Annotated in this window: 215 protein-coding genes, 3 tRNA genes and 1 riboswitch (2 of these 219 cut by a window edge); of the genes, 83 read left to right on the forward strand and 135 right to left on the reverse strand. The window is 53.0% G+C overall.

What is annotated here, in order from left to right; translation table 11 throughout:
- The 5 genes in view from ABIC79_RS18295 to cysG are tightly spaced (at most 59 nt apart) and all read right to left on the reverse strand, a layout consistent with a single transcriptional unit that may run on beyond the window.
- Window positions 1–182 carry the 5' end (the start) of a DUF3561 family protein gene (locus ABIC79_RS18295; RefSeq protein ID WP_013574011.1) on the reverse strand. Its footprint begins 199 nt before the window's first position, so only the first 182 of its 381 coding nucleotides appear in the window; its start codon is at window positions 180–182; its stop codon lies off the left edge, out of view.
- Window positions 183–241: 59 nt separating this feature from the next.
- Window positions 242–865, reverse strand: coding sequence for an adenylyl-sulfate kinase (cysC, locus tag ABIC79_RS18300; RefSeq protein WP_013574010.1), 624 nt, complete (start codon window positions 863–865; stop codon window positions 242–244).
- Between the two features lies 1 nt (window position 866).
- On the reverse strand, window positions 867–2,294 hold the full coding sequence (gene cysN, locus ABIC79_RS18305) for a sulfate adenylyltransferase subunit CysN (RefSeq protein ID WP_112152124.1): 1,428 nt from the start codon (window positions 2,292–2,294) through the stop codon (window positions 867–869).
- A gap of 13 nt (window positions 2,295–2,307) precedes the next feature.
- Window positions 2,308–3,216: a sulfate adenylyltransferase subunit CysD gene (gene cysD, locus ABIC79_RS18310; protein WP_013574008.1), complete on the reverse strand. Its 909-nt coding sequence runs from the start codon at window positions 3,214–3,216 to the stop codon at window positions 2,308–2,310.
- A 10-nt stretch (window positions 3,217–3,226) separates the two neighbouring features.
- Window positions 3,227–4,651 carry a siroheme synthase CysG gene (cysG, locus tag ABIC79_RS18315; protein WP_354568045.1) on the reverse strand — a complete coding sequence of 475 codons (1,425 nt, stop codon included), beginning with the start codon at window positions 4,649–4,651 and terminating at the stop codon, window positions 3,227–3,229.
- A 251-nt stretch (window positions 4,652–4,902) separates the two neighbouring features.
- On the opposite strand from cysG, the gene ABIC79_RS18320 reads away from it, so the two are divergent.
- Entirely contained in the window at window positions 4,903–5,940 is a 1,038-nt protein-coding gene (locus tag ABIC79_RS18320; protein WP_354568047.1) for an aminopeptidase, read from the forward strand.
- A gap of 159 nt (window positions 5,941–6,099) precedes the next feature.
- On the opposite strand, the gene ABIC79_RS18325 is transcribed toward ABIC79_RS18320, so the two are convergent.
- The 4 genes from ABIC79_RS18325 to ABIC79_RS18340 all read right to left on the reverse strand — a co-directional run bounded on the left by ABIC79_RS18325 (window position 6,100) and on the right by ABIC79_RS18340 (window position 11,778).
- Entirely contained in the window at window positions 6,100–6,837 is a 738-nt protein-coding gene (locus ABIC79_RS18325) for a phosphoadenylyl-sulfate reductase (protein ID WP_013574005.1), read from the reverse strand.
- 24 nt (window positions 6,838–6,861) lie between these two features.
- The gene (cysI, locus tag ABIC79_RS18330) at window positions 6,862–8,598 is read right to left on the reverse strand and encodes an assimilatory sulfite reductase (NADPH) hemoprotein subunit (protein WP_354568234.1); all 1,737 of its coding nucleotides are present in this window, start codon (window positions 8,596–8,598) and stop codon (window positions 6,862–6,864) included.
- Window positions 8,599–8,625: 27 nt separating this feature from the next.
- The gene (gene cysJ, locus ABIC79_RS18335; protein WP_119261245.1) at window positions 8,626–10,428 is read right to left on the reverse strand and encodes an NADPH-dependent assimilatory sulfite reductase flavoprotein subunit; all 1,803 of its coding nucleotides are present in this window, start codon (window positions 10,426–10,428) and stop codon (window positions 8,626–8,628) included.
- Between the two features lie 345 nt (window positions 10,429–10,773).
- The gene (locus ABIC79_RS18340) at window positions 10,774–11,778 is read right to left on the reverse strand and encodes an alpha/beta hydrolase-fold protein (protein ID WP_119261244.1); all 1,005 of its coding nucleotides are present in this window, start codon (window positions 11,776–11,778) and stop codon (window positions 10,774–10,776) included.
- A gap of 169 nt (window positions 11,779–11,947) precedes the next feature.
- Between ABIC79_RS18340 and queD the strand changes: the two genes are divergently transcribed.
- On the forward strand, window positions 11,948–12,307 hold the full coding sequence (gene queD / locus ABIC79_RS18345) for a 6-carboxytetrahydropterin synthase QueD (protein WP_013574001.1): 360 nt from the start codon (window positions 11,948–11,950) through the stop codon (window positions 12,305–12,307).
- 13 nt (window positions 12,308–12,320) lie between these two features.
- Here the strand turns inward: queD and queE are convergent, their stop codons facing one another.
- From queE to ABIC79_RS18360, 3 genes are all read right to left on the reverse strand, one after another.
- Complete coding sequence (gene queE, locus ABIC79_RS18350; protein WP_013574000.1) at window positions 12,321–12,992, reverse strand: 7-carboxy-7-deazaguanine synthase QueE; 672 nt, start codon at window positions 12,990–12,992, stop codon at window positions 12,321–12,323.
- 101 nt (window positions 12,993–13,093) lie between these two features.
- The gene (locus tag ABIC79_RS18355) at window positions 13,094–13,780 is read right to left on the reverse strand and encodes an N-acetylmannosamine-6-phosphate 2-epimerase (protein ID WP_173362081.1); all 687 of its coding nucleotides are present in this window, start codon (window positions 13,778–13,780) and stop codon (window positions 13,094–13,096) included.
- Between the two features lie 8 nt (window positions 13,781–13,788).
- The gene (locus ABIC79_RS18360) at window positions 13,789–15,342 is read right to left on the reverse strand and encodes a PTS transporter subunit EIIC (protein WP_112152119.1); all 1,554 of its coding nucleotides are present in this window, start codon (window positions 15,340–15,342) and stop codon (window positions 13,789–13,791) included.
- A gap of 204 nt (window positions 15,343–15,546) precedes the next feature.
- Between ABIC79_RS18360 and ABIC79_RS18365 the strand changes: the two genes are divergently transcribed.
- Window positions 15,547–16,347 (forward strand): MurR/RpiR family transcriptional regulator, encoded by an 801-nt coding sequence (locus ABIC79_RS18365; RefSeq protein WP_183065404.1) that lies wholly within the window; start codon window positions 15,547–15,549, stop codon window positions 16,345–16,347.
- Window positions 16,348–16,433: 86 nt separating this feature from the next.
- On the opposite strand, the gene eno is transcribed toward ABIC79_RS18365, so the two are convergent.
- The 5 genes from eno to rlmD all read right to left on the reverse strand — a co-directional run bounded on the left by eno (window position 16,434) and on the right by rlmD (window position 24,299).
- On the reverse strand, window positions 16,434–17,738 hold the full coding sequence (eno, locus tag ABIC79_RS18370; RefSeq protein WP_013573995.1) for a phosphopyruvate hydratase: 1,305 nt from the start codon (window positions 17,736–17,738) through the stop codon (window positions 16,434–16,436).
- A gap of 75 nt (window positions 17,739–17,813) precedes the next feature.
- Window positions 17,814–19,451 (reverse strand): glutamine hydrolyzing CTP synthase, encoded by a 1,638-nt coding sequence (gene pyrG / locus ABIC79_RS18375; protein WP_013573994.1) that lies wholly within the window; start codon window positions 19,449–19,451, stop codon window positions 17,814–17,816.
- 348 nt (window positions 19,452–19,799) lie between these two features.
- Window positions 19,800–20,603 (reverse strand): nucleoside triphosphate pyrophosphohydrolase, encoded by an 804-nt coding sequence (mazG, locus tag ABIC79_RS18380; protein ID WP_013573993.1) that lies wholly within the window; start codon window positions 20,601–20,603, stop codon window positions 19,800–19,802.
- 78 nt (window positions 20,604–20,681) lie between these two features.
- Entirely contained in the window at window positions 20,682–22,919 is a 2,238-nt protein-coding gene (relA, locus tag ABIC79_RS18385; protein WP_013573992.1) for a GTP diphosphokinase, read from the reverse strand.
- A gap of 9 nt (window positions 22,920–22,928) precedes the next feature.
- Entirely contained in the window at window positions 22,929–24,299 is a 1,371-nt protein-coding gene (gene rlmD / locus ABIC79_RS18390) for a 23S rRNA (uracil(1939)-C(5))-methyltransferase RlmD (protein ID WP_354568052.1), read from the reverse strand.
- Between the two features lie 63 nt (window positions 24,300–24,362).
- Here rlmD and barA point away from each other — a divergent pair, with 63 nt between their 5' ends.
- Complete coding sequence (gene barA, locus ABIC79_RS18395) at window positions 24,363–27,113, forward strand: two-component sensor histidine kinase BarA (RefSeq protein WP_013573990.1); 2,751 nt, start codon at window positions 24,363–24,365, stop codon at window positions 27,111–27,113.
- Window positions 27,114–27,160: 47 nt separating this feature from the next.
- Here the strand turns inward: barA and ABIC79_RS18400 are convergent, their stop codons facing one another.
- From ABIC79_RS18400 to ABIC79_RS18420, 5 genes are all read right to left on the reverse strand, one after another.
- A complete protein-coding gene (locus tag ABIC79_RS18400) occupies window positions 27,161–28,468 on the reverse strand; it encodes an amino acid deaminase (RefSeq protein ID WP_354568054.1) in 1,308 nt (435 codons plus the stop codon).
- A 117-nt stretch (window positions 28,469–28,585) separates the two neighbouring features.
- Window positions 28,586–29,725, reverse strand: coding sequence for a glycerate kinase (locus tag ABIC79_RS18405; RefSeq protein ID WP_013573988.1), 1,140 nt, complete (start codon window positions 29,723–29,725; stop codon window positions 28,586–28,588).
- 120 nt (window positions 29,726–29,845) lie between these two features.
- Entirely contained in the window at window positions 29,846–30,784 is a 939-nt protein-coding gene (gene garR / locus ABIC79_RS18410; protein ID WP_269147805.1) for a 2-hydroxy-3-oxopropionate reductase, read from the reverse strand.
- Window positions 30,768–31,538: a 2-dehydro-3-deoxyglucarate aldolase gene (gene garL, locus ABIC79_RS18415; RefSeq protein WP_013573986.1), complete on the reverse strand. Its 771-nt coding sequence runs from the start codon at window positions 31,536–31,538 to the stop codon at window positions 30,768–30,770. The genes garR and garL overlap by 17 nt, the downstream gene beginning before the upstream one ends.
- A 60-nt stretch (window positions 31,539–31,598) precedes the next feature.
- A complete protein-coding gene (locus ABIC79_RS18420) occupies window positions 31,599–32,942 on the reverse strand; it encodes an MFS transporter (protein ID WP_013573985.1) in 1,344 nt (447 codons plus the stop codon).
- A 551-nt stretch (window positions 32,943–33,493) separates the two neighbouring features.
- Between ABIC79_RS18420 and garD the strand changes: the two genes are divergently transcribed.
- On the forward strand, window positions 33,494–35,065 hold the full coding sequence (garD, locus tag ABIC79_RS18425) for a galactarate dehydratase (RefSeq protein ID WP_013573984.1): 1,572 nt from the start codon (window positions 33,494–33,496) through the stop codon (window positions 35,063–35,065).
- A gap of 71 nt (window positions 35,066–35,136) precedes the next feature.
- Here garD and exbD read toward each other — a convergent pair whose 3' ends face one another.
- Entirely contained in the window at window positions 35,137–35,571 is a 435-nt protein-coding gene (gene exbD, locus ABIC79_RS18430) for a TonB system transport protein ExbD (protein WP_013573983.1), read from the reverse strand.
- A gap of 9 nt (window positions 35,572–35,580) precedes the next feature.
- Window positions 35,581–36,501 (reverse strand): tol-pal system-associated acyl-CoA thioesterase, encoded by a 921-nt coding sequence (exbB, locus tag ABIC79_RS18435; RefSeq protein ID WP_191996295.1) that lies wholly within the window; start codon window positions 36,499–36,501, stop codon window positions 35,581–35,583.
- Window positions 36,502–37,023: 522 nt separating this feature from the next.
- Between exbB and ABIC79_RS18440 the strand changes: the two genes are divergently transcribed.
- The 5 genes from ABIC79_RS18440 (at window position 37,024) to ABIC79_RS18460 (ending at window position 42,124) form a co-directional block, all read left to right on the forward strand.
- Entirely contained in the window at window positions 37,024–38,001 is a 978-nt protein-coding gene (locus tag ABIC79_RS18440) for a TRAP transporter substrate-binding protein (RefSeq protein WP_013573981.1), read from the forward strand.
- 56 nt (window positions 38,002–38,057) lie between these two features.
- The gene (locus tag ABIC79_RS18445) at window positions 38,058–38,570 is read left to right on the forward strand and encodes a TRAP transporter small permease (protein ID WP_013573980.1); all 513 of its coding nucleotides are present in this window, start codon (window positions 38,058–38,060) and stop codon (window positions 38,568–38,570) included.
- A 12-nt stretch (window positions 38,571–38,582) separates the two neighbouring features.
- Entirely contained in the window at window positions 38,583–39,875 is a 1,293-nt protein-coding gene (locus tag ABIC79_RS18450; RefSeq protein WP_013573979.1) for a TRAP transporter large permease, read from the forward strand.
- A 179-nt stretch (window positions 39,876–40,054) separates the two neighbouring features.
- Window positions 40,055–41,248, forward strand: coding sequence for a cystathionine beta-lyase (gene metC / locus ABIC79_RS18455; RefSeq protein ID WP_119261241.1), 1,194 nt, complete (start codon window positions 40,055–40,057; stop codon window positions 41,246–41,248).
- 216 nt (window positions 41,249–41,464) lie between these two features.
- On the forward strand, window positions 41,465–42,124 hold the full coding sequence (locus tag ABIC79_RS18460) for a DedA family protein (protein ID WP_013573977.1): 660 nt from the start codon (window positions 41,465–41,467) through the stop codon (window positions 42,122–42,124).
- 9 nt (window positions 42,125–42,133) lie between these two features.
- On the opposite strand, the gene ABIC79_RS18465 is transcribed toward ABIC79_RS18460, so the two are convergent.
- Window positions 42,134–43,069: an AraC family transcriptional regulator gene (locus tag ABIC79_RS18465; protein WP_013573976.1), complete on the reverse strand. Its 936-nt coding sequence runs from the start codon at window positions 43,067–43,069 to the stop codon at window positions 42,134–42,136.
- Window positions 43,070–43,374: 305 nt separating this feature from the next.
- On the opposite strand from ABIC79_RS18465, the gene ahr reads away from it, so the two are divergent.
- Together ahr and dkgA are read left to right on the forward strand one after the other, a co-directional pair.
- On the forward strand, window positions 43,375–44,415 hold the full coding sequence (gene ahr / locus ABIC79_RS18470; RefSeq protein WP_013573975.1) for an NADPH-dependent aldehyde reductase Ahr: 1,041 nt from the start codon (window positions 43,375–43,377) through the stop codon (window positions 44,413–44,415).
- A gap of 126 nt (window positions 44,416–44,541) precedes the next feature.
- On the forward strand, window positions 44,542–45,366 hold the full coding sequence (gene dkgA, locus ABIC79_RS18475; protein ID WP_013573974.1) for a 2,5-didehydrogluconate reductase DkgA: 825 nt from the start codon (window positions 44,542–44,544) through the stop codon (window positions 45,364–45,366).
- Window positions 45,367–45,432: 66 nt separating this feature from the next.
- On the opposite strand, the gene ftsP is transcribed toward dkgA, so the two are convergent.
- From ftsP to parC, 3 genes are all read right to left on the reverse strand, one after another.
- Complete coding sequence (gene ftsP / locus ABIC79_RS18480) at window positions 45,433–46,848, reverse strand: cell division protein FtsP (protein WP_354568060.1); 1,416 nt, start codon at window positions 46,846–46,848, stop codon at window positions 45,433–45,435.
- Window positions 46,849–46,982: 134 nt separating this feature from the next.
- Window positions 46,983–47,720, reverse strand: coding sequence for a 1-acylglycerol-3-phosphate O-acyltransferase (locus ABIC79_RS18485; RefSeq protein WP_013573972.1), 738 nt, complete (start codon window positions 47,718–47,720; stop codon window positions 46,983–46,985).
- Between the two features lie 217 nt (window positions 47,721–47,937).
- Entirely contained in the window at window positions 47,938–50,211 is a 2,274-nt protein-coding gene (gene parC / locus ABIC79_RS18490) for a DNA topoisomerase IV subunit A (protein ID WP_037034166.1), read from the reverse strand.
- A gap of 332 nt (window positions 50,212–50,543) precedes the next feature.
- On the opposite strand from parC, the gene ABIC79_RS18495 reads away from it, so the two are divergent.
- Entirely contained in the window at window positions 50,544–51,131 is a 588-nt protein-coding gene (locus ABIC79_RS18495; protein ID WP_013573970.1) for an NAD(P)H-dependent oxidoreductase, read from the forward strand.
- Between the two features lie 30 nt (window positions 51,132–51,161).
- The gene (locus ABIC79_RS18500) at window positions 51,162–51,467 is read left to right on the forward strand and encodes a putative quinol monooxygenase (protein ID WP_013573969.1); all 306 of its coding nucleotides are present in this window, start codon (window positions 51,162–51,164) and stop codon (window positions 51,465–51,467) included.
- A gap of 83 nt (window positions 51,468–51,550) precedes the next feature.
- Here the strand turns inward: ABIC79_RS18500 and parE are convergent, their stop codons facing one another.
- The 5 genes from parE to nudF all read right to left on the reverse strand — a co-directional run bounded on the left by parE (window position 51,551) and on the right by nudF (window position 56,056).
- Window positions 51,551–53,446, reverse strand: coding sequence for a DNA topoisomerase IV subunit B (gene parE / locus ABIC79_RS18505; RefSeq protein WP_013573968.1), 1,896 nt, complete (start codon window positions 53,444–53,446; stop codon window positions 51,551–51,553).
- Between the two features lie 116 nt (window positions 53,447–53,562).
- Window positions 53,563–54,144 (reverse strand): esterase YqiA, encoded by a 582-nt coding sequence (gene yqiA, locus ABIC79_RS18510; protein WP_013573967.1) that lies wholly within the window; start codon window positions 54,142–54,144, stop codon window positions 53,563–53,565.
- Entirely contained in the window at window positions 54,141–54,971 is an 831-nt protein-coding gene (cpdA, locus tag ABIC79_RS18515) for a 3',5'-cyclic-AMP phosphodiesterase (RefSeq protein ID WP_013573966.1), read from the reverse strand. The genes yqiA and cpdA overlap by 4 nt, the downstream gene beginning before the upstream one ends.
- A gap of 27 nt (window positions 54,972–54,998) precedes the next feature.
- Complete coding sequence (locus ABIC79_RS18520; RefSeq protein WP_013573965.1) at window positions 54,999–55,424, reverse strand: DUF1249 family protein; 426 nt, start codon at window positions 55,422–55,424, stop codon at window positions 54,999–55,001.
- Entirely contained in the window at window positions 55,424–56,056 is a 633-nt protein-coding gene (gene nudF, locus ABIC79_RS18525; RefSeq protein ID WP_013573964.1) for an ADP-ribose diphosphatase, read from the reverse strand. Before nudF ends, ABIC79_RS18520 begins: the two co-directional genes overlap by 1 nt.
- Window positions 56,057–56,280: 224 nt before the next feature.
- On the opposite strand from nudF, the gene tolC reads away from it, so the two are divergent.
- From tolC to ABIC79_RS18540, 3 genes are all read left to right on the forward strand, one after another.
- Window positions 56,281–57,780, forward strand: coding sequence for an outer membrane channel protein TolC (gene tolC, locus ABIC79_RS18530; RefSeq protein ID WP_269147796.1), 1,500 nt, complete (start codon window positions 56,281–56,283; stop codon window positions 57,778–57,780).
- A gap of 186 nt (window positions 57,781–57,966) precedes the next feature.
- Window positions 57,967–58,638 carry a DUF1190 family protein gene (locus ABIC79_RS18535; protein WP_013573962.1) on the forward strand — a complete coding sequence of 224 codons (672 nt, stop codon included), beginning with the start codon at window positions 57,967–57,969 and terminating at the stop codon, window positions 58,636–58,638.
- A 9-nt stretch (window positions 58,639–58,647) separates the two neighbouring features.
- Window positions 58,648–59,808 carry a glutathionylspermidine synthase family protein gene (locus ABIC79_RS18540; RefSeq protein WP_013573961.1) on the forward strand — a complete coding sequence of 387 codons (1,161 nt, stop codon included), beginning with the start codon at window positions 58,648–58,650 and terminating at the stop codon, window positions 59,806–59,808.
- A 52-nt stretch (window positions 59,809–59,860) separates the two neighbouring features.
- Here the strand turns inward: ABIC79_RS18540 and ygiD are convergent, their stop codons facing one another.
- Window positions 59,861–60,649, reverse strand: coding sequence for a 4,5-DOPA-extradiol-dioxygenase (gene ygiD / locus ABIC79_RS18545; protein WP_121020137.1), 789 nt, complete (start codon window positions 60,647–60,649; stop codon window positions 59,861–59,863).
- Between the two features lies 1 nt (window position 60,650).
- On the opposite strand from ygiD, the gene ABIC79_RS18550 reads away from it, so the two are divergent.
- A complete protein-coding gene (locus ABIC79_RS18550; protein WP_354568065.1) occupies window positions 60,651–60,857 on the forward strand; it encodes an ABC transporter ATP-binding protein in 207 nt (68 codons plus the stop codon).
- A 31-nt stretch (window positions 60,858–60,888) separates the two neighbouring features.
- Here the strand turns inward: ABIC79_RS18550 and ribB are convergent, their stop codons facing one another.
- The gene (gene ribB / locus ABIC79_RS18555; RefSeq protein ID WP_112152109.1) at window positions 60,889–61,542 is read right to left on the reverse strand and encodes a 3,4-dihydroxy-2-butanone-4-phosphate synthase; all 654 of its coding nucleotides are present in this window, start codon (window positions 61,540–61,542) and stop codon (window positions 60,889–60,891) included.
- A 133-nt stretch (window positions 61,543–61,675) separates the two neighbouring features.
- Window positions 61,676–61,851: riboswitch (FMN riboswitch) on the reverse strand.
- Window positions 61,852–61,983: 132 nt separating this feature from the next.
- On the opposite strand from ribB, the gene ubiK reads away from it, so the two are divergent.
- Window positions 61,984–62,256, forward strand: coding sequence for a ubiquinone biosynthesis accessory factor UbiK (gene ubiK, locus ABIC79_RS18560; protein ID WP_013573957.1), 273 nt, complete (start codon window positions 61,984–61,986; stop codon window positions 62,254–62,256).
- Window positions 62,257–62,321: 65 nt separating this feature from the next.
- Here the strand turns inward: ubiK and yjeH are convergent, their stop codons facing one another.
- From yjeH to ABIC79_RS18580, 4 genes are all read right to left on the reverse strand, one after another.
- On the reverse strand, window positions 62,322–63,572 hold the full coding sequence (yjeH, locus tag ABIC79_RS18565) for an L-methionine/branched-chain amino acid transporter (RefSeq protein WP_121020138.1): 1,251 nt from the start codon (window positions 63,570–63,572) through the stop codon (window positions 62,322–62,324).
- A 103-nt stretch (window positions 63,573–63,675) separates the two neighbouring features.
- A complete protein-coding gene (hldE, locus tag ABIC79_RS18570) occupies window positions 63,676–65,103 on the reverse strand; it encodes a bifunctional D-glycero-beta-D-manno-heptose-7-phosphate kinase/D-glycero-beta-D-manno-heptose 1-phosphate adenylyltransferase HldE (protein ID WP_013573955.1) in 1,428 nt (475 codons plus the stop codon).
- 87 nt (window positions 65,104–65,190) lie between these two features.
- The gene (gene glnE, locus ABIC79_RS18575) at window positions 65,191–68,028 is read right to left on the reverse strand and encodes a bifunctional [glutamate--ammonia ligase]-adenylyl-L-tyrosine phosphorylase/[glutamate--ammonia-ligase] adenylyltransferase (RefSeq protein ID WP_112152107.1); all 2,838 of its coding nucleotides are present in this window, start codon (window positions 68,026–68,028) and stop codon (window positions 65,191–65,193) included.
- Between the two features lie 57 nt (window positions 68,029–68,085).
- Window positions 68,086–69,393, reverse strand: coding sequence for a CYTH domain-containing protein (locus ABIC79_RS18580; protein WP_217244141.1), 1,308 nt, complete (start codon window positions 69,391–69,393; stop codon window positions 68,086–68,088).
- 280 nt (window positions 69,394–69,673) lie between these two features.
- Here ABIC79_RS18580 and ABIC79_RS18585 point away from each other — a divergent pair, with 280 nt between their 5' ends.
- Complete coding sequence (locus ABIC79_RS18585; protein ID WP_013573952.1) at window positions 69,674–70,294, forward strand: TIGR04211 family SH3 domain-containing protein; 621 nt, start codon at window positions 69,674–69,676, stop codon at window positions 70,292–70,294.
- Between the two features lie 130 nt (window positions 70,295–70,424).
- A complete protein-coding gene (locus ABIC79_RS18590) occupies window positions 70,425–71,660 on the forward strand; it encodes a multifunctional CCA addition/repair protein (protein ID WP_131638624.1) in 1,236 nt (411 codons plus the stop codon).
- A 78-nt stretch (window positions 71,661–71,738) separates the two neighbouring features.
- Here the strand turns inward: ABIC79_RS18590 and bacA are convergent, their stop codons facing one another.
- A complete protein-coding gene (bacA, locus tag ABIC79_RS18595) occupies window positions 71,739–72,563 on the reverse strand; it encodes an undecaprenyl-diphosphate phosphatase (protein ID WP_037034331.1) in 825 nt (274 codons plus the stop codon).
- Window positions 72,564–72,749: 186 nt separating this feature from the next.
- A complete protein-coding gene (gene folB / locus ABIC79_RS18600) occupies window positions 72,750–73,106 on the reverse strand; it encodes a bifunctional dihydroneopterin aldolase/7,8-dihydroneopterin epimerase (RefSeq protein ID WP_013573949.1) in 357 nt (118 codons plus the stop codon).
- Between the two features lie 107 nt (window positions 73,107–73,213).
- On the opposite strand from folB, the gene plsY reads away from it, so the two are divergent.
- A complete protein-coding gene (gene plsY / locus ABIC79_RS18605; RefSeq protein ID WP_112152105.1) occupies window positions 73,214–73,843 on the forward strand; it encodes a glycerol-3-phosphate 1-O-acyltransferase PlsY in 630 nt (209 codons plus the stop codon).
- Between the two features lie 184 nt (window positions 73,844–74,027).
- Here the strand turns inward: plsY and tsaD are convergent, their stop codons facing one another.
- Window positions 74,028–75,041 (reverse strand): tRNA (adenosine(37)-N6)-threonylcarbamoyltransferase complex transferase subunit TsaD, encoded by a 1,014-nt coding sequence (gene tsaD, locus ABIC79_RS18610; RefSeq protein ID WP_013573947.1) that lies wholly within the window; start codon window positions 75,039–75,041, stop codon window positions 74,028–74,030.
- A 315-nt stretch (window positions 75,042–75,356) separates the two neighbouring features.
- Between tsaD and rpsU the strand changes: the two genes are divergently transcribed.
- The 3 genes from rpsU to rpoD all read left to right on the forward strand — a co-directional run bounded on the left by rpsU (window position 75,357) and on the right by rpoD (window position 79,497).
- Window positions 75,357–75,572, forward strand: a complete 216-nt coding sequence (gene rpsU / locus ABIC79_RS18615) for a 30S ribosomal protein S21 (RefSeq protein WP_001144069.1) — start codon at window positions 75,357–75,359, stop codon at window positions 75,570–75,572.
- Window positions 75,573–75,707: 135 nt separating this feature from the next.
- Window positions 75,708–77,456: a DNA primase gene (gene dnaG / locus ABIC79_RS18620; RefSeq protein WP_013573946.1), complete on the forward strand. Its 1,749-nt coding sequence runs from the start codon at window positions 75,708–75,710 to the stop codon at window positions 77,454–77,456.
- A 202-nt stretch (window positions 77,457–77,658) separates the two neighbouring features.
- Window positions 77,659–79,497, forward strand: coding sequence for an RNA polymerase sigma factor RpoD (gene rpoD, locus ABIC79_RS18625; RefSeq protein WP_013573945.1), 1,839 nt, complete (start codon window positions 77,659–77,661; stop codon window positions 79,495–79,497).
- Between the two features lie 60 nt (window positions 79,498–79,557).
- Here the strand turns inward: rpoD and ABIC79_RS18630 are convergent, their stop codons facing one another.
- From ABIC79_RS18630 to mug, 4 genes are all read right to left on the reverse strand, one after another.
- Window positions 79,558–80,025: a hypothetical protein gene (locus ABIC79_RS18630; protein ID WP_013573944.1), complete on the reverse strand. Its 468-nt coding sequence runs from the start codon at window positions 80,023–80,025 to the stop codon at window positions 79,558–79,560.
- 33 nt (window positions 80,026–80,058) lie between these two features.
- Complete coding sequence (locus ABIC79_RS18635; RefSeq protein ID WP_013573943.1) at window positions 80,059–80,661, reverse strand: RhiA family protein; 603 nt, start codon at window positions 80,659–80,661, stop codon at window positions 80,059–80,061.
- Window positions 80,662–80,741: 80 nt separating this feature from the next.
- Window positions 80,742–81,233, reverse strand: coding sequence for a hypothetical protein (locus tag ABIC79_RS18640; RefSeq protein ID WP_041672991.1), 492 nt, complete (start codon window positions 81,231–81,233; stop codon window positions 80,742–80,744).
- Between the two features lie 278 nt (window positions 81,234–81,511).
- On the reverse strand, window positions 81,512–82,015 hold the full coding sequence (gene mug / locus ABIC79_RS18645) for a G/U mismatch-specific DNA glycosylase (protein WP_013573940.1): 504 nt from the start codon (window positions 82,013–82,015) through the stop codon (window positions 81,512–81,514).
- A 141-nt stretch (window positions 82,016–82,156) separates the two neighbouring features.
- Between mug and ABIC79_RS18650 the strand changes: the two genes are divergently transcribed.
- Window positions 82,157–82,233, forward strand: a tRNA-Ile gene (locus ABIC79_RS18650).
- A 187-nt stretch (window positions 82,234–82,420) separates the two neighbouring features.
- Here the strand turns inward: ABIC79_RS18650 and ABIC79_RS18655 are convergent.
- From ABIC79_RS18655 to ABIC79_RS18720, 14 genes are all read right to left on the reverse strand, one after another.
- Window positions 82,421–82,642: a DNA-binding transcriptional regulator gene (locus ABIC79_RS18655; RefSeq protein WP_354568239.1), complete on the reverse strand. Its 222-nt coding sequence runs from the start codon at window positions 82,640–82,642 to the stop codon at window positions 82,421–82,423.
- A 95-nt stretch (window positions 82,643–82,737) separates the two neighbouring features.
- Window positions 82,738–83,901, reverse strand: a complete 1,164-nt coding sequence (locus tag ABIC79_RS18660; RefSeq protein WP_354568086.1) for a phage late control D family protein — start codon at window positions 83,899–83,901, stop codon at window positions 82,738–82,740.
- A complete protein-coding gene (locus tag ABIC79_RS18665; RefSeq protein ID WP_354568088.1) occupies window positions 83,898–84,368 on the reverse strand; it encodes a phage tail protein in 471 nt (156 codons plus the stop codon). The genes ABIC79_RS18660 and ABIC79_RS18665 overlap by 4 nt, the downstream gene beginning before the upstream one ends.
- A 12-nt stretch (window positions 84,369–84,380) precedes the next feature.
- Window positions 84,381–86,873 carry a phage tail tape measure protein gene (locus tag ABIC79_RS18670; RefSeq protein ID WP_354568090.1) on the reverse strand — a complete coding sequence of 831 codons (2,493 nt, stop codon included), beginning with the start codon at window positions 86,871–86,873 and terminating at the stop codon, window positions 84,381–84,383.
- Window positions 86,866–86,985 (reverse strand): GpE family phage tail protein, encoded by a 120-nt coding sequence (locus ABIC79_RS18675; RefSeq protein WP_354568092.1) that lies wholly within the window; start codon window positions 86,983–86,985, stop codon window positions 86,866–86,868. The genes ABIC79_RS18670 and ABIC79_RS18675 overlap by 8 nt, the downstream gene beginning before the upstream one ends.
- A 32-nt stretch (window positions 86,986–87,017) precedes the next feature.
- Window positions 87,018–87,299: a phage tail assembly protein gene (locus ABIC79_RS18680; RefSeq protein ID WP_354568094.1), complete on the reverse strand. Its 282-nt coding sequence runs from the start codon at window positions 87,297–87,299 to the stop codon at window positions 87,018–87,020.
- 58 nt (window positions 87,300–87,357) lie between these two features.
- Window positions 87,358–87,867 carry a phage major tail tube protein gene (locus tag ABIC79_RS18685; protein ID WP_217192229.1) on the reverse strand — a complete coding sequence of 170 codons (510 nt, stop codon included), beginning with the start codon at window positions 87,865–87,867 and terminating at the stop codon, window positions 87,358–87,360.
- Window positions 87,868–87,880: 13 nt separating this feature from the next.
- The gene (locus ABIC79_RS18690) at window positions 87,881–89,050 is read right to left on the reverse strand and encodes a phage tail sheath protein (RefSeq protein ID WP_354568097.1); all 1,170 of its coding nucleotides are present in this window, start codon (window positions 89,048–89,050) and stop codon (window positions 87,881–87,883) included.
- A gap of 162 nt (window positions 89,051–89,212) precedes the next feature.
- On the reverse strand, window positions 89,213–89,668 hold the full coding sequence (locus tag ABIC79_RS18695; protein ID WP_354568099.1) for a tail fiber assembly protein: 456 nt from the start codon (window positions 89,666–89,668) through the stop codon (window positions 89,213–89,215).
- Between the two features lie 9 nt (window positions 89,669–89,677).
- A complete protein-coding gene (locus tag ABIC79_RS18700) occupies window positions 89,678–92,173 on the reverse strand; it encodes a phage tail-collar fiber domain-containing protein (protein WP_354568101.1) in 2,496 nt (831 codons plus the stop codon).
- Between the two features lie 9 nt (window positions 92,174–92,182).
- Complete coding sequence (locus tag ABIC79_RS18705; protein WP_217156722.1) at window positions 92,183–92,710, reverse strand: phage tail protein I; 528 nt, start codon at window positions 92,708–92,710, stop codon at window positions 92,183–92,185.
- Window positions 92,703–93,611, reverse strand: a complete 909-nt coding sequence (locus tag ABIC79_RS18710; RefSeq protein WP_354568103.1) for a baseplate assembly protein — start codon at window positions 93,609–93,611, stop codon at window positions 92,703–92,705. The genes ABIC79_RS18705 and ABIC79_RS18710 overlap by 8 nt, the downstream gene beginning before the upstream one ends.
- Window positions 93,612–93,618: 7 nt before the next feature.
- Window positions 93,619–93,969: a GPW/gp25 family protein gene (locus ABIC79_RS18715; RefSeq protein WP_354568105.1), complete on the reverse strand. Its 351-nt coding sequence runs from the start codon at window positions 93,967–93,969 to the stop codon at window positions 93,619–93,621.
- A complete protein-coding gene (locus ABIC79_RS18720) occupies window positions 93,966–94,607 on the reverse strand; it encodes a phage baseplate assembly protein V (RefSeq protein WP_354568107.1) in 642 nt (213 codons plus the stop codon). The genes ABIC79_RS18715 and ABIC79_RS18720 overlap by 4 nt, the downstream gene beginning before the upstream one ends.
- Before the next feature lie 706 nt (window positions 94,608–95,313).
- On the opposite strand from ABIC79_RS18720, the gene ABIC79_RS18725 reads away from it, so the two are divergent.
- Window positions 95,314–96,009: a metallophosphoesterase gene (locus ABIC79_RS18725; RefSeq protein WP_354568109.1), complete on the forward strand. Its 696-nt coding sequence runs from the start codon at window positions 95,314–95,316 to the stop codon at window positions 96,007–96,009.
- A 141-nt stretch (window positions 96,010–96,150) separates the two neighbouring features.
- On the opposite strand, the gene ABIC79_RS18730 is transcribed toward ABIC79_RS18725, so the two are convergent.
- From ABIC79_RS18730 to ABIC79_RS18780, 11 genes are all read right to left on the reverse strand, one after another.
- Window positions 96,151–96,609 (reverse strand): phage virion morphogenesis protein, encoded by a 459-nt coding sequence (locus ABIC79_RS18730; protein WP_354568111.1) that lies wholly within the window; start codon window positions 96,607–96,609, stop codon window positions 96,151–96,153.
- A complete protein-coding gene (locus tag ABIC79_RS18735; RefSeq protein ID WP_354568113.1) occupies window positions 96,602–97,069 on the reverse strand; it encodes a phage tail protein in 468 nt (155 codons plus the stop codon). Before ABIC79_RS18735 ends, ABIC79_RS18730 begins: the two co-directional genes overlap by 8 nt.
- Window positions 97,032–97,271, reverse strand: a complete 240-nt coding sequence (gene lysC / locus ABIC79_RS18740; RefSeq protein WP_354568115.1) for an Rz1-like lysis system protein LysC — start codon at window positions 97,269–97,271, stop codon at window positions 97,032–97,034. Before lysC ends, ABIC79_RS18735 begins: the two co-directional genes overlap by 38 nt.
- Window positions 97,165–97,590, reverse strand: a complete 426-nt coding sequence (gene lysB, locus ABIC79_RS18745; RefSeq protein WP_354568117.1) for an Rz-like lysis system protein LysB — start codon at window positions 97,588–97,590, stop codon at window positions 97,165–97,167. The genes lysC and lysB overlap by 107 nt, the downstream gene beginning before the upstream one ends.
- A complete protein-coding gene (locus tag ABIC79_RS18750) occupies window positions 97,590–98,099 on the reverse strand; it encodes a lysozyme (protein WP_354568119.1) in 510 nt (169 codons plus the stop codon). Before ABIC79_RS18750 ends, lysB begins: the two co-directional genes overlap by 1 nt.
- On the reverse strand, window positions 98,080–98,289 hold the full coding sequence (locus ABIC79_RS18755; protein ID WP_112151097.1) for a phage holin: 210 nt from the start codon (window positions 98,287–98,289) through the stop codon (window positions 98,080–98,082). Before ABIC79_RS18755 ends, ABIC79_RS18750 begins: the two co-directional genes overlap by 20 nt.
- 6 nt (window positions 98,290–98,295) lie before the next feature.
- Window positions 98,296–98,499 carry a tail protein X gene (locus ABIC79_RS18760; protein ID WP_354568121.1) on the reverse strand — a complete coding sequence of 68 codons (204 nt, stop codon included), beginning with the start codon at window positions 98,497–98,499 and terminating at the stop codon, window positions 98,296–98,298.
- Window positions 98,499–98,969 carry a head completion/stabilization protein gene (locus ABIC79_RS18765; protein ID WP_354568123.1) on the reverse strand — a complete coding sequence of 157 codons (471 nt, stop codon included), beginning with the start codon at window positions 98,967–98,969 and terminating at the stop codon, window positions 98,499–98,501. The genes ABIC79_RS18760 and ABIC79_RS18765 overlap by 1 nt, the downstream gene beginning before the upstream one ends.
- Before the next feature lie 95 nt (window positions 98,970–99,064).
- Window positions 99,065–99,721 (reverse strand): phage terminase small subunit, encoded by a 657-nt coding sequence (gene gpM, locus ABIC79_RS18770; RefSeq protein ID WP_354568125.1) that lies wholly within the window; start codon window positions 99,719–99,721, stop codon window positions 99,065–99,067.
- Window positions 99,722–99,733: 12 nt separating this feature from the next.
- Window positions 99,734–100,798, reverse strand: a complete 1,065-nt coding sequence (locus ABIC79_RS18775; protein WP_354568127.1) for a phage major capsid protein, P2 family — start codon at window positions 100,796–100,798, stop codon at window positions 99,734–99,736.
- 46 nt (window positions 100,799–100,844) lie between these two features.
- Entirely contained in the window at window positions 100,845–101,696 is an 852-nt protein-coding gene (locus tag ABIC79_RS18780) for a GPO family capsid scaffolding protein (protein ID WP_354568241.1), read from the reverse strand.
- 149 nt (window positions 101,697–101,845) lie between these two features.
- On the opposite strand from ABIC79_RS18780, the gene ABIC79_RS18785 reads away from it, so the two are divergent.
- The 3 genes from ABIC79_RS18785 (at window position 101,846) to ABIC79_RS18795 (ending at window position 105,406) form a co-directional block, all read left to right on the forward strand.
- A complete protein-coding gene (locus ABIC79_RS18785) occupies window positions 101,846–103,612 on the forward strand; it encodes a terminase ATPase subunit family protein (RefSeq protein ID WP_354568129.1) in 1,767 nt (588 codons plus the stop codon).
- A gap of 2 nt (window positions 103,613–103,614) precedes the next feature.
- A complete protein-coding gene (locus ABIC79_RS18790) occupies window positions 103,615–104,646 on the forward strand; it encodes a phage portal protein (RefSeq protein WP_354568131.1) in 1,032 nt (343 codons plus the stop codon).
- A gap of 181 nt (window positions 104,647–104,827) precedes the next feature.
- Complete coding sequence (locus tag ABIC79_RS18795; RefSeq protein WP_354568133.1) at window positions 104,828–105,406, forward strand: hypothetical protein; 579 nt, start codon at window positions 104,828–104,830, stop codon at window positions 105,404–105,406.
- A gap of 234 nt (window positions 105,407–105,640) precedes the next feature.
- Here ABIC79_RS18795 and ABIC79_RS18800 read toward each other — a convergent pair whose 3' ends face one another.
- From ABIC79_RS18800 to ABIC79_RS18850, 11 genes are all read right to left on the reverse strand, one after another.
- Entirely contained in the window at window positions 105,641–105,829 is a 189-nt protein-coding gene (locus ABIC79_RS18800; protein ID WP_354568135.1) for a hypothetical protein, read from the reverse strand.
- Window positions 105,830–105,908: 79 nt separating this feature from the next.
- Window positions 105,909–108,140: a replication endonuclease gene (locus ABIC79_RS18805; RefSeq protein ID WP_354568137.1), complete on the reverse strand. Its 2,232-nt coding sequence runs from the start codon at window positions 108,138–108,140 to the stop codon at window positions 105,909–105,911.
- Complete coding sequence (locus tag ABIC79_RS18810) at window positions 108,131–108,331, reverse strand: hypothetical protein (protein WP_354568139.1); 201 nt, start codon at window positions 108,329–108,331, stop codon at window positions 108,131–108,133. The genes ABIC79_RS18805 and ABIC79_RS18810 overlap by 10 nt, the downstream gene beginning before the upstream one ends.
- The gene (locus ABIC79_RS18815) at window positions 108,331–109,197 is read right to left on the reverse strand and encodes a Dam family site-specific DNA-(adenine-N6)-methyltransferase (RefSeq protein WP_354568141.1); all 867 of its coding nucleotides are present in this window, start codon (window positions 109,195–109,197) and stop codon (window positions 108,331–108,333) included. The genes ABIC79_RS18810 and ABIC79_RS18815 overlap by 1 nt, the downstream gene beginning before the upstream one ends.
- A 79-nt stretch (window positions 109,198–109,276) precedes the next feature.
- Window positions 109,277–109,501, reverse strand: a complete 225-nt coding sequence (locus ABIC79_RS18820) for a TraR/DksA family transcriptional regulator (RefSeq protein WP_354568143.1) — start codon at window positions 109,499–109,501, stop codon at window positions 109,277–109,279.
- A complete protein-coding gene (locus ABIC79_RS18825) occupies window positions 109,494–109,835 on the reverse strand; it encodes a DUF5405 family protein (protein WP_336369399.1) in 342 nt (113 codons plus the stop codon). Before ABIC79_RS18825 ends, ABIC79_RS18820 begins: the two co-directional genes overlap by 8 nt.
- Entirely contained in the window at window positions 109,835–110,113 is a 279-nt protein-coding gene (locus ABIC79_RS18830) for a DUF2732 family protein (RefSeq protein WP_489389136.1), read from the reverse strand. Before ABIC79_RS18830 ends, ABIC79_RS18825 begins: the two co-directional genes overlap by 1 nt.
- 67 nt (window positions 110,114–110,180) lie before the next feature.
- Entirely contained in the window at window positions 110,181–110,483 is a 303-nt protein-coding gene (repB, locus tag ABIC79_RS18835; protein ID WP_354568145.1) for a phage replication protein B, read from the reverse strand.
- Between the two features lie 7 nt (window positions 110,484–110,490).
- Window positions 110,491–110,661 (reverse strand): phage filamentation protein Fil family protein, encoded by a 171-nt coding sequence (locus tag ABIC79_RS18840; protein ID WP_354568245.1) that lies wholly within the window; start codon window positions 110,659–110,661, stop codon window positions 110,491–110,493.
- Window positions 110,662–110,663: 2 nt separating this feature from the next.
- Complete coding sequence (locus ABIC79_RS18845) at window positions 110,664–111,170, reverse strand: phage regulatory CII family protein (protein ID WP_354568147.1); 507 nt, start codon at window positions 111,168–111,170, stop codon at window positions 110,664–110,666.
- Between the two features lie 30 nt (window positions 111,171–111,200).
- The gene (locus ABIC79_RS18850; protein ID WP_489389365.1) at window positions 111,201–111,461 is read right to left on the reverse strand and encodes a hypothetical protein; all 261 of its coding nucleotides are present in this window, start codon (window positions 111,459–111,461) and stop codon (window positions 111,201–111,203) included.
- A gap of 131 nt (window positions 111,462–111,592) precedes the next feature.
- Here ABIC79_RS18850 and ABIC79_RS18855 point away from each other — a divergent pair, with 131 nt between their 5' ends.
- The 8 genes from ABIC79_RS18855 (at window position 111,593) to ABIC79_RS18890 (ending at window position 119,738) form a co-directional block, all read left to right on the forward strand.
- Entirely contained in the window at window positions 111,593–112,183 is a 591-nt protein-coding gene (locus ABIC79_RS18855; RefSeq protein ID WP_354568151.1) for a phage repressor protein CI, read from the forward strand.
- Window positions 112,183–113,181, forward strand: a complete 999-nt coding sequence (locus ABIC79_RS18860; RefSeq protein WP_354568153.1) for a phage integrase — start codon at window positions 112,183–112,185, stop codon at window positions 113,179–113,181. The genes ABIC79_RS18855 and ABIC79_RS18860 overlap by 1 nt, the downstream gene beginning before the upstream one ends.
- A 198-nt stretch (window positions 113,182–113,379) precedes the next feature.
- Window positions 113,380–114,522 carry a hypothetical protein gene (locus tag ABIC79_RS18865; protein WP_354568155.1) on the forward strand — a complete coding sequence of 381 codons (1,143 nt, stop codon included), beginning with the start codon at window positions 113,380–113,382 and terminating at the stop codon, window positions 114,520–114,522.
- Between the two features lie 56 nt (window positions 114,523–114,578).
- A complete protein-coding gene (locus ABIC79_RS18870) occupies window positions 114,579–115,553 on the forward strand; it encodes a hypothetical protein (protein ID WP_354568157.1) in 975 nt (324 codons plus the stop codon).
- 390 nt (window positions 115,554–115,943) lie between these two features.
- Window positions 115,944–116,912 (forward strand): Fe2+-enterobactin ABC transporter substrate-binding protein, encoded by a 969-nt coding sequence (gene fepB, locus ABIC79_RS18875; RefSeq protein ID WP_013573887.1) that lies wholly within the window; start codon window positions 115,944–115,946, stop codon window positions 116,910–116,912.
- Window positions 116,912–117,913 carry a Fe(3+)-siderophore ABC transporter permease gene (gene fepD / locus ABIC79_RS18880; RefSeq protein WP_013573886.1) on the forward strand — a complete coding sequence of 334 codons (1,002 nt, stop codon included), beginning with the start codon at window positions 116,912–116,914 and terminating at the stop codon, window positions 117,911–117,913. The genes fepB and fepD overlap by 1 nt, the downstream gene beginning before the upstream one ends.
- A gap of 2 nt (window positions 117,914–117,915) precedes the next feature.
- Entirely contained in the window at window positions 117,916–118,944 is a 1,029-nt protein-coding gene (gene fepG, locus ABIC79_RS18885) for an iron-enterobactin ABC transporter permease (protein WP_013573885.1), read from the forward strand.
- A complete protein-coding gene (locus tag ABIC79_RS18890) occupies window positions 118,941–119,738 on the forward strand; it encodes an ATP-binding cassette domain-containing protein (RefSeq protein WP_354568160.1) in 798 nt (265 codons plus the stop codon). The genes fepG and ABIC79_RS18890 overlap by 4 nt, the downstream gene beginning before the upstream one ends.
- Here ABIC79_RS18890 and fes read toward each other — a convergent pair.
- Complete coding sequence (gene fes / locus ABIC79_RS18895; protein ID WP_013573883.1) at window positions 119,712–121,055, reverse strand: enterochelin esterase; 1,344 nt, start codon at window positions 121,053–121,055, stop codon at window positions 119,712–119,714. The genes ABIC79_RS18890 and fes overlap by 27 nt on opposite strands.
- 225 nt (window positions 121,056–121,280) lie before the next feature.
- Here fes and ABIC79_RS18900 point away from each other — a divergent pair, with 225 nt between their 5' ends.
- Window positions 121,281–123,551, forward strand: coding sequence for a TonB-dependent siderophore receptor (locus ABIC79_RS18900; RefSeq protein ID WP_014411583.1), 2,271 nt, complete (start codon window positions 121,281–121,283; stop codon window positions 123,549–123,551).
- A 69-nt stretch (window positions 123,552–123,620) separates the two neighbouring features.
- Here the strand turns inward: ABIC79_RS18900 and gdhA are convergent, their stop codons facing one another.
- The 8 genes from gdhA to malK all read right to left on the reverse strand — a co-directional run bounded on the left by gdhA (window position 123,621) and on the right by malK (window position 131,436).
- Window positions 123,621–124,964, reverse strand: a complete 1,344-nt coding sequence (gene gdhA, locus ABIC79_RS18905; RefSeq protein WP_013573881.1) for an NADP-specific glutamate dehydrogenase — start codon at window positions 124,962–124,964, stop codon at window positions 123,621–123,623.
- Between the two features lie 112 nt (window positions 124,965–125,076).
- Complete coding sequence (locus ABIC79_RS18910) at window positions 125,077–125,562, reverse strand: methylated-DNA--[protein]-cysteine S-methyltransferase (RefSeq protein WP_013573880.1); 486 nt, start codon at window positions 125,560–125,562, stop codon at window positions 125,077–125,079.
- A 63-nt stretch (window positions 125,563–125,625) separates the two neighbouring features.
- The gene (locus tag ABIC79_RS18915; protein ID WP_013573879.1) at window positions 125,626–126,324 is read right to left on the reverse strand and encodes an acid phosphatase; all 699 of its coding nucleotides are present in this window, start codon (window positions 126,322–126,324) and stop codon (window positions 125,626–125,628) included.
- 70 nt (window positions 126,325–126,394) lie between these two features.
- Entirely contained in the window at window positions 126,395–126,832 is a 438-nt protein-coding gene (locus tag ABIC79_RS18920) for a DUF2000 domain-containing protein (RefSeq protein WP_112152062.1), read from the reverse strand.
- A 51-nt stretch (window positions 126,833–126,883) separates the two neighbouring features.
- A complete protein-coding gene (locus tag ABIC79_RS18925; RefSeq protein WP_112152061.1) occupies window positions 126,884–127,723 on the reverse strand; it encodes an AraC family transcriptional regulator in 840 nt (279 codons plus the stop codon).
- A 151-nt stretch (window positions 127,724–127,874) separates the two neighbouring features.
- Complete coding sequence (gene malM, locus ABIC79_RS18930; protein WP_095923603.1) at window positions 127,875–128,771, reverse strand: maltose operon protein MalM; 897 nt, start codon at window positions 128,769–128,771, stop codon at window positions 127,875–127,877.
- A gap of 230 nt (window positions 128,772–129,001) precedes the next feature.
- A complete protein-coding gene (locus ABIC79_RS18935) occupies window positions 129,002–130,300 on the reverse strand; it encodes a maltoporin (protein WP_014411581.1) in 1,299 nt (432 codons plus the stop codon).
- Window positions 130,301–130,326: 26 nt separating this feature from the next.
- Window positions 130,327–131,436, reverse strand: coding sequence for a maltose/maltodextrin ABC transporter ATP-binding protein MalK (malK, locus tag ABIC79_RS18940; protein WP_013573874.1), 1,110 nt, complete (start codon window positions 131,434–131,436; stop codon window positions 130,327–130,329).
- Window positions 131,437–131,802: 366 nt separating this feature from the next.
- On the opposite strand from malK, the gene malE reads away from it, so the two are divergent.
- The 3 genes from malE to malG all read left to right on the forward strand — a co-directional run bounded on the left by malE (window position 131,803) and on the right by malG (window position 135,522).
- Window positions 131,803–133,002: a maltose/maltodextrin ABC transporter substrate-binding protein MalE gene (gene malE, locus ABIC79_RS18945; protein ID WP_013573873.1), complete on the forward strand. Its 1,200-nt coding sequence runs from the start codon at window positions 131,803–131,805 to the stop codon at window positions 133,000–133,002.
- Between the two features lie 71 nt (window positions 133,003–133,073).
- Window positions 133,074–134,618 carry a maltose ABC transporter permease MalF gene (gene malF / locus ABIC79_RS18950; RefSeq protein WP_013573872.1) on the forward strand — a complete coding sequence of 515 codons (1,545 nt, stop codon included), beginning with the start codon at window positions 133,074–133,076 and terminating at the stop codon, window positions 134,616–134,618.
- A 13-nt stretch (window positions 134,619–134,631) separates the two neighbouring features.
- Window positions 134,632–135,522 carry a maltose ABC transporter permease MalG gene (malG, locus tag ABIC79_RS18955; protein ID WP_013573871.1) on the forward strand — a complete coding sequence of 297 codons (891 nt, stop codon included), beginning with the start codon at window positions 134,632–134,634 and terminating at the stop codon, window positions 135,520–135,522.
- A gap of 268 nt (window positions 135,523–135,790) precedes the next feature.
- On the opposite strand, the gene malQ is transcribed toward malG, so the two are convergent.
- Window positions 135,791–137,881, reverse strand: coding sequence for a 4-alpha-glucanotransferase (malQ, locus tag ABIC79_RS18960; protein WP_013573869.1), 2,091 nt, complete (start codon window positions 137,879–137,881; stop codon window positions 135,791–135,793).
- Between the two features lie 9 nt (window positions 137,882–137,890).
- Window positions 137,891–140,293 carry a maltodextrin phosphorylase gene (malP, locus tag ABIC79_RS18965; RefSeq protein WP_121020142.1) on the reverse strand — a complete coding sequence of 801 codons (2,403 nt, stop codon included), beginning with the start codon at window positions 140,291–140,293 and terminating at the stop codon, window positions 137,891–137,893.
- 322 nt (window positions 140,294–140,615) lie between these two features.
- Here malP and malT point away from each other — a divergent pair, with 322 nt between their 5' ends.
- The 4 genes from malT to pdeR all read left to right on the forward strand — a co-directional run bounded on the left by malT (window position 140,616) and on the right by pdeR (window position 148,858).
- Window positions 140,616–143,342 (forward strand): HTH-type transcriptional regulator MalT, encoded by a 2,727-nt coding sequence (malT, locus tag ABIC79_RS18970; protein ID WP_121020143.1) that lies wholly within the window; start codon window positions 140,616–140,618, stop codon window positions 143,340–143,342.
- A 252-nt stretch (window positions 143,343–143,594) separates the two neighbouring features.
- Complete coding sequence (locus ABIC79_RS18975) at window positions 143,595–143,879, forward strand: YjcB family protein (RefSeq protein ID WP_013573866.1); 285 nt, start codon at window positions 143,595–143,597, stop codon at window positions 143,877–143,879.
- Between the two features lie 380 nt (window positions 143,880–144,259).
- Window positions 144,260–146,557 carry a beta-glucosidase BglX gene (bglX, locus tag ABIC79_RS18980; protein WP_121020144.1) on the forward strand — a complete coding sequence of 766 codons (2,298 nt, stop codon included), beginning with the start codon at window positions 144,260–144,262 and terminating at the stop codon, window positions 146,555–146,557.
- Between the two features lie 282 nt (window positions 146,558–146,839).
- Window positions 146,840–148,858, forward strand: coding sequence for a cyclic di-GMP phosphodiesterase (gene pdeR / locus ABIC79_RS18985; protein ID WP_119261176.1), 2,019 nt, complete (start codon window positions 146,840–146,842; stop codon window positions 148,856–148,858).
- A gap of 29 nt (window positions 148,859–148,887) precedes the next feature.
- Here the strand turns inward: pdeR and ABIC79_RS18990 are convergent, their stop codons facing one another.
- Window positions 148,888–149,754, reverse strand: a complete 867-nt coding sequence (locus ABIC79_RS18990; RefSeq protein ID WP_013573863.1) for a crotonase/enoyl-CoA hydratase family protein — start codon at window positions 149,752–149,754, stop codon at window positions 148,888–148,890.
- A gap of 396 nt (window positions 149,755–150,150) precedes the next feature.
- Between ABIC79_RS18990 and ABIC79_RS18995 the strand changes: the two genes are divergently transcribed.
- The gene (locus ABIC79_RS18995) at window positions 150,151–152,187 is read left to right on the forward strand and encodes an oxidoreductase (protein ID WP_314523232.1); all 2,037 of its coding nucleotides are present in this window, start codon (window positions 150,151–150,153) and stop codon (window positions 152,185–152,187) included.
- 83 nt (window positions 152,188–152,270) lie between these two features.
- Here ABIC79_RS18995 and rlmG read toward each other — a convergent pair whose 3' ends face one another.
- On the reverse strand, window positions 152,271–153,422 hold the full coding sequence (gene rlmG, locus ABIC79_RS19000) for a 23S rRNA (guanine(1835)-N(2))-methyltransferase RlmG (protein ID WP_013573861.1): 1,152 nt from the start codon (window positions 153,420–153,422) through the stop codon (window positions 152,271–152,273).
- A gap of 170 nt (window positions 153,423–153,592) precedes the next feature.
- Between rlmG and ABIC79_RS19005 the strand changes: the two genes are divergently transcribed.
- The 4 genes from ABIC79_RS19005 to ABIC79_RS19020 all read left to right on the forward strand — a co-directional run bounded on the left by ABIC79_RS19005 (window position 153,593) and on the right by ABIC79_RS19020 (window position 157,154).
- Entirely contained in the window at window positions 153,593–154,099 is a 507-nt protein-coding gene (locus tag ABIC79_RS19005) for a M48 metallopeptidase family protein (protein ID WP_013573860.1), read from the forward strand.
- A gap of 22 nt (window positions 154,100–154,121) precedes the next feature.
- Window positions 154,122–155,108 (forward strand): Gfo/Idh/MocA family protein, encoded by a 987-nt coding sequence (locus ABIC79_RS19010; protein ID WP_013573859.1) that lies wholly within the window; start codon window positions 154,122–154,124, stop codon window positions 155,106–155,108.
- A 26-nt stretch (window positions 155,109–155,134) separates the two neighbouring features.
- Window positions 155,135–155,881 (forward strand): glutamine amidotransferase, encoded by a 747-nt coding sequence (locus ABIC79_RS19015; RefSeq protein WP_354568171.1) that lies wholly within the window; start codon window positions 155,135–155,137, stop codon window positions 155,879–155,881.
- Window positions 155,882–156,182: 301 nt separating this feature from the next.
- The gene (locus ABIC79_RS19020) at window positions 156,183–157,154 is read left to right on the forward strand and encodes a TerC family protein (RefSeq protein ID WP_037034335.1); all 972 of its coding nucleotides are present in this window, start codon (window positions 156,183–156,185) and stop codon (window positions 157,152–157,154) included.
- Between the two features lie 77 nt (window positions 157,155–157,231).
- On the opposite strand, the gene mgtA is transcribed toward ABIC79_RS19020, so the two are convergent.
- Window positions 157,232–159,934 carry a magnesium-translocating P-type ATPase gene (gene mgtA / locus ABIC79_RS19025; RefSeq protein ID WP_241916750.1) on the reverse strand — a complete coding sequence of 901 codons (2,703 nt, stop codon included), beginning with the start codon at window positions 159,932–159,934 and terminating at the stop codon, window positions 157,232–157,234.
- 344 nt (window positions 159,935–160,278) lie between these two features.
- Between mgtA and treR the strand changes: the two genes are divergently transcribed.
- From treR to nrdG, 5 genes are all read left to right on the forward strand, one after another.
- The gene (treR, locus tag ABIC79_RS19030) at window positions 160,279–161,235 is read left to right on the forward strand and encodes a trehalose operon repressor TreR (RefSeq protein ID WP_013573855.1); all 957 of its coding nucleotides are present in this window, start codon (window positions 160,279–160,281) and stop codon (window positions 161,233–161,235) included.
- 152 nt (window positions 161,236–161,387) lie between these two features.
- A complete protein-coding gene (treB, locus tag ABIC79_RS19035) occupies window positions 161,388–162,806 on the forward strand; it encodes a PTS trehalose transporter subunit IIBC (RefSeq protein ID WP_013573854.1) in 1,419 nt (472 codons plus the stop codon).
- Between the two features lie 22 nt (window positions 162,807–162,828).
- Window positions 162,829–164,472, forward strand: a complete 1,644-nt coding sequence (gene treC / locus ABIC79_RS19040; RefSeq protein WP_119261173.1) for an alpha,alpha-phosphotrehalase — start codon at window positions 162,829–162,831, stop codon at window positions 164,470–164,472.
- Between the two features lie 343 nt (window positions 164,473–164,815).
- On the forward strand, window positions 164,816–166,954 hold the full coding sequence (gene nrdD / locus ABIC79_RS19045; RefSeq protein WP_354568248.1) for an anaerobic ribonucleoside-triphosphate reductase: 2,139 nt from the start codon (window positions 164,816–164,818) through the stop codon (window positions 166,952–166,954).
- A 4-nt stretch (window positions 166,955–166,958) separates the two neighbouring features.
- Entirely contained in the window at window positions 166,959–167,423 is a 465-nt protein-coding gene (gene nrdG / locus ABIC79_RS19050; RefSeq protein WP_013573851.1) for an anaerobic ribonucleoside-triphosphate reductase-activating protein, read from the forward strand.
- A gap of 34 nt (window positions 167,424–167,457) precedes the next feature.
- On the opposite strand, the gene ABIC79_RS19055 is transcribed toward nrdG, so the two are convergent.
- The 3 genes from ABIC79_RS19055 to ABIC79_RS19065 form a co-directional block, all read right to left on the reverse strand.
- On the reverse strand, window positions 167,458–167,619 hold the full coding sequence (locus ABIC79_RS19055; RefSeq protein ID WP_112152055.1) for a type II toxin-antitoxin system CcdA family antitoxin: 162 nt from the start codon (window positions 167,617–167,619) through the stop codon (window positions 167,458–167,460).
- Between the two features lie 120 nt (window positions 167,620–167,739).
- Entirely contained in the window at window positions 167,740–168,027 is a 288-nt protein-coding gene (locus ABIC79_RS19060; RefSeq protein WP_013573849.1) for a helix-turn-helix domain-containing protein, read from the reverse strand.
- Window positions 168,011–168,355 (reverse strand): type II toxin-antitoxin system RelE/ParE family toxin, encoded by a 345-nt coding sequence (locus ABIC79_RS19065; protein ID WP_354568176.1) that lies wholly within the window; start codon window positions 168,353–168,355, stop codon window positions 168,011–168,013. Before ABIC79_RS19065 ends, ABIC79_RS19060 begins: the two co-directional genes overlap by 17 nt.
- A 304-nt stretch (window positions 168,356–168,659) precedes the next feature.
- On the opposite strand from ABIC79_RS19065, the gene phnF reads away from it, so the two are divergent.
- The 10 genes from phnF to ABIC79_RS19115 all read left to right on the forward strand — a co-directional run bounded on the left by phnF (window position 168,660) and on the right by ABIC79_RS19115 (window position 176,319).
- The gene (gene phnF / locus ABIC79_RS19070) at window positions 168,660–169,385 is read left to right on the forward strand and encodes a phosphonate metabolism transcriptional regulator PhnF (RefSeq protein ID WP_013573847.1); all 726 of its coding nucleotides are present in this window, start codon (window positions 168,660–168,662) and stop codon (window positions 169,383–169,385) included.
- Window positions 169,386–169,829 carry a phosphonate C-P lyase system protein PhnG gene (phnG, locus tag ABIC79_RS19075; protein ID WP_013573846.1) on the forward strand — a complete coding sequence of 148 codons (444 nt, stop codon included), beginning with the start codon at window positions 169,386–169,388 and terminating at the stop codon, window positions 169,827–169,829.
- Between the two features lie 3 nt (window positions 169,830–169,832).
- Window positions 169,833–170,414: a phosphonate C-P lyase system protein PhnH gene (phnH, locus tag ABIC79_RS19080; RefSeq protein WP_037034216.1), complete on the forward strand. Its 582-nt coding sequence runs from the start codon at window positions 169,833–169,835 to the stop codon at window positions 170,412–170,414.
- On the forward strand, window positions 170,414–171,496 hold the full coding sequence (locus ABIC79_RS19085; protein WP_013573844.1) for a carbon-phosphorus lyase complex subunit: 1,083 nt from the start codon (window positions 170,414–170,416) through the stop codon (window positions 171,494–171,496). Before phnH ends, ABIC79_RS19085 begins: the two co-directional genes overlap by 1 nt.
- Window positions 171,486–172,361, forward strand: coding sequence for an alpha-D-ribose 1-methylphosphonate 5-phosphate C-P-lyase PhnJ (locus ABIC79_RS19090; RefSeq protein ID WP_013573843.1), 876 nt, complete (start codon window positions 171,486–171,488; stop codon window positions 172,359–172,361). The genes ABIC79_RS19085 and ABIC79_RS19090 overlap by 11 nt, the downstream gene beginning before the upstream one ends.
- A complete protein-coding gene (phnK, locus tag ABIC79_RS19095; protein ID WP_112152052.1) occupies window positions 172,361–173,152 on the forward strand; it encodes a phosphonate C-P lyase system protein PhnK in 792 nt (263 codons plus the stop codon). The genes ABIC79_RS19090 and phnK overlap by 1 nt, the downstream gene beginning before the upstream one ends.
- Before the next feature lie 28 nt (window positions 173,153–173,180).
- On the forward strand, window positions 173,181–173,888 hold the full coding sequence (gene phnL / locus ABIC79_RS19100) for a phosphonate C-P lyase system protein PhnL (protein WP_014411575.1): 708 nt from the start codon (window positions 173,181–173,183) through the stop codon (window positions 173,886–173,888).
- Window positions 173,885–175,021, forward strand: coding sequence for an alpha-D-ribose 1-methylphosphonate 5-triphosphate diphosphatase (gene phnM / locus ABIC79_RS19105; RefSeq protein WP_013573840.1), 1,137 nt, complete (start codon window positions 173,885–173,887; stop codon window positions 175,019–175,021). The genes phnL and phnM overlap by 4 nt, the downstream gene beginning before the upstream one ends.
- Before the next feature lie 75 nt (window positions 175,022–175,096).
- Window positions 175,097–175,672 carry a ribose 1,5-bisphosphokinase gene (gene phnN / locus ABIC79_RS19110; protein ID WP_013573839.1) on the forward strand — a complete coding sequence of 192 codons (576 nt, stop codon included), beginning with the start codon at window positions 175,097–175,099 and terminating at the stop codon, window positions 175,670–175,672.
- A gap of 8 nt (window positions 175,673–175,680) precedes the next feature.
- The gene (locus ABIC79_RS19115; RefSeq protein ID WP_354568181.1) at window positions 175,681–176,319 is read left to right on the forward strand and encodes an LbetaH domain-containing protein; all 639 of its coding nucleotides are present in this window, start codon (window positions 175,681–175,683) and stop codon (window positions 176,317–176,319) included.
- 98 nt (window positions 176,320–176,417) lie between these two features.
- Here ABIC79_RS19115 and ABIC79_RS19120 read toward each other — a convergent pair whose 3' ends face one another.
- On the reverse strand, window positions 176,418–177,059 hold the full coding sequence (locus tag ABIC79_RS19120) for a Rossmann-fold NAD(P)-binding domain-containing protein (protein WP_013573837.1): 642 nt from the start codon (window positions 177,057–177,059) through the stop codon (window positions 176,418–176,420).
- 105 nt (window positions 177,060–177,164) lie between these two features.
- Window positions 177,165–177,599 carry a YhbP family protein gene (locus ABIC79_RS19125; protein ID WP_013573836.1) on the reverse strand — a complete coding sequence of 145 codons (435 nt, stop codon included), beginning with the start codon at window positions 177,597–177,599 and terminating at the stop codon, window positions 177,165–177,167.
- Window positions 177,600–177,714: 115 nt separating this feature from the next.
- Between ABIC79_RS19125 and ABIC79_RS19130 the strand changes: the two genes are divergently transcribed.
- Window positions 177,715–178,017, forward strand: coding sequence for a GIY-YIG nuclease family protein (locus ABIC79_RS19130; RefSeq protein WP_013573835.1), 303 nt, complete (start codon window positions 177,715–177,717; stop codon window positions 178,015–178,017).
- 40 nt (window positions 178,018–178,057) lie between these two features.
- On the opposite strand, the gene ABIC79_RS19135 is transcribed toward ABIC79_RS19130, so the two are convergent.
- The gene (locus ABIC79_RS19135; RefSeq protein WP_013573834.1) at window positions 178,058–178,561 is read right to left on the reverse strand and encodes a GNAT family N-acetyltransferase; all 504 of its coding nucleotides are present in this window, start codon (window positions 178,559–178,561) and stop codon (window positions 178,058–178,060) included.
- The gene (ubiT, locus tag ABIC79_RS19140; protein WP_013573833.1) at window positions 178,555–179,076 is read right to left on the reverse strand and encodes a ubiquinone anaerobic biosynthesis accessory factor UbiT; all 522 of its coding nucleotides are present in this window, start codon (window positions 179,074–179,076) and stop codon (window positions 178,555–178,557) included. Before ubiT ends, ABIC79_RS19135 begins: the two co-directional genes overlap by 7 nt.
- Before the next feature lie 315 nt (window positions 179,077–179,391).
- On the opposite strand from ubiT, the gene ubiU reads away from it, so the two are divergent.
- Window positions 179,392–180,387: a ubiquinone anaerobic biosynthesis protein UbiU gene (gene ubiU / locus ABIC79_RS19145; protein ID WP_013573832.1), complete on the forward strand. Its 996-nt coding sequence runs from the start codon at window positions 179,392–179,394 to the stop codon at window positions 180,385–180,387.
- 14 nt (window positions 180,388–180,401) lie between these two features.
- On the forward strand, window positions 180,402–181,280 hold the full coding sequence (locus ABIC79_RS19150) for a U32 family peptidase (protein ID WP_354568250.1): 879 nt from the start codon (window positions 180,402–180,404) through the stop codon (window positions 181,278–181,280).
- 54 nt (window positions 181,281–181,334) lie between these two features.
- On the opposite strand, the gene ABIC79_RS19155 is transcribed toward ABIC79_RS19150, so the two are convergent.
- Genes ABIC79_RS19155 through ABIC79_RS19165 form a run of 3 tightly spaced genes read right to left on the reverse strand, consistent with a single transcriptional unit; the run spans window position 181,335 to window position 184,638 of the window.
- Complete coding sequence (locus tag ABIC79_RS19155) at window positions 181,335–182,498, reverse strand: ABC transporter permease (protein WP_013573830.1); 1,164 nt, start codon at window positions 182,496–182,498, stop codon at window positions 181,335–181,337.
- Window positions 182,495–183,667, reverse strand: coding sequence for an ABC transporter permease (locus tag ABIC79_RS19160; RefSeq protein ID WP_013573829.1), 1,173 nt, complete (start codon window positions 183,665–183,667; stop codon window positions 182,495–182,497). Before ABIC79_RS19160 ends, ABIC79_RS19155 begins: the two co-directional genes overlap by 4 nt.
- Window positions 183,664–184,638 (reverse strand): HlyD family secretion protein, encoded by a 975-nt coding sequence (locus ABIC79_RS19165; protein WP_013573828.1) that lies wholly within the window; start codon window positions 184,636–184,638, stop codon window positions 183,664–183,666. The genes ABIC79_RS19160 and ABIC79_RS19165 overlap by 4 nt, the downstream gene beginning before the upstream one ends.
- A gap of 217 nt (window positions 184,639–184,855) precedes the next feature.
- On the opposite strand from ABIC79_RS19165, the gene ABIC79_RS19170 reads away from it, so the two are divergent.
- Window positions 184,856–185,881 (forward strand): luciferase-like monooxygenase, encoded by a 1,026-nt coding sequence (locus ABIC79_RS19170; RefSeq protein WP_013573827.1) that lies wholly within the window; start codon window positions 184,856–184,858, stop codon window positions 185,879–185,881.
- 86 nt (window positions 185,882–185,967) lie between these two features.
- Here the strand turns inward: ABIC79_RS19170 and ABIC79_RS19175 are convergent, their stop codons facing one another.
- The 17 genes from ABIC79_RS19175 to rlmE form a co-directional block, all read right to left on the reverse strand.
- On the reverse strand, window positions 185,968–187,890 hold the full coding sequence (locus ABIC79_RS19175; protein ID WP_013573826.1) for a DEAD/DEAH family ATP-dependent RNA helicase: 1,923 nt from the start codon (window positions 187,888–187,890) through the stop codon (window positions 185,968–185,970).
- Complete coding sequence (yrbN, locus tag ABIC79_RS19180) at window positions 187,880–187,960, reverse strand: protein YrbN (protein ID WP_096335046.1); 81 nt, start codon at window positions 187,958–187,960, stop codon at window positions 187,880–187,882. The genes ABIC79_RS19175 and yrbN overlap by 11 nt, the downstream gene beginning before the upstream one ends.
- A 114-nt stretch (window positions 187,961–188,074) precedes the next feature.
- The gene (gene nlpI / locus ABIC79_RS19185; protein WP_014333708.1) at window positions 188,075–188,959 is read right to left on the reverse strand and encodes a lipoprotein NlpI; all 885 of its coding nucleotides are present in this window, start codon (window positions 188,957–188,959) and stop codon (window positions 188,075–188,077) included.
- Between the two features lie 129 nt (window positions 188,960–189,088).
- Window positions 189,089–191,212 carry a polyribonucleotide nucleotidyltransferase gene (gene pnp / locus ABIC79_RS19190; RefSeq protein ID WP_013573824.1) on the reverse strand — a complete coding sequence of 708 codons (2,124 nt, stop codon included), beginning with the start codon at window positions 191,210–191,212 and terminating at the stop codon, window positions 189,089–189,091.
- A 273-nt stretch (window positions 191,213–191,485) separates the two neighbouring features.
- Window positions 191,486–191,755, reverse strand: coding sequence for a 30S ribosomal protein S15 (gene rpsO / locus ABIC79_RS19195; RefSeq protein ID WP_013573823.1), 270 nt, complete (start codon window positions 191,753–191,755; stop codon window positions 191,486–191,488).
- 122 nt (window positions 191,756–191,877) lie between these two features.
- Window positions 191,878–192,822, reverse strand: coding sequence for a tRNA pseudouridine(55) synthase TruB (gene truB, locus ABIC79_RS19200; RefSeq protein WP_013573822.1), 945 nt, complete (start codon window positions 192,820–192,822; stop codon window positions 191,878–191,880).
- Window positions 192,822–193,235, reverse strand: coding sequence for a 30S ribosome-binding factor RbfA (gene rbfA / locus ABIC79_RS19205; RefSeq protein ID WP_014333704.1), 414 nt, complete (start codon window positions 193,233–193,235; stop codon window positions 192,822–192,824). The genes truB and rbfA overlap by 1 nt, the downstream gene beginning before the upstream one ends.
- 79 nt (window positions 193,236–193,314) lie before the next feature.
- Window positions 193,315–196,008 carry a translation initiation factor IF-2 gene (gene infB / locus ABIC79_RS19210; RefSeq protein ID WP_013573820.1) on the reverse strand — a complete coding sequence of 898 codons (2,694 nt, stop codon included), beginning with the start codon at window positions 196,006–196,008 and terminating at the stop codon, window positions 193,315–193,317.
- A 24-nt stretch (window positions 196,009–196,032) separates the two neighbouring features.
- Window positions 196,033–197,541, reverse strand: coding sequence for a transcription termination factor NusA (gene nusA, locus ABIC79_RS19215; RefSeq protein ID WP_013573819.1), 1,509 nt, complete (start codon window positions 197,539–197,541; stop codon window positions 196,033–196,035).
- Window positions 197,542–197,564: 23 nt separating this feature from the next.
- Window positions 197,565–198,017: a ribosome maturation factor RimP gene (gene rimP / locus ABIC79_RS19220; protein ID WP_014411570.1), complete on the reverse strand. Its 453-nt coding sequence runs from the start codon at window positions 198,015–198,017 to the stop codon at window positions 197,565–197,567.
- Between the two features lie 216 nt (window positions 198,018–198,233).
- Window positions 198,234–198,310 (reverse strand) — tRNA-Met (locus ABIC79_RS19225).
- A gap of 59 nt (window positions 198,311–198,369) precedes the next feature.
- A tRNA-Leu gene (locus ABIC79_RS19230) sits at window positions 198,370–198,456 on the reverse strand.
- Between the two features lie 84 nt (window positions 198,457–198,540).
- Window positions 198,541–198,876 (reverse strand): preprotein translocase subunit SecG, encoded by a 336-nt coding sequence (gene secG / locus ABIC79_RS19235; protein ID WP_013573818.1) that lies wholly within the window; start codon window positions 198,874–198,876, stop codon window positions 198,541–198,543.
- Window positions 198,877–199,111: 235 nt separating this feature from the next.
- Window positions 199,112–200,452: a phosphoglucosamine mutase gene (glmM, locus tag ABIC79_RS19240; protein ID WP_037034237.1), complete on the reverse strand. Its 1,341-nt coding sequence runs from the start codon at window positions 200,450–200,452 to the stop codon at window positions 199,112–199,114.
- 2 nt (window positions 200,453–200,454) lie between these two features.
- Window positions 200,455–201,294, reverse strand: coding sequence for a dihydropteroate synthase (folP, locus tag ABIC79_RS19245; protein ID WP_119261166.1), 840 nt, complete (start codon window positions 201,292–201,294; stop codon window positions 200,455–200,457).
- Between the two features lie 124 nt (window positions 201,295–201,418).
- On the reverse strand, window positions 201,419–203,362 hold the full coding sequence (gene ftsH, locus ABIC79_RS19250) for an ATP-dependent zinc metalloprotease FtsH (RefSeq protein WP_037034239.1): 1,944 nt from the start codon (window positions 203,360–203,362) through the stop codon (window positions 201,419–201,421).
- A gap of 56 nt (window positions 203,363–203,418) precedes the next feature.
- Window positions 203,419–204,048 (reverse strand): 23S rRNA (uridine(2552)-2'-O)-methyltransferase RlmE, encoded by a 630-nt coding sequence (gene rlmE, locus ABIC79_RS19255; RefSeq protein WP_013573814.1) that lies wholly within the window; start codon window positions 204,046–204,048, stop codon window positions 203,419–203,421.
- Window positions 204,049–204,230: 182 nt separating this feature from the next.
- On the opposite strand from rlmE, the gene yhbY reads away from it, so the two are divergent.
- Entirely contained in the window at window positions 204,231–204,527 is a 297-nt protein-coding gene (gene yhbY, locus ABIC79_RS19260; protein ID WP_013573813.1) for a ribosome assembly RNA-binding protein YhbY, read from the forward strand.
- Between the two features lie 180 nt (window positions 204,528–204,707).
- On the opposite strand, the gene greA is transcribed toward yhbY, so the two are convergent.
- Window positions 204,708–205,184 (reverse strand): transcription elongation factor GreA, encoded by a 477-nt coding sequence (gene greA, locus ABIC79_RS19265; RefSeq protein WP_013573812.1) that lies wholly within the window; start codon window positions 205,182–205,184, stop codon window positions 204,708–204,710.
- Between the two features lie 281 nt (window positions 205,185–205,465).
- Here greA and dacB point away from each other — a divergent pair, with 281 nt between their 5' ends.
- From dacB to pmrB, 3 genes are read left to right on the forward strand one after another with little or no spacing between them, the layout of a single operon-like run.
- Window positions 205,466–206,899 carry a serine-type D-Ala-D-Ala carboxypeptidase gene (dacB, locus tag ABIC79_RS19270; protein WP_013573811.1) on the forward strand — a complete coding sequence of 478 codons (1,434 nt, stop codon included), beginning with the start codon at window positions 205,466–205,468 and terminating at the stop codon, window positions 206,897–206,899.
- Window positions 206,900–206,919: 20 nt separating this feature from the next.
- Window positions 206,920–207,582, forward strand: coding sequence for a two-component system response regulator PmrA (gene pmrA, locus ABIC79_RS19275; RefSeq protein ID WP_013573810.1), 663 nt, complete (start codon window positions 206,920–206,922; stop codon window positions 207,580–207,582).
- Window positions 207,579–208,670: a two-component system sensor histidine kinase PmrB gene (pmrB, locus tag ABIC79_RS19280; protein ID WP_112197543.1), complete on the forward strand. Its 1,092-nt coding sequence runs from the start codon at window positions 207,579–207,581 to the stop codon at window positions 208,668–208,670. Before pmrA ends, pmrB begins: the two co-directional genes overlap by 4 nt.
- A gap of 86 nt (window positions 208,671–208,756) precedes the next feature.
- Here pmrB and cgtA read toward each other — a convergent pair whose 3' ends face one another.
- The 4 genes from cgtA to rplU form a co-directional block, all read right to left on the reverse strand.
- Complete coding sequence (gene cgtA, locus ABIC79_RS19285; RefSeq protein ID WP_119261165.1) at window positions 208,757–209,929, reverse strand: Obg family GTPase CgtA; 1,173 nt, start codon at window positions 209,927–209,929, stop codon at window positions 208,757–208,759.
- 33 nt (window positions 209,930–209,962) lie between these two features.
- A complete protein-coding gene (locus ABIC79_RS19290) occupies window positions 209,963–210,919 on the reverse strand; it encodes a DMT family transporter (RefSeq protein WP_112152042.1) in 957 nt (318 codons plus the stop codon).
- An 85-nt stretch (window positions 210,920–211,004) separates the two neighbouring features.
- Window positions 211,005–211,262, reverse strand: a complete 258-nt coding sequence (gene rpmA / locus ABIC79_RS19295; RefSeq protein WP_013573805.1) for a 50S ribosomal protein L27 — start codon at window positions 211,260–211,262, stop codon at window positions 211,005–211,007.
- Window positions 211,263–211,280: 18 nt separating this feature from the next.
- The gene (gene rplU / locus ABIC79_RS19300; RefSeq protein ID WP_013573804.1) at window positions 211,281–211,592 is read right to left on the reverse strand and encodes a 50S ribosomal protein L21; all 312 of its coding nucleotides are present in this window, start codon (window positions 211,590–211,592) and stop codon (window positions 211,281–211,283) included.
- 259 nt (window positions 211,593–211,851) lie between these two features.
- On the opposite strand from rplU, the gene ispB reads away from it, so the two are divergent.
- Complete coding sequence (gene ispB / locus ABIC79_RS19305; RefSeq protein WP_119261164.1) at window positions 211,852–212,823, forward strand: octaprenyl diphosphate synthase; 972 nt, start codon at window positions 211,852–211,854, stop codon at window positions 212,821–212,823.
- Window positions 212,824–212,876: 53 nt separating this feature from the next.
- On the opposite strand, the gene ABIC79_RS19310 is transcribed toward ispB, so the two are convergent.
- The gene (locus tag ABIC79_RS19310; protein ID WP_013573802.1) at window positions 212,877–213,236 is read right to left on the reverse strand and encodes a DNA-binding protein; all 360 of its coding nucleotides are present in this window, start codon (window positions 213,234–213,236) and stop codon (window positions 212,877–212,879) included.
- A 659-nt stretch (window positions 213,237–213,895) separates the two neighbouring features.
- On the opposite strand from ABIC79_RS19310, the gene ABIC79_RS19315 reads away from it, so the two are divergent.
- Window positions 213,896–214,168 (forward strand): helix-turn-helix domain-containing protein, encoded by a 273-nt coding sequence (locus ABIC79_RS19315; protein ID WP_013573801.1) that lies wholly within the window; start codon window positions 213,896–213,898, stop codon window positions 214,166–214,168.
- 43 nt (window positions 214,169–214,211) lie between these two features.
- Here the strand turns inward: ABIC79_RS19315 and mdh are convergent, their stop codons facing one another.
- Window positions 214,212–215,150, reverse strand: coding sequence for a malate dehydrogenase (gene mdh / locus ABIC79_RS19320; protein ID WP_037034246.1), 939 nt, complete (start codon window positions 215,148–215,150; stop codon window positions 214,212–214,214).
- A 464-nt stretch (window positions 215,151–215,614) separates the two neighbouring features.
- Between mdh and argR the strand changes: the two genes are divergently transcribed.
- From argR to yhcN (ABIC79_RS19335), 3 genes are all read left to right on the forward strand, one after another.
- Window positions 215,615–216,085: a transcriptional regulator ArgR gene (argR, locus tag ABIC79_RS19325; RefSeq protein WP_013573799.1), complete on the forward strand. Its 471-nt coding sequence runs from the start codon at window positions 215,615–215,617 to the stop codon at window positions 216,083–216,085.
- Window positions 216,086–216,535: 450 nt separating this feature from the next.
- Window positions 216,536–216,799 carry a peroxide/acid stress response protein YhcN gene (gene yhcN / locus ABIC79_RS19330; RefSeq protein WP_013573798.1) on the forward strand — a complete coding sequence of 88 codons (264 nt, stop codon included), beginning with the start codon at window positions 216,536–216,538 and terminating at the stop codon, window positions 216,797–216,799.
- Between the two features lie 201 nt (window positions 216,800–217,000).
- On the forward strand, window positions 217,001–217,264 hold the full coding sequence (gene yhcN / locus ABIC79_RS19335; protein WP_014411566.1) for a peroxide/acid stress response protein YhcN: 264 nt from the start codon (window positions 217,001–217,003) through the stop codon (window positions 217,262–217,264).
- A gap of 298 nt (window positions 217,265–217,562) precedes the next feature.
- Here the strand turns inward: yhcN (ABIC79_RS19335) and mpl are convergent, their stop codons facing one another.
- Complete coding sequence (gene mpl, locus ABIC79_RS19340) at window positions 217,563–218,948, reverse strand: UDP-N-acetylmuramate:L-alanyl-gamma-D-glutamyl-meso-diaminopimelate ligase (RefSeq protein ID WP_112152041.1); 1,386 nt, start codon at window positions 218,946–218,948, stop codon at window positions 217,563–217,565.
- Between the two features lie 167 nt (window positions 218,949–219,115).
- Between mpl and fbp the strand changes: the two genes are divergently transcribed.
- Window positions 219,116–220,120 carry a class 1 fructose-bisphosphatase gene (fbp, locus tag ABIC79_RS19345; protein ID WP_013573794.1) on the forward strand — a complete coding sequence of 335 codons (1,005 nt, stop codon included), beginning with the start codon at window positions 219,116–219,118 and terminating at the stop codon, window positions 220,118–220,120.
- Between the two features lie 123 nt (window positions 220,121–220,243).
- On the opposite strand, the gene ABIC79_RS19350 is transcribed toward fbp, so the two are convergent.
- Window positions 220,244–221,815: a methyl-accepting chemotaxis protein gene (locus ABIC79_RS19350; protein ID WP_013573793.1), complete on the reverse strand. Its 1,572-nt coding sequence runs from the start codon at window positions 221,813–221,815 to the stop codon at window positions 220,244–220,246.
- Window positions 221,816–222,131: 316 nt separating this feature from the next.
- Here ABIC79_RS19350 and ppa point away from each other — a divergent pair, with 316 nt between their 5' ends.
- The gene (gene ppa / locus ABIC79_RS19355) at window positions 222,132–222,662 is read left to right on the forward strand and encodes an inorganic diphosphatase (RefSeq protein WP_013573791.1); all 531 of its coding nucleotides are present in this window, start codon (window positions 222,132–222,134) and stop codon (window positions 222,660–222,662) included.
- 101 nt (window positions 222,663–222,763) lie between these two features.
- Here the strand turns inward: ppa and ABIC79_RS19360 are convergent, their stop codons facing one another.
- Genes ABIC79_RS19360 through tamA form a run of 3 tightly spaced genes read right to left on the reverse strand, consistent with a single transcriptional unit; the run spans window position 222,764 to window position 228,640 of the window.
- Window positions 222,764–223,117: a gamma-glutamylcyclotransferase family protein gene (locus tag ABIC79_RS19360; protein WP_013573790.1), complete on the reverse strand. Its 354-nt coding sequence runs from the start codon at window positions 223,115–223,117 to the stop codon at window positions 222,764–222,766.
- A 31-nt stretch (window positions 223,118–223,148) separates the two neighbouring features.
- Window positions 223,149–226,964 carry an autotransporter assembly complex protein TamB gene (gene tamB, locus ABIC79_RS19365; RefSeq protein WP_314523215.1) on the reverse strand — a complete coding sequence of 1,272 codons (3,816 nt, stop codon included), beginning with the start codon at window positions 226,962–226,964 and terminating at the stop codon, window positions 223,149–223,151.
- Window positions 226,961–228,640 (reverse strand): autotransporter assembly complex protein TamA, encoded by a 1,680-nt coding sequence (gene tamA / locus ABIC79_RS19370; protein WP_222940672.1) that lies wholly within the window; start codon window positions 228,638–228,640, stop codon window positions 226,961–226,963. The genes tamB and tamA overlap by 4 nt, the downstream gene beginning before the upstream one ends.
- Before the next feature lie 329 nt (window positions 228,641–228,969).
- On the opposite strand from tamA, the gene msrA reads away from it, so the two are divergent.
- Window positions 228,970–229,605 (forward strand): peptide-methionine (S)-S-oxide reductase MsrA, encoded by a 636-nt coding sequence (gene msrA, locus ABIC79_RS19375; protein ID WP_014411565.1) that lies wholly within the window; start codon window positions 228,970–228,972, stop codon window positions 229,603–229,605.
- Between the two features lie 228 nt (window positions 229,606–229,833).
- Window positions 229,834–230,686, forward strand: the 5' portion of a protein-coding gene (paeA, locus tag ABIC79_RS19380; RefSeq protein WP_013573786.1) for a polyamine export protein PaeA. Its footprint extends 497 nt past the window's final position; only the first 853 of its 1,350 coding nucleotides appear in the window; it begins with the start codon at window positions 229,834–229,836; its stop codon lies beyond the right edge, outside the window.

The following is a 230,686-nucleotide window of genomic DNA, read 5'->3' on the forward strand; positions in this document are numbered from 1 at the left end:
AAAGGGATCGCGAACGCCAGCCAGTAGAAGACAAACCCGATGAATCCGCCCTGCATGGAGTAGGAAGGATCTTCGGTGTCTGCACTGTCGGTTTCCGGTATCGGCACGCGTGTCCGGGGGGTAATTTCCCCGGTGCGATCCACGCGGTTCCGACTGACAAGTCTGCTAAATAACGCCTGCATAGATGATCCCTGTATTTCAGTGTAAACCGGCACGCTCTGTGACGTTTGGCCGGCAACATTCAGGGATTGATAATAGCGCGCTGGCGCATCACTTCTAATAATTGAGGCACCAATTGTGTTACCAATTGTTCACCATCAAGATGCACATCCGGGGTTTCCGGTGGCTGATATTCTGAGTCAATACCGGTGAAGTTTTTCAGTTCACCCGCACGGGCTTTTTTATACAAACCTTTCGGATCACGAGCCTCACAGATAGCCAGCGGCGTATCCACAAACACTTCAATAAACTGACCGTCTTCCAGCAAATCACGCACCATTTCACGCTCGGCGCGGTGAGGTGAAATGAACGCCGTCAGCACGACCTGCCCTGCATCCACCATCAGTTTCGCCACTTCACCTACGCGACGGATGTTTTCACGCCGGTCGTCGTCGGTGAAGCCCAGATCACGGCACAGTCCGTGACGGACATTATCGCCATCGAGCAGATAAGTGCTGACGCCCTGCGCATACAGCGCCTGTTCAAGCGCACCGGCCACTGTGGATTTCCCCGAGCCAGAAAGCCCGGTGAACCACAGCACCGCACCACGATGGCCATGTTGCTTTTCGCGATCCGCACGAGTCACCGTGTGCGGATGCCAGACAACATTCTCATCTTTTAAAAAAGTGCTGTCTTGTGACGCCATCTTATTTGCCACCCAGCAGGTCACGCGCACCCCAATGCGGGAAGTGACGTCGAACCAGGCTGTTCAGTTCCAGCTCAAATGCGCTGTATTTATCCGATTCCTGATATACCTGTTCAATGGCTTCACGTACCAGACCAGCACCCACGGTAACGTTGGTCAGCCGATCGATAAAGATCATGCCGCCGGTCACCGCGTTGCTCTGATAGTTATCCAGCACCAGTGGTTCGTCGAAGGCCAGTTCCACCAGTCCGATACCATTCAGTGGCAGGTTTTCTACCACACGCTGCGTCAGCGAGTTAATTTCCACCTGATATTCGATATTTTCCACACGCGCACGGGCTTTCTTGCCGCCGACTTTGATGTCGTAACTCTGCCCGACGCTCAGTGGCTGTTCCGCCATCCACACCACGTCGACTTTGGCATTTTGTACCGGTTTAACCGTTTCTTCAGCATCGACCAGCGTGTCGCCACGGCTGATATCACGCTCATCGGCCAGCACCAGCGTAATCGCGTCGCCCGCCCAGGCTTCCTGCAAATCACCGTCAAAGGTCACAATGCGTGCCACGGTAGATTCCACACCGGATGGCAATACTTTCACCTTCTGACCGACACGGACAGAACCGGATGCCAGCGTTCCCGCATAGCCACGGAAATCAAGATTCGGGCGGTTAACGTACTGCACCGGGAAGCGCATCGGTTGCTGTTCACGAATGTTAATAATGTTTACCGTTTCCAGCACGTCGAGCAACGTCGGGCCGGTGTACCAGTTCATTTTATCGCTTGATGTGGCAACGTTGTCGCCTTCCAGCGCGGAAAGCGGCACAAATTTGATGTCCAGATCGGTCGGCAGTTGCTGCGCGAAATCCAGATAATCCTGTTTAAACTGCTCGAATACCGCTTCGCTGTAATCCACCAGATCCATTTTGTTGACGGCCACCACCAGATGACGGATCCCGAGCAAGGTCGCAATAAAGCTGTGGCGACGGGTTTGATCCAGCACACCTTTACGGGCGTCGATCAACAGAATCGCCAGATCACAGGTCGATGCACCGGTCGCCATATTGCGGGTGTACTGTTCGTGCCCCGGCGTGTCCGCAATGATGAACTTACGTTTCTCGGTAGAGAAATAACGGTAAGCCACATCGATAGTAATGCCCTGTTCGCGTTCGGCCTGTAAGCCATCCACCAGCAGTGCCAGATCCAGTTTCTCGCCCTGGGTGCCGTGACGTTTACTGTCGTTATGCAGAGAAGACAGCTGATCTTCGTAGATCTGACGGGTGTCATGCAGCAGGCGCCCGATCAGGGTGCTTTTGCCGTCATCGACGCTGCCGCAGGTCAGAAAGCGCAGCAGGCTTTTGTGTTGCTGAGCGTGCAGGTAAGCTTCAACGCCACCCTGCTCCGCGATTTGTTGTGCAATTGCGTTATTCATTAGCTGCGGCTCCTCAGAAGTATCCTTGACGCTTTTTCAGTTCCATCGAACCGGCCTGATCACGGTCGATCGCGCGTCCCTGACGTTCACTGGTGGTCGATACCAGCATCTCTTCGATGATCTCCGGCAACGTTTGTGCCTCAGATTCAACAGCACCGGTCAACGGCCAGCAGCCTAATGTGCGGAAACGCACCATTTTCTTCTCGATCACTTCGCCCGGTTGCAGATCAATACGATCATCATCAACCATCAGCAGCATACCGTCGCGCTCCAGCACCGGACGCGGTGCGGCCAGATACAACGGAACGATTTCGATATTTTCCAGATAGATGTACTGCCAGATATCCAGCTCAGTCCAGTTAGACAGCGGGAACACGCGGATGCTTTCGCCTTTGTTAATCTGGCCGTTGTAATTGTGCCACAGTTCAGGACGCTGGTTTTTTGGATCCCAGCGGTGGAAGCGGTCACGGAACGAATAGATACGCTCTTTGGCACGGGATTTTTCTTCGTCACGGCGTGCACCGCCGAAAGCGGCATCAAAGCCATATTTATTCAGCGCCTGCTTCAGACCTTCAGTTTTCATGATGTCAGTATGTTTGGCACTGCCGTGCACAAACGGGTTGATGCCCATTGCCACGCCTTCCGGGTTTTTATGCACCAGCAGCTCAAAACCGTAATTCTTCGCCGTGCGGTCACGGAAGTCGTACATTTCGCGGAATTTCCAGCCGGTATCCACATGCAGCAGCGGGAACGGCAAGGTGCCCGGGAAGAAAGCTTTGCGCGCCAGATGCAACATCACCGAGGAATCTTTCCCGATGGAGTACATCATCACCGGGTTGGCGAATTCAGCAGCCACTTCACGGATGATATGGATACTCTCCGCCTCCAGTTGCCGCAAATGAGTCAGTCGTTTTTCGTCCATAACAGATCCTTTAAGCCAAATTCACAACCGACGGGCGTTGGGTGCCGTCAGTCTCAGGATGATGCCCAAACCAGGCCAGTTGCTGATGAAGAGATACCACTTCACCAATCACCAGTAACGCCGGCGCCGGCGCCTGCTGAGCCAGATGTTCAAGATTATCGAGTGTTCCGGTCAGCACCTGCTGATCAGAACGCGTTCCCCGTCCGATGACCGCAACGGGCGTATGCGCTGCGCGACCATGAGCGATCAGTTGCTGGCTGATTTCGGCAGCTTTAAGCGTGCCCATATAAATCGCCAATGTCTGCTGGCCTTTCGCGAGGGTCTCCCACTGCACGCCGTTGTTTTCCGGACGGCAATGCCCGGTCACGAATATCACACTCTGCGCGTAATCGCGGTGCGTCAGCGGAATACCTGCATAGGCTGTCGCACCGGCAGCCGCGGTAACACCCGGCACCACCTGGAAAGGAATGCCTGCCGCCTGCACCGCCTGTAATTCTTCGCCGCCGCGTCCGAAAATAAACGGATCACCGCCTTTGAGGCGCACGACTTTTTTCCCCTGCTGCGCCAGTTCGACCAGCAGACGGTTAGTGTCTTCCTGCGCGACAGAATGGCTGCCCGCACGTTTACCCACACAAATTTTGTCCGCATCGCGGCGCACTAAATCCAGCACGTCTTCGCTGACCAGATAGTCGTAAAGCACGACATCGGCCTGCTGCATCACCTGCAGCCCGCGAAGGGTGAGCAATCCTGCATCACCCGGCCCGGCACCGACCAGCGTGACATTCCCGCTATGCGAGATGTCTTCCGCGTTTTCTAACTGCTGTTGCAGCGCCTGTTCTGCTTCTGCGAGCTTTCCCGCAGAAGCGAGGCTGGCAAAGCGTCCGGCAAACAGTTGTTCCCAGAAACGGCGACGCGCACGCATTGAACTGAACTGTGCTTTCACATTGTCGCGCCAGCGTCCGGCGATATCGGCCATTTGCCCCAGGCTGCCCGGCAGTAGAGTTTCCAGCTTCTCGCGCAACATTCTGGCGAGTACCGGCGCTTTACCGCTGGAAGAAATCGCGACCACAATCGGCGAACGGTCGACAATCGAAGGGAAAATGAACGAGCACTTCGGCTGATCGTCAACCACGTTAGCCAGAACATGACGGCGGTTGGCCTGTTCAAAAACCTCAGCATTTAGCGCAGCGTCGTCGGTGGCGGCAATCACCAGAAACACGTCATCGAGCTGTTCCGGCAGAAATGCCTTTGCCGACCAGCTAACTTCTGCGGCCTGTCTGCGTTGTTCCAGCTCGGGAGAAAGTGCCTGTGCGACTATCCGTACTTGCGCACCTGCCCGCAGGAGGAGATCAATTTTGCGAGCAGCGACTTCGCCACCTCCCACGACCAGCACAGGGCGTTGTTTGAGGTCGGCAAATATTGGTAGATAGTCCACAAAAGCCTTTAATGATTGTCAGAGTTAATAAACAAACTATACGTGCAGGCAATAATTGATCTGAAATGACGAAAAGGAATGATTAGTTACTAAATGGAATATAGCCCGGCAAAAAGAGCGGTTTGGGATAACGGGAAATTGTCTAATCGCACAGACAATCGCATACTGTACGCCCCAGAAAGACCGCCACACGCGGCCTGTTGTTTGATTGCCTTCCGGTCATATTGACCAGCAAATAAGGATTTTTGGCTATGTTTTCTTTTTTACGCATGAAGCGGACGCTGCTGGCGCTGAGCCTGAGCTGTGTCTGTATGGGTCATGCGATGGCGGCGTCCGCCTCGCTTCCGCCAGTGGGGATGATCGCCAGTCAGCAAATTCGCCATATCGCCACCTATTTTCCCGGACGCATGGCCGGCAGCCCGGCAGAACTGATCGCCGCGGATTATCTGAATCAGCAGTTCAATAAATTAGGATATACGAGCGATTTACGTGGCTTCGATACCCGCTATCTTTACACCAGCAATGCGGGCAAAAAGAACTGGCAAAATATTCACGCCACGTCGGTGATTGCCGCACGTGCAGGAGAAGTGCCGCAGCAAATCATCGTGATGGCGCATTTCGATACCTATGTGCCGCAAAGTGACAGTGATACCAACCATAATCTCGGCGGCCTGACGCTGCAGGGGGTCGATGACAACGCTTCCGGCGTCGGTGTGATGCTTGAGCTGGCCGAACGCATGCAGGCCATCCCGACGCACTACAGCTTGCGTTTCGTGGCGCTGAGCGCGGAAGAAACCGGTGCTAAAGGCGCTGAAGACTTTGTGAACCGCATGAGTGCTGAAGAGAAGAAAAATACGCTGCTGGTAATCAACCTGAATTCGCTGATCACCGGTGACCGGTTGTATTTCAACAGCGGCGCGAATACTTCCGTGGCCGTGGCGAAACTCACCCGCGTACGGGCGCTGAATATTGCGCACAGTCTGGGTATTCCGGCAGAAAGCCACGAAGGCGTACATTGCTGCGATGGCATAAAAGCGCTGGATGACGCACGGCTGCCGCTGCTGAACGTGACGGCGACTAACTATGCGCTGGGTAAGAAAGACGGCCTCCAGCAACGCGCGATCACCAGCCACTTCCCGCTGGGTACCACGCGTTATCAGAGCCAGTTCGATAATCTGCAGTATCTGGATAAAGCGCTGCCGGGACGCATTGAAAAACGCTCACGGGATACGGTGAAAGTGTTATTCCCGCTGCTGAAGGATCTGGCGAAACCGGCGAAACACGCCTGATTAAATATGGGGAGTTGAGACGTTAATTACAGGAATCCCCTAAATAATTCGGATTGCAGGAAGGCGGCAAGTGAACGCATCCCCGGGAGCATAGATTACTATGTGACCGGGGTAAGAGCGCGCAGCCAACGCATCTGCAACCCGAAGTATGACGGGGATTTATTCATGGAGGCCGCATTCGCGTTTCAGTCCAAAAAATCGCGTGTCTTCTTCCTTCATCCCTTCTTCCCATTTTTTCGTGGTGTGTGTGTCACCGACGGAAAGATAGCCCTGATCCCACAGCGGGTGATAGCTCAGGCCGTTGTCTTGCAGATAACGGAAGATCTGACGGTTATCCCAGTCGATAATCGGCAGGATTTTAAACACACCACGTTGCACCGCCAGCACCGGCAGATGCGCACGGCTGCCGGATTGCTCACGACGCAGACCGGCAAACCAGGTCTGCACGCCGAGCGTCTGAATCGCCCGATTCATCGGCTCGACTTTATTGATGTGATTATATTTCTCGATGCCCTCGACGCCCTGCTCCCACAGTTTGCCGTAACGCGCTTCCTGCCAGGCTGCCGAATGTTCAGCACGGAATACCTGTAAATTCAGGTTCAGCTGTTCGGTTAACGTATCGATGAACTGATAGGTTTCCGGGAACAGATAGCCGGTATCGGTCAGGATCACCGGAATGTCCGGTTTCTGCTGTGTGACTAAGTGCAGACAGACCGCCGCCTGAATGCCGAAGCTGGAAGACAGCGCGAATTCACCAGGCATATTTTCCAGCGCCCATTGCACACGCTCCTGCGCGGACAATTTTTCGAGGCTGACGTTAATTTCCGCCAGCGCCATGGATTGTCCGGACTTCGGCAGTTCATTCAGTTCAGCCAGAGTAAGGTTCAGCAAACTCATATCGCCTCCTGTCGGTTATCGCTCTTAATCATAAAAGTCACGTGCCGGATCCAGCACGGGCTTAATGATCCCTGCGCGGATCACAAAGTCGCCAAAGCCTTCACCGGTTTCGCGCTCTTTCGACCAGCGTCCGACCAGTTCGTCAATGATACTCAGGATCTCAGCATCAGAAATGTTTTCACGGTACATGCGCGGAATACGTGTTCCGGCGCGGTTACCGCCAAGGTGCAGGTTGTAGCGGTTCATCGCTTTCCCCACCAGACCAATTTCGGCCAGCAGCGCACGACCGCAGCCGTTCGGACAACCGGTCACACGCAGCACGATGTGTTCATCGCCTACGCCGTGGCCGTGCATGATGCCTTCTACTTTGGTCACAAACTCAGGCAGGAAACGTTCCGCTTCCGCCATCGCCAGCGGGCAGGTCGGATACGACACGCAGGCCATCGAGTTTTTACGTTGCTCGGTGACGCCGTCGTCAATCAGGCCATGATTACGCGCCAGGGTTTCGATCGCGTCTTTGTCTTTTTCCGCGACACCGGCCACGATCAGGTTCTGGTTAGCAGTAAGCCTGAAATCACCTTTATGGATCTTAGCAATTTCTGCCAGTCCGGTTTTCAGCGGTTTGCCCGGATAATCAAGAATACGGCCATTTTCGATAAACAGTGTCAGATGCCATTGTTTGTCGATGCCCTTTACCCAGCCGATGCGATCGCCGCGACCGGTGAATTCGTAAGGACGAATATCACCAAACTGAATGCCTGCACGTTTTTCAACTTCGGCTTTGAATACCGGCACGCCGACGCGTTCCAGCGTGTATTTGGTTTTGGCGTTTTTACGGTTGGTACGGTTACCCCAGTCGCGCTGCGTAGTCACCACGGCTTCGGCGACGGCCAGCGTGTTCTCCAGCGGAATAAAGCCCAGCTCGCTGGCAGTTCGTGCGAAAGTGGCTTTATCACCGTGGGCGATAGAAAGCCCGCCGCCGACCAGCACGTTGAAGCCGACCAGTTTGCCGTTATCGGCAATCGCCACAAAGTTCAGGTCGTTGGCGTGAAGATCCACGTCATTTTGCGGTGGGATCACCACGGTGGTTTTGAACTTACGTGGCAGATAGGTCGCCCCCAGAATCGGCTCTTCATCGGTGGTTTCGACTTTTTCCTGATCCAGCCACACTTCGGCGTAAGCGCGGGTGCGCGGCAGCAGGTGCTCGGAGATTTTCTTCGCCCACTGATACGCTTCCTGATGCAGTTCAGATTCCACCGGATTCGAGGTACACAACACGTTACGGTTAACGTCGTTGGCGGTCGCCAGTGCATCCAGACCAAGTTTGTTCAGCAACTGATGCACCGGTTTGACGTTCGGTTTCAGGATGCCGTGGAACTGGAAGGTCTGACGGTTGGTAATACGGATGCTGCCATACAGCGTGCTGTCTTCAGCAAATTTGTCGATGCCCAGCCACTGGGCAGGGGTCATCACCCCGCCCGGCAAGCGGCAACGCAACATCATGGCGTGACGCGGCTCCAGCTTTTGTTCCGCACGTTCAGCACGGATATCACGGTCGTCCTGCTGATACATGCCGTGGAAGCGGATCAACAGGAAGTTGTCACCGTTGAAGCCGCCGGTCAGGCCGTCTTTTAAATCTTCTGTGATGGTGCCGCGCAGGAAATTGCTTTCCTTCTTCAGGCGTTCGGCGTCAGCCAGCGGGGCATCGACGATCAGCGGGCCCGGACCGGGATTGAGTTCACTCCACAACTTATTGCTCATAAGGTTTTCGCTCATTGCTCTGATTCGTTAGTAGACGTCGCGCTGATAACGGCGATCAAGGCGTAATTCACTGAGATATTCGTCGGCAGTTTCCAGATCCATCACGCCGTATTCGGCGATGATTTCCAGTAACGCCTGTTCTACATCTTTCGCCATACGGTTAGCATCGCCGCAGACATACACGTGTGCGCCTTCCTGCAACCATTGCCAGACTTCAGCGCCCTGCTCGCGCAGTTTGTCCTGTACATACACTTTTTCAGCCTGATCCCGTGACCATGCCAGAGAGATATTGGTCAGCAAGCCGTCTTTCACGTAACGCTGCCACTCGACCTGATACAGGAAATCATCGGTAAAGTGCGGGTTGCCGAAGAACAGCCAGTTTTTGCCGGTGGCGCCGTCGTTATCACGCTGCTGAATGAAGGCGCGGAATGGCGCAATGCCGGTACCGGGCCCTATCATAATGACCGGCGTCTCCGGATTCGCTGGCAGACGGAAGTTGTCGTTATGCTCGATGAAGACTTTCACTTCACCGTCTTCTTCCAGACGATCGGCCAGGAAGCCGGACGCGCCACCAGAGCGCGGACGACCATCGATGTCATAACGCACCACGCCAACAGTAATATGGACTTCTGTTTCAGTTTCAGCCTGCGAGGAGGCAATCGAATACAGGCGCGGCGTCAGCGGACGCAGTAAATCCACCAGTTGCTGGGCATCCAGCTCAGTCGGTGCGCGGCGTACCATGTCAGCAAACGGCACGGTCTGGGCGTATTGCTGCAGCGCAGGCTTGTCAGCCAGCAGACCGGTCAGGTGTTCATCGCGGCACAGCGCGGCATATTTTTCGATAATCGGCGTGGTGTTTTGGGTCAGTTCGATGTGATGTTGCAGCGCTTCTGAAAGCGACAGTTTTTTGTCGTTCACCTCGACAATTTCATCGCCTTTCAGCCACAGCAGTTCAACGATTTCCTGCACCAGTTGCGGATCGTTTTCAAACCAGATCCCCAGCGCATCGCCCGGCTGGTAACGCAGGCCGGAATCACCGAGTTCGATTTCCAGATGACGCACGTCTTTATCAGAATCGCGGCCGGTAATTTTCTGGTTAACGGAAAGTGTCGCGGTCAGCGGCGCTTCTTTGGTGTAAGGGCTGCTGTCGACCTGATTCACACTGCCTGCCAGCGTCGGAGCCGCCTGCGCCCCGGTGTCAGCCGGTACGCGCTGTTTCAGCACATCGACAATACGCTTACGCCAGTTTTCGGCGGCTTCTTTATATTCCACATCAGCATCAACGCGGTCTAACAGGCGTTCTGCCCCCAGCTCGCCCAGACGGGTATCGAAATCTTTACCTGCCTGACAGAAGAATTCGTAAGAGGTATCACCCAGCGCAAACACCGCAAAAGCCGTGTCTTTCATTTGCGGGGCTTTTTTGGATTGCAGGAATTTGTGCAACGCGACGGCTTCTTCAGCCTGTTCGCCTTCGCCTTGCGTGGAGGCCACGATCAGCAACAGCTTTTCCTGACCAATTTGTTTGAATTTATAGTCACCGGCATTCACCAGATTGACGTTAATTTTCGCGGCGATCAGGTCATCACGCAGTTGCTCGGCAACACGGCGGGCGTTACCCGTTTGCGAGGCGGAAATCAGAGTGACTGACGCGGCATTCTGTACCGGAGCAGAAGCTGCCACCGCACCCGGTTGCTGATTAACCATGCCCCAGAAATACCCTGACAGCCAGGCCATCTGAGTCGGTGAGTAATCACCAATCGCCGATTGAAGGCGGGCCATTTGCTCGGGGGTCAGCGGGAGCAGTGAAGTTGGAGGAGCCTGAGTCGTCATCGCGGTACGAATTCCCTTATGCAAAAGCAAGTCATCAATCCGGCCTCCGGCGCTTTTTACAGTATATGTTCGCGCGGGAAAAACCTTTCAGAGGATGTAGGTTAACGAGCAGGATAATAACAATTAAAGAAGTGATGGAAATAATAAATAACCAAAATGACTAAGAGGATTTAGAGGTAAGGTCTATCTGAAAAAGTGGTAAGGCATGATTTTTATCCTACTGAAATCGCTAAAAAATTTACCTCACTGCGAGCAGGCTCTTTGCAAAGTGCCGGATACATAAAGAAAAACCCCGCCGGAGCGGGGTGATGAATATTTTTCAGTACTCAGCTAAGCGTGACGATTTTAAAGATGAAAAGCGTTGTGCTGTTCAAACCAGGCGAACTGTCCGGCGGCAAATACTGACATTTTACTGCCACTGTGGCCGACATCTGACAGGTCCATAAAGTGCCAGTTAAACGGTGTGTTGTTCTGTTCAGCGCGTTGCTGGGAGGTGGTGAAATAACTCTCGGCGCGCTCCAGACGGTTTGTCCCCTGCGCCATCGCCTGCTTGGATTTGCGCAGCAGGCGGTTTTCCGGATCGTCGTCTTCAGCCCCCACGGCAATCAGCACCGGTTTGGCAAAGTAATCATTCAGTTGCTGCTGGCTGACCGCCACCGGCGCTTCGCGTAAACCGTAAGGCCAGCGCTGATCGGTATCCGGTAATGTCCACCAGCCTGCCGCCGCACAGACCGCGGCTTTCACATTCGGCTCAGGCAACAGCGTCAGCATGCGGTGTACAAACTGGCAACCCGCGCTGTTTCCAAATAAATAGTATTGTTTCTGGCTGGTGACGCCCTGCTTTTGCAGCGTCGTAAACAAGTTATCGACCATGCTGAACGCCCACTGCGATTTCGGCAAACGGTGATGGGTTTTGCTGTCGGTCAGATTACCGAGGTTATAGCCAGCGGCGCCGGGGAAATCCTGCTCACTGAAATGCGGCACGACCACGCGCAGATGATACTGATCAGCAACGGTCATCCAGTCATTGCGGTAAGTCGCGGCGTTACGGTCCACGCCGGTCATCACCATAACCACCGGCGTAGTCTCATCTGCACCGGCCGGTTGGTAGGTGAAAACTTCCAGCGGCTTTTTACCCGGTGCCAGTGCAATATGCATCACACCGGATCCCGGTGGGAAAACCAGAGGTGCTTTACTGACCGGAGTTTTGGCAACCGGAGAGGCTTTAACCGCGGGTTGAACCGGTTTAGCCGCAGCGGGGACGGACTGCTGAGGGGTGGCAGTGGTCTCTGCCTGAACACCAGCCGAGAACAACAACGCCAGAACAGCGCAACGAAGCACAGTAATCATTCACTATCTCAACAAGTTAGTTTCTACCGGCTCACTGTATGCCAGCAATGCGGGCGGAGTAAAGAGAGTAAAAGTCAGGATTTGGTGAAGAAAAGCGCAGTTAAGTCATGGCACGTAAGCCGGTATTCCGGTACTATGCCGCGTTTTTTCGAGCAACGAGACATGCCTCATGACCACCACATTATTTAAAGATTTTCAGTTTGAAGCCGCCCACCATTTACCGCATGTGCCCGCAGGGCATAAGTGCGGACGGTTGCACGGCCACTCTTTCACCGTCCGTTTAGAAATCACCGGTGAAGTGGATCCGCATACCGGCTGGGTGATGGATTTCGCCGAACTGAAAGCTGCGTTTAATCCGACTCTGGATCGTCTCGATCACTATAATCTGAACGACATTCCGGGCTTAGAAAACCCGACCAGCGAAGTGCTGGCCGCGTGGATCTGGAACGAGATGAAACCTAAGCTGCCACTGCTCAGCGCCGTGCGCGTGAAAGAAACCTGCACCGCAGGTTGCGTATATAAAGGTTAACTCAGCATATCTCTTATGCAATGTTGAGATACTTATGTGTCTGCATTGAAAGCCGCCAGTTTCTTGCAATGCAGGTCGCAATGCACAGTCTGGTGGCTTCTTCTTTTTGACTGATTGGCTGCAGGGCAATAATCCGCGCTTTGCTGTCAGTCAGGGTTTCCAGCAGGGCATCCAGAGCGTCGATATCACGCTGACGCGCCACCGGATGTTTCACTTCATCGGCCCGTTTCAGTGCCTGCGGCAGAATGTCGTAACCGCCACGCATATTCACTTTCGGGGAAACCGTCACCCAGGTATTCACCGAGCAACGGACTTCGTGCGTGCCGCTGGTTTCAATCTGGCAACTGAAGCCGCTCTTTTCCAGCAATGACGTCAGTTCAGTCAGATCGTAAATGCATGGCTCGCCGCCGGTGATCACCACGTGACGCGCGGTGTAACCTTGCTGCGCGATAACCTCGAGCAGTTGTTCTGAGGTGGCGTTACCCCAGGCATCACTCTCTTCAGTTTTGACCAGAATGCGCTGCATATCGACTTCCCGATCGGCAATTTTATCCCAGGTGTGTTTGGTATCGCACCAGCTGCAACCCACAGGACAGCCTTGCAGGCGAACGAAAATCGCCGGCACGCCGGTAAAATAGCCTTCCCCTTGCAGGGTTTCGAACATCTCATTAATCGGGTACTGCATCGGTTTCTCAGTCATCTCTAAAAAAATCAGCGCGCATTATCGCAGATCGCAGGCGCTGCGCCAAATACAGGGCGCAGCAGGAGTGTGTGCAAAAATGTTTATCAGCGCAAAGAGCGGATGGCGTCAGTAAAGCGTTGCGTGATCTGCTGCGGTCGGGTAATTGCACCACCGACCACAACGGAATGCGCCCCCAGCGCTAAACATCGCGCCGCCATTTCTGGGGTATCCACGTTTCCCTCGGCAATGACCGGCGTCGTGCACTGCGCCAGCACCTGACGCAGGAAAGCGAAGTCGTCATGCCAGAGTTTGCTGCCCTGCGTCTCCTGAGTATAGCCGTGCAATGTTGTCCCGATACAATCAAAACCTAAAGCCTGCGCGTTTTGCGCTTCTTCTAAGGTCGCGATATCCGCCATCAGCAACAGGGACGGAAACTCTTTACGAATGTGTTGCACCAGCGCCGCAAGTTGCAGTTCACCCGGACGCTGATGGAACGTGGCATCCATCGCGATCATGTCCGGCGCAACGGTCATCAGCTCACGGACTTCTTTCAGGGTTGCCGTAATATAGACATCGCTTGCGGGGTAATCACGTTTGATGATGCCGATAACCGGCAGCGGCACGGTAGCGCGAATGGCTTTCACATCTGCGACGCTGTTGGCGCGGATCCCCGCGGCACCGCCCTGCATAGCGGCCAGTGCCATACGGCTCATAATAAAATCGCTGTGCAGCGGTTCGTCATCCAGCGCCTGACAGGACACGATCAACTGTCCCCTGACGGTCGTTAACATTGACTGATTCATACTCCCAACATCTCCTCAATTTCATTTTTAATAATCGTGACATGCGGTCCGTAGATCACCTGAATACCGTTTCCGCGGATCAGCACGGCGCGTGCCCCGCTCGACTTCAGCTTGTTTTCATCCACTTCGCTAGCCTGATGAACGCTGATGCGCAAACGCGTTGCGCAGCAATCCAGCTCGGCGATATTGGCCGCGCCGCCCAGTGCTTCGATAATCAGTCCGGCGCGATCGGTCACGACGTTATCCTGCTGAATTTCAGCCTCATCACGCCCCGGCGTTTTCAGGTTGAAGCGCCTGATCAGGTAGCGGAAAGAGAAGTAATAAAGGGCAAACCACGGCACGCCGACCAGCGGGACGTACATCCAGTGCGTTTTGCTTTCGCCCTGTAAAACCCCGAACAGAATGAAATCGATAAAACCGCCGGAGAAAGTCTGTCCGATGGTGATCTGCAAAATGTGGGCAATCATAAACGCCAGACCGTCGAATACCGCATGCAGGACATACAGCATCGGCGCGACAAACAGGAACGAGAACTCAATAGGTTCGGTGATCCCGGTCAGGAAGGAGGTCAGTGCCGCCGAAAGCAGCAACCCGGCGACGCGTTTTTTATTCTCAGGCCGCGCCGTGTGGTACATCGCCAGACACGCACCCACCAGACCAAACATCATGGTAATGAAGCGCCCGGACATAAACCGTGAAGTGCCGATATAAAACTGCTGCGTATTGGGGTCTGCCAGCTGGGCGAAGAAGATCCGCTGCGTGCCTTCCACCAGATGCCCGTTAATTACTTCGCTGCCGCCGAGTGCGGTGGTCCAGAAAGGCAGATAGAAAATATGATGCAGACCGAACGGGCCGAGCATGCGCAGCACAAAACCGTAAATGAAGGTGCCAAGGTATCCCGTCGCATCCACCAGCCCGCCCATGCCAAAAATCACTTTCTGGAAATGTGGCCAGATGAAGAACATCAACGCCCCGACCACGATGGCCGCAACGGAGGAGATGATCGGCACAAAGCGGGAACCGCCAAAAAACCCGAGAAACTGCGGTAATTCGATTTTGTTGTAGCGCTGATGGAGCCACCACGTCACAAGACCGATCACCACGCCGCCAAACACGCCGGTTTCCAGCGTCTGAATGCCGAGCGCCATTCCCTGCCCGGCGGCACTGAGATTGGTGGTCACCAGTTGCCCTTTGAGGATCAGGATGGCGTTGATGGTGGCGTTCATCACCAGGTATCCGAGCAGCGCGGACAAACCTGCGGTTCCTTTATCACTGCGTGCCAGCCCGACGGCGACCCCGACGGCAAACAACACCGCCAGATTGGCAAAGACGATCGATCCGGCACTGGCCATGACGGTGAAAATCGCCTGCAAGGCCGGAATATTCAGAAACGGATATGCCGCTAAGGTATTGGGATTGGAAAGCGCCCCGCCAATACCCAGCAGCAATCCGGCTGCGGGCAAAATAGCGATAGGCAACATGAAAGACTTGCCAAACTTTTGGGCTCTTTCGAACCACGCCCCGCCCCCTGAACCATTGAATATTGACATGAGATAACTCCGCGTTGTGTTGTTGTGATAATTATTTTCACCACACTATATAATTAAAATAATAATTACCATCAAATGTGCAACGTTATCCATATGGAATTCTTCTGGCGTTAACTGCGTCACATCAGCCAAACTAGTCAGGTCAATTATTCTGAGGAGAGCCGAGTGAGTCAGACCAAGGAAACAGGCACGCTGTTACTGCGAATGCGTCAGGGACTGGAGAATTACAGTCCGACGCTGCACAAGCTGGGCAGTTTTGTGCTGGAACAACCGCAGCGCGTGCTTTACCTGACCATCACTGAACTGGCGCGTGAGAGTGATACCAGTGAAGCCAGCGTCACGCGGCTTTGCCGCCAGCTCGGTTGCAAAGGGTTTACCGAATTTAAGATGGGTCTCGCGCTTGAGACGCGACAAAATCCGACATTGCCGTCCGCTGAAGGGAATGACGACGTTCAGACGCTGATCGAAGACAGCATCACTGCCCTGCGTGATACCGGAAAACTGCTCGATCGGCAGGTGCTGGCGGACGCCGCGTTTCGCATTCATAACGCGCGTTCCGTTCAGGTGTATGGTGTTGCAGCCAGCGCTATCGTGGCGGATTATCTGGGTTACAAGCTGCTGCGTCTGGGCAAAGCGTCGCAATGTTTCGCTGATATGCACCGCGCGGCGATGAATGCCGTGAGCCTGGATAGTCAGGATATTGTGGTCGTGATTTCCAGCTCAGGTTCCACTAAAGATGTGTTGCACGCCGCCGCGCTGGCGAAGCGTCAGGGCACCACAGTCATCGGTATCAGCAATACGTTGCGCAGCCCGCTTTCCTCACTGGCCGATATTTTACTGGTGGCCGCCAAACCCGAAGGTCCGCTGACGGCGGGTTTACTGACGTCCAAAGTCGGCGGGATGCTGCTGGTGGAATTACTGATCAATCAGCTGTTAACGCACTCTCCGGATTATCTGCAAGCCAGCGAACACAGCGCGAGTGCCACGCTTTCTTTATTGCTGTAAGACGGAGATCTTAACGATCTCCCTGAATTGCAGACATAAAAAAACCCGCCGGAGCGGGTTTTTATGAAAGCGTTACGGGGCAGTAATTACTGACCTTTAACTTCTTTCAGACCGTTGAACGGAGCAGGAGTACCCGCAGCCGCCAGCGCTTCTTCGATACGGATCAGCTGGTTGTATTTAGCAACACGGTCAGAACGGCTCATAGAACCGGTTTTGATCTGGCCAGCAGCGGTACCCACAGCCAGGTCAGCGATGGTCGCATCTTCAGTTTCGCCTGAACGGTGAGAGATAACGGCAGTATAGCCAGCGTCTTTCGCCATTTTGATCGCAGCCAGAGTTTCGGTCAGAGAACCGATCTGGTTGAATTTGATCAGGATGGAGTTAACGATGCCTTTGTCGATACCTTCTTTCAGGATCTTGGTGTTGGTGACGAACAGATCGTCACCGACCAGCTGGATTTTGTCGCCCAGAACTTTAGTCTGGTAAGCAAAGCCAGTCCAGTCAGACTCGTCCAGACCGTCTTCGATAGAAACGATTGGGTACTGTTTAGTCAGGTCTTCCAGGAAGTGAGTGAACTCTTCAGAAGTGAACGCTTTGTTGCCTTCGCCAGCCAGAACGTATTTGCCATCTTTGTAGAACTCAGATGCCGCACAGTCCATCGCCAGAGTGATGTCTTTACCCAGTTCGTAGCCTGCTGCTTTAACCGCTTCAGCGATGACAGCCAGCGCTTCTGCGTTAGAACCCAGGTTTGGCGCGTAGCCACCTTCGTCACCAACAGCAGTACCCATGCCTTTAGATTTCAGCACTTTAGCCAGAGTGTGGAACACTTCTGAACCCATACGGATAGCTTCTTTCAGCGTTTTAGCGCCAACAGGCTGGATCATGAACTCTTGAATATCAACGTTGTTATCAGCGTGTTCGCCGCCGTTGATGATGTTCATCATAGGCAGTGGCATAGAGTATTTGCCTGGGGTGCCGTTCAGTTCTGCGATGTGTGCGTACAGTGGCAGACCTTTAGAAGCCGCAGCCGCTTTAGCAGCAGCCAGGGAAACAGCCAGAATCGCGTTAGCACCGAACTTAGATTTGTTCTCAGTACCGTCCAGATCGATCATGATCTTGTCGATGTTAGCCTGATCTTTCGCGTCTTTACCGGTTACAGCCTGAGCGATAGGACCGTTAACCGCAGCAACGGCTTTCAGTACGCCTTTGCCCAGGAAACGGGATTTGTCACCGTCACGCAGTTCCAGCGCTTCGCGGGAACCGGTAGAAGCACCTGATGGCGCAGCAGCCAGACCAACAAAACCACCTTCCAGATGAACTTCAGCTTCTACGGTCGGGTTACCACGGGAGTCGATGATTTCACGGCCGATAACTTTAACGATTTTAGACATTAAGATTTCCTCAGTACAAGTTAACTAAAGCTTCAGACAAGAGATGCGCCAATGGCGCATCTCTTCCCCGGTATTTTATTTTACCTGACGCTTCTGATACTCACCGGCAGCCTTCACGAAGCCTGCAAACAACGGATGACCATCACGCGGCGTTGACGTAAATTCTGGATGGAACTGACAAGCGACAAACCACGGATGGTTAGGCAGCTCGATGATTTCCACCAGTTGCTTATCGCCAGAGCGACCGGCTACGCGTAAACCTGCGGCTTCGATTTGTTTGAGCAGCATATTGTTCACTTCGTAACGGTGACGATGGCGTTCAACTATTGTCGGCTCGCCGTACATCTCACGAACCAGGCTACCGTCGTTCAGGTGACATTGCTGTCCGCCCACACGCATGGTGCCGCCTAAATCACTGTCTTCGGAACGTACTTCGACGTTACCTTCTTCATCGCGCCATTCGGTGATGAGTGCAACCACCGGGAACTTACAGTCTGGCACAAATTCGGTGGAGTTGGCGTTCTCCATACCCGCAACGTTACGGGCGAACTCAATCAGCGCAACCTGCATACCCAGACAAATGCCCAGATAAGGAATGTTATTTTCACGTGCATAACGCGCCGTTGCCACTTTCCCTTCCACACCACGGTAGCCGAAGCCACCCGGGATAAGGATCGCGTCCAGGCCTTTCAGCACCTCGACACCACGGGTTTCGACATCCTGAGAATCGATAAGTTTAATGTTCACGGTCAGACGATTTTTCAGGCCGCCGTGTTTGAGCGCTTCAATCACAGATTTATAAGCATCTGGCAGCTCAATGTACTTACCGACCATGCCGATAGTCACTTCACCGCCCGGATTGGCTTCTTCGTAAACAACCTGTTCCCATTCGGACAAGTTGGCTTCCGGTGCGTTGATGCTGAAACGTTTACAAATATAGTCGTCCAGACCCTGAGATTTCAATAGGGCCGGGATTTTATAAATAGAATCAACGTCTTTAAGGGAGATAACCGCTTTTTCCGGCACGTTACAGAACAACGCAATTTTCGCGCGTTCGTTGGCAGGCACTGCGCGGTCAGAACGGCAAATCAGCACGTCCGGCTGGATACCGATAGACAGCAGTTCTTTTACAGAGTGCTGGGTCGGTTTGGTTTTCACTTCACCGGCTGCCGCCATGTAAGGCACCAGTGTCAGGTGCATATACAGCGTGTGCTCACGGCCCACTTCAACCGCCATCTGACGAATCGCTTCCAGGAACGGCAGGGATTCGATATCACCGACAGTACCGCCAATTTCAACCAGCACGACATCGTGGCCTTCGCCGCCTTCAATGATGCGTTCTTTGATGTTGTTGGTGATGTGCGGGATAACCTGGATGGTTGCGCCGAGATAGTCGCCACGGCGCTCTTTGCGCAGCACGTCGGAATAAATACGGCCCGTGGTGAAGTTGTTGCGACGAGTCATCTTGGTGCGGATGAAGCGCTCGTAGTGACCCAGATCGAGATCGGTTTCAGCGCCATCTTCGGTAACGAAGACTTCGCCATGTTGAGTTGGGCTCATCGTACCCGGATCCACGTTGATATACGGGTCCAGTTTCATGATGGTCACGTTGAGGCCACGGGCTTCGAGAATAGCCGCCAGAGAGGCTGCGGCAATGCCTTTACCCAGAGAGGATACGACCCCGCCGGTCACAAAAATATAATTAGTTGTCATGCTGAACCTGAGAGGTTAGGTTTAAAGATGATGGAGTAACCAAGACGGGAAAACAGTATACCGGAACCTTGTGTGCGCCACAAATAAACGTTTTGCTGTCCATCATCGTTTTCCTTACCGTCAGTTCAGAAGGGTTAACCCTGCCAGCGCTGTTCTTTCATTCGTTCAAAAACAAACAGTTAGCTTGTAAAAAGTGCTGTGCTGTTCGCATGACCCACTAAAACATCTTAGATTTCAATTTGTTGGACTTTACTGCTCTCAGATCAGCCGGTTAAGCACTGAATGACATTGAGCTTAACCGTTTCAGCAGATTCAGATCTTGTTTCCGATCAAAGTCGGAGAGCTAACTCAGCCTTCCTGCTTTTTCACCTGCTGCCAGGCGTCTTCCATCTGCTCAAGTGTAGCATCTTCCATGTTTAAGCCTTTTCCACGGATAATTTCCTCGACCTGCCTGAAACGGCGCTCAAACTTGCGGTTGGCCGCCTGCAACGCATCTTCCGCTTTGTGGCCTAAATGGCGGGAAAGATTCACCGTCGCGAACAGCAGGTCGCCGATTTCCTCGCCGAGCTTTTCTTCATCGATCACTGCCTGACGCGCTTCAAACATCACTTCGTCGATCTCTTCGTAAACTTTGTCGAGCACCGGCCCGAGTGTGGTCCAGTCGAACCCGACATTCGAACAACGTTTCTGAATTTTGTGTGCTTTCATCAGCGCAGGCAACGCGGAAGGAATGTCATCGAGTGCCGAATGCAGGGATTTCTCCGCCCGCTCTTGTGCCTTACGCGCTTCCCATTTGACCAGCACATCCTGACTGCTGGCGTCTTTCGACCAGGCCGCTTCCTGCCCAAAGATTTGCGGATGGCGGCGCTCTAATTTGTCCGAAATAGCATTGCAGATATCGTCAAACTCAAACAGCCCTTGTTCGCTGCCCATCTGCGCGTAAAACACCACCTGAAACAGCAGATCACCCAGTTCGTCGCGCACATCGTCGTAATCTTTGCGGGCGATGGCATCCAGCACTTCGTAGGTTTCTTCCAGCGTGTACGGGGCAATCGTCTCGAAAGTTTGCTCTTTATCCCACGGGCAGCCCGCTTCTGGGTCGCGCAGGGTTTTCATAATGGTGAGCAGGCGTTGTAAAGAAGAGTCGGTCATAGGATCTGTCCGTTTTAAAAGAGATGAGTCAAAAACATAAAAGAAAAGGCCCGACTGGCGGGCCTTATAAGCGTTTGATCAGCTGCCGTGAAGCCGCTTGGCTTCAATTACATCCGGCAACTGGTTCAGTTTGGCAATCACACGTCCCAGCACCTGCGGGTTGTAGATTTCGATATCCATGTCGATGGTAGCCAGTTGCTGACGTGTATCGCTGCGGCTGGCAACACCGAGTACGTTCACTTTTTCATTGGCAAGAATCGTGGTGATATCACGCAGCAGGCCGCTGCGGTCGTTAGCCACCACACGTACCACCAGTGAATACCCGCTGGAGTAACTTTCGCCCCATACGGCATCGACCACACGTTCCGGCGCATTCGAACGTAAATCTTCCAGTTGATCACAGTCGGCACGGTGGATGGAAATCCCGCGGCCCTGAGTGATGTAACCGACGATTTCGTCGCCCGGGATCGGCTGACAACAGCGCGCAATGTGGTGCATCAGATTACCGACACCTTCAACCACCACGCGGCCATTGTCTTTGGTACGGGTCGGTGGCGGTGTGGTTTTCTGCGTCAGCTGGCGCAAAGCTTCTTTATCCAGCTCTTCCGCACTCGGCTTTTTCAGCTGCGATTGCAGGAAGTTCACCATCTGATTCAGACGGATATCGCCGTTACCGATTGCGGCCAGCACTTCATCCAGCGAGTTGACGTTGTAGCGCGGCAGCAGCAGTTTCTCGGCATCTTTGATGCTGATATCCAGTCTGTCCAGCTCGTCATCGAGGATTTGTTTACCGGCAATAATGTTCTTATCGCGATCCTGTTTACGGAACCAGTTTTGAATTTTCGAGCGCCCGCGGCTGGTCGTGACGTAACCCAGACTTGGGTTCAGCCAGTCGCGGCTTGGGTTCGCATGCTTCTGGGTGATGATTTCAATCTGATCGCCCATATGCAGCTGATAGGTGAACGGCACGATGCGGCCGCCAATTTTCGCCCCGATACACCGGTGCCCCACATCACTGTGGATGTGATACGCAAAGTCGAGCGGCGTGGAGCCCATCGGCAGGTCGATCACGTCGCCTTTTGGCGTAAACACGTAGACGCGATCGTCGAACACCTGGCTGCGCACTTCGTCGAGCATTTCGCCCGAATCGGCCATTTCTTCCTGCCACGCGATAAGTTTCCGCAGCCAGGCAATACGACCTTCGTAGCCCCCGCTGCGGCCACCGACCACAGCGGTGCCTTCTTTGTATTTCCAGTGCGCCGCGACGCCCAGCTCAGCATCTTCATGCATCTGACGCGTGCGGATCTGCACTTCCAGCGTTTTCCCACGCGGCCCCAGCACCACGGTGTGAATCGACTGATAACCGTTCGGTTTCGGGTTGGCGACATAATCGTCGAACTCATCCGGCAGATGGCGGAAATGAGTGTGCACAATCCCTAATGCGGCGTAACAATCCTGTAAACGCTCCACCACAATACGCACGGCACGCACGTCGAAGAGTTCGTCGAAGGACAGGGATTTCTTCTGCATCTTGCGCCAGATGCTGTAGATATGCTTGGGACGGCCGTAAACATCAACTTTGATGCCCTCTTCGGCCATCGCATTTTTAACGGTCGAGACAAAATCGTCGATGTACTGCTCACGGTCGATACGGCGTTCATGCAACAGTTTGGCAATGCGTTTGTATTCGTCAGGATGCAGATAACGGAAGCAAAAATCTTCCAGCTCCCATTTCAACTGGCCGATACCCAGACGGTTAGCCAGCGGCGCATAAATATTGGTACATTCTTTGGCCGCCAGTACGCGCTCTTCTTCCGGCGCATCTTTCACTTCGCGCAGATGAGCGATACGTTCAGCCAGTTTCAGCACCACGCAGCGGAAATCTTCCACCATCGCCAGCAGCATGCGGCGGACGTTGTCCACCTGCTCGGAAGCCATGGAATCGTTTTGCGTGGCTTTCAGCTGGCGGATGGCATCCATATCACGCACGCCATGTACCAGATCAGTAATGGCTTTACCGAACTGTTGGGTCAGGGTGTCTTCATCAATGATGCCGTCATCAACCAGCGGGAACAGCAGCGCCGCGCGCATACTGTCGTTATCCATGCTGAGGGTCGAGAGGATTTCAACCATCTCCAGACCGCGCCATAGCAGCAGCGAGGCGTCAGGATGGCCCTGCGTTTGTTGCTCGCAGTAGCGCCAGGTTTCGGCTAAACGCTCACATGATTGCTGGCTGGACAGTCCTAAACTATTGATCCAGTCGTCGAGCGCGAACTCGCCAGCCGTGTTCAGATGTGCACTTCTTACCGCAACCATACCCTCTCCCTACGTTTCTGACACAACACCTGTGTCAGACGGGTTGATAAACAGAGCCATCGATTCAAGGTGACCGGTGTGCGGGAACATATCCAGCATACGCACCCCGGCCAAACGATAACCCGCCTCCAACAAAATTTTACTGTCCCGCGCCAATGTTGTGGGGTTGCATGACACATACACCACACGCGCCGGGGCAAGCTTAACAATATGCGTCATCACGCCAGCAGCGCCACCCCGGGCCGGGTCCAGCAAGATTTTATTGAAACCTTGTGCCGCCCAGGGTTGTTTACTGACATCATCTTCCAGATTCTCATGGAAGAAGGACACATTCTCTAATCCATTATTCCGGGCATTATCTTGCCCATTCGCCACCAGTGTAGCAACACCTTCGACGCCGACAACCTGGTTAGCTCTTTTTGCCAGCGGAAGGGTGAAATTCCCCATCCCGCAGAACAAATCCAGCACGCGATCTTCCGGCGTCAGTTCCAGCCACTCCAGGGCCTGCGCCACCATTTGCTGGTTAACGGCATCATTCACCTGAATAAAATCGCGCGGGCCAAATTTCAGATTCAAACCATCAATCTGATAATAAGGGGGTTCGCCGCACAAAGGCTCCAGAGTCTCGCTGTCAGGCGCCAGAAAAATCGTTAACTGATGTTGCGCCGCAAACGCCGTCAGGCGCGCACGATCGGCTTCACTGAGCGGATCAAGATGACGCAGCACCAACAGCGGGCCGTTATCCGCCAGCACCATTTCCAGATGCCCGAGGCGTTTCGCCGCCGATAATGACGACAAACATTCCTGCACCGGCACCAGCAGTTGCTCCAGCTCAGGCCGCAGCACCGGACAATGGGTAATCGCCACCAGATCGTTGGAGCCTTCCTGACGGAACCCCATCACCAGCGGGCCGCTGACGGCACCGGATTTACGCCCCGGTTTAACGCCCGCAATTTGCAATCCCAGACGCGCACGACGGCGGTAACCGTATTGCGGACCGGCAATCACTGGCAGCGGATCCGCCTGAATACCGGTTTCGCGGGAAATCAGGCGTAATAACGCCGCTGATTTACTGCGCTGTTGCAATGCCTCGCTGGCGTGCTGCTGTTGACACCCGCCGCAAGTGGAATAGTGCGGACACAGCGGTTTTACCCGATCGTCGCTGGTGGTCAGCAAACGCTTCAGCTTACCTTTGGCGTACTTGCTTTTATCTTCTGTTAAAGTGACTTCTGCCTGTTCGCCGGGCAGTAAACCACTGACAAATACGGCTTTGCCATTGTGGCGTGCCACACCTTGCCCGAAAGTATCAAGGTCGGTGGCGGTCACAGTTATCGTTTGCCGGGTCGTCACGCGACGGTTCGGAGAGTAGAATTGAGCCATTATTGTCGATTACACGCTGGTTTATTAAGCTTACTTTAGCTAATTCTCCCACATTGGAACCTCATGACCAAATATAGCCTTCGCGCACGGATGATGATCCTGATCCTGGCACCGACATTAATGATCGGTTTGCTGCTCAGCACCTTCTTTGTGGTGCACCGCTACAACGAGTTGCAGAACCAGCTGACAGAAGCCGGAGCCAGTATTATCGAGCCTCTGGCAGTCGCAAGCGAATATGGCATGACGTTCCGGGAACGCGAACCGGTGAAACGGCTGATCAGCCGTCTGCACCGTAATCACTCTGATATTGTACGCAGCATCAGTGTGTTTGATGGCGAGAACAAACTGTTTGCCAGTTCGACCAGCCAGCATGATGACAGTCCGTTGCAGGTAAAACGCATCGAAGACATTCCGCGCGAGCTGACGAAAACCCGTTCCGGCGATGTGCTGATCCTGCGCACGCCCATTCAGGCTGAAAACCATACGGAAGCGGATGACGAAACCTTCAGTGCCTCGCCGGACAACCGGCTGGGTTATATCGCCATTGAACTGGATTTACGTTCGGTAAAACTGGCGCAATATCAGGAAGCGTTCGTATCCACCATGCTGTTATTGCTGTGTCTGGGTATCGCCACGCTGTTCGCTTACCGCCTGATGCGCGACGTGACAGGACCGATCCGTAATATGGTGAATACCGTTGACCGCATCCGCCGCGGGCAGCTCGACAGCCGCGTGGAAGGCAACATGCCGGGCGAACTGAGCATGCTAAAAAACGGCATTAACTCGATGGCGATGTCGCTGACGGCCTACCACGAAGAAGTGCAGCAGAATATCGATCAGGCAACGTCAGACCTGCGCGAAACGCTGGAGCAGATGGAAATCCAAAACGTCGAGCTGGATCTGGCGAAGAAACGTGCCCAGGAAGCGGCGCGTATCAAATCTGAATTCCTGGCCAATATGTCTCACGAGCTGCGTACCCCGCTCAACGGTGTGATCGGCTTTACCCGCCAGACACTGAAAACGCCGCTTTCGCCAACGCAGGCGGACTATCTGCAAACCATTGAGCGCTCCGCGAATCACCTGTTAACCATCATTAATGACGTGCTGGATTTCTCCAAGCTGGAAGCTGGCAAACTGGTGCTCGAGCATATTCCGTTCTCGCTGCGTGAAATGCTCGATGAAGTGGTTATTTTGCTGGCGCACACCGCGCATGATAAAGGTCTGGAACTGACGCTGAACGTCCACAACAACGTGCCGGAAAACGTGCTGGGCGATCCGATGCGCATGCAGCAAGTGGTGACTAACTTGCTGGGAAATGCGATTAAATTTACTGAAACCGGCAACATCGATATCAATGTCGAGCTGCGTTCGCAGAACAATTTGCAGGTGGAACTGGAAGTGCAGATCCACGATACCGGCATCGGGATTTCCGAACGTCAGCAGTCGCAATTGTTCCAGGCTTTCCGTCAGGCTGATGCCAGCATTTCGCGCCGACATGGCGGCACCGGATTAGGGCTGGTGATCACCCAGCGTCTGGTGAAAGAAATGGGCGGAGACATCAGTTTCTACAGCCAGCTGAACCGCGGTTCGACCTTCTGGTTCCACGTCACGCTCGAGCTGAATGAAAACCGTCATATTACGCCGGTTTCCATGAATCATCTTGAAGGCAAACGTCTGGCCTATGTTGAAGCCAATCCGGCGGCGGCGAAAGCCACGATGGAAATCCTGCAGGCCACACCGCTGGATATCACACATCGCACCACGCTGGCTGCGCTTCCTGAGCCATGGTACGACATCATGTTGTGCAGCATTCCGGTCAAACCGGATCAGGTTCTGGCGGACTACGAGGGTAAATTGCAGAAAGTGCTGGGCATGACACAGCACCTTCTGCTGGCGCTGCCGAGTCAGTTCCAGGTGGATGCCGAAGAATTGAAAAGGCGTGGCGTTCAGGCCTGTCTGATTAAACCGATGTCGAGTATCCGCCTGCTGCCGCTGTTGTTACATGAACAACAGGCTTCCGTCAGGGTGATCGGTAACGACGAAGATAAAACCTCGCGTCTGCCGCTGACCGCCATGGCGGTGGATGACAATCCGGCAAACCTCAAACTGATTGGCGCCTTGCTGGAAGAACTGGTGGAAACCACCGTGCTTTGTCACAGCGGTGAAGAAGCCATCGATGTCGCACGTCATACCGATCTGGATATTATTCTGATGGATATTCAGATGCCCGATATCGACGGCATTCGCGCCAGCGAAATCATCCACCAGATGGCGCGCCATGCCAAAACGCCGGTGGTGGCCGTCACCGCCCACTCGCTGAGCGGCGAGCGTGAACAGTTACTGAAACTGGGGATGGACGATTACCTGTCTAAACCCATTGATGAAAGCATGCTGAAAAATGTTCTGTCGCGCCATCATCAGCATCAGACACAGCTGGATTCACCGTTGCAGGCCAGCGAGTCACTCGCGCCGATCAGCACACTCGACTGGCAACTGGCACTGAGTCAGTCAGCCAATAAAGTCGCGCTGGCGCAGGATTTGCTGCAAATGCTGGTGGAGTTTCTGCCGCAGGTGGCAGAACGGGTGGAAGCCGTCACGCGTGGCGAACCGGACGACGATATTCTGGCGCTGATCCACAAGCTTCATGGCAGTTGCAGCTACAGCGGCGTACCGCGTCTGAAACGACTGTGTTTCTACATTGAACAACAGCTTCGTCAGGGCGTCAGCGTGGAAACGCTGGAACCGGAATGGTTTGAACTGCTTGATGAAATTGACAACGTGAAGCGCGCAGCAGTGGCGTATTTACCGAGGTAGTCATTAAAAAGATTAACGCCCGGCATCGTCCGGGCGTTTTCGTGTCGTCAGAACCAGGTCGTCACCGCGCCGGTCACATCCCACTGTTCATTCACCAGCAACAACTGACGCCATTTGTCGAACGTCAGGCACGGATGACAGATATCAAACACCAGCATGTCGCCGACTTTCAAATCCGCATCTTCCGGGATCGACATAAACGCATGCTGATCCATCATCGCGAATACTTTCCAGTCGTCAGGCGCGGGCACCACCGTGGTGTATCCGGCCTGTGTGGCGCTGCGCGGACGAAAATGTCCGGCCGCTTTCGGGTATCCGGCATCATAACCGGCATCACGTTTGCCGAACGCAATAATGGCCCTGCCCGGTTCCGGCAACGACTGCACGGCTGCCCAGACCTGCAACGCTGGCTGTAAACTGCTGTTCATTTCACGCGCCACCGGATTGCTGGTTTGCATGCGTTCCAGCGCCGCCTGATACGCGCCAACGTCGTGTGTCACGTAACAACCGGAACGCAGAATGATATCCAGCACGTAGCGTTTTTCTGTATCGAGATGGGTTTCTTCCCGCGTCAGTTCCTCGGCAACCACATCGAACCAGGCGGAACCTGCACCGGTCAAAATCACCTGGGGTTCAGCAAATTCTCCGGCCTGCGCCAGCGCTTCGGTACGTGTCATCACGTGACGCAGGAAACGGCGGATCACCGCTTCATCATTGCTCACGCCTTCATAAAGCTCGACGCCGACCAGCGCCAGTGACTGCGGCCAGCGCTTCACCGCCGCCAGTACGTCGGCTTCCTGTTGTTCGGTGCGAATACCGGTGCGCCCGCCCGTTATGCCGTACTCAAACATCACCCGCAGTTTCTGCCGCTGGCTGGCAAAATAGTGCCCGAGCGCATCGGCGTTCTCAGCAGAATCAACGATGCAGGTAAAATCAAATGCCGGGTCATCACGCAGCAACCCGGCAATGATTGCCATGTTGCCTTTCCCCACCAGCTGATTCGCCATGATCACTTTGCGCACACCGTGCCGGAACGCGGCATAAACCTGCGGTGCCGTTGCCAGCGTGATGCCCCATGCGCCGAATTCCAGCTGCATCTGATATAACTCAGGGCTCATGGTGGTTTTGCCGTGCGGTGCCAGTTTGAGCTGATAACGCTGGATAAATTCACGCATCCAGGAAAGGTTGTGTTCGATTCTCTCTTCGAGCAGCACCGCCACCGGCAGGCTGACGTCTTCACGCAGGATATTCCAGCCCTGTTCACGGATATCGCGCATGCGCGCACCGTCATTCAGCGGCCCCAGCCCTTTCGTTTGCGTATTAACCGGCTGCTGTGAAAAATCGATCTCTGACATACGTGTTTTCTCATTGGCGAATGTCTTTAAAACCTAACGTAAAACCGAGGGAAATAAAATACAAAAACCGGCGCAGGCTGGGCCTGAACACCGGTTTTATATCCTGAGTGCTGTCGGTTAAAGCTTTTGCGATAACTTAATAGTGGCGGCAATATTTCGTGCTGATTTACGCAAGTTGTCTGCGGCGTTTTTCAGGGCATCATCAAGCGTACAAATGCTGTAGAGCACGCTGAAAACAGCATCCAGACCATGGTCGTAAACGACATCAACATCTTTTGTCAGACTGCCGGCAATACCAATCACGGGCTTGTTGTAACGTTTAGCCACCCGTGCCACACCAATTGGCACTTTGCCATTGATGCTCTGACTGTCAATCCGCCCTTCACCGGTAATCACCAGCGTGGCATCTTTCACCAGTTCATCCAACCCCAGCGCATCGGTGACGATCTCAATGCCCTGGCGCAGTTCGGCATGACAGAACCCGTAAAGTGCCGCTCCCATGCCACCGGCAGCACCGGCTCCGGGAACATGCTCAACGTCAATACCCAGATCCTGTTTGATCACCCGGGCGTAATGATGCAGATAGCCGTCGAGCTGTTCGATCATCTCCGGTGTTGCCCCTTTTTGCGGGCCAAAGATGGCAGAAGCTCCGTCCTTGCCGGTCAGCGGATTCGTGACGTCACAGGCCACTTCAAAGCGGCATGTTTTAATTCGCGGATCCAACCCGCTGATATCAATGTGGTGCAGTTTTTCCAGCTCGCCTCCGCCCTGACCAATAGATTTGCCATCTTTGGTCAGCAACTTCGCGCCCAGCGCCTGCATCATGCCAGCGCCACCATCGTTGGTAGCGCTGCCACCAATCCCGATAATGCAGTGTTTTACGCCGTGGCCGAGAGCAGAATGGATCAGTTCACCTGTACCATACGACGTGGTTTTCAGCGGATTACGTTGCGCCGGAGGAACACTTTCCAGCCCGCTGGCCGCCGCCATTTCGATGAAAGCGATTTTCTCATCACCTGAAAGGCCAAAAAACGCTTCAAGCGGGGTGCCCAGTGGTCCGGTGACATTCACCTTCACCACACGCCCACCGGTAGCCGCCACCATGGCCTCTACCGTGCCTTCGCCGCCATCGGCAACCGGCAACTTGACGTACTCTGCCTCGGGGAAAATCTCACGGAACCCACTCTCGATGGCTTTTGCCACATCCAAAGCAGACAAACTTTCTTTGTATGAATCCGGTGCGATCACTATTTTCATAAAGTCATTACCTTCATAAACTGCACGCGCCGATGTGGAAAAGCGTCCTGTCAGTTTTGCATCCTGCCTGAAGGGCCGCGCGCCGGCCGTGTTCATTCAGCGCCGCGCGTCCGCCGCAGACTAACGGGTAACTTCAACCTTCGCTAAGGTTTCATAATAGCGTGCAATAGCGCTATGGTCAGATTGCCCGTGACCATCCGCTTTCAATGCCTGCATCATTTCCATGACCAGCGAGGTCAGAGGCAGTTGTGCGCCGACGCTGTGTGAGGTGTCCAGTGCGTTCGCTAAATCTTTGATGTGTAAATCAATACGGAAGCCCGGTTTGAAGTTGCGATCCATCACCATCGGCGCTTTCGCTTCCAGCACGGTACTGCCTGCCAGACCACCACGAATTGCCTGGAAAACCAGATCCGGATCCACGCCCGCTTTGGTTGCCAGCACCAGTGCTTCTGACATCGCCGCAATGTTCAGCGCCACAATCACCTGGTTCGCCAGCTTGGTCACGTTGCCTGCACCAATATCACCGGTATGCACCACCGAACCCGCCATGGATTTCATGATTTCATAGCATTTATCAAACACAGCTTTGTCGCCACCCACCATGACAGACATAGTGCCGTCGATGGCTTTTGGTTCACCACCGGAGACCGGCGCATCGAGCATCGCGATTTGTTTAGCGGCCAGCGCCTCACTGATTTCACGACTTGCCAGCGGCGCGATAGAACTCATGTCGATGAAAATGGTGCCCGGACGAGCGCCTTCAATCAGACCATTTTCGCCCAGCGCCACGTCTCTCACCTGCGGCGAGTTTGGCAGCATGGTGATGATCACATCAGAAACCGCAGCCACCGCTTTTGGTGTGTCTGCGGCTGTCGCGCCGAGTTGGACAATTTCGCCGACGGTATCCTGATTGCGGTCCATAACGACCAGCTCGTAACCTGCTTTCAGCAGGTTTTTGCTCATAGGCTTGCCCATGATGCCTAAACCAATAAAGCCAATTTTCATTCGGGTATCCTCTTTATATTGATGTAATGAGAGCGAATCACTGGGTGAAGCGATCGCACAGCGCCTGTGTGCCTGCACGGAAAACGCCTAAATCACTGCCGACAGCCACGAAGGTCGCTCCCCACTCCAGATAACGGCGCGCATCCGCTTCAACCGGTGCCAGAATACCGCTCGGTTTGCCATGCGCTTTTGCACGCGCAAAGATGTGACGGATAGCGGCCTGCACGTCCGGGTGTCCGGCGTTGCCCAGATGACCCATGCCTGCGGCCAGATCACTCGGGCCGACGAAAATGCCATCGATGCCATCAACGGCAGCAATCGCGTCCAGATTATCGACGCCCTGCTGGCTTTCGATTTGCACCATCACCGCGATGTTGTCATTGATGCTGTTGAAGTAATCCGGCACGGTGCCGAACATGTTGCTGCGGTGGGAAACGGAAACGCCGCGGATCCCGGCAGGCGGATAACGGGTCGAAGCAACGGCCAGCTCAGCCTGTTCCTGTGTTTCCACAAACGGCACCAGGAAATTGTAGAAACCGATATCCAGCAGACGTTTAATCACCACCGGATCGTTGAATTGCGGACGAACTACCGGCGCGCTGCGGCTGCCTTTCAGCGCCATCAGCTGCGGCACAAAAGTGCTAACATCGTTTGGCGCGTGTTCGCCGTCGAGCAGCAGCCAGTCAAAACCTGCGAGGCCAAGCACTTCGGTTGAGATCGGGCTGGATAATGCTGACCAACAGCCAATCAGGGTTTTCCCTTGCAATAAGTCCTGGCGGAACCGGTTTGGAATCATTTGATTACTCATATCTGACCTCATAAAAGGGGGCAGAGCCGGGATGCCCGGATTACCCCGCATCGCAATTTACTATTTCTTAAGTTCCAGACGTTTGATATCGCCGACCACCAGCAGATAGCAAAGCATCGCCATCAGTGCTGAACAGCCCACAAAAATTAATGCCATATTGAAAGAATGCAGACCTTTCACGATGTAGCCGATCACCAGCGGCGTCACGATGGAGGCCACGTTACCGAACACGTTGAAGATGCCGCCGCACAGACCGATGACTTCTTTTGGCGCAGTATCCGCAATCACTGGCCAGCCGAGCGCTCCGAAGCCTTTACCGAAGAACGCCAGCGCCATCAGGGTGACGACCAGTACGTTATTGTCCGTGTAGTTACACAAAATGATGCTGGTGGCTAATAACATGCCCAGCACGATAGGAATTTTACGCGCCACGGTCAGCGAGTAGCCGCGTCTGATCAGAAAATCTGAGAACACGCCACCCAGCACACCGCCCGCAAAACCACACAGCGCAGGAATTGCGGCAATCATCCCCACTTTAAGAATAGACATGCCCTTTTCCTGAACCAGATAAATCGGGAACCAGGTCAGGAAGAACCACGTAATACTGTTAATGAAATACTGTCCGAAGAAGATCCCAAGCATCATGCGGCTGCTCAGCATCTGACGAACGTAGCTCCATTTCGGGCCGTTTTTCGCGCTGTCCGTTTTCTTGTGGTCGATATCAACAACGGCACCGCCGTCTGTCAGATACTCCAGCTCACTTTTAGAAATATGTGGATGTTCCGGCGGGTTGTGAATGAATTTGATCCACACCAGCGTCAGGACAAAACCCAGCACGCCCATCACGATGAAAACATGTTCCCAGCCCCAGGCATAAGTCAGCCAGCCCAGTAAAGGCGAAAACAGTGCCAGTGAGAAATACTGTGCGGAGTTAAAAATCGCGGAAGCCGTGCCGCGTTCAGTGGTCGGGAACCAGGCAGCCACAATACGGGCGTTCGCCGGGAAGGATGGAGCTTCGGAGAAACCGAGCATGAAACGCAACATGAACAGCGTCAGTGCGCCGTACGCCAGCGGGAACCAGCCCACAAAACCCTGCAACAGGGTGAACAGCGACCAGAAGAACAGGCTGTAGGTGTACACTTTTTTGGAGCCAAATCTGTCCAGCAGCCAGCCGCCGGGCAATTGCATAATCAGATAAGCCCAGCCGAACGCGGCAAATATTTGTCCCATGTCGGCAGCATCCAGGCCCAGCTCACGCGCGACCTCGGTTCCCGCGATAGAGAGCGTGGCGCGGTCAGCGTAATTCACCGCCGTGATTAAAAAGATAATCAGCAAAATATAGTAACGGATATGGGTCCGTACCTTACTTTGCGCGATTGTCCCGGACTGAGATTGAATGTTCATGGTGACCCTCATTGTCATAATGCGAAAATTTTTCAGGGAGCTCACCGTTATTGAAATAACGTTTTTCGTTCACCTGTGGTTATTCGCCGTACAGCGTCTTAATTCGAAACAGGCAATAAACACTTTATTTATGATCGCCTGAAATTTACCTGTATTACTTTCAACGTCACCTTCAGAGGGCCAATACAGTATAAAAAGGAGGCCACGAAATAACACTGTGCATTCGCCCAAGAATAGCCCCGTTGATTGTGACTATTCTTTTGCATCCACACATCGGTGTGGGAGGAGAATCACAGATTGTGTGGAACCGATAACCGCTCAAATCAAAGGGTGATTTACATCACATTTATTCTGTCACCTGCCACACAGAATGACGTTCATCGGGCAAAAAGCTGGTCAGTTGCACAATGAGGTTGCCGGAAGACTGCCTTATAATGGATGCCATACCCTGTATTACCAGAGCATGTTTACAAGAACATTATTGAGCGTCAACTTCAGATAATTTACCGGAATTTTTTGTTCCGGGATGTTTAATAAACGCGGAGACAGTTATGTCACGTAATAAAGATAAAGAACACGCTACCGAAGCGCTTTTTATTAAAGTTCATGAAAGCGATAACGTGGCGATTATTGTGAATGACAACGGCTTAAAAGCCGGCACCCGATTTGCGAACGGTCTGGAATTAATTGAGCATATTCCGCAAGGCCATAAAGTGGCGTTAGAACCCATTGCTAAAGGCGGCGATATTATTCGTTACGGAGAAGTCATTGGTTATGCCGTACGGGATATCGCGCAGGGCAGCTGGATTGATGAATCCCTGGTGGAATTACCGGTCGCCCCTGAACTTTACAGCCTGCCGCTGGCCACCCGTGTGCCACCCGCGCTGCCACCACTCGAAGGCTATACCTTTGAAGGCTACCGCAATGCCGACGGCAGCGTCGGCACCAAAAATCTGCTGGGAATCACCACCAGTGTGCACTGCGTGGCGGGCGTAGTGGATTACGTAGTGAAAATCATTGAACGTGATTTACTGCCGAAATTCCCCAACGTCGACGGCGTCGTGGCACTGAACCATTTGTACGGTTGCGGTGTGGCGATTAACGCTCCTGCGGCCATTATCCCGATCCGTACCATCCACAATCTGGCGCTGAACCCGAACTTTGGCGGCGAAGTCATGGTGGTCGGTCTGGGCTGTGAGAAGCTGCAACCCGAGCGCCTGCTGGAAGGCACGCCGGATGTGCAGGCGATTTCACTCGATGACACGCACATTGTGCGTTTGCAGGATGAGCAACATGTCGGTTTCCAGTCGATGGTTGACGATATCCTGACGGTCGCACAATTTCATCTGGAACGCCTGAACCGCCGCCAGCGCGAAACCTGTCCGGCTTCCGATCTGGTTGTGGGCACACAATGCGGCGGCAGTGATGCCTTCTCCGGTGTCACCGCCAACCCGGCAGTCGGTTACGCTTCGGATTTGCTGGTGCGCTGCGGTGCAACAGTGATGTTTTCAGAAGTCACAGAAGTGCGCGACGCTATCCATCTGCTGACACCGCGTGCAGCGGACGTCGACGTGGGTAAACGTCTGCTGGAAGAAATGGCCTGGTACGATAATTATCTGTCGCTGGGTCAGACCGACCGCAGCGCCAACCCGTCTCCGGGCAACAAAAAAGGCGGTCTGGCTAACGTGGTTGAAAAAGCCCTGGGTTCGATTGCTAAATCCGGTACCAGTGCGATTTCAGAAGTGTTGTCTCCGGGACAACGTCCGACCAAAAAAGGCCTGATTTACGCCGCCACACCTGCCAGCGATTTTGTCTGCGGGACACAGCAACTGGCTTCCGGTATTACCGTTCAGGTATTCACCACCGGACGCGGTACGCCATACGGCCTGCTTGCCGTGCCGGTGATTAAAATGGCAACACGTACCACGCTGGCAAACCGCTGGCACGATCTGATGGATATCAATGCCGGGACAATTGCGACCGGTGATGCCACCATCGAGGATGTGGGCTGGGAACTGTTCCATTTCATTCTGGACATCGCCAGCGGTCGCAAGAAAACCTGGTCAGACACCTGGGGCATCCATAATGCGCTGGCGGTGTTTAACCCGGCGCCGGTAACCTGAGTTACCGTTTTGCGGATAAACGAAAGGCCAGCAATGCTGGCCTTTTTTGTGCGTCTGATTTGATTCACAACTTACTGCGCCGCAGCGGCACCGGTTTGTTCTGCACCCACCAGCCCGACTTTCAGGTAACCGGCTTTACGCAAGTTATCCATCACGCTCATCAGCGTTTCGTAATCGACACTTTTGTCCGCGCGGAAGAAAATCGTACTCTGCTTGTTACCCTGAGTACGCTGATCCAGCATCGCGGTCATATTATCGCTGTTCACGGGCGTGTCGCCGAGGAACAGTTGCTTGTCAGCTTTCACCGACAGGAAAATCGGTTTCTCCGGACGCGGCTGCTGTTTTGCCGTCGAAGCCGGTAAATCCACCCGCACATCAACGGTGGCCAGCGGTGCCGCCACCATGAAGATGATCAGCAATACCAGCATGACGTCGATAAAAGGCGTGACGTTGATGTCATGCATTTCACCACTTTCGTCGATATCGTCGTTTAACCGAATAGCCATAATCTGTTATTACCCTACGCGTAACTGACCTGTCTGACCGCGTGGCGCATTGCCTTCGCTGGCAGCCAGATCCAAATCACGGCCCTGTAACAGGATAATCTGCGCCGCCACATCGCCTACCTGATGACGGTAAGAGGTGATGGTACGGGCGAAAATATTGTAGATGACCACCGCAGGGATAGCCGCAACCAGACCCACAGCCGTGGCCAGTAAGGCTTCGGCGATACCCGGTGCGACGACCGCCAGATTGGTAGTCTGCGTCTGTGCGATACCGATGAAGCTGTTCATGATGCCCCATACGGTACCGAACAGACCGACGAAGGGAGAGATTGCTCCGATGGTCGCCAGAATACCGTTGCCACGGCCCATGTAACGACCCGCGGCGCTGACGCGGCGCTCAAGGCGAAAACCGGTACGCTCTTTAATGCCGTTGTTGTCAGTCGATCCGGCAGACAGTTCCAGCTCGTTCTGCGCATCGCGGATCATCTGCGCGCTGATGCTGCTGGCAGCGAAACTTTCAGCCTGCTCGGCGGCTTCGTCCAGCGTACGAACGGAGGACAACGCATCAAATTCACGGCGCATACGGCGTTTGCCCGTGAAGACTTCCGCACCCTTGCTGAATAACAATGCCCAGGTGACCACAGAAGCCAGCAGCAGACCGATCATGACGGTCTTCACCACCACATCAGCGTGATGGTACATGCCCATAACAGACAAATCGGTTGGGATCACGGGTGCCGTCTCTGCTGGCGCGGGTTGCATCACCGGAGCTGGCGTTGCGTCACCGGTCGCCGGTGCGTCAGCCGTTGCAGGTTGAGTTGCTGCAGAATTGACGGCTTGTCCCGCCGGCGTCGCAGGTGCAGCCATCGCGTTGCCGCTCAGACCAGCAACCAACATTAACGACATCAGTAATGAGGTCGCCTCTTTCATCTTATTGCGAGCCGTTTTCACGCGTCGCCTCCAGCCAGAATCAGTGTGTAGAAGGAATGAATAACGCCGAATGATATCAAAGAAAAAGGCCTAATTGATAGTCGTTCTCATTATTATTTACATTGTCCCGCCTGCCGCCCGACGTGTCATTGACAGATGACAAGGTTTTTCCTGTTTGTACAAAGGTTGAACAATTTAACCTCCGTCACACTTTCAAAAAAAATCACACAGTAAATCAATCATCTGAGCTTCATTACTCAAGTTAAAACAACGTTTTAAATATTAAGCAACAGCTTTTTACATTTGTTACGAGTTTGTGATAACGCTCAAATACCGCACAACAAAAAATAGGATAAAGTGCATTCACTGGCGAAGACCTCACACCGGCACGTCATGCATCCCTATCATTTAAAAGCTTATTCAGACATTTTTCAAAATGAACCGGCAACGCCTCTGCGCCCGTCCTGTTCGATACTTGTTCACATTTATCTTTCCCTTACCGAGTACCCTGGAGACAAACTGATGAAAATGCAAAAAGCACTTCTCAGCCTTTGCCTGAGTTCCGCGACCCTCTTATTTACGCATGGCGTGTCAGCACAAACGCTGAAAGCCGCCGACGTGCATCCGCAAGGCTATCCCAACGTGGTCGCCGTCCAGCACATGGGCGAAAAACTGCAAAAGCAAACAGACGGACGCCTCGAAATTAAAACGTTTCCGGGCGGCGTGCTGGGAGATGAAAAGCAGGAAATTGAACAGGCGCAGCTCGGTGCGCTGGATATCATCCGTGTGTCGATGACGCCGGTTGCTTCGATTTTGCCAGAAATTAATGTCTTCACCCTGCCCTATATTTTCCGCGACGAAGACCATATGCACAAAGTGCTCGACGGTCAGATCGGTAAAGAAATCGGCGATAAAATCACCAACAACCCGAATTCGCGACTGGTTTTTCTCGGCTGGATGGATGGCGGGACGCGTAACCTGATCACCAAAAAACCGGTGGTGAAACCGGAAGATTTGCACGGCATGAAAATCCGCGTACAGGGCAGTCCGATTGCGCTGGCAACGCTGAAAGCGATGGGTGCCAATCCGGTGGCGATGGGCGTCAGTGAAGTGTTCAGCGGCATGCAGACCGGCGTCATTGACGGCACCGAAAACAACCCGCCAACCTTTGTCGCCCATAACTACCTGCCGGTAGTGAAAAACTACACCTACAGCCGCCATTTCATCATCCCGGAGCTGTTCCTGTATTCAAAAGTGAAATGGGACAAACTGAAACCGGAAGACCAGCAGTTAATCCTCAAACTGGCGAAAGAAGCACAGGACGAACAGCGCGAACTGTGGAAAGCCTATAACGAGAAAGCCCTCGCCACGATGAAAGCGGGCGGCGTGAAATTCTATGAGATTGACCCCGCGACGTATGTCAAAGCCACGCAATCCGTGCGCGATGAATTCGGCAAAGACCATCAGGATCTGATGCAGCAAATCGCTGACGTGAAGTAAACCCTGACACCGGCAGCCTGCGGGCTGCTTCTTTCTGATCTTTCGCCGGGGGATTTATGGTTTCGAGTTATCACACCCTGATGGACATTCTTTACCGCTGCGCGATGTGGATCGCGGGCATCGCGTTGCTGCTGATGGTGGCGGTGATCCCGGTTGGGATCTTTGCCCGTTACGTGATGAACAGCGCCCTGTCGTGGCCGGAGCCGATCGCGATTATGTGCATGGTGACGTTCACCTTTATCGGAGCCGCTGTCAGTTACCGCGCTGGTTCACACATCGTCGTTGCGATGGTCACTGACCGCCTGCCACCTGCGCTGAAAAAATTTTCTGCCCTGCTGGCTGACCTGATGATGCTGGCCATCAGCGTGTTTATTTTCTGGTACAGCCTGCAATTGTGCAGTGAACTCTGGCAACAGCCGGTGGCGGAATTCCCGCTGCTGACCGCCGGACAGACCTATCTGCCGCTACCTATAGGTTCTGCACTGACGTTGTTATTCATCATTGAGCAGATCATTGCCGGCCCGCAACATCAGCGGCCTGTGGTGATGCTGGGCAATTCTGACGCCTGACCGGAGCCTGTTATGGATGCATTAATCTTGTTGTTAACGCTGGCAGTGATGCTGGCGATTGGCGTGCCGGTCGCTTACGCCGTCGGGCTGAGCGCGCTGGCAGGAGCCTGGTGGATTGACCTGCCGTTTGAAGCGCTGATGATCCAACTGACCAACGGCGTGAACAAATTTTCACTGCTGGCGATCCCGTTCTTTATTCTGGCAGGCGCGATCATGGCCGAAGGAGGGATCGCCCGCAGGCTGGTCAGTTTTGCCTACATCTTTGTCGGGTTTATCCGCGGCGGGCTGTCGCTGGTGAACATTGTGGCCTCAACCTTTTTTGGCGCGATCTCCGGTTCTTCCGTGGCGGATACCGCCTCAATCGGCTCGGTGATGATCCCGGAAATGGAGAAAAAGGGCTATCCGCGTGACTTTGCGGCGGCGGTCACCGCCAGCGGCTCGGTACAGGCGATCCTGACGCCACCCAGCCACAACTCGGTGATTTACTCGCTGGCGACCGGCGGTACGGTGTCGATTGCCGCGCTGTTCATCGCCGGTATTTTGCCCGGTTTACTGCTCAGCCTGACGCTGATGGTGATGTGCGTGGTGTTTGCTCACAAACGCGGTTACCCGAAAGGTGAGCGCGTGCCGTTCCGCCAGGCGCTGAAGATTTTTATCGACACGCTGTGGGGGCTGATGACCATCGTGATCATCATGGGCGGCATTCTCAGCGGAATATTTACCGCGACGGAATCCGCAGCGATCGCGTGTTTGTGGTCATTCTTCGTCACCATGTTTATCTACCGCGATTACAAGTGGAGCGAACTACCGAAACTGATGTATCGCACGGTGAAAACCGTCAGCATCGTGATGATCCTGATAGGGTTTGCCGCCAGTTTTGGCGCAGTCATGACTTACATGCAGTTGCCGATGCGCATCACCGAATTCTTCACCTCGATCTCTGACAACAAGTACGTGATCCTTATGTGGATCAACATCATGCTGCTGGTGATCGGCACACTGATGGACATGGCGCCGATCATCCTGATCCTGACGCCGGTGCTGTTGCCGGTGGTGTTATCGCTCGGCATCGACCCGGTGCATTTCGGCATGATCATGCTGGTGAATCTGGGGATTGGCCTGATCACCCCGCCGGTCGGCTCGGTGCTGTTTGTGGCCAGCGCGGTGAGTAAACAGAGCATCGAAAAAGTGGTGAAAGCCATGCTGCCGTTCTACTGCGTGCTGTTCGTGGTGCTGATGCTGGTGACCTATATTCCGACCATTTCGCTGTTCCTGCCCAAACTGTTTGGCGTTTATACCGGCTGATGCCCAAAACTCGTTTCTCCCTTGCCCGTCGTGACGACGGGCTTTTTTTTTGGCCGTGCTGCTGAAATTTTCTCATCCACCCGCCAAAAGCCTGATCCCTGAAATTCATCATGTTAAGTTAATGACATATCGGCGGATGCAGAGAGCACCGCGCTATAAAACAGGGTGAAATACGGATTATGTCGTCTAAGAAAATTGAAACCGCGCTGGTCAGCGCCGGACGGGACAAGAAATTCACGCAGGGTTCAGTGAATGCCGTGATCCAGCGCGCCTCATCGCTGGTGTTTGAAACCGTGGCAGATAAAAAACACGCCACCGCTAACCGCGCCAACGGCGAACTATTTTACGGTCGTCGTGGCACCCTGACGCATTTCTCATTCCAGGAAGCGATGGTGGAGCTGGAAGGCGGCGCAGGTTGCGCGCTGTATCCTTGTGGCGCGGCGGCAGTCAGTAACGCCGTACTCTCATTTGTCAGCAGCGGCGACCACATTCTGGTGGCCGGTTCAGCCTACGAGCCGACGCAGGATTTCTGCGAAAAAGTGCTGAAAAAACTCGGCGTATCCACCACCTATTTTCCGGCCAATATCGGCGCGGGGTTAGGCTCGCTGATGCAACCCAACACCAGAGTGGTGTTCCTGGAATCGCCGGGTTCGATCACCCTGGAAGTCCCGGACATTCCGGCGATGGTGAAAGCCGTGCGGGCCGTGAATCCGGACGTCGTCGTCATGATCGACAACACATGGGCGGCGGGCATTCTGTTTAAAGCGCTGGAATTCGATATCGATATTTCGATTCAGGCAGGCACCAAATACATTATCGGCCATTCCGATGCCATGATTGGCACCGCCGTTTCTAATGAACGTTGCTGGGAGCAACTGCGGGAACACTCATATCTGATGGGCCAGATGGTCGATGCTGATATCGCGTATGTCGCCAGCCGCGGTTTACGCACTATGGGCGTGCGGCTGAAACAGCATGCAGAAAGTAGTCTCCGCATTGCGCGGTGGCTGGCAGAGCGGCCGGAAGTGGCGGTGGTCAACCACCCGGCATTACCCGGCAGCAAAGGCCATGAATTCTGGAAACGTGATTTCACCGGCAGTTGCGGCCTGTTCTCTTTTGTGCTGAAACAGCGCCTGAGCAAACAGCAACTTTCCGACTATCTCGATCACTTCGCACATTTCAGCATGGCCTATTCCTGGGGCGGTTTTGAATCACTGGTTTTAGCCAATCAGCCGGAAGAAATTCAGGCGATACGTCCGGCAGAAACCGTGGATTTCAGCGGTACTCTGGTGCGGTTGCATATCGGGCTGGAAAATTGTGACGACCTGATCGCCGATCTTTCAACAGCCTTTGAACGGATTGCGACATACTGAACCGCACAGATTGCGACACACCGCGCAGATCGGTAAGGTGTGTGACGTATTTTCGTTCGCAAAATGAGAATAATCTGTAAGCTCTACTTTTAGCTCCGGTAAATTTACGCCGGAGCATTCTGTCTTTTTCACAATGTCCTCAGATCAACGTCTTCCGGCGCAAATCGCGGTACACTGGTAAGTGACAGTTTTTAATGAACAGAAACAGGACAGAATATGGCAGTTATTTGCGACATTTTTCATGCGCTCTGGCGACATGATTTTATTATGCTCGCCGACCCGAAACTTCTCTGGGTTATTTACGCTGTTCTGTTCGCCACGCTTTTTCTCGAAAACGGACTGCTTCCCGCCGCTTTCCTGCCCGGCGACAGCTTATTGCTGCTGACCGGCGCGCTTATCGCCAAAGGCGTCATGAGCTTCTTCCCGACCCTGATTATCCTGGTGACCGCTGCCAGCCTGGGCTGCTGGCTGAGCTATATTCAGGGGCGCTGGCTCGGACATACCCGCTTGGTAAAAGGCTGGCTGTTACAGCTTCCGGCGCATTATCATCAGCGCGCACATCAGATGTTTACCCAACACGGGCTGATGGCTTTACTGGTGGGCCGTTTTCTGGCGTTTATCCGCACCCTGCTGCCGACGATGGCGGGCATCTCCGGTCTGAACAATGCCCGCTTCCAGTTCTTCAACTGGCTGAGCGCCATTTTGTGGGTCGGCGGAGTAATCACCATCGGTTTTGCGCTGAGCCACATTCCGGTGGTTAAACGCCATGAAGATCAGGTTATGGCGGGGCTGATGATTTTACCGGTTCTGTTGCTGGTGATGGGGCTGGCTGGTGGACTGGTGGTGGTGTGGAAGAAACGCAAATGCCGGGCCTGAACACGCGGTTCAGGCTTTAAATGCCACATCGGCTAACGCCAGCACACCGGAACTCCCTTCGCGCAGACGTGCCATCTCATCACTCGGCGTGACGCCAAAATAGCGCTTAAATTCACGACTGAATTGTGACGCGCTTTCATACCCGACCTGCAGTGCCGCCACACTGGCTTTCACACCATCAAAAATCATCAGCGTACGCGCACGATGCAGACGATAGGTTTTCAGATACTGCAGCGGCGACGTGCTGGTCACGGCTTTGAAGTTATGGTGAAACGCAGAAATACTCATGTTCACTTCGCTGGCCAGCGCTTCCACACTAAGATTGTCGGCGTACTGCGCTTCAATCCGGCGCAGGGATTTAGCAATCTGGCTGAAATGGGTATGACGGTTGACCAGCGCCTGTAACGCCCCGCCATTTTCGCTGGTCAGAACAAAAAACAGGATTTCGCGGATAATCTTCGGCCCAAGAATGCGGGCATGCAGCGGTTTATCCATCACATCCAGCAGACGCTCGGTGGCACACAGAATATCGCCATCCAGCACGCCGGAGTTGATACCGGTTGAAGGTTCTTTCTGACGCACCACGCTTTCGTCGCCCATATCCATCAGTAAATCCTGCAACATCAGGTTATCAATACTGATCTGGATACCGGCCAGCGGCTCTTCGGGGCTGCTGAACGTTTCACATTCGAAAGGCAACGGCACGGTCAGCATCAGATAATTGTGCGGATCGTAGGAAAAGGTTTTCTTGCCCAGATAACCCACTTTGCGTCCCTGAAAAAGGATCACGATGCCGGGATTGTACAAAACCGGCTGGCGCGGATGGTAACGCGTGGTGTACATCAGCGTCACCTGCGGTACCGCCGACGGCGTCAGGTTTTTATCTCCGCTGAGCCGGGCGACTCTGGCTGCCATGCGGGTGCACAGGCTGTTCACGTTTTCCATCATTCCGCTCCACACATTCATTAAACTGACATTGATTTTGCCATAACACCCTACGTTCCTACAGAGAGAAGCAGAATCAGGCAAGACTCTCGCAGAAATGGGCATCATCCTGTTGCGCATTTTCTCTTACAGTTAATGTCGCCTTCCGCAGGGGGACACACCTGCATAAACGCGATGAACTGCTAGTCTGTATGAACGCACTTTTCATTCGCTGATCGTGAGCGACCTTCGTTCGCCGATTCATTTTTCTGATAACTTCTTATTTCAATTCATTATTTGTCTAACCCGAAAGTTCGGAGGATTGTATGTCTGCACCTGTTGCTGCTGAAAACACCTTTAACGCCTGGGCCGCTGCCGGCCCGAACCAGCCACTGGAAGCATTTGCTTTCGACGCAGGTCCGATTGGCGATGAAGAAATTGAAGTCGCGATTGATTACTGCGGCGTCTGTCATTCAGATCTGTCTATGCTCAATAACGACTGGGGTATCACGCAGTATCCGTTCGTACCAGGCCATGAAGTGGTCGGTAAAATCGTCAAAATAGGTAATCATGCGCAGAACAAAGGACTGAAAGTCGGCCAGATTGTCGGCGTGGGCTGGAACCGTGGCAGTTGCATGCATTGCCATCCTTGTATGTCCGGCGATCAGCACCTTTGTCATGACGTGGAAGCCACCATCATCGGCCATCACGGCGGCTTCGCTGACCGCATCCGCAGCCACTGGGCGTGGGCGATCCCGCTGCCGGAAGGCGTGGATATCACCAGCGCCGGTCCGCTGTTCTGTGGCGGTATCACCGTCTTCAACCCGCTGCTGCAGTTTGGCGTACTGCCAACTCACCGCGTCGGTGTGATTGGTATCGGCGGTTTAGGTCATATGGCGCTGCGCTTCCTGAATGCATGGGGCTGCGAAGTCACCGCCTTTACGTCATCACTGGCTAAACGTGACGAAGCGATTTCACTTGGCGCGCACCGCGTTATCGCCACCCGAGACAGCGAAGAACTGAAGAAAATCGCCGGTCAGCTGGACTTTATTATGGTGACAGCCAATGCCTCGCTGGACTGGGACGCCATTCTCGGCGCGCTGGCACCCAAAGGCCGTCTGCACTTTGTGGGTGTGGTGCCCGAAGCCGTACCGCTGCATGTGATGGCGCTTATCAGCAAACAGGCAGAAATTTCCGGTTCACCGACCGGTGCCCCTTCCCGTCTTGCCGACATGCTGGCGTTCTGCGCCCGTCATGGCATTACCCCGCAGGTTGAGCACTTCCCGCTGAGTAAAATCAATGACGCGGTGGAGCATCTGCATGAAGGGAAAGCGCGCTACCGCGTGGTACTGGATATGCATGCTTAGGTATTTTTTACACTTAAAATAAGTAGCCTGCTCAGCAAGATGCCGTTTCGTTAACTAGACTTAACGTCAATCCCTACACGGTGCCCGTGCATTCCGGCGGGCACTCTGCCCTGAAAGGAGAAACTCATGGCAACGCAACCCATCATCAAACTTCACGATGGCAATCTGATGCCTCAGTTAGGACTTGGCGTATGGAAAGCCAGTAATCAGGAAGCCACCAGTGCGGTGAAAACGGCGATTGAAACCGGCTATCGCCACATCGATACCGCCGCCATCTACAAAAATGAGGAAGGCGTCGGCGAAGCAATTGCTGCTAACCTGGTTCCGCGTGAAGAGCTGTTTATTACCACTAAGCTGTGGAATGACGATCAGCTTAACGCGCCACAGGCGCTGGAAACCAGCCTTAAAAAGCTGAAAACTGATTATGTCGACTTGTACCTGATCCACTGGCCACAACCGGCCCAGGGGCATTACGTCGATGCCTGGAAAGCCCTGCTGAAACTCAAAGAGCAAGGGTTGGCGAAAAGTGTCGGCGTATGTAATTTCCCGCTGCAACACTTACAGAAGCTGAAAGACGAAACCGGTATTTTCCCTGCTGTGAATCAGATTGAGTTACACCCGCTGATGCAACAACGCCAGTTGCACACCTGGAATGCCACCCACACCATCGCCACTGAATCCTGGAGCCCGCTGGCACAGGGCGGCGAAGGGGTATTTGATCAGCCGCTGATCCAGAAACTGGCAGAAAAATATGACAAAACACCTGCGCAGATTGTCATCCGCTGGCATCTGGATAACGGACTGATTGTTATCCCGAAATCGGTGACACCTAAACGTATCCGTGAAAACTTCGACGTGTTTGACTTTAAACTGGAGAAGGAAGAACTGGCGGAAGTCACCAAGCTGGATAAAGAACACCGTCTGGGGCCGGATCCGGAAAAAGGCCTGTAAGCCATTCAGTCAATGTCATAACGCAAAAACCCGCCATGGCGGGTTTTTTTATGTAGCAGAACAACGTTACATCGACGGCTGAACCAGCATATTTCCCGCTGAGCCACGGTCAGCCAGTTCCAGCGCTCCGCTGCGGTAGACAAACGGGAAATGCTCATAGGAAGGCTGATTGAAATACACCAGTAATTCGACATCGCCATCCACCCAGACCGTGTCTTTGAATCCGGCATCTTCCACCAGCGGTGCCGCACCGTTGACGCTTTTCACCAGGAAGGACACGCCTTCTGCATGGAATGTCTGCGGCATGTCCGCATGAACGGTCCAGCGTTCCCATGTGCCCTGTTGCGCAGTCAGGTCGATACGGTTGATATCCCACATCGCGCCGTTGATTCCCGGCTCACTGTCACCGAGACGCAAATCACGGGTGCGGACAACGTTACCGGAGAGGATCTGATCGGCCAGCAAACGCATCGGCAGATTATCCGTCACCAGCGGCAACAAGCCGGTCGGTTTCAGCGTCAACACGATCGTCGACACCAGAATGCTCGAGGGTTCAAACAGGCCACGCAGTCTGTCCATCACGCCTGCGGCTTCACCGGCAGTAATCGACACTTCTTCGCCCTGCGACATATCCACCAGCACTTCGCGGCGTTCTCCCGGTCCGAGCGACAGACGTTTAACAGTCATTGGCGCAGGCAGAAAACCAAGATCGGAAGCCACGACGTGGAACGCGCGGTTATCAGTCATGCTCAGTTCGTAACGGCGGGCATTCGATGCATTCAGCAGGCGCAGACGCACCCAGCCTCGCGAAACCTCGACATAAGGGCTTTGCACACCGTTTACCAGCATGGTGTCACCGAAGAACCCGCCTGACGCTGGCGTGTCATATTGCGGCACACCGAACCCATCCAGACGCTTGTCCTGAATGATAATCGGGAAATCATCCACGCCGTAGTGATTCGGTAACGGCAGATTCTTGCTGACTTCATCCTCAACAATCCACATCCCCGCCAGCCCGTTATAAACGTGTGGCGCCATGCGGTTGGGGGTATTGGCGTGATACCAGCAGGTGGCCGCCGCCTGACGAATAGGCAATACCGGAGACCAGTCCACGCCTGGCTGCATCAGACGCGCTGCGCCACCGGTTAACGTTCCTGGTTCAAGCAGGCCGCTGACGGTCATAGAAACCGGTTCAGCCAGACGGTTGCTGTAAATAAGTTTGACGTCATCGCCGCTGTGCACTTTGACGGTCGGGCCGAGGTACATGCCATTAATGCCCCAGACCGGTGCCTTTGCGCCCCCCAGGAATGACCAGTGCGCGGCCTGCAACGTCAGAAACAGCGGTTGCCCGCGGCGCGATTCAAGCAACGGGGGAACAGGTAATGCCGGTTGCGAATCACTCGCTTCTGCTTTTAAAGGCAGAGCACCTGCGGCAAGAGCCACGCCGGAGGCTTGCAGGAACGAGCGACGACTGAGTGACATATCTTCTCCATGAAAACGAACCATAAACTGTATTGAACGCCGCCGCCATCAATGGCAGCGGGAAGAATCCCCGTCATACTTCAGGCTGCAGGTGCGTTGGCAACTCGAATTATTTAGTGGATTTATAAATAGTATTATTTTTTTGCGGCGGCTTCGCGCTGTGCCACTTCGGCATCCAGTTCGGCGATTTTGTCCGCCATGATCTGACGGCAATGCTCAGACAATTCACGCAGGCGTTCTTTGGTGTAACCACTGGTGTCGATCGGTGGCAAAATTTCGACAATCACCAGCCCGTTAGACCAGCGGTTTAATTTCACCTTGTTGCTGGTGTTCGATACACAAATCGGCACAATCGGCACGCCGGCAGCAATCGCCGCATGGAAAGCGCCGGTTTTGAATGGCATCAGACCACGACCACGGCTGCGCGTCCCTTCGGGGAACATCCAGATCGACAGATTCTTTTTCTTAATCTGGGCCACCACCTGAGAAATAGTACCGTGCGCTTTGGCGCGATTATCACGGTCAATCAGCAGGTTGCCCGTCAGCCAGTAAAGCTGACCAAAGAACGGGATCCAGGCCAGGCTTTTCTTGCCAACGGTCACCGTTCCTGGCATGACGACGGACGAAGCCGTCACCATGTCGTAATTGTTTTGATGGTTGGCAATATAAATACAGTTGCCGTTATTCACTGCTTCTGCAGGAATACGTTTTTCAACACGAAGACCAAATACCGGTGCCAGACGACCAAACAGCTTACCGAAAGTCGACACATGTTTCGGGTTCCGCGGACTGAAAAGACAGTAGATGCAACCAAAGACACTGACCAGAATCGAGTAAATCACCACGATAATCAGACGCAAAATAAATAACATAACATCCTCTTAAAACTACAGCCGAAGCCGGTAAGAAACCTGTGCAGTTTCGCTCCCTGTGCGGTGAACTATTCTCAAGCCTCATTCAACACGGCACAACGGTTTTATTAATACAAATGTAAAATCTTTGCACTGCGCGACAGTCTCAGACCACTGAATTCCATCGAAAGATTTCAGGGCACAAATGTGCCCTGACTTTTGCCGATTAACAGCGGTCTTATTCTTCGCTGTCACCGCCGCTGATGCGAACAGGTGAATCGACTTCAACACGATCGATACGTTGCAGCCCGCGCGGCAGAAGCGTTCCTTTGCGGCCACGTTCGGCACGGAATTTCTGCAGGTCTTCCGGACGGAGAACCAGCTTACGTTTACCGACATGCAGCGTGATCGACGTTTGCGGTGGCAGAACCAGCAACCACGCCAGTTTATCTTCGCCACTGGCCGCCTGCGCTGCCGGAATTGAAACAATTTTGTTACCCTTGCCTTTCGACAACTGTGGCAGATCCGCCACCGGGAACAGCAACATACGTCCCGCTGCAGTAATCGACAACAGCATATCGTCACTGCCATGAAGTTCCATTGGCGTGAAGGCTTTGGCGTTATCCGGCAAGGTAATCATCGCTTTACCGGCACGGTTACGGGCCACTAAATCGTTGAAAGTACAAACGAAGCCATAACCGGCATCCGATGCCATCAGCAGTTTCTGGTCGTCCGCCGCCATCAGTACGTGCTCGATGGTTGCGCCCGGCGGTGGTGTCAGTTTACCGGTCAGCGGTTCACCCTGGCCGCGCGCAGAAGGCAGCGTGGTCGGATCAAGCGCATAACTGCGGCCGGTGGAGTCCATAAACACCACGGGCTGATTGCTCTTGCCTTTGGCCGCAGCGCGGAAACTGTCACCGGCTTTGTAACTCAGGCCGGAAGCATCGATGTCGTGGCCTTTGGCGCTGCGCACCCAGCCTGATTCTGACAACACGATGGTCACCGGCTCGGACGGAATAAAATCGTGCTCGCTCATCGCCCTGGCTTCTTCACGCTCAGTGATCGGCGAACGTCGCTCGTCACCAAAGGCTTCGGCATCCGCCTGAATCTCTTTGCGGATCAGCGTGCTGAGTTTACGTTCTGACGCCAGCAACGCCTGCAACTGATCGCGCTCTTTCGCCAGTTCATCCTGCTCACCACGGATTTTAGTTTCTTCGAGTTTCGCCAAATGGCGCAATTTCAACTCAAGGATAGCTTCAGCTTGCGTATCTGACAGTTCGAAACGCTGCATCAGTACCGGTTTCGGCTCATCTTCCGTACGGATGATGTGGATCACTTCATCGATATTAAGGAACGCGGTCAGCAAACCTTCGAGGATATGCAGGCGTTTCAGCACTTTATCAAGGCGGAAGTTCAGACGACGGCGTACGGTATCGCGGCGGTAAGCCAGCCACTCCGTCAGGATCTCAAGCAGCCCTTTGACCTGCGGACGATGATCAAGACCGATCATGTTCATGTTAATGCGGTAGCTGCGTTCCAGATCGGTAGTCGCAAACAGGTGATTCATCACCTGATCCAGATCGATACGGTTGGAGCGCGGCACGACGACCAGGCGGGTCGGGTTCTCATGATCTGATTCATCACGCAGGTCTTCAACCATTGGCAGCTTTTTGGCACGCATCTGGCTGGCAATTTGCTCCAGCACTTTCGCGCCGGAAACCTGATGCGGTAGCGCAGTGATCACCGCACTGCCGTCTTCTTTGTGCCAGACCGCACGCATGCGCACCGAGCCTTTACCCGACTCGTACATTTTGCGAATTTCATTGCGCGGCGTAATGATTTCAGCTTCTGTCGGGAAATCAGGCCCCTGTACGAATTCCAGCAGATCTTCGAGCGAGCTGTTCGGTTTCTCAAGTAATGCCACCGCAGCGGCAGCCACTTCACGGATGTTGTGCGGCGGAATATCGGTCGCCATCCCGACCGCGATGCCGGTCGTACCGTTAAGCAGAATATTCGGCAGACGCGCAGGCAGCATTTTCGGCTCCTGCATGGTGCCGTCAAAGTTCGGCACATAATCAACCGTGCCCTGACCTAATTCACGTAACAGAACTTCGGCATATTTTGACAGGCGCGATTCGGTATAACGCATCGCGGCGAAGGATTTCGGGTCATCCGGCGCGCCCCAGTTTCCCTGCCCGTCAACCAGCGGATAGCGGTAAGAGAATGGCTGCGCCATCAGCACCATGGCTTCGTAGCAGGCGCTGTCGCCATGCGGATGATATTTACCCAGCACGTCACCGACGGTACGCGCGGATTTTTTGAATTTGGCGTTATTACTCAGGCCCAGCTCGGACATCGCGTAAATAATACGACGCTGCACCGGCTTGAGCCCGTCACCGATAAACGGCAGCGCGCGGTCCATGATGACGTACATGGAATAGTTGAGATAGGCGTTCTCAGTAAACGTGTGCAGAGCTAAACGTTCTGTTCCGTCATGAGTCATTTCGCTCATTGATGTTTAATCCTCAGACCCGTGGCGTTATCGTTTTGGAAATTAAGGAAGCTTGCACCCGCAGGCGCGCGATGTCCGCTGCCGCGAGGCAATGATGTTCGCGATAGTACATCATCTGCCGTATGACTGTCACAGTTGCTGTGTTCATGCCTTATTTTTAAACAGTTTTTGCACAACAAACTGGTTAAATTGCCGCGCTCTTTCTTCAATTATTGCATCTGAGTCAATAGTCTTGTGCGCAATATCACATTTTTCTGTCATGCAGAGTTCAGTACACTACGTGGTAACAGCCTGACCACCAGAATTTAAGTATTCCCGATAAGGAAAAAACCATGAGCAACATCCTGATAATCAACGCCGGTAAGACCTTTGCCCATTCCAAAGGCGCGCTGAACAACAGCCTGACCGACGTCGCCACCGGCTTTCTGCGTGACAAAGGCCACGACGTGCGCGTGACTGTTCTGGAAGACGGTTACGACGTGCAGACCGAAATTGAAAGCTATCTGTGGGCGGACGCCATCATTTATCAGCAGCCGGGCTGGTGGATGGGGATGCCATGGACACTGAAAAAATACATCGATGAAGTGTTCACAGAAGGCCACGGTAAACTGTACGCCAGCGATGGCCGTACCCGTTCTGATGAATCGAAAAAATACGGTTCCGGCGGCCTGTTGCACGGCAAATGCTACATGCTGTCTGTGACCTGGAACGCGCCGCTGGAAGCGTTCGAAGATAAAGAACAGTTCTTCCACGGCGTGGGCGTTGACGGCGTATACATGGCACAGCACAAAGCCAACCAGTTTATCGGCCTTGATACATTGCCAACCTTTATGTGTAACGACGTGATCAAACAACCTGATGTGGAAGGCGATTTCGCACGCTATCGTGCTCACCTTGAAAATGTATTCGGTCAGGCCTAAGGTTGAAGGTCACCCGGGAAAGAGGTTTTTATGATCACTGTTATTGCTGAAATCAAAGTAAAACCAGGCCGTCGCGATTCGGTTATAGAAAAAATCACAGCACTGCTGCCCAGCGTTCTGGCAGAGAAAGGCTGTCATCGTTATGAGCCATATGTTGATTTCAACGGCCAGATCCCCTGGCGTAAAACAGTACCTGATTCCATTTTCATGCTGGAAGACTGGGAAAGCCTGGCGCACCTCGAAGCGCATCAGCAGGCTGAGCACATGGATAAGCACCGTGAAAACATCAAAGCCGACGTGCTGGATGTGGTGATCCACATTATTGAGAAAGTCTGATTTTCTGAACATCGCTAAATTCGGAAACAAAAATGCCGGCGCTGCAAAGCGTCCGGCATTTTTTTATGGCGACGGCGAAAGGATCAGACGTCAAGTTCGGCGGTATCGCCTTTTTCCTGCAACCAGTTACGGCGATCTTCAGACCGTTTCTTCGCCAGCAGCATATCCATCATGCGCAGCGTCTGGTCGATATCGTCCTCATCGATGGTCAGTTGCACCAGACGACGGGTATTCGGATCGAGCGTGGTTTCGCGCAGCTGCAGCGGGTTCATTTCACCCAGACCTTTAAAACGCTGCACGTTCGGCTTGCCTTTCTTACGTTTCAGTTGCTCCAGCACGCCTTCTTTTTCCTGCTCATCCAGCGCATAGAACACTTCTTTGCCCAGATCGATACGGTATAAAGGCGGCATTGCCACATACACATGACCGCCACGCACCAGGGAGCGGAAGTGACGGACAAACAGCGCGCACAACAAGGTGGCGATGTGTAAGCCGTCGGAGTCCGCATCCGCCAGGATACAGATTTTGCCGTAACGCAGTTGCGTCAGATCTTCACTGTCCGGATCGATACCGATCGCCACAGAAATATCGTGCACTTCCTGCGAGGCCAGCACTTCATCAGAAGAGACTTCCCACGTGTTGAGGATCTTACCTTTGAGCGGCATGATCGCCTGATATTCACGATCACGCGCCTGTTTGGCAGAACCGCCTGCGGAATCCCCTTCCACCAGGAACAATTCTGTCATGTTCAGATCTTGTGACGTGCAGTCAGCCAGTTTGCCCGGCAGCGCAGGGCCGCTGGTCAGTTTCTTACGCACAACTTTTTTTGCGGCACGCAGACGGCGCTGGGCACTGGAAATGCACAGTTCCGCCAGCTGTTCTGCCGCCTGAACGTTCTGGTTCAGCCACAGGCTGAAGGCATCTTTCACCACACCGGAAACGAAGGCCGCGCACTGACGCGAAGACAGACGTTCTTTGGTCTGGCCGGCAAATTGCGGATCCTGCATTTTTACCGACAGCACATACGCACAACGTTCCCAGATATCTTCTGCAGAAAGCTTGACGCCGCGTGGCAGAATATTGCGGTATTCGCAGAACTCACGCATGGCATCGAGCAGGCCCTGGCGCAGACCGTTAACATGTGTACCGCCCTGCATGGTTGGGATCAGGTTGACGTAGCTTTCGGTCAGCAATTCACCGCCTTCCGGCAGCCATAACAGCGCCCAGTCGACAGCTTCAGTATCACCGGCAAAATTACCGACGAACGCTTTTTCAGGCAGAGTAATCAGGCCGTTGACCGCTTCCATCAGGTAATCAGTCAGACCATCGTCATAACACCAGCGTTGCTCGGTGTTATTCACTTTGTCTTTGAACAGGATTTCTACGCCAGGACACAGTACGGCCTTCGCTTTCAGCAAATGGCTGAGGCGGCTGACCGAAAAACGCGGGCTGTCGAAAAAGCTGCCGTCAGGCCAGAAATGAACGCTGGTTCCGGTGTTGCGTTTGCCGCAGGTACCGGTAACGTGCAGATCCTGCACTTTATCGCCATTTTCAAACGCCATTTCATACACTTCGCCACCGCGTTTTACCGCCACTTCGACGCGTTTTGATAAGGCGTTAACCACCGAAATCCCCACGCCATGCAGGCCGCCGGAGAACTGGTAATTTTTGTTGGAGAATTTACCGCCCGCGTGCAGACGGCAGAAGATCAGTTCGACCGCCGGAACGCCTTCTTCCGCGTGGATATCCACCGGCATGCCGCGACCGTCATCAATGACTTCGAGAGACTGGTCTTCGTGAAGGATCACTTCGATGCGTTTGGCGTGGCCAGCTAATGCTTCATCCACGCTGTTATCAATAACTTCCTGGCCGAGATGGTTTGGCCGGGTTGTATCGGTGTACATGCCCGGACGGCGGCGCACCGGTTCGAGTCCGCTGAGGACCTCTATGGAATCCGCGTTATAAGTTGATTGGCTCATCGTTGATTATTCGTGGCTCATAGGTTTGTGGGCTAACGATACAGTATGTGGGCGGGTGGAAGCTCTGGCAGCAAGCAGACGCTATAAATCCGGGGGAAAAAGTCACCCTGACGATGTTAGTCTGCGGCCAGTTCCAGGAAATCTACAATCGGCGAAAAATAGCGTTCAAAGCCGACAAATGCATGATTCCCCTCGGGTTCGACCGTCTGGCGACAGGTGGTGTAGTACGCCACAGCCTGACGGTAATCGAGAATTTCATCGCCCGTTTGTTGCAGTAACCAGAGTAAATCCGGCGACTCCAGCGGTTCGACCTGCATGACTTTCAGATCGTAAACGTGGCGTGACTCTAACACATATTGCTGGCCGGTGTAGGGGTTCTCGTTTTGTCCCAGGAAGTCGATCAGCAGCTCATACGGCTTCACGGCGGGGTTCACCACCACAGCCGGCACGGCAAAACATTGTGACAACCAGGTAGCGTAATAGCCGCCCAGCGAGGAGCCGACAATCCCCAGTTTTTTACCTGCATTGCTGATCACCAGACTCTCGAGTTCTTCGGCAGCCTCGGCCGGATAAGGCGGTAATTGCGGGATAACCATATCGATATGGGGATGATTAACCGCCAGCCAGTTTTTTAACGCCGTGGCTTTCGCCGAGTTGGGAGAACTGTTGAATCCGTGCAGGTAAAGTAAGGTGTTCATTCGTAGCCGTCCGACTCCGTGTCAGGATGAAACTCATTGGTTTCCAGACGGAAGACTTCAGTCTCCACACGGCCATCCGGATACAAATCAAGGTAGCGCCAGCCCGGCGCAACGGTATCAATCGTGAAATTGGTGCAATGCGGTTTGAACTGTACGCAGGTTGACGGCGTGGCGTAAAGACGGCGGCCATACCAGTCGAGATCCAGCTCCTGATGAATATGTCCGCACAAAAGCGTATTCACTTTCGGGTAATTTACCAGGGTGTTCGCCAGCATATGCGCATTGCGCAGGCTGTGCTGATCGAGCCATGTGCAGCCAGAAGGCAGCGGATGATGATGTAACATCAGCAGAGTGAAACGATCGGGGTACGCATTCAGACAACGTTCCATCCATTCCAGCTGATATTCACTCAGCTCGCCATGCGGCACACCGAACACCTGCGTATCAAGCAGGATAATTTGCCAGTGTTCACCGAGCAGAACGTGTTTAGAAGGGCTGATCCCCGCATCCTGCAAGGCATTGACCATGGCAGGCTGGAAATCATGATTGCCCGGCAGCCAGACGCAGGGCGCTGTCAGCTCGCTGATGCCGCGGGCAAACTGATGGTAGGCTTCCACAGACTGATCCTGTGCCAGGTCACCTGTTGCCGCGATAATATCGACTTCACGCTGCTGCGCTTTGATGGCGTCCAGCACCGCGCGATAGCTGTTAAACGTATTCACGCCTAACAACGTTTCATCTTCACCGGCAAAAAGATGGGTATCAGTAATCTGTAGAATCCTGACTTTGGCCCCATTCACCAAAGGCAGTGTAAACAGGCTTTCCAAATCGTTTCCTTTGTTGTTGAAGTCTGTCTAACAAACCGGAACTGCCATCGCTCCGTGCGCAAGGCAATAACGCAGCCAATCCGCAAGGAACTGGTTAATTTGATGCTTTTCATCACGCTGATGCAACTTTTTATTCGGATAATCATAGCGTGCTTTAAAGCGAAAGATCTGCTGACTCGCACACACTTCGGCCACCATCGCATCATGGTACAGGCGAACGGTGAGCGAAGGCAGGCTCCAGTAACTCACCGCCGGTGCGGTCTGTTTGATTTCTATCAGGGATGTGTAACGCGTTGATTCGAGGATCGTCAGGCAATACGTTGCGCTACTCACCTGATATGCCACAGTTTCACCAGGTTCATCGGTACGTGGCATCAAACGGCGCAATTGTGCAAAATTGGTTTCGCACAATCTCATCATTTCAGGGAAATCAGGGGTATAGCGCTTAATCATTAGTTGGCCCACTCTTTTCTCAGGGATTCATGGTGCAGCTGCAGCCATTGCAGGGCAATCACTGACGCCGCATTGTCTATCGCTCCTTCTTCCACCCAGCGGTAAGCCTGTTCACGGCTGACCACATGTACCCGGATGTCTTCATTCTCTGCTTCCAGACCGTGAATTCCTTCTGCCGTCGTGGCATCGACTTCACCGACCATAATGGAAAGACGCTCGCTGGTTCCGCCCGGACTTGCCAGGTAATTCACAGCCGGTTTGCAGCGTTTCACCACAATGTTCGCTTCCTCGAGTGCTTCGCGGCGGGCAACATCTTCAACTGTCTCGCCTTCTTCAATGATACCGGCGACCATCTCCAGAAGCCAAGGAGTATCACTGGAATCCAAAGCCGGGATGCGGATCTGTTCGATCAGCACGACTTCATCCCTTTTCGGATCATAAGGTAATAATACGGCGGCATGACCGCGCTCAAAGACTTCACGGACGACTTCGCCGCTCATTTCCCCATTAAACAGCCGATGGCGAAACCGATATGCAATAATAGAAAAAAAACCTTTATATCGCGTCTCACGTGCAATAATTTCTACATCATCTTTGCCGAAAGTAACCGGTGACCGTTTAAATGAAGACATGGAATGTTTCCTTATCCCTCATAAAGGTAATTTATCGCCCTTTGAGGTCAATTTGATGAAAATGCGTTAATAATAATCAAGGTTGTTTGTGATAGATTTAGGCTCATTCACTCGGGAAGGCACGTTAAGCCAACCGCCCCGCTAGCCTGACTCTGCTAGAATCCGCGTCTATTGGTTAATTTGACTGCGCCACCATACATAACAACATTGCTGCACAACAAGGAATGCAAATGAAGAAACTGCTCCCCCTTCTCATCGGACTCAGCCTGGGCGGCTTTAGTACGATAAGCCAGGCCGAAAACCTGATGCAGGTCTATCAGCAAGCCAGGACAAGTAACCCGGACCTGCGCAAATCTGCTGCTGACCGGGATGCTGCATTCGAAAAAATTAACGAAAGCCGCAGTCCTTTATTACCGCAACTCGGATTAGGTGCGGATTACAATTATACCAATGGCTACCGTGATGCGAATGGCGTTAACAGCGATGTTGGCAGCGCCAGCCTGCAATTAACGCAGACCATCTTTGATATGTCAAAATGGCGCGCCCTGACGCTGCAGGAAAAAACTGCCGGTATTCAGGATGTGTCTTATCAGACTGATCAACAATCACTGATCCTGAATTCCGCAACGGCTTATTTCAACGTCCTGAGTGCGATCGATTCACTCTCGTATACCGAAGCGCAGAAACAGGCTATTTACCGTCAGTTGGATCAAACCACTCAACGTTTTAACGTGGGCCTGGTGGCTATTACCGACGTGCAGAACGCCCGTTCACAATACGACACCGTATTGGCAAACGAAGTGACTGCCCGTAATAACCTGGATAACGCGCTGGAATCCCTGCGTCAGGTTACCGGTATGTATTATCCGCAACTGTCTTCCCTGAATGTCGACAACTTCAACACCACGCGTCCGCAACCGGTCGCCACGCTGTTGAAAGAAGCAGAAAGTCGTAACCTGAGCTTGCTGTCTGCGCGTCTGTCACAGGATCTGGCACGTGAGCAAATCCGCTATGCGGAAACCGGCCACATGCCAACGGTTGATCTGACGGCCTCTACCGGCATCAGCAATACCAAATACCACGGCGACAAAACCGGCGGTTCTTCAAGCTATCAGGATGCTGACGCAGGCCAGAACAAAATTGGTCTGAGCTTCTCCCTGCCATTGTACAGCGGCGGTTCTGTCACCTCTCAGGTGAAACAGGCGCAGTATAATTTCGTGGGTGCCAGCGAACAGCTTGAAAGCGCACACCGCAGCGTCGTGCAAACCGTTCGGTCTTCCTTCAACAACATCTCTGCCTCGATCAGCAGCATCAACGCCTATAAACAAGCCGTTGTTTCTGCACAGAGTTCTTTAGATGCGATGGAAGCCGGTTACCAGGTCGGTACCCGTACCATCGTTGATGTGCTGGATGCCACCACCACGCTGTACAACGCCAAACAACAACTTTCCAGCGCACGTTACACGTACCTGATTAATCAGCTGAACATTAAATCAGCGCTGGGTACGCTGAACGAAAGCGACCTGCTGGCACTGAACGGTGCTTTGGGTAAACCTGTTCCGACAGCCCCCGATCAGGTTGCGCCAGAAACGCCAGATCAGGATGCCGCTGCAGACGGTTACGGCAACAAAACCGCGGCTGCACCTGCACCACGCGTTCAACAAGCCAGCGCATCCACAGCAACGACCACACCGAAGAAAAGCGGCAATCCTTTCCAGAACTGATACGGAAAAGTTTCCCTGCGTTTCGACTAAGGCAGCCTGAAAAGGCTGCTTTTTTTTGCCTGTGTCACGCCGCTCTGTAAAGTCTCGTAACAATTGCCTGTCGCTGCTTTAACAATCAGCCGCTTTCCCCTATTCTTAGGCCCTACTGGGAAAGGGCAAAAAAGCCCTACACATGGGATAAGAACGATGAAACGGACACAACGCGTTAACCTGGCTACCTTCCGTAAATCATGGCGTAGCTCTCGAATCACTCCTGTCGCTCTGGCAGTCAGCGCAGTCTTTATGCTGGCCGGCTGCGAGAAAACCGACGAAACCGTTTCTCTGTATCAGAACGCTGATGACTGCTCGAAAGCCAATCCTTCCGGCAGCGCGCAATGTGTCGCAGCGTATGATGCAGCGAAACAGGAAGCGGCTAAAACCGCACCAAAATATGCCAGCCGCGAAGACTGTATCGCTGAATTCGGCGAAGGCCAGTGTACTCAGGCTCCGGCACAGTCTGGCGTCGCGACGGCTGAAAACCAGAGCAGCGGTGGCAGCATGTGGATGCCGCTGATGGCAGGTTACATGATGGGCCGCATGATGAGCGGTGGCGGTTACGCGCAACAGCCATTATTCAGCTCAAAAAACCCGGCCAGCCCGGCGAACGGTAAATTCGTCGATGCGACCGGTAAAAACTACGGCCCGGCAACTGCGGGCGGCCGGACCATGAACGTTCCGAGAACGGCGATGGCCCCTAAACCTGCCGTGACCAACACCATCACCCGTGGCGGTTTTGGCGACAGCGTGGCAAAACAAACGTCGATGCAACGCAGCTCTTCTGCCACGTCACGCAGCCCTGGCCGCAGCATGGGTGGCTAAGAGACTCTGATGAAACGTTTAGCCATTAACGAGCGCCCGGACTGGCGCGAAAAAGCCACGGAGTTTGGCTTCAACTTCCACACCATGTATGGCGAACCCTACTGGTGTGAAGATGCTTATTACCAGTTCACGCTGGCGCAGATCGAAGAGATCGAAGACGCGACGGCGGAGATTCATCAGATGTGCCTGAAGGTCGTTGAGCGCGTGGTGAATGACGACAAACTGATGGCGAAATTCCAGATCCCAAAACATGTCTGGGAATTTGTCCGCAGTTCATGGCGCACGCAACAGCCTTCGCTGTATTCACGTCTGGATCTGGCCTATGACGGCGTTAATCCGCCGAAGCTGCTGGAAAATAACGCCGATACGCCGACGTCTTTGTATGAAGCCGCTTTCTTCCAGTGGCTATGGCTTGAAGATCAGATAGCGGCAGGCAATTTGTCGCAAGACGCTGATCAGTACAACAGTCTGCAGGAAAAGCTGATTGAGCGTTTTGCCGAGCTGAAAAATCAGCATGGTTTCTCGTTGCTGCACATCGCCTGCTGTCAGGACACTGAAGAAGATCGCGGTACGGTGCAATATTTGCAGGACTGCGCGCTGGAAGCAGAACTGGCCAGCGAATTCCTGTTTATCGAGGAAATCGGGCTGGGAGAACGCGGACAATTCACCGATACGCAGGATCAGGTGATTTCGAATCTGTTCAAGCTGTATCCGTGGGAATTCATGTTCCGCGAAGTCTTCGCGACCAAACTGGAAGATGCCGGTGTTCGCTGGCTGGAACCGGCCTGGAAAGCCATTCTGTCGAATAAAGCCTTGTTACCGCTGTTGTGGGAAATGTTCCCGGATCACCCGAACCTGTTACCGGCTTATTTTGCCGAAGACCCGCATCCGGAACTGGATCACTACGTGGTGAAGCCGCTGTTTTCCCGCGAAGGCGCGAACATTAAAGTCATCGAGAAAGGCCAGGAAGTGGCCCGCGTTGATGGCCCGTATGGCGCGGAAGGCATGATCGTGCAGCAGTTCCATCCGCTGCCGGTGTTTGAAGGCAGTTACACGCTGATCGGCAGCTGGCTGGTCAACGATCAACCTTGCGGGATCGGCATCCGCGAAGATAAAGCACTGATCACCCAGGATCTGTCACGTTTCTATCCGCATACTATTGTCGGATAAAAAAACTAAAAAAGGATAATGAATAAATTCATTATCCTTTTTATTCGCCAAATTAACCTACCTGAACGGAAAGCATCGAAAGCGATCCCATTACGATCCCGTCCGTTGGCTGCGTGATTGGCTCAGCACCATCCCACGCCCCTAAAACGTACAGTAATGGCAGATAGTGATCCGGAGACGGATTGGATAACGCGCCGCCTTCGTGCTCCATAAATTTCACCAGAGGATGATCTTTCGCCTCACCTTTCCAGTTCAGATTATCTTTCACATATGTCTCGAAAGATGTCGCCCACGGATAAGCTTCGGCGTTACCGTCCCATTTTACCATCCGCAGGTTGTGGACTACGTTACCGCTGGCGACAATCATTACCCCTTCGTCACGTAAAGCCGCGAGCTTCTTGCCTAATTCATAATGGAATTCAGGGGGTTGCGTGCCATCAATACTCAGCTGGATCACCGGAATATCCGCGTCAGGATACATCTTGATCAGCACACCCCAGGTACCGTGGTCGAAGCCCCACTCGTGGGTATCGGAAATCACATTCACCGGGCTGAGTAATTCCTGAACACGTTTTGCCAGCGCCGGTGAACCGGGTGCCGGATAGCGCTTATCAAACAGCGCCTGCGGGAACCCTCCAAAGTCATGAATGGTGCGCGGATTCTCCATTGCCGTTACTGCAGTGCCGCGCGTGAACCAGTGCGCTGACACGGCCAGAATCGCTTTTGGACGCGGTAATGTTTCGCCCAGCGCATGCCAGGCACGGGTATACACATTGTCCTCCAGCACGTTCATCGGGCTGCCGTGGCCTAAGAAAAGTGCGGGCATACGTTGAGTCGTCATCATGAATTCCTTACCGCAAGATAAAAGAGAGCAGCCAGTGAGTCACCTGCCGCGTGATGACCATACGGTACTCTTTTTGATTACCGCTGACAGCCGGATAACCATGAAGGAGATATTCAATAAATTTGATGAAAAAAATCAAAGAAGGCAGGAGGAGTCTATTTTGCAAAGACCCATTTTGGCAATAAAAAGCAAAAAGGCCGCATAAGCGGCCTTTTCTGTTACGCACAACCCCTTACTTAGCTTGCCTGACGGGTCTGCGCCTGACGATAGGCCACCAGATCGGCGATGGTCACTACCGGCATATTATGCCGACGGGCAAAGACAATAACTTCAGGCGCATGCGCCATACTGCCGTCGTCATTAGTCAGTTCACACAGCACGCCGTAAGGCTTCAGGCCTGCCAGCGTCGCCAGATCAACCGACGCTTCAGTGTGACCGCCACGGGACAGCACACCACCAGCCTGCGCGCGCAGCGGGAAGATATGCCCCGGACGATTCAGGTCAGAAGGTTTCGCGCCATCTTTGATGGCTGCACGAATAGTGGTGATACGGTCGGCAGCAGAAACACCGGTAGTCACACCTTCAACCGCTTCAATAGTCACGGTAAATGGCGTCTGGAACGGACTGGAGTTGTTCTCAACCATCATTGGTAAATCCAGCTTTTTACGGCTGTCTTCGTTCATGGTCAGGCAAACAATACCGCTGCCGTGGCGAATGGTCAGTGCCATTTGCTCAACGGTCATGTTTTCAGCGGCAAAGATTAAATCGCCTTCGTTTTCACGATCTTCGTCATCCAGCACCAACACACCCACGCCGTTACGCATGGCGTCAATAGCACGCTCAACGCGTTCAGCTGATGTACCGAATTCGGAAAGTAGGGTCTGATTCATGGTAAAAATAACCTCATGTTCTGTATGTGGATTACCAGAATCAGGGCGTCTTGAGGAGGCTAGCTGCAGCCGCCAGATGGCGTGCTACAGTTATAAAAAATAACGCAGCGGGCAATATTTGCCCGGCTTGAATCGTTACTCTCTCCCATCCGGACTTTAACCGTCGGCCCCGGAATTACACCGGATCTGCTGACCTCTAACCCCGAAGGATTGAGCGCTCGCGGGCTTCCACATGGAAGGGATTATGATCCTTCCGATATTCCGTGGTTTACCGCCGGTGGGGACTTTCACCCCGCCCTGAGAATAAGCAAAACAACTATAGCGCCAATAAATGAGCAGAGCAATCCTGTGGTTTGTCCAATTAGTGCCCCTGAAGGTTTATAGAAACAGCATCAGCGATTACACTAAGGAAAAGCACCTCCTTCGAGAAAAGGAAATAACATGATTGACCCGAAAAAAATTGAACAAATTGCCCGCCAGGTTCACGAATCTATGCCTAAAGGGATCCGTGAGTTTGGTGAAGATGCCGAAAAGAAAATCCGTCAGGTATTGCAGGCGCAGTTCAGCCGCATGGATTTAGTCAATCGCGAAGAGTTTGACGTTCAGACCCAGGTTTTACTGCGTACCCGTGAAAAACTGGCTGTACTGGAACAACGTCTTGCTGCGCTGGAAGGCAAGCTGACTGAAACGGAAAAGCCGCAAGATCCGGCCTGATTATTGCGAATGATATCATCAGAAAAGGCCTGCTCAGCAGGCCTTTTTGCTGTGCGAAATCGGCGTTACCGTACATGAAGTACCGTTGTGGCGCGTGGCAATAACAGCCACAATCCTGCAAACACCACGACTGCATACAGCGCTTTCCAGCCGACCATCGCCAGCAATCCGCAGCACAATACAGCGCCCAGCATCGCCATCCATTTCGAGCGTCCTGCCAGGATCCGGATCCCCGCCAGCATACATAACAGATAAATCAGGATGAAAATCCCATTGGCGTAAGTGATTAGCGCGCCGAGCGGCAGGTGCAGCCAGTAAATCAGTAACGTAAACAACGCGCAGCAGCCCACCACTAAATTCAGCGCGGGCACCGGCACTTGCTGAGCGGAAAGCTGTGCGAGTTTACTTTGCGGCTTGAGCTGAGCCTGTGACCACACCAGCCGGGCGAAACTCTGGGTATAAATATTCACGCTGGCAAAACACGCCAGATAGCCAATAATGCAGGCGATCCACAACGCTTTTTGTCCGAAGAGCTGTACGACGATACCCGGCAATGATGCGCCTGCTTCCCGCCCTTCTCCCCAGGCATGGAATTTCAGCACCGCTACCGTACATCCCCAGTAAACTGCGCCAGCCACCAGCATGCCGATCAACAACGCGCGCGGGAAATCCCGTTCCGGATGACGAAATTCGGTCGCCAGATGCGCGAAAGCCTCAAGTCCGACAAAACACCAAAACATCACCGCCAGCGCGTCAAACAGGTTCGATGGTGAGACGTCACGCACCGAAGGCAGCGGAATTTCAGGCAGAGAAATATCCCCTTTCCACCAGATTGCCACCACCAGCGCGATCACCAGAAAAGCGATTAGCGTTTGAATATTGGCACTGGACCCGGCACTGCGTGTGCCGAGGAACCAGATAACAAACAGCGTACCCAACTGCACCAGCAGCAGGTTTATGCTGCTCCAGCCAAAGGCGGCCTGCCAGAAACCGGCAGCAATATGCAATGCGGCGGGCAATCCGACTGGAATAACTGACAGGAATAACCAACCGGTGACCCGCGCCATATGCGGCCCGAAAGCTTTGCCGACAAAATGCGCTGCACCGCCCGCGCTGGGGAAATGCCGCCCAAGCGCAGCAAACCCGATGGCTATCGGAAACACCAGCAGGATCAGCACCGGCCACGCCCACAGGCTGTCATTTTGTGCCAGCTGAGCCGCCAGTGCAGGCACCGCAAAGACACCAGTCCCCAGTAATGAGGTTGAAAGCAGCCCGACGCCCTGCGCCAGACTCAGTTCCTGTTTTAATCCGCTCACAACAGAGCCACTTCCGTTTTGCGTTATTGATTGAAAAATCAAAAAGAAAAGGGCTTATCAGATAAGCCCTTCAGTGCAGGTAACATGGTCTTCCCGGAGGAAATCAGTCCTGCGCTTTGATCTGATTGATGATTTTGGTAGTGGACAAACCATCTTCAAAATTCAGCACACGGACTTCGCCGCCATTCGCCCAGACTTCCTGACAACCGGCGATTTGCTCAGGCTTATAGTCGCCGCCTTTCACCAGCAGATCAGGCAAGATCCCGGCGATCAAACGCTGCGGCGTGTCTTCATCAAAAGAAACCACCCAGTCCACGGCACCCAGTGCACCCAGCACGATCATGCGGTTTTGCAGCGTGTTTACGGGACGGGTTTCGCCTTTCAGGCGTTTGGTCGAAGCATCGCTGTTAACGGCGACAATCAGACGGTCGCCCAGTTTGCGGGCGTTTGCCAGGTAAGAAACATGTCCCGCGTGCAGGATGTCAAAGATGCCGTTGGTCATTACGACTTTTTCGCCGCGCTGACGCGCCATCGCCACGGCGGCTTTTAGCTGTTCTTCGTTCATCACGCCAAAACCAACGTCTGAACGCCCGCCGATCGCATTTTCCAGTTCAACCGGCGAAACGGTTGAGGTGCCGAGTTTACCCACCACCACACCGGCGGCGGCGTTCGCCAGGAAGCAGGATTCTTCCAGCGTATTACCGGCGGCCAGCGCAGCGGCCAGCGTACCGATCACCGTGTCACCGGCACCGGTCACGTCATACACTTCCTGCGCCTGCGTTGGCATATGGAATGGCGCTTTGCCTGGCTGTAACAAGGTCATGCCGTGTTCAGAACGGGTGACCAGAAGCGCGGAAAGTTCGAAATCAGCGATCAGTTGCATACCACGGGCGACAATTTCATCTTCGTTTTTGCAACGACCGACAACGGCTTCGAATTCGGACAGATTTGGTGTCAGTAAAGTCGCACCACGGTAACGTTCGAAATCAGATCCTTTAGGATCAACCAGCACCGGTACGCCAGCTTTTCTCGCCAGCTGGATCATTTTCTGCACTTCAGTCAGTGCACCTTTGGCGTAGTCTGACAGCACCAGTGCGCCACTTTGTGGTAAAGCTTGTTCGATTTTGGTCAGCATCGGCTGGAGATCAACACCTTCAAAACCTTCTTCAAAGTCGAGGCGGATCAGTTGCTGGTTACGGGACAATATACGCAGCTTAGTGATGGTCGGATGCGTGGATAACGCCACGAAATCGCAGTTTACTTTCACTTCCGCCAGACGCTCACTCAGGGCACGGGCGGCATCGTCAACGCCGGTCAGACCGATCAGACGCGAAGAAGCACCGAGAGACGAAATGTTCATCGCCACGTTTGCCGCGCCGCCAGGACGTTCCTCGATGGTATTGACCTTCACCACCGGCACCGGCGCTTCCGGTGAAATACGATTGGTCGGGCCATACCAGTAGCGATCTAACATTACGTCACCGACAACCAGCACACCCGCGCGGTGAAAATCAGGCAAAGTCACTTTCATCCCAAGACTCCAAAACAGATAAATCAAATCGGGTAAATACAATGCGCCGGATAATATCACAAGCGCCTGTTACCCGAATAAAAACCCTCAGCCCAGCCAGTTCGCCCAGCTGGCGCGGATTTGCGCGCGCTCCGCCGCAAAACTGTCTGCGGCCACTTTCCCGCTGTGCTCCTGCAAAGCGAGGTGATGAATTTCATCGCGCAGCGTGACATAAGCCTGCGTCAGATTTCGAGCCTCTTCTTCCGGCATGATGTCGTGTTGCGCCATCAGCTCAAAAATCCTCACATTATCGGACCAGCGCGTCAGCTTCGGCTCATCATGCGCGAAACGCAGAACCAGATATTGTGCAATGAATTCAATATCCGTAATGCCACCCGGATCGGCTTTCAGATCGAACTCGTCGGCTTTTTTACTGCCCAGATGGGCATACATTTTCTCGCGCATTTCACGGACTTCCTTACGCAGTCCTTCACCATCGCGCTGGCGGCAAAGAATGTCGCGACGCGTGGCATTAAATTGCTGCGTCAGTTGCGGATCACCGTAAACCACGCGCGCGCGAACCAGCGCCTGATGCTCCCATGTCCAGGCTTCATTGGCCTGATAATCGGCAAAAGCTTCGATGGTGCTGACCAGCATGCCGGAGGCACCGGAAGGTCGCAGACGCGGGTCAACCTCATAAAGAATGCCTGACGACGTACGGGTGCTGAATAAATGCATGATGCGCTGCGCCAGCCGCAGATAAAACTGACGCCCGTCGATGCTGCGTTCGCCATCGGTCATCACCTCCGGCGCACAGTCGAGCAGGAAGACCAGATCCAGATCCGAGCTGTAACCCAGCTCCCAGCCACCGAGTTTTCCGTAACCGACCACGGCAAAACCGCGCCCTTCACGGTGCTGAAGATGCGCTGGCTGACCGTATTTTACGACCATCTGTTCCCACGCCTGTTGCACCACAACGTCGAGAATGGCCTCCGCAAGGTAGGTTAAATGGTCACTGACTTTCATCACCGGCAATGCGCCGGAAATATCCCCGGCTGCAATACGCAGATGCTGCGCCTGCTTGAACTGACGTACCGCTTCAAGCTGTTGTTCTTCGTCTTCCGTCGGCACCCGCATCAGATACTGGCGCAGTTCGTCGCGGTACGCGCCCGGCTCCACCGGCTGGTAAAGCGTGCGTGTGTCGAGCAGTTCATCGAGCAATAAAGGATGGCGGGCGAGTTGGCTCGCGACCATCGGTGAAGCGGCGCACAGGCGGATTAACTGTTTGAGCGCACCGGGGTATTCCACCAGCAGCTCGATATACGTCGTACGTGTGACGATATTGAGCAGCAACTGCATCAGGCGCTGTAACGTCACATCGGCATTTTTATAGGTGCAGACCTGCGCCAGCAAACGCGGCATCAGCAAATCCAGCTGGTCACGACCACGCGGCCCGATCGTGCGTTTATCTACATCACGGCGGAAATCGGCAATCTGATATAAAACATGTCGTTGCGCGTTTTCGTCAAGTTGCGGCACCAGTGGCGCCAGCTCGGCAGGCTCAAGCGCATCAATCCATAAACTGCTGAACTGGGAGAGTTGCACATCATCTTCAGCATCTGGCGTGTCATCACCAATCAGCTCGTTAAACACCGAGCGCACGGCCTGCATGTGAGCATTCACTGCATCCAGAAGCTGCGGCCAGCCGGCATAATTCATCCCCCACGCCAGACGTGCCTGATTCAGTTCATCTGACGGTAAGGTTTGTGTTTGCTCGTCCGCTATTGCCTGTAACAGATTTTCCAGACGGCGCAGGAACAGATAGCTGTTACGCAACTGCAACACCTGTTCTACCGGCAACAGCCCCAGATTTTCCAGCGCCTGAAGCGTTGGCAGCAACGCACGCTGCTGCAATGCCGGTTCGCGCCCGCCACGGATCAGCTGGAATACCTGCACGATAAATTCAATCTCACGGATACCGCCTGCGCCGAGTTTGATGTTGTCTTTCAGACCCCGGCGGCGTACTTCACGAGCGATCATGCCTTTCATGTTACGCAGGGACTGGATCACGCTGAAATCGATATAACGGCGGAAGACAAATGGCATCAGCATTTTGCGCAATTCCTGACTGCTGATGTCCTCCGCGCCGCCCATCAGACGCGCTTTCACCATCGCGTAACGCTCCCAGTCACGCCCCTGTTCCTGATAATAATCCTCCAGTGCCGGGAAGCTCATCACCAGCGGGCCGCTGTCGCCGAACGGGCGCAAACGCATGTCCACGCGATATACAAAACCGTCGATAGTGGGCTGATCCAGCACTTTGATCAGCCGCTGGCCGAGACGGGTGAAAAACTGCGCATTATCCAGTTCACGCCGCCCGCCGCGGGTCTGACCATTTTCCGGATAAGCAAAAATCAGATCGATATCCGAGGAGAAATTCAGCTCGCCGCCGCCCAGTTTACCCATCCCGAGGATCAGCATTCTTTGCGGTTCGCCAGCAGCATTGACCGGCGTACCAAACTCGCGACAGCAAGCGTCGTAAAGCCAGCCGCGGGCGCTGACAATCAATAATTCCGCCAGTTCACTCAACTGATGAAGCGTGTCTTTCGCTTCACTGGTTTGCGCGGACTGCGACCACGCAATGCGGGTCAGAATGCGACGACGAAACAGACGTAACGCTTTCATCAGCCCGGCTTCGTCAGCCACCTGTGTCAGCGATTCCTCCAGCCACTGGCGGTAAAGTTGCCACTCCTGCGCCTGAGGGGGATTTTGGTCAATTTCATGCCACCACTGCGGAAAAGCCAGCAAACTGTCCGTTACGAATTCACTGCTGCTCAGCACGGCCAGTTGCGCATCATCGGGAAGGGGCAGGTTTTCAGGATGTTCACGCCAGCGTTCAAGCAAACTCTGCGCATGGCTTTGCAAAACAGAAGAAAGTGGCAACATGAAGTCAGATTCCTTGCAAAAAAAAGCCCGGGCAATTTGCCCAGGCTTATCAGTCAATTAACGAGGTTGTCCGTTTAACCAGAAAGCATCCATCATCACCGCGTGAGAACGGGCCGAATCCTCCCAGGCGTGCTGCTGCTGAACGATGGCCTGTTGCAGATCGGCCCAGCCGGCAATATACGCGGCAACGTCTTTTTCAGGGTAAGCACCGGCCAGCAAATGGAAGGTAATGATCTGGCGTTTAAGGCGCGCCAGTTGGTCACGATAGCCTTCTTCCGTCAGCGGCTGTGCAAAGGCTTCTTTCAGATCGGCGGCAGTGCGGCCGAGCATGATGTCAGCAAAGCGCTTGAAGGAACCGTCCATTTTTTTCGCGGATTTATCATCAATAAACGGCGCCCACCCTGATGTTGCCAGCCAGGAAGTAAGCACTAACTTGCATTTCAGATATGCCGCGCTGTAACAGATTTCCTGTGCATCCGCCGATTTCTGTTCCAGAACCGGCACCAGATCAGTAAGTAAGGTACGCAGCTCAGAAGAGGCTTTACGCGGCACAAGTCCGCCGAACAGCACCAGAACCTGGCGCACAGTTTCCACGGCCTGCAACACAGTCAGGCGCGCAGTTTTGTCGCCGCGAACCCACAATTCTTCATGATATTGCCAGTGATCCAGCGCCAGTTCGAACATCGCAGACATAGCCTGCTCAACCGTAGCTTTCGGTTTCGCTTTAAACACCGGCAGCGGTTTGATGTCACGGGCAGGATTGCCCTTTGCAAGATGATAACCACGAGCCGCCTTGCTGAAACCACCCTGCCGCAAGCCGCCGTGCGCGCCAATTTCAGCCGCCAGCGCCAGTAAATCAGCGGTGTTACCTTTTTTCAGCTCAAGTTCAATTTCAGCCAGTGGTTCGTTTAATTCGCCAGCCACCACTTCGCCCTGATCTAACCCAAGTTCGATCTCGCTTTCGCCGTAAGTGATCACCCACTTCTCGCGGGTGAAATCCGTGCGGAAGAGCGGAGCGAGTTCTTTCTGCAATGCAGCGGGTTTGCACCCTTCCGGCCAGATATCTTTCGGGAACGCGCTCAGTTTCAACACCGGCTTTTTCAGCTCAACGTTGTATTCAGGGCGCTGATGTAACCCCCCCACCACTTTGCCACCGGTTTTGATGGTCATTTCATACTGATCGTCAAAACCACGGATCCGCAGACCCATGTCATGCGAACGTAAATAGTTTTCCGCAGTCTCAAAATAGATGTTGGTCAGTTTCGAAGGCGCGGTGTGCACGCTGTTAAAACCAGCGAGTTGCGAAGGTAATTCGGCGATTGCGGCCGGGGTGGCGATAAATTTTAATTCTATTTCTACGGTCATATGAGTCTTCACACCGATTCTTTGCTGCCAAAAGGGATTAACGCGTCGCTGCCAATTCTATCATAAGCACAGCGCGCAAGCCGCATGTTGCGGGATTGTAAGATAGTTCTCATTCCGGTTTATACATTGCGTCGTCACACTGTTGCCCTTACTATCGGTCTCCAACTTTTAGTACTTATATGAGTGCAATGGCCGGACAGTGGCGGTTGCCAGAAGACGTATCCTGATAAAACGGATCCACACTTCACGTTCCCTAAATTCACAAAGAAACGATGAAATAATGCAGAAATTACGCCTAATTGGTTTCGCTTTGCTTGGTTTAAGCATGACATGGGGCGCTCACGCTGATGAGAAGCGCTATATCTCCGACGATTTGATTACCTATATCCACAGTGGTCCAGGTAATCAGTATCGCATCGTTGGCACCCTGAATGCCGGTGAAGAAGTCACCCTGCGCAGTGTCAACGACAGTACGAAATACGGTGAGATTGTTGATTCAAAAGGTAAAACCGCCTGGATCCCGCTTGATCAGTTAAGCAATGTGCCGAGCTTGCGTACCCGCGTTCCGGATCTGGAACAACAGGTGAAAACGCTGACCGACAAGCTGACCAATATTGATTCCAGCTGGAACCAGCGCACGGCAGAAATGCAGGCCAAAGTCTCTTCCAGTGACGGCATCATCAACGGCCTGAAGAAAGAAAATCAGGATTTGAAAAATCAGCTGATCGTGGCGAAGAAGAAGGTTGACGCGGTCAATGTGCAGCTCGACGACAAACAAAGAACCATTATCTTACAATGGTTTATGTATGGCGGCGGTGTCGCGGGTGTCGGTCTGGTGCTGGGTCTGCTGTTGCCACATCTCATCCCACGTCGCAGGAAAAAAGATCGCTGGATGAGCTGACAGCTCAGCATCCTGATCGTTTCCCTAAGGCACTTCGGTGCCTTTTCGTGTTTCCATCAGTCAGGAAATCTTCAGCGCAACTTTGCTATGATGAAGACAGAGTCCTTTGGCTAATTTCAGGAGTTATCGCGTGGAGATTTACCTGGTCGGCGGCGCAGTCCGAGACAGTTTATTAAACCTGCCTGTGTCTGAACACGATTGGGTGGTAGTGGGCGCGACGCCTGAATATATGCTCGAAAATGGCTATCAGCAGGTCGGTAAAGATTTTCCGGTCTTCCTGCATCCGGTCACTCACGATGAATATGCGCTGGCCCGTACTGAGCGGAAATCTGGCTCCGGTTATAACGGCTTTACCTGTTATGCCGCACCGGATGTCACGCTGGAACAAGATCTGATGCGTCGGGATCTGACCATTAATGCCATCGCCAAAAGCAACGATGGCGAACTTTTCGATCCCTATCACGGTCAGCGTGATATCGAACAACGCCTTTTGCGCCACGTTTCCGATGCTTTCGGCGAAGATCCGCTGCGGGTTCTGCGCGTTGCCCGCTTTGCTGCACGCTTCGCGCATTTAGATTTCACGGTCGCCCCGGAAACGCAGGCGCTGATGCAACAGATGGCGGAAAGCGGTGAGCTGGAAGCCCTCACACCTGAACGTGTGTGGAAAGAAACCGAGAAAGCGTTACAAACGCAGGATCCGCAGGTCTATTTCCAGGTGCTGCGCGATTGTGGCGCCCTGAAAGTGCTGTTTCCTGAAATCGATGCATTATTTGGCGTGCCTGCACCGGCGAAATGGCATCCGGAAATTGATACCGGCATACATACGCTGATGACGCTGAAAATCGCCAGTACCCTGACGCCTGACGTCGATGTGCGTTTTTCGGCGCTTTGCCATGATTTGGGTAAGGCTCTGACGCCGCCGCAATTCTGGCCCGCCCATCACGGTCATGGCCCGGCGGGCGTGAAACTGGTGGAAAAACTCTGCCAGCGGCTGAAAGTGCCGACGCACATTCGTGATTTAGCGAAACTGGTCGCGGAGTTCCATGACCTGATCCACACCGTCAATAAACTGCGTCCGGAAACCTTGTTAAAACTGTTCGACACCATTGATGTCTGGCGTAAACCGCAGCGTCTTGAGCAGATGATCATGACCAGTGAAGCCGATGCGCGCGGGCGTACGACATTTGAAAATAATCCCTATCCGCAAGGCGATTACCTGCGTGAAGCCTTTGAAGTCGCCAGCAGCGTTTCAAATAAAGAGGTGCTGGATGCGGGTTTCCAGGGTATGGCTATCCGTGATGAACTGAAGAAACGCCGTACTCAGGCGCTGGCCGACTGGAAACAAACTCAGGACGTGGCGATTTAAACGCTGGCTTTATTCATAAGAAAAGCCCCGCCGGTGATTCACCGTGCGGGGCTTTTTATTGCCTCAGGGAAGCAAAAATCAGGCGATAAACACAAAATACACGGCAATTGCCACGAAGAAACGGTAAATCGCAAACGGGATAAACGAAATGCGTTTAATCACCGCCAGGAAGGTTTTAATCGCGATCAACGCAACAATGAACGCAGAGACAAACCCTGTGGCAAACATCGGTAAATCCGCCATATTCAGGAAGCTGTAGCTCTTGTACAAATCCAGAGCCGTCGCGCCCATCATCATCGGCACCGCCAGCAGGAAAGAGAACTCAGATGCCGCAAAACGGCTGATCCCCATTAACATCCCCCCACTGATGGTTGCCCCTGAGCGGGAGAACCCGGGCCAGAGCGCCAGACACTGAAAAACACCAATCATAAACGCCTGCACGTAGGTGATGTCATCCAGTCCCTCGGCACGCGGTTTTTTAGGTTTCAGCAACTCGGCAGCAATCAGCAAAATACCGCCGACCACCAGTGCATACATGACATATTTTGGCTCGAACAACGCTTTGATTTGAGAGTGCAGAAGCAGCCCCAGTACCGTTGCCGGAATCATCCCCAAAATAATATGCAATAAATTTAAACGACGAGAACCCGAGCCTTCATGAACCGGCGGTTTACCAAAATGCAAACCTATCATGTTGAACAAACGACGCCAGAACATCACGACCACGGCCAGAATTGAACCTAACTGGATAACCACTTCAAATGATTTTGAGGTATCTCCCGTAAAGCCAAGAAGATTGCCGACAATAATCAAATGACCGGTAGAAGAAACAGGCAAAAACTCGGTGAGTCCTTCAACCACCCCCAAAATAGCCGCAACAAGCAAAGAATGACTTTCGACGATCATTATCGCACCCTACCCTTTAAAAGATCCGCTGATGGGAAATATGCTTACAATACACACAATAAAAAAGCGGCATCATGCTGAGCCGCTTCAGTAAAGAAAACCCGGCAACCCGGACTTTCCTTTTAACGCTTCTTTATGACATTCAATAGACAAGCGTTTTCTAAATTGTATCCATAACAGGATTTAAAAACGCTTTCCACGCTCGATAATCACGCCGACATTCGCTGCCTGAGCAACAGCGCCCGGTTTGCTGAGCTTAATCCGAACCCACGGAGAATTAAACCGGCTCAGCAGCAATGTCGCCACCTCTTCCGCTACGCGTTCAACCAGCGCAAAATTTTGTGAAGAAACATGCCCGATCACCGCATCACTGACATCAGCATAGCTTAAACAGTCATTCACATCGTCAGTGGCGGCGGACTTTTGGTTATCCCAGGCCATTTCGATATCGAATACCAGTTTCTGTTTAATGGTCTGTTCCCATTCGTAAGCGCCAATGGTAGTGATTACATTTAGTTGCTCAATAAATACGATATCCATCACGTGATTCTCTGTTTTTGGCCCAGCCGGATACCACTTCCAGCAGAAAATGCGTATTATCCATGGATGTTGCGATTAAAACGACCCTTATTAGACGGAACGGCTTTATGAGTGCTACCGCGCTTGGAATGATTATTTTCGCCTACCTCTGCGGCTCGATTTCCAGTGCTATTCTGGTCTGCCGGGTAGCCCGTTTACCCGATCCGCGCACAGCGGGCTCAGGTAATCCCGGCGCCACCAACGTTTTACGCCTGGGTGGCCGTCTGGCCGCTGCCGCTGTTCTGATTTTCGATGTCCTCAAAGGCATGCTGCCGGTCTGGCTGGCATACCGTCTGAACATTCCGCCTATGTATCTTGGCCTGACGGCCATCGCGGCATGTCTTGGCCATATCTATCCGGTCTTTTTCCGCTTTAAAGGCGGCAAAGGTGTTGCCACGGCGTTTGGTGCTATCGCCCCCATCGGCTGGGACCTGACCGGCCTGATGACCGGCACATGGCTCCTGACCGTGCTGCTGAGCGGCTATTCGTCACTGGGTGCGATCGTCAGCGCACTGATTGCGCCATTTTATGTCTGGTGGTTCAAACCGGAGTTCACCTTCCCGGTCGCCATGCTTTCCTGTCTGATCCTGTTGCGTCATCACGATAATATTCAGCGCCTGTGGCGTGGTCAGGAAGGAAAAATCTGGGATAAGCTGAAGAAAAAACGTAAAGCGGCGAAAGAAGATAAGACCGAATAGTCAGTAAAATGCAGATTGCAGACATAAAAAAACGACCTCAGGCGGGTCGTTTTTTATTGGTTTTTTTCAGCTCAGCCAGCCTGACTGAGCGGGAGCGAGACAAGGCGTCAGGAGACCTGAAAGCGCAGCATAATTGAGTATGTGAGCATTTCGGGTCGATGCAACAACGCAGTCGCAGCCCCACTCAGACTGGCGGAAGCTCCGCTAACGGCCAGCGAGGGCGAACGGTCACACCGAGATCAGGAGTTGCACCGCTTTTCAGCCGCACCATGCCTGCATACGCGATCATCGCACCGTTATCGGTACAGAATTCAGGACGCGCATAAAATACCTGACCGCCACGTTTTGCCATCACCTCAGCCAGTTTGGCGCGTAATGTGCGGTTCGCGCTGACACCACCGGCCATTACCAGCTGTTTAAAACCCGTCTGATCCAGTGCACGTTTGCATTTTATGGCCAGCGTATCCACCACCGCATCTTCAAAAGCGCGGGCAATGTCGGCATGTGTCTGCGGGTCGCTGTCATTGCCACGAATGGTATTCGCTGCGAAAGTTTTGAGGCCGGAGAAACTGAAATCCAGCCCCGGCCGGTCTGTCATCGGGCGCGGGAAGGTAAAACGTCCGGCAACGCCCTGAGAAGCCATTTTCGACAGCAACGGCCCCCCCGGATAATCAAGGCCGAGCAATTTAGCTGTTTTATCAAAGGCTTCACCGGCAGCATCATCAATGGATTCGCCGAGCAAGGTATATTCGCCAATTCCGGTGACGCTGATTAACTGCGTATGTCCGCCGGAAACCAGCAGCGCCACAAACGGGAAATCCGGCGGATTATCTTCCAGCATCGGTGCCAGCAAATGGCCTTCCATGTGATGCACCGGCACGGCAGGCACATCCCACGCAAATGCCAGAGAACGCCCGATGGTTGCGCCCACCAGCAACGCCCCGACCAGACCAGGGCCGGCGGTGTACGCCACGCCATCGATATCCTGAGCAGTCAGCCCGGCTTCTTTCAGCGCAGCCTGAATCAAGGGTACTGTTTTACGTACATGGTCACGCGATGCCAGTTCTGGCACCACACCGCCGTAATCTGCATGCAGTTTTACCTGACTATACAGTTGGTTGGCTAACAAACCGGCTTCGCTGTCATAAACTGCAATTCCGGTTTCATCGCAGGAGGTTTCAATACCCAGTACTCGCATCACTCTTTCCATCATGTTTTCGCGCTAACTCGCGGCGCGCAGTTTAGCACACAAGCTTCGGCGGGTGCTGCACCGGAGTGGGAATTCCTCGCTTCGCAGGCCAATTAATGTCGAGCAATTTTGATTGATTGGTATATAATCGCCGCCCGACGCAAAACAAGCGCACAATGTTGCAGAAGGGTTGCAGAAAGCGCCTGTTTCAATTTGCCGTTATGCTTTACAAGACGACGCGAATTGGAGTAAAATTCCGCACCATTTTGAAATGTGCTGGTACAACATCAGCAAACAAACCGATTTTATCGAGGTGAGAGGCACATGCCTGTAATTAAAGTACGTGAAAACGAGCCGTTCGACGTAGCTCTGCGTCGCTTCAAGCGTTCCTGCGAAAAAGCAGGTGTTCTGGCAGAAGTTCGTCGTCGTGAATTCTATGAAAAACCGACTACCGAACGTAAACGCGCTAAAGCATCTGCAGTAAAACGCCACGCCAAGAAACTGGCTCGCGAAAACGCACGCCGCACTCGTCTGTATTAATCTTCGGGGGCAACCCCAAATCGCGTGATTTGCAATATTAAGAACGCGCAGACTGCGTAGTAGCATACGAAGGCCGTGCTTTCCGAAAGGAATGCGCGGCTTGTTCTCGTTTATAGGCTAGTGAGTAAGGGGCTTATGGCTGGGAGAATTCCGCGCGTATTTATCAATGACTTGCTGGCTCGCATCGATATCGTCGATTTGATCGACGCTCGGGTAAAGCTCAAGAAACAGGGTAAAAATTATCACGCGTGCTGCCCTTTCCACCATGAGAAAACACCCTCATTTACCGTAAATGGCGATAAGCAGTTTTATCACTGTTTCGGCTGTGGTGCCCACGGCAACGCCGTCGATTTCCTGATGAACTATGACAGGCTTGAGTTTGTCGAAAGCATTGAGGAACTGGCGACAATGCAGGGTTTGGAAGTGCCGTACGAAGCAGGCACCGGTCCGAGCCAGATGGAGCGTCATCAGCGTCAAAGCCTCTACCAGTTGATGGCACCGCTTAGCGAGTTCTATCAGCAATCACTTAAACAGGCTGCAGGGGCTCCCGCACGGGAATATCTTGCCCGGCGCGGTTTAAGTGAAGACGTCATCAGCCATTTCGCCATTGGTTTCGCCCCACCGGGTTGGGACAACGCATTAAAGCGTTTCGGTAAAAATGCCGATGATAAAGCGTCTCTGATTGATGCCGGTATGTTGGTCACCAATGACAATGGCCGCAGCTATGATCGTTTCCGCGAACGGGTGATGTTTCCTATTCGTGATAAACGTGGCCGCGTAATTGCCTTTGGCGGCAGGGTTCTCGGTGACGGTACGCCGAAATACCTGAACTCACCGGAAACCGAAATTTTCCATAAAGGCCGCCAGTTGTATGGCCTGTATGAAGCACAGTTAAAGCACCCGACGCCAGCGCGTTTGCTGGTGGTTGAAGGGTATATGGATGTCGTCGCACTGGCGCAGTTCGGCATTGATTATGCCGTTGCCTCATTGGGCACGTCCACGACCGCTGATCATATTCAGCTGATGTTCCGCAGCACAGACAACATCGTTTGCTGTTACGACGGTGACCGCGCGGGACGTGAAGCCGCATGGCGCGCACTGGAAACGGCACTGCCGTATCTTAATGATGGCCGCCAGCTGCGTTTTATGTTTTTACCCGACGGCGAAGATCCAGACACGCTGGTGCGTAAAGAAGGCAAAGAAGCGTTCGAACAACGTATGGAACAGGCGATGCCGCTGTCCACTTTCCTGTTTGATTCGCTGTTGCCGCAGGTAGATTTGAGCAGCCCTGACGGGCGGACCAAATTGAGCATGCTGGCATTGCCGCTGATCCGCCAGGTTCCCGGTGAAACGTTACGAATGTATTTGCGTCAGCAGTTAGGGAATAAGCTCGGTATTTTGGATGACAGCCAGCTGGAAAAGCTGATGCCTAAACAGGCAGAAAGTAGCAATGTCTATCAGGCGCCCCAGCTAAAACGCACAACCATGCGTATACTTATAGGGTTACTGGTACAAAATCCACAACTGGCTACACTTATACCCTCACTGCAAGGTTTGGAGCAAGCGAAGCAACCAGGACTGGATCTGTTCAGCGAGTTAGTAACCACTTGCTTAGCCCAGCCGGGGCTGACGACGGGCCAGTTACTGGAACTTTATCGCGACAATAAGTTCTACCAGCAGCTTGAAACTCTGGCGACATGGAACCACATGATCGTAGAGGACATGGTCGAGGAGGAATTTCGCGCCACGTTAGCCAGCCTGTATGACTCGATTTTAGAGCAACGGCTTGAAACTTTGATTGCAAAAGCCAGGACGCATGGCCTGAGTCCGGAGGAACGGACCGAAGTCAGTTCCCTGAATCAGGTGTTAGCGAGAAAGAGTTAACAAGTTAAATAACAAGAACATAAAAAGTAATGCGTCAGGCGTTACTACTAAAAAACGGCTTAAGTGCCGATATAAAGCGGGGCACGGCCCTGCGCAGAGCCGCCCTGGTGGGCCGCGGCACAATAAACGCCCCTAACGTTATTGTTGGCGATGTTACCCGACCGACACCAACCCAAATACTCTGAAGTGTGGATACCGTCTTATGGAGCAAAACCCGCAGTCACAGCTTAAGCTACTTGTCACCCGTGGTAAGGAGCAAGGCTATCTGACCTATGCTGAGGTCAATGACCATCTGCCGGAAGATATCGTCGATTCCGACCAGATCGAAGACATCATCCAGATGATTAACGACATGGGCATCCAGGTACTTGAAGAAGCACCGGACGCCGATGATTTGATGCTGGCCGAAAACCGCCCTGATACCGACGAAGACGCTGCAGAAGCGGCGGCGCAGGTACTTTCCAGCGTTGAATCCGAAATTGGCCGTACCACCGACCCTGTGCGTATGTATATGCGCGAGATGGGTACCGTTGAGTTGCTGACCCGTGAAGGCGAAATCGACATCGCCAAACGTATCGAAGACGGTATCAACCAGGTTCAGTGCTCCGTTGCTGAATATCCTGAAGCTATCACTTATTTGTTAGAGCAATATGACCGTGTAGAAGCTGGCGAAGTCCGCCTGTCTGACTTGATCACAGGTTTTGTTGACCCTAACGCCGAAGAAGAAATCGCACCAACTGCGACTCACGTGGGTTCTGAACTGACCACCGAAGAGCAGGATGATGATGATGAAGACGAAGATGAAGACGACGATGCTGAAGACGACAACAGCATCGACCCGGAACTGGCTCGCCAGAAGTTCACCGAACTGCGTGAACAGCATGAAGCGACGCGTCTGGTCATCAAGAAAAACGGCCGTAGCCACAAGAGCGCAGCAGAAGAAATCCTGAAGCTGTCCGATGTGTTCAAACAATTCCGTTTAGTGCCAAAACAGTTCGATTTCCTGGTTAACAGCATGCGTTCCATGATGGATCGCGTTCGTGCTCAGGAACGTCTGATCATGAAAGTGTGCGTTGAACAGTGCAAAATGCCGAAGAAAAACTTCGTCAATCTGTTCGCCGGTAACGAAACCAGCGATACCTGGTTTGATGCTGCTCTGGCAATGGGTAAACCCTGGTCTGAGAAGCTGAAAGAAGTCACCGAAGACGTACAGCGCGGCCTGATGAAGCTGCGTCAGATCGAAGAAGAAACTGGCCTGACTATCGAACAGGTAAAAGACATCAACCGTCGCATGTCTATCGGCGAAGCGAAAGCCCGTCGCGCGAAGAAAGAGATGGTTGAAGCAAACTTACGTCTGGTTATTTCGATCGCGAAGAAATACACCAACCGTGGTCTGCAGTTCCTTGACCTGATCCAGGAAGGTAACATCGGCCTGATGAAAGCCGTTGATAAGTTTGAATATCGCCGTGGTTATAAGTTCTCAACTTATGCGACCTGGTGGATCCGTCAGGCTATCACCCGCTCCATCGCCGACCAGGCGCGTACCATCCGTATCCCGGTACATATGATTGAGACGATCAACAAACTCAACCGTATCTCCCGTCAGATGCTGCAAGAGATGGGCCGCGAGCCGACGCCGGAAGAACTGGCTGAACGTATGCTGATGCCGGAAGACAAAATCCGCAAAGTGCTGAAAATTGCGAAAGAACCAATCTCCATGGAAACGCCAATCGGCGACGATGAAGATTCGCATCTGGGTGATTTCATCGAGGATACCACCCTCGAGCTGCCACTGGATTCTGCAACGTCTGAAAGCCTGCGTTCTGCAACACATGACGTTCTGGCTGGCCTGACCGCACGTGAAGCGAAAGTTCTGCGTATGCGTTTCGGTATCGATATGAACACTGACCACACGCTGGAAGAAGTGGGCAAACAGTTCGACGTTACCCGTGAACGTATCCGTCAGATCGAAGCGAAAGCGTTGCGTAAACTGCGCCACCCAAGCCGCTCCGAAGTGCTGCGCAGCTTCCTGGACGATTAATCGTCCTCTGGTTGTCAGTCACGAACAGAAAAGCCCCGGCAGAAATGCCGGGGCTTTTTATTACTGGTTTTCTAAACTGACATTCACCCAGGCAGTATTATCCGGTAATGGAATAAGCCCGCTGCTGACACCCGTCAAACCAAATACTTTCGAGGCCGGCGAATCAGCATGCAATTCCAGATAAAACGTCTGAGCAAAACTGAGTAAAACTTCCGTACTGTCTGCTGACTCGCAGGCATCAATATAAACGTTACCCGTATAACCCGGTGGGAAAATACTTTTCACGTTTAAATAAAGCGTATCACCATTAACATAAAAGGCCTGGGCTTTATCACCGATGACCGGCCGGTCATTATCCCCCTGAAAAGCACCGTGGGAGATAATAAACAGATTTTCATTCTGTTCCAGTAACCGCAACTCAGAATGAAATATTTTGTAACTCGACTTAAAGACTGACTGGTACTGCGCCATTGAAGCACTGGCAACATGTTCCAGTTCCGGATCATCGGTACAGACGATAAGAATCATAATATTACTCCGTAAGTAAATTAAACTGATGACTCAGCCAACAGACCAGGTGTTATCATTTTTCAGCTGAACATTCAGGTTGTAAGTATTCGGCGCAAACTCAAGCTGCTGCTTATTGGTAATCTGACCAATATCAAGCACCTGACCCGGCGTATAATTACCAAAAGTGATCCAATAAGTTGGATGCGGCGTGAAGGTCAGGTTGATGTTCGGCTGTGCCTGAACAACAAAGGTACCCGCCCCCGACATACCGACCCCGACAGAGGCCTGATTCAGCGGTAAACTGCTGTCGTTCGTGACATACAACGTACCGTTCTTTCCGCCGGTGGTCTGTTGTTCGAATTCAAACGCCCCCTCGGAATAGCTCAGCGTCACCTGATTATTGTTCGTCAGGCTGGCAGGAAGGGTTTGAGAGGCATCGAATTTCACACCGGGGATCAGCACACCGGTTTCATCCCAAACAAAACTGTAATCAATTCCCCAGTCAAACTGCACTTTGGTTTTTGGATGTGCCACTTTGGAGAACCACGCCAGTGACATCACTTTGGGATCGGTGATATCCGGAGAGGTTTGATAAATACAAATTGCGCCGGTATTTACAGAGTTGTTTGCTACAGTGACAGAATATTGAGTCATAATATTTACCTTTTATATTAAAATGAATGAGAAAATAATTGTGTGTAGTCTTTGCCTTCTCTTAACTTCCTCGACCTCCTTTACAGACACGCGTTACGTGATTTAATTAGCCGGATACTTCGCATCGTAATACCAAAAGTTTGTGTGAGTAGTTTTGCCGGAATATCTTCTTTCATCGCCACTTGCATTGCTGCCCGGCGAATAGCGATAAACACCCCCCAGTTGGATGGCGTATCCAGATATCCAGAAGAATCAATTTTTTTATAAATTCTGTTATATTTATTTTGCGGGATATTAATCCCGTAGATCTGATAAAACTTCTCTGCCTCTTTGGGCATGTATATTTTTCTCCCTCCATGGAGATGAATAAAATGAAATAATCCGGCGAAACCACCATGTTCAGCAAATTCCGATGCTATCCAGGGCATCACCGACATGATGCAGACGCTGTTTTTTTCACAAAAGCTGATTAATCTTGCTTCTCTTTCTGAATGCCGGAGCGGTAGTCCTGAAAATAGTTCGAACCATTCCTCCAGATTTTCCTGTCTTTCTTCGGTTTCAACATTAGCCATATCTCCTGCTCCTGAAGAATCAAACTGCCTGACTACTTTGCTGCTCACCCCGAATGAGGCGATGGAATAAGTTTTAGTTCAGTTGAGCGCATTCACACGGGGGAAGCATTCCTCTTACATTAAATATGCAAATGTATTCAGGTGGGGTTCAGAGAGTATAAAGCTGCTTTAATAGCGAAATAATTTGGTAAATCAACCAAAACCAAGACGATTATTAATAAAATAATCATCATGGCGAGATTTTATATCTGAGGGAATAATAAGAGGAGGTGACGGGATTATGCTGTGTTTTCTAATGATAAGAATAGTTCACGGTATGCGGATACCAGTTCATCCAGCGTCGCCCGGTTCAGGCCGCTTGGGTTAGGCAGCACCCAAACTTCCGTGTCACCGATTTTCAACGCCTGACGTCCCCAGTTCACCTTACTGATGCCAAACGCTTTACTGAATGCCTGTTTGCCTAAAACAGCCAGCGCACGCGGCTGATAGTATTCAATTTTTGCCATCAACGCTGCGCCCCCTTCGCGCAACTCATCGCGAACCAGCTCCGTTGCCTCAACGGTCGGACGTTCCACCAGCATGGTGATCCCGCAATCTGTATCCAGCAAATGCTGTTCTTCTTCAGGCTTAAGTAAACGCCCGGTAAAACCCGCCTGATAGATAACCTTCCAGAAGCGGTTATTGGCATTAGCGAAATGGAAACCATGATGAGCAGTGGATAAGCCGGGATTGATGCCGCAAAACACGACAGAAAGATCCCGGGCGATAATATCTGTAATCATTATTATCCCTTAAGATGTATTTACCTGAGTTATAGGTAAAAACGCAGTGAACACAACAGACTAAAACTGTGCACAAAACGCGCATACAAACCGAAGACATATAGACCTGTAAGCAGAGTTTACCGTATAATCCCGCACCTCGGCCCTTTAGCTCAGTTGGTTAGAGCACGCGACTCATAATCGCTTGGTCGCTGGTTCAAGTCCAGCAAGGGCCACCAAATTTTAGCTTTAAAATCATATAATTAAGCCACTTTTTACGAAGTGGCTTTTTTGTTTCCATTTTTCAGTGGCGATGAAATGGCGATGCATTTTCACGGGTGGCTATTCTCTTAACCGGCTCCTCCTTTCCTTTTTTGCAAAAATGCAAAAAAACCCGCTTTCGCGGGCTTCTGTTGAAATGTGTTTTCAGTGCATCTGGAAGGACTGCTGCTGATGTTTATCTGGATGCAGTTGAACGGCGTGAACTGTTCCCGGCTCCACAATGATGTCAGCGATCGATTCATGAGTTTTGAACGTGCAACTGCAATTAATATTTTGGCATTGATGATAACGCTCTTTGGTGTTCGCGCTCAGGTAACGGCTTGAACGGGCGTGGGCAGCGTGCTGGCATTTCGGGCAGTGCATCATAATAATCACCATGTAATCATTTTTAATCAGATGCAATCATTGTATGTTATCACGCAAAACATACATCTGACATTACAGTGTTTTACACAGCTTGCTTATTCAGCCCCATCGCTTTCTGACGCCTCGTAATTTACATCTGACAAAAGCACCTCCAGATTTAACGCTGTCACAAATCCGCTGCTGCCCAGGCTGTGTGTCACTTTGCTGATAATCCACGGCTGCGCGTCGATCACGGATTTAAAACCGGACACCGCCACCGGCGTTTCAGGGAATAAATCTGCACGCCCGCGAGCCAGGGAGATCGAGAACTCTGCGACACCGCGCTGGAGTTTGTCCCATTTTGCCTGCGCCGCCCGCATGGCGGCCTTTTGCGTGGCGTAGATGGTGGTCAGGGCAAACACGTTTTCATCACTCCCCGCCAGGTAATCACCTTCTTTGGCCTCTGGCGGTTTCTCCACCTTTGCGCTGACCTTTTTCGCATTGGGATGCTGCACGTTGTTCAGAGATTGTGATTTCTTTTTCCGCTGCACCTTCACCTTTTTAGGCTTCGGGTCTTTGGTGTGAAGCCAGCTTGCCGACACGCCGGTATAAGCCCCGCGATCGGCAATGTTGAACGTGTGCCCGTCGCCGTCGCTGCGCACGATGGTCATCTGCGGGATAGGCTTCCCGCTGGCCGTCTTTGCCGCCCCCGGCTTGATAAACAGCAAACTGCCCGCCTTGATGGCGACAACCGCGCCGTTCAGCTCGGCCAGGCGGGTAATAAACTTCGCGTCGGTTTCCTGGGTCTGGTCGATGTGCGACACCTTCACGCCCCTGAATGGCTCAGCCACGGCGGGCTTGAGGTTATTGCGCGCCGCGACGGCGGCCACCACGGCCTCCAGAGTCGTGTCGTGGTAAGAGTTATCACGGCGGGAATTCAGGCTGCCGCGATAGTCCGCACTGCGGGCGCGAATGGTCAGCGTGTCCGGCGTTCCCCGGTGCTCAACTTCATCCACCGTAAAGTCGCCTTTGTTTATCAGTGCCTGACCTTTCCAGCCGAGTGCGATATTTATCACGGCACCGCGCGGCGGCATTTCCATCAGGCCGTCCGTATCGCTCAGCTCGATGTCGAGCTGGTCGGCCTCAAAGCCGCGGTTATCGGTGAGCGTCAGCGAAATCAGCCGGTTGCTGACGTCCTGGGTAATATCCTTCCCAGCCACGGTCACGGAGAAGCCAGGCGCAAACTGCGCACCGGCTCCGATGGTCATATCCGTAATCACAGCAAGCCTCCCAGTTGGCCGGTTAAACCACCCGCCTGATCCAGTAACCCGTCGGCCTGAGCTTTCATGTCGCCGAACATCGCCGCCAGAGATTCATCAACGCGGGTGAGCGTCAGCGTAAACTCTATCTTTCGCGGCGCGCCGTTGGAGAAAAATTCCGTGTGGGTTTCGCTGACGCTGTTCACCACGAACATCCCGTAAATCGTGCCGCTGCCCTCCAGCAGAGGCCACGCCTTGCCTTCATCGGCCATCAGGTTCAGTGCCAACAACGACAACTTTCCGCCGGTGATTTCCGGCATCAGCACGCCGGACAGGGTAATTTTCTCCTCATTCACGCCGAGAAACTGCGGCAACGGACGCAGGCCGACGCGGTTGTTTGCAGGCCAGCGGTAATCGACATCGCGCTGCAAACTTTGATAAGGGACGGTCTGCAACTGAAACACAAAAAAACCGAGCGTTAACATCATGCGGATATCTCCTTAATCGTTATCCATGCGGGAACGCTGTTGCGCAGCGCGCGCACGATCGCGCGCCTCCAGTTCTGCGCGGATTTGGCGGCTGGTGTCTTGCCCACCCAAACCGGCACCGGCGGCAATCTGATAATGGTGCGTACTCCGATCGACATAGCTGCGCCCACCGCCCGCTGACACGGGGGCATAGTTGCCACCCATGAGAACATCCACCGGGGGCGCAAAGGGATTAGGATTACCCAGGGGATTATTCTCGACAGGCGCATTCCCGCCGGACGGTGAACGCCCGTCCGCTTTCGCGGCGTTTTTATCAATGTCCGCCGATTCATCTTTAATGATGCCGAGCTTCTCCAGCAGCCAGTCCACGCCCTGACGCAGCTTATTGAATGCCTGTAACGGCGCGGTCAGCGCGTTGGCAATGGCCTGTCCGAACATCACGCCGGTGTCCTTGCAGTTGTTCAGCGTTTCCTGCGTGGATTTCACCGGCTGAATAAGATCTTTGAACCACTGCCAGACCATTTTTAATTTGTCGCCGAGCCAGTCAAAAACCGGCCTAAGCGGCGCAAACAGTTCTTTCACCGGCGCGAACGCAATGCCCAGCCCTTCAATCACGCCCGCAAAGAAGGCGCTGATCGGCTCCCAGTACTTACGAATAAGCAACGCTGCGGCGACGATTGCCACACCGACGGCGATCACCGGCCAGGTTATCGCGCCGATGGCGGCAACAATGGCACTGCCCGCGATACTGAAACCCGCACTCAAGAATCCCGCACCGGCGATCAGTGCATTAATCCCCGTCATGACAGGCCAGACGACTAACCCGATGGCACCCAGCACGGCAACCAGACCCGAAACACCCCCAGCGATAGTCACCAGATTTGTCGCGAGCTTAGGGTTAGCGCTGACCCAGACGTTGAGCTTATCAAGCCAGGCGGTAGCCGTTTGCGTGAGTTTGCGCAGCTGTTCATCCATTTCTTTAAACGCGGTAAAGCGCAGCCGGGCAAAGCTGCCTTGCAGGCGCGCAACGTCGCCGGTTAAATTATTCCGCAGCGTGTCGCCCATTTTCAGAGCAGCACCGCTGACATCCCCGAGCTGATCCTTAGCCCCCGCCAGCGCGCCAAGAAATGCGGGGATTTGGTCAATCGATAAATCCTCAATCGGCGTCCCAAACAGCGCGATGGCCGCATTTGCCCGCGCCGCCGGGTCTTTGATGGATAACAACCCTTTGGCCGTTTTTTGCATCGCCGTCCGCGCCCCGGCGCCGCCTTTCGCGATTGCCCGTGACATTTTTCCGGCATTCAGCCCGATTTCTTCATAAGCCGACACGCTGGCTTTTGACATGTCAGAGCCGCGAATGCTGAACTCTTTAATCGCATCGCCGGTTTTATCAAGGGCGAACTTCCCCTGTTTCGACATATCTATCAGCAGAGACATCGCCTCAGCGCCGCTAAATCCGAGGTTGCGAAAGTGCGTAGAATATTCATGCAGGATTTCCGGCATCTCTCCGCGCATTTGTGCAGAGACGCGCTGCATCCCGGCGGTGATCAGATCCAGCGCCTCGTCACTGCTGCCCGCAAGCCCGTTTTTCATCATGATGGCGGCTATCTGGATGCTTTCAGCGGTTTCACTGCCAAAGGCCGTTTGCATATCCAGCGCCTTACGGGTGATGCGCTCCAACTCTGCGGAGCCTACATCTCCCATTGTGCCCAGGGTGCTGCGAACCGCAGACACGGCTTCGGTGATTTTTTCAATATTTTCACTGACGCCCGAACTGTTAATGCGCTGAATAACCTGGGTGTAATCGCCCCCCTTCGCAGAGTCTTCACCCTGACGCGCGGCAATCAGCGCGCCGCTGTGCTGACTTTGAACTTCGGGTGCCATTAACCGACTACCGGCATACAGGGCCGCCGTCCCCACGCCAAGCGCGGCCGCGCCGCCGTTGCGCACGCCTGCCGCCGCCGCCTTGCCGCGCTCATAACGGGCGCTGACCGCGTTTAGCCTTGCCTGCTGCGCGCTGACGCGTGCCAGAGACTCCCGCTGCTGGTTGAGTTGGGCGGTGGTTTGGCTGATGGAGGCTTTCAGTCGGCGCTCAGACTCGGACAGGTTGCGCGTGCTGATCCCGGCCTCGGACAGTTCGGCGCGCTGACGCTGCACAGACTGCCGCAGGCCGTTGAACTGGGTCTGCAACTGCGCGGCGGTGCGCTTCGCGGACTCCATAGCCTTCGTCTGCGCACGGGTCGGGTTCGCGGTGTTCCTGAACTGGATCGCCAGCGCCGCCGCCTCGGCTTTGGCGTCTTTCAGCTTCTGGCCGGTGACGGCCATCTGGGCGCTGGATTTCCTGAATCCCTCAATCTTTCCGGCCTGGGCGTTCAGGTCTTTGAGGGTGGCTTGTGATCCGAGAATATCGTTAGACAGGGATTTGCTGGCATTTTGAACGGCTTTAAACGGGCGGGTCGCCTGGTCTACCGCCTTTAACAGCACCTCTACTTTTAAATTACTCACTGTCGGCTCCGCTGCGCTGCATGGCCTTATGACGCCACACCAGCAGCTCGGTCAGGGTCATCAGATACAGTTCTGACGGCGGCCAGTGAAAAATCACCGCGATGTCCGCCATCAGATCATCGACTTGCAGGTATGGGGGAAATTTTACAGTTCCGATTTCGGCGACAAAAAACCGATCACCTTGCCCGCCAGCGCAATCAGGTCGGGCAGGTTCAGGCTTTTGCAGTCCTGGGCGGTGAGGTTCGGCACGGTAATGCGCGGCAGAATGACGGTCAGCGCGTCAACGTCGGCATTCGCCAGCGCCGCCAGGCCAATCCCGCGCAGGTGTCCGGCGTTCGGCTTGATGATTTCAATCTGAGTGATCAGGGTGTCGCCACGTTTGATCGGTTCTTCCAGGGTAACGATGTTTTCATTGTGTTCTGACATAGCGGTGTCTCTTCTTCAAAGGTGAGGTTTCGCGCCGTTGTCCGGCGCGGGTTACGGGTTACAGGCCAATGTTTTTGCGGTGCTGTGCCACGCGGTCAACGCCGCCGACGATTTCCACCATGTTCACGGTATCGACTTCAATCATGTCTTTGCCGTCAATCGTGAGTTTGAAATAGGTGCATTGGGTCGTGATTTTGGTTTCGGTGTCTTCACCCTGTTTGTACTCGCCGAAATCCATCTCCTTATGACGTCCGCGCATCGTGACTTCCACGGCGGAGGTGTTGCCGGTGTCGTCTCGCTGGAAGGAACCGGCAAAGCGCAGCGGCACGGCATCCACCGCGCCCCACTGCTGCAACACCAGTTCATCCAGTCCACCCACCGTCCACTCAAAGCTCAGCGCGTCGTCGTCCAGACCGAAATCAATGGCGGCGGAACCGGTCATGCCGCCGCCGCGATAGTTCTCCAGCTTGCGGGTCAGCTTCGGCAGCGTCAGCGCGCTGACCGTGCCGAGGTAGCTGTTCCCGTCGTTAAACAGGTTCAGGTATTTCAGTTTCTTAGGCAGTGCCATGTTTTAGCGCCTCTTAGCTGTTAACGGAGGTGGCGAACGTCGCCAGGTACTGATCGGTGATGCGCTGCCGCAGGGTTAAATCTTCCAGCGGCGGCACCGGCGTATAGTCGTAATCAATAAACAGTTTGCCCGCTTTCAGGGTGTCGACAGTGTTGGCTTCGGGGTCATACCAGCAGTTGCCATCAATGATCAGACCGGCGGTTTTCATCTCGCGCAGCTTGGCGTTAATGCCCGCAATCATGTCCCTGATAAGCGTCGGGGTCATTGGCCTGTCCATCGCCCACAGGTGCGCTTCCGCCATCGTGTCCGCCAGCACCTGCGCAGTGCGGGTGTAGTTCTCAAACAGGAACAGCGGATCATCTGAGCAGGTGCGCTGTCCCCAGAACTTAAAGCCGTCTTTGCGGATAAGGGTGGTGACGCACGCCTGGTTCAGCAGGTCGGCATCGGTGCCGGGGGTCTGCAAATCCCAGTACACGCTGGCAGACAGGCCGGTGACGCCGTTGATGCCGACGTTCGAAAGCGTTTTATGCCAGCCGGTTTCCGCGTCGATTTTGGCACGCAGGCCGAGGGCGTAAGCCGTTGCAGGGGCGATGTCGCTGGCGTTGGTGGTGGTGTTCCAGGATACAAAATCCGGCCAGACCACCATCAGCTCACGCTGGCTGAAATTGTCGCGGTACTTGATGGCATCCGATACGGTTTTACAGCCCCAGGCGCTGATATAGCCAAAGGCGCGCAATTGCTGACAGACGGCGGCGAGTGCGGTCGCCACCTCCTGGTTATCCAGACCCGGCACGCCGAGAATGCGCGGCTTTACGCCGAGTTCAGTCTGCGCGGACAGCAGGGCTTTCATGCCGGTATACATGCCGGTTTCATCTGACCCGCCGATGATGTTGGAGGTGGTTTCCGCCTCGGTTTCGCCTTGGGCGACGCGCACCACGACAACAACCGGTTTAGCCTGGTTGGCGATCGCCATCAGGGAGGCGCGCAGCGTGCCGGTTTTACCGGCCTTACCGGCGGCGGTGAGTACGTTGGTAATGAGTACCGGCGTATCCAGCGGGAACGTGGCAGCGTCCGCATCCTCTGCGGTGCAGACCATCCCGATGATGGCGGTGGAAACGGTGGAGATAACGCGGGTGCCGTCATTGATTTCAACAACGCGCACACCGTGATGATAATCAGCCATGGTGTTTTTCCTGTGATTGGGGTGAGGTCAATCATCGCGTGTTGGGGACAATCAGGCACGGCGGGCGGGATGTTTGAACAATGGCACAACGCGGCTGCAGCACAGTCAGATTTGACTGTGCTCGATACAAAAAAGCCCCTTTCGGGGCATGAATTACATGAATTAAGCGGGGATTTCAGGCCAGGTAATATCCGGCGCAGCAGACAAATCTAGCCGGTTAAGGGCGACGCGGTATTTTTTCCAGGCGGTCAGGCTTGCCCGTTCCGCCTCCGTGGCATCGTCAATATCGACGGCATCCTGCAAAGGCGCGATAGCCGCGTTTGCTTTTGCCATCAGCGCGGACAAGACCGTGACGGCTTCGGCCTTGCGTTCTTCAACCGTCGGCGGCGGAACATCTCCCCAGGCGGGCAGACCGTCAGTGCCCGCAACCCGCATTTTCCCCTCCGGCGGCGGGAGGGTTTGATATTCACGGTAAACCACATCGCTGACCGCAATGCCATCATCCGGCCAGCTTCCGGCATCGTCGTACACGTCCCGCAACGCACGCGGATAAAAGCCGTTGGTGAGCGGGCTGTAAACATAAAGACTTGAGGTGACTGCGCTGTAATAGTTGCTCATTATTTTCCCTTACCAGCCAGTGGCTTCCCAGTAACTGCCGCCGCTGTCCTGGCCGCAGGTGAAACCGATGTTATTGATAATTTGCGCCGTGCCGAAGTTGTCATTGAACGTCCCGCCGCCGCCATTGATGGCGGTCACCTGAACGTTGACGCAGGTGCTCGGGAAGGGAATGGGGAAATTCACCGTTGACCAGCCACGACTTCCTTTGTTGACGACGCCCCACTGCTTAATCATTCCCGTGTCACCGCATCGCCACCAGCCGCCGCCGAGATTGGCGGTATTAGAATTGACCGGCTGCCGGTTATTGGGGCTGAAAACGCGCTGCCCCATCTCGTTCACGGTGCCGGACGTATTGCTGTCGCCGTTGCCGGACAGGGTCATCTCGCCGGTTTGTACCGTATTGCCCTGGTTGACGATGCGGAATTTGAACCCACCTACGCCGCCGCCCCGGTTATTCACAAAGTTAGATTCGCCCTGGCCGCCGCTTTCGTTCCAGCCTAAATAGGTTCCTTGCCCGTCGCCGGGCTGTGGGATGGTTATCGCCCGGAGATAATTCGCCGTGACGCGACCGTTGACATCACCGCCCACGCGGGGAAATGCGCCCACATTATCCGCATTCAGCCCGATATCCTGGGTGCCATCAAACGCCACACCGGCAATCTTTCGCGCCGTGGCGAGTTTCGTCGCTGCAACGGCGGTGCCAGCGGCAGGAAGTGCGCCCACGTTTGCCGCACTAAGGCTGATATCCTGCGTGCCATCAAACGCCACACCGGCAATTTTGCGGGCAGTGGCGAGTTTGGTCGCCGCCACTGCCGTCCCGCCTGCCGGTAATGCGCCGACGTCTGCCGGTGTCGGTTTGTTCGCCTGGCAGTAAATTTCATTCCAGGCCGTCCAGGGACCATCGACGCCGTTCCATGCCCCCGACGCGCCACGGGTAAACTGTCGTCCGTTGTTGTTAAAGGCAATTTGCTGCGTCGCATTCGGTCCCCAGGTCACGAAAATCACGCCGACAAAACCGTTCATCGGGTAGCCCTTGTCCGTGGTCGCGGCGGCGGCACCGGGCACGCCGTAATGCCCGAGCATGGCCGTACCGTGCAGCGCGTTTGGCGAGTCCGTCGCGGTTAGGTTCGTGCGGATTTTAAAAGCCGTCGCCACCTCATCCGCCAGCGCCTTTTCACTGGCGGCGCTTTGCGCAGCCGTCCACGCGCCCACGTCGTCGGCGGTGGGTTTGTTATTCGCGCTGTACGTCGGCACCCACTCTTTCCAGGGACCATCCACGCCGTTCCAGTCAGCGGACAACCCGCGATTCCAGATATTGCCGGTGAACGTAACGTACATCTGCTGGCACCCGTAGGCGCTCGGCGTGACGTATAGCGTGCCTGCGATGCCTTGCGGATAGTGCAACGCCGCCGTGGCGTTGGCATTTTTAGGCTGCGCGTACAGGGCGGCACTTCCGGCTCCGCTGGCAAAGCCCAGGGTATTGATATCCGTGGTGGTCAGGATGGCCGACGGCACCGTGACGGAGTTCACCGCGCTGGCCTGCACCCAGTCACGCCACGGACCATCGGTGCCATTCCAGGACGCATTCAGCGCACGCGTCCACACCATGCCGGTATTTTGCACGGTGTAACGCTGCAGCACGCCGCCCGTCCAGGACGCGGGGATAACCTCCAGTACGCCCGCAGCCTGTGCGCCTGGCGGGTAGCCATTGGCGACGGTGGCATTCGCGCCGGTGCTCTGCACGTAAACCCCGATGTTTGCCAGATTAAACGTGTTGATGTTCGCGGTGCCGAGAACGGCGGACGCGACCGGCAACGCCCCCACGTCCGCCGCCGTCAGGGTAATGTCAGCGCCCAGCGCTTTATTGTTCACCTTGCGAGTGGACGGCACGCGGGTGTTAGCGTTGTCGTTGGCGGCCTTGACCGCTTTGGGCGTGGCGGCCAGCGCTTCGCTGGTACTGCTGACCGAGCTGTTAAGCTGGACAAATCCCTTTGCCGTCAGCGTGCCGTCGGGGTGGTTGCGGGATTTTTCATGTGCGGCCAGCAGGTCATTCACATACTGCTCGGTGGCCATAATCACCGAGTCGTCGATCAGCAGGCTAATGGCCTCGGTGTTACTGACGGCAATCACCATACGTAAAGTTTGCGTGCGGCCGGAACCTTCCGCCAAAGTGGGCTTGTACGTGTCCGCCATGTTACACACGGCAATCAGCGTGCCGTCGTCGGCAAACAGCCCCATTTCACGCATCCAGAAGCCGCCGACGCTCGCAGAAATCACCGCCTCAGCAATCACCCAGTTGCCGTGCGACGGGTCGAGCTTTAAGGAATTGAGCGGCGTGCGGTACACCTCTTTAACCAGTTTGGTCTGCGTGGCGACCGGCGTGGTCGCCTTGCCGTTGCCGTCACCGACGGCCAACTGCGTAATGTTGATGTCAGTCCCCGCCGCAATGGCCGCCGCAATGCGCGACTGGCCGAGCGTGGTGACAACGGATTTAAATGTGCTCATAACGTCCTCTTATGCGGGGTAAACGGTCAGCAGTTCGCCCAGGTAGTGCGCCGCGCCGGTGTAAACGTCGCCTTTGATATCCTGGGTGATGGTCAGGCCAATCAGATGGCGGCTGGCCGGTTTGGCGTCGGCAATCAGCCGCTCCATCTCCAAATACATGTCTTCGGTGATGCCGGTTTCCAGCACGCCGATATCCAGGCGAAACGTGCCGGGTTCGTCATTCGTTTCCCACCACTCGGTCACGTTTATCAGATAGCCGAGCGGCTCCACCACGCGCCGGATGGCACCAATGGTTCCCTTATGGCAGTGAATGAACCAGGCCGACTGAATGACGCGGCGCTTAGTGGCGACAGGCCAGTTTTCATCCCACCGGTCAACCGACAACGCCCACGCCAGGTACGGCAAAAATTTTGCCGGACAGGTCAGCGGATCCCAGAGCTGCCGCAGCGGCACCGGCACGTTTTCAAGCGCGGCGCAGGCCTCGGCGGCGGCAACCTCAAGAGCCGAGGAACCGACGGGCAGCAGGCGATCACTCATCGTAACCGCCCACTTTCAGGGTGTACGCGGTGCAGAATGACGCCTGCGTCTTATCCAGCTCGATGTCAGCGGCGGGGCTTTTCAGCTCCACCCGCTGCACGCCCTCAACGTGCAGCGCGGCATAAATGGCCGACAGCCGGATGTCGCGGCCTAAACGGTGCTGCGCGGTGGTGTAGGCAATCAGTTTTGCTTCGGCGGCTTCGCGGATGGGTTCGACTTCGGGACCCGGGAACAGATACAGGACGGCATCGATGGTGTAATTCACGACGGTTGCTGACTGGACGGTCACGCGGTCAGCCACGGGGCGCACGTTTTCATCATTGAGCGCGGCCTGCACCACCGCCAACAGGTCAGCGGGGGCGGTGCCGTTGCCGGTCTGTGCCAGCACGGAAATCGTTACGCAGGCGGGCGAGGGACTGATGACCGAAATATCCGCCACCCGCCCGTCAGCCGAGCGCCCGTGATACTCATAGGAACCGACCGGACCGGCGACGCTCAGCCCTTCAAACGCCTGCTGCGCACGGATACGCAAATCCGCATCGCTTTCCATCACTGCCGCCACGGCGGGCACGCTGACCGTATCCGCAGGGGTAATCGTCAGGCGTTCTACGCTGAACGTGGCGGCGATATTGTCCAGGTCTGTGCCGGTGGCATAGGCCAGCATCACTGCCTGCGCCGCCTCATTGACCCGCTGACGCAAAATGACTTCGCGATAGGCGTTCTCCTCCAGCAGCTTCACAATCGGCTCGGACTCCAGCGTCAGCGTGCGGGCAATCGCCGCCTGCTGGTCTTCGGGGTACAGCGATACCAGCGTGGCTTTGCGCTCCGCCAGGAGGATTTCGTAATCCAGCACCTCCACCACGTCGGGGGCGGGTAACTGGCTCAGGTCGATAGTTGCCATAAATTATTCAGCTCACGGGTAGGGTTAAGGAAATGGCGGCGGACGTGTCTTTGCGGGTGCCGGTAATATCCACCACCATTTTTCCGTCGAACGTCGTTTCAAAGGTGATGCCGGTCAGGCTGACGCGTGGCTCCCACTTGAGGATCGCGCTGTAACAGGCCGCCATAATTTGCAGGCGCAGCGCCGCATTCTGCGGGCGGTCAGTCAACTCAGACAGCAGCGAACCATAGTCACGACGCATGACGCGGGAACCGACGGGCGTGCGCAGAATGTCGCTGACCGACTGCTGAATATGTGCCAGGTCTTCGACGCTGCGCCCCGTGTCGCGAGCCAGGCCGATGTATTTTGCGTTACTCATGACGGCACCTGCGTTTGACCGCCGCCCGTCTGGACGCCGCCGTGTTTATGGGTGTGAACCACCATGCCGTTTGACGTGAGGCTGCCGCCTGAGTGGGTGATGTTGCCGGTTAGGGTGCCGCCCTGTTTCACCTCCAGGCTGCCCGTCGTGAGCTTCTTGGTGCAGACCACTTCCGGCGCGTCGAGCGTGATGCGCGTTTTCGCCGTGCAGGTAATCAGCGGAGCAGTCACCGCCACCTTGTCCGCAGCATTCACCGTGGCGGACTTGATGCCGGTAGCCAGCAGCGCGCCGGTTTTCGGTTCGTACTCAATGACCGCACCGTCAGGGAATGACACATGCAGCGCATCGGCTGACGCCGACGGTGCCGGATAGTCATCAGAGAAAACAGCAGGCATCACAAAGGCGGTATCCAGCTCACCGCCCAGGCAAAACAATAAAACCTGCTCACCGGCGGAGGGTGCCCACCAGGAACGCGAGCGCCCTGCGCGGGAGGTCAGCCAGTGCAGCCAGTCGGTGACGTTGCCGCCGGTATTGACGCGACAGGTGCCCGCATCCAAATCCACCTCGGCAACGGTGCCAATGCGGATCAGATTGCGCAGCAGGCGCGGGATGTCGTTGTTTGGGATGGATGTATTCATGGATAAAAGAATGCCGTCCTGCCAGGCGGCATACAATTTGAGGCGGGTTGTCTGTCAACGGCACAACACCCCTATCTAAGCCTAAATCATTCCGTCTAAGCCCGTTCGTTTTTGCCCGTTCATGCTGGTTCGTAGAGAAATGCCTGAGGGATTTTCCTCACGCCTTCCGCCATATGTAATCCGGGAGTCCGCTAATTATTGAAGTTATCACTCCTCACTATTTTTCATCGTCCGAATCTATAAAAGCCACCCAGCACAAAACATAAGCTGAATCGTCCATTCCTTTAAAAAAAATAAAGTAGATACATTGTTTTCATGGTTAATGGAGGCTAGTTCCCTAAGAACAATGAAGTCAACAACCCGCTAATTTCTTATGAGGAAGGAGTTAAGGGGCTACTTTAATTGGTTTTTTTATCTTCTCGCTAAAAAATTCAAACCAATGTTTCATACGTACTCATAAAGAGACACTAAAGGAAATCTAATAGTACATTTTGATTTATTAAGACTATTCCTATTGAATCTTCGCGAGATTTGTTAACTTTTTATTCCAATAGAATTATCATAAAGTTAAATAACTCTTAAAAGGGATAGCAAAACTCAAGAATCCTATAAAACCTCGTTCCAGGATAGTTGGTAGCATTAGAAACGGCCTGCTTGGCCTCGTTGACACTTCGGCAGTAATAATAAGTATGCAGTGAGAGAATGTATGATTAAGTCGATACTCTATTTTTTAGGTCTTTGCCGGTCACCAAAAGGAACTTATCGAAAGATCAATGGGAAGGAATATGAAAGGGTTTTTGTTGTCGGTGATATTCATGCCAACTTCCACAAGCTTAATCAAGAACTATTAAATATAGGCTTCAATAAAGAAAGGGATCTTCTTATTTCTGTCGGGAACTTAATAGACTATGGTTCTGATAACATTAACTGCCTCGAACTGATCGAGCAAAGTTGGTTTGTCGCTGTGCGTGGCAATCATGAAGAAATGGCTCTTGATGCTGTAAAGGGTATTAACGTTGCATATTGGAAATCACATGGAGGGAGTTGGTACTTCAATCTGGATTTAGAAGACGGAAAAAAAGTTGACATTTTAATAAGAAAAATTCAAAGTTTACCGTTCATTATTGAAGCAAATGTTAAGGATGGGAAGCATGTTGTTTGCCATGCTGATTATCCAAGTAACTATTATCAATTCGGAAAAAGTGTAGATCTCTGGAAAGTTAGCTGGAGCCGGGAAAGACTGTTTAATGCTATGCACGCGAATGGTTGCAAAATCAAAGGGGCGAAACAGTTCATATTTGGACATAGCTCATTAACTAATTCCTTCAGGGACGAAAATCAAGTATGGATTGATACGAGTTCTTACGCAGGACATGAGATAAATATCATACAAATCCAATAAAAATAATTTATTTATGTATGCGCAGTTATTTTAGCTTTTAATTTAAAAGCAGAACGAAGTTTTCAAGAGTAAAGCTATGCGGCGATTAATAAAACCCCATAGCTTTACTCATTATGAGTTAAAATATTTTTTAGCGTAACATCAGTCAATATTATCAAGTAATATATTTAAAAAAGTCTGCTCAATGATTTCAATATCGTCACGAATGAGTCCTAACAGCGGGCGCGCCGGATACTGCATTTCTTTTGCCCGGACAGACGGACGATCCCGCAGCCCGTACTGATGCACTTTTGCCATCCGCTGAACCTGCCCGGTGAACTCTACCACCGCGTCGTCAGCGGTGCCTTTGGCCTTCATGTATTTTGCCGTGCGCAGTTTGGCGAACATTTCCCGCTTAATGCGGCCTTTCTTTGCCCGCAACGGCTGCGGACGTCGCGGGGTGAACGGCTGCCCCTCCGGCGTGACCTGCTGCTTAATGCGCTGCTGCTGATGTTTGCGCAGACGCTTCGCAATGGTTGCCGCCATCGCCTTACGGCTTTGCGGGGACAGCGCCGCAATCAGTCCCGCCAGGCGGGTATCAAAGTCTGACAGCTCACTCATGCCACTGACTCACTAACTCGCCGTGCAGATACAGCTCACGCGGCCTTTCCACCGGCTCCGGCAGCGGGGGTTCAGGAAAATGCTCCACGTACAGACCGGCATCAATCTGTTTCACAATCACGCGCTCGGTGAGCTGCACATCAATCGCGATATCGTAGGAACCATCATCCAGCATATCGGCCTTAAATTTAAAGCCGGTCTGCTGCTTTTCCGGCGTCGCCATGATGTCCGGCTGGTTCTCACGCAGCCATGCCAGAATGGGCACAATGATCAGATCGCAGTCCTCGGCAAAGTTGGTGATAAGCAGCTCCGTCTGATACTGATATTCAAACGACAGCGAGCTGGCTAACGTGGAAACGATGCGCCCGTTATCCACAAACATCTGCAGGGTGTCGGGGCTGGTTTGCAGCACCGGCACGGCGTCAGTTAAGGCTTTTCGTAGCTGTGCGGGTTTTAACACGGTGTTCCTCCTGGCATTGTTTGACCGTTTCCACCTGGAGACCACAGGCCGTCAGCGCGGCCTCCAGGTTTCTGACGTCACTGCTTAAATCGCCGTTAGTGACCGGTGTGCTTGCCGGTATCGGGCAGCTCGTCACCGCCGGACAGCCAACGTAAATAATCTGCGGCGCTGGCAAAGGCGGGACGCTGGTGCATCCGGCCAATACCGTCAGGCAGACGAGCGCTGTACCAGTCGCGCATTTCCTGATTTTCATTAAGTAACCTTTGAATTGTGTATTCACGGACGCGTGCCTGCTCACCCGCCCGTGCGAGCTGGGTGCGCAGGTTTTGTTCCTGGCGTTCCCGCGTCACTGCCTCATCGTTCAGGCGGTGAATGGCGTTGTCGCGGCTTTCAATACCGGCGGACAAGGTGCCGATAATGCGCTGCGCCTGGTCTGCCTCATCATGTAGGCCACCAATACGCCAGGTTTGCAGCCCCGCCAGGGCGCAGGCTGCCAGCAATAAAATAATCACAATGCGCATCAGACACCCCGCAGGCAGTAGGCCAGCTCATTCGCGCGGCGGCGCTTCAGGCCGGTATTGCTTTCACCGTTCACAAACACCCAGCGCGGCAACTGTTCGCAGGCGTCCCGCCATTGGCCTTTGTTGATGAAAAATGCCAGCGTTGATTTGCAGGCCGCCGTCACCCCGACGTTAAAGGCAAAGGACACCACGGCGTCATACACCGGCTGCGGCATGGCAACCGGCATACAGCGCGCAATGCCTTTTTCCACCCGCATCACGTCTTCCACCAGATTCACGGCTGCCTGCCGTTCGCTGATTTGCGTTTTCGGTTTCACGCCTGCGGTGTGCCCGATGCCGTTTGTCCAGACGCCCGCGCTGCACTGATAGGCAGACAGGCGGCAGCCTTCAAAATCGGCAATCAGTGCCAGACCGGCGGCGGAGGTTTTCAACGTCTGCGTTTGCGGCAGCAGCGCGGCAATCGCAAGTACAGCGGCGACGGCGCAGCGCCTAACGATTGATGGCGGCATTAATGTCCCCTCTGATGCCCATTTCTTTCAGCAGGCGGTAAGTTTTGCGCCGGTAGTACCAGTTCACCAAGAAGGTGGCGACGCCGACGGCGGCACCGACCAAAAAGGCAATATCCTGCGGCGACATAGCGCCGAGCCAGGCAAGAAAGGCCGCGACGCAGTAACAGATAAACGAGGTGATGCGCTCCATTGGTCATCAGTCCCAAAGTGAGACGGTTTCACTGACTGCGGCCTGAGTAATATCCGGCAGCTCCACCGCGTAGCCATGGGGCAAAATCGCCCCCTGTGCGGCTAAGCCAACGTTAGCCGCGTAAACCTGCTCCATCACCGACTCGGTGCGCCCGTAATACCGCCAGCAAAGCGAATCTACGGTGTCGCCCTGTTCGGCAGTGACTTTCATCAGAGCAGCCCGATGATGCAGTGCGACACACCGGCGACGTCCCTGATCGCGTTGCGCCCGTCACGCCATAAATCGTCAACGGTGCTTTCGACAATCACGGCCTTTTTGCTGCCCGCGTCGGTGGTGTCATTATTCGGGTAACGCTCCGCCAGGAAGGCCGCCGCAATAGACGCCACGGCGCGCTGATAGGCGCAGACCTTCACGCTTTCGTCATCAATCCGATCGGCGGGGACATCCGCCAGGCGTGTAAAGCCCTGAGAAATCTGCGCATCGCGAAAGCTGTACAGCTCGGCGTTCACTTCGGTCATGGCAAACTTTGCGGCGGCGCGCAGGCGTTTTGCCGTGACGGTGCCCTCCAGGCGCAGCGTGTCGCGCAGCTCAACCGGATCCACATCAGGCCAAAAGTGGGTATTTTTAATCGCGGGTTCCGTCGCGGCGTCCGGTTTCGGTGCAGGTACAACAAGAGACATAATGACCTCTGAATGGGGGGCGGTGGACGCCAGCCTTGAGCGCGGTCAAAGACCGGTCTCGGCTGGCGTGCCGCCCTGCGCGGGGCGCATGCTTTTTAGCGGCCGGATGCCTTTTTAATGGCAGACTCCAGGCGCTCAATGTCTTTTTTCACGCCTGATTTGCCGTCGAGAATGAGGGCACTTTTCAGACGCTCCAGGGCTAACGTATCCTTGCCGCCGTCGCGGTAGAGATAGCCGATAATCTTGTGCAACTGGGCACGGACTTTATCGGGCATATCCTCACTGTCAGTCACCTCCAGCACTTCCAGCATCAGGTCGATGCTGACGGGTTCACCGGCGGTGCGGGCACGTACAGCCTGGTCGATCACTTCCTCCGTGAAGGCACAGCCCGCCGTGCGGGTGCCGAACGGCATGGCGAGCCTATGTTTAAAGGCGTAGCGGGCAATGTTCAGCGCACCGGCAATATCACCGGCGTCAATACGCCAGATCATGACGGTCATCAGGATGGCATCCTGTGCGCCGTTCCCTTCGGCGAGTACGCCCGACACCCACGGGGCGTATTCTGGCAACAGCTTGCGTTTTAACGCAGCCTTGTCCTGGAAGGACTGGATCTTGTGCAGTGCCTGTTTATCCGCATTGAGCTTTTGCATTTGCAGTTCGTAGCCGGTGGCATGAGTCAACTGACCGGCGGCCTGCTGTGCGGCGATGATGGCGGACTGTCGCAACATGTGACGACGGCAAGGGCTAATCATGTTATGTCCCCTTTATTCCGCTGATTCAGGCTTAACGTCTTTAAAGGTGCCGAGCTGGATGTTTTCGACCAGGCAGCCGCCGCGATAGTCTTCCACCACGAAATCCTCATTAATGGATTCGTAGTTTTCGATGCGGTCACGCTTCGGCACTTCTTCGATGTGGCGGCGGTGCGTGCCGTCCTGCCAGTAGATGGACAGGTTATCCAGGCGGGTGATCATGAACGCATTGGCAGGGAAACCGGGCACGCGCACCGCCGGTAAATTACCGATGCGCTTCTGGCTGATAATCATATCCGCCGCGAGGCTTTCGGAGTTCTCCTGCGCCTTGTTCACCAGCGGGAAATACTTGTCTGCCAACAGTTGACGGCCGCAGATCACCACCAGGCCGGTATCGTCCTGATAAATCGGGTCAACCATGTTGTTGGTGGCATCCATCACCAGCGCGTCCAGGTTTTCAAAGTCGCCCCCGGCACCGACGCGAACAGTCTCGGAAATCACGGCATCATCATCGCCGAGGATTTTGCTCATCACGCGCTCCGGCGCATTGTTACGGTACTTTTGCAGCCAGCCCACGTTCACGTCCTGCAACAGCGGGTTTTTGGTGCGGTTTGATGTCGCCGCACGCTCAACACCGTTAAAGCCGATGGTGATGCGATCCAGCGCCTGGCGTTTCACGATGGCGTCACGTAAACGCGCCTGGAAATCCTGATAACGTGCCCAGAGATCGAGCGTCGCGTAACGGAAATGGAAATCGTAGTTCGTCTGGCGGCACTCATAGCCCTCAGCGGTCAGGGTGTTAAAGTCAGCCGTCTGGCGTTCACCGGTGCCGCTGGTGTCCGCCGTGCTGGCAATGGAACCGGACACGCCCACGCCGACCTTTTCACCCTTCATTTCGTCCACCGGAATGATGTTAATCATCTGGAGGAAGGCGGAAGATTCCTGCACGCGGGTCATCAGCGTCTGCGTTACCGACGGCTCCACGCTGAATTTTTTATCCAGGTCGCCGGTGTCCACCGAGTTCAGCTCGGCGATGCGGGACAGGAAGGCGTTAAATTTAAAGCGGGTAGTTTGTTTCATGCGTTTTTTTCCAAATGGGTTAACGGGTTAATCGCGAGCGCAGTGCTTAGCAGTCGGTGAAATTAGCTGCATCACCCTTGCCGCCGCCGCTTGAAACGGGGCGCTGCGTGTAGCCCTGCGGGGCGGACTTCTCCAGCTTGCCTTTCAGCGCGCTGAACTGTTCGCGGTCATCTTTCACGGTTTGTTCCAGCGCGTTCAGACGTTCTGTCACGGAAATCTCCAGCGCGGACAGCTTTTCATCAGTGGCTTGCAGGCCGGTTTCGACGTGTTCCACCACCACTTCCACGGCGTCATGCACGTCTTTAAAGCGGGCATCATCCGAGGCGGATTTGCTGGAAAGCAGTTGTTTCACACGGGAGAACAGCGACGGGGCTGCCGGTGCTTCTTCCACAAACTCGAACGCCGTTTCTTCGGCGGCGGTAAAGAGGTTTCCGGCATCCTGTTTGCGGCTCGCCAGCGGGTTTTGCTGTGCCTTCGCGCTGAATTGCAGGTACTCCGTGCCGAGGCTGGCGGGGCTGTCGGTCACGGCCAGGCCGATCAGGTAGGCTTTGCCGGTGTCGGAAAACGAGGGATTCACTTCGATGGAGGTGTAAACCTTCTGGCGGGCTTTCACCATCGACACTAAATCCGGGGTCGGGTCGATATCGGCATACAGTGCCAGCTTGCCTTTCAGCGCGCCGTCAGCCACTTCTTCGGCGTAAACGCCGGTGACATCGCCGTACATACGAAACGCACTGTCAGGGAAGTAGCCCTTGATGTGCTCCATGTTGATGCGTGCGCCGTAGACCTTCGGGTCATAGGTCGCCGCCATCTGTTCAATCCACTCGCGGGTGATTTCGCGTCCGTCGGTGGTTGCCCCTTCGGTGCAGATGCGAAAGCGCTTTGCTTTTGTTGCCATTGCCATTTTCTGACTCCAGTCGGTGTGTGCTGCTGAGGAGTCCAAGTTTCCAGACACACGCCCGACACCGCCAGCCGATGCAGGTTGATGCTCGATGGCACAACGTGGGCAGCAGGAAAATCAGCGTGCCGCCCGTTAACGTGGCAGTCATGAAAATGACAAACTCAACCATCATCAGCGACCCACGGCGACAGGCGGCACTGCTTTACTGGCAGGGGTTTTCTGTGCGTCAGATTGCGGAACTGCTAACCCAAAAAATACCGACGGTGCAGAGCTGGAAAACCCGCGACGCGTGGGAGAACGCCGCGCCGATTACCCGCGTGGAGTCCAGCCTGGAGGCGCGTTTAATTCAGCTCGTCACTAAGGACGTGAAGGGGAATGCGGATTACAAAGAGATTGATGCGTTAGGCCGGATGATTGAGCGCCTGGCACGGGTGAACCGCTACAGCCAGAGCGGGAATGAGGCGGATTTAAATCCGAACGTTGCCAACCGCAACAAAGGAGAGCGCAAGAAGCCGACAAAGAACTATTTCAGCGACGAAGCCCTGGAGAAGCTGGAAGGTATTTTTCTTTCTCAGTGCTTCCAGTATCAGCGCGTGTGGTATGACGCAGGGCTTAAGCACCGTATCCGCGACATTCTCAAATCCCGTCAGATTGGCGCAACGTTCTTCTTTGCACGGGAAGCGTTACTGCGTGCCCTGGCAACCGGCCATAACCAGATTTTTCTCTCAGCCAGTAAAACCCAGGCTTATGTCTTTCGTGAGTACATCATTCAGTTTGCGCGCCTCGCCGGTGTTGAGCTGACCGGCGACCCGATTGTGATCGGCAACAACGGCGCAAAGCTGATTTTCTTAGGCACCAACTCCAACACCGCCCAAAGTCATAACGGCGACCTGTACGTGGACGAAATCTTTTGGATCCCCAACTTCCAGAAACTGCGCAAGGTCGCCAGCGGCATGGCCTCGCAGGAACATCTGCGCACCACCTATTTCTCCACCCCGTCAGCGCTGACGCACGGCGCGTATCCGTTCTGGTCGGGTGAACTGTTTAACAAGGGCCGGGAAAATCCGAACGACAGGATTGAGCTGGATATCGGCCATCACGCCCTGGCAAAAGGGCGGCTTTGTGAGGACGGGCAGTGGCGGCAAATCGTCACCATTGAAGATGCGTTAGCCGGTGGCTGCAACCTGTTTAACATCGACACGCTGAAACAGGAGAACAGCGCCGAGGATTTCCGCAACCTGTTCATGTGTGAGTTCGTTGACGATCAGACGTCCGTTTTCCCGTTCGCCGAGCTGCAGCGCTGCATGGTGGAAAGCGCGGAGGAATGGCAGGATTTCAGCCCGTTCGCCGTGCGTCCGTTTGGTTATCGCGCCGTCTGGATTGGTTACGACCCGTCGCACACCGGCGACAGCGCAGGCTGCGCCGTGGTGGCTCCGCCGCTGGTGGACGGCGGCAAATTCCGCGTGTTGGAACGCCACCAGTGGAAAGGTATGGACTTCGCCGCCCAGGCGAAAAGCATTGAGGAGCTGACAAAGCGCTACTGCGTGGAATACATCGGCGTGGACGCCACCGGTATCGGCCAGGGGGTTTTCCAGCTTGTCCGGCAGTTCTTCCCCGCCGCGATGGAGATCCGCTACAGCCCGGAAACGAAAACAAAAATGGTGCTGAAAGCGAAAGACACCATCACCTCCGGACGCCTGGAGTACGACACCAACCACAAAGACATCACCTCGTCATTCATGGCGATCCGCAAAACCATGACCGCCAGCGGCAGCCGCTCCACCTATGAGGCCAGCCGCAGCGAGGAGGCCAGCCACGCGGATGTCGCCTGGGCAATCATGCACGCACTGCTCAACGAACCGCTGACCGCCGCCAGCGGCGGCCAAAGCCCTAACATTCTGGAGTTTTATTAATTATGAGTAAGCGTAAATTCCGCAAGGCGGCGCAAACAGCAATCACCGCAACGGCGCAGCAGACCAGCGGCGCGGAGGCGTTCAGCTTTGGCGACCCGACGCCGGTATTAGACCGCCGTGAAATCCTGGATTACATCGAATGCACGGGGAACGGTCAGTGGTATGAGCCGCCGGTCAGCTTTGACGGACTGGCCCGCACGCTGCGGGCAGCGGTGCACCACAGTTCATCGCTTTACGTTAAGCGCAACATTCTCGCATCGACCTATGTCCCGCATCCGCTGTTATCACAGCAGGAGTTCAGCCGTTTTGCCCTGGATTATCTGGTGTTCGGGAATGCGTTTTTAGAAGTGATCCGCAACCAGCTCGGCGACGCCGTGGTGATGAAAACCGTGCCTGCAAAATATGCCCGCAGGGGGGTGGAGCCAGATACTTACTGGTTTGTGCAGCAGTGGAAGGATGCACACCAGTTTGAAGCCGGAAGCGTGTTTCATCTGATTGAACCGGATATTAATCAGGAGCTGTACGGCCTGCCGGAATATCTCAGCGCCCTGAATTCAGCCTGGCTGAATGAGGCTGCGACGCTGTTTCGCCGCAAGTATTACCAGAACGGCGCGCACGCCGGATATATCCTGTATATGACCGATGCGGCACAAAGCAGCAGTGATATTGACCAGATGCGTAAGGCGATGCGGGATACAAAAGGGCTAGGCAATTTCCGCAATCTGTTCATGTACGCGCCGAACGGCAAACCGGACGGGATCAAGATTTTGCCACTGAGTGAAGTCGCGACCAAGGACGATTTCTTCAACATCAAGAAAGCCAGCCAGAACGATTTGCTGTGCGCGCACCGCGTACCACCGCAGATGATGGGGATCATTCCTGAGAACAGCGGCGGGTTTGGGGATTCGGTGAAGGCGTCGCAGGTGTTTGTGCGTAACGAGCTGACACCGTTGCAGGAACGGTTTAAGGAATTGAATGCGTGGTTTGGGGAGGATGTGATCAGATTTACCTCTTACGAACTTACGCCGGAGTAAGAAGCAAACATAACGCTAACAAATGGAGGCAATATAACCAACAGTCGCTTTTTAGGCTGCTATTCGTTATTGAGAAATATCCACTTTATTAGTATGTATATTCCTCGATTCGATCAAGATCATACGCTAAAGTTTCACCTCCAATTTGACTATACACAGTTACCTTTTTAAAAGGATTATAATGAAAACGCTGTTAAGAGCTTTTGCCGTTCTCGCCATTGCAGTAGGCCTCTCTGGGTGTGCTATTAGTTTACCGTTTAATAACCGCCTGGCTTACTCTTCTATTTCGGATATGAAATCAGTGCAAATCCAAGGGGAAAAACCGAAACTCTCAATTTTTTGGAACCCGGTTAACTTCCCTCAGCGCATCGATATTCAGGGTTCAGATGGCTTCGTAGGCGGTGGTTCCCGTACTCGGTTACCAACTGGTGTGGCCCTATCCTCTCGCATTGAAGAAGCAATTTCTACTTATGCAGATATATCACCATCAGGTCAAAATCTGACAATTACAGTACTTGAAGCACGTTCCGGTTTTGAGTATTCAGCGGGTATATTCAACATTACTCCTGCTATTGATGTCGGTACCGTTACATTCAATGCTGCGTTTAGCTTGAACGGTAAAACGTGGAATCAACAATTCTCCTCACACAAGAAAGATCCAACTATCGGCGGTACTTCAGCTACAGGTATTCTTGAAAGTGCTTGGGACGACGTTGCAGTGCAAGTTGCAAAAAGCATAGCTGCGCATATCGAAAAATAATCTAATTTCCCCATTGCATGGACGAATATTGCAATGGGGAGTAGTCCCGCACCCCGGCGCGCGCAATGTTACCCGCCTGCCCGCTTCTGACTTGACTAACCGTTTTTAATGCATTCCTCAAAACGCCCCCAAGCCCAGCGAGAGGGGCGATCAGGTATTTTTTGATCCTTTCGGGATCATGCAAAACCATGCGCATAATGCATGCATGGCTCACACTAGCCCCAGACTGAGAAATCAGTGAATTTTTCCAGGCGCGTTTACGTCAAATATCACTTTCAGCAACTCCTCATTCGCTGCCGTTGCTAATTCCGAAATCCATTTAGCAACCAGCTCCCTCTCCTCTTTATCGCACTCAACGCGAGCGGAAAGTTTTGCAATCAAAGATATGCGTTCCAACAAAACTGCCGTCTGTAAAAAATCCATCTTTCCCCCAAAGATAATACTGTTTATTTATCCAGTACTATAAAATCATCTGCTTACAATTTCCATAAAAATCTTCATGTTATTCAAATTCAGCCCAATCCGGCAGCGGTTCAAAACTCATAACCAGATCACCAAAGCTGATTTTCGCCCCTCGGCTCAGCGCTTCCAGTTCCCAGCGTTCAGCCATGATGTTGTGTTTCATCAATTCGCGCGCGATTTCCGGCAAGCGCGCCCGTTCTTCTGTCGTCAATCTGGCCGACGGGGCTACATCACGGCCTTTTGTCGGGTCGAAACTGCGCTGCGCCTTACTGACTCTCGGTGTTTCCTCGCGTATACGTGCCACAATCGCCCTCACGGCGGCTGTGTCTGTCCAGTCAATTACCGAAATGGACGCTGTAGCGGCGTTCCCAGCCTGGATATAGCGCCCATTTGCGGCGGCTTTCTTTCCACCCAACCCACAGTTATTGACAGGACTCCGAGGCGCGCCGGAGGCGCTTTTTAAGGTCAAAACCTCGACGTCAACGGCAGAAGAAATGATCCGCCATTGTGTTGTACGGGTTTCATAAACGCGGGAGTCGCCGAGGTGAGGCGCGAAAATGCCCACAACCTTTTTCACTTCCTCATCGTAGGCGTTCAGCTCATCAGCAACGCGGCGAGCTACACGCACAGTTTGATCATCGCGTGGAACATTTGCGCCGCCCTGGGCTGACATGTACGCCATAAAATCACCGGCATCAGCAGCGGCGCGGACGGCTTCGACTTCTTTGTCAAAGGTTTCAGTCAGATTGATGGAACGGATGCGGCGGCACTCACGGTATGAACCCATGGTAGGCAGGCCGATAGGATGAAATTGAGGGATCCGCCAGGTAGCAGCCCAGGCGGTAACAGCGGCAGCGGAATCTGTCAGCAACTCGCCGGTTTCGTGGTCGCGTTCGCCTTCCAGTGCGTAACCGTCGATGTTCTTTGCGATGTATTTGGCGATGTAGCCAGCGGCGCCGCCACGGTTCATGTGCTTACAGTCAAAGCGGTTCTTTGCCGCACCGCGCTCGTCACCGTCTTCTTTCATGGCGTATTTGCGCATGATATCGATCACCCGCTGACGCATAGCAGGCTTGGTGAATAACATCATGTGCCAGTGCGGCGTCGCGTCGTGGTGAGGCTCTACAACGCGCATCCCGTAAACGGACAGGCCGCTATCTTTGAACGCGGTGCGCATTTTGCTCCAGATCCCACACAGATAACGCTGCGCATCTTTCGGGGTATAGGCTTCTTTGTCCCAGGCGCGATTTCGCTGAACGCGCTTTTTATCGCCCTTGCCCACCATGCGGGTCGGATGATATTTGGACGGAGTGGTGATAGTGAGGAACATCCCGACGTCACCATTTGCAGCAGCATATTTTTCAGTGCCAGCGATCGTGCTCATTAGCTCCATGCGGCGGATTTCAGGGTTTGAAATACTCGCCATCACTTTGTCGATCAGGCTGAAACGCTCGCCGGTTTCGATGTTTTCCAGGTCGCAGCTTTTCAGGTAGTCGAGATTCGACAGACGGCGCGCACGTACTTCACGGATAGCCTGCTTACTGGCATACGGGGAAGCATCACGGTTCACTTTGCCGATGGCGATCAGCAAAGATTCACGCCAGCGGGTGCGCTGGCCTTTCAGTTGGCGTAACCACCAATCCGGATTAACAAGGCGCGATATGGCAGCGATAGCGGAAACGGCATCCAGTTTGTCTTTGCAATATCTTGTCCAGTACATCGGCGTGACATTGAAAGCCTGCGCCATACCGGTGATTTCGCTGTATAGCTCGCACTGGGTATCACGCTCAAAAAGAATCGAATTATCGCCGTTGTACTGAGCAAGCAACTGATCGCAACGTTCTTCATAGATTTCTTTCAGTTGCCCGGCGATGTCCTGAGCGAATCGGCGCAGTGGTTTATCGCTCATGCTCGGCAGACCGTGATAGGTGTCCGCCTCTGACATGAATTTCATGGAAGCTTTAACATTCATCGCATGAGCGGCATTGACCGCTGCGACGCGGGGAAGGATGCTGCGCCCAAGGGTATACACCAGATATTTATTGGCAGCGTGGATACCCTGGGTTTTCAACAGATACGCATGACGACCTGTGAAAATTTCCCGCAGGTCGGTAGAGAGGTTTTTTACTCTGATTAAAACAGCTTGCCCCTGATCGTATTCGTCACGGGTAAGCGGTCTTTCCAGGCCAGAAACGGCCTGGCGTGGTTTGTTCCAGGAAAACGCCCAGACTGCAGGCGTTTCAATTTGGGGAGTGAAGCGGCTTACATGCATTTAATTGAAGCCTTGCTAACGCTGCAACCAACGGCCTCGATTGCTGCGAGTTCTGCCTCAGCCCTATTAAGGCGCTCAAATATCTCAAGGAGATATTCAGCAGTTTCAAGCGTCAGAATTGCCCTGACGTCATGACCTTCATGACGGGCCGCAACAAACCCTTTTATTGAATCAATAGTTGAAGCTTTCATCACTCAGCCCCTTCCGTTTCTTCTTCCTGCACAAATGACCAATGTTGAGGTTCTTTAGGGAGTATTTTTGCGATGATTTCAGGGGCAGATTTAATACTACTTGCCGCCGCGCCTACCGAACGAGGAGCGTTCAGCTCAACAATCTCAAACTTGCCGTAAAGGCCACGGGATTCACGGGTATCTGAATTAGATGCAACGACGGGATAATTTTGCTCAGCCAGCGCGAGCAAATTGGCACTTAGTAGTCCGTGCTCAAATCCACCAAAGCAGGCGGCAGAGTAGCCAGTAAAGTTTGCGGAGGAAGAAGCTGGCAGGTATGGCGGATCACAATAAACAACGTCTCCAGGCTGAACCATTCCCAGAGCTTCATCAAAAGAGCAGCATATGAAATTCGCTCGTTTCGCTTTTTCAGCAAAAAGGAGGATTTCATTTTTTGGAAAATACGGCGCTTTATACTTTCCGTAAGGCACATTAAAACCACCTGTTTGGTTATAACGACACAATCCATTGAAACAGTGACGGTTCAAATATAGGAATACTACTGCACGATTAAAATCAGTTAACCCTCCGAGATTAAAACCGAGACGAATATTGTAAAAACTTTCAGCGTCATTAGATGACTCAAATAAATTCTTTGCAGTGCGGATAAAAGCCAGAGGTTTTTCTTTTATAACTTTATACATATTAATCAGATCAGGATTAATATCTGCAATCAAATACTCTGAATAATCAGTATTCATCATGACGGCACATGAGCCAGCAAACGGCTCAACTAAACGATGTCCGGCTGGCAGATGCTCTTTTAATACATCCATAATGCGAATTTTAGAACCCGCCCATTTAAGTACAGTGCGTACTTGTTCCATTACATGCCGCCTTTGATATCAGAAAGGAAAAAACGGGCGGCATTCACCGCCAGAATAAGCAGAGCTACAGACAAACCAATCATTGGTTGCCTCGGTAGTGTTTGGCGTTGAGTTCTGCCAGTTCTTTGCAATACACGCACAGTTCAACACCTGGCAGAGCTGCGCGGCGTTCTTCGGGAATTGGGCGATCACAATCAAGGCAGAACATTGCAGATACGCCTGCAACAGGGGCGCGTGCTGCTTGGATTTGGGCGGACAGAATTAAGTCAGCGCGTTCTTGGGCGCTGTCGATGACATCAGCCATTTGCCACCTCCAACTGTTGAATTTTTACCAGGGCAGCAAATACCAGATCAGCAGCGCGATTGTACTCAGCCCGCATTTTGATAGAGCTGGTGATACGCCTTGCCCGAATAGCACGGTTAACAGAACGATTGATAAACTCGGCGGCAAGACTGAATTTCAACTGGTGCACATCCAATGTGGAGCAATACTGTTTATTGGTTTCCTTATCCGTCTTAATTTCAGCAAGGATAAGATCACCGTTCTTTTTCGGGATGATGGTATACGCCAGATCGATATCAATGCGCTTTGCCATGGCTTCTGCCATTTCTGGTGTGGCTTCTTCGTGCTTCATCATTAGTGAAGGTCTCCCGATTCGTTTTGAATGCGGGTAGCTTCCTGACGTAAAGCCTCGGCTGCCTCAGTGCCGGTCATTTCTTTCTGAATGATGAAGCAGGCGATAACTTCCAAACGTGCGGCAAACACCTGCGCACGATTCCCGCGTTCTTCATTACGCGCAGCATTAAGCATTAAGGTCAGCTCACCGGTGTAATCACCCTCAGCCGAACCCATATCGAAACCAACAACCGGCAAACCTGCAAAACCGTGTTGGGCTTTATTAATCATTTCTTTCATTTATAAAATTCCTGTTTTTGGGCAAAAGAATGCCCGGCGGGTTTACGCCTATTAATTTGAATTCGGTTTAGTGTTTAATATTTATTCTGCAATCGTCTTCACTGATAAATTTCGGCAGGGTCTCAGTTAATCCCAGTAAAGAATTTAGCGCCGCAACCACTTGATGCCTTTCGGTAGGCGTTAATTCAGCAAACTTCATTTCAACATGACGGCTTTTAAGGCCAGCATGAAAGCAGATTGTTTTGCGCATATGCAGCGGCTGACTATCAAATGTTTCCTGCGCTACATTCTTTTTGTGTTCCAACATCTCTTTAATTTTAGAAAGATGCTTTTTGCCTATTTGAATATGTTGCTCATTTCCTAAAAACATAAACACCTCAACTAAACAGGCGCTTTAAAAGCGGCTTTGAATTTCTCACCGCCTGCGGCGCAGTGGCTTTTGACAGTGAAGGACTCCAGCGCTTTCCGCCTGGCAGTTCAATCCAACCATGGCCGAAGTGGCGTGAAGGGCTTTGCTGTTTTAACAAGGGAGCAATTGAGATCACCATATTCATACCATCCCGTTTGTGGCAACGCTTGCGACAGCACCAACAACGGAGGCCAGAGCGGGTGAAGCTTCTAAGCGCCCCTGCATCGCTAAACCGATCAGCGAAAGATGGCGAATGCCTGCATTAACACTTTCGATAATTGAGTTTTTTACCTGACGTGTCTGCCGCTCCGGTGATGCAGCACCCGCAGCAACTGAACCCAAGGCAGCAGTGGCGTGAAGTGTGTAGGTAGCAATATTCTCCTCAGCCAGCTCATTTACCGGAACGGCAGGCATACATTTCATTTGTGCCAGTAATCCATCGATCAGAGTTGCGTCTTCGGTGGCATCAGTGATCACTGCAATTTCAATGGCAGTGAGCTGATGCACCTGATCGGGATTCAGCTTGTTGCGTAGGGTCTGTTCTTTCATTCCAATGGTGCGGGCAAGTTTTGACAGGTTGTGGCGCACAGCGAAAGCACGACACGCATTATCGAAAAATGGCTGGTTGGAAACCTGAAAATCAAACATGTTTACCTCTCAAAATTCACATAATGTGAATTAAGCGCCAATTATGATTTGAAAGCGTGAATGACCAAGATTCTTTTTGGCTTCCATTTCTTTGTAACGAGCGTAAAGAATTCTGATTGGACCACCTGCACGCTTGTTACCTTTCTTGATAGTGCGCGGTTCTATGGGAATGCGAGGATTTTCGCCGGTTGTCTGACGATATACGGTACGAACAGAAACACCCTCAAGAGCTGCAAACTCCTCTGGGTGTACCGTTGCACGGGGGATCTTGATTGTAATGAGTGTACTCATCATGCATTATTCCTATTTAGTTAAATAAACACCTTTGATGGTCAACGTTTGCCAACTTAAGCCACCAAAGACAACTCACTAACGAGGAAGATACTCAACAAACGAGTATTGGTCAACATGGAAACTCACAAATGAAGATAAGAGACTACACATTTGAGCCATTATCTATATTAGATCGAGTATGTGATGCTTACGGCTTTCACCAAAAAATCCAGCTAGCTCAGCACTTTGGTATTTCCTCAAGCTCCCTTTCCAATCGCTATACCCGTGGGACTCTCTCTTACGATTTCGTTGCTGTTTGTTCCATGGAAACGGGGGCAAACCTCAAATGGTTGTTAACTGGTGAAGGGCAAAAGTTCACCGATACACTCACTGAAGGTGAAACCAAAAATTCACAATTAGTGCTTAAAAAATTCACTCTTAGTGATGGGCAGTTAATTGAAGAAGGAGAAATGAGTATTGACCATCACTTCTTTACTAAGCCTCCGCTACAGGCTCAAGTGGTTACTTCAGATGGCCGAACTTATTTTATAGAACAAAAGACGCCCTTTTCTGACGGTACTTGGTTAATTGACGTAGACGGCTCAGTAAGCATTCGGGAACTGGCTCTTTTGCCATCACGAAAGCTACACGTTACCGGCGGCAAGATTCCGTTTGAATGCGGTTTTGACGAGATCACTCCGCTCGGCAGAGTTGTAGGGATTTATACAGAGGTTAACTGATGGCGATCAGAAAACAGGCTGATGGATGGTGGTTATGCGAGCTTTATCCGAACGGAGCAAAGGGTAAACGTATACGAAAAAAATTTGCTACTAAAGGCGAAGCGATAGCGTTTGAACAGCACACCATCACCAAACCCTGGCAAGAAGAAAAGGATGATGACCGCACGTTGCTGGATCTGATAAAAGCCTGGTATTCAGCTCACGGCATAACCTTAAAAGATGGCGAACGGCGTCAGGATGCCATGACTCACGCTTATGAATGCATGGGGCAACCTTTAGCCAGGGAATTTGATGCCCAAATGTTCTCACGCTATCGCGAAAAACGCCTTTCGGGTGACTACGCGCGGTCTAACAGAGTAAAAAAAGTAGCTCCGCGGACCCTCAATCTTGAGTTGGCATATTTTAGGGCTGTCTTTAATGAACTTGCTCGCCTGGGCGAATGGAAAGGTGATAACCCGATTAAGAATGTTCGCCCATTCCGGACAGAAGAAAGCGAAATGGCTTTTCTTACAAAAGAACAAATCAGAAATCTATTAGAAGAGTGCGCGCGGGAAAATAATAATGACCTCGTTTGCATTGTTAAATTATGCCTATCAACCGGTGCTCGCTGGTCTGAGGCAGAAGAACTTAATAAGAGCCAGATCACCAAGTACAAAGTCACTTATACGAAGACTAAAGGCCGAAAAAATAGAACTATCCCAATCAGTGAAGAGCTGCATAATTCTTTGCCTGAAGTAAAAAAGGGCCGACTGTTCAAAACTTGCTATGGTGCGTTCCGCTCTGCCCTTGAACGCACTGATATCGAATTACCTGCAGGCCAACTAACACATGTTCTGCGGCACACTTTCGCGTCTCATTTTATGATGAATGGGGGAAACATTTTGGTGTTGCAAAGAGTGCTTGGTCACACTGATATCAAAATGACTATGCGATATTCTCATTTTGCACCGGAACATCTTGAAGAAGCACTGAGGCTCAACCCTTTAACTAAAGACTGAACCGTCATAGCTCTTAAGTTACGCAGAAACCTAGGAAACGTTATCTCTTGATTATGAACGTGTTGTGCATTTTTAGTTATCACAAATGATTTAGCAGTTTTGGTAGCTCCCTTAGCAATTCAGAGCATCAGCAGATTCTTTAACTAGGCTTGTCTTCCTGCTAGGATTAATCAGAACATTTACTCATGGGATAGGGATATGAAAAAAAGTTTAGTAGCAAGCTTAGTGGCAATGGCATTGTTAACAGGATGTGGTCCAAAAGAGCTGACTCCAGAGCAAAAACAGCAAATTTTGAGCCTGAAATCCGAATTATCTCAGACTGAAGGCGAAATATCGGAAGCAAAGGAAGTTGATAGACAATTCTCAGGGGGACTGATTAAGAACTTGAATACAGTAAGACTTGAAGTATTGGGAACTAATAAGGCTCTGCTAGAGCAACGCATAAATGCTATTGAATCGGGAGCAAAAATTGAAGTTACCGTTACCGGTACTCCACCTGATCCTAAGCTTGCCGATTCAATAAAAAACGAAATTGATAACCTGAATGCACAAATTGATGAAGCCAAAGCCGAGGCAAGTCAATACAGCGGCGGTTTAATTCAAGCATTAAAATTGTCTACAGTTGCGACTCAAGAGCAAAGCATGGCAATGTTGCAACAGAAATATTTAATAGCAAAATATGGACTTGCAGATATAAAAATTAAAACAGAATCACAAAATATAGAAAAAAATAACTCTGAGCCCGAATCAACAGCCAAAAATGCTCCTGCACAGCCCCCATTACTTCCACCAGCAGAAGGCCCCTTCGGTTTAGAAGCGGGGCTATCACAAAAAAATATCGAAGATATGATCGGTACGAAATTAAAACCGCTTGAAGATAGCGTAAATCTTTATACGTCTGACAAACTACCTAAACCAAATGCAGATTTTGTAGTTTATGGTTTGCTAATATCACCAAAGGTTGGGTTGTGTGAAATTAGAGCTGTAGGAAAGAATATCAATACTGACAGCTATGGCCTTGCCCTAAAAGCAAAATTTGAAGACTTAACTAACTCATTAACATCACTCTATGGCAAAGCTGAGACAACTGATTTTCTTCTATCTGGGTCTATCTGGAAAGAGCCTCAAGATTGGATGATGGGATTGGCTAAAAAGGAACGATTTTTATCTGCAGTCTGGAAAGACTCAAAAGAGGAACATTTAAAAAACAACATCAACACTATATTCATCGAAACAAGAGCAAATACCTCTGCGCAGGGATATACCTACCTTCAATATTCATTTAATAACATTGATGTTTGTAGAGAAGAGATTGAGGGAGCAAAAAAAAGCTCACTCTGAAATAATTATACTCCCGGCCTCTAATCAAGGGGGCGGGACATTTTGCGGAGAATCACATGCGTGATGATGCTGTGTCTTTTGGTTTGCCTGAGGGTGAGACTGGGAACATTCTTGCAATGATTAATTTTGGCGAGTCAATGGAGATATTCACCGAAAACTCTACTTTTAAAATGTTGAGCCCAGATACATTAGACCCACAAAGAAATCATCATGAGATGCCTTGGGTCTATACGAAGACTTCAGATTTTGGTGCATCCAATCCATTAGTTGCCAACACTGTATTACTTGCCAATGATTTCCTGAGGCAAATATTTTCTGAACAAGACCCTAAACGTATAGATATCATTAACAAGGTAAGTGACATCAGAAATGTTTTATTGGAGTGTTTGATTTATTTACAGTCTTACTCAAATGAACTTGATAAAGAAATCCAAAAATTCGAAAGAAACAAGCATATAATGAATGGAAAATCTCATGCATATTTTCCGCAGGTTAAAAATATTGATGGTTTCACAACAGGTTTCTTGATTGCAGCGAAAAGATGTATCCAAGAAACGTCAGTAATGGTTAATATGTTTATCCCTTTAAAAACAAAACATGGGCGCATAGATTTTTTGTTAAAAGAAATCGAGTCAGAACATGCGGACGCTAAAGAATTGATCGAAGTTCTTCGTGAAAAATTACCAATGTGCTATCATATTTTTTCACTAAGAAATGCCCAGGAACATGCTTCGACCACAGAAAACCCATTATTAATTACTAACTTTAACATTGAGAATGGTAATGAATTGCTACCTCCAAAATGGGGCATAAAGGGAAGTGCTTCTAATATTATTCATCTTGAAGCAAATATCATACTTCAATTTTTAATTACTTTTTTTGAAGAAGTATTTCTTACTTGTGTAATTAATATACTACCGAAATTTCCAGTACATAATATAACTTTTAATGAAAGTCCTGATGAAAAAATGCCCATACGTTATAGCCTTTATCTTTCATTACCGGATGGATTACATGACATGAATCACTGAGTTTGGGGACAACAAGAATAAGTCTGCTCTTTACTCTTTGAAGGTTAGATAAAAGTGGCGATAAAGTGGCGATATAGATGGAGGAATCGGGCAATTCCTGGCAAAAAATGTCAATCCATGTCATTGTTTTAAAATATAAATTATTGATTTCCCTACTTGAATGTTGATACTCATAATCGCTTGGTCGCTGGTTCAAGTCCAGCAAGGGCCACCAGATTTTAGTTTGAGATTCAAACGATTAAGCCACTTCATACGGAGTGGCTTTTTTGTTGCGTGAATACCTGTCTTCCCCTGACTTTTCCACGGATTGAACCTCTCTCGTCATTGACCCCATACGCCCTGCATATAATAATGATAACCATTAACATTAAAGAATCAGGAATGGATCCAATGACAAGGGCTGGTTTTCGCCGTTTTTCAGGGATGGTTGCGCTGTTGTTATCGCTGCTTGTCGCCACGCAGGCTTTCGCAGAAGGCTGGCCACGGCAAGTTATGACCTCAAAGGGAAGCATCACATTACAACAGCCGCCGCAGCGGATTGTCTCCACCAGCGTCACCGTCACCGGCACATTGCTGGCGATTAATGCGCCGGTTATCGCCAGCGGAGCGACTGCGCCCAATAATCGGGTTTCCGATGCTCAGGGCTTTTTCCGCCAGTGGGGCGATGTCGCGAAACAACGCGGTGTGCAGCGGCTTTATATCGGCGAACCGAATGCTGAAGCCATTGCCGGACAGGCACCGGATCTCATCATTATTGCCGCCACAGGCGGGGATTCCGCACTGAAACTCTATGATCAGCTGTCGGCCATTGCGCCGGTCATGGTGGTCAATTACGACGATAAAAGCTGGCAGGAACTCGCCACCGAATTAGGCCGGGCGACGGGTAAAGAAACCGATGCCGCCAAGGTTATCGCGCAGTTTTCAGCCCGTGAAGACAGTCTGAAAAAAGCGATACATTTGCCACCGCAGCCGGTGTCCGCGCTGGTTTATGGATCAGATGGCAAAAGCGCCAATCTGTGGACGCCCGCGTCACCGCAAGGTCAGTTGCTCCGGCAGTTAGGATTCAGCCTCGCGCCGGTTCCGCTGAATTTAGCCGCCAGTTACAGTCAGGGCAAACGCCATGACATCATCCAGCTTGCCGGTGAGAAAATGCCGGAGGCGATGAACGGCCAGACGCTGCTGTTATTTTCCGCCAGTCAGCCTGATGCACAACGGCTGCTGACCAATCCTTTTCTGGCGAAGTTACCTGCCGTGCAGGCCGGGCGCGTGTATGCCATGGGTGACGACACGTTCAGACTCGATTATTACAGCGCCAGCAACATGCTGAATCAGCTTGAAAAACTGTTCGTAACTCACTGATGTCCCGCTCAATAAAAAATCTCACAGCGCTGTTGGTTGCCTTGTTTTTGCTCTGCCTGATGATGGCGCTGAGTCTGGTGCTGGGCGAGAAATCGCTTGCGTCCGGCACCGTGATGTCAGCGCTTAACGGCCAGTGCACTGGGGCGGACTGCGTGATTGTCACCGATGCCCGTGTGCCGCGCACGCTGGCCGGTTTGCTGGCAGGGATGGCGCTCGGATTATCCGGTGCGCTGATGCAAATCCTCACCCGCAATCCGCTGGCTGATCCCGGTATTCTTGGCGTTAATGCGGGTGCGGCTTTCGCGGTGGTTATCGGTATCTCCTTTTTTGGCGCAACGGATGTCAGCCACTATTTGTGGTTCGCGTTTGCCGGTGCCTTACTGGCAACATTGCTGGTCGCCATGATCGGCGCGCTGGGACGCGGAAAGCTGGATCCGGTACGCTTAACTCTGGCGGGCGTCGCGCTCGGCGCTGTGCTGGAAGGCATGTCTTCGGGGATTTCCCTGCTCAACCCGACCGTCTACGATCAGTTGCGATTCTGGCAGGCTGGCTCGCTGGATATCCGCAATATTACCGTGATTAAAACCATCACACCGCCGGTGACTTTTGCGGTTGCCCTGAGCTTACTGATGGCCCGTTCCCTGAATAATCTGACGATGGGCAACGAACTGGCGACGGCGCTCGGCACCAAAATCGCGACCACGCAGTTGCTGGGATTACTGGCGATTACGTTGTTGTGCGGCAGCGCCACAGCGGCTGTCGGCCCCATCGCCTTTGTCGGCCTGATGGTGCCGCATATGGCGCGCTGGATCTGTCGTGCGGATCCGCGCTGGATGCTGCCGTGGACGCTGGTGTTAACCCCGACGCTGTTGCTGGCAGCCGATATCGCCGGGCGTTTTCTGGTTACCGGAGAATTGCGGGTTTCCGTGGTGGTCGCCTTTATCGGCGCGCCGGTGCTTATTTTCCTGGTACGCCGTCCCGGTGGATTACACAGAGGTTAACCATGAGCCAGACTCTTACAGAACCTCGCCCGCTGAAAAAACCTTTGCTGCTGTCGCGCCCCTTTCTGACCGCCTGCGGACTGGTGTTATGCCTGATCCTGCTGGCGGTTTACGCGCTGGGTAGCGGAACACTGGCACTGACGCCGTCGCAGGTTGTCAGCGCCCTGCTCGGCGACGGGCCGAAAAACCTGAGCATTATTGTCACGCAATGGCGTCTGCCGCGCGTGGTGATGGCGATGATTCTCGGTGCCGCACTCGGCATCAGCGGCGCGATTTTTCAGTCGCTGCTGCGCAATCCATTGGGAAGTCCGGACGTTATCGGTTTTAACACCGGCGCGTATACCGGCGTTCTGCTGATTATCGTGTTGTTCAATGGCGCTGCGGGCGACCTTCTCCCCGGCGCGATGGCAGGCGGCGTCGTGACCGCATTGGTGGTATACGCCCTGGCATGGCGTCAGGGCATCGAAACGTTCCGCCTGATTATCGTCGGTATCGGCGTACGGGCGCTGCTGATTGCGGTCAATACCTGGCTGATTATTCACGCCTCGCTGGAATCGGCGCTGACGGCTGGCTTGTGGAATGCTGGTTCGCTCAATGGCATCACATGGGAGAAAAGCCTGCCGGCGACCGGGATGATTATCGTCGCCTGCATGCTGGCGCGTTGCTTATCCGCTCCGATGCGGTTGCTCGAAATGGGCGATGATGCCGCCTGTGCGCTGGGCGTACCGGTGGCGCGTTCACGTTTATTGCTGATGCTGGCGGGCGTGGCGTTGACCGCCGCGGCCACCGCGCTGGCCGGGCCAATTTCCTTTATTGCGCTGGTGTCACCGCAAATTTCGCGTCGTCTTTGCGCCAGCCAGCAGCACGCTTTATTTTTCGCGGCGCTGACCGGTGCGCTGCTGTTGCTCGCCGCCGATGTCACTGCACAACGGCTGTTCACGCCCTATCAGTTACCCGTGGGCGTGCTGACCGTCAGTCTGGGCGGCATTTATCTGATTGGGTTGCTGATCCGGGAGTCGCGACGCTCATGAATACTGAACACTCTTCCCCTTTGTACGCGAAAGATCTCACGCTGGGCTACGATAAAAAAATCGTCGCCCGCGAACTCTCCGTCTCTATCCCTCAGGGAAAACTCACCGTGATTATCGGGCCGAATGCCTGCGGTAAATCCACACTATTGCGCACGCTCAGCCGCCTGATGCCGCCGCAATCCGGCACGGTATTTCTGGACGGCAAACTGATCGGTGATTACGGCACCAGAGACGTCGCGAAACGTCTGGGTTTACTGCCGCAAAGTTCAACGGCGCCGGGCGATATCAGTGTGGCGGATCTGGTGGCCCGCGGGCGTTACCCGCATCAGAGCCTGTTCAGCCGCTGGACAGCGCAAGATACGCTGGCGGTGAACGACGCCATGCACGCGACGGGAGTATTCGAACTGGCGGAAAGCACGGTGAATTCACTTTCCGGCGGACAGCGCCAGCGGGTGTGGATAGCCATGGTGCTGGCGCAACAAACGCCGTTGTTATTGCTGGATGAACCGACAACCTGGCTGGATATCGCGCATCAGATTGATTTGATGGAACTGATGTGTCGCCTGAATCAGGAAAACGGCCGCACGCTGGTGGTGGTGTTGCACGACCTGAATCAGGCATGTCGTTACGCCGGGCATCTGATTGCCATGCGCGATGGAAAAATACTGGCTGAGGGCGCACGGGCAGACATCGTCACACCGGCACTGATCGAACAGGTTTTCGGGCTACGCTGCGCCATTATCGACTGTCCGGTTTCGCATACACCGTTAATTATCCCGCTGGGTAACGGTTGAATCTCCGGTGCTCCATGGCTCTTCGTTCCACAGGTATTGAAGGCCATCGGCTAATCCGCCGCGCCAGCTCAGCGCATCGTGACCGGCATCGACCACGCGATAACGCACGCTGTTTTTGGTGCCGCTCAGCAGTTCATCCATCTGATTATTCACCTGATAAATCAGTCGCTCATTGCTGCCCGCTTCCATGAAAATTTTCAGATGGCTGGCAGCCCCCAGCCCGTTACTCACCGCACGCAGTAACAAATCCGCCTCGTCAGGATTTTCATCCTGCTGCGATTTATTACGTCGCGGCCACCAGAAAGAACCGGACTGACTGAGTACCAGACCGAAGCGCTGCGGCCAGTGCAAACCGGCGTACAACGCTGACAGCCCGCCAAAGCTCTGCCCCGCCACCACTGTTTTGTTCGCATCGCTGCTGTGCGGTGCGAGCGTCGCCACGGCGGGCAATAACTCCTCCTGAACGGCCAGCCAGAAATCTGCATTACAGGTCAGTTCGCGGCTGCGGGTCTGTGTATCGATCACATCAATCAGCACGTAGACGGCCTGCGGCAATGTGCCTTCCTGCGTCAGTTGCATCAGCGGCTGCCAGACCGGCATCTGCTGCGCCCAGAACTGGCCGTCGAGCAACAGCGCCAGCGGGCGCGATGCCGGATCCTGGCTTTCGCCGGTAGTGTAGATCCAGACCTTGCGCCGGTTGCCCAGACGCGCACTGTTCCACTGATAGGTTTGCAGTTTTGCCGGTTTCTGTGGCAACGCGGCACCGTGGAGATCAAACTCCCGCCAGGCAGGCTGCGGCAATGCGTCGGGCATATGCAAAGGCGACAGCGCGTGAGATTTCGCCCCCGGCCACGGCTGATTCGGATTCAGCGGGTCATAAATCGCATGGGCGAACATATCTTTCCACCATTCCCGCGCAGCCAGCATGGCGGTATAGGCATCGGGATCCTGCGGGAACTCTCTGCCGGGCCTGGTGCGCGGGATCAGGCTGTAACTGCCGCGCCAGCCGGAGCGCAGCGTAATACTCAGCGACCAGACATCGGTTCCCGCAAGTCTTTGCAGGCTTTGCGGCGGTAAAGACTGATGGTGATCGGTGATGCCGTTGATGTTGATCCACACCCGCTGGAAATCCGATGTCGCCTCACTGCCCTGCGGATCCCGCCAGAAGAACGTTACGTTGCATACATCATCGTTCAGCCGTTCGATCAAGGGTGAACCCTGCGCTTTAATGTCTTTCCACCATTCGGCACTTCCCGCCTGAGAGCTTGCTAACATCGCCTGCGCGGTGGGTTTTTCCGGAAACTGCGATTTCATCATGTTTACGCTTTACAGTCTTTTGGCAGTGAGAGAAGGCATAATTTGCAGAATAATTGACCTGCTTCCTGCAAATTATGAATGGGAATCGTATTGATAATTGTTTGCATTTGCAATAGTGTGTTACCGCCCGTAAACGGGACGATAAAAATACACACACAACAGGCCATCCTCCTGTTCACTAAATCTGTTTTGCAGGAACGGATGGATTTCAGGGCAGAATCCACTATGAAAAGCAGGCTACCACACTATTCTCTGGCAACCTTAATCGGGCTGGGATCAGCACTTTCTTTGCCCGTCAGCGCGGCAGAAAGCACCACAACCCGCACAACAGACGCCAGCCAGAACACCGCAGAAACACAGGAAGACACCAGCGACACACTGGTTGTCACCGCCGCACAGCAAAACCTTCAGGCTCCCGGCGTTTCCACCATCACTTCTGATGAAATCCAAAAACGCCCTCCGGCACGCGACATCAACGAACTTATCCGCACCATGCCCGGCGTAAACCTGACCGGCAACTCTACCAGCGGCCAGCGCGGTAATAACCGCCAGATCGACATCCGGGGTATGGGCCCGGAAAATACCTTAATCCTGATCGACGGTAAGCCGGTGAACAGCCGCAACTCAGTGCGTCAGGGCTGGCGCGGTGAGCGTGATACCCGCGGCGACACAAGCTGGGTTCCGCCCGATATGATCGAGCGCATCGAAGTGATCCGCGGCCCGGCGGCGGCGCGTTACGGTAACGGCGCGGCGGGTGGCGTGGTGAACATCATCACTAAAAAAGACACTCAGGAGTGGCACGGTTCCTGGAATACCTATCTGAACGCACCACAACATAAGGACGAAGGCTCGACCAAACGTACCGATTTCAGCCTCTCCGGCCCGCTCAACGATCAGTTCAGTTTCCGCCTGTTCGGTGGCTACAGCAAAACGCAGGCTGACGCGCAATATATCAACGAGGGTCATCAGTCTGAGCGTACCGGCACCTATGCCGACACCGTTCCGGCAGGTCGCGAAGGCGTGATCGATAAGAATATCGACGCCCTGTTGCACTGGGATTTTGCCCGTATGCAGTCGCTGGAATTTGAAGTGTCCAACAGCCGTCAGGGCAACCTGTACGCAGGCGACACGCAGAACACCAACACCAGTGATTTGGTGAAAAGCATGTACGGTGAAGAGACTAACCGCATTTACCGCCAGTCCTACTCGGTGACCTACAAAGGCGCGTGGGATAACGGTGTGACCACCAACAACTACGTGCAGTACGAAAAAACCCGTAACTCGCGCATGGATGAAGGGCTGGCGGGCGGTACCGAAGGCATCTTCTCTGACGAAGACTTCAACACCATCGCACTGGGCGACATTCTGGCGCACAGCGAAGTCAGTATTCCGTTTGAACTGGGCGTGCCGCAAACCGCGACGTTCGGCACGGAATGGAACCAGCAGAAGATGAAAGATCCGTCTTCCAACACGCAGGCTATGCTCGGCGGCGCGATTGCCGGTACCGACAGCACCAACCGCAGCCCCTATTCTCAGGCAGAGATTTTCTCGCTGTTTGCCGAAGATAATATTGAGCTGACCGACAGCACCATGCTGGTGCCGGGTCTGCGTTTCGACCATCACTCCATTGTCGGCAATAACTGGAGCCCGTCGCTGAACCTGTCTCAGGAACTGGGCGACGATTTCACCCTGAAAATGGGTATCGCCCGCGCCTATAAAGCGCCGAGCCTGTATCAGACCAACCCGAACTACGTGCTGTACAGTAAAGGCCAGGGTTGTGCGGCCAGCGGCGGCGGTTGTTATCTGGTGGGGAATAAAGATCTGGATGCGGAAACCAGCGTTAACAAAGAGATCGGACTGGAATTCCACCGCAACGGTTATCAGGCGGGCGTGACCTATTTCCGCAACGATTATCGCAACAAAATCGAATCCGGTTATCTGCCAACCGGCACGTCCTCCACCGGCACAACTGATGTATATAAATGGGAAAACGTGCCGAAAGCCGTGGTTCAGGGGCTGGAGGGCACGCTGAATATTCCGGTCAGCAGCACCGTTTCCTGGAATAACAACGGCACGTACATGATTGAAAGTAAAAACAAAGAGACCGGCGATTATCTGTCGATCATCCCGGAATTTACCATCAACTCCACGCTGAGCTGGCAGGCGACGGAAGATCTCTCTCTGCAATCTACCCTGACCTGGTATGGCCGTCAGAAGCCGAAGAAATACAACTACAAAGGTGAAGCCGTCACCGGCAGTGAGAAGAATGAAGTCAGCCCGTATTCAGTGGTCGGCATGAGCGGCACCTACACCGCGACCAAAAATGTCAGCGTCACGGCGGGTATTGATAACGTCTTCGACAAACGCCAGTTCCGTGCGGGTAATGCCCAGACCGTGGGTAATGCCACCACCGGCGCCTATATGTACGGCGCAGGCGCGGCAACCTACAACGAGCCGGGCCGCACGTTCTATATGAGCCTGAATACGCACTTCTGAGTATGTTGCCCACATAAAAAAAGCCACCTGCAAAGGTGGCTTTGTTGTGTCTGAAACCTGACTTTGGGCTTACAGCACGCCCTGCGCCAGCATGGCATCAGCGACTTTGACGAAGCCGGCGATATTTGCGCCACGGACATACTGCGTCTGCTGGCTTTTGCCGCCGTATTCGACACACGACTGGTGAATATCCAGCATGATGTGACGCAAACGCGCATCCACTTCTTCGGCTTTCCAGCTCAGACGCGCAGCGTTCTGCGCCATCTCCAGCCCTGACGTTGCCACGCCACCGGCGTTCGCCGCTTTGCCCGGTGCGAACAACACGCCCGCGTCGGTGAACAAATCCGTCGCTTCAATCGTGGTTGGCATATTCGCGCCTTCGGCTACCGCTTTCACGCCATTGGCGATCAGCACGCGTGCCGCATCCGCATCCAGTTCATTTTGCGTGGCGCAAGGCAGCGCGATATCCACCGGCACGTTCCAAGGCTGCTGCCCTTCAAGATACGTCAGCCCGAGTTTTTGCGCGTAATCCGCCACGCGACCATCGCGGCTGGCTTTGATTTCGGTCAGCAGCGCCAGTTTCTCAGGAGTAAAGCCTGCTTCATCGACGACAGTACCGTTAGAATCTGACGCCGTAATCACCCGTGCGCCCAGTGACATGGCTTTTTCAATTGCATATTGTGCGACGTTACCGGAACCAGACACCGCCACGCGCATACCTTCGAAATCCAGGCCATGGCGTTTAAGCATCGATTCAGTGAAATAGATCAGGCCATAACCTGTGGCTTCCGGGCGGATCAGGCTGCCGCCGAACGACAACCCTTTGCCGGTGAACACGCTGGCAGTGTTGTTGGAGAGTTTTTTCATCATCCCCGCCATATAGCCGACTTCACGCCCGCCGACGCCGATATCCCCCGCAGGCACATCAGTATCCGGGCCGAGATGACGGTAAAGTTCCAGCATCAGCGCCTGACAGAAACGCATGATCTCGCCTTCGCTTTTGCCTTTCGGATTGAAATCACTGCCGCCCTTTCCGCCGCCCATTGGCAACGTGGTCAGGGCATTTTTAAAGGTCTGCTCAAAACCAAGGAATTTGAGAATCGATAAATTGACCGACGGATGGAAACGCATGCCGCCTTTATACGGGCCAATCGCCGAGCTGAACTGTACACGCCAGCCACGGTTCACCTGCACCTGATTTTTGTCATCCACCCACGCGATACGGAACTGAATGACACGTTCCGGCTCCACCAGACGTTCGAGTAAAGCAGAACGGCGGTATTGCGGATTTTGTTCGAGGAAAGGCCATAGCGTGGTCATAACTTCACGTACGGCCTGGGAGAATTCGACCTGATGCGGGTCGCGTTGCTGAACTGAGGATAAGAACTGTTCGAGGGATTGAATCTGATCCATTAAGGTAAAACTCCGTTTGTAAGTGATGTTGTCTTTTTTATTTACTGCTTATTTTTTGACTATGCATCGACTGACAAGCGGACATCAAGCAATTTATTTCCCAATAAAAACCCTAAGATTTACGACCTTCCAGCTTCAGTAACAACAACTTGTTGTCCAGCCCGCCAGCAAAGCCGGTTAATTTCCCGGAAGCACCAATCACCCGGTGACACGGCGCCACGATAGAAATCGGGTTGCGGCCATTGGCCGCGCCCACGGCACGAACCGCTTTCGGGCGACCGATACGACGGGCGATCTCGCCGTAGCTGCGCGTTTCACCAAACGGAATTTCCAGCAACGCCGCCCAGACTTCTTTCTGGAATTCGGTGCCGGTGAAATCGAGTTCCAGCTCAAAACGGGTACGCTTACCGGCAAAATATTCGTTCAGCTGTTGTTCGGTTTTCAGCAAGATCGGAAACGACGGGTCTTCAATCATATCGCCCAACGGCACGCGCCCGTCGATTTCACATTCCCACAAAATAGCGGTCAGCTTATCGCCTTTCGCCGCCAGTGTGAGTAACCCGACTGGCGATGCCATCCGCTTGAATCTGTTTTCCATCAGTCCCTTCCTCTGCAAGTTTTACGCCCCACACTTTACCGGAAAGGCAGGAACTGACGAAAATTATTTCAGGCCCAACTGTGCGCGAAGTTCCGCTTTCGCCGCGTCGAATTCGGTTTTGAAATCTGGCTGTTCTTCCATTTTTTGCGCGATCAGTGCAGCACCGGTGCGACTCATCACGGTATCAGAACGGTAATGGAAACCTGCTACCAGACGGTTTTCGGCGTAACCGGCCGCCCGGGTGAACAGCGCGTTGCGTTTTTCCGGCACCATTTCGCCCAGCACCGTCGCCATCAGATAGCCGATAGTAGAATGACCGGAAGGCCATGAGCCGGATTTGGATTTTTTCAGCAGCGGATGAATTTGTTCATCGAGCATATAAGGACGCGGGCGGTTAAAGGCTTTCTTGGCGTGATCGTCCACCACGTCTTCGGTCGCCACAATACGATCAAACAGCGCAGCGGTTTTCGGCAGTTTCGCAGCATCAAAGTCCGGCCCCATCACATCGGCAAAACGCCAGACGTTTTCTTCAGCATCAGCAATCGCCGCTTTTTCCTGCTCCGGCGTACGGGTGGCCTGAATTTCCAGCAATTCTTTCAGTTCCGCTTTGGTCTGCGCCGAATCATCCGCCGGTGGCGCGGGCAGATATTTCGTCAGATCCAGTTCCTGGCTGGTGATAAAGGGTTTGGCTTCGTCAGCCGCCTGAACGACAAAAGTGGAACCGAGGGTGAAAAGCAGCAGAGCAACGAGGGACTTACGCACGGGAAAACTCCTGATATTAGTTTGAATATCAGGAGAGTAGAGAACAAGTGTGACGCTTAAATGACAAACATCAGCCGAGCAAACCGAGTTTTCCGGTCAGCTTGCGCACCACTTTCTTTTTACCCGCCAGCGCAATGCCCAGCAGTTGCAGGTTGTCCGTCGGCACAACAGACACCGCTTCGCGAAACGCGGCGTAATCCGTGGTTTGCTGTCCTTCGACCGGAAAAATAATTCCGTCCATTTCGTCATCATGAAGCAGGTGCTGATGAAGGTGCGTGAGCTGTTCGCTGTCGGCAACCAGCACGCTGATGCCAATCGGGATCAGCCCCGGATGCACGCGGTTATCAGCGTCAATCAGCGGCTCGCCCACCAGCGACGGATGGCGTTGCCCGAGCGTCAGGGCCAGAACGGCGGCGGCATTGGCGGCATGTCCGGCGGCAAGTTGCTGGTTGATGACAATCACGCAGCGTTCCGGTGACGAAGGCAGAATGGTTGCAGGCGTATTCATGATGGCAGGCTCCGGTTCAGTTGAAACATGAGCTTAACCCGTCACTTTTTCTCAATCTGGAAGATTTGTGCACAGACGCCGGTAATGTGCTGGCGTGAGCTGATAGGCGCGGCGGAACCAGCGCCCGAGATGGCTCTGATCAGCAAAACCTAAATCAGCCGCCACGTCAGCCGGTGTGCGCCCGAGCGCCAGCCCTTCACGGGCGCGGGTCAGTTTCAGCTGAATAAGATAGGCGTGCGGCGGCAATCCGAATTCAGCTTTAAACGCACGGCTGACCACAAAGCGGCTTTCGCCGGTCGCCGCTGCCAGTTGTTCGAGGCCGATGTCTTCGTGCAAGTGGGCATGCAGATATTCCCGCGCCTGATGCGCCAACCGCGACCAGGGCGCATGCCCCTGAAGTCGCGGCGGCTGCCAGGTGAGATGGCCGCCCAGTGCACAGAGCAAGCCGTCGAGCGCGGTCTGGCGGACAATGCGCAGGTCTTTGCCGTGCAGCGCCTGAAAAGCCCGTGACGTCGCCTGCGCCAGTTGCGGATCCTGCGCTAAGGTATTTTCGAAACTCGGATCACCGGCCGGAGAAAGGGAATCGCGCCGTGCCGCCAGCTCGCGGCTCAGCCATTGCGGATCGAGATACAGCATGTGATAGGTAAAACCGCCGGGCTGCACCGCATCGCCGTCATGGATTTCGCCCGGTTCGAGCATAAAGACTTTGCCCGGCAGGCTTTGATGTTTCTGGCGGCGACAACTGAACTGCTGCAAACCGTACTGAGTGACACCGACCAGATAACTGTCATGCCAGTGGGGATCGTAAGCATGGCCTTCGAAATGGGCGTGGATCGTCTCGATCCCGCTGTCTTTATCTTTCGATAAATCGACCCAGTTTGCAGACGCCATACATCCCCCGCTGAATGAATTAACAACAGGGTAACAAATAGGCGGAGTGAATAAAACTCGGTGGGTTTAAAACCCCCTCCCGGCCTCCCCCTTCGCAGGGGGAGGAGCTGAAAAAACTGCCAGCTTTTTCTCGGGGGAGGCGCTGAAAAACTTAGTGCTTCACGCTTTCAATAAAGGTTTTACGGGCGGTTTTGGAACCCAGACGTTCGGCTTCGTCCAGCAATTTCAGGGCTTTATCGACGTCCCCTGCTTTCACTGCTTTCTTAATCGCATCGTTAAAGTAGGTTTCTGAATCGCTGAGCATTGGCTCGCTCGGTTTAGCCGGAGCCGCCGCAGGTGCAGGCGCTTGTGTGCTGCCGACCACCACGGGTGCAGCGGCTGCCGGTGCGGAAGACGGGAAGATCTGACCAATCATCACGTTACCGGTTTTCTGCTCGGCAGTGACTTTCAGACTCAGTGTGCCGGTCGGGGTATGACGGGCAATCGGATCCGGGATATCCGGCACCGCGTTACCCACGCCAGCGGCGAAGGCTTTCGCCGGGTTCACCATCTGCGTGGTCTCAGCTAAGTCCTGACGGGTGGTGTACACCAGCAGATAAATTTGTTTCTGACCCAGTGCCGGCGTCAGTTTCAGTGTGCCTTCCAGACGATCGCTCGAGACGATACCTGGTTTCTGATACGGGAAATAGCTGGAAGGGTAAAACGCAGCCGGACGCATCTGCTCATCCAGCACCAGAACATTTGGCGCATACACGGTTTTACCGGTCGCGATACTGGTCAGCGTAATTTCAAGCGAACCCCGGTCAGCAGGTAAAGCGAAAGCCCCGACGGCGCCCTGAATCTCACCCTGATTGATTTCAACACTGGACGTCCCCAGCGTTACATCCTGCGTCACTGGCGGAACCAGCGGCGTCCATGAAAGGTTGCGTAAGGTCTGGCTGGAAATAGCCGGTGCAGTATTCGCATCATTTTGCGCAGCGTTCACCACCGCAGGGGCAGCAGCCAACAGGCTCAGCGACAGACACAGTGACAGCAGATTCTTTTTCATTATTGTTTCCTTTGAAATCACCATGAAGGCTGGCGGTCATCAGCGATAATCCGCCAGCCAGCACATCTTCTTTACTGCGTTTTTTTAAAGCTTACATTGCCATTTTTCCAAACTCTTTCGGGTTGCCGGAAGGCGGCAAGCGTCCAAGTCCCCGGGAGCGTAGACAACTACGTGACCGGGGCGAGGACGCGCAGCCAACGCATCGGCAGCGCGAAGGAGGAAGGAAAAAATTACCACCAGATTTCCATTTGGGCGCCGAAGGTTATTTCGTCGTCATTACCACGGCTGTATGTGGTCGTGCTGGTGTCGTTCATCGCTAAGCCATTGTTTGCGCCGCTGTCAGTGTCGTAGCCCCATTTTTCATCCCAGTTCGCATAAGTGGCAAACACGCGGATGGCCGGACGTGACCAGATGCTGTCGCCCGCCTGCCATTGTTGCGCCAGGGTGACTTTGTACTGGCCGTTTTTGTCGCCGGTACGCTGGGATTTCACGTTGTCGTAACCGACTTCCAGCAAGGTGCTCATGATCGGGGTCCATTTGTACATCGGACGGACACCGACGGTGTACCAGGTGGTGCCGTTGTTGTTATCGCGGTCAACGTCCTGATACATCGCCACGTACATCAGGCTCCAGGTGTCGTTGAAGTCGATAGCACCGTGGTCGAGCACACGCACCATGCTGCCGTTGTTGTTGATGGCGGCACCATTCGAGTGGCCGTTCGCCGCGCCCTGACCCGGATCCGTCATGGAATCTGCGGCATATTGCAGCACGAATTTGTTATAGCCGTTGTAAATACTTTGCGTATGTTCCGCAGTGACCAGGAAGCCGTCTTTGGTCGCATCGTCAGCCAGTGAATAACCATCACGCGCGTTAGCACGACCGTAATCCACCCCTAACTCCAGCACACCGCCCGGGTTAGTTTGCAGGCCTGCCAGACGCACGTCGAACACGTCGTTGGAGGTAGGCACTTCATTACGCTGGTCAGCGATATAACCGTATGAACCGCCGCTTTCGGTGTTACGGGTGGCAGCCAGAGACAGTTTACCGAAGCCCAGATCGATATCTTCCAGACCCGCACCAGGACCTGAAATATCCCAGTAGTAGAAGTCGATCATGTGAACGTCATGACGTTGGTAGAAACGCTTACCGGCCCACATAGTCGAACCCGGCAGCCATTCGATCAGGTTCTTACCCTTCACGTTTGCTTCGCGGAAAGCCGGATCGGTTGACTCCCAGTCGTTCTGTTGAGAAACGGAATACGCCACGTTGGTGTCGAAGTAGAAGCTCTTATCCCCTTCTTTCCACACTTCCTGACCCAGTTTCAACTCTGCATACGTCTCACATTCGTTACCGAGACGGTATTTGCTGTCTGCACCTGTCGCTTTGAAACATTGCTGCTCGCCGCCGCTGCCGGTCCAGCCAATACCCGAACGGGCATAACCTGTGAAATCCACCGCCATTGCTTGTGTAGAAAGGATGCCAGCAGCCACTGCCAGCGCCAGGGAAGAACTACGCATTGTGATCATCATTTTCTCCTGTAGGGGATCGCGTGCTTTCAAACACCAGGTTCGGGGTGTAACCGGCGACATGCCGTTCCGTCTTCGCGGAACAGATGGCAGCGGTGTGGCGGCAAACCGATGGCGAATGTTGCACCTTCTTCTACCAGCACCACGTCGTTCTGGCGGTACACCAGGTTCTGACGAATTGCCGGAATTTGGATGTGGATCTGTGTTTCGTTACCCAGTTGCTCGACGACCTGCACTTCGCCGGAAAGCGTCACTTCAGCGACGTCGCTTGGCAGAAGATGTTCAGGGCGGATACCCAGTGACAGGTTGCTGCCGACTTTCACGTCGGTCCCTTCCACCGGCAGCCAGACTTGCTGGCGGTTCGGCAATTCGACCTGTACGCGCGCAGGTTCAGCAGCAGTGACTTTCACCGGCAGGAAATTCATTTTGGGTGAGCCGATAAAACCGGCGACAAAGCGGTTGGCAGGATAGTGATACAGCTCGAGCGGCTTACCGACCTGCGCGATATGCCCGGCATCGAGCACCACGATTTTGTCGGCCAGCGTCATCGCTTCGACCTGATCGTGGGTCACGTAAATCATGGTGCGTTTCAGGCGTTTATGCAGACGTGAAATCTCAATACGCATCTGCACACGCAGCGCAGCATCTAAGTTAGAAAGCGGTTCATCGAGCAGAAAAACCGTCGGCTCGGCAACCAGCGTACGGCCAATCGCCACGCGCTGACGTTGTCCGCCGGAAAGCGCTTTCGGGCGTCTGTCCAGCAAATGCGCCAGTTGCAACACTTCGGAAACCTGATTCACCCGCTGATTGATCTCGGCTTTTTTTGCCCCCGCCAGCTTCAGGCCGAAGGACATGTTTTCTGCCACAGACAGATGCGGATAAAGCGCATAAGACTGGAACACCATGCCGATGCCACGATCGGCGGGCGGCACTTCATTCATGCGTTTATCGCCAATCTTCAATTCACCGGACGTGATGTCTTCCAGGCCTGCAATCATGCGCAGCAGAGTGGATTTACCACAGCCGGACGGCCCGACGAACACCACAAACTCGCCTTCTTCTATTTCCAGGTTGATGTCGCTGGAAATCACGGTGTCGCCAAAGGCTTTGTACACGCTGTTAAGGGAAACGCTCGCCATCCTGAACTCCTGTACTTGCTGCCAGCGAGAAAACTCAATGCAACGAAGAGTGAAGGATTAGCCGGTAACCGTAATCATCCGTAACAAAGTTTTTCATGGGGGAGGAGCAGGGAGGATGACGATTCACCGCAACCGGATGAAAGTTCACAGCAAAAATCAAATTCGTGATCTGAATGGCAAAAAACGAACCATATTTTTGAGTGATGAACCACATAACGCCTGAGAGTGTCGGTGGGATCACATTCTGAGAGGTGGGGGCGTAGAGGGGGGGATGATGAAGCTGTGACAGGTTAAATCCACACTGGCGTCGTACCCTGTCTTTTCCGTCTCAGACGATAAAAAAACCGACTACAAAAGGATTGGATTATGACCCTCAGCATTAAAAAGATTGTTAAACACACACTGGCACTCTCGGCGCTGGCTACGCTGGTGTTGTCATCTTCCGCGTTCGCCAAAATAGAAGAAGGAAAGCTGGTCATCTGGATCAACGGTGACAAGGGCTATAACGGCCTGGCGGAAGTCGGTAAGAAATTTGAAAAAGACACCGGCATTAAAGTCACGGTAGAACATCCGGACAAGCTGGAAGAAAAATACCCGCAAGTGGCAGCCACAGGCGGCGGCCCTGACATCATCTTCTGGGCGCATGACCGTTTTGGCGGCTACGCACAATCCGGTCTGCTGGCTGAAATCAGCCCGGACCAGACCTTCAAAGACAAACTGTTCCCGTTCACCTGGGATGCGGTCACCTTCAACGGCAAGCTGATCGGCTATCCGGTCGCGGTTGAAGCGCTGTCACTGATTTACAATAAAGACATCATTAAAGAAGCGCCAAAAACCTGGGAAGAAATCCCGGCGCTGGACAAAGAGCTGCGCGCCACAGGCAAGAGCGCCATCATGTGGAACCTGCAGGAACCGTACTTCACCTGGCCAATCATCGCCGCTGACGGCGGTTATGCGTTCAAGTATGAAAACGGCAAATACAACATCAAAGACACCGGCGTGAATAACGCAGGTTCACAGGCTGGCCTGCAATTCATCATCGATCTGGTGAAAAACAAACACATCAACGCCGACACCGATTACTCCATCGCTGAAGCCGCCTTTAACAAAGGCCAGACCGCAATGACTATCGACGGTCCGTGGGCGTGGTCAAACCTCGACAAGAGCAAAATCAACTACGGCGTGACGTTGCTGCCAACGTTCCACGGCAAGCCGTCTAAACCGTTCGTCGGCGTGCTGACAGCCGGTATCAACGCCGCCAGCCCGAACAAAGAGCTGGCGAAAGAGTTCCTGGAAAACTACCTGATCACCGACGACGGTCTGGCCGTCGTGAATAAGGACAAACCGCTGGGTGCCGTGGCGCTGAAGTCTTATCAGGAGAAACTGGAAAAAGACCCGCGCATTGCTGCCACCATGGCGAACTCGAAGAACGGTGAAATCATGCCAAACATCCCGCAGATGAGCGCCTTCTGGTACGCAGAACGCAGCGCCATCATCAACGCGGTGAATGGCCGTCAGACCGTTCCGCAAGCACTGAAAGATGTAGAAACCCGCATTACCAAGTAATGCCTGCGTTTTAGCTCAATGAACGGTACGGAGCCAACCTGCTCCGTACCGCCACTACAAGGATTGTCCCTATGCCAGTAGCCAAAAAAAGGCCGTTCAGCAATGCGCTTAAGTGGCTGATCATCGCCCTGCTCGCCTGCTTTACCGGTTATCTGATCGTGCTGATGTATGCGCAGGGTGAATACCTCTTTGCCGTTCTAACCCTGATCCTCTCCGGTGTCGGCTTATACATTTATGGCAACCGCCGCGCGTATTCGTGGCGCTACGTGTACCCCGGTCTGGCCGGGATGTCGTTATTTGTGTTGTTTCCGCTGATCTGCACCATCGCGATTGCCTTCACTAACTACAGCAGCACCAATCAGCTGACCTTTGAACGTGCGCAGTCCGTTCTCATGGGACGTGAATTCCAGGGCGGCAAGGTGCTGAATTTCGCACTCTTCCCTGCGGGCGATAGATGGCAGCTGGCACTGACGTCGGCGGATAACAGCGAGACGCTGGTTTCCCCGCCTTTTGCTTTCAACGCTTCCGCGCCGCAAACGCTGGACATGCTGCCGCAAACCGCGCCATCGGCTGAAAAAGCCGGGTTGCGGGTAGTGACACAAAACCGTCTGGCCCTCGGTCAGATCTCAGCGAAATTACCCGACGGCGAAACGCTGCGCATGAGTTCCCTGCGCCAGTTCTCCGGCACTCAGCCGCTGTACAAACTCGGTGAAGATAAGAAGCAGCTGACCAATGTGCAAACCGGCACGATTTACCGCCCGAACATGGACACCGGCTTCTATCAGGCAGTGAACGCTCAGGGCGAATGGCAGGCAGAAAAACTCAGCCCCGGCTTTACCGTCGGCATCGGCTGGGGCAACTTCCTTCGCGTGTTACATGACGAAGGGATCCAGAAACCGTTCCTGTCGATTTTCGTCTGGACCGTTGTATTCGCCCTGCTGACCGTGGTGCTCACCGTGGCTGTCGGTATGGTGCTGGCCTGCGTGGTCCAGTGGGAAGAACTGAAAGGGAAAGCGGCGTACCGCATCCTGCTGATCCTGCCCTACGCCGTGCCTGCGTTTATTTCGATTCTTATTTTCAAAGGGTTATTCAACCAGAGTTTTGGTGAGATCAACCTGATGCTCAGCGCGCTGTTTGGCATCAAACCGGCGTGGTTCAGCGATCCATGGACGGCCAAAAGCATGATCATCATCGTCAACACCTGGCTCGGTTATCCGTACATGATGATCCTGTGCATGGGCCTGCTGAAAGCGATCCCGGACGATCTTTACGAAGCATCCGCTATGGACGGCGCGACGCCGATGCAGAACTTCTTCCGCATCACGCTGCCGCTTTTGATCAAACCGCTGACGCCACTGATGATCGCCAGCTTCGCGTTTAACTTTAATAACTTCGTGCTGATCCAGTTGCTGACCAACGGCGGGCCGGACATGCTCGGCACCACCACGCCAGCGGGTCATACCGATTTGCTGGTCAGCTACACCTATCGCATCGCCTTTGAAGGCGGCGGCGGGCAGGACTTCGGGCTGGCGGCAGCGATTGCCACGCTAATCTTCCTGCTGGTGGGAGCGCTGGCTGTCGTGAACCTGAAAGCATCACGTATGAAATTCGACTGAGGAGAAACAAACAATGCCTATGGTTAAACCGAAGTCGCAGAAAGTCAGATTGCTGGTCACACACCTGCTGTTGCTGTGCTTTCTGGCGCTGATCCTGTTCCCGTTGCTGATGGTGTTCGCCATCTCGCTGCGTCCGGGTAACTTCGCCACCGGCAGCCTGATCCCGGATCAGGTCTCGTGGGATCACTGGAAACTGGCGCTCGGCATTGCCGTCAACAACAGCGACGGCAGCGTTACGCCACCGCCGTTCCCGGTGATGCTGTGGCTGTGGAATTCGATCAAGATCGCCGTGATCACCGCCGTCGGCATCGTCGCGCTTTCCACCACCTGCGCCTATGCCTTTGCCCGCATGAAATTCCGCGGTAAAAGTTCGCTGCTTAAAGGGATGCTGATTTTTCAGATGTTCCCGGCGGTGCTGTCGCTGGTGGCGCTATACGCCCTGTTCGACCGTCTCGGCATGTACGTGCCCTTCCTCGGGCTGAACACCCACGGCGGCGTGATTTTCGCCTATATGGGCGGCATCGCCCTGCACGTCTGGACGATCAAAGGCTATTTCGAAACCATCGACGGTTCGCTGGAAGAAGCCGCTGCGCTGGACGGTGCCAGCCCGTGGCAGGCATTCCGTCTGGTTCTGCTGCCGCTGTCTGTGCCAATTCTGGCAGTGGTGTTCATTCTGTCGTTCATCGCGGCCATCACCGAAGTGCCGGTGGCGTCGTTACTGCTGCGTGACGTCAACAGCTACACCCTGGCGGTCGGTATGCAGCAATATCTGAACCCGCAAAATTACCTGTGGGGTGATTTCGCGGCGGCAGCCATATTGTCGGCTATCCCGATTACGGCGGTGTTCCTGATTGCTCAACGCTGGCTGGTCGGCGGCTTAACGGCAGGCGGTGTGAAAGGTTAACTGTAAGGCTAATGCGCTTTGTAATACTTGATCAATTCCCTGTGTCTTGGGCGGCTGAATAAGCCGCCTTTTTTTATGCATGGAGGGATCGGGAATAACCAAATAGTCGGTGCAAAGGTATCAGCGAGCTCACAAGAGGCAATGGACTGTATAGCGATCACCAGACCACCTTAGGATTCATATACAGGCCATCCGATCCCAACGGTTGCCCATAAAAAAGGGGTCCTGCCCTAAGGCAGAACCCCTTTTCACTTCCTTCCTTTCAGCTTCAGCTCACCGATACTTTCCGGCGGCGTTTATCGAGGTCTTTAATCAGCTTATTCACCTGCTCGTCGGCAAACATCTCTTCGAGCGTATGGGAGAGCTTACGGCGCCAGTTCGGATATTCATCGCTGGTACCGGGCACGTTAACCGGTGCGCCCATGTCCAGCCAGTCTTCCGGTTGCAGGCCGAGCAAGGCACAGGCACTGTCAGCAACGTAACGTTGCAGACCACGGTTGAGTATTGGCGTCATTTCCATCAGTGCGGCTTTATGCCCGGTTTTCTTCGGGATGCAGCCGTAATGATGCAGACCATCAAGCAACCCCTGACGTGCGCGGGCGCGGTCGGCGTACAGCTCCTGTAAAACAGCCTCGTCGCGGTACAAACCGAGGGATTTTCCCAGCGCCAGATCGTCGCTTTGCCAGTAGCCGCGCAGCGTCGGCAGGTCGTGCGTAGTAATCGTGGCCATCGCCTGAACCGGATAGGACTGCGGCGCGCGGAAGTTGTTTTCCTCGTCGCGCTCGAAATACAGCACTTTGTAGGAATACACGCCGCTTTCGCGCAGTTTGCTGACGATCTCGACCGGTACGGTGCCCAGATCTTCGCCGATCACCATGCAACGGTGACGCTGGCTTTCCAGGGCTAAAATGGCCAGCAGATCATCCACCGGATATTGCACGTACGCACCTTTATCCGCCGTTTCACCCGCCGGGATCCACCACAGGCGCAGTAACGCCATCACATGATCGATGCGCAACGCGCCGCAACTCGTCATGTTGGAACGCAGAAGATCGATAAAAGGCTGATAGCCGCGCCTCACCATCACATGCGGATCCATCGGGCGCAGATCCCAGTTCTGACCGAGCGGGCCGAGAATATCCGGCGGTGCACCCACTGAAGCTTTCAGGCAATACAGTTCGCCGTCGCCCCAGGTTTCGGATCCGCCTGCCACCACGCCGACCGCCAGATCACGGTAAAGCCCCATCGGCATCTCGTGCCGCTGGCTGGTGTGATAGCACTGCGTAAACTGGGTTTCCGCCAGCCATTGCAGCCACAGATAAAACTCCACATCCTGCGCATGTTGTTCGCAGAACGCCCGCACGGCCGGGCCACGGGCATCATGATATTTTTCAGGCCAGCGGTTCCAGCCAAGTGCCACATCACTTTCTTTCGCCAGATGCTCGTAAAGCGCATCAAACGCAGCCTGCAGATACAGGCTTTCACCGCCCTGTTTGACGAAGTTGCGCAGGGATTTCACCTGCGGATCCTGCGCCTTACGTCCCTGAAAATGCGCGTAAGCCAGCCGTAATCCTTCTAATTTCAGCGGCATAACGCTGGCGTAATCCACCCAGTCATTGGCGCGCACCGCCTGCAAACGTTGCTGCGTCAGCGGCTGATGCCACCACTGTTGCGCCGCATCGCTCTGCCGGAAATCATCTACCGCGCCGACGTCGATATAAATCACGTTTAGCCAGCGGCGGGATGACGGACTGTAAGGGCTGGCGGCCACCGGATTCGCCGGATACAGCGCGTGGATCGGATTGAGCCCGACAAACGCGCCGCCGCGTTCGGCGACGTTTTTCAGCATCAGATTGAGATCGCCAAAATCACCGATGCCCCAGTTATTTTCCGAGCGCAATGTATAAAGCTGCACGCAGGCGCCCCACAGTTTTTTACCGGCCAGCAGCGCATCCGGTTCGTAACAGCGTTTCGGCGCGACAATGACCCGACACTCCCACTGTTGCGCGTCCTGCGTCAACGTCAGCTGGTGATAACCGGCAGGAATTTTACCCGGGAGTGCCAGCGTCATTTTGCCGCTGATCCGCCCCTTTTGGGTCACGCCGCTTTCCAGTTTCAGAGTCCAGGCATATTCGCCTTCACCGCCGACCGGCAATGCCAGACGGCTGCCGGTGACAAACACTTTGACCGACGGCACCGGCGTGGCAACCGGGCGGCGGCTGCCCGCCACCCAGCCCATCGCCGATAACAGTTCACGCTTGGTCTCGGAAGCGATTGCCTGTTGTTTGCCGTGCGCATTAATAAAACCAGAAGCAATCCCCGCCTCCCTGGCGGCCTGCTCCAGTGCTTTGTTCTCCATGCGGGCTCCTTATCGCTTCGCCTGCCAGATCCGTTGCTGATAATCGCGGATCGAGCGGTCGGAACTGAACATCCCTACGCGGGCCGTGTTGAGGATAGTTTTACGGGTCCACTCGTCCTGGTCGCGATACAACGCGTCGACTTTTTGCTGTGCCGCGCAGTAATCGGCAAAGTCAGCCAGCACCAGATATGGGTCGCCGCCGCCAAGCAAACTGTCGAGCATCAGGCTGAAGGCCTGTTTGTCGCCATTGCTGAAGAAGCCGTTTTCCAGTTCTTTGAGGATCTTATCCAGGTGCTTGTCTTTCTTGCGAATTTTAAGCGGATCGTAGCCCTTCGCCTGCAAGGCTTTGACCTGATCGACGGTGTTACCAAAGATGAAGATATTGTCTTCCCCGACCTCTTCAGCAATCTCAACGTTCGCGCCGTCGAGTGTGCCGACGGTCAGCGCGCCGTTCAGTGCCAGTTTCATGTTGCCGGTGCCGGAAGCTTCTTTACCAGCGGTAGAAATTTGCTCGGAAACATCAGCCGCCGGGATCATCAGTTCAGCCACGGACACGCGGTAATCCGGAATAAACACCACTTTGATGCGGTCACGCACCAGCGGATCGTTATTCACTTTTTCCGCGACTTTGTTGATGGCATAGATGATGTTTTTCGCCAGGTAATAACCCGGTGCCGCTTTCGCGCCGAACAGGAACACACGCGGCACCATGTCCATTTCCGGGTTATCACGCAACTGACGGTACAACGACAAAATGTGCAGCAGATTCAGATGCTGGCGTTTGTATTCATGCAGACGTTTGATCTGTACGTCGAAAATGGCATCAGGGTTGAGGGTCAGCCCCATCACCTGTTTCACGTAATGCGCCAGTTTGATTTTGTTCTCACGCTTAATGGCCTGATAACGCTGACGGAATTTTTTATTATCCGCAGAACTTTCCAGCCCTTTCAGCGCGTCCAGGTCATTCACCCATTCGGTTTTCAGGGTGTCATCAATCAGCGATGACAGCGCCGGGTTACACTGTTTCAGCCAGCGGCGCGGTGTGATGCCGTTGGTCACGTTGTGGAATTTATTCGGCCATAACAGGTGATATTCCGGGAACAGGTCTTTGACCACCAGTTCGGAATGCAACGCCGCCACGCCGTTCACCGCAAAACCACTGACCACGCACAGATTTGCCATCCGCACTTGTTTGTTCTGATGGACAGACAGTTTTTCCCAGACAGCTTTGTCACCCGGCCACTGTTTTTCGACCACTTTTTTGAAGCGGGCGTTGATGGCTTTGATCAGCGAGAAATGGCGCGGCAGCAGGCTGCGCACCAGTTTTTCATCCCAGCACTCCAGCGCTTCCGGCATCAGCGTGTGGTTGGTGTACGCGAACGTCTGGCGGGTGATCGCCCAGGCGGCGTCCCATTCAAGCTGGTGTTCGTCGAGCAAAATACGCAACAGCTCAGGAATGGCAATGGTCGGGTGCGTGTCATTGAGCTGGATGACTTCAAATTTCGGTAAATCCTCAATTTTACGGCCAAGGAAGTGATGGCGGCGCAGGATATCGGCCACCGAGCAGGCGCACTGGAAATACTGCTGCATCAGGCGCAGGCGTTTACCGGCGTCGTGATTGTCATTCGGATACAGCACTTTGGTGAGTTTTGCCGCATCAATGCCTTTTTGCTCGGCTTTAAGAAATTCACCGTCATTGAACAGCGTCAGATCGAACGGATGCACGTCAGTGGCCTGCCACAGACGCAGCGGCTGGGTAACGCCATTTTTGTACCCGACCACCGGCAGATCCCAGGCTTCACCGCGCAGGGTAAACGCCGGATGCCACTGTTCAGCGCCCTTTTCGTTTTTTGTCAGTTTGCCACCAAACGCCACATCGACGGACAGTGAGCTGTTGTGGCTGAACCACGGATAGCATTCGCGATGCCAGTTATCCGGCGCTTCCTGTTGTTTGCCTTCGCTGAACGACTGGCGGAAAAGACCGTACTGATAGTTCAGACCGTAGCCGGTGGCCGGTTGCCCGACGGTCGCCATGGAATCGAGGAAACAGGCAGCCAGACGGCCTAATCCGCCATTGCCCAGCGCCGGATCGGTTTCCTGCTCCAGTACGTCGGCCAGCTCGACACCCTGCTCTTTCAGCGCCTGACTGACCGTGTCGTACCAGCCGAGATTGATCAGATTATTCGCGGTCAGGCGCCCGATCAGGAATTCCATCGAAATATAGTTAACGTGCCGTTGCGGCTGTTTCGCCGCCGCCGGTGCCGGTTGCGCGCTCAGTTGTTCAGATAATGCGGCACTGGTGGCCTGCCACCACTGGTGCGGTGTCATATCCTGTGCCTGCTGCAAACCGAACCCTTGCCACTGGCGTTTCAGCGCGGCTAAAAACTGCGTCTTATCTAAAGTCACCTGCATCACATGCCTCTTTATCCGGAAATTTGTAGGGAAAGTCTGGTGTCGATTATCACTATGCTGACGCGTATGTCGGTGAGCGGCATCCTCCCGTAAAAGATTAGGCAGGGAGGAGAAACGGGGCGTAGCCGGAGGAGACGGAGGTTCAGGGCAGATGCCTGAAAATTTGTATTAAGAAGTGTGATGCAGAGCAACTTAACGGCATGTAAAAACGTAACATTCTTGCAATCAATGTTTCAAAGGAGGACTTTAGAAAAAGTGATTAATTACACGCTGTGAAATAAATAACGTCCCCTCTGTCCTTCTGTCAAAAGAATCGAAAAAAATGCTGATCCCTTCAAAATTGAGCCGCCCGGTGCGGCAGCAAAATACAGTGGTTCGGGAACGTCTGCTGACGAAGCTCTCGACTGCGCCAAATTATCGTCTGACCCTGGTCGCCAGTCCGGCGGGTTATGGGAAAACGACGCTGGTGGCGCACTGGGCTGCAGGTAAAAGCGATCTGGGCTGGTATTCTCTTGATGAAAGCGACAATCAGCCGGAGCGCTTTGCCAGCTATCTGATTGCTGCTGTACAGCAGGCCTGCGGCGGGCATTGCATCAAAAGCGAAGCGCTGAGTCTCAAGCATCAGTACGCCAGTTTACCTGCGCTGTTTGCCCAGCTTTTTGTGGAGCTTTCCGACTGGCACAGCCCGCTGCTGCTGGTGATCGACGATTACCATCTGATTTCTAATGACGCCATTCATGAAGGGATGCGTTTTTTCCTGCGCCATCAGCCGGAAAACCTGTCACTGGTGGTGCTTTCACGCACCCTGCCACCGCTGGGCATCGCCAATATGCGTGTGCGGGATCAACTGCTGGAACTCAACGCCTCGCATCTGGCCTTTACGCATCCGGAAACACAGCAATTTTTCGACAACCGGCTGAAAGACCCGATTGATCAGGCAGACAGCAGCCGGCTGTGCGACGAAGTCGCGGGCTGGGCCACCGCCTTGCAACTGATTGCGTTATCGGCGCGGCAGTCTTCTCACCCTTCACAGCATTCGACGCAGCAGTCCGCACGCAAACTGGCCGGGCTGAATGCCAGCCATCTTTCTGAATATCTGGTGGATGAAGTGCTGGATCGCGTTGATGCCCCGACGCGTGATTTTCTCCTGCGCTGCTCGCTGTTGCGCTCAATGAACGATGCGCTGATTGTGCGCCTGACCGGCAGCGAAAATGGTCAGCAACGGCTGGAAGAACTGGAACGTCAGGGATTATTCATCAACCGTATGGATGACAGCGGCGAATGGTTTAACTTCCACCCGCTGTTTGCCACATTCCTGCGTCAGCGTTGTCAGTGGGAACTGGCATCTGAGCTGCCTGCCATTCATCGCGCTGCCGCCGAAGGCTGGCTGGCACAAGGTTTTCCGGCCGAAGCCATTCATCATGCGCTGGGTGCCGAAGACACCAATCTGCTGCGCGATATTCTGCTGCAACATGCCTGGGCCCTGTTTAATCAAAGCGAGCTGGCGTTGCTGGAAGAATGTCTTGCCGCTCTGCCTTATGACCGGCTGATTCAGAATCCTAAACTGGTGTTGTTGCAGGCATGGCTCGCACAAAGTCAGCACCGTTATGCTGAAGTCGAGGTGTTGCTGGCCCGCGCTGAAAGCGAAATGAAACAGCATAATATTGTGATGGAACAGGCACTGGCGGCCGAGTTTGATGCCCTGCGGGCACAGGTGGCTATCAACGACGGACGTCAGGATGAGGCGGAAAAACTGGCCACTGAGGCGCTGCGCTATCTGCCTTATGAAAGCTATTACAGCCGCATTGTGGCCACGTCCGTGACCGGTGAAATCCAGCACTGCAAAGGGGATCTCACCCGCGCACTGCCGCTGATGCAGCAGACCGAGCAAATCGCCCGCCGTTATGAAGCCTATCACTACGCCTTATGGGCGCTGCTGCAACAGAGTGAAATTCTGATTGCTCAGGGCTTTTTGCAGGCCGCGTTTGAGATGCAGGATCGCGCTTTTGAACTGGTGCGCGAACAGCATCTTGAACAGTTGCCGATGCACGAATTTTTATTGCGTTTACGTTCCCAGCTGCTGTGGTCATGGTCGCGGCTCGATGATGCAGAAGAAGCTGCGCGTGAAGGGCTTAATGTGCTGAGCAATTTCCAGCCACAACAGCAGTTGCAATGCCTGGCAATGCTGGCGAAATGTTCGCTGGCACGCGGTCAGCTCGACAACGCCCATCACCATTTACAGCGCTGTGAAGCGTTGCTGAAAACCGGTCAGTATCACATTGACTGGCTGACCAATACCGATAAGCCGCGGGTGATTTACTGGCAGATGATTGGCGATAAAAACGCTGCACGCCAGTGGCTGCAACAGGCGCGTAAACCGGACATGGCAGATAACCATTTCCAGCAAGGCCAGTGGCGAAATATTGCCCGCGTACAGATTTTGCTGGAACAGTTTGATGAAGCTGAAGTGGTGCTCGATGAACTGAATCAGAATGCCCGGCAGTTGCGCCTGACCAGCGATCTGAACCGCAATTTGCTGCTGAGTAACTTACTTTACTGGCAAACCGGGCGCAAAAGTGACGCCCAAAAAGCATTGATCGAAGCGCTGGCGCTGGCGAACCGTACCGGTTTTGTCAGTCATTTCGTCATCGAAGGGGAAATGATGGCGCAACAACTGCGCCAGTTGATCCAGCTTAATCTGCTACCGGAACTGGAACAGCGCCGCGCCCAGCAGATTTTGCGCGAAATTAACCAGCATCACCGTCACAAGTTTGCGCATTTCGACGAAGGCTTTGTGAACAAACTGCTGACCCATCCGCAAGTGCCGGAACTGATCCGTACCAGTCCGCTGACGCAGCGCGAGTGGCAGGTTCTGGGGCTGATTTACTCCGGCTACAGTAATGACCAGATTGCCGGTGAGCTGGACGTTGCATCAACGACCATCAAAACGCATATCCGTAATCTGTATCAGAAGCTGGGGGTTGCGCACCGGCAGGAAGCGGTGCTGCAGGCTCAGCACCTGTTACAAGTGATGGGTTACGGCGCGTAATTATCTCTTCAAAATACATCACGATTTCTCCGCTTTTCATAACACATCGTCAAAATAAGTTGATGTGTTATGCCTATTTTTTATTAGCGAACATTTTTTACTCAAAAATAAAATCCGGTGATATAATGTGACCGTCGTCACATAATTGTAATTCACCATTTCTTCTGTAAAGCCCATTGCCCGCCCGTCGTAGCAGCCTTCCGGCTGATTTTGGCTTCGTGCAAGTGGCTGTAGTAAGTAAGGATTTTATCGATGGGTACATTAACTGCCGGGATTTTAATGATGCGCTGGGAATTGCTGAGCGCTTTTTTGATGTTCTGCACCAGTCAGCTTAATATTGTTTGTCGCCAGTCCAGCCGCAATACCATGGCATTCGTTTGCAGTGGTATCGGCCTCACCGTGACCTGTTTCTTTGTCATGAGCCTGATGGGCATGAGCTACAACGCCGTTGCCGTCGCGCAATTCTGGGCAAACACCAAAGACGTTTTCTTTGATGTCATGAGCAAAACCCCGACCGATATGTCTTACTACTATTAATCCGATTTCCTTAGCGGATATTCCAGATTATTAAAGGGCAGAACCGCATGTTCTGCCCTTTTTGTTATCCCGCGCTTTCCCCCCGTGTTACTTCTGATGATTATTTGTTCAGCCGGATGTCATGTAATCCTAAATATAAAAATTTGCGTGACGCATCGAATGTCTTTTTGTATCTATCATTCTGATTACCTGTAAATTGCGGGATGTACCGAAAGGTAAAAAGATATTGTGCTGGCGTCTAAACTATTCATTGCTAATAGTTGAAGGGACGTATTAGATTCTCACTCTATACTTTTCTTAGAATGATCATTGCTTTGTTTGCTTCAGGCTGCTGAATTTTCTCTGATTTGGCTCCCCTGCTTATGGTTGAAGGAATTCCGATGAATACGCATCACATGCTTGGCGCGTTAGTGTTACTGGTAAGTTCTGCTTCTTCTCTCGCCGTTGAAACAACGGGCATTCCTCAGGATCAGGTGAAAGAGCGCAACGCGTTCATTGCCGATTTGATGAAAAAAATGACCCTTGATGAAAAAATCGGTCAGCTGAATCTGGTCACTGTGGGGCCTGAGTACCAAAAAGAAGCCATCATGGCTGACATCCGCGCCGGTAAAGTCGGTGGCGTGTTTAACACGGTAACTAAGCCCGATATCCGCCGTATGCAGGATCAGGTGCAGTACAGCCGCCTGAAAATTCCTCCGTTTTATGCTTATGACGTGGTGCATGGACAGCGCACGATTTTCCCTATCAGCCTCGGTCTGGCGGCGAGCTGGGATATGCAGGCGGTGGCGACCAGCGCACGTATTTCAGCCCAGGAAACGGCAGCTGATGGCCTGAACATGACGTTCTCACCGATGGTCGATATCACCCGTGATCCGCGCTGGGGCCGTGTTTCTGAAGGTTTCGGCGAAGATACCTATCTGACCTCGCGCCTCGCGCATGAAATGGTTACCGGTTATCAGGGCAAAGATCCGTCTGCCCCTGACGCCGTCATGGCAAACGTCAAACACTATGCGTTGTACGGTGCTGTCGAAGGCGGCCGCGAATACAACACTGTGGACATGAGCCTGACCCGCATGTTCAACGATTACATGCCACCTTATAAAGCGGCAGTCGATGCGGGTGCCGGCGGTGTGATGGTGGCACTGAACAGCGTTAACGGTATTCCTGCCACCTCGAATACCTGGCTGCTGAAAGATATTCTGCGCGATGACTGGCAGTTCAAGGGCCTGACTGTCAGCGACCACGGCGCCATTGGCGGGCTGGTCAAACATGGCGTAGCCGAAGACGATCGTCAGGCGGCCGCGATGGCGCTGAAAGCCGGTGTCGATATGGACATGGCTGACAATATGTACGGTAAGTACCTGAAAGGGTTACTTGCCGACGGCATGGTGAGCCAGAAAGACATTGATCGCGCCGTTCGCGATGTTCTGGCCGCGAAATGGGATATGGGGCTGTTTGTTGATGAATATCGTCATTTAGGCCCGCAGTCGAGCGATCCGGCTGACACCAACGCCGAAAGCCGTCTGCATCGCCAGGAGGCGCGCGAAGTGGCACGGACCTCGCTGGTGCTGTTGAAAAATAACAATCAAACGTTACCGTTAAACAAAAAAGGCACGATTGCCGTCGTTGGCGCGCTGGCTGACAGCAAGCGTGATGTGATGGGCAGTTGGTCGGCAGCCGGTAAGGCAGCGCAGGCAGTCACTGTGTTGCAGGGGATGAAAGATGTGCTCGGTGATAAAGGCACTATCCTCTATGCCCGCGGTGCCAACGTCACCAACGATCAGGCTCTGGTCGATTTCCTGAACTCTTACGAGAAACAGGTGATCAACGATCCACGCAAACCGCAGGATATGATCGACGAAGCTGTGAAAACAGCAGAAAAAGCTGACGTTGTGGTCGCCGTAGTCGGCGAAGCACAAGGCATGGCGCACGAAGCGTCCAGCCGTTCCGAAATTAACATTCCGCAAAGCCAGCGTGACCTGCTCAAGGCATTGAAAGCCACCGGTAAACCGCTGGTTGTCGTGTTAATGAATGGCCGTCCGCTGACCCTGTCGTGGGAAAACGAAATTTCTGATGCCATGCTGGAAACCTGGTTCAGCGGCACCGAAGGCGGACATGCGATTGCCGACGTTCTGTTTGGAGACTACAATCCATCAGGCAAACTGCCGATGACCTTCCCACGCTCAGTCGGGCAAATTCCTTTGTACAATAGCGTGCTCAATACCGGCCGTCCGTTTAATCCTCAGCATCCAGATAAATACACCACCCGTTATTTTGATATCACCAACGGCCCGCTGTTCCCGTTCGGTTATGGCCTGAGCTACACCAGCTTCGGTGTGTCTGACGTGAGTTTGTCATCCACCACGATGGATGCCGGACACCCGCTCACCGCCAGCGTGACGGTGAAAAACACCGGCAAAGGCAGCGGTGCGACGATCGTCCAGATGTACCTGCAGGATGTCACGGCATCGATCAGTCGTCCGGTTAAAGAGTTGAAGAATTTTGAGAAAATCAACCTGCAGCCAGGCGAAGAGAAAGTTGTTACCTTTACGATCACCGAAAAAGATTTACGCTTCTACAACGATAAATTGAAATGGGCTTCAGAGCCTGGAAAGTTCAATGTATTCGTGGGGTTAGATTCTCAGGATGTGAAACAAACCAGTTTCCTGCTGAAATAACTTTCCGGGCCTGACATCAGGCCCGGAAGAGAATCAAAAACCTTCTCTCTCAGGCGGTATTCCGGTAACGGAGACCGCCTGTTCTGAGCAGTAATTTCTGTCCGGTAACTGGATATATAACTGGCAGTGGCTAACCTTAAATTCAATGTGTTACGCCATTCCGCCCCTGTCCGTTTTTTTACGGAACGTGGCGAATGTGCTGAACAGAGTAAGCTCCGTCTGTGCTGACTGTCGCCCGTCGCCACACTGGCGGCGTATAGCGTTCTTTGCGGAGAAACATTCATGGTCGACTCTCAAGATGCTTCCCTCCTGTACCTGCACTTTGGTACACCACGCCCATATTGGCGACTGGGTTCAGACAGCAATGCCCTGGAGTTATCCGCAGAGAAAGGCGTCGTCAATATTGCTATCTCTCTGACGCAGTGGCAGGCAGGGAAAATAAGGCAACTCACCGGGATCACCTCGAGTTTTACCCTGGATATCACGCTATTCGGATCCCCTGCGCGTTTGTATCTTGTCGGGCGAAAAATCGACAGTAAAGCCTGGGCCGGTACGGCATCCGCCTATCAGGACACTGAGTCTGTCGCCCATGACCTTGAAGTCGGTCTGACCTTTGCTGAGCAGGTGGTTTCTGAAGCCAACTCCGTGATCGTGATTATCGATCAGGAAGGCAAAATCCATCGTTTTAACCGTCTGAGCGAGGAATATACCGGCCTGCGCGAAGAAGATGTTATCGGACGCAGCGCCTATGACCTTTTTATGTCGATGGAAGAAGGCCTGGCCTCACGTCAGAATATCAATGGTTTTTTCCAGCATCAGCAATCTTATGAAGTGGAACGCTGGATCAACACCGTCAAAGGCCAGCGCCTGTTCCTGTTTCGCAATAAATTCGTCCACAGCGGCAGCGGCAAACAGCAAAAATATCTGATTTGCTCCGGCTCTGACATCACTGACGAACGCAAGGCGCAGGAGCGTTTGCGCGTGCTGGCAAATACTGATCTGGTCACCGGTTTCGCTAACCGTAATGCCTTGCAGGAGTCCCTTGCCCGAGCACTTATCGAGCGTGGTGAAAACAACGTCGGGCTGATTTATCTGGATCTGGATAACTTCAAAAAAGTTAACGACGCCTACGGACATATGTTTGGTGATCACCTGCTGCGCGCGGTGTCTGATGCCATTCAGGATTGCCTGTCGCCCAACGATAAACTGGCGCGGCTCGGCGGGGATGAATTCATTATTCTCAGCACGCATGCTGAAATAAAAGCGCTGGAAGCGCTGAGTCAGCGCGTTTTGCGCAGGCTCAGTTTGCCATTCCGCATCGGGCTGATTGAAGTGTATACCGGCTGTTCAGCAGGTATCGCGATTTGCCCGGAACACGGTACCGACGGCGATATACTGTTGCAAAACGCCGATACTGCCATGTATGCAGCCAAGGAAAAGGGCAAAAATGTACACTGTGTTTTCTCACCAGAGATGAATGAGAAAGCCTCTGAATACATGTGGTTAGATACACATTTACGCAAAGCCTTGTCTGAGAAAGATCAGCTGGTCTTACACTATCAGCCGAAAGTATCGCTTTACGGTACCGTGCAAAGCGTGGAGGCACTGCTGCGCTGGAATTCTCCGGAACGCGGTCTGATCCAACCTCAGAGCTTTATTCCCTATGCCGAAGAATCCGGTCTCATCACGCCAGTCGGTAAATGGGTGATCGAAACCGCCACCCGTCAGGCGACGGAATGGCAGAAAAAAGGGCTGAATTTGCGGGTGGCGGTAAACCTCTCCGGACGACAGCTTAACAATAGTTCATTCATCACGACGTTGTCGGATGCCATGAAAAATGCCGGCATGAAAGGCTGCCTGCTGGATTTCGAACTGACAGAAAGTTGCCTGGTGGAAGACGAAGGTGCAGCGATCACCATGATTAACCAGTTGCATAAACTGGGCGCACAGGTACATCTGGATGATTTCGGCACCGGTTATTCTTCACTGTCACAACTGGCGAGAATCCCCCTCGACTGCATCAAGCTGGATCAAAGCTTTATTCGTGGAATCAATGATAATCCGGTGTCTCAGGCGCTGGTACGGGCGATTGTGGCGGTGGCCAAAACGCTGCAACTGACAGTGGTCGCGGAAGGTGTGGAAACGGCGGAAGAAGAGAAGCTGATTGACGAAATCGGTGTGGACAGCAAACAGGGATTTTTATATGCCAAGCCAATGCCAGCAAATGAACTGGAGCACTGGCTTGAGGAAAAAATGATTGCTTCACCCAATGTTTTTAAACATAAAGCAAAACAGAAATAGCGCCAGTGACGGGCTGCTTCTGCCTGCTGCTAGCCGGTTTTACGCAATGACGCCGTATGCCGGTTTTGCAGCATGACCAGACGCTCCATATAACTCAGGTCTTTCTCCTCCAGCGTAAACGCTGCATCCACCCAATCCTCCGTAATATCCATCAGTTCTGAACGTGATAATTGCAGCACACGCTGACGTGCGCGGATCATCGCCCGGATGCCGTTGAGCTTTGGTCGCAAAACATCCATGAACGTTCGCGTGGCGGTGAATGCTTCCCCCGGCTGGAATAACACGTCCACCAGCCCGCGGCTTTCAAACCATTCGGCGGTATGCGACTCCCCGGTGGAAATCAGTTCCTCCGCCAGCTTCATCCCCGCTTTGCGTGATACCAGCGAATAACCGCCCATTCCCGGGAAAAGGTTAAATGCGATTTCAGGGAACCCCATCCGGGCGGTGTTCTGCGCCAGCACGTAATGGTGTGCCAGTGCGGCTTCAAAGCCGCCGCCCAGTGCCGTGCCTTCTATCATCGATAAACTGATCGCGCCTACGTCAAAACCACGCGCGGCAGCGTGAACGCAATCCACGCAGGCTCTGGCGTAAGCACGTAACGCTTCGCGTTTATTATTGACGATGGAATCAACAAAGAAGCTCAGATCACCGCCGACATTATACATATTGGGCACCAAAGAGCCGGTGACCCAAAAATCAAAACGCAGACCGGATGCCTTCGCGGCATACATCAGCGTCATAATGTCTTCGATAAGCTCCTGATTAAAACAGGGACGTGGATAAGACCTGAGCATCATCCACATGACGTTACGACCCTCTTCATAATAGGCTGCAATCTGGGACAAATGCCCGGCTTCGGTGAACGGGCGGCAGGCTGTATGGTCAATAAGATTCATAGTATATATCCAGGTTAGAATTGAATTTTTAGGGTGAAGCAACCCCAGCCTAGTCCAGCTCTAACCCGAACTGAATCGATTCGATATGGTTTTCTAAAAATAATCCTAACGACCACAATCTCTGAAAAAAATGTTAAAAATAAACAACCTGCAATAAGACCATTGTGTGTAAAAACAAAGAAATAGGTATTTCATCTGCTATCTTGTGCTGTTTTCCGGCGACAAAAGTCACCTCTGCCAATTAATAAACCGCGAGTAATAAGAAGCGTAATAGTTAATTAACGCTCAGCGAATTCCTCAGAGTGATACATATCACAGTCATTACACACTGACTTTCCAATTGTTCTGCCAGCAGCTAAATTGAATTCATCTCCTCCGACCACTTAAGAGAATTCCATGACTGAACGCGCTTCGCTTTTTTATCCGCACCTGCTGGCGCCGCTGGATTTAGGTTTTACCCAACTGAAAAATCGCGTGCTGATGGGTTCCATGCACACCGGGCTGGAAGAACGGGAGGACGGGCCGGAACGTCTGGCGGCCTTTTATGCAGAACGTGCCGCCGCAGGCGTCGGGCTGATTGTCACCGGCGGCATTTCCCCTAACACGCAGGGCGTGGTTTATCAGGGCGGTTCAATTCTCGCTGAACAGGAACACATCACGCATCACCGCGTGGTGACTGACGCGGTGCATGCCGCTGGCGGCAAAATTGCCCTGCAGATCCTTCACGCCGGTCGTTACAGTTATCAGCCCCACCCCGTCGCGCCTTCAGCGCTTCAGGCGCCGATCAACCGCTTTACACCTCACGCCCTCAGCGAGGCAGAAATCGACTCCACACTGGCGGATTTCGCCCGCTGCGCGCAGCTTGCCAAAGAGTCGGGTTATGACGGCGTGGAAATCATGGGCTCCGAAGGCTATCTGATAAACCAGTTCCTCACCGCGCGCACCAATCAGCGCACGGACAGCTGGGGCGGTTGTGCCGATAACCGCATGCGGTTTGCCACCGAAGCCGTGCGCCGCGTGCGCGAAACCTGTGGCCGGGAATTCATCATCATTTATCGCTTATCCATGCTGGATCTGGTCGAAGAAGGCTCGGACTGGAATGAAGTCGAAATGCTGGCGCAGCGCATCGAACAGGCAGGCGCGAGCATTATCAACACCGGTATTGGCTGGCATGAAGCGCGCATTCCGACCATAGCCACCATGGTGCCCCGCGCGGCGTTCATCTGGGTGACGCAAAAACTGATGGGCAAAGTGGGGATTCCGCTGATTACCACCAACCGCATTAACGACCCTGACGTGGCGGAGAAAATTCTCGCCGAAGGTTGTGCGGATATGGTGTCAATGGCGCGCCCGTTTCTTGCCGATCCTGCGTTTGTCGAAAAAGCCGCGCAGGGACGTGCTGATGAAATCAACACCTGCATCGGCTGTAATCAGGCCTGTCTGGATCAGATATTCGCCGGTGAAGTCACGTCCTGTCTGGTCAATCCGCGCGCCTGCCGTGAAACGCAGTTACCGGTTACCCGTGCGGAAATCACCAAACATCTGGCCGTTGTCGGCTCGGGGCCAGCCGGGCTGGCGTTTGCCACTACCGCCGCCAGCCGCGGGCATCACGTCACATTATTTGATGCACACAATGAAATCGGCGGGCAATTTAATGTCGCCAAACAGATCCCCGGCAAAGAAGAGTTTTATCAGACGCTGCGTTACTACTCGCGCCAGCTGACATTACTGGGCGTAACGCTGCGCCTGGGCGAAACCGTCAGCGCCAGCCAGTTAACGGGTTATGACGAAGTGATCCTCGCCTGTGGTATTTCACCGCGCCTGCCGGATATTGCGGGCATTGATCATCCGATCGTGCTGACCTATCTCGACGTACTGCGGGATAAAAAACCGGTCGGACAGCGCGTCGCCATTATTGGCGCGGGCGGCATTGGTTTTGATACCGCCGAATACCTGATCCACACCGGCCCGTCATCGAGCCTCAGCACTCAGGCTTTCAGCCACGAATGGGGGATCGACCAGAGCCTGACGCACCGTGGCGGTCTGGCACCACTTGGGCCACAGCCCGAACCTGCCGCGCGGGATATCGTTCTGCTGCAACGCAAAACCACCAAAGTCGGCGCAGGATTGGGGAAAACCACTGGCTGGATCCACCGCACCAGCCTGTTGCAGCGTGGCGTGAAAATGCAAAGTGGTGTCAGCTATGAACGCATCGACGACGCGGGGCTGCACCTGATCATGAACGGTGAACCGGTATGTCTGGAAGTGGATAACGTGATTATCTGCGCCGGACAGGAACCGCAGCGCGCACTGTATCAACCGTTGCAGGAGGCCGGAAAAATCGTACACCTGATTGGCGGTGCCGACGTGGCCGTCGAACTCGATGCCCGTCGCGCTATCGATCAGGGCACGCGGCTGGCGCTGAAAATTTAGAAAACTATTTCAGAAACCGACAGACGAAAAAAAAGCCGCGATAAGCGGCTTTTTCATTTCAGCACTTCAGACTAATTCAGCTATCAATGATGTGCAGCCGTTTTCACGGCACGCAAAATCACGAATTTCTGATTGGTGGCGATCGTCGTGCAGTTGCCGAACAGGCGACGCAGCTTCTGGTAGTAATCCAGATGACGGTTGCCGACGATACGCAGCTCGCCGCCGGTTTGCAGGCAGCGTTTGGCATCGCAGAACATGCGCCACGCGGTGTCATCGCTGATGACCGTGCCCTGATGGAACGGCGGGTTACACAGCACGGCGTGCAGTGTTTCGCGCTCGACACCGGCCAGCATATTGTTCACTTCGAAATGACAGCGGCTGACATCCTGCGGCAAATTGTTTTCGACGTTAATACGGCTCGATTCTACCGCCATATAAGATTCATCGACGAACAGCATTTCCGCATCGGGGTTCAGCGCCAGTGCGGTCATGCCGATCACGCCGTTACCACACCCCAAATCCGCCATGCGCCCTTCGATGCCTTCCGGCAGATGTTGCATGAAAAAGCGAGCGCCGACATCCAGACCGCCGCGTGAGAACACGTTCGCGTGGTTGGAAATACGGAATTCACTGTCATCCAGCGCCCACTCAGAAATCACCGGCTCTGCGGTTTGCGCAGGCAAGGTGGCTTCACAATGGATCAGACGGGCTTTTTTCCACGCCAGACTGGTTTTGGTCGGTCCGAGGATTTTCTCGAACAGTTGCAACGTTGACGTGTGAATATCACGGGCTTTCGCGCCGGCGATAATCTGCGTGTCCGGCGTCACCACTTCACGCAGCGCCAGCAGTTGTTGTTCCAGCAGTGCCAGCGTTTTTGGCACTTTGATGATCACCAGACCCGGATTGATCGGCAACGGCACCAGGCTGCTTTGCGCCGCCACGCTGTCTTCGTCAAAACCGTTAAGGCGCAGGTTGTGGCGCATCGCCAGCTGACTCATAAAGGAGTCGTTGACGCTGGTCGGGTTGTGCGGCTGCAAGGCGCAGGCCAGCGTGCCGAAAGCATCGTTGAAAATCAGCAGCGGACGGCCGTTGAGCGCGTCGGTGTTCAGGTTTTGCAGCAGATATTCATCGGCCGCTTCCCATGCCTGTAACTGCGTTGCCGCTTCTTCCAGCGGATAACGTTCCAGACGCAGTTGCAATAACTGACCACCGGTTTCGGTTTCAAATTGGCTCATTGGCCCTCCTCATATTCAATTTGCGCTGTTTATCCCTTAATTTGGTCTATCAGTAAAACGTTTTTTCAGTTAAAAAGGGGTTTATCTGCCGGATCGACGCGATCGTGGTAAAAACCCCGCACCCCGTTTCGGCATCTTTTCCCCGGCAATAAGAGACAAAGCAAACAGTTATGCCTGAATTGACCTATCTGCAAGGCTATCCGGAGTCGCTTCAGGCTCAGGTGCGTCAGTTAATCGACCAGGAACGTTTAGGTAAAGTCTTGCTGACGCGATATCCCGAACCGCACGAGCTGACCACTGACAAATCGCTCTATCAGTATACGCTGGACCTGAAAAATCAGTTTTTGCGCAGTTCATCGCCGTTAAGCAAAGTGGCTTACGACAATAAAATCCACGTGATGAAGCACGCGCTGGGGCTGCATACGGCAATATCCCGTATTCAGGGCGGCAAGCTAAAAGCCAAAGCGGAAATCCGCGTGGCAACGGTGTTTAAAAGCGCGCCGGAAGCGTTTCTGAAAATGATCGTGGTGCATGAACTCGCGCACCTGAAAGAAAAAGAACACAACAAAGCATTCTACAGCCTGTGCTGTCATATGACGCCCGACTATCATCAGTTAGAATTCGACACGCGCATGTATCTGACGCATCTGGAAATATTCGGTAAGTTGTATCAATAATAATTAACTATAGGGATTTCTCATGATTCGTATTGGCGTTGTGGGCACCAACTGGATCACCCAGCGTTTTATTGATGCCGCCCACGAGAGCGGTAAAATGAAGCTGACCGCGATTTATTCCCGCACGCTGGAAGGCGCTAAAAAGCTCGGCGAGGATTATCCGGTTGAACATTACTTTGATTCCCTTGAAGCAATGGCCGCCTCTGATCTGATTGATGCGGTCTATATTGCCAGCCCGAACTCCCTGCATTACCCGCAGTCGCTGTTGTTCCTCAGCAATAAAAAGCACGTGATTTGCGAAAAGCCGCTGGCTTCCAATCTGCGTGAAGCGGAAAGCCTGATCGCATGCGCAAAAGAAAACAACGTGGTGCTGTTCGAGGCGTTTAAAACCGCGTATCTGCCCAACTTCCTGCACATGAAAGGCGCGCTGAACCGCATCGGTAAACTGCGTAAAGCCATTCTGAATTACTGCCAGTATTCCTCACGTTATCCGCGCTATCTGGCCGGTGAAAACCCGAATACCTTTAACCCGGCGTTTTCCAATGGCTCGATCATGGATATCGGTTATTACTGTCTGGCGAGTGCTATTTCGTTGTTTGGCGAACCGGAATCGGTGAAAGCCACGGCAACCCTGCTGGAAAGCGGCGTTGACGGTCAGGGCACGGTGATCTTGTCTTATGCGGATGATTTCGAAGTGGTTATCAACCATTCGAAAATCAGCGACTCCCTGTTACCCAGTGAGATCCAGGGCGAAGACGGCACCTTGCAGATGGAAAAGCTGTCTGAATGCCAGACGCTCAGCCTGACGCCACGCGGCAGCCAGAAGCTGGATCTGACGCAGCCCCAGCACATCAACACCATGCTGTATGAAGCAGAAACTTTTGCGATTCTGGTCGACAGCCAGTTTGTCGCGCACCCCGGGCTGGAAGTCTCGCGTATCACGGCCAAAGTGCTGACGGAAATCCGTCGTCAGACCGGCGTGGTATTCCCGGCCGATAACCAGCCTTAATATTAAGTAAAAATCGGGAGTAACAGATGATTGCACCCAGCCAGAAATCGCTGTTGATTTTACAGACCGGCCACGCGCCGGAACCTATCCGTCGTGCGCACGACAACTTTCCGCAGATTTTTATCCGTCAGGGCGATATCGACGCGCAGCAGGTGGTGATTGTGGATTTGCAGGCGGGTGAACGCCCGCTGCCGCCGGAAAACTATTGCGGTGCGATCATTACCGGTTCGCGCAGCATGGTCACCGAGCATCTGGCGTGGAGCGAAGAAGCGGCGGACTGGGTGCGGCTGGGCATGTTGCAGGAATTACCCATGTTTGGTGCCTGCTACGGTCATCAGCTGATGGCATACGCGCTGGGTGGCGAGGTGGATTACCATCCGCAAGGCATTGAAGTCGGTACGCACGAGGTGACGCTGACGCCGGACGGGCATCTTGATCCGCTGGTGTCGCAGCTTCCCGCACAGTTCGCAGCCAATCTGATCCACCTGCAAACCGTCATTACGCCGCCTGCGACAGCGACGGTGCTGGCGAAAACGCGGCACGATCCGCATCAGATCCTGCGCTACGGCCCGAATGCCATCAGCACGCAGTTCCATCCAGAATTCAGTCTGGCGGTAATGAAGACGTATCTGTCATGGCTGGGCTCTATCGCCGAAGACGATACGATAGATTTTGCGCATCAGGCTCAGCAACTTAGCGAAACACCCCTCAGCCGTAGCCTGCTGCTGGCCTTCGTCGGCGCACTCGGCAAACGTCAGGCACTGGCGGGTTAATGCTCCATAATGTTTCTGAATGTTTGACACCGGACACATTTTGCATTAATTTGCGAACTGCAAAGGGGAGTAACTTCTTCGTCGGATAATCGTCATTACGGTGTCTGGACCCGCGCTCATGCAGCGCCGTCTCAGCCACCCGGTTACCGGGGCAAAGATAAGCATTCACAAGATGAATACTTATCTTTGTAAGTGAGACCTTGCCGGAAGGCGAGGTTTGCTCACAGCTCAAAAAATGAGCGGCTAACGTCTTCCGACGCTGGCCGTTTTTTTTTGATGTTTTTTCGAGGATATCGCAATGATGAACTCCGTAGGCAACCCGATGTTGTGGGGCTCCTTTGCCGTGGTAGTGATAATTATGCTCGCGTTCGACCTGCTGTTGCAGGGTCGAAAAGGCGCGCAAACCATGAGTATGAAAAGTGCCGCGATGTGGTCGCTGGTGTGGATAGGCCTGTCGTTGCTGTTCAACTTCGGCTTCTGGTGGTATCTCAACGGCGAGTTTGGCCGTGAAGTGGCCGACGCCAAGGCCACCATGTTCCTGACCGGCTATCTGCTGGAAAAAGCGCTGGCGGTGGATAACGTCTTCGTCTGGCTGATCCTGTTCAGTTACTTCTCTATTCCTGCCAGCCTGCAACGCCGCGTACTGGTCTACGGCGTGCTCGGCGCCATCGTCCTGCGTACCGGCATGATTTTCGCCGGTAGCTGGCTGGTGGGGCAATTTAGCTGGATTTTGTACGTGTTCGGCGCATTCCTGCTGTTCACCGGTATCAAGATGGCGCTGGCGAAAGAAGACGACGGTGAGGTTGGCGAGAAGCCGATGATCCGCTGGCTGCGCAGCAAAATGCGCATGACCGATGAGTTGCAGGGTGAGAAGTTCTTTGTGCGACGTAACGGTATTTTGTTCGCTACTCCGCTGTTGCTGGTGCTGATTATGGTGGAACTGAGCGACGTGATTTTCGCAGTCGACAGTATTCCGGCTATCTTTGCGGTAACCACCGACCCGTTCATCGTCCTGACCTCTAACCTGTTTGCGATCCTCGGCCTGCGCGCGATGTACTTCCTGCTGGCAGGTGTGGCGGAACGTTTCTCGATGCTGAAATACGGTCTGGCGGTGATCCTGATTTTCATCGGTATCAAGATGCTGCTGCTCGACGTGTTCCACATTCCGGTCGGTATTTCGCTGGGCGTGATTGCGTCGATTCTGATCATCACCCTGCTGATTAACACCTGGGTGAACCGTCGTAACGATCGCAAGAACAACGCGCAGTCGTAATATTTCGAACTGATTAATGCAAAGCGCGGCCGCTTCACCGGTCGCGCTTTTTAGCATTCAGGATAGAATTTTAAAGATTACTGCCAGCCGTAACGGCGCACGAACCAGCCTTTCACGCACTGCGTCAGCACCATGTAGCCCGCCAGAATCGCGATCAGCCACGGGAAGTAGCTCAGCGGCAATGCCTGCAATTGCAGGAATCCGGCAACCGGCGAGTAGATCAGTGAAATACCGGTGATCACCACCATCAGCGTCATGATGCACAGCGGCCAGGACGCGCGGCTCTGAATAAACGGCACTTTGCGGGTGCGGATCATGTGCACGATCAGCGTCTGCGACAGCAGCCCTTCAATGAACCAGCCGGACTGGAACAACGTCTGCGCCTCCACCGTATTGGCTTTAAACACCCACCACATCAGGCTGAAAGTCAGAATGTCGAAGACGGAACTGATCGGCCCGAAGAACACCATAAAACGGCCAATATCCCCGGCGTTCCAGCGCTGCGGTTTCGCCAGTTGCTCTTCATCTACGTTATCAAACGGGATCGCCACCTGAGACACATCGTAAATCAGGTTCTGAATCAGCAGATGCAGCGGCAACATTGGCAGGAACGGCAAAAAGGCGCTGGCGACCAGCACGCTGAACACGTTACCAAAGTTGGAACTGGCAGTCATTTTGATGTATTTCAGCATGTTGGCGAAAGTTCTGCGCCCTTCCGTCACGCCCTGCTCCAGCACCATCAGGCTTTTTTCCAGCAGAATAATATCGGCCGCTTCTTTGGCGATATCCACCGCAGAATCCACGGAAATCCCAATGTCCGCCGCACGCAGCGCAGGCGCGTCGTTGATGCCGTCGCCCATAAATCCAACCACATGCCCTTCGCCGCGCAGTACGCGCACAATGCGTTCTTTGTGCATCGGTGTCAGTTTGGCAAATACCGTGGTTTCGCGGGCGACGTTCAGCAGTTGCACATCGTCAAGCGCATCGATATCGCTGCCGATCACGACGTTATCGGCCTGTAATCCCACATCTTTGCAGACTTTACGCGCCACCAGCGGATTGTCGCCGGTGAGGATTTTCACCGTCACGCCTTTGCGTTGCAGTGCATCCAGCGCCGGTGCGGTGCTTTCTTTTGGCGGATCGAGGAATGCGATATACCCGGCCAGGATCAGGCCGGACTCATCGGTCACGCCGTAGCCCTGCGGGCGCGATGGCATCACTTTATGCGCCACGGCTACCACGCGCAGCCCCTGCTGATTGAGATCGTCAGTAATGCGGCGGATACGCGCCAGCAGCACATCGGTCAGCGGCACAATCTCACCGTTGAGCTGCACCAGCGTACAAATCGACAGCATTTCTTCCAGCGCGCCTTTGCAAATCAGGCGGTGATTCTGGTCGTTTTCGGCGACGACGACAGACATACGGCGACGGTCGAAATCAAACGGAATTTCATCCACTTTCAGCGAGTTATGCGCCGGACCGGCATCGCCTGCTTCCAGCACCGCAACATCCAGCAGGTTTTTCAGGCCGGTTTGATAATGGCTGTTCAGCCACGCCAGATGCAGCACCTCATCACTGGTCACGCCCAGCACATCAGTGTGGCGCTCGAGCACGATTTTATCCTGCGTCAGCGTGCCGGTTTTATCCGTGCAGAGGATATCCATTGCGCCGAAGTTCTGTATCGCATCCAGACGTTTGACGATCACCTTCTGGCGGGAGAGTTTTACCGCGCCTTTGGCCAGCGTGGAAGTCACAATCATCGGCAGCATTTCCGGCGTCAACCCGACCGCCACGGAGAGCGCAAACAGTGCGGCTTCCCACCAGTCGCCTTTGGTGTAACCGTTGATCACCAGCACCACAGGTGTCATTACCATCATAAAGCGGATCAGCAGCCAGCTGACTTTGCTGATCCCGGCCTGGAACGCGTTTGGCTGTGTATCTTCCTGTACCACACGTTCGGCAAGCTGACCGAACCAGGTTTTGCTGCCGGTGGCGATCACCATCGCAATCGCCGTGCCGCTCACCACGTTGGTGCCCATAAAACACAGGGTGTTCAGTTCAAGCGGATCAGCCGCAACCGGTTTTTTCTCGCAGGCGTGTTTTTCCACCGGCAGGGATTCACCGGTCAGCGCCGCCTGGCTGATAAACAAATCCTTGGCCGAAAGAATGCGCAGGTCTGCCGGGATCATATCGCCCGCTGACAATTTGATCAGGTCACCCGGCACCAGTTGGCTGATCGGGATTTCCACTGTTTCGCTGCGTCCGGTTTGCGCGTCACTGCGCAGCACGGTCGCGGTGTTGCTGACCATCGCTTTCAGCGCATCGGCGGCTTTATTGGAACGCGCCTCCTGAATGAAATGCATGAAAGTAGAAATAAACACCATCGCGCCAATCACCAGCGCTGCCGTTAAATCGTCGGTGGCGTAAGACACCAGCCCGAGCACGGTCAGCAGCAGATTGAACGGATTGCGGTAGCAGTGCCACAGATGCAGCCACCAGGGTGCCGGTTGCTGATCGCCGGTCTGATTCAGGCCGGAAACTTCGCGAATTGCATCGGCTTCCTGCGCAGTCAGCCCTTCCGGATGACTGGAAAATTGCAGGTAAAGCTGGTCTTCGGTGGCGCGGGCACAGGCCTGACAATGCGCCGACATAGCGGCAGGGATGGCCTGCACTGCACGGGCAGATACGTTTTCCAGCATCGGATCGCGGCGGACTAAGCGGCGCGGTAAATTACGGCTGAGCGCACTGAGCAGCCGGGAAGTGAAATTTTTGAACATCATTCGCACCTTTGTTGCGCCCACGGCGAAGCCGCCATGAGCATGGCAAAAGGGTTGTTAAAAACAGGGCGAACGAAAAGACGTGCGCCACTGCCTGCCAGGTAAAGTCACGGCAAGCAGCGGCAAAAATGCGGGTGCTTACCGGATCACAACGGACCTACAGAATTGGGGTCGGGTTCCATGGGTTTTCACCTCCGGTAAGGAACGGTTTGGAAATTCATACGCATCGGGTATAAAAATCCGTTAGGGTAACGGCACGGGATGACGCGTACATCATCTCCGGCGAGCGCAGTATACGCCGGTTAACTACAACCAATTTTAAACCTGACCCTCATTCACCTTAAAACATGACCCAGCAAAATCGCCTGACCATTAATGATATTGCCCGCCTGAGCGGTGTCGGAAAATCCACGGTTTCCCGCGTTTTGAATAACGAAGGCAACGTCAGCCCGCAAACCCGTGAACGGGTGTTGCAGGTGATTGAACAACAGCATTTCAGTCCGTCGAAATCGGCGCGGGCCATGCGCGGGTTCAGCGACAAAATTGTGGCGATTATCGTGTCGCGTCTCGACTCTCCTTCGGAAAATCTGGCCGTACGCGCCATGTTGCCGCTGTTTTATCAGCAAGGGTATGACCCGATTGTGCTGGAAAGTCAGTTCAGCGCAGAGCGCGTGAAAGAGCATTTGCAGGTGCTGAAACAGCGCAATATCGATGGCATTGTGCTGTTTGGTTTCACCGGACTTTCAGCCCAAATGCTGACGCCCTGGCAGGATAAAATGGTGGTGCTGGCACGCGATATGCCGGGGCTATCTTCGGTGTGTTATGACGATGCGGGTGCGGTGCAGTTGCTGATGCAAAAACTGCTGGCGCAGAACATACGGGAGATTGGCTTTATCGGTGTTTCGCCGCAGGACACCACCACCGGCCAGCGCCGCAGCGCGGCCTTTCGGACTTTTTGTAAAGAGCATGGCCTGACACCGCACATTGCGCTGGGCGAACTGACCTATCAGAGCGGCTTCGACCTGATCCCGCAGTTGCTGAAAAATAATATTCAGGCCGTCGTCTGCGCGTCCGACACCATTGCCATCGGCGCACAAAAATACCTGCAACAGCAGCAAATCCGTGGCGTGCAGGTATGCGGTATCGGCAACAACCCGCTCCTGCATTTCCTGTTCCCGGAATCGTATTCAGTAGAACTCGGCTATGGCGCGGGCGGCGAAGCAGCGGCCAAACAATTACTGGCGCAGCTCAGCGGTTCCACCACGGTGCGGCAGCTGATTATCCCCGGAAAGCTTGCTTTCTGAATCCCCCGCCTTTCTGACCTTTGCCTTTCTAAAAAGTAAAAACTTTGTGATCGTCCCGGCAAAACCGGGAACGTTCCCGGACAAGTTCCCACCGCCTTCGCTATGCTTGAACCGTACCCTACACTCTTACGCAAAATCACAGGCCACTTCCCATGAGCAAAGTTAAGCAACAGGATGTTGATCAGCTGATCGCCCTCGTTGGCGGCAGCGACAATATCGCGATGGTGACTCACTGCATTACGCGTCTTCGTTTTGTCCTCAATGACCCGTCCAAAGCCGACCCGAAAGGTCTCGAAGCCCTGCCGATGGTCAAAGGCTGCTTCACCAACGCCGGTCAGTTCCAGGTGGTTATCGGGCCGGAAGTGGATGATTACTACAAAGTTCTGATCGCCAGCACCGGTAAAAGTGCGGCCGGAAAAGAACAGGCAAAAGTTGCCGCCCGCCAGAATATGAGCTGGTTTGAGCGCAGCATTTCTCACTTTGCGGAAATCTTTTTCCCGCTGTTACCGGCGCTGATCAGCGGCGGTTTAATTCTCGGTTTCCGCAATGTTATCGGCGAAATTCCGATGAGCGGCGGCCAGACGCTGGCGCAGATGCACCCGCTGTGGCAATCCATTTACGACTTCCTCTGGCTGCTTGGCGAAGCCGTGTTTATGTTCCTGCCGGTGGCGGTGTGCTGGTCGACGGTCAGAAAAATGGGCGGCACCGAAATCCTCGGGATTGTGCTTGGCATAACGCTGGTATCGCCGCAACTGATGAACTCCTACAACCTCGGGCAGCAAATCCCTGAAGTGTGGAATTTCGGCTGGTTCACCATCGAAAAGGTCGGTTATCAGGCGCAGGTTATTCCTTCCGTTCTCGCCGGTATGGCGCTGGCGATGATCGAAAATGGCCTGAAACGCATCGTGCCTAATTATCTGTATCTGGTGATTGTGCCCGTCAGCTCGCTGATTATTGCCGTATTCCTGGCGCACACGCTGATCGGGCCGTTTGGCCGCATGGTGGGCGACGGCGTGGCTTTCGCGGTGAAATTCATCATGACCGGCAGCCTCGCACCCATCGGTGCCGCGCTGTTTGGTTTCCTCTATGCGCCACTGGTCATCACCGGCGTGCATCAGACCACCCTTGCCATCGACATGCAGATGGTGCAAAGCACCGGCGGAACCCCGGTGTGGCCGCTGATCGCCCTGTCCAATATTGCGCAAGCCGCTGCGGTCGTCGGCGTGATTATCGTCAGCCGCAAACATAATGAGCGCGAGATCTCCGTGCCCGCAGCGATATCCGCGTTCCTCGGCGTAACCGAACCGGCGATGTACGGCATCAACCTGAAATACCGCTTCCCGATGCTGTGCGCAATGATTGGCTCGGCCGGTGCCGGCCTGATTTGCGGCCTGTTCCACGTCACGGCCAACGGCATCGGCGTCGGCGGCTTACCGGGTATTTTGTCCATCAAACCGCAGTTCTGGAGTATTTACGCACTGGCCATGCTGGTGGCGATCGTGGTGCCGATTATCCTGACCGTGCTGGTTTATCAGCGGAAAGCCCGCCGGGGTGAACTGGCAGTGGTGTAAGACATTCAAGAAGGAAAATGGAATGAACAGCGAATTGCCGTGGTGGAAAAACGGCGTGATTTACCAGATTTATCCCAAGAGTTTTCAGGACACCACGGGCAGCGGCACCGGTGATATCAACGGCATCACACAGCGTCTGGATTACCTGAAAACCCTTGGCGTTGATGCGATATGGCTGACACCGCTGTACCTGTCGCCGCAGATTGATAACGGCTACGACGTGGCCGATTACTGCGAGATTGACCCGGCTTACGGCACGCTCGAAGACTTTGAACGGCTGACTGCAGAAGCGCATCAGCGTGGGATCCGCATCGTGATGGATATGGTGTTTAATCATACCTCGACGCATCACGAGTGGTTCCGCCAGTCGCAGGATGCGGGCAGCCCGTTCCGGCCTTTCTATATCTGGCGTGATGGGGCAACGGAGGGCGGACCGCCGAATAACTGGCGATCCAAATTCGGTGGCGGTGCCTGGCAATGGCACGAAACCAGCGGCCAGTATTACCTGCATCTGTTCGCCACCGAGCAGGCCGATCTGAACTGGGAATACCCGCCGGTGCGCGAGGCGCTGAAAAAAGTCTGCCAGTTCTGGGCGGATAAGGGCGTCGACGGACTGCGTCTGGACGTGATCAATCTGGTGTCGAAACAACAGGATTTCCCGACCGACGATGCCGGTGATGGCCGGCGCTTTTACACTGACGGTCCGCGTATTCATGAGTTCTTACAGGAATTCAGCCGTGACGTATTTAAGCCGCTGGGGCTGATGACCGTCGGCGAAATGTCTTCAACAAAGCTGGAGCATTGTCGCCGCTACGCCGCCAATGACGGCAGCGAACTGTCGATGACCTTTAACTTCCATCACCTGAAAGTCGATTATCCGAACGGTGAAAAATGGGCCGATGCACCGCCGGATTTCGTGCAGCTCAAGCAGATTTTCCGCGAGTGGCAGCAGGGAATGCACGGTCACGCCTGGAATGCGCTGTTCTGGTGTAATCACGATCAGCCGCGCATTGTGTCGCGCTTTGGCGATGAAGGCGCGCTGCGCGCGACATCTGCCAAAATGCTGGCAATGGTGCTGCACGGCCTGCAGGGTACGCCGTATATTTATCAGGGCGAGGAAATCGGCATGACCAATCCGGGCTTTGAACATCTCGAACAATATCGCGATGTGGAAAGCCTGAATATGTTTGCCGAACTGAAAACTGACGGGCGCAGCAACGAAGAACTGTTGCGCATTCTGGCGAAGAAATCGCGGGACAACTCACGTACGCCGATGCAGTGGAATGCCGGGGAACAGGCCGGATTTACTTCCGGCACGCCGTGGATTTCCGTCAGCCACAACGCGCAGGACATCAATACCGAACAGGCACTGGCGGATAAAGACTCGGTATTTTATCTGTATCAGCAACTGATCCGCCTGCGCAAAACGCTGCCGGTTCTGACCGATGGCGATTATCAGGATTTGCTGCCGGAACATCCGCAGTTGTGGTGTTATACCCGTCAGGCGTCAGGCAAAACCTTGCGCGTGGTGGCAAACCTGAGCGGGCAGGAGCAGACACTTACGCTGGCAGAATTAGATGGCAACACGCTGCTGAGTAATTACGCCTCGCCTGCCATTTCCGGCACGCTTCGTCCGTACGAATGTCTCTGGCAACTCGCCGGATAGTCTGAATTTCCCCTTCTGTCGGGTCGGTCACAGTCGTGGCTGACCCGTTTATTTTGTATGCATCCCCTTATAAAACAACAGGCAAAATTCAGGCCAGAATTTACATTTGGTCATCAATTCCTCCGCCGAAAAAATTCTTTGTTTCAGGTCAATAAAATGAGAATTAACGCTCGCGTAGATCCTACATCTAGTGTGTATAGTACACACCCAACCCAATATATAGCGGTTTTCCGCAAATGCCACACAACCGGCCTGTAAGCCTTGTGGGGCGCGGGATCCGCCCAAAAGGAGTATCATTGTGAAGGCAGACAGACAGGAAACCGTACCCGCAAAATCCACCAAAATGCAGCCCATCGTGATTAAGCGGGATGGTTGTCAGGTCCCTTTCGATGAAGTTCTGATCAAACAAGCGGTGCAACGCGCAGCCGAAGCCGCCGGTATCGACAGCATTGGTTATTGCGCGCAGGTTGCCCGTATTGTGGCAGAGAATCTGCAAGATCAGGCGCGTGTCGATATCCATGAAATTCAGGATGCGGTTGAAAACCAGCTGATGGCGGGGCCGCACAAGAAACTGGCGCGTGCCTATATTGAATACCGCCATGACCGCGACGTGAAACGTGAAATGCGCGGACGCCTGAATCAGGAAATCCGTGGTCTGGTTGAGCAAAGCAATATGGCGCTGCTCAACGAAAACGCCAACAAAGACAGCAAAGTTATCCCGACCCAGCGCGATTTACTCGCCGGGATTGTGGCCAAGCATTACGCCAAACAGCATATTTTACCCCGTGACGTGGTGCTGGCGCATGAACGCGGGGAAATTCACTATCATGATCTGGATTATTCGCCGTTCTTCCCGATGTTTAACTGCATGTTGATCGACCTGAAAGGCATGCTGAATCACGGTTTCAAAATGGGCAATGCCGAAATTGACACGCCAAAGTCGATTTCAACGGCAACCGCCGTCACCGCACAGATTATCGCGCAGGTCGCCAGCCACATTTACGGCGGCACCACCATTAACCGCATCGACGAAGTGCTGGCGCCGTTTGTTACCGCCAGCTTCAACAAACATCGTCAGACCGCTGAAGAATGGCAGATTGCCGATGCCGAAGCGTTCGCCCGTAACCGTACCGAGAAAGAGTGTTATGACGCATTCCAGTCGCTGGAATATGAAGTCAATACGCTGCACACCGCCAACGGCCAGACGCCGTTTGTTACCTTCGGTTTCGGTCTCGGCACGTCGTGGGAATCACGCCTGATCCAGCAGTCTATTTTGCGTAACCGCATTGCCGGGCTGGGTAAAAACCGCAAAACCGCCGTCTTCCCGAAACTGGTGTTTGCCATCCGCGACGGCCTGAACCATAAAACCGGCGATGCCAATTACGACATCAAGCAACTGGCTCTCGAATGCGCCAGCAAGCGCATGTATCCGGACATTCTTAATTATGATCAGGTGGTGAAAGTCACCGGTTCCTTCAAAACCCCGATGGGCTGCCGCAGTTTCCTGGGCGTTTACGAAGAGAACGGCGAAATGATCCACGAAGGCCGCAACAATATCGGTGTGATCAGCCTGAACCTGCCGCGTATCGCGCTGGAAGCCAAACGCGATGAAGCGGCGTTCTGGACACTGCTCGACGAGCGTTTATTGCTGGCGAAAAAAGCGCTGATGACCCGCATTGCGCGTCTCGAAGGCATCAAGGCCCGCGTTGCGCCGATCCTGTACATGGAAGGCGCCTGCGGTGTGCGTCTGAAAGCCGACGACGATATTTCCGGCATCTTCAAAAATGGTCGTGCGTCGATTTCACTCGGCTACATCGGCGTGCATGAAACCATTAACGCGCTGTTCGGCGATCAGACCCACGTGTTCGATGCCAGTCAGTTACGCGAAAAAGCCGTGGCGATTGTCGCCCGCCTGAAAGCCGCCACCGACAGCTGGAAAGACGAAACGGGTTACGGCTTCAGCCTGTACAGCACGCCGAGCGAAAACCTGTGCGACCGTTTCTGTCGTCTGGATAAAGCCGAATTCGGCCTGGTGGCCGGTGTCACCGATAAAGGTTATTACACCAACAGCTTCCATCTTGACGTCGAGAAGAAAGTCAATCCGTATGAAAAACTCGATTTCGAAGCACCGTATCCGCCACTGAGCAACGGCGGGTTCATCTGCTACGGCGAATACCCAAACCTGCAGCACAACCTGAAAGCGCTGGAAGACGTGTGGGATTACAGTTACACCCGCGTGCCGTATTACGGTACCAATACGCCAATCGATGAATGCTACGACTGCGGCTATACCGGTGAATTCGAATGCACCAGCAAAGGCTTCACCTGCCCGAAATGTGGCAATCACGAGCCTTCCCGCGTGTCGGTCACCCGCCGCGTGTGCGGTTATCTCGGCAGCCCGGATGCGCGTCCGTTTAACGCCGGTAAGCAGGAAGAAGTGAAGCGCCGGATAAAACATCTGGGTAACGGTCAGCTGGGTTAATATTTTGAGATTCCATCAATATTATCCAATCGACGTAGTGAACGGGCCGGGAACACGCTGCGTGCTGTTCGTTTCCGGCTGCGTCCACGAATGCCGCGGGTGCTATAACAAAAGCACCTGGCGGCTGGATTCCGGCAAACTCTTTACGCAGGAAGACGAAGACCGCATCATCGCCGATCTGCAAAACACGGTGATCCCGCGTCAGGGTTTGACGCTCTCCGGCGGCGATCCGCTGCATCCGCAGAACCTGTCGGCGGTGCGCCAGTTGTTAGTGCGCGTACAGGCGGAATGCCCTGGCAAAGATGTGTGGATGTGGACAGGTTATACGCTCGGGGAACTGAGTGCTGAACAGCAGGAAGTCACCGCGTTAATCAACGTGCTGGTCGACGGGAAGTTCGTGCAGGAACTGAAAGACCCGTCGCTTATCTGGCGCGGCAGCGGCAATCAGGTGATTCATTATTTGCGTTAATGCTTTCAGAGGGGAAATTATTCCCCTCACTTTTCTAAAATGCACGCTGATAATCAGAAAACGAACCATGTTCTTCGACGTATTTATTTATCGCCTCAATTCCTTTTTGATTTTCACGCCTCCATTTCTGCGCAGGTGTTTCGGGTATTAACGTAACAGGTAAATCGTTGAATTCACGATTGAGTGCTTCTGACATACAAAGTCCTTTTGTAATTAATGTTTAAAAATACATCCGACAACCAGAGTGTAATTTGTACTGTTCATCCCGTAAATCCCCCTCTTTCATTCCTGCGGGACGTCTTCCAACTCTTCATTTTCACACCAGTGCTTTCCCACCGATTTCAATGTGGGTGATATGCAAATCCGCGCTCGCCAGCATGTTGACCAGCATATCAATACTGAATACTGAGATTTTACCGCGTACCAGATCCGATATGCGTGGCTGAGTGACTCCGAAAAACTTCGCAGCCTGAGCCTGAGTCATTTTGTTCTTTTCGATATGTGCAGTAAGAACCATCATTAATTTAGAGCGTATTTTCATATTCTCAGCTTCCTGGGGCGTTTCTTCGATGGCATCCCAGATATTGTCAAAACTCTGAATCATTTTTCCTCCGGCTTACTTCTGATTTATAGCGTTTTTTAGCCAGCTCCAGATCATGATGATTCGTGGCCTGGGATTTTTTCTGAAAGCAGTGCAGCACATAAATGGCTTCTTTAAATTTGGCGATATACAAAATCCGGTAGATACGCTCCGTATCTTTAATCCGTAATTCGCGCACCCCCATCCCTACATCCGGCATGGGTTTCCAGTCAAAAGGCATTTCCCCATGTTGCACCCGATGTAACTGGTACCCTGCTTCCCGACGAGCCTGCAAGGGAAAACGCTGTAAATCCGCCAAACTGCCGTCGACAAAGAAAATCCTTTTCATCATACCTTCCTGAATGAAATATACAAAAATTTATATAATAGAACAAAAGATCGCCTTGCTAAATTTCGGTATCCGCCGCGCCGGAGAAATGTAATTCCCTCCTGATAGCCCGTAAATCCCCCGCTTTCATTCCTGCGGGACGTCTTCCAACTCTTCACTTTCCTGCAACCAGACCTTCACCCAATTGTCACTTAGCGCGCCCAAGATGATGCCAACGCCACACTGAGGTTTGCATCATGACCCTTTCATACCGCTTTCAAATTTCCCCTGCTACTGCCCGTTTCTACTGCGCGAGGTATTTATTGTGATGAACTTATCTAGACATCCGACCAGTCACGCCAGGGTGTATCAGCAAATCGCTGCCGAGCTGGAACAGGAACTGCGTAACGGTTACCGCTGCGGCGATTATCTGCCGCCGGAACAACAACTTGCCGAACGTTTTCAGGTAAATCGCCATACGCTGCGCCGTGCGGTGGATGAACTGGTGGATCGCGGCTGGCTGCAACGCAGGCAGGGCATTGGCACGCTGGTGCTGATGCGTCCTTACGATTATCCGCTGCATTCGCAGGCGCGGTTCAGCCAGAACCTGCTGGATCAGGGCAGCCATCCGACCAGCGAACGTCTGCTGGCGGTGCTGCGTCCGGCGACCGATCACGTCGCGGCGGCGCTGTCACGTCAGGAAGGCGACACAATTATTCACCTGCGTACGCTGCGCCGCGTTAACGGCGTGCCGGTCTGTGTGATTGACCACTATTTGCCCGATCTCGACTGGTGGCCTGCATTGCAAAATTTCCATAACGGCTCGCTGCACGATTTTATCCGTGAAGAAATTAAGCAAAAGCTCAGCCGCCGCACCACCCGCATCAATGCCCGCCGCGCGCTGGCAAAAGAGAGCAAATTACTCGAAATCGTCCCGCAGGCACCGCTGCTGTGTGTCCGCACCCTGAACATTTGTGAAGGCAGCGATACGGTGGCGGAATACTCCGTCAGCCTGACGCGCGCCGACATGATCGAACTGACCATGGAGCACTGAATGGATCACCTGCAAACCCGCCAGCGCTGGATGTCGGTGCTGGCTCACAGCCGTCCCGATGAGCTGCTCGCCCACTGGCAGCCGCTGAATTTGTCCCCGCAATTTGAGCGCATCCGCGCCGCTGAAACCGGTCTGACCCAGCTTCAGGGGCGCATGGGCGGAACCGGCAAACGTTTTGTGATGGGCGATATGACCGTCACCCGCGCCGTCATTCAGTTAGACGGTGGCGTCTACGGCTACAGCTACGTCAGTGGTCGCAATAAACCGCACGCCGAACTGTGCGCGGTTATTGACGGCCTGCTGCAAATGCAGGGCATGGATGAACTGCTGCATAAACGCGTGATAGCGCCTCTGGCTGCGCTGCAACAGGAACGCCGCCAGCAACGCGCCCGCGAGGTGGCTTCCAGCCGCGTCGATTTCTTTACTCTGGTTCGCGGAGAATAACTCATGTCACTTGTTGCCAGTTTTCAACATCCGGTTGCCGATGCGCAGTACAGTTTTCGCCGTATCCTCAAAGCGTTAAGCGAGCCTGGCGTCAGCGTGCAACTCCCCGCCATGCCTGGTTTCGGTGCTTTAGGTTCCGCCAGCGCCTGCGTGCTGCTGACACTTATCGATAACGACACGCCGCTGTGGCTGAGCGCCTCGCTCAACGATGAAATCCTGCGTAAAAACCTGCGCTTTCATACCGGCGCAGTGCTCACCGATGATCCTTCCTCTGTCAGTTTTGCGCTGGCCGATCCGGCGCTCGACAGCGCCACCCTGCTGGCTTTCCCCTGCGGTGATGAAATGTCGCCGGAGCTGGCCACCAGCGTGATTGTTCAGCTGGACAGCCTGACCGGCGGCACCCCGCTGCGTCTGCGCGGGCCGGGTATTGAAAACAGCCGGACCCTTTCTCCGCTGTTGCCTGATTGCGTTCGCGACTATCTGCTCAACCGCCCTCACCGTTTCCCGCTGGGACTGGACTTTATGTTCACCTGCGGCGAAGAACTGATTGCCATACCGCGCACCACGCGCGTGGAGGTGTGCTGATGTACGTCGCCGTTAAAGGGGGTGAGAAGGCGATTGCCGCCGCTCACCAGTTGCTGGCGCACGAGCGCCGTGGCAACACCGGGGTAAATGAACTCGGTTGTGACCAGATCGAACAACAACTGGGCTTAGCCGTTGACCGTGTGATGAGCGAAGGCGGGATTTACGACCGTGAACTGGCCGCGCTGGCGATTAAGCAGTCCGGCGGGGATCTGGTTGAAGCCATTTTCCTGCTGCGCGCTTACCGCACCACCTTGCCGCGTCTGGCCACCAGCGAGCCGCTGAACACAAAATCGATGCGCCTCGAACGCCGGATTTCCGCCATTTATAAAGACTTGCCCGGCGGACAGGTGCTCGGCCCGACTTACGATTACACCCACCGTCTGCTGGATTTCGCGCTGCTGGCCGAAGGTGAAGCGCCGTTCACACCCATAGCCGATGAACCCCAGCCGGAAGAGTGCGGCCATGTGTTTGATTTGCTGACGAATCAGCAGCTGGCAGTTCGTGAAGAAGATGACGGCACGGAGCCGGAAGATATCACCCGTACGCCGCCGGTGTTTCCGGCCTCCCGAGCAGCGCGCCTGCAACAACTGGTGCGCGGTGACGAAGGTTTCCTGCTGTCGCTGAGTTATTCCACCCAGCGCGGTTACGGACGCAATCACCCGTTCGCCGGTGAAATCCGTACCGGCTGGCTGACCGTCGAAATCGTGCCGGAAGAGCTGGGTTTTGCGGTTGATATCGGCGAAATCCTGCTGACCGAATGCGAAATGGTGAACGGTTTTGTCGCGCCGGAAGACAAACCGCCGCACTTTACCCGTGGCTACGGGCTGGTGTTTGGTCGCGCCGAACGCAAAGCGATGTCGATGTCTCTGGTGGATCGCGCACTGCAAACCCGTGAATACAACGAGCAGATCAGCAGTCCGGCGCAGGATGAAGAATTTGTCTTGTCCCACGCCGATAACGTCGAAGCTGCCGGTTTTGTCTCGCATCTTAAATTGCCGCACTACGTCGATTTCCAGGCCGAACTGGAGTTGTTAAAACGCCTGCGCGCCACGAAAGAACAGGACTCCGCCAATGAACAATAATGCAGCCCAAACGATCACCGGCTACAACCACGGTTATCTCGACGAACAGACCAAACGCATGATCCGACGTGGGATCCTCAAAGCCGTGGCGATCCCCGGTTATCAGGTGCCGTTCGCCGGTCGCGAGATGCCGATGCCTTACGGCTGGGGCACCGGCGGGATCCAGCTCACTGCCAGCGTGATCGGCGAAAAAGATGTGCTGAAGGTGATCGACCAGGGCGCGGATGACACCACCAATGCCGTGTCGATCCGCAAATTTTTCCAGAGCGTCGCGGGAGTGAAAACGACCGGGAAAACCGTGGAAGCCAGCCTGATCCAGACCCGTCACCGTATTCCGGAAACGCCGTTGCAGGAAGATCAGATCCTGATTTTCCAGGTGCCGATCCCTGAACCTCTGCGCTTTATCGAACCGCGTGAAACCGAAACCCGCAAAATGCACGCGCTGGAAGAATACGGCGTGATGCAGGTGAAACTGTATGAAGACATCGCCCGCTTCGGCCATATCGCCACCACTTACGCCTATCCGGTGAAAGTGAATGACCGCTACGTGATGGATCCGTCGCCGATCCCGAAATTTGATAACCCGAAAATGAACATGATGCCCGCATTGCAGCTGTTCGGTGCCGGACGCGAAAAACGCATTTACGCCCTGCCGCCGTTCACCAAAGTCGAAAGTCTGGATTTCGATGATCATCCGTTCACCGTTCAGCAATGGGATGAACCTTGTGCGATTTGCGGCTCGCACCACAGCTATCTCGATGAAGTGGTGCTCGACGATCAGGGCAACCGCATGTTCGTGTGCTCCGACACTGATTTTTGTGCTCAGCAGGTTGAGCAACAGGCTTCAAACGAGGGTAACCGCTGATGAACACTCCGTTAAATCTCGCCGCCGAACCGCTGCTGTCGGTGAATAACCTGACCCATCTTTATGCGCCGGGTAAAGGCTTTTGCGATGTGTCATTCAATCTGTATCCCGGTGAAGTGCTGGGTATTGTCGGCGAATCCGGTTCCGGCAAAACCACGCTGTTGCAGTCGATTTCCGCCCGTCTTGCGCCGCAGGAAGGACAGGTCATCTACAACAACGGCCAGACCACTGCGCAGTCGCTGTACGACATGCCAGAAAGTGACCGCCGCCGTCTGCTGCGCACTGACTGGGGCGTGGTGCATCAGCATCCGATGGACGGCTTGCGCCGCCAGGTGTCTGCCGGTGGCAATATCGGCGAGCGTCTGATGGCGGTCGGTGAACGTCATTACGGCAATATCCGCAAGAAAGCCGGTCAGTGGCTGGAAGATGTCGAAATTCCGGTTTCACGTATTGATGACCTGCCGACCACGTTTTCCGGTGGGATGCAGCAACGTCTGCAAATCGCCCGCAATCTGGTGACGCATCCGCGTCTGGTGTTTATGGATGAACCGACCGGTGGCCTGGACGTGTCCGTTCAGGCGCGTTTGCTGGATCTGCTGCGCACACTGGTGGTGGAAATGCAACTGGCGGTGGTGATTGTCACCCATGACCTCGGCGTTGCCCGCCTGCTTGCACACCGTTTGCTGGTGATGAAGCAAGGTCAGGTGGTGGAAAGTGGTTTAACCGACCGCGTGCTCGACGATCCGCATCATCCATATACGCAGCTGCTGGTTTCTTCCGTGCTGTCCTGAATCTAATTCCAGAGAAAGAGTGACCAAAATGACGACGAAGCTCAGGGTCGAAAATCTCAGTAAAACTTTCGTTCTGCATAACCAGAACAGCGCCAGATTACCGGTGTTCAGCAATGCCAGCCTGACGGTCGATGCCGGGGAATGCGTGGTGCTGCACGGCCACTCCGGTAGCGGAAAATCCACCCTTTTGCGCTCGTTATACGGCAACTATTTGCCGGACAGCGGCAAAATTTGGGTCGAACATCAGGGTCAGCAGATTGATATGGTCAGCGCCGAAGCGCGCGAGATCCTGGCCGTTCGCCGCCATACGGTCGGCTGGGTCAGCCAGTTTCTGCGGGTGATCCCACGTATCAGCGCACTGAATCTGGTGATGCAGCCGCTGCTGGAACTGGGTGTGGATAAAGCGCAAAGCGAAGCCCGCGCCAGCGCATTGCTGCGCCATCTGAATGTGCCGGAACGCCTGTGGCATCTTGCGCCCTCAACGTTTTCCGGCGGCGAACAGCAGCGCGTGAATATCGCCCGCGGCTTTGTGGTGGATTATCCGGTGCTGTTGCTCGATGAACCGACCGCCTCGCTGGATGCGACCAACCGCGCCGCCGTGGTCACGCTGATTGAACAGGCCAAAGCGCGCGGAGCAGCAGTAGTCGGGATTTTCCACGATGAAGATGTGCGCCAACGTGTTGCCGATCGTTTGTATGAAATGAGCCCGGAAACGGCGCCGGAGATGTCCGTATGATCATCAATAACGTCAGACTGGTACTCGACGATCAGGTTGTTGAAGGATCGCTTGAGATGAAAAATGGCGTGATCAGCGCCTTCGCAGACAGCAGCAGTCAGTTGCCGCAAGCGCTGGATGCGCAGGGAGGCTGGTTGCTGCCGGGTTTAATCGAGCTGCACACCGACAATCTGGATAAATTTTTTACGCCGCGCCCGAAAGTTGACTGGCCGGCCCATTCTGCCATGAGCAGCCACGATGCGCTGATGGTCGCCAGCGGCATTACCACGGTACTGGACGCCGTCGCTGTCGGCGATGTGCGCGACGGCGGGCATCGTCTGGATAATCTGCAAAAGATGATCGACGCCATCATCAACAGCCAGAATGCCGGTCTGAACCGCGCCGAACACCGGCTGCATCTGCGTTGCGAACTGCCGCATGAAACCACATTGCCGTTGTTCGAGAAGCTGATGGATACGTCAATACTGTCACTGGTTTCGCTGATGGACCATTCGCCCGGACAGCGCCAGTTCGCCACACCGCAGAAGTATCGTGAGTATTATCAGGGCAAGTACAACCTTAACGACGAGCAGATGGACGACTATCAGGAAGAGCAAATAGCCCTCTCGCGCCGCTGGGCGCAGCCAAACCGTGAAGCGATTGCCGCACACTGCCGCGAGCGCAATATTTCGCTGGCCAGCCATGACGATGCGACTGCCGCGCATGTTGAAGAATCACTGGCACTCGGCAGCGTGATCGCCGAATTCCCGACCACTGAAGAAGCCGCGCGTGCATCGCACGCCAACGGTTTGCAGGTGCTGATGGGCGCACCGAATATCGTGCGCGGCGGGTCGCATTCCGGCAACGTCGCGGCGCACCATCTGGCCTCGCTCGGCCTGCTGGATATTCTCTCTTCCGATTACTATCCCGCCAGCCTGCTCGATGCGGTCTTCCGCATTGCAACTGACGACAATAACGCTTTCAGCCTGCCGCAGGCGGTGAAGCTGGTGACACGTAATCCGGCCAATGCGCTCGGATTGCAGGATCGTGGTGAAATCGCAGAAGGCAAGCGCGCTGATCTGGTGCTGGCACGGGCACATGGCGATCATCACTACGTGCAAAACGTCTGGCGTCAGGGCATTCAGGTGTTCTGAGGGGAGGAGAGTTCTGCTCCTCCCCCTTCGCAGGGGAGGCAGCAGGCCGGATTCTTACTCAGCAAGGGAGAAAAAATGAGTCGTTTACTCTATCTGATGGGCGCTTCGGGTTCGGGAAAGGACAGTCTGCTCGACGCCCTGCGCCAGCATTTACCGGCCAACGTCACCGTGGCACATCGTTATATTACGCGCCCCGCAGACGCCGGTTCGGAAAACCATATTGCGCTGAGTGAAGCCGAATTTCTTCAGCGTCGCCAGCAGGGGTTGTTCGCGCTGGAATGGCACGCGCATCAGTGCCGGTATGGCGTGGGCATTGAGATAGACCACTGGATGCAACTGGGCTGTCATGTGGTCATGAACGGCTCGCGCGCGCATCTGGAAAAAGCCCGTCAGCGTTATGGTCAGCGCCTGCTGCCGGTGTGTTTACAGGTCTCAGACGATGTGCTGGCCTCGCGCCTTTCGCAGCGCGGGCGCGAAGACGCGGCGCAAATTGCCTGTCGTCTTCAGCGCGCCAGAGAATATGCCAGCGCGCTGCCCGCCGGCTGCCATCTGCTAAACAACGATGGCGCATTGCAGGAAACTTTACAGCATCTTCTGGCTGTCCTTTCATTACCGGTCAGCGTGCCCGTTTATCCCGTAACTTCGCGATGAAGGATCCTATGACAGACATTATTTCTCCCTTTTCACTGGCTGAGGAACAAAATTACGCCCAGCCTAAAATCGGTCAGCAGGTCGAGCTGAATGGATCGCAACTCGGACAATATGTGCATATTGCAGATAACGCGGTCATCGAAGAAACGCAGATCGGGGATTACTCCTACACTGCCGGAAACAATCAGATCTTCTACGCGACGATCGGCAAATTTGTGTCAATCGCCACCTATGTGCGGATCAATCCCGGCAATCATCCGACTTATCAACGTGTGGCGCAGCACCATTTTACTTACCGCAGTTCGGCGTACGGACTCGGTGAAGACGATCAGGATTTCTTTGACTGGCGGCGTGAGCATCACGTCACGGTCGGTAACGATGTGTGGATTGGCCATAACGCGGTGCTGATGCCTGGTGTGACCGTCGGCAATGGTGCAGTAATCGGCACGTCGGCAGTGGTGACCAAAGACGTCGGGCCATACTCCATCGTCGCGGGTGTGGCAGCGAAAAAGATTGGCATGCGTTTTGACGACAATATGATCGCCAGGATCGAGAAAAGTCAGTGGTGGAACTGGGATCATGAAACGCTGAAAGAAAGGATGCCAGACTTCAGAGATCTGGCGGTGTTTGCGGAAAAATATCTGTGAAGATCGACAGGGATCGGGCTTAAGGTCGGGCAGGCAGAAAATTTGCGTTTTTTGCCTGATACCTTATCACAAGGATCCGCTTCAGCGGATCACACCAATTAAAGTTCTTCAATGCTGGCGGCAATCTGATCGGATTCCAGCACGGTGATCCCGCCCAGACCGGCGTTAAATGCCTGTTCCTGCAAGGCTTTTGCCACGACATCAGACTCAACGGCTTTCCATTTTCCTGGCAGCATTTTGAATAACGGCGCACTCAGTTGTTCGAGCAGGCGCGGCGGATGACGCTGGCCAACCAACAGAGACGGCCTGACCAGCGTGAGCAACGGCCAGCCCTGCTGCATCAGCGTCAGTTCCATTTCCCCTTTGGTACGGTTATAGAGGAAACGCGAATGCGCATCCGCACCGTGGGCGCTGACGGCCAGACAATGACGTGCGCCCAGCTCCCGTGCTGCTTTGGCGCAATCGACCACCAGATCGTAATCGACTGCCCGAAATGCCTGTGCACTGCCCGCTTGTTTACGCGTGGTCCCCAGGCAGCAGAACAGCAAATCAATTGGTTCATCGAGTGCGACAACCAGCGAGGTCAGATTCGCGCCCAGCGGATTAATCAGTTTATTGCCCGGTGGTAGCGGACGGCGGCTCGGCGCGACAATACGGCTGACACGTGGATCCAGTTGCAGCAGGCGTAAAAGCTCCCGCCCGATCAGCCCGCTTCCACCCAGCAGAAGAGCTTTTGCCATATCACTTCCTTTTAAATAACGGCATACAAACACAGAGAATTGAAGTGTTACCTGAATGTGAATATCACGCTATAAGACAGTTCCTGTTACTGCTGACAGTCAGACTCACTGCCGATCCCACAGCAGTTTCTTACCAAATCCCAGCGCGTTATCCGTCATTTTGATATGACTGAGTTTCAGCGCCCAGACCGGCGCTTTCATCGCGATGGCGACGGGGAAATGTTTGCAATACAGACTGCGTGCACGGCTTTCCTCCTCACCCTCAAGAACGGTCGCTTTGCCGCGATACTGAATGCCTTTAATCAGTGCGATGGTTTTCGGATGTGGCGCAATCGTCCCCACAATGTGGGGCGATCGGGACATCAGCGAACCATGAAGGGTTTTAAGTTCCGTCATGAAATACAGCGTCATGCTGTCCCCGTCGGTGACATAAAAACAATTAGCGCTCCACATTTCACCGTCAGCAGAGGCACACAGCGCCAGCACATGGTTCTTTTTCAGAAATTTCAGGATATGTTTCAGGTCATCAGGGTTATTCATCGCCGATCCTTATTTTCATTTCTCGCAGTTTAACGCGGTATGCCGATGTTTTGCCTCACTCTGTTGTGCCTTTCGGGTAAACTTACACAACCTTTTCTTTCCCATACCCGAGCTTATGCCCACCGCCGCCAACTGGTTTTTATATATGCTGAGAACCCCCACCGGGATGTTGTATACCGGCATCACGACAGACGTGCAGCGGCGTCTCGGCCAGCATCAGTCGGGTAAAGGGGCGAAATCGTTGCGTGGAAAAGGGGAATTACAGCTGGCATTCCAGTGCCCTGCGGGTGACCGCTCGCTGGCATCAAAGCTGGAAATAAAAGTCAAAAAACTGAGTAAGGCACAGAAAGAGCTGCTGGTGAGAAACGCGCCGGAATGCCTGGAAAATTATCTGGGATTAGCGGAAAGCGGGAAATAAAAAAGGCCGGAAAACCGGCCTTTACTGCCTCTGAGTAAAATCAGAAACGGTTAAATGCTGAAGGGAAAACCACTTCCCCGCTGGCGTCAGACAGCGCATCGTCTGATAAGGTGAACAACTGGAACGCCGCTTCGGTACCAATCCAGCGGCAATGCAGCCCGTGAACGGCGGCAGGTTTAAAACCGAAACGGTTGTAATAGGCAGGATCACCCAATACCACGACGGCGGCGTAACCAAATTCATTCAGGGAATCTAACCCTTCGTATACCAGTTTTTCACCCAGCCCCTGCCCCCGCAGAGATTGCTCTACCACCAGCGGTGCCAGCGCGACCCAGTTGCGATCTTCGCCCTGGATATCCACCGGACAGAACGCCACATAACCGACCACGCCACCTTCATCGTCGGTCGCGACCACGCCAAGCGTCAGGAGACCATCTTCGCGCAATTCCTGCACCAGATCAGCTTCTGCGCCGGTCGGGAATGAGGCGCGCAGCAGACGGTCTATGCCCGCAGCATCGACCGGAATTTCAGTACGGATTAACATGGCTCAGCTACCGGAGTTTTTGACCCGCGGTCCTCCTGCAGTCCCGCTTCGACGAAATCGGCCAGACGCAGCAGACCGTTTTTCAGCAACAGCGGCATGGTATCGAGATCGATAGAATCCATCAGATTTTTCACATACAGACCGAGCTCGGTGTCACCTTCAATGCGCAGACGTCGCTGGAAGAAAAGCGTATCCGGGTCTTCTTTGCGTGCGGCGATCAGGATCAGGTCGTTGGCGCTTCCGCTAAAGCTGACATCCGCCTCGCCGTGTTCAGCGATCACCAGCTTGCCTTCGTCCACCGACATCAGCCAGCTCAGATTCAGATCGCTGACATCAATTTTCAGCCATCGACCTTCGAGGAAATCCAGTTCGCCATCAGCCAGCGCCTGACGAAGCTGCCAGCTCAGCACCTGTTGCACAACCTGACGCTGCAACGCAAACGGCGTAAATTTCAAAGGCACACTCAACAGGGATGGGCCCTGGCGGACCAAACGTGCACGTAGTTTTTGCAACACTGGCACTACTCCTTTCGGTAACTTTTCGGCAAGTTTTAAGGCAGTTATACGGCCTATTTTGACACATTGCCGGGAACGTTCAGCGGTCTACATCAATAAATACTGCAACAGAAAAACGCCACGTACAACCTCCCCGACGGCGGTAAGCCCTTCAACGCCGCAGAAACTGCCTCAAATCAAAATATTGCATCCCTGCCTTCTCTAAAATAGTTCACCAATCAAAGCCCTGACTGATGAATGAATGACGTCGGCAACTGGCTTTTCATCACCCCCAACTTTTCAGCTTTGGCTGACCGGTTGCAGTAAGGAACGAGAATGGAGCTACTTTGCCCGGCAGGAAATTTACCTGCGCTGAAAGCGGCAATCGACAATGGCGCTGATGCGGTTTATATCGGCCTGAAAGATGACACCAATGCGCGCCATTTCGCCGGCCTGAATTTTACGGAAAAAAAGCTGCAGGAAGCCGCCAGTTATGTTCACCGCCACCGCCGTAAACTGCATATCGCCATCAATACGTTTGCACATCCTGACGGCTATCAGCGCTGGGAACGCGCGGTGGATATGGCGGCACAACTCGGCGCTGATGCGCTGATTCTGGCAGATCTGGCGATGCTGGATTACGCGGCGAATAAATATCCCCACGTTGAGCGCCATGTGTCGGTGCAGGCTTCGGCCACCAATGACGAAGCCATTCGTTTTTATAAACGCAACTTTGATGTCGCCCGAGTGGTATTGCCGCGTGTGCTTTCCATGCATCAGGTGCGTCAGCTTTCCCGTACTACCGTTGTGCCGCTGGAAGTGTTCGCGTTCGGCAGTTTGTGCATTATGGCCGAAGGCCGCTGCTATCTTTCGTCTTATCTGACCGGTGAATCGCCAAATACCGTCGGTGCCTGTTCTCCGGCGCGGTTCGTGCGCTGGCAACAGACCGCACAGGGCATGGAATCACGGCTGAATGATGTCCTGATCGACCGTTATGAAGAAGGTGAAAACGCCGGTTATCCGACGCTGTGCAAAGGTCGTTATCTGGTGGATGGCGCGAAATACCATGCGCTGGAAGAACCAACCAGCCTGAATACGCTGGAATTATTACCGGAACTGTTCGCCGCGAATATTGCCTCGGTGAAAATTGAAGGACGCCAGCGCAGCCCGGCGTACGTCAGCCAGGTCGCGCGCGTATGGCGTGCGGCCATCGACCGCTGTATGGCCGATCCGCAAAACTTCAAAACCGATGAAGCCTGGATGAACACGCTGGGTTCCATGTCTGAGGGCACACAAACGACGCTCGGTGCCTATCACCGCAAGTGGCAGTAACTGAAGAGACGATGATGAAATATTCTTTAGGCACCATCCTTTATTACTGGCCGAAAGCACAGGTTGAAGATTTTTATCAGGCCGCGGCGGCCAGCAGCGCGGATGTGATTTACCTCGGCGAAAATGTATGTACCAAACGCCGTGAAATGAAAGTGAACGACTGGCTGGAGATCGCCCGTCAGCTGGCAGCAACCGGCAAACAGGTGGTGATTTCCACGCTGGCGTTGTTACAGGCACCGTCCGAGCTTAACGAACTGAAACGTTATGTGGAGAATGGCGAGTTTTTGCTGGAAGCCAATGATTTCGGCGCGGTGAATATGGCGGCTGAGCGTAACCTGCCGTTTGTCGTCGGCCATGCGCTGAACTGCTATAACGCGGTCACGCTGAAAATCCTGCAAAAACAGGGCATGGTGCGCTGGTGTATGCCGGTCGAGCTTTCCCGCGACTGGCTGGTGAACCTGCTGAACCAGTGTCAGGATCTGGGCATCCGCGATAAGTTTGAAGTGGAAGTGTTGTCCTACGGACATCTGCCGCTGGCGTATTCGGCGCGCTGTTTTACCGCACGCTCAGAAAACCGGGCGAAGGATGAGTGTGAAACCTGCTGCATCAATTATCCGCAGGGCCGCAAAATGCTGTCTCAGGAAAATCAGCAGGTGTTCGTGCTCAACGGCATTCAGACGCAGAGCGGGTATTGCTATAACCTCGGCAATGAACTGACGTCGATGCAGGGACTGGTGGATATTGTGCGTCTGTCGCCGGAAACCATCGGCTCGCTCGCCACACTCGAAGCGTTTCGTACTAACGAACGTGGTCTGCATCCGCTGACGCTCACCGATAAAGCCGACTGTAACGGCTACTGGCAGCGCGTCGCCGGGCTGGAACTGCGTCAGTAACCGCATGCAGACAAAATTAAAAAGGGATATGACGTTACGGTCATATCCCTTTTTTTATGCGCGGGGATGCTTCGGCCGGAACATCGCGCGCAGCCGGACACCATCGCGCAGCATGCCCACGGCAATGCCGATGAATGTGTAAAACACGCAGAGGATCAGCAGCATCATAATGTCACCGCCGACATCCTTAAACGGCAATCCCATCTGATTCACACCGGCAATCGCTTTAGTCGCCCACGTTGAAGGGAGCATCGAAGAAATGGCCCGAACCCACGCGGGCATCGCCTGCAACGGCCAGATGGTACCGGAAATATAGAACACCGGCGTGGTCAGGAAGGCCAGCGTCAGGTAAATCAGCTCCACGCTGCGCAGGCATTCCGTCACCAGTTTTCCTAAGCCCAGAACCGCCAGCAGGAACGGGAAGGTCAGCAGCAAAATTTCAGGAATGGTGGCCGTTTGCCGGTAACCCAATACCCACGGCCACAGCACAAACAATACGATCGACAGAAACAGCCAGACCGGGATCAGCGCCGAAATCCCCCCCAGAAAAGCCGGGATCGAAGGTTTCCCGGCAGGCCCGCTATTGAGCACAATACTGACACGCACGCTGGCGATCAGCAGCGAGTGCTGCAATAACATCACCAGCAAGCCGGGGAAAATAATCGCGGCAAAACTGATGCCAGGGTTAAACACATCAAGCGACTGGCCGAGGATCGGGGAAAGCACCACGCTGGCCTGACGCTCACTGAAACCGTTACTGAGCAGCAAATCCGTATTGTACTGCGTGAGGATCGACTGATACGCCGCGAGCACATCCTGCTGGATTTGCCCGTTTGCCAGCCGGTTAGTCGCATCGCCATACACCGGGATCACGATGTTTTGTCCGGCGAGGATCTTCTTCTCCAGATCGACCGGCATGATGATCACCGCGAACAGTTTTCGCAGCGCCAGATCGTGTTCCGCTTCCGCCAGATTGTCATAAGCGACAGTGGCAATTTTCGATCCCGCATCAAGCTGACGGGCCAGCATGCGACTGGCGGTGCTGTGATCCTGGTCGATCACCGCGACGGGCAAATCCCACACCGTACGGTTGGCATACACCAGACTCATCACGCACAGTGAAAGCAGCAACATCATCCACATCGGTTTATCGAGCAAACCGGTGAGCACTTTACCGAAGGTTTTCCACCAGGTTTTAACCCATTCGCGACCGGTCATTGTCCTGGCTCCTGTTGTTTCATCCGCATATACAGGCGTTTACGTACCAGCAAACTGGTCAGCAGCGGATAGATCAGCAGGATGCAGCACACCATCAGGATGCCGCGCACCGACACTTCGCGCAGGAAAACGTCAAACATGGCGGCCAGTGCGTAACTCAGGGGTTCGATGCCGGAGATAATACGGGCGGGCAGTGGCATCGACAGTACCGGTACCGCCATTCCCGAGAATGTCAGCGCGATACTGACGAAAATCCCCATCATGGTGTAAGCCGTGATCGTGGTTTTGGTGAAGGTGAAAAGCAGCAATCCAAGACTTTGTGCGGCGATCACATAGAAAAAACCGATCAGCAGCATGTATAAGGGATTACCGCTGACACGTGCGTCAAAGAATCCGACCAGCATAGCGATTTCCACCATCAGCAAAGTGGTGAAACACAACGTATACGGTGCGAGTTTACCGAGCAATGCCAGAGTGAAAGAAGGCGCGCTGAGTAAGGCCTGACTGCGCGCCATCACGTAGATCATGCAGGTTACTGTAAACAATTGCAGCAGGTGAATGGTCGCGGCAAATTGCTGGTAATAGATGTAGCTGCCGCTGGCGTTAAATAAGCTGCCATAAGAGACATCGACGCTTGCCAGCGACGGCAGCGTTTTGCCCATTTCTGTCGCAATAATTGAACGGTAACGGGTGTTAAGTTCGGTGATCAGTCCGCTGAAATCCTGAGTGGAGTACAGTCCGGCACCATAGAATAAAGCGTTGTAATAGAGCACCGCGCTGGGCTGTTTTCCAGCCAGCACGCCGGCTTCAAAGTCGTTGGGAATATACAAAAGCGCGTAATCCTGCGCGGTACGCAGACGGTATTCCGCTTCCGGTAAGCCCCCCCCGAAAGCCTGCACGTGCGCATGGGAACCGGCGTCCAGTTTGCGGACCAGCGTTTTGGACAGCGGGCTGTGATCGTTGTCGACCACAGAAACCGGTAAATCCAGCAAAGTGCCTTCCGAAAAGTTGCTGCTGATGAGCCCGAAAAGCAGCAAAGGGAAAATCCAGCACAACCAGTGAATCACCGGCTTGCGGAAAGCGTGCCGGGTCTCGCGGGTAAAAGCCCGACTGAAACAACGCCATGCGGCTTTTACCCTTTCACTGCGCGGCGCTTTAACCGGTCTCACTTAGCTTTCCATTGCCACAACGCGCTCATGCCCTGTCGTAATCCGGGCACCGGTTTCGCAGGGTACAGACGCACTTCAAAGGTTTTTAAATCAAAGTCGCCGGTCGCACGCGTGGCACGTTTGGTCGCATAATCGCCGAGCGGTGCAATGTAGCGCACTTCAGCTTCGATCATCTGGTTATTCAGCGCCGGAACGCGCATCTGGACTTTATCGCCTTTACGCACGCCCGCCAGAATATCTTCCCGCAGGTTAAACACGAAATACGCATCAGGCAGACGAACTAACGTCAGTAACGGACTCGAGGCATTTTGCAGCTCGCCGACTTCCACGGGAACTGGCCCGACTTCACCATCAACCGGTGCTTTAACCTGCAAATCATCGGTTTGCGCTTTCACTTCCAGCAGATCTTCTTCCGCCTGACGCAACTGGGCGGCATAGCTTTCGCGTTGCTCAACGCGGTCGCCGTTGACGCCTTCATCCAGATTAGCTTTGGCGACTAATACCTGCTGATAAGCACTGTCGCGGGCACGGCGGGAATCTTCTAAATCAGAAGCAGAAATAAAGCCTTTGGTCGCCACTTGGGCATTACGGTTATAAAGATCACGTGCATTAATGTATTCCGCCTGCGACTGCGCCAGCGAGGCTTTCAGGTTACGGATACTTTCTTCACGGGTGCCGTTAACGGAAAGATCAAGCTGGGCTTTTGCCTGATCGCGCGCCGCTTCGGCCGCGCGCAACTGCGCCATCAGCTCGGGGCTGTCGAGGGTGATCAATAGCTGCCCGGCTTTGACATCGTCGCCGCGTTCCACATGGCGTTCTATGACGCGGCCCTTAGCTTTCGACGCCACAATCACTTCCGGCGCGTCAACTTCGCCCTGTAACAAGAGATCCTGATTGTGCGCCCGAAACAGCACCGCCAGAGAAACCGCAACGGCGACCAGCAGGAGGGTCAATAAAATTCGTTTACTCATCGGTGCGACACCCTTTTTGTTTGCCCGTTTTTAACACAAAACAACATATTTACTGAAATGATAGTTTAAGTTATTTCAATCTGACTTTAGGATGTTTAAACGGCATTTAAGAGCACAAATGCCGTATTCAATACGTCAGCATTGGGTAATACTCGTTCTAATTATGAGCGGAGTGAATACTTTCTCCCCTCACCTCCATTAAGAGTGAGCTGCGATTATGTCTGATAAAAACACCGTTCCCCTTTCCGTTCTCGATCTGGCACCGGTTCCGCAAGGCGCGGATCCTGCCCGCGCATTCCAGTGTTCACTGGATCTGGCACAGCATGCCGAGAAATGGGGCTACCAGCGTTACTGGATGGCTGAGCACCACAATATGACCGGCATCGCCAGTGCGGCAACCTCTGTGCTGCTGGGGTATATCGCGGGTGGGACGAAAACGATTCGTGTGGGTTCCGGCGGCGTGATGCTACCAAACCACTCACCGCTGGTGATTGCAGAACAGTTCGGTACGCTCGCCACGCTCTATCCGAACCGTGTGGATCTGGGGCTGGGCCGTGCGCCGGGTACCGATCAGCGCACCATGATTGCCCTGCGCCGCCATCTTTCCGGTGAAATCGATAACTTCCCGCAGGATGTGCAGGAATTGCAGATGTACTTCGGTGATGTTCAGCCTCAGCAGCCGGTTCAGGCCGTGCCCGGCCAGGGTTTGCATGTGCCGATCTGGTTACTCGGCTCCAGCCTGTACAGCGCTCAACTGGCGGCGGCCCTCGGCCTGCCATTTGCCTTCGCCTCACATTTCGCACCAGACATGCTGTATCAGGCGTTAGCGATTTACCGCAGCAAGTTCCAGCCTTCCGCGCAGCTTGAGAAACCGCACGCAATGGTCTGTATCAATGCCATTGCTGCCGATACGGATGAAGAAGCGCGCCGGATGTTCACCTCTAATCAGCAGCAGTTCATCAATTTGCGTCGCGGCATGCCGGGCAAACTGCCTGCGCCGGTCGATAACATCGAAAGCTTATGGTCCGCTCAGGAACGTTTTGGCGTGGATAATGCGCTGCGTATGTCGGTAGTCGGCAACAAAGAAACGGTGCGTCAGGGTTTGCAAAATATTCTGCGTGAAACCGAAGCCGATGAACTGATGATCAACGGCCAGATTTTTGATCATCAGGCACGCCTGCATTCATTCGAGATTGTTTCACAGCTTCAAGGTGAACTGGTTAAAGCGCAGCGTATTGGCTAACCGGCCCCGTAAATTGCAGACGAAAAAAAACCAGCCTGATGAAGGCTGGTTTTTTATTATCTGAGGATCAGCGAACTGAAATCAGATTATGCGTCAGAAGTACGACGTGGTGCGCGGCTTGGCGGACGACGGTCACCTGCGGCTGAAGCGCCTTCACGGCGGTCACCACTGAAAGTACGTGGAGCACCAGTACCACGGGCACCTTCACGACGTTCACCGTTGAACGGACGCGGAGCACCGTTACCACGACGCTCACCGCCAGCACCGGCCGGACGATCACGACGTGGAGCCTGTGGCACCGCATCACCGATCAACTGCATGTTCATCGGTTTATTCAGGATACGTGTACGGGTGAAGTGAGACAGGATCTCGCCCGGCATACCTTTCGGCAATTCGATAGTAGAGTGCGTACCGAACAGCTTGATGTTACCGATGTAACGGCTGCTGATGTCGCCTTCGTTAGCGATAGCGCCAACGATGTGACGAACTTCAACGCCATCGTCACGACCCACTTCGATGCGATACAGTTCCATTTCGCCAGCGTCACGACGCTCACGACGTGGGCTGTCGCCATCACGTGCAGGACGATCATTGCTACGTACCGGACGGTCACGACGATCGCCACGATCACCGCGGTCACCACGTTCTTCGAATTCACGACGTGGCGGACGGCTTTTGAAGACCGGATCCGCTGCAACGATCAAAGGACGTTCGCCCTGTGCCATTTTCAACAGTGCCGCCGCCAGTGTTTCAACGTCCAGCTCTTCTGCAGGTTGCAGTTTCGCCAGCAGCGCACGGTATTGATCCAGATCGCTGCTTTCCAGTTGTTGCTGAACTTTCGCTGCAAACTTAGCCAGACGACGTTCGCCCAGAACTTCTGCAGTTGGGATTTCAACTTCTGGAATGGTCAGCTTCATGGTGCGTTCAATGTTACGCAGCAAACGACGTTCACGGTTCTCAACGAACAGCAGTGCGCGACCCGCACGGCCAGCACGACCGGTACGACCGATACGGTGAACGTAAGATTCTGAGTCCATCGGGATGTCGTAGTTAACAACCAGGCTGATACGTTCTACATCGAGGCCACGTGCTGCCACGTCGGTTGCGATCAAAATGTCCAGACGGCCATCTTTCAGACGTTCCAGAGTCTGCTCGCGCAGTGCCTGATTCATGTCACCGTTCAGTGCAGCACTGCTGTAGCCACTGCGTTCCAGCGCTTCAGCCACTTCCAGCGTTGCGTTTTTGGTACGAACGAAGATGATCGCCGCATCAAAATCTTCTGCTTCCAGGAAACGCACCAGCGCTTCGTTTTTGCGCAGACCGTAGACAGACCAGTAGCTCTGGCTGATGTCAGGACGCGTGGTCACGCTTGACTGGATACGCACTTCCTGAGGATCTTTCATGAAGCGACGGGTAATGCGACGGATAGCTTCTGGCATAGTTGCAGAGAACAACGCGGTCTGATGTTCAGCCGGGATCTGCGCCATGATAGTTTCGACGTCTTCGATGAAGCCCATACGCAGCATTTCATCAGCTTCGTCCAGCACCAGGCCACTCAGGTTAGAGAGGTTCAGGGTGCCGCGTTTCAGGTGGTCCAGCAGGCGGCCCGGTGTACCCACAACAACTTGTGGTCCCTGACGCAGTGCGCGCAACTGGACGTCATAGCGCTGGCCGCCATAAAGGGCAACCACATTCACGCCATGCATGTGTTTAGAGAAATCAGTCATTGCTTCAGCAACCTGAACCGCCAGTTCGCGGGTAGGTGCCAGAACAAGAATTTGTGGTGCTTTCAGTGAAGCATCAATATTGTGCAGCAGCGGTAAAGAGAATGCGGCTGTTTTACCGGAACCTGTCTGAGCCATACCCAGAACGTCGCGGCCACTTAACAGGTGAGGAATACACTCAGCCTGGATTGGTGAAGGTTTTTCGTAGCCCAAATCAGTAAGGGCAGAAATGATCGGAGCAGACAGCCCCAGGTCAGCAAAAGAGGTTTCAAGCTCAGTAGTCATGTACACGTGCCTCATTAATAATGGCAGCCAGTCTACATAACTCGTCGAGAAAATTTTCAGTCATTTTCATTGAAAAGTGTGAACCGGCTCAAATTAGATTATAAAACGAACAAAGCAACCCTCGCCCGTTAAGGCGCTTAAAAATGGTAAATACCATGATTAAAAGGCTGATTGGTGTCGTCAGCTATTGCTGGTCCGATTCTGATAGGTCGTCTTGCTCATGGCCCAAAAGCGCCAATTCCAACAATGCATAGCGGTGCTCAACAAAGTTATGGACGTTGTTAGCTACCGTCAGTTTGAACAGTGCCGCGGCGCTGTTCTTGTCCCCCAGACTTAGGTAATGTTTACCTAAATAGAAGTCAGTTTCACTGAGATGCTCAGCGAGCGAAGTGTTATCCGTTGCTTCTGCCTTGAGGCGTTCCATCAGCGTAGATTCGCTGATTTTGCCCAGGTAGAATTCGACGATATTCCATCCCCATTGCCCTCTGTCCGCTTTGTCATAACGCTGTTGAAGCGCTACGTCGGCATTCTTTGGATTGATTTCTCGCTCCGCAAGATAAAGCCATAACGAACGGAAGGGATCATTTGGATCGTCTCGATAAAACGCCTGCAGATCATCCTGCGCTAACGAGAATCGGCCACCGTAATACAGGGCGATACCTCGGTTCAAACGCGCGTAGTTGTAAGTTGGATCAAGCTCTAGTACAGAATCAAACGCTTCATAGGCAGCATCGAAATTGCCTGCCTGCGTTAGGTAAATCCCCAGGTAGTTAAAAACTTCTGGCATATCAGGACGAATAGACAGCGCTTGTGAAAAATCATTTCGCGCCAGTGCTCTTAGCCCGAGACTATCATACAGCACACCGCGCTCATATAATAGCTGTGCTCTCTCATCATCGGTTAATGACCGACTGGCAAGTATTTGTTCCATGCGTGCCAGGATGACTTCCTGCTGCAACGTCGGCTGCAACGGAATCGCCAGAACTTCATTTTTACGCCAATCATGGTTGCTGCATCCTGCCAACATAAGTGCTGTCGCAACATAACACCAGCGCAAGAAAGGCTTCATTTCTACTCCCGGAGACAAACATTGGATGAACATCCTGTCATCCGCTTGCTTAACACAAACGCGTCCTGCGTCCGTGAGACGAACAGCTCCTTCCCAAATGGAAAGGAGCTGTAAAACTTCTGTTACAGATTATTCTGCTGCAGGTTGCTCAGTTGTTTCGTCCTGAGAAGGTGCGGTAGCTTCTTTGATGCTCAGACGCACACGACCCTGACGGTCAACTTCGAGAACTTTAACCGGAACTTCCTGGCCCATCTGCAGGTAATCAGTCACTTTCTCTACACGCTTGTCAGCGATTTGAGAAATATGCACCAGACCTTCTTTACCGCCGCCGATGGCAACAAATGCGCCAAAGTCTACGATACGGGTCACTTTACCCTGATAGATACGGCCAACTTCGATTTCAGCAGTGATCTCTTCGATACGACGAATAGCGTATTTCGCTTTCTCGCCGTCGGTGGCTGCGATTTTCACAGTACCGTCATCTTCGATTTCGATCGTGGTGCCGGTTTCTTCGGTCAGCGCACGAATCACAGAACCACCTTTACCGATCACGTCCTTGATTTTGTCCGGGCTGATCTTGATGGTGTGGATACGCGGAGCAAACTGAGAGATATCGCCACGTGGAATGCTGATAGCTTGTTCCATCACGCCCAGAATGTGCAGACGTGCACCCTTAGCCTGATTCAGAGCCACCTGCATGATTTCGCGGGTGATACCTTCGATTTTAATGTCCATTTGCAGCGCGGTGATACCGTCGCGGCTACCGGCCACTTTAAAGTCCATGTCGCCCAGATGATCTTCGTCACCCAGAATGTCGGACAGAACGATAAAGCTTTCGCCTTCTTTAACCAGACCCATTGCGATACCCGCAACAGCGGCTTTAATCGGAACACCTGCGTCCATCAGGGCCAGAGATGCGCCACAAACAGAAGCCATTGAAGATGAACCGTTGGATTCAGTGATTTCAGAAACCACACGTACGGTGTACGGGAAGTCTTCTGGTTTTGGCATCATCGCCAGCACGCCACGCTTAGCAAGACGGCCATGGCCAATCTCACGACGTTTTGGCGAACCCACCATCCCAGTTTCACCTACTGAGTACGGAGGGAAGTTGTAATGGAACAGGAAGCTGTCAGTTTTTTCGCCCATCAGCTCATCCAGGTTCTGTGCATCACGCGCAGTACCCAGAGTGGCAGTGACCAGCGCCTGAGTTTCGCCACGGGTGAACAAAGCAGAACCGTGAGTACGTGGCAGAACGCCAGTGCGCACGTCCAGACCACGGATCATGTCTTTTTCGCGACCATCAATACGCGGCTCGCCACGCAGCACACGGCTACGAACCACATTCTTCTCGATGCTGCCCAGAATGTCAGAGATTTCACCAGCGTCCAGGGATTCGTCTTCAGCCTGCAGAGCCTGAACAACGTCAGCTTTGATCACATTAATCTGGTTGTAACGTTCTTGTTTCTCGGTGATCAGGTACGCATCACCCAGACGGGATTCAGACAAGGCAGCGACGCGAGCGTGCAGCTCTGCGTTAACCGCTTCTGGCTGCCAGTCCCATTTCGGCTTACCAACTTCAGCAACCAGTGAGTTGATGTTGTCGATAACGATTTGTTGTTGTTCGTGGCCGAATACCACTGCGCCCAGCATCTGATCTTCGCTCAGCACTTCAGCTTCAGACTCAACCATCAGAACCGCGCCCTGAGTACCGGCAACAACCAGGTCCAGACGGCTTGTTTTCAGCTCATCTGCGGTTGGGTTCAGAACATACTGATCGTTGATGTAACCAACGCGTGCAGCACCGATCGGGCCATTGAATGGAATACCAGACAGGCTCAGGGCAGCAGACGCACCGATCATCGCAACGATGTCAGGGTTAACTTGTGGGTTCAGAGAAACTACCGTCGCGATAACCTGAACTTCATTCAGGAAAGAGTCCGGGAATAGCGGGCGAATCGGGCGGTCAATCAGACGTGAAGTCAGTGTTTCGCCTTCACTTGGACGGCCTTCGCGACGGAAGAAGCTACCCGGGATACGACCAGCAGCGTAAGTACGCTCCTGATAGTTAACAGTCAGCGGGAAGAAGCTCTGACCTGGTTTAGCTTTTTTCTGGCCAACAACGGTAACGAATACCGCGGTGTCGTCCATGCTAACCATAACAGCGGCAGTTGCCTGACGAGCCATCATGCCAGTTTCCAGCGTAACGGTGTGCTGGCCGTATTGGAATTTACGAATAGTCGGATTAAGCAATGTAATGTCCTTTTGTATGACGCGCAGCTGTTATGACAGCAGTTCACGCCGATAAATATCCGAGCTTCTCACTACATTCTCGCGACTAATGACAATCCTTATATACCTGGCAATGTGGTAATAAAGTCTCTCATTAGCCGCGCGAAAACATCTGTAACGGAAGTTCATGTTCTTAGAATAACAGTAGAAACCGCAGCCATACAGTACCCTGATTTGGCTGAGCTTCCTAGAATAAAGGGGCCTATTGGCCCCTTTACACTGAAACTCGCTTGATTAGCGACGCAGACCCAGACGTTCGATCAGGCCGGTGTAACGCGCTACATCTTTACGCTTCAGGTAGTCCAGCAGTTTACGACGCTGAGAAACCATACGCAGCAGACCACGACGGCTGTGGTGATCTTTTTTGTGTTCTGCAAAGTGACCTTGCAGATGGTTAATTTGAGCAGTCAGCAGAGCAACCTGAACTTCGGTAGAACCACTGTCGTTAGTGCCGCGACCGAAGTCGGAAACGATCTGAGCCTTAGCTTCAACGCTTAGAGACATAATCTTACTCCAAAATATTATAGATAATTAAACGGGTGCCGATCTCTAATTCAGCAACCCAATGCATAAGCTGCGCTATTCTACCCTTTGCTATATATGATCGCAAGGTGGGCAGAAAGCGCTTAGTCGGTGTATTCAACGACCAGACGACGTGGCGCAATGCGGCCATCATCATCAATTTCTCCTACACCGATAAACTTACGTTCTTCGCCTTCAGTGATGCGAACCATACCGCTGACGGGCGCACCAGATGCCTGAACAGGTTGACCCTGTTTGACATATCCGGCCACCACAGGCAACAGATTCACTTCCGGGAAATCTTCACATGCGCTATCCATCGGCAACAACAAAGGATCCAGCAGCAAGCGCGGCTCAATGCCCTGCTCTTCTGCCTGAGCGATCAGCTCATGGAGTTTTTCCATAGTGACCATTCGCTCTGAAGGATAAGTTGCCACCTGCAAACGACGCAGATAAGTCACGTGCGCACCACAGCCCAGTTTCTCACCAAGATCATCGACAATCGTGCGGATGTAAGTGCCTTTTGAGCAATGAATCTCCAGCTCAACATCAAAGCCTTCCCAGCGTATAAACTGCAATTCATACACGGTAATGCTGCGTGATTCTCGCGGGACTTCGATGCCCTGACGTGCATATTCGTACAGTTTTTTCCCTTCATATTTCAATGCTGAATACATGGAAGGAATTTGCTGAGTTTCTCCGCGGAAACTGTCGAGTGCGTCGTCCAGTTGCTGCTGAGTGAAAGTCATTTCACGTTCGGAAATGATGGCACCTTCGGCGTCTGACGTATCCGTACGTTGTCCCATGCGGGCAATCACGCGATAGCGTTTGTCAGAATCAAGCAGGAACCGGGAAAACTTGGTCGCTTCACCCAGGCACAGCGGCAGCATACCGGTGGCTAAGGGATCGAGCGCACCGGTATGGCCTGCGCGGTTAGCGTTATAAAGGCGTTTAACCTTTTGCAGGGCATCGTTAGAAGACAAGCCTAAAGATTTGTCCAGTAGCAGAACGCCGTGTATGTCACGGCCGCGGCGACGTGGGCGACTCATTATGCTTCCTCGTCATCGCCTGCAGCTGAACGGCGTTCAGCATCGTTCTTCACGACATTGGTCACCAGATTGGACATACGCATACCTTCAACCAAAGAGTTGTCGTAAGCGAAAGTCAGTTCTGGTACGACACGTAAACGCATCGCTTTACCGATCAGGGTACGGATGAAACCTGACGCGTCCTGCAAAGCTTTGATGCCATTTTTGACACGATCAGGATCGTGATTGTCAGTCGTCAGCACGTCCAGGAAGGTGACGAACACTTTGGCATACGCCAGGTCGCGTGATACTTCTACGCCTGAAACTGTCGCCATGCCTACGCGCGGGTCTTTGACTTCACGCTGTAAGATGATGGCGATTTCTTTTTGCATCTCCTGGGAGACACGTTGAGTACGGCTAAATTCTTTTGCCATGATGCTTTTCTCCTCACTTGCTCCAGACAAATAAGGGGGCGCAAGGCCCCCCATCTGGATATCAGCTACTTCGCAAACGTTAAGCGATAGTACGTTTGATCTCGATGATTTCGAAGACTTCGATCACATCACCAGTACGCACATCGTTGTAGTTCTTAACGCCAATACCACATTCCATGCCGTTACGCACTTCAGCAACGTCATCTTTGAAGCGACGCAGGGATTCCAGTTCGCCTTCGTAGATCACCACGTTTTCACGCAGTACACGGATTGGGTTGTTACGCTTGATCATACCTTCAGTCACCATACAACCTGCGATAGCACCGAATTTAGGTGACTTGAACACGTCACGAACTTCAGCCAGGCCAATGATTTGCTGTTTGTATTCTGGCGCCAACATACCGCTCATCGCCTGTTTGACTTCGTCAATCAGGTTATAGATGACAGAGTAGTAACGCAGATCCAGGCTTTCGCTTTCTACGACGCGGCGGGCAGAAGCATCTGCACGGACGTTGAAGCCCAGAATGATCGCGTTAGAAGCAGCGGCCAGTGTCGCATCAGTTTCAGTGATACCACCGACCCCCATACCGACGATCTTAACTTTAACTTCGTCAGTAGAAAGGCTTTGCAATGCGTCGGAAATCGCTTCACAAGAACCCTGAACGTCTGACTTCAGAACGATGTTCAGTTCAGAAACTTCACCTTCAGTCATGTTCGCAAACATGTTTTCCAGTTTAGATTTCTGCTGGCGAGCCAGTTTAACTTCGCGGAATTTACCCTGACGATACAGAGCAACTTCACGGGCTTTTTTCTCATCACGTACAACGGTAACTTCATCCCCCGCAGCCGGTACACTGGACAGACCCAGTACTTCGACAGGGATAGAAGGGCCCGCAGACGTAATATCACGCCCCATTTCGTCACGCATCGCACGGACACGGCCGTATTCGAAGCCACACAGAATGATGTCGCCTTTGTTCAGAGTACCTTCCTGAACCAGAACGGTTGCAACCGGGCCACGACCTTTGTCCAGGAAGGACTCGATCACAACGCCGCTTGCCATACCGGTGCGAACTGCTTTCAGTTCCAGAACTTCGGCTTGCAGCAAGATAGCTTGCAGCAAATCGTCAATACCGGTACCGACTTTCGCAGAAACGTGGATGAACTGAGATTCACCGCCCCACTCTTCCGGCATAACGCCGTATTGAGACAGTTCGGTACGAACACGGTCCGGATCAGCATCTGGCTTATCAATTTTGTTCACTGCAACCACGATTGGCACGCCAGCAGCTTTCGCATGCTGTACGGCTTCGATGGTTTGTGGCATCACGCCATCATCTGCAGAAACAACCAGTACAACGATATCCGTTGCCTGAGCACCACGAGCACGCATTGAGGTAAACGCGGCGTGTCCCGGAGTATCCAGGAAGGTGATCATGCCGTTTTCGGTTTCTACGTGGTAAGCACCGATATGCTGGGTAATACCACCGGCCTCGCCTGCTGCCACTTTCGTTGAACGAATGTAGTCAAGCAATGAGGTTTTACCGTGGTCAACGTGGCCCATGATGGTCACAACCGGAGCGCGTGGCTCAGCGGCTGCAGAAGCGCCTGTGTCACGATCGCTCATCAGCGCTTCTTCCAGCTCGTTCTCACGACGCAGGATAACTTTATGACCCATTTCTTCTGCAACCAGTTGAGCAGTTTCCTGATCAATGACCTGGTTGATGGTGGCCATGGCGCCCAGTTTCATCATGGTTTTGATGACCTGAGAACCTTTAACTGCCATTTTGTTTGCCAGCTCAGCAACAGTAATGGTTTCACCCACTACAACATCACGGTTCACGGCAACAACAGGCTTGTTAAAGCTCTGCTGTAAGGTACTTGGCTTACGCTTACCTTTACCGTTACGGCCAACAGCACGGGCTTCTTCGCGATCCGCTTTAGATTCGGACAGCTTGTTGCCTTTTTTCTGTTTGGTCGCTTTGCCACCGCGAGTACGGCTGCGACGTTCGCCTTCAACTTTGGCGTCATTTTCGTCTTCAGCAGCACGAGCATGGGTAGAAGTGGTGACATGATAGTCAGCAGATTCTGATTCGCTTGGTGCAGTAGCTTCAGTCCAGACACCAGAGTCAGCCATTTTACGGGCCTCTTCTGCGATGCGCTTGGCGTTTTCTTCAATCTTACGCTGGGCTTCTTCTTCCGTTTTGCGTTTCAGCTCTGCGGCTTCAGCTTCACGGCGTGCTTTCTCTGCCTGAGCTGGTTTAGTTACTTCATCGGTATTTTGGTTGGTCACTTTATCTTTTTCCGCTGCATCACGCTTAGCTTTATCAGCGGCCTCACGTTTAGCTTGCTCTTCGGCGGCGCGTTTGGCTTTTTCCTGAGCTTCGCGCTGGGCTTGCTCCGCTGCTGCACGCTGTGCCTGTTCTTCCGCGTCACGCTTCGCCTGCTCTTCCGCTTCGGCCTGGGCAAGTTCTGCCTCGGTCATATCACGTTTAACATAAGTGCGTTTCTTGCGGACCTCGATTTGCACCGATTTACTCTTCCCGCCGGTGCTCGGAATATTCAGTGTACTACGCGTTTTGCGTTGTAACGTCAGTTTGTTTGACGCACCTGAATTTCCACCATTCAGATGCGACAATAAAGTTTCTTTTTCTTGCTGGGTCACAGAGTCAGCTTCGGACTTCGAGATCCCTGCATCAGCAAATTGCTGTACCAGGCGATCTACCGGAGTCTGAATCTCTGCCGCCAGCGATTTTACAGTTACATCTGTCATGCTGTTCCTTCCTGCTACAGTTTATTACGCGTTGTCGCCAAACCAGCAGATATTGCGCGCGGCCATGATAAGTTCACCAGCCTGCTCGTCAGTAAGACCTTCAATATCAGCCAGATCGTCGACACCCTGCTCGGCAAGATCTTCCAGCGTACAAACCCCTTGTGCAGCCAGTTTAAATGCCATGCTACGTTCCAGACCCGCCAGATTAAGCAGATCGTCAGCAGGCTTTTTGTCACCGAGACTTTCTTCCTGAGCTAAAGCCAGTGTGGTCAGCGCTTCTTTCGCACGTTCGCGCAGCGCATCCACGGTGTCTTCATCCAGGCCGTCGATTTCAAGTAGTTCGTTAACTGGCACGTAAGCCAGTTCTTCAAGCGTAGAGAAACCTTCTTCAACCAGAACCGTGGCGAAATCTTCATCGATGGCCAGATATTTGGTAAAGGTATCAATCGCAGCGTGTGCCTCAGCCTGATGTTTGGCTTGCAGGTCGTCTGCTGTCATCACGTTCAGTTCCCACTTGTCATCACCACGATGCTGTTTCAACAATTGGGAGGCCAAACGCACGTTCTGGCCATTGCGGCCAATCGCCTGTGCCAGATTGCTGGCTTCAACGGCGATATCCATGGTGCATTTATCTTCATCAACTACGATGGAAGCGACGTCTGCCGGTGCCATTGCGTTGATAACAAATTGCGCAGGATTGTCATCCCAAAGGATGATATCAATGCGTTCACCGCCCAGTTCACTGGAAACGGCCTGAACGCGTGCACCACGCATGCCGACACAAGCACCGACCGGGTCGATACGTTTGTCGTTAGTTTTTACAGCGATTTTTGCACGGGAACCCGGATCACGAGCTGCCGCTTTAATTTCGATCAGTTCTTCGCCAATTTCCGGCACTTCGATGCGGAACAGTTCAATCAGCATCTCGTTTCGTGAACGGCTGACGAACAGCTGAGCACCACGTGCTTCAGGGCGAACATCATACAGCACCCCACGAATACGGTCGCCGGAGCGGAAGTTTTCACGAGGAAGCATGTCTTCTCGCAGGATAACAGCTTCAGCGTTGCTGCCTAAATCCAGCGCAATACTGTCACGGTTAACTTTCTTAACGACGCCAGTAACAATTTCACCTTGCTGCTCACGGAACTGATCAACCACCATCGCGCGTTCTGCTTCACGTACCTTCTGTACGATAACTTGTTTAGCAGTCTGCGTAGTGATGCGGTCGAAAGTGACCGACTCAATTTGATCTTCAATATATCCGCCGAGGTCGATTGACGGATCTTCGTATTGTGCAGCTTCGAGGGTGATTTCACGGGTCGGCTGAGTCACTTCGTTGACTGCTACCCAGCGACGGAAAGTATCGAAGTCGCCTGTTTTGCGGTCAATGCTGACGCGGACTTCGATTTCCTGCTCGTATTTTTTCTTGGTCGCCGTTGATAATGCAATTTCCAGCGCTTCAAAAATCTTCTCGCGCGGGAGGGATTTTTCATTAGAAACTGCTTCTACAACAGCCAGAATCTCTTTGTTCATCCTAGTTGCCTCTTCCAAACTCTTTAAAAGTGGGGTACCAGGTTCGCTTTCTGGATGTTGCTCAGTGCGAACACTTCATCTTTCCCTTCCACTGTCACCGTGATCATCTCGCCTTCGACAGCTTTAATGATGCCTTGCCATTTGCGGCGGTTTTGCACTGCCATGCGCAAAACAACACTGACTTCATCGCCAAGAAAACGTTGATAATGTTCAGCGGTGAACATAGGACGATCAAGGCCTGGAGAGGAAACTTCCAGGTTGTAGGCGACAGTGACTGGATCTTCAACGTCCAGCACAGCGCTCACCTGGTGGCTGACATCAGCACAATCATCAACATTGATCCCGGCGTCACTATCAATATAGATGCGCAACGTCGATTGGCGAGCCCGAACGAACTCGATGCCCACCAGCTCAAAGCCAAGTGCCTCGACTGGTGCTGTAATCAGCTCTGTTAATTTTTGTTCTAATGTGGACAAGCCCACCCCCAAGACATAAAAAAAGGGCTAAATAGCCCAGTGATTCTGTTGCCAAATAACAAAAAACCCCGATAAATCGGGGCTTTATGCAACTGGACCCTATTCGCCGCATAGCGGCTTCGGTACAACTTTCGCGAAGTGTTGTTTTCAAATTGAAGCTGCAGAACATCACAGGAAGATACTGAAAGTCTATTTGAAATAAACACTTAGGGAAAGTGGTTGCGGGGGCCGGATTTGAACCGACGACCTTCGGGTTATGAGCCCGACGAGCTACCAGGCTGCTCCACCCCGCGTCCGAAAACGTGGCAAATACTACGCCGATAACCGCTAAAAAGCAAATTATCATAAAGATTGGTACCGAGGACGGGACTTGAACCCGTAAGCCCATTCGGGCACTACCACCTCAAGGTAGCGTGTCTACCAATTCCACCACCTCGGCACTCTTTTTTTTCACAATCGCTTATACTGTCCAAGCATAAGCCACTGTTTGAAAACTTAGCTTCTTTGATAAGAAGTTTACTGCTTAGTGAGGAACGTCACTGTTAGGCGCTGCTGGAGCTGCCGGTGCAGTCGTCTGCTCAGTTTTAGCTGGCTGACTCAGGTTTTCCCACTCACTTCCTTTTTGGCCTTTATTGGTGCTCATGTTCCCGAGAATCAAACTAATGATAAAGAACAATGCTGCCAAAACGCCGGTCATGCGGGTCATGAAGTTACCGGAACCACTCGAACCGAACAATGTGCCAGAAGCACCTGCCCCGAAAGAGGCTCCCATATCAGCGCCTTTACCTTGTTGCAGCATAACCAGAGCGATAAGCCCAATTGCTACGATAAGGAAAATCACCAGAAGAGCGTCGTACATAGTAGTACCTGTATCCTCGCGGGTTCACCGCATGCCAATTGCTTCTCACCATTTAGCAGGTCATCAAAGGACCCACTGAAGCGGGTGTGAATACTAACCAAAGCCGTATTACCGTGCAAGGGCAATTTTCATCAAACTGTTCGTTTGCGGAAAAAAACGGCAAATCGGGATAAAACATGCTGCCAGGAGGTCCGGCAGCGAGAAACTCACCGAAAATTTACCGTTTTTTATCGGCTTACGCTTTGACCGCTTTGACGGCATCCGCAATACGGTTGGCCAGTTTTTCCACCAGCTCGGCATCTTCCCCTTCGACCATTACGCGCAGCAGAGGTTCGGTACCTGATTTACGCAACAGCACCCGACCGCGGCCCGCTAACTGCTTTTCAACTTCAGCCGTGACCTGCTTAACCTCATCGGATTCCAGCGGATCATGTTCACCAGCAAAACGGACGTTGATCAGGATCTGCGGAAGCAATTTCATGCCGCTGCACAGGTCATGCAAGCTCATATGATTGCGCACCATCGCGGTAAGCACTTGCAAACCTGCCACAATGCCATCACCGGTAGTAGTTTTATCCAGCAAAATGATATGGCCTGAGTTCTCAGCCCCGATCCGCCAACCTTTTTCCTGCATTTTTTCCAGTACGTAGCGATCACCTACTTTCGCACGGGTAAAGGGAATGCCCAGTTGCTTTAAGGCCAGCTCGAGGCCCATATTGCTCATCAACGTGCCGACGGCACCGCCTTTCAACTGGCCCTGACGAAGCCCTTCACGCGCAATGATGTAGAGGATTTGGTCGCCATCAACTTTATTACCTTCATGATCAACCATGATCAGGCGGTCACCATCGCCGTCAAAAGCCAGCCCGACATCTGCTTTTTCAGCCAGAACACGCTGCTGCAACTGACGGACATCCGTTGCGCCGCATTCTTCGTTGATGTTCATCCCATCCGGCTCACAGCCGATAGCGATGACTTTTGCCCCCAATTCGCGCAAAACGCTAGGTGCAATGTGATAAGTAGCGCCGTTGGCACAGTCGACCACAATTTTCAGACTGTTCAGACTCAGTTCTGTCGGGAATGTGCCTTTACAGAATTCGATGTAACGACCGGCGGCATCCACGATGCGGCTGGCTTTACCCAGTTCGGCAGATTCAACACATGTCAGTGGTTTTTCAAGCTCAGCTTCAATCGCCTCTTCCACTTCGTCAGGTAATTTAGTCCCGTCGATTGTGAAAAACTTAATACCGTTATCGTAGTAAGGATTGTGCGAGGCTGAAATAACGATGCCCGCTTCTGCACGGAAAGTACGTGTCAGGTAAGCCACGGCAGGCGTTGGCATCGGGCCGGTGAAAGAAGCCGATAAACCTGCAGCAGCAAGCCCTGCCTCTAACGCTGATTCCAGCATATAACCCGAAATGCGGGTATCTTTCCCGATGATCACTTTACGCGAACCGTGGCGTGCTAATACTTTGCCAGCCGCCCAGCCTAGTTTCAGAACAAAATCAGGGGTAATCGGGGTATCGCCCACTTTTCCGCGGATGCCATCTGTCCCAAAGTATTTACGGTTGCTCATAATTAGTTTTTATCCCTTGCAGAAAGTGTCGCTTCCACGATACGCATCGCTTCAACGGTTTCTTTTACATCATGTACACGCACGATCTTAGCACCTTGCATGGCAGCGATCACAGCACAAGCAACACTTCCGGTAACCCGTTTCTCAGGAGAAACATGCAGAAGTTGCCCCACCATGGATTTCCTCGACATCCCCACTAACAATGGCATGCCAAAGTGATGAAAATCAGCCAACCGTGCGAGCAACTGATAGTTATGCTCCAAATTTTTACCAAAACCGAAGCCCGGATCGAGCAACAATTTTTCTTTCGCAATGCCGGCGTTAACACAACGGGCAATTTGCTCAAAAAAATACTGATCCACCTGCGCAACGACATTGTCGTAATGCGGGGCATGCTGCATCGTTTTGGGGTCACCCTGCATGTGCATCAGACAAACAGGTAAACCCGTTTCGGCCGCAGCCTGTAGCGCACCGGGCTCCTGAAGTGAACGGATATCGTTGATCAGATGTATGCCCGCATTTGCCGCTTCACGGATCACGGCGGCTTTTGAGGTATCCACGGAGATCCAGACATCAAAACGCCGCGCAATGGCTTCGACTACCGGCACCACACGGGCCAGTTCCTCATCTTCGCTGACTTCTGCTGCACCAGGGCGGGTCGATTCACCACCGATGTCGAGAATTGTCGCGCCTGCATCAACCATTGCCTGAGCATGTCTGAGAGCAAGATCAAGCGTGTTATGTCGCCCGCCATCGGAAAATGAGTCGGGGGTAACGTTCAGGATCCCCATAACCTGGGGGAAAGTGAGGTCCAATCTGGACTCTCTGGCAGTGAGGTGCATAAATCACGTCCCTTCTGATCAATCAATAAAGGCTTTTCAAATTCCGAGGCAAAGAATGCACGCATAAAAAACCCCGGGCAAGCCCGGGGTTGAGTGTCATCAGCATTATTTTCCAATCAGCCTCTTACTTGCCGCTGAATTGCTCAAACATCGTGTTGCCAGGATTCGGCGTACGAGGTTCGTCGACAGGCGTTGGCGCTTTTGGCGTACCGCCGTCATTGGAGTTGCTGTTACCGTTTTTGCCGTTAGCATCGTCCCAGCCAGCTGGCGGGCGAACTTCAGTACGGTTCATCAGGTCATCAATTTGCGGTGCATCGATGGTTTCATACTTCATCAGGGCATCTTTCATTGAATGAAGGATATCCATGTTTTCCATCAGCAGAGTACGCGCACGAACGTAGTTACGTTCAACCAGAGACTTAACTTCCTGATCGATGATACGGGCGGTTTCATCAGACATATGCTTAGCTTTCGCGACTGAACGACCGAGGAAGACTTCACCTTCTTCTTCCGCATACAGCAACGGACCTAATTTATCTGAGAAGCCCCACTGCGTAACCATGTTACGGGCAATCGACGTGGCTACTTTGATATCGTTAGACGCACCGGTAGACACTTTTTCCACACCGTAAATAATCTCTTCAGCAAGACGGCCACCATATAAGGTAGAAATCTGACTTTCGAGTTTCTGACGGCTGGCGCTGATCGCATCACCTTCGGGCAGGAAGAAGGTCACACCTAATGCACGGCCACGAGGAATAATGGTCACTTTGTGCACAGGGTCGTGTTCAGGAACCAGGCGGCCAATGATGGCGTGTCCCGCTTCGTGATATGCAGTGGACTCTTTCTGCGATTCGGTCATTACCATGGAACGGCGCTCAGCACCCATCATGATTTTGTCTTTGGCTTTTTCGAACTCGACCATCGACACCACACGTTTGTTACCACGAGCAGAGAACAGTGCAGCTTCGTTGACCAGGTTAGCCAGGTCAGCACCAGAGAATCCTGGTGTACCACGGGCAATCACAGAAGCATCAACATCTGTCGCCAGCGGAACACGACGCATGTGAACTTTCAGGATCTGTTCACGGCCACGGACATCTGGCAAGCCGACAACAACCTGACGGTCAAAACGGCCCGGACGCAGCAACGCAGGGTCCAGAACATCCGGACGGTTGGTCGCGGCAATAACGATAATACCTTCGTTACCTTCGAAACCATCCATCTCAACCAGCATCTGGTTCAGGGTTTGCTCACGTTCATCATGACCACCGCCTAAACCTGCACCACGCTGACGGCCAACGGCATCAATTTCATCGATGAAGATGATACATGGAGCCGCTTTCTTCGCCTGTTCGAACATATCACGGACACGTGATGCACCCACACCGACGAACATTTCAACGAAGTCAGAACCCGAAATCGTAAAGAACGGGACTTTGGCTTCACCGGCAATGGCTTTAGCCAGCAAGGTCTTACCCGTACCCGGAGGACCCACCATCAGAACGCCTTTAGGAATTTTACCGCCCAGTTTCTGGAAACGGCTTGGTTCACGCAGGTAATCAACCAGCTCGCTCACCTCTTCCTTCGCTTCGTCACAACCTGCAACGTCAGCAAACGTAGTTTTGATTTGGTCTTCCGTCAGCATGCGGGCTTTGCTTTTACCAAAGGACATTGCGCCTTTGCCACCGCCACCCTGCATCTGTCGCATAAAGAATATCCAGACGCCAATCAGAAGCAGCATCGGGAACCATGAAATGAAGATAGTCGCCAGGAAACTCTGCTGTTCAGGCGGTTCACCAACAACTTTCACGTTTTTGCTCAGCAGCGTATCCAGCAATTTAGGATCATTAACCGGAATATAGGTTGTGTATTTGCTGCTGTCTTTTTTGATAACGTCAATCGCACGTCCATTGATACGTACTTCACGGACCTGGTCTTGGGCCACTTCGGTTGTAAAGGTAGTGTAATCTACCTTGTTACCATTAGATTCGCTGGGACCAAAACTCTGAAATACAGACATCAATACAACCGCGATGACTAACCAGAGGATCAGGTTCTTCGCCATGTCACTCAAGGGATTAACCTCATATTACAACTGTGTTAACAAACAGCGTTAGGGAACTACAGTTTCCGCCCTGTCGCTACGATGTACACTTCTCGCGAACGTGCTCGGGAAGCGTCTGGCTTACGAATCTTCACCTTCGTAAACAGGGAGCGAATTTCCCGCAGGTATTCATCAAAGCCATCTCCCTGAAACACCTTCACCAGGAAACTTCCGCCTGGTGCTAATACATCCCGACACATATCCAATGCTAATTCAACCAGATACATCGATTTTGGAATATCGACTGCCGGAGTACCGCTCATATTAGGGGCCATATCGGACATGACCACCTGAACCTTACTTTCTCCCACGCGTTCAAGCAGCGCTTTGAGAACTAATTCATCACGAAAATCCCCTTGAAGGAAGTCGACTCCAACAATAGGATCCATAGGTAAAAGGTCAAGAGCAATAATTCGCCCTTTGTTACCGATCTGCGTCGCCACATACTGTGACCAACCACCAGGAGCTGCTCCTAAATCAACCACCGTCATACCCGGTTTAAACAGCTTATCGCCTTGCTGTATTTCATCAAGTTTAAACCAGGCACGGGAACGCAGCCCTTTTTTCTGTGCCTGTAGCACATATTTATCGCTAAAGTGTTCCTGCAACCAGCGACTGGAACTTGCAGAACGCTTTTTATTAGACATTATTTAGTAACCATATAGTTTTCCAACCACCCTGAGTTAGAGCTTTTGGAACAAGCTGTTAGCATCATGACGTCTATGGCTAAGTCAGTATTATTCCCTCCCCGAAGCAGTCCGGGTTGGTGATATACATGAGATGGCGGTAGAATGACCCGTTTTCAATCCCAACTTAAGCAAAAAAGACGATGAATCTTAACAATAAACAAAAACAGTACCTGAAAGGCCTCGCGCATCCCCTGAAACCGGTTGTTATGCTGGGCAACAACGGGCTGACTGAGGGTGTGCTCGCCGAAATCGAACAGGCGCTGCAACATCACGAACTGATCAAGGTTAAAGTCGCGGCAGAAGAACGCGAAACGAAGTCTTTGATCGTAGACGCGATTGTGCGTGAAACCAAGGCGTGTAATGTGCAAGTCATCGGCAATATGCTGGTACTTTATCGCCCTTCCACCGAAGACCGCAAAATTATCTTACCGCGTTAATCCATTAAGGTTTAACGAAAAGCGCTGTAGATTTTCGGAAAGGTGCCACGAAATCACGTTCAGGGGAAGGTCTGAGCAGGCCTTTTTACTTTAGTTTTCAATTTACTGTGAAGCAATTCACTGCATGAATGTGAGAATTATCGGGCGAAACATCACGTTTCGCCCTTTTTAATGCAGATTTTAGAGGTATTCGACCTTCAATACTTCAAACTCAACATCGCCGCCAGGCGTTTTGATGACAACAACATCATCCTGCTCTTTGCCAATCAAACCGCGGGCAATCGGGGAATTCACAGAAATCAGATTTTGCTTAAAATCTGCTTCGTCATCACCCACGATGCGGTATTTTTGTTCTTCTTCAGTGTCCAGGTTCATCACAGTCACTGTCGCACCAAAAATGACACGGCCGGTTGCGGGCATTTTGGTCACATCAATAACCTGAGCATTCGAAAGCTTAGCTTCGATTTCCTGGATACGGCCTTCACAAAAACCCTGCTGTTCACGCGCAGCATGGTATTCAGCATTCTCTTTCAAATCACCATGCTCACGTGCGGTCGCGATATCAGAAATGATTTTCGGGCGACGGACGCTCTTCAGATGGTCCAGTTCTTCACGTAATCTTTCTGCGCCACGTAACGTCATCGGAATCGGTTTCATATATTTATTACCTCTAACTTGGTCCTTTCGGTAAACACCGTCCTGATTGAATCAGGTAAGAAATTAAGCCAGTTCTTCTGACCGACTCTCTGGCGAAAAACAAAAAAAACCTCACCCGGCGTTGCCACCAGGCCAGGAATCATTTCGCATTTTGATTCGTATTTTAACGTAGAGTTCCTTGAGGATCATCGTTTACTTTCAGCCACGTTGCGCCTTGGTTCGTAGCATCGTAGTATGGCACCACATTATCCTGCCGTTACTCAGAGCCTTTACTCAAAATAATGCGTTTTTTACGAATTGTCAGTGGATTAGCATGCGCGTTTGTTCTGAATACAAATGCGGCTCAGATCGAAAATTACACAGAATATCTGCCTGATGGCACGAATCTGGCGGTGCTGGTACAGAAAATTGGCGCCCCTGCGCCTGTGATCGATTATCACGGTACCCAGATGGCGCTGCCTGCCAGTACTATGAAGATTCTGACGGCGCTGGCTGCGCTGTTGCAGTTGGGGCCTGATTTCCGTTTCACCACTACACTCGAAACATCGGGTTCTGTTTCTGACGGAGTTCTCAAGGGAGATCTGGTCGCTCGGTTTTCTGGTGACCCGACCCTGAAACGCCAGAATATTCGGAATATGGTCGCTGTTTTGAAAAAACAGGGCGTCAAAGAAATCACTGGCGATGTGGTCATTAACACTTCCGTGTTTGCAAGTCATGACAAAGCTCCCGGATGGCCATGGAACGATATCACCCAATGCTTCAGCGCTCCCCCAGCCGCCGCAATTGTCGACAGAAACTGTTTCTCGGTATCTCTCTATAGCGCGCCTAAACCTGACGAGAACGCGTTTATTCGCGTAGCCTCTTATTATCCAGTGCATATGTTCAGTGAAGTCCGCACGCTGGCAAAAGGCTCTCCGGATGCGCAGTATTGCGAACTGGATGTCGTCCCGGGTGAATTCAACCGATATACACTCACTGGTTGTCTGACTCAACGCAGCGAGCCTCTGCCACTGGCTTTTGCTATTCAGGATGGTGCCAGTTATGCCGGTGCGATTCTTAAAGATGAGCTGTTGCAGGCAGATATCCAGATTGACGGCACCCTGAAACGTCAAACCCAGCCGACACCAGCAGGTACGGTTCTGGCACAAACGCAATCAGTGCCCCTGCATGATTTGCTGCATCAGATGCTTAAGAAATCAGACAACATGATCGCTGATACGGTCTTCCGTACGATTGGTCATCAGCGTTTTGGTGTGCCGGGAACATGGCGGGCGGGCTCAGACGCGGTTCGTCAGATTTTGCGTCAGAAAGCAGGCGTGGATTTGGGTAACTCGATTCAGGTTGATGGTTCCGGGCTTTCACGCCATGATTTATTGTCACCGGCCACAATGATGCAGGTGCTGCAATATATCGCCCAGCACGACAAAGAATTAGATTTTATTTCGATGTTGCCTTTAGCTGGCCATGACGGAACCTTACAGTACCGCGGTGGTCTGCATGAAGCGGGTGTCGACGGCAAAGTATCGGCAAAAACCGGTTCACTGTCTGGCGTATATAATCTGGCAGGTTTCATCACCACAGCCAGCGGACAGCGTATGGCCTTTGTGCAGTTCCTTTCAGGCTATGCTGTTCCCCCTGAAGATCAACGTACACGGCGTGCACCGCTGGTGCGCTTTGAAAGCCGTCTCTACAGGGATATCTACCAAAATAATTAACCACGGAGAAGTGCCAGACGATGAAACTGCTGATAGTTGAAGATGATGAACTTTTACGGCAGGGATTAACGCTGGCACTTACCAGTGAAAATTATGCCTGCGACTGCGCGTCAACCGCGGCCGAGGCGCAGAGTCTGATCCAAACCAGTCAGTACAGTCTGGTGATCCTGGACTTAGGATTGCCAGACAAAGATGGCGCAACGCTGCTGCGCCAGTGGCGACGTCAAAGTATTTCCCTGCCCGTGTTGATTCTTACTGCCCGCGATGCCCTTGAAGACCGCGTCGATGGCCTTGATGCCGGTGCCGATGACTATCTGATTAAACCCTTTGCCCTAGTCGAATTACAGGCCCGTGTCCGCGCCCTGATCCGCCGTTATCAGGGGCAGAGTGACAACCAGATTTCCGTCGGCAACCTGAAAATCAATCTCTCCTCTCAGCAGGCTTATCTCAATGATGCGCCGGTAGAGGTCACGCCCAAAGAGTTCGCGATTTTGTCACGACTGATGATGCGTGCCGGGCAGACTGTAAACCGCGAGTTGCTCCAGCAAGATCTCTATACCTGGCAGGATGATTTAGGCTCCAATACGCTTGAGGTACATGTTCATAATCTGCGCCGCAAATTGGGTAAAGAAGTCATCAGAACTGTACGTGGTATCGGCTACAGGCTGGAAATAATCGTATGACCAGTATGCGCCGCCGCCTTCTGGTTATGCTGGCTCTGATCCTGTTCGTGACTCAGCTCATCAGTATTTTCTGGCTCTGGCACGAGAGCCAGGAACAAATTAACCTGCTGGTCAATGACACCCTGTCAGCCAAAGTCCGTAACGCACACGTTGAGAAAGAAATTGCAGAAGCCATTGCTTCACTGATTGCCCCTTCCTTACTCATGATGAGTATTACTCTGGTACTGTCCTTTTGGGCCATCAGCTGGATTATCCGGCCTCTTAACCAGTTACAAAAACGACTGGAGACCCGTTCAGCCGATAACCTCTCTCCCCTGCCACTCAACAGCGAAACCAGGGAGATTGTGGCCGTGACGAATGCATTGAACCAGCTTTTCTCTCGTCTCTCCAGCACCATTCAGCAGGAACGATTGTTCACTGCGGATGCGGCTCATGAGTTGCGCACTCCACTGGCAGGCGTCCGGTTGCATCTGGAAATAATGCACAAAAAAGGCGTAGAAGGCAGCGATACTCTGATAAGCCGCATCGACCAGTTAATGCATACCATAGAGCAGTTACTTATGCTTGCCCGCGCCGGACAGAATTTTGCCAAAGGCGAATATCAGCAGGTTGACCTGATCAGTAACGTCGTTGAGCCGCTCAGAGAAGAGCTGTGTGAAATGCTCAGTGAACGCGGTCAAAACTTGAAAATACACCTGCCGCCTCGTGCTGAAATTCAGGGGGATGCTGTGCTGCTACGTTTAATGGTACGCAATCTGGTCGAAAATGCTTACCGCTACGGGCCTGAAAATAGCGACATCGGCATCACAATTGCACCGCAAGACAACGGATTCCTGATAAAGATAGACGATGCCGGTCCGGGTATTGATGAAACGAAGGCCAGTGAACTGACACAGGCTTTTAAGCGCGTCGACCAACGTTATGGAGGCAGCGGCCTGGGCTTAAATATTGTGGTGCGGATTGCGCACCTGCATGGCGGTACGCTGATATTGCGAAATCGCCCCGGCAACACTGGCCTCAGCGCACAATGCTGGCTACCGGATGTTGCATTACAAAGCTCGCTGACACTTTCACCAGACACCCGTTAATACGCGCTCCGATTAACACGCGATCAAAAAGAAAAAGGCTGCCAATGGCAGCCTTTCTTTCAGCGATGAAACGCTAATACACGGGATTAACGTTCGTAAATGATTTCTACGCCTTCGTCGTCATCTTCATCCCAGTCATCATCCCAGTCGTCGTCGGCTTCAGATTCCACTTCAGCCAGTTGTTCACGGTGATAATCATCCCACATGAACTCAACTTTCTCGGGTGCCGCTTCTTCAATCGCCATGTGCTTAGGATTTTCGTTGATGAACTTCATCACGTCCCAACACAATGCATTCACACCTTCGCGGTTTGCAGCGGAAATAAGGTAATAGTTACCTTCCCAACCTAATGCATCAGCAATCGCCTTAGCACGCGCTTCAGCTTCTTCTTTCTCGATCAGATCAACTTTATTGAACACTAACCAGCGCGGCTTTTCAGCCAGCTTGGCGTTGTATTGCTTCAGTTCATTGATGATGACTTTGGCATTTTCGATCGGATCAGATTCATCGATCGGCGCAATGTCGATCAGGTGCAACAGAACGCGGCAACGCTCAAGGTGCTTCAGGAAGCGGATACCCAGACCAGCGCCTTCAGAAGCCCCTTCGATCAGACCGGGGATGTCTGCAACCACGAAGCTTTGTTCGTGATCCATACGTACAACACCGAGGCTTGGCACCAGTGTGGTAAACGGATAATCAGCCACTTTCGGCTTCGCTGCAGAGACGGAGCGGATAAACGTCGATTTACCTGCGTTTGGCAGACCCAGCATGCCTACATCGGCAAGCAGCATCAGTTCGAGTGCGATATCACGCTCTTCACCTTTGGTGCCCATGGTTTTCTGACGCGGTGAACGGTTCACGGAAGATTTAAAACGGGTGTTACCGAGTCCGTGGAAACCGCCTTTAGCGACCATATTAACCTGACCATTTTTGGTCATATCGGCCAGGACTTCGCCAGTGCTTTGGTCAAGAACTCGCGTTCCCACAGGCACTTTAATGGTGATGTCCTTACCGCGTTTACCAGTACAGTCGCTGCTCTGACCGTTAGTACCGCGCTCAGCACGATAAGATTTCACAAAGCGGAAATCGATCAGCGTATTGAGGTTCTCATCAGCAACGAGGTACACATCACCGCCATCACCACCGTCGCCACCGTCAGGGCCGCCACGTGGAATGTATTTTTCGCGGCGGAAGCTGACGCACCCGTTACCGCCATCACCGGCCACAACCAGAATCGTGGCTTCATCAACAAACTTCATTTGTTCTGTCTCCGTAAATCATTCGCCGGGCAGCTAAAGTTTAGCTACCAGGTTTTGCTCTGTCCGACGTGGCCACCATCGATGGCCAATTGCGGAAAACATTGCACCCGCCACCACCACAAATGCTCCCAGATAACCAATAAAATTAAGTACTGGTGCAGCAAAAAAGTCAGGCCAGGCAAGTGCCAATAAATCTGAAAATAGCAGGGTAAACAGCGGCGTGAGTGTCACTAATGCACTTACCTGAGCTGCCTGCCATCTCGCCATCGCTTCCGCTAAGGCGCCATATCCTACCAAGGTATTCGCGCCGCAAAACAACAGGCAGGCAAACTGCCAGCCGCTGAGCTGTGAAAGCACCGCAGGGCTGGCCAGCGGGAGCAATGCGATAGAACATAAAGTGTACAGCAAAAAAAGGATTTGCGGTGAAGCCAGTTGACGCAGTAAAACCTTTTGCGCCACACCGTATATCACCCAAACTGTTGCTGCCCCGACGCCAAAAATCACACCCAAAGTGTAATCCGTCAGACGGGTGAAAATCTCAATCAGACTGGTATTGAAAAACAATATCAGCCCAAAAATTAACATACTGGCGCCAATAACCTGCGTAACGCGCATCCTTTCTTTTAGGATGATTACGCTGGCCACCATCATACCGACCGGAGAAAGCTGTCCGATAACCTGAGAAGCCGTCGGGCTAAGAAATTGCAAAGAAGAACTAAAAAGAACAAAGTTTCCCAGTAATCCACAAGTTGCAATCAGCACTAAAACCAGCCAACGCGGTCGCCTGAAAATCGCTCTCGGAGGCAGCCTTCGCCTCATGGCCAAAATGCAACCCAGCACAACGGCCGCCATCGAAAACCGATACCAAACCACAGTAAAGGGATCCATCACCACCAGAACCTGCTTCATGGCGATAGGCAAAGAGCCCCAGCTCATGGCAGTAATCAGCGCCAACAGAATCCCGACAGGTGCCTGTGATTTCGTATCCATATCCCGCCAGAATGGGCTAACCAGAATGTAAAAAGCCCCGCAACGAATTGCGGGGCTTACATCTATTTACTAAGACGCGAAAAACTTATTCAGCTTCGATGCTGATGTACTTACGGTTTTTCGGGCCTTTAACTTCGAACTTGACTTTACCGTCAGCCAAAGCAAACAGAGTGTGGTCCTTGCCGCAACCCACGTTGATACCAGCGTGGAATTTGGTGCCGCGCTGACGAACGATGATGCTGCCTGCCAGTACTGCTTCGCCGCCAAAGCGTTTTACGCCCAGACGTTTAGCTTCTGAATCGCGACCGTTACGTGTGGAGCCGCCAGCCTTTTTGTGTGCCATTGTTCCGCTCTCCTAATCTTAAGCGCTGATGCCGGTGATTTTAACGTCAGTGAACCACTGACGGTGGCCCTGCTGCTTACGATAGTGTTTACGACGACGAAACTTAACGATTTTGACCTTTTCGCCACGACCGTGAGCAACGACTTCAGCTTTGATTACACCGCCAGCCACTAAAGGCAGACCGATGTTGATTTCTTCACCGTTTGCAATCATCAGAACCTGATCGAACTCGATAGCTTCGCCAGTTGCAACGTCCAGCTTCTCCAGACGGATAGTCTGTCCTTCGCTGACACGGTGTTGTTTACCACCACTTTGGAAAACCGCGTACATATAAAACTCCGCTTTCCGCGCACTCAACTTTGTATAGTCCAGAGGGCGCTATAAATATTCACAATAGGGCGCGAATTCTACGCAAAAAATCAGCATAAGACAAGTGTACAATGACGACAAAAGAAGAAAAAAAGCGCAGTTCTTCCGATATCATTTATCTACACTGTTTTTCAAGTACAATCCCCTTTACAGTTAGCGCCATGTGCCAATGTGAGCCAGACCTCATTGCGGTGAAGAGAACAACAGCTGAAAAAACACAATGAACCTAGAACAGATTATTGATCTTACCCAGGACGACATGGCTGCAGTCAATGCATCCATCCTTGAACAGTTGAATTCAGAGGTTTCTCTCATCAATCAACTGGGATATTACATCATCAGTGGCGGCGGCAAACGTATCCGCCCGATGATAGCAGTACTGGCAGCCAAAGCACTATCCTACCGGGGCGATAAACACATCAAAGTCGCTGCTCTGATTGAGTTTATTCATACCGCCACACTGTTACATGACGATGTGGTTGACGAATCAGATATGCGTCGGGGAAAGGCCACTGCGAACGCCGCATTTGGCAACGCCGCCAGCGTATTGGTCGGCGATTTTATCTACACCCGCGCATTTCAAATGATGACAGATCTTGAATCGCTTCCTGTTCTGGCTCTGATGGCAAAAGCGGTGAATGTGATTGCAGAAGGCGAAGTGCAGCAACTGATTAATTGCAATGATCCTGACATCACAGAAGCCAGTTACATGCAGGTGATTTACAGCAAAACTGCGCGTCTTTTTGAAGCCGCGTCGCAAGCCTCTGCCATGCTGGCGGGCGGAAACAATGAGCAGATTACAGCTTTGCAAGATTATGGTCGTTATCTGGGCACCGCTTTCCAGCTGATTGATGATTTGCTCGATTACGATGCTGATGGCGAAACGCTGGGCAAAAACACTGGCGATGACCTTGATGAAGGAAAACCGACGTTGCCCCTTCTGCATGCGATGCAGCACGGTGATGCCGAACAATCCGCTATGATCCGCAAAGCTATCGAAGAGGGTAACGGGCGCCATTTATTGGAACCCGTGCTGGCAGCAATGCATCAGTGGGGCTCTCTGGCTTACACCCGCCAGCGTGCTGAAGAAGAAGCTGATAAAGCCATCCAGGCGCTTCAGGTGCTCCCGGAGTCCGAATATCGCTCTGCGCTTGAAGGCCTCGCGCATATGTCTGTAAAACGCGATTTCTGATATTTGCCTGTCGTACCTGCCAGAATAAAGCAGGCGCGACAGGCATTATTGCGCTAGTTTTTTTCAGGCTCACGTAATCTGTTGAGCAACTCAGATATCCCTTCCCTCACAATGAATGAGATCATCGTTTCACGTTCAGGTTCTCTCAGTTGCTTATAACTTTCGATCCAGATCGCCAGTGGGTCCTGATGTGACGTATACACATATTCAGCAGAACGCTCATTCATCGATAAACTGGCGGCGGCATTACCGGGCAAGCTGTCGATGTGATATTCCACTGCACGTCCCTGAACGCCCAGCCTGCGGCGTTTAATCCAGCACAATCTGCGAGCCATCCCATGCACACCTTGGGTTGACGTCGGCAGTCCTTCTTTTCCGGTCAGTTCCTTTGCTGCAAACCACTCTTTTTTCATAACATTCCTTGTTTCTTATTAAGTAAGTAAGAAAGATCGTTGTTATACATCCATGAGGGTAATGCTGATATTTTCTGGTAATGAGCGTTTATATAAAAGGTGGTATTAACATAAGTCATTTAGAAAAACACCTATTTGACAGAAAGAAGATATTCAATTTTTTGGAGTGAGTCTATAGATGTATGTAAATGCTTCCATGAATTATGTTTATCAACAGCCGGGTGAACTGATTAAATTTTTTTTCGGAAAGCAGTTTAAATAAAATCTTAAACTAAAATAAGAGGAAAATTAAAAAAAGCAAATTACAACAAGTAGATAGCCATCTAAAAAAGCAAGAAAAACCGCCTTAAATCATAATTTAAATAACTAAAATTCAATTGGTTAATTAACCCTATCAATGTATTTTTTCAAAAAAACACATGCCAGTTACGTTTTCACTTTAAAAAAATACAATAATAAAATTATAAACTGACACAAATCACAAAAAGCAAAAGGAATTTACTTGTTTGTCTAAATCAAAATAAGAATGTATTTTCTAAATAAGTAAAATAATGGATTTTAGGAAACATTGATATGGTTTATATGAGTAGTATGAGCAATTTTTAAAAGTATGTTTAATAGCGTATTTATTGAAAATCATTTTTCAGAAGGAAGAGATCATGATGACAAGGAATGAAGACTGGCACCAGGCTGATATTATTGCAGCACTGAGAAAGAAGGGCACCACACTCGCAGCAGTATCACGATCAGCAGGCCTGAGCTCTTCGACACTTTCAAATGCATTATCACGGCCATGGCCAAAAGGAGAATTGCTTATCGCAGGCGCTTTGGGTATCCATCCCTCACTGATCTGGCCTAGCCGGTATTTTGATCCCAAAACGTTGCAAATCATTGAACGCCGTTGCCGCCCGACCAATGAAACACCGCGTTAAGAAAAACAAAAGCCGCCCGTTAACCGGCGGCTTTGTTCAATGTTCACTTATTAATAAACTGCTCACCAAGCTCGATATCTTTGCGAAGAATATCCAGCATCGAATCCAGCGATTGCTGCTCAAAAGCACTGAGCTGACCGATATCGATAAGCTCTGCAATGCCATGTTTACCTAGCAGAACCGGTTGTGCGAAAAATCGCGCATAATCGCCTTTACCTTCAACATAGGCACATTCCACAACATTCTCTTCACCCTGCATCGCCCGCATCAATGAAAGCCCGAAGCGTGCTGCAGCCTGCCCCATTGAAAGCGTGGCAGAACCGCCACCGGCTTTGGCCTCTACCACTTCCGTTCCGGCATTCTGAATGCGCTGAGTCAGTGCAACAATTTCGCTTTCAGTGAAAGAGACACCTGGGATCTGAGACAATAAAGGCAGAATCGTCACACCAGAGTGCCCGCCGATAACTGGCACTTCGATATCTTCAGGTTGCTTACCCTTCAGCTCAGCGACAAAAGTATTGGAGCGGATTGCGTCCAGAGTCGTTACGCCAAACAGTTTATTTTTGTCGTAGACGCCCGCATTTTTCAATACTTCAGCCGCAATCGCGACCGTGGTATTTACCGGGTTAGTGATAATACCAATGCAGGCTTTCGGGCAGGTACTGGCAACTTGCTGGATCAGATTCCGCACGATCCCGGCATTCACATTAAACAGGTCTGAACGATCCATGCCGGGTTTACGTGCCACCCCCGCAGAAATCAGGACGATGTCAGCCCCTTCCAGAGCCGGTTTAGCATCTTCACCACAGAAACCTTTAATTTTGACCGCGGTAGGGATATGGCTGAGATCGACGGCGACACCCGGAGTGACCGGTGCGATATCATATAATGAGAGTTCGGAACCGGAAGGTAGCTGGGTCTTGAGCAGAAGCGCGAGGGCCTGACCGATACCACCCGCAGCACCTAGAACTGCAACTTTCATCCTATACTCCTTTTTTATCATTAACTTATAAGTGTCGTGTAATTAATTGGTGTGACCTTAATCACTTACGCTGTTAAAAACAATCGCTCACCTGCAGAGAATCTGAGGTTGGTCGTTTAGAAAGTAAAAAAACATCTCTAAGATGACCTTTTTCCGCTTTTAGTGACTTTTTATCGGAAAGCTTCATCATTAAAAATAGCACCACAAAATAGGCCAGGTTAATAAATGGTTAAATTCGGTCCAATGTGAGAGCTGAATCGAGATCATCACATTAAATCCCTTGTGCAACACAGTTCATCCGCAATGCACAATTTTGGCATATTCATTAAATTGAGCTTAAAACAGCGGCACTTACATTCCTTGTTCCAAGCTTAATTCATGATTTTTGCAATTAACCTCTGTTGCATAAAAATTCAATTATCTGCATAATCAGCCCCACTATGATTCAGAGACCAGGGTGCAAAATGCGTAATCCTGCTAAACAGGAAGATTTGATCAAAGCCTTCAAGGCACTGTTGAAGGAAGAGAAATTCAGCTCTCAGGGCGAAATCGTTGTCGCACTTCAGGATGATGGTTTCGAAAATATCAATCAGTCAAAAGTCTCACGGATGCTGACAAAATTTGGTGCTGTCAGAACTCGTAATGCGAAGATGGAAATGGTGTACTGCCTGCCCGCTGAAATTGGCGTGCCGACAACCACCAGTCCTCTGAAGAATCTTGTGCTGGATATCGACCATAACGATGCCGTTGTGGTGATCCGAACCAGCCCGGGAGCCGCACAACTGATCGCGCGTTTACTCGATTCCCTGGGTAAATCCGAAGGGATCCTCGGAACAATTGCCGGTGATGATACGATCTTCACGACACCGGCCCGCGGATTTAGCGTCAAACAGTTGCACGATGCGATCCTCAGTTTGTTCGAGCAGGAGCTCTAGGGCTGCAACATTTTGCACCTCCTGTCGCTTTCATTCTGTGCCTGAGGTCAGAAGATTACCTTCTCTGACCTCATTCAATGCTATTCCCTTCCTTTATTGCTGCCTTCCGTTTCTCAAAAAAACCGCAAACGCACCGCCTTTCTGTTAAATCTCGCTACAACCTACGAAATTCCGTCACACAAATATTTCCAGGGTATGATTCACCGCAAGAATAAGCACAAATAGTCAAATTCACTCACTCCATTGATTTTACTAAAAATTAACACGAAACGAACGTTTTTCATCCACTTTTTATGCCTTTTTGTTATTAAAAACAAAGATAGTTGACATATAACAACCCAAATAACTATTAGCGAGCTATTAATTTATGGCGTGACTAGATGTATACTCATTTCCGTGGTGTGAAGCACCAGTTGTTGGAAACATAATAAAATCGACGAGGTCAAAATCATGAAAGTTAAAACTACCATCGCAACATTAAGCATTCTCTCTGCATTGTCATTTGGCGTTTTTGCAGCACAACCTGTTACACAAGAACAAGCCGCAACAATGCAGCCTACAGGGATGATCAGCGTCAGCGGCGTAGCCGGTGCACCATCAGATATCCGTCAGGCACTGTCAGATAAAGCCGATGCCAAAGGTGCTAAAGCATTCCGTGTTATCGAAGTTCGTGAAGAAGGTAACTACCACGCGACCGCAGAAATTTACCAATAATTTCGGGTAAACGAAGCGAAGGGGCCTGAATGACTCAGGCCCGCGCTATGCGCACTAAGAAGGATTTGTCACTGCACCATCTACGTTCCCGCACGCTTTATGCGCTCCAGAACACGATATTACAGTCCTGATAAATCCAAATCTCAATCGACGTTGCTCTCTGATGAAAAGCACCAACGTCTGTGAATTCAGGAAACCATCATGAAAATTATTACCACTATTGCCGCACTTAGCCTGTTGTCTGTTGTTTCTTTTGGTGCCTCTGCCGCACAGCTTGTGACAAACCAGCAGGCAGAAAATCTGCAACCGATGGGCATGGTCAGCGTTAGCGGCGTCAACGGCGTGCCAATGGATATCCGCCAGCAGCTGTCTGATAAAGCTGAGAGCAAGGGCGCAAAATCTTTCCGTGTGATCGAAGCCCATAACGACGGTGCTTATCACGCGACAGCAGAAATCTATCAATAACATTCCTGAGTAAGTCACTGATATAAAACCGCTGTTTGATTATTTCATAAATTAGCGTTACCGGGTTTCAACAGCCACAGACCAGCGAAAATAAGCGCTGTTGAGGCTGGGAAGAGCGTTGACACTGCCACTGCCCGACTCTCTTGCTAACGATACCCTCGTCGTCCTGTCCGACGACACCCTTTGGCCCTCAAAATTTCGGGGGCTTTTTTTTGCCTGAGAAAACCTTAACACGGCGGATCACAGGCATAAAAAAAGCACAGCAACTGCTGTGCTTATTCACTATAAAAATATGATTTTACTGATCTTGTGACGCTTTCGCTTTTGCAGCCAGGGCCGTAAGCAGTTTTCCATGTATACCACCAAAACCGCCATTGCTCATCACCAGAATATGATCGCCAGGCTGCGAGGCCTTAACGACCATATCGACCAGTGAATCGACGTCTGCACTCCAGTGAGCAGGCTGAATACAGTGTTCAGCCACTTCGGCCACCTGCCAGGGAATATGCTGCGGCTGTAAAAGGAAAACTTCATCAGCACGTCCCAGGGAAGGTGCCAGTTCATTTTTACTCATGCCCATTTTCATGGTGTTTGAACGGGGTTCCAGCACGGCCAGAATACGTGCAGTTCCGCCGACTTTGCTGCGCAATGCAGAAAGCGTTGCCAGAATAGCCGTCGGATGGTGAGCAAAATCGTCGTACACGCTGACATCATTTTCTACGCCGCGCAATTCGAGACGGCGACGGGCATTAATGAAATCGCCCAATGCCTTACAGGCATCTTCCGGCTTCACGCCCACATGGCGTGCCGCAGCAATCGCCATCAGGCCGTTATGCATGTTGTGCTCGCCAACCAGATTCCACTTCACCTGCCCGACCGCTTCGCCGTGCAAATAAACCTCGAAAGTACTGGAATCTGGCGTCAGTTTCTTAGCATCCCACACACAATTTTCGGCATCACCGACAAATTCCTGCTCACTCCAGCACCCCATCGCCATCACTTGTTTCAGCGGTGTGTCGTGCTCCGGCAGAATGATTTTTCCCTTGCCCGGCACCAGACGCACCAGATGGTGGAATTGTTTCTGAATCGCTTTCAGATCATCAAAGATGTCAGCGTGATCGAATTCGAGATTGTTGAGGATCAGCGTACGCGGGCTGTAATGAACAAACTTGGAACGCTTATCGAAGAACGCACAGTCGTATTCATCAGCTTCCAGCACGATAAACGGGCTGTTGCCCAGACGCGCAGATACCTCGAAATTGCCCGGCACGCCACCAATGACGTAGCCCGGTTCATAACCGCAGGCTTCGAGGATCCACGTTACCATGCCGGCAGTGGTGGTTTTACCGTGCGTCCCCGCAACGGCAATAACCCAGCGCTCTGGCAGAACATGATCATGTAACCATTGCGGACCTGAGACATAAGGGATCCCAAGCTCCAGCACCGCTTCGACACAAGGATTACCGCGCGTCATCGCGTTGCCGATGATCACCAGATCCGGCTGAGGATCTAACTGGGCAGGATCGTACCCCTGGATCAGGTCGATCCCCTGATTTTCCAGCAGCGTACTCATCGGTGGATAAACGTTGTCGTCCGAACCGGTTACCTGATGCCCCTGTGCACGAGCCAGCATCGCCAGCCCGCCCATAAACGTGCCGCAAATCCCAAGAATATGAATGCGCATATATTTTCCATTAATGCCTTTAAGTCAGCCGCTATTCTACCGCTCAGAATCCTCCAGAAGAAATGGATTTGCCTATGATTCGTCCATATATTTGGGCTAAACTGCTCACGCTCTTGTGAAATTTTTATTAACGTACCGTTATCTATCCTCGATTCAGGGAAAGTGTCATGAAAACGTTAGGCGAATTTATTGTTGAGAAGCAGCAAGATTTTCCACATGCAACTGGTGAACTGACAGCGTTACTTTCAGCAATTAAACTCGGCGCTAAAATCATTCACCGTGATATCAACAAAGCGGGTCTGGTCGACATTCTGGGTACCAGTGGTGCAGAGAATGTGCAGGGTGAAGTGCAGATGAAACTTGATCTGTACGCAAATGAAAAATTAAAAGCCGCGATGAAGGCGCGTGGTGAGATTGCCGGTATCGCGTCAGAAGAAGAAGATGAGATTGTCATTTTCGAAGGTGAACGCGCTGAAAATGCAAAATACGTCATTTTGATGGATCCGCTGGATGGTTCTTCAAACATCGACGTTAACGTTTCTGTCGGGACAATTTTCTCGATTTACCGCCGTACGACTCCGCTGGGTCAGCCGGTGACGGAAGCTGACTTCCTGCAACCGGGAAACCGCCAGGTCGCCGCAGGTTATGTGGTATATGGTTCTTCCACCATGTTGGTTTACACCACCGGCGCAGGCGTTCATGCCTTTACCTACGATCCTTCACTTGGTGTTTTCTGCCTCTCTCACGAAAAAGTCTGTTTCCCTAAAAAGGGCAACATGTACTCGATCAACGAAGGCAACTACATTAAATTCCCGCTTGGCGTTAAAAAATACATCAAGTATTGCCAGGAACAGGATGAAGCGACGCAACGCCCTTACACCTCACGCTACATCGGCTCGCTGGTGGCAGATTTCCACCGCAACCTGCTGAAAGGTGGCATTTATATTTATCCAAGCACCGCCAGCCATCCGAACGGAAAACTGCGTCTGCTGTATGAATGCAACCCGATGGCTTTCCTGGCCGAGCAGGCTGGCGGTAAAGCCAGTGACGGTAAAAACCGTATCCTGGATATCATCCCGCAGAAACTGCATGAACGTGCACCATTCTTTGTGGGCAACAGTTCAATGGTGGAAGACGCGGAGCGCTTCATTGCCCAGTTCCCTGATGAATAACTGAAATACGCATCAAAAAATCATCAAAGAATGAATGTGATACCTGTGTAGCTTTGCATTGACCCAAACATAAAAAGGTGGCTTAAAAGCCACCTTTTTTATTGTTTACCGCTCAGGATTTTTTCAGAAATGATCGGCTCGATTGAGTTTAAACACCGCCATGCTTTTTGCCAGTAACTGCGCCTGCTCTTCCAGTGAACGTGTGGCCGCTGTCGCCTGTTCCACCAGTGCGGCGTTTTGCTGCGCTACCTGATCCATCTGCGTAATCGCCACGTTCACCTGTTCGATGCCGTGCGTTTGTTCGGTCGTCGCGATGGAAATCTCACGCATCAGGCTGGTCACTCGAGTCACTTCGCTGGAGATTTCCAGCATGGTGTTTGCGGCAGATCTCACCATATCCGAACCTTCAGAAACCCGGCTTTCAGAATCCACAATCAGCTCTTTAATCTCTTTAGCCGATTGCGCACTGCGTTGCGCCAGGCTTCGCACTTCACCCGCCACCACCGCAAAACCACGACCCTGCTCGCCGGCACGTGCGGCTTCGACTGCCGCATTCAGCGCCAGAATATTGGTCTGGAAGGCAATGCCGTCGATGACCGTAATAATGTCGCCGATACGTTTTGAGCTATCGGTGATGCCCTGCATTTTATCCATTACCTGATGGACGACTTCGCTGCCTTTGTTGGCAATGACTGACACGCTTTGCGCCAGTTGATTGGCCTGGTCAGAGTTCGCGGCATTCATGCGCACGGTTGAGGTCAGTTGCTCCATGCTCGCGGCAGTTTCTTCCAGCGATGCAGCGGATTCTTCGGTGCGCTGCGCCAGATGGACGTTACCGGCAGCCAGTTCGCGGGAACCGACATCGATCTGATTCCCGGCATCGCGTACGCGTCCGACAGAAAGCGCCAGCGAATCCTGCATTTGCTTCATCGCTTTCAGTAAACGCCCCATTTCGTTATTACGGGAATCATCAATTTCATGGGTCAGATCGCCTTGGGCGATGTATTCCAGTTGCGCAATGGAGAATGTCAGCGGATGCATGATGATCTTCTGCAAGGCGAACCATGCCAGCACCGCGATAATCAGCGCAATGATGAAGCTGGTGGCAATCACCGTCAGTTGGATACGTGCATTGGCGCGGGCCTGTTCAATGCGGTTGTTGGTATTATCTACGGCATAGGCACGGAAATCCGCCAGCGCTTTATCATAAGCATTGCTGTAAGGCGTGATTTTGTTTTCCAGCACATCGTAATAACCGTCTGCACTTTGCGCCTGAATTGCTGCCAGCAGCGGCACTAAGCCGTTAGCTTTATAGGCATCGTAGGTTTTCTTTACTGCGTCGGATAAATCTCTGCCCTGCTGAGTGTCATCCTGGATGCTGATAAATTTCGCCAGATCGGTATCGGCTTGTTTGATATAACCGCTAATGCGGTCCGCTGTATTTTTCGCATCATCCATCATGCCAATTTCCAGCTGACGTACCGCCACGCCGCTGGCGACACGCGTGCGCAACGAGAAACTGTAGCTGTCGGCCAGTGAACCAAGTTCATCGCCCTGAAGCTGGTTAATTTTTTGCAGTGATGTCGCACTTTGCCGGATGGCATTCGCCCCCAGTACGCTCACCAGCAAGAGAATTAACGTCATAAATACCAGCAGGCCAATCAGACCGGCTTTTACGCTCAACTTATTCAACATACGGTGTTATCCAGCCATTCAGGTGAAAAGGAGATACTTCAGATGGGTAGGGATCAGGTTAATCCTGATTTTTTGTTTGAATATTGTTATCGGCAATCGCTCGAATATCTTGATAAGAAAAGCAAAAACAGGCAGTTACGCGGAAAAGTATCGGATCAGTAAATTTTACTGCCAATACGGAAGATTTAGCCGAGGTTCAACAGCAGGTCATGCCGGAAAATGCGCGCAGACGATTCGACGAAAAGGGCGGGAAATCGCGGGAGAGTTGGCTATAATGTGCGGCACTCTATTCCTGGTTCAATGAAGGAAACCAACAATGAGCTTACTGAATGTCCCGGCGGGCAAAGAACTGCCAGAAGATATCTACGTAGTGATCGAAATTCCTGCAAACGCAGATCCAATCAAGTACGAAGTGGATAAAGATACCGGCGCGCTGTTTGTAGACCGCTTCATGTCTACTGCGATGTTCTATCCGTGCAACTACGGTTACATCAACCACACGCTGTCTCTGGATGGCGACCCGGTTGACGTTCTGGTTCCAACTCCGTACCCGCTGCAACCAGGTTCTGTGATCCGCTGCCGCCCTGTCGGTATGCTGAAAATGACCGACGAAGCCGGTGAAGATGCGAAACTGGTTGCCGTTCCGCACACCAAACTGAGCAAAGAATACGATCACATCAAAGATGTGAACGACCTGCCAGAACTGCTGCGCGGCCAGATCACCCACTTCTTCGAGCAATACAAAGCGCTGGAAAAAGGCAAATGGGTAAAAGTTGACGGTTGGGCTGATGCTGCTGCTGCAAAAGCTGAAATCGTGACCTCTTTCGAACGTGCTAAAAACAAATAAGTTTTCTGCCGTTTGAACAAAAAAACACCGCCAGATGGCGGTGTTTTTTTATGTATTAAGCGTTGTCAGACAACGATTATTTTCCGACGACCTTGCTCAGATTACTCACTTACTGCTTCGTTACGCTTAACCCAGTCACCACCCTCAATTCTCGGCACACCATCCAGTGAACGAATGTAGAGGTAAATCCAGGCGCTGCCATAAGGTGTCGAAATCAGCTCACGACGATAATCTTTCGTATTACTTTTCAGCTCATCTAACTCAGCCATGATGGACGAGTTAATGCGGTAAACTTCGCAATAGACTTTGCCTTCCCCTGGTATAACAGCAGGATAGTGACCCAGATTATACAGGGCGTAACCTTCCAGCTCATGATCACCCAACCATTGAGCATTCGTCATCCAATGACTGTTGCCTTGCTTGCGTCGTAAGCTACCGTAAACAATTATTCGCATGTTTATATTCGTATAGTAAAAGTCACATGAATTAAAACTCAAACTGATAGAGCAAATCCAATGCCTGATCGATGCCCGATACAGCCTGCAGGTAAAGCTTGGGCATCAACCGGTAGCGCAGAGTGAGCGTTGCCAGCGAGTCGAATATCCCGACGCCATATTTCACCTGTAAACCCGGTAAAACATAACCACTGACCACGACCTGGGAGCTGTCTCCCACGCCCTGAGTATCCAGCGCCAGATTGCTGACACCGAATGCCTCGCCGATTTTACCCACAAGTTTACCACTTTGTGCAACCCCTAACCCGATAAGAGCGGAAGTCATTGCGCCACTGTCACCGCCGGAGTTGTCTAATCCTTGCCCGCGAAGCAGGTAGGACAAGGCTTCCTGCTGTGACATCGCCGGATCTGAGAATATTTCAAGTTTAGGCGCATCGGCCTCACCGGTAACTCTCAAACCAGCAACCACATCGTTTTCTGTCGCGTCCGGGTTACGGATCGCTTCCAGATTCAGTAGCGGCTGGTCCGCCGGGCCGGAGAACAGCAACTGGCCTTTACGTACAATCAGATCCTGCCCGTAGGCATGGAAGCGCCCGGACGGAATATTAATTTGCCCGTTCAGCCCCAGGCCGCGGCTGTCCTGTGCCACTTTCAGCGCACCTTCCAGCCGGGCTTTCAGACCGAAGGCATCGAGACGAACATCTTTACCAATGTTCACCATCAGATTGCTGTTGATCGGAATAGAAGCAGAAGCCGGTGCGATAGGCTGACGCTGGTCGTTGAGCATTACTTCATCCGACGACACGCCCACTGCACTTTCCGGCAATTCCTGCACCGTAATGCGCGCCCACGGAATATCAACGGTTCCGTTAAGCGAGAACAACTGCGGCGTGGCATCAAACACTAAATCCGGTGAAACGTCCAGACGTACCATCGGTGGCACGGAAACCCGCACTTTGTTGCCTCTCGCCGCGATGCGGGCGCGCCAGGCATTAATTTCACTCCAGTCGGCGTTACCGTTCAGCTCAAGCTGACCCTGCGCGGTTTTGATCACCCCTTCCATGATGGATGACATACCGTTGAAATTAATGCCGATATTGGCATCGGTGATATCAAACGGCATAAATTGCGCGTCGAAATCAACACCGGTCAGCGCAAGCCTGCCAAACACCAGCGGTTTCTGTGCGTTACCGCCGAGGCGCAGATTGGCATTCAAAATACCCGAGGCTTTTTCGCCGTCCATCAGCGCGGGTTGCAGCAAGGCCATCGAGATACGGGCAATATTCACATTACCGCTGAGGTTACGTTTTCCCTGCGGATCGGCAATCTGGATGCTGCCGTCAAGCTGACCGTTGTGGGTGATTTTAATCAGCCAGTCGAGACTGGCACGACCGTTGTTCAGCCCGGCGTTCAGATTCAGCGTATCAAACGCCACCGGCAGCGGGCTGCCCTGCACCAGTTGCTGAACTTTCACGCCTTTACCCACCAGTGAAACACTGGCCTGCGGCAGTCCGCCTTCCGCTTTCCAGCTCACATCGGCTTTCCCACTGAACACGCCGCTCAGCTGTGTGTCATCGGTCAGGAAAGGTTTGATCATCGCCAGGTCAAAGCGGTTGAGCACCACGCTCGCCTGCCCGCTGGCACCGGCATCAATCGTTTTCGGTACACACAAATCAGCATTCGGATTTTGCCAGCAATGCGGGCCAACGGTGATCCGTTGCTCTTTATTAAAGTAATCCAGTGCAATCGAACGGTTCAGTCGCCATTGCCCGACTGGCGTATCAAACAAGGTATTGGTGATGTCGCCTTTCCATTCCTCGGTTGCACGGTCAAAACTGCCGCTCAGCGCCAGACGGCCGGAAACCGGTTTGCCATCGACTTTCAACGTCAGTTCATGCTTTTTCTCGTTACCTTTGGCCTCGAGATTAATGTCAGTGATATCCAGCGCATCCTGTTTAAGCTGCTGAACGCGTACACTAAAATTCCCCTGGATCTGATCGGTAGAGCTGACGTCGCCTTTAATATCCACGCGCCGCACCGTCAGCGCCTGCCATTTAAGGCCCGTCGCTGTTATATCCGCCAGCAGCTTCGGTGCCTTGAGATCACCGCGCAGTTGCAGCATTCCTTTCACTACGCCGCCCAGCCCCGGCAATGCACCGTCAAGATGTGGGGCATCGACTTTAGCGTCGAGATTCCAGGTATCAGCGAGCGTCCCCTTCACATCCAGATTATTGCGCCCCAGTTCAAGATGCAGTTGCGGGATATCCCACTGGCCATAACTGTTGCCGCGCACATTACCCTGCGCTTTGACCGCGTTTTGCTTCACGTTACCGGTCAGATCCAGCACCGGCACCTGGATCTGCCATGTACCGCCATACAGGCTGCCGCGCGTGGTGATCTTGCCCTGCAATTTCGCCGGCCAGTCAGGATACTGTTTAGCGGTATTAATGCCGGTCAGCTTCAGTTCACTGTTCCAGCTGATGGCTTTACTCCAGTCCACCACGCCGGTCAGGTCGGTATTGCCTTCCAGCGCGGCAAGGCGCAGCAGGCTCAGTTTGAACTGCTCCACGTTGCCTTTACCGTCGAGGGTCAGCGTCGCAGGCGGTATCTGCTCGCCTTTGAAATCTGAACGCAGTGACAGCGCGTAATCGGTCGCTTTACCACTCACGTTAAATTTGAAGCCTTTCACCTGATACTGCGGCGTGCCGGTCAGCGGCCATTGAAGCGCATCGCTGGTAAGTTGCAGATCCAACGGCAAACCGGCTTCCGCCAGCTGAGTTTGCAAGGCCAGCTGAGCACGCACCGGGCCGGAAAGATTGAGGCCAACATCCAGCTTATCGCGCAGCCCACCCGCGACTTTCAGTTTGATCTTCTCCCCTTTCAGCGGATCGATATTCACGGCGGTATTGAGGGTCATATCGACCGGCCAGTTCTGGTTGAGCGTCGCCTGCCCCATACCATCCACGGAACCCTGTGGCGAGCGCACCATCAGTTTATCCAGTTTTACAATCTGATTTTGCGTACTGGCTTTCAGCTCGAAACGGGTGATCAGCACATCGGTATCGCTGGTGAGACGCAGGTTTTCGGCGAGAATTTGCTGAATATCCAGATCAACCGGCAGACGGAAATCCGGTAACTCAGGCAGCAGCGGTTTAGCAAACAACTCCTGCAATGTTTCACCCAGCGGTTTCTCCGGCACGACCACGGGCGGTTGTGCCGGTTTGCCCGTCGCTTTTTCGACGGCTTTGTCCTGCGCGGCCTGCACCACGTCCGGTAACGGGCTGACCGGGGTTTTCGGCAGCGCAATCAGTAATCCGCCGATACGCGTTGGCATCAGCTGAATTGCGCGGCCTTCCCAGTGCGCCCCTGTGCGGAATGACGCCAGCGAAATAGCCCGGTCATCCAGCGTAATATTGATGTTATCCAGCGTCAGCAAACGCAGCGTGATCGGATACGGCGTGCTGAGATTGGTTAGCGGCTCGCTGTTTTCCGGCTCAGGTTGCGCGGCGGCTGGCGTCATTTCTTTGGTATTGACCACCACATTCACGTCTTTCACCCGCAACGCATTGACGCAAAGCGCGCTGTTTTTCAGGCAGGAGAAATCGAGGGAAAGGTGAAACTCCCCGGCTTTAACGTCCACACCCGGCATTTCGTAATGCACGCCTTTCAGTGTCAGGTCGCGCCATCCACCTTCGGTACTGGCTATGTTCAGGCCCGGTACGAACCGGTTGGCACCGTTGATCATCAGGTGCAAACCGGTTTGTGTGCCGACCAGAAAGGCCACCAGGCTGATTAACAGCACCAGGAAAATCAGGAATCCCAGGCAGATTTTTTTAAATAAACTCATAATTCCGGACCCAAACCGATGTAAAACTGCAATCCATGCTCATCTTTGTCGCCAACCGGAGCGGCAACATCTAATTTCACCGGGCCGATCGGTGAAGCCCAGCGCACACCCACACCCGCGCCGGTTTTAAAATCGTTTTGTGTAATGTCATTAACCGCTTCACCGGAATCGACAAACACGGCGCCCCACCATTTTCCGGTCACGTTGTACTGGTATTCCACCGAACCGGTGCCCAGATAGGACGCACCAGTCAGCTTGCCTTCGTCATCACGTGGAGAAATGGATTTGTATTTGTAACCACGGATACTGCGGTCACCACCGGCGAAGAAGCGCAAGGATGGCGGCACACGTTCGAAGTCATTGGTTTCAATCCACCCCAGATTGCCGCGGAATACAAAACGGTGCTTGTCAGCCAGGGTGCGGATCCAGACGTTTTGCGCCTGAATCACAGCGAAATCGACGTCAGAACCCCAGCTAGTATCGGACACATCAAGGGAGTAGCGCTGAGAATCGCCCCAGGTTGGCATCAGACCGCCGCGCTGACGCGTACGGTTGAGACTCACACCCGGATAAATCAGCATGGTGGTGTTGGTCACACTGCCCTGTGTAAAGTGATCAAGGCTCCAGCGCAGATTGACCGCATGTTGCCAGCCGCTGGAGAGATCCCAATACCGTGCCAGGTTCACTGTCGTGGAATCTGAATTGGTATCGTTCAGGTCTTCACGTTTGAAACCGCCCTGCACCAGGTAATATTGCTCCAGCGGGGATTTCAGCAGCGGAATTTTATAACTGAGATCTAAAGACTGCTCCGGGCCGGAGAGCGTGGTTGAGGTTTCAAAACTCTGGCCACGATCGTTAACCCATGGTTTCTTCCAGTTGGCTGTCACCCGCGGGCCAATGTCCGTGGAATAACCGATACCGGTTTCGATGGTATTCTCGGTGCGCGGCGACACCACGGCATTCAGCGGCAGGGTTTTCGTGGCTTTGGCATCCGTGAAATCCGGTGACACGACAACAGAGTTAAACCAGCCGGTAGCAGACAGGCGGCGGTTAAGCTCAGCCAGTTGCGCCGTGGTGTAGTAATCACCCTGATGAAATGGCACCAGATTTTGCAGATATTCATCACGGATCTGCGATCCCTGATAATGCACATCACCGAAGCGGTAACGCTCGCCGCTGTCAAACTGAATGTCCCAGAACGCTTTGTGCTCGTCTTCGATGACGCCCAGTTGGCTTTTACGCATCGTGGCGTCAAAATAACCTTTGCGCAGGGCAATGCCGGTCAGTGAGCTTTTGAAATTATCGTACGTCCCGTGGTTTAAAATCGTCCCTACCGCAGGCACATCACGCTGTTTGAGCTGTTCGAATTCATTATCTTTGTCTGCCTGCCCTTCAATCACGACACTCGTGCCAGCGATTTTCACCGGTATCCCTGGTGTCACTTTGGCAATCAACACCGGACGCCCGGGCGGCGGTGTTTCGCGGTAATCAAAATCGATGGTCGGCGAATAATACCCCAGCGGCCTTAAACCCTGTTCAATAGCGGCACTGACGCGGGCACGGAACCGTCCGTTAGCCCCGACTTCATCGCTTTGAATGGCTGATAAACGGACGCGGACGTTCCTTTCTAAATCGCCATCCAGGCCTTCCAGTTGCAAACGCACCTTCGCTGCCATGGAAAGTGAGGGGGCCAGCAGTACAAATAACAAACCCAGTTCACGATATCGTGGCACACGCACTCCTGCTAAATTTTACTGTCCTGTTAAAATATCAGATGCCCGCCGGAGATTATCTGCCCATCTTTGGCAGATTCATCTTTTTAAAGTCTGATGAAAGCATTTTAGTGCTAATCCCCTGAAAATGTTCAACGACGAAGCAACGTCCTTCGTATTGTGTGCAAAGACGCAATCAGATACAACTAACACTGACCTGTTGGTCGTTGTTATTCGTACAAACCTTTTGTGACAAACCTCGTTCACTAAAGCAACAACTGGAGTTTTCTGTGGTGCAACTTTCCGATAAAACGCAGTCTGTCACGCAGGCAGAAGCGTTACCTGGCCGTACAACCCCGATGCCGGTGGCAACCCTTCATGCAGTAAGTGGCCACTCAATGACGCATGTTCCTGACAACATGGAAGTCGCGATTTTTGCGATGGGCTGCTTCTGGGGCGTAGAGCGTTTGTTCTGGCAACAGGAAGGGGTTTACAGTACGGCAGCCGGTTATAGCGGCGGTTTCACTCCCAACCCGACCTACCGAGAAGTGTGTACCGGCCAGACCGGTCATGCGGAAGTCGTGCGCGTAGTCTTTGACCCGGCGATTATCAGCTACACAAAACTGTTGCAGATTTTCTGGGAAAATCACGACCCGGCGCAGGGTATGCGTCAGGGCGGCGATATTGGCACGCAATATCGCTCCGCGCTGTATGTGCTGAGCGCAGAACAACAGGATCAGGCGCTGGCAAGTCTGGCGAGTTTCCAGCAGGCGATGGACGAAGCGAACGATAAGCGCACTATTACCACGGAAATCACCGAAGCCCTGCCGTTCTATTATGCGGAAGATGAACATCAGCAATATCTGTTCAAAAACCCGGAAGGTTACTGCGGATTAGGCGGCATAGGCGTCTGTCTGCCGCCGCAATAATGCGGGATTTTTAAGCGCTGGCGGCAGTCTCAGTGCTGCTGCTATACTATGCGGGTCACAAAAGTGGCCCTTGAAAACTATTTCTGGCAATTATCTTTGTTTTTCATCCTTAACGCTTTTTTCTTCTGAACAGCTTTTTAATGTTTTTTTAAAAAGGGTGTTCTTTAAGCAACAAAAATAATGAGTGCCTTTCTCTGCCGGTTAATTCCGGTGTTAAACGGATAGATTATGTTAAACAGTATTTTACTGATTCTCTTATTAATCGCGATCAGTGCCTTTTTCTCGCTGTCAGAGATATCGCTGGCCGCTTCCCGCAAAATAAAACTCAAACAGTTGGCAGACGAAGGAAACGTCAATGCCTCCCGTGTCATGAAGTTACAGGAAACCCCTGGCCTGTTCTTTACCGTGGTGCAGATTGGCCTCAATGCCGTCGCCATCCTCGGTGGTATCGTGGGTGATGCCGCATTTTCCCCGGCTTTCCGGACCTTTTTTATCCGCTTTATGTCGCCTGAAATGGCGGATCAAATCAGCTTTATCTTTTCGTTCGTGCTGGTCACCAGCCTGTTCATTCTGTTTGCTGACCTGACACCGAAGCGCATCGGTATGATTTCACCTGAGTCGGTTGCCGTCCGTATAGTCAACCCGATGCGTTTCTGTCTGATGATTTGCCGCCCGATGGTGTGGTTCTTCAACGGTATGGCGAACATGATTTTCCGTCTGTTCAAGCTGCCCATGGTGCGTAACGACGACATCACTTCCGACGATATTTATGCCGTCTTTGAAGCCGGTGCGCTGGCGGGCGTACTGCGTAAGCAGGAACATGAACTGATTGAAAATGTGTTCGAGCTGGAATCCCGTACCGTTCCGTCGTCAATGACCTCGCGTGAAAGCGTGATTTATTTTGACCTGCGTGAAAGCGAAGAAAGTATTAAAGAGAAAATCGCCACACACCCGCATTCCAAATTCCTGGTGTGTGACGGTCATATTGATCAGGTCGTCGGTTATGTTGATTCGAAAGATTTACTGAACCGTGTGCTGGGTAATCAGAGCTTAATGTTGAGCAGCGGTGTGCAAATCCGCA

The sequence above is a fragment of the Rahnella sp. 2050 genome (assembly GCF_040544515.1).
In the GTDB taxonomy this organism is placed as follows: Bacteria; Pseudomonadota; Gammaproteobacteria; order Enterobacterales; family Enterobacteriaceae; genus Rahnella; species Rahnella aceris.

Excerpts from the sequence above, each read along its gene's own strand:
- ABIC79_RS18665 (WP_354568088.1), bottom strand. The coding sequence starts at position 84,368 with ATGATGTTAACGCTCGGTTTTTTTGTGTTTCAGTTGCAGACCGTCCCT.
- plsY (WP_112152105.1), top strand. The coding sequence starts at position 73,214 with ATGAGTGCTACCGCGCTTGGAATGATTATTTTCGCCTACCTCTGCGGC.
- cysD (WP_013574008.1), bottom strand. The coding sequence starts at position 3,216 with ATGGACGAAAAACGACTGACTCATTTGCGGCAACTGGAGGCGGAGAGT.
- ABIC79_RS18550 (WP_354568065.1), top strand. The coding sequence starts at position 60,651 with ATGAATTCCTTACCGCAAGATAAAAGAGAGCAGCCAGTGAGTCACCTG.
- ABIC79_RS18935 (WP_014411581.1), bottom strand. The coding sequence starts at position 130,300 with ATGATGATCACAATGCGTAGTTCTTCCCTGGCGCTGGCAGTGGCTGCT.
- ispB (WP_119261164.1), top strand. The coding sequence starts at position 211,852 with ATGAACCTAGAACAGATTATTGATCTTACCCAGGACGACATGGCTGCA.
- tamA (WP_222940672.1), bottom strand. The coding sequence starts at position 228,640 with ATGGCAGCGAAGGTGCGTTTGCAACTGGAAGGCCTGGATGGCGATTTA.
- ABIC79_RS18925 (WP_112152061.1), bottom strand. The coding sequence starts at position 127,723 with ATGGCGTCTGCAAACTGGGTCGATTTATCGAAAGATAAAGACAGCGGG.
- ABIC79_RS18440 (WP_013573981.1), top strand. The coding sequence starts at position 37,024 with ATGAAAATGCAAAAAGCACTTCTCAGCCTTTGCCTGAGTTCCGCGACC.
- ABIC79_RS18890 (WP_354568160.1), top strand. The coding sequence starts at position 118,941 with ATGAATACTGAACACTCTTCCCCTTTGTACGCGAAAGATCTCACGCTG.
- ABIC79_RS18690 (WP_354568097.1), bottom strand. The coding sequence starts at position 89,050 with ATGGCTGATTATCATCACGGTGTGCGCGTTGTTGAAATCAATGACGGC.
- ABIC79_RS19130 (WP_013573835.1), top strand. The coding sequence starts at position 177,715 with ATGCCCACCGCCGCCAACTGGTTTTTATATATGCTGAGAACCCCCACC.
- tolC (WP_269147796.1), top strand. The coding sequence starts at position 56,281 with ATGCAAATGAAGAAACTGCTCCCCCTTCTCATCGGACTCAGCCTGGGC.
- ftsP (WP_354568060.1), bottom strand. The coding sequence starts at position 46,848 with ATGTCACTCAGTCGTCGCTCGTTCCTGCAAGCCTCCGGCGTGGCTCTT.
- malM (WP_095923603.1), bottom strand. The coding sequence starts at position 128,771 with ATGAAAAAGAATCTGCTGTCACTGTGTCTGTCGCTGAGCCTGTTGGCT.
- cgtA (WP_119261165.1), bottom strand. The coding sequence starts at position 209,929 with ATGAAGTTTGTTGATGAAGCCACGATTCTGGTTGTGGCCGGTGATGGC.
- nusA (WP_013573819.1), bottom strand. The coding sequence starts at position 197,541 with ATGAACAAAGAGATTCTGGCTGTTGTAGAAGCAGTTTCTAATGAAAAA.
- ABIC79_RS19350 (WP_013573793.1), bottom strand. The coding sequence starts at position 221,815 with ATGTTGAATAAGTTGAGCGTAAAAGCCGGTCTGATTGGCCTGCTGGTA.
- pyrG (WP_013573994.1), bottom strand. The coding sequence starts at position 19,451 with ATGACAACTAATTATATTTTTGTGACCGGCGGGGTCGTATCCTCTCTG.
- ribB (WP_112152109.1), bottom strand. The coding sequence starts at position 61,542 with ATGAATCAGACCCTACTTTCCGAATTCGGTACATCAGCTGAACGCGTT.
- ABIC79_RS18585 (WP_013573952.1), top strand. The coding sequence starts at position 69,674 with ATGCAGAAATTACGCCTAATTGGTTTCGCTTTGCTTGGTTTAAGCATG.
- cysJ (WP_119261245.1), bottom strand. The coding sequence starts at position 10,428 with ATGACGACTCAGGCTCCTCCAACTTCACTGCTCCCGCTGACCCCCGAG.
- rlmD (WP_354568052.1), bottom strand. The coding sequence starts at position 24,299 with ATGGCTCAATTCTACTCTCCGAACCGTCGCGTGACGACCCGGCAAACG.
- ABIC79_RS18720 (WP_354568107.1), bottom strand. The coding sequence starts at position 94,607 with ATGAATACATCCATCCCAAACAACGACATCCCGCGCCTGCTGCGCAAT.
- argR (WP_013573799.1), top strand. The coding sequence starts at position 215,615 with ATGCGTAATCCTGCTAAACAGGAAGATTTGATCAAAGCCTTCAAGGCA.
- ABIC79_RS19175 (WP_013573826.1), bottom strand. The coding sequence starts at position 187,890 with ATGACTACTGAGCTTGAAACCTCTTTTGCTGACCTGGGGCTGTCTGCT.
- ABIC79_RS19315 (WP_013573801.1), top strand. The coding sequence starts at position 213,896 with ATGATGACAAGGAATGAAGACTGGCACCAGGCTGATATTATTGCAGCA.
- ABIC79_RS18715 (WP_354568105.1), bottom strand. The coding sequence starts at position 93,969 with ATGAGTAACGCAAAATACATCGGCCTGGCTCGCGACACGGGGCGCAGC.
- rpsU (WP_001144069.1), top strand. The coding sequence starts at position 75,357 with ATGCCTGTAATTAAAGTACGTGAAAACGAGCCGTTCGACGTAGCTCTG.
- ABIC79_RS18520 (WP_013573965.1), bottom strand. The coding sequence starts at position 55,424 with ATGATTAAGCGCTATACCCCTGATTTCCCTGAAATGATGAGATTGTGC.
- ABIC79_RS18845 (WP_354568147.1), bottom strand. The coding sequence starts at position 111,170 with ATGTTTGATTTTCAGGTTTCCAACCAGCCATTTTTCGATAATGCGTGT.
- ubiU (WP_013573832.1), top strand. The coding sequence starts at position 179,392 with ATGGAGCTACTTTGCCCGGCAGGAAATTTACCTGCGCTGAAAGCGGCA.
- treB (WP_013573854.1), top strand. The coding sequence starts at position 161,388 with ATGAGCAAAGTTAAGCAACAGGATGTTGATCAGCTGATCGCCCTCGTT.
- ABIC79_RS18320 (WP_354568047.1), top strand. The coding sequence starts at position 4,903 with ATGTTTTCTTTTTTACGCATGAAGCGGACGCTGCTGGCGCTGAGCCTG.
- cysC (WP_013574010.1), bottom strand. The coding sequence starts at position 865 with ATGGCGTCACAAGACAGCACTTTTTTAAAAGATGAGAATGTTGTCTGG.
- ABIC79_RS18795 (WP_354568133.1), top strand. The coding sequence starts at position 104,828 with ATGAAAACGCTGTTAAGAGCTTTTGCCGTTCTCGCCATTGCAGTAGGC.
- mpl (WP_112152041.1), bottom strand. The coding sequence starts at position 218,948 with ATGCGCATTCATATTCTTGGGATTTGCGGCACGTTTATGGGCGGGCTG.
- mazG (WP_013573993.1), bottom strand. The coding sequence starts at position 20,603 with ATGACCGACTCTTCTTTACAACGCCTGCTCACCATTATGAAAACCCTG.
- treR (WP_013573855.1), top strand. The coding sequence starts at position 160,279 with ATGACCCAGCAAAATCGCCTGACCATTAATGATATTGCCCGCCTGAGC.
- ABIC79_RS18635 (WP_013573943.1), bottom strand. The coding sequence starts at position 80,661 with ATGACTCAATATTCTGTCACTGTAGCAAACAACTCTGTAAATACCGGC.
- ABIC79_RS18680 (WP_354568094.1), bottom strand. The coding sequence starts at position 87,299 with ATGTCAGAACACAATGAAAACATCGTTACCCTGGAAGAACCGATCAAA.
- cysN (WP_112152124.1), bottom strand. The coding sequence starts at position 2,294 with ATGAATAACGCAATTGCACAACAAATCGCGGAGCAGGGTGGCGTTGAA.
- ABIC79_RS19010 (WP_013573859.1), top strand. The coding sequence starts at position 154,122 with ATGATTCGTATTGGCGTTGTGGGCACCAACTGGATCACCCAGCGTTTT.
- ABIC79_RS18800 (WP_354568135.1), bottom strand. The coding sequence starts at position 105,829 with ATGGATTTTTTACAGACGGCAGTTTTGTTGGAACGCATATCTTTGATT.
- folB (WP_013573949.1), bottom strand. The coding sequence starts at position 73,106 with ATGGATATCGTATTTATTGAGCAACTAAATGTAATCACTACCATTGGC.
- fepG (WP_013573885.1), top strand. The coding sequence starts at position 117,916 with ATGAGCCAGACTCTTACAGAACCTCGCCCGCTGAAAAAACCTTTGCTG.
- ABIC79_RS18445 (WP_013573980.1), top strand. The coding sequence starts at position 38,058 with ATGGTTTCGAGTTATCACACCCTGATGGACATTCTTTACCGCTGCGCG.
- ABIC79_RS18815 (WP_354568141.1), bottom strand. The coding sequence starts at position 109,197 with ATGGAACAAGTACGCACTGTACTTAAATGGGCGGGTTCTAAAATTCGC.
- ABIC79_RS19310 (WP_013573802.1), bottom strand. The coding sequence starts at position 213,236 with ATGAAAAAAGAGTGGTTTGCAGCAAAGGAACTGACCGGAAAAGAAGGA.
- yhbY (WP_013573813.1), top strand. The coding sequence starts at position 204,231 with ATGAATCTTAACAATAAACAAAAACAGTACCTGAAAGGCCTCGCGCAT.
- mgtA (WP_241916750.1), bottom strand. The coding sequence starts at position 159,934 with ATGATGTTCAAAAATTTCACTTCCCGGCTGCTCAGTGCGCTCAGCCGT.
- yqiA (WP_013573967.1), bottom strand. The coding sequence starts at position 54,144 with ATGAACACCTTACTTTACCTGCACGGATTCAACAGTTCTCCCAACTCG.
- pmrA (WP_013573810.1), top strand. The coding sequence starts at position 206,920 with ATGAAACTGCTGATAGTTGAAGATGATGAACTTTTACGGCAGGGATTA.
- ABIC79_RS18850 (WP_489389365.1), bottom strand. The coding sequence starts at position 111,461 with ATGAGTACACTCATTACAATCAAGATCCCCCGTGCAACGGTACACCCA.
- malT (WP_121020143.1), top strand. The coding sequence starts at position 140,616 with ATGCTGATCCCTTCAAAATTGAGCCGCCCGGTGCGGCAGCAAAATACA.
- ABIC79_RS18420 (WP_013573985.1), bottom strand. The coding sequence starts at position 32,942 with ATGAACATTCAATCTCAGTCCGGGACAATCGCGCAAAGTAAGGTACGG.
- ftsH (WP_037034239.1), bottom strand. The coding sequence starts at position 203,362 with ATGGCGAAGAACCTGATCCTCTGGTTAGTCATCGCGGTTGTATTGATG.
- hldE (WP_013573955.1), bottom strand. The coding sequence starts at position 65,103 with ATGAAAGTGACTTTGCCTGATTTTCACCGCGCGGGTGTGCTGGTTGTC.
- phnL (WP_014411575.1), top strand. The coding sequence starts at position 173,181 with ATGACGACGAAGCTCAGGGTCGAAAATCTCAGTAAAACTTTCGTTCTG.
- ABIC79_RS18630 (WP_013573944.1), bottom strand. The coding sequence starts at position 80,025 with ATGATTCTTATCGTCTGTACCGATGATCCGGAACTGGAACATGTTGCC.
- ABIC79_RS18870 (WP_354568157.1), top strand. The coding sequence starts at position 114,579 with ATGCGTGATGATGCTGTGTCTTTTGGTTTGCCTGAGGGTGAGACTGGG.
- phnH (WP_037034216.1), top strand. The coding sequence starts at position 169,833 with ATGTCACTTGTTGCCAGTTTTCAACATCCGGTTGCCGATGCGCAGTAC.
- ABIC79_RS19360 (WP_013573790.1), bottom strand. The coding sequence starts at position 223,117 with ATGCGAATAATTGTTTACGGTAGCTTACGACGCAAGCAAGGCAACAGT.
- barA (WP_013573990.1), top strand. The coding sequence starts at position 24,363 with ATGACCAAATATAGCCTTCGCGCACGGATGATGATCCTGATCCTGGCA.
- ABIC79_RS18755 (WP_112151097.1), bottom strand. The coding sequence starts at position 98,289 with ATGGAGCGCATCACCTCGTTTATCTGTTACTGCGTCGCGGCCTTTCTT.
- ABIC79_RS18750 (WP_354568119.1), bottom strand. The coding sequence starts at position 98,099 with ATGCCGCCATCAATCGTTAGGCGCTGCGCCGTCGCCGCTGTACTTGCG.
- ABIC79_RS18730 (WP_354568111.1), bottom strand. The coding sequence starts at position 96,609 with ATGAGTGAGCTGTCAGACTTTGATACCCGCCTGGCGGGACTGATTGCG.
- ABIC79_RS18355 (WP_173362081.1), bottom strand. The coding sequence starts at position 13,780 with ATGTTAACGACCGTCAGGGGACAGTTGATCGTGTCCTGTCAGGCGCTG.
- folP (WP_119261166.1), bottom strand. The coding sequence starts at position 201,294 with ATGCACCTCACTGCCAGAGAGTCCAGATTGGACCTCACTTTCCCCCAG.
- rplU (WP_013573804.1), bottom strand. The coding sequence starts at position 211,592 with ATGTACGCGGTTTTCCAAAGTGGTGGTAAACAACACCGTGTCAGCGAA.
- ABIC79_RS19055 (WP_112152055.1), bottom strand. The coding sequence starts at position 167,619 with ATGTCAGAAGCACTCAATCGTGAATTCAACGATTTACCTGTTACGTTA.
- lysB (WP_354568117.1), bottom strand. The coding sequence starts at position 97,590 with ATGCGCATTGTGATTATTTTATTGCTGGCAGCCTGCGCCCTGGCGGGG.
- pdeR (WP_119261176.1), top strand. The coding sequence starts at position 146,840 with ATGGTCGACTCTCAAGATGCTTCCCTCCTGTACCTGCACTTTGGTACA.
- ABIC79_RS18865 (WP_354568155.1), top strand. The coding sequence starts at position 113,380 with ATGAAAAAAAGTTTAGTAGCAAGCTTAGTGGCAATGGCATTGTTAACA.
- rbfA (WP_014333704.1), bottom strand. The coding sequence starts at position 193,235 with ATGGCAAAAGAATTTAGCCGTACTCAACGTGTCTCCCAGGAGATGCAA.
- ABIC79_RS19150 (WP_354568250.1), top strand. The coding sequence starts at position 180,402 with ATGAAATATTCTTTAGGCACCATCCTTTATTACTGGCCGAAAGCACAG.
- ABIC79_RS18785 (WP_354568129.1), top strand. The coding sequence starts at position 101,846 with ATGAAAATGACAAACTCAACCATCATCAGCGACCCACGGCGACAGGCG.
- metC (WP_119261241.1), top strand. The coding sequence starts at position 40,055 with ATGTCGTCTAAGAAAATTGAAACCGCGCTGGTCAGCGCCGGACGGGAC.
- ABIC79_RS18805 (WP_354568137.1), bottom strand. The coding sequence starts at position 108,140 with ATGCATGTAAGCCGCTTCACTCCCCAAATTGAAACGCCTGCAGTCTGG.
- treC (WP_119261173.1), top strand. The coding sequence starts at position 162,829 with ATGAACAGCGAATTGCCGTGGTGGAAAAACGGCGTGATTTACCAGATT.
- ABIC79_RS19120 (WP_013573837.1), bottom strand. The coding sequence starts at position 177,059 with ATGGCAAAAGCTCTTCTGCTGGGTGGAAGCGGGCTGATCGGGCGGGAG.
- yrbN (WP_096335046.1), bottom strand. The coding sequence starts at position 187,960 with ATGAAAATGACTGAAAATTTTCTCGACGAGTTATGTAGACTGGCTGCC.
- ABIC79_RS18325 (WP_013574005.1), bottom strand. The coding sequence starts at position 6,837 with ATGAGTTTGCTGAACCTTACTCTGGCTGAACTGAATGAACTGCCGAAG.
- repB (WP_354568145.1), bottom strand. The coding sequence starts at position 110,483 with ATGTTTTTAGGAAATGAGCAACATATTCAAATAGGCAAAAAGCATCTT.
- phnF (WP_013573847.1), top strand. The coding sequence starts at position 168,660 with ATGAACTTATCTAGACATCCGACCAGTCACGCCAGGGTGTATCAGCAA.
- ABIC79_RS18500 (WP_013573969.1), top strand. The coding sequence starts at position 51,162 with ATGATCACTGTTATTGCTGAAATCAAAGTAAAACCAGGCCGTCGCGAT.
- ABIC79_RS19290 (WP_112152042.1), bottom strand. The coding sequence starts at position 210,919 with ATGGATACGAAATCACAGGCACCTGTCGGGATTCTGTTGGCGCTGATT.
- tamB (WP_314523215.1), bottom strand. The coding sequence starts at position 226,964 with ATGAGTTTATTTAAAAAAATCTGCCTGGGATTCCTGATTTTCCTGGTG.
- phnK (WP_112152052.1), top strand. The coding sequence starts at position 172,361 with ATGAACACTCCGTTAAATCTCGCCGCCGAACCGCTGCTGTCGGTGAAT.
- exbD (WP_013573983.1), bottom strand. The coding sequence starts at position 35,571 with ATGGCTATTCGGTTAAACGACGATATCGACGAAAGTGGTGAAATGCAT.
- rpoD (WP_013573945.1), top strand. The coding sequence starts at position 77,659 with ATGGAGCAAAACCCGCAGTCACAGCTTAAGCTACTTGTCACCCGTGGT.
- ABIC79_RS18695 (WP_354568099.1), bottom strand. The coding sequence starts at position 89,668 with ATGAGCAACTATTACAGCGCAGTCACCTCAAGTCTTTATGTTTACAGC.
- pmrB (WP_112197543.1), top strand. The coding sequence starts at position 207,579 with ATGACCAGTATGCGCCGCCGCCTTCTGGTTATGCTGGCTCTGATCCTG.
- rpsO (WP_013573823.1), bottom strand. The coding sequence starts at position 191,755 with ATGTCTCTAAGCGTTGAAGCTAAGGCTCAGATCGTTTCCGACTTCGGT.
- exbB (WP_191996295.1), bottom strand. The coding sequence starts at position 36,501 with ATGAAAGAGGCGACCTCATTACTGATGTCGTTAATGTTGGTTGCTGGT.
- queD (WP_013574001.1), top strand. The coding sequence starts at position 11,948 with ATGACCACCACATTATTTAAAGATTTTCAGTTTGAAGCCGCCCACCAT.
- ABIC79_RS18485 (WP_013573972.1), bottom strand. The coding sequence starts at position 47,720 with ATGTTATTTATTTTGCGTCTGATTATCGTGGTGATTTACTCGATTCTG.
- ABIC79_RS18725 (WP_354568109.1), top strand. The coding sequence starts at position 95,314 with ATGATTAAGTCGATACTCTATTTTTTAGGTCTTTGCCGGTCACCAAAA.
- malG (WP_013573871.1), top strand. The coding sequence starts at position 134,632 with ATGCCTATGGTTAAACCGAAGTCGCAGAAAGTCAGATTGCTGGTCACA.
- ppa (WP_013573791.1), top strand. The coding sequence starts at position 222,132 with ATGAGCTTACTGAATGTCCCGGCGGGCAAAGAACTGCCAGAAGATATC.
- ABIC79_RS19090 (WP_013573843.1), top strand. The coding sequence starts at position 171,486 with ATGAACAATAATGCAGCCCAAACGATCACCGGCTACAACCACGGTTAT.
- ahr (WP_013573975.1), top strand. The coding sequence starts at position 43,375 with ATGTCTGCACCTGTTGCTGCTGAAAACACCTTTAACGCCTGGGCCGCT.
- ABIC79_RS18535 (WP_013573962.1), top strand. The coding sequence starts at position 57,967 with ATGAAACGGACACAACGCGTTAACCTGGCTACCTTCCGTAAATCATGG.
- ABIC79_RS18910 (WP_013573880.1), bottom strand. The coding sequence starts at position 125,562 with ATGGAAAACAGATTCAAGCGGATGGCATCGCCAGTCGGGTTACTCACA.
- parE (WP_013573968.1), bottom strand. The coding sequence starts at position 53,446 with ATGAGCCAATCAACTTATAACGCGGATTCCATAGAGGTCCTCAGCGGA.
- ABIC79_RS18825 (WP_336369399.1), bottom strand. The coding sequence starts at position 109,835 with ATGATGAAGCACGAAGAAGCCACACCAGAAATGGCAGAAGCCATGGCA.
- ABIC79_RS19085 (WP_013573844.1), top strand. The coding sequence starts at position 170,414 with ATGTACGTCGCCGTTAAAGGGGGTGAGAAGGCGATTGCCGCCGCTCAC.
- ABIC79_RS18990 (WP_013573863.1), bottom strand. The coding sequence starts at position 149,754 with ATGAATCTTATTGACCATACAGCCTGCCGCCCGTTCACCGAAGCCGGG.
- ABIC79_RS19135 (WP_013573834.1), bottom strand. The coding sequence starts at position 178,561 with ATGTTAATCCGTACTGAAATTCCGGTCGATGCTGCGGGCATAGACCGT.
- garD (WP_013573984.1), top strand. The coding sequence starts at position 33,494 with ATGTCACGTAATAAAGATAAAGAACACGCTACCGAAGCGCTTTTTATT.
- ABIC79_RS19170 (WP_013573827.1), top strand. The coding sequence starts at position 184,856 with ATGTCTGATAAAAACACCGTTCCCCTTTCCGTTCTCGATCTGGCACCG.
- gpM (WP_354568125.1), bottom strand. The coding sequence starts at position 99,721 with ATGATTAGCCCTTGCCGTCGTCACATGTTGCGACAGTCCGCCATCATC.
- fepD (WP_013573886.1), top strand. The coding sequence starts at position 116,912 with ATGTCCCGCTCAATAAAAAATCTCACAGCGCTGTTGGTTGCCTTGTTT.
- dkgA (WP_013573974.1), top strand. The coding sequence starts at position 44,542 with ATGGCAACGCAACCCATCATCAAACTTCACGATGGCAATCTGATGCCT.
- queE (WP_013574000.1), bottom strand. The coding sequence starts at position 12,992 with ATGCAGTACCCGATTAATGAGATGTTCGAAACCCTGCAAGGGGAAGGC.
- yhcN (WP_013573798.1), top strand. The coding sequence starts at position 216,536 with ATGAAAGTTAAAACTACCATCGCAACATTAAGCATTCTCTCTGCATTG.
- malE (WP_013573873.1), top strand. The coding sequence starts at position 131,803 with ATGACCCTCAGCATTAAAAAGATTGTTAAACACACACTGGCACTCTCG.
- ABIC79_RS19115 (WP_354568181.1), top strand. The coding sequence starts at position 175,681 with ATGACAGACATTATTTCTCCCTTTTCACTGGCTGAGGAACAAAATTAC.
- ABIC79_RS18495 (WP_013573970.1), top strand. The coding sequence starts at position 50,544 with ATGAGCAACATCCTGATAATCAACGCCGGTAAGACCTTTGCCCATTCC.
- ABIC79_RS19065 (WP_354568176.1), bottom strand. The coding sequence starts at position 168,355 with ATGATGAAAAGGATTTTCTTTGTCGACGGCAGTTTGGCGGATTTACAG.
- infB (WP_013573820.1), bottom strand. The coding sequence starts at position 196,008 with ATGACAGATGTAACTGTAAAATCGCTGGCGGCAGAGATTCAGACTCCG.
- fepB (WP_013573887.1), top strand. The coding sequence starts at position 115,944 with ATGACAAGGGCTGGTTTTCGCCGTTTTTCAGGGATGGTTGCGCTGTTG.
- cysI (WP_354568234.1), bottom strand. The coding sequence starts at position 8,598 with ATGAGCAATAAGTTGTGGAGTGAACTCAATCCCGGTCCGGGCCCGCTG.
- glmM (WP_037034237.1), bottom strand. The coding sequence starts at position 200,452 with ATGAGCAACCGTAAATACTTTGGGACAGATGGCATCCGCGGAAAAGTG.
- fbp (WP_013573794.1), top strand. The coding sequence starts at position 219,116 with ATGAAAACGTTAGGCGAATTTATTGTTGAGAAGCAGCAAGATTTTCCA.
- ABIC79_RS18465 (WP_013573976.1), bottom strand. The coding sequence starts at position 43,069 with ATGGAAAACGTGAACAGCCTGTGCACCCGCATGGCAGCCAGAGTCGCC.
- rlmG (WP_013573861.1), bottom strand. The coding sequence starts at position 153,422 with ATGAGCCAATTTGAAACCGAAACCGGTGGTCAGTTATTGCAACTGCGT.
- ABIC79_RS19125 (WP_013573836.1), bottom strand. The coding sequence starts at position 177,599 with ATGAATAACCCTGATGACCTGAAACATATCCTGAAATTTCTGAAAAAG.
- ABIC79_RS18400 (WP_354568054.1), bottom strand. The coding sequence starts at position 28,468 with ATGTCAGAGATCGATTTTTCACAGCAGCCGGTTAATACGCAAACGAAA.
- malF (WP_013573872.1), top strand. The coding sequence starts at position 133,074 with ATGCCAGTAGCCAAAAAAAGGCCGTTCAGCAATGCGCTTAAGTGGCTG.
- ABIC79_RS18580 (WP_217244141.1), bottom strand. The coding sequence starts at position 69,393 with ATGACCGTAGAAATAGAATTAAAATTTATCGCCACCCCGGCCGCAATC.
- ABIC79_RS18685 (WP_217192229.1), bottom strand. The coding sequence starts at position 87,867 with ATGGCACTGCCTAAGAAACTGAAATACCTGAACCTGTTTAACGACGGG.
- fes (WP_013573883.1), bottom strand. The coding sequence starts at position 121,055 with ATGATGAAATCGCAGTTTCCGGAAAAACCCACCGCGCAGGCGATGTTA.
- yhcN (WP_014411566.1), top strand. The coding sequence starts at position 217,001 with ATGAAAATTATTACCACTATTGCCGCACTTAGCCTGTTGTCTGTTGTT.
- ABIC79_RS18765 (WP_354568123.1), bottom strand. The coding sequence starts at position 98,969 with ATGTCTCTTGTTGTACCTGCACCGAAACCGGACGCCGCGACGGAACCC.
- ABIC79_RS18675 (WP_354568092.1), bottom strand. The coding sequence starts at position 86,985 with ATGGCGGACATCGCGGTGATTTTTCACTGGCCGCCGTCAGAACTGTAT.
- greA (WP_013573812.1), bottom strand. The coding sequence starts at position 205,184 with ATGAAACCGATTCCGATGACGTTACGTGGCGCAGAAAGATTACGTGAA.
- ABIC79_RS18855 (WP_354568151.1), top strand. The coding sequence starts at position 111,593 with ATGAAGATAAGAGACTACACATTTGAGCCATTATCTATATTAGATCGA.
- truB (WP_013573822.1), bottom strand. The coding sequence starts at position 192,822 with ATGAGTCGCCCACGTCGCCGCGGCCGTGACATACACGGCGTTCTGCTA.
- ABIC79_RS18995 (WP_314523232.1), top strand. The coding sequence starts at position 150,151 with ATGACTGAACGCGCTTCGCTTTTTTATCCGCACCTGCTGGCGCCGCTG.
- malP (WP_121020142.1), bottom strand. The coding sequence starts at position 140,293 with ATGCAGGTGACTTTAGATAAGACGCAGTTTTTAGCCGCGCTGAAACGC.
- mdh (WP_037034246.1), bottom strand. The coding sequence starts at position 215,150 with ATGAAAGTTGCAGTTCTAGGTGCTGCGGGTGGTATCGGTCAGGCCCTC.
- nudF (WP_013573964.1), bottom strand. The coding sequence starts at position 56,056 with ATGTCTTCATTTAAACGGTCACCGGTTACTTTCGGCAAAGATGATGTA.
- ABIC79_RS19060 (WP_013573849.1), bottom strand. The coding sequence starts at position 168,027 with ATGATTCAGAGTTTTGACAATATCTGGGATGCCATCGAAGAAACGCCC.
- glnE (WP_112152107.1), bottom strand. The coding sequence starts at position 68,028 with ATGTTGCCACTTTCTTCTGTTTTGCAAAGCCATGCGCAGAGTTTGCTT.
- tsaD (WP_013573947.1), bottom strand. The coding sequence starts at position 75,041 with ATGCGAGTACTGGGTATTGAAACCTCCTGCGATGAAACCGGAATTGCA.
- rpmA (WP_013573805.1), bottom strand. The coding sequence starts at position 211,262 with ATGGCACACAAAAAGGCTGGCGGCTCCACACGTAACGGTCGCGATTCA.
- garL (WP_013573986.1), bottom strand. The coding sequence starts at position 31,538 with ATGAGTAATCAAATGATTCCAAACCGGTTCCGCCAGGACTTATTGCAA.
- dacB (WP_013573811.1), top strand. The coding sequence starts at position 205,466 with ATGCGTTTTTTACGAATTGTCAGTGGATTAGCATGCGCGTTTGTTCTG.
- parC (WP_037034166.1), bottom strand. The coding sequence starts at position 50,211 with ATGAGCGAAATGACTCATGACGGAACAGAACGTTTAGCTCTGCACACG.
- ABIC79_RS18700 (WP_354568101.1), bottom strand. The coding sequence starts at position 92,173 with ATGAGCACATTTAAATCCGTTGTCACCACGCTCGGCCAGTCGCGCATT.
- ABIC79_RS18860 (WP_354568153.1), top strand. The coding sequence starts at position 112,183 with ATGGCGATCAGAAAACAGGCTGATGGATGGTGGTTATGCGAGCTTTAT.
- dnaG (WP_013573946.1), top strand. The coding sequence starts at position 75,708 with ATGGCTGGGAGAATTCCGCGCGTATTTATCAATGACTTGCTGGCTCGC.
- ABIC79_RS18360 (WP_112152119.1), bottom strand. The coding sequence starts at position 15,342 with ATGTCAATATTCAATGGTTCAGGGGGCGGGGCGTGGTTCGAAAGAGCC.
- bglX (WP_121020144.1), top strand. The coding sequence starts at position 144,260 with ATGAATACGCATCACATGCTTGGCGCGTTAGTGTTACTGGTAAGTTCT.
- ABIC79_RS18830 (WP_489389136.1), bottom strand. The coding sequence starts at position 110,113 with ATGAAAGAAATGATTAATAAAGCCCAACACGGTTTTGCAGGTTTGCCG.
- ABIC79_RS18820 (WP_354568143.1), bottom strand. The coding sequence starts at position 109,501 with ATGGCTGATGTCATCGACAGCGCCCAAGAACGCGCTGACTTAATTCTG.
- ABIC79_RS18340 (WP_119261244.1), bottom strand. The coding sequence starts at position 11,778 with ATGATTACTGTGCTTCGTTGCGCTGTTCTGGCGTTGTTGTTCTCGGCT.
- ABIC79_RS18790 (WP_354568131.1), top strand. The coding sequence starts at position 103,615 with ATGAGTAAGCGTAAATTCCGCAAGGCGGCGCAAACAGCAATCACCGCA.
- ABIC79_RS18760 (WP_354568121.1), bottom strand. The coding sequence starts at position 98,499 with ATGAAAGTCACTGCCGAACAGGGCGACACCGTAGATTCGCTTTGCTGG.
- mug (WP_013573940.1), bottom strand. The coding sequence starts at position 82,015 with ATGATTACAGATATTATCGCCCGGGATCTTTCTGTCGTGTTTTGCGGC.
- ubiK (WP_013573957.1), top strand. The coding sequence starts at position 61,984 with ATGATTGACCCGAAAAAAATTGAACAAATTGCCCGCCAGGTTCACGAA.
- ABIC79_RS18705 (WP_217156722.1), bottom strand. The coding sequence starts at position 92,710 with ATGAGTGATCGCCTGCTGCCCGTCGGTTCCTCGGCTCTTGAGGTTGCC.
- ABIC79_RS18405 (WP_013573988.1), bottom strand. The coding sequence starts at position 29,725 with ATGAAAATAGTGATCGCACCGGATTCATACAAAGAAAGTTTGTCTGCT.
- ABIC79_RS18920 (WP_112152062.1), bottom strand. The coding sequence starts at position 126,832 with ATGAATACGCCTGCAACCATTCTGCCTTCGTCACCGGAACGCTGCGTG.
- nlpI (WP_014333708.1), bottom strand. The coding sequence starts at position 188,959 with ATGAAGCCTTTCTTGCGCTGGTGTTATGTTGCGACAGCACTTATGTTG.
- ABIC79_RS18450 (WP_013573979.1), top strand. The coding sequence starts at position 38,583 with ATGGATGCATTAATCTTGTTGTTAACGCTGGCAGTGATGCTGGCGATT.
- phnN (WP_013573839.1), top strand. The coding sequence starts at position 175,097 with ATGAGTCGTTTACTCTATCTGATGGGCGCTTCGGGTTCGGGAAAGGAC.
- ABIC79_RS18710 (WP_354568103.1), bottom strand. The coding sequence starts at position 93,611 with ATGGCAACTATCGACCTGAGCCAGTTACCCGCCCCCGACGTGGTGGAG.
- ABIC79_RS18460 (WP_013573977.1), top strand. The coding sequence starts at position 41,465 with ATGGCAGTTATTTGCGACATTTTTCATGCGCTCTGGCGACATGATTTT.
- ABIC79_RS18655 (WP_354568239.1), bottom strand. The coding sequence starts at position 82,642 with ATGATGCACTGCCCGAAATGCCAGCACGCTGCCCACGCCCGTTCAAGC.
- ABIC79_RS19005 (WP_013573860.1), top strand. The coding sequence starts at position 153,593 with ATGCCTGAATTGACCTATCTGCAAGGCTATCCGGAGTCGCTTCAGGCT.
- nrdD (WP_354568248.1), top strand. The coding sequence starts at position 164,816 with ATGCAGCCCATCGTGATTAAGCGGGATGGTTGTCAGGTCCCTTTCGAT.
- malQ (WP_013573869.1), bottom strand. The coding sequence starts at position 137,881 with ATGGAGAACAAAGCACTGGAGCAGGCCGCCAGGGAGGCGGGGATTGCT.
- ABIC79_RS18640 (WP_041672991.1), bottom strand. The coding sequence starts at position 81,233 with ATGGCTAATGTTGAAACCGAAGAAAGACAGGAAAATCTGGAGGAATGG.
- ABIC79_RS18540 (WP_013573961.1), top strand. The coding sequence starts at position 58,648 with ATGAAACGTTTAGCCATTAACGAGCGCCCGGACTGGCGCGAAAAAGCC.
- relA (WP_013573992.1), bottom strand. The coding sequence starts at position 22,919 with ATGGTTGCGGTAAGAAGTGCACATCTGAACACGGCTGGCGAGTTCGCG.
- ABIC79_RS18775 (WP_354568127.1), bottom strand. The coding sequence starts at position 100,798 with ATGAAACAAACTACCCGCTTTAAATTTAACGCCTTCCTGTCCCGCATC.
- ABIC79_RS18840 (WP_354568245.1), bottom strand. The coding sequence starts at position 110,661 with ATGGTGATCTCAATTGCTCCCTTGTTAAAACAGCAAAGCCCTTCACGC.
- ABIC79_RS18900 (WP_014411583.1), top strand. The coding sequence starts at position 121,281 with ATGAAAAGCAGGCTACCACACTATTCTCTGGCAACCTTAATCGGGCTG.
- ABIC79_RS18780 (WP_354568241.1), bottom strand. The coding sequence starts at position 101,696 with ATGGCAACAAAAGCAAAGCGCTTTCGCATCTGCACCGAAGGGGCAACC.
- ABIC79_RS18975 (WP_013573866.1), top strand. The coding sequence starts at position 143,595 with ATGGGTACATTAACTGCCGGGATTTTAATGATGCGCTGGGAATTGCTG.
- phnG (WP_013573846.1), top strand. The coding sequence starts at position 169,386 with ATGGATCACCTGCAAACCCGCCAGCGCTGGATGTCGGTGCTGGCTCAC.
- ABIC79_RS18365 (WP_183065404.1), top strand. The coding sequence starts at position 15,547 with ATGCGTCAGGGACTGGAGAATTACAGTCCGACGCTGCACAAGCTGGGC.
- ygiD (WP_121020137.1), bottom strand. The coding sequence starts at position 60,649 with ATGACGACTCAACGTATGCCCGCACTTTTCTTAGGCCACGGCAGCCCG.
- malK (WP_013573874.1), bottom strand. The coding sequence starts at position 131,436 with ATGGCGAGCGTTTCCCTTAACAGCGTGTACAAAGCCTTTGGCGACACC.
- phnM (WP_013573840.1), top strand. The coding sequence starts at position 173,885 with ATGATCATCAATAACGTCAGACTGGTACTCGACGATCAGGTTGTTGAA.
- eno (WP_013573995.1), bottom strand. The coding sequence starts at position 17,738 with ATGTCTAAAATCGTTAAAGTTATCGGCCGTGAAATCATCGACTCCCGT.
- rlmE (WP_013573814.1), bottom strand. The coding sequence starts at position 204,048 with ATGTCTAATAAAAAGCGTTCTGCAAGTTCCAGTCGCTGGTTGCAGGAA.
- ABIC79_RS19020 (WP_037034335.1), top strand. The coding sequence starts at position 156,183 with ATGAACTCCGTAGGCAACCCGATGTTGTGGGGCTCCTTTGCCGTGGTA.
- ABIC79_RS19155 (WP_013573830.1), bottom strand. The coding sequence starts at position 182,498 with ATGACCGGTCGCGAATGGGTTAAAACCTGGTGGAAAACCTTCGGTAAA.
- ABIC79_RS19165 (WP_013573828.1), bottom strand. The coding sequence starts at position 184,638 with ATGAGTAAACGAATTTTATTGACCCTCCTGCTGGTCGCCGTTGCGGTT.
- gdhA (WP_013573881.1), bottom strand. The coding sequence starts at position 124,964 with ATGGATCAGATTCAATCCCTCGAACAGTTCTTATCCTCAGTTCAGCAA.
- secG (WP_013573818.1), bottom strand. The coding sequence starts at position 198,876 with ATGTACGACGCTCTTCTGGTGATTTTCCTTATCGTAGCAATTGGGCTT.
- ABIC79_RS19015 (WP_354568171.1), top strand. The coding sequence starts at position 155,135 with ATGATTGCACCCAGCCAGAAATCGCTGTTGATTTTACAGACCGGCCAC.
- ABIC79_RS18810 (WP_354568139.1), bottom strand. The coding sequence starts at position 108,331 with ATGAAAGCTTCAACTATTGATTCAATAAAAGGGTTTGTTGCGGCCCGT.